Source organism: Streptomyces sp. NBC_00557, assembly GCF_036345995.1.
Classification (GTDB): domain Bacteria; phylum Actinomycetota; class Actinomycetes; order Streptomycetales; family Streptomycetaceae; genus Streptomyces.
This window is the reverse complement of sequence record NZ_CP107796.1, coordinates 5,135,760-5,364,140: the sequence shown is the minus strand read 5'-3', so window position 1 is coordinate 5,364,140 and position 228,381 is coordinate 5,135,760. Positions and strand designations below refer to the sequence as shown.

Sequence of the window (228,381 nt, the reverse complement as noted above, 5' to 3'; positions counted from 1 at the left end):
TCGGCGGCCTGGACGCGTACTGGCCGGACCAGGCGGTGGCGGTGGAGCTGGACACGCGGGCGCCCCGGCAGGACGACGACGAGCTGTGGTCGGAGTACGCGCGCAAGCGCGAGTACCTGGAACGGCTCGGGATCACGGTCGTCCACATCACCCCCAAGAAGCTCAGGGAGGGGATGGAGCAGCAGGCGGCGGTGGTGCGCACGGCCCTGATGGCCGCCGCCGACCGGGATCCGGCGGCCTATGTCGTGGTGCTGCCCCGGTAGGGACCGCGTCACCCGAACGGAGGAGCTTCGCGGGCGGTGCCGTGCGGGCCACGAAAGATGAGAGGTATGCGACACAACCGGACAGCCGCGGGTACGTCCGCCCTGGTGCTCGCCGCGGCCTGCCTCGCCGCCGCCCCCGTGACGGCGCAGGCGGCGCCCAGGCCAGCGGCCGTGAGCTATGCGGCCCTCGGCGACTCCTACTCCTCCGGTGTCGGCGCGGGCGACTACCTCCCCGGCCGGCCGGAGTGCAAGCGCAGCAGCCACGCGTATCCCGTGCTGTGGGCCGAGGCCCACAGGATGACGTCCTTCGCGTTCGCCGCCTGCGACCACGCCCGGGCCGGCGACGTCCTGGCCCAGCAGCTCGGCTCGCTCGGCCCGCACACGCGCTTGGTCACCCTCACCGTCGGCGGCGGCGACGTGGGCTTCGCCTCCGTCATGACGACGTGCGCGGTGGGCGGCGCCGGGCTGTGCCGGTCCGCCGTCGCCGGCGCCCGCTCCGCCCTGGACGGACCCCTCCCGGCCGCCCTGGACCGGCTCTACTCGGCCATCAGGAACCGGGCTCCCGCCGCCCGGGTCGTGGTGCTCGGCTATCCGCATCTGTACCGGATCAACGGCACCTGCCGGTCCGGCCTCCAGGACAGCGAGCGGGCCGACCTGAACCGCGCGGTGGACCAGCTCGACGCGGTGATCGCCCGGCGTGCCGCGGCCCACGGCTTCGCCTTCGCCGACGTCCGCGCCGCCTTCGCCGGCCACGAGATCTGCTCCGGCACCCCCTGGCTGCACAGCGTCGACCTGCTGTCCCTGACCTCGTCGTACCACCCCACGGCCCGCGGCCAGGCCCGCGGCTATCTCGCGGCGCTCGACCGGGTCTCCTGACCGCGCCCCGCTACCGCTCGTCCGTCCCCTCCTCGCCCACCAGGCCGGGACGCCCCTCGAGGCCGGGCGTGTCGAGGGGCGAGGGGCCCTGGAGGAGCCCGGCCTCGCCGGCGAAGGCGTACTGGGCGGCCTCGCCCTCCGGGAGGGCCGGCGATACGGCGGCCGGGGCGTGCGGCGCGACGACCTCGCGCCCGGCGACGTGCGCGGCATACACCTCGTCCAGCAGCCCGGCGTACGCGGCGATCATGCGGGTGCGGCTGAACCGCTCGCGGGCGGCCAGAAGCGCCGGGGCCAGTCGTGTGCGGCCGGCGGCCGCCGCGGTCCAGGCCAGGGCGATGGCGCCCGGGTCCGGCGGGGTGACGAAGCCGTGGCCGGTGACGATGTCCGCGCTGTCGCCGACGTCCGTGGTGACCGGGACCGCGCCGCACATCATGCCCTCGATCAGGCACAGCGGCGCCGCCTCCCCGAACACGGAGGTCAGGGCGACGACGTCGGCGGCGGCGTACACGGCCGGCATGTCGTGCCGTACGCCGAGCAGGTGCACCCGCCCGGTGAGGGACGGCGCGTCGGCGAAGGCCTCGGCGAGGTCGGCACGCAGCCCCGGGTTGCCGGGGGTCATCCCGGCGCCGCACATCAGCAGGTGCCCGCCGCCCTCGCGGGCCAGCCAGGCGCGGGCCGCCCTCAGCAGCAGCGGGACGTTCTTCATCGCGGCGTACCGGGCCGCGAAGACGATCACCGGCGCCCGGTCCGCGATGCCGAGGGCGGCGCGCACGGCGAGGCGGGCGGCGGGGTCGGGGCGGAAGCGGAGCAGGTCGACGCCGTTGGGGATGACGTGCAGGAAGCGGCCCGGGACGCCGGCGGCCTCGTAGGCGGCCCGGGTGGACTCGGCGCAGCACACGCACGCGGCCACCGTGCCGTCGGCGAGGGCGGCCTTGAGCTGGTCGAGGGCGGGGCCCTGGTTCTCCGGGTCGGAGCGGTGCAGGCAGACCACGACCGGGCGGCGGGGCAGGCCGGCCTGGTTGAGCAGGGCCAGCGGCTGCTCCTTCAGGGAGAGGATCACATCCGCCCCGGCCATCGACCGAGCGGTTTCGGCCAGCTCGGGCCCGCTGAAAACGTTCGCCGCGAGCGCGCCGTCGGCCAGGCCCGCGCTGCGGCCGAGCGAGGTGACGCCGATGCCGCCGGCGGTCAGCGCCCGGTAGCAGTGGTCGTCCTCCATGCGCTGCCGGGTGGCCTCGCGCCGGACCTCGTCGTGGATGCTGAGTACCTGGTGGGACTGGCCGCCCTCGGCCAGTCCCCGTACGACGTCGCTGTGCACGATCCGGGCTCCTCCGGAGAAGAAGCCCTCGTAGACCGACAGCACCCGCAGTCCGTGCCTCGCGCGCACGCGACCACCCGCCTTGCAAGAATGATCAAAAAGATCGAGCCAACCCCGTCCTCAGCGGGTTAGCCGATATGAGGCGGTACGGACATTGCGTCCGCGTTAACACGGAATGACGCGAATGAAACGGTGGCTAACAGAATTCCGCGTCGATCACCGACTCGGGATCCCCGGCCCAGTCGCCGTTGAAATTGAATGCGATCGCGTGCTCACCGTCCGCCGTCGTGACCGCCGAGGACTGCGAGCCGTGGATTCCGCCGTTGTGGCCCCACACATGAACACCGCAGCTCAGGCGCGTGTCCATGATCCCGAGGCCGTAGCGCGCGCCGGGGATTCCGGTGGCCTCGACGGTGGTCCTCATTTCCGTCAGCTGCCGGGGCGGCAGGAGTTTTCCGCGGAGCAGTGCGCTGTAGAAACGATCGAGGTCGGCGGAGTCCGAGATCATTTCACCGGCGGCGGAGGCGAGCGACGGGTTCAGCTCCGTGACGTCGCGGGCCGGGCCTTTCGGATCGGTGAATTTCGAGTAGGCGCGGCTGCTCGGCCGGGGCACGGTGCTGCGGGTGCCGGGAACGGAGGTGCCCCGCAGCCGCAGCGGCGCGATGATCCGGCGCTCGATCTCGGTGGCGTACGGGTGCCCCGTCACCTTCTCGATCACCATGCCGGCCAGGACGTAGTTGGTGTTGGAGTACTTCCAGGAGGCGCCCGGAGCGAAGTCCGGCCGGTGCCGCATGGCGGTCCGCACCAGCTCGCCGGGGGTGTGGGTGTCGTAGCGGTGCCGCAGGAAGCCGTCCTCGGTGAAGACCGACCGGTAGAAGCCGGGGTCGCTGGTGTAGTCGAAGACGCCGCTGGTGTGGTTGAGCAGCTGCCGGACGGTGATGTGCCGGCCGTCGTGGCCGTGTCCGCGCACGACGCCCGGCAGCCACTCGTCCACCGTGTCGTCCAGCGAGAGCCGGCCCTCCGCCTCCAGCTGGAGCAGCACGGTGGCGACGAAGGTCTTGGTGATGCTGCCGACGCGGTACCGGTCGGCGGCCGAGCGCGGCCGGCCCGTGCCGATGTCGCCCACGCCGGCGGTCGCGGACCAGGTGCCGTGGCCGTCCTCGGCGGTGGCGGTCACCCCGGGCACGCCGGCCGCGACCGCCGCCTGCAGGGCGGTGCCGGTGGCCGCGTGCCCGTGGTCTCCGGCCGTGGCGGCGGCCGGCGCCGCGAGGGCCGCCGTGAGGAGTACGGCCGTGGCGGCCACCAGGGTCGTGCGTACGCGCATGTCTTCCCCCAACCTGTGCTGTCCGGTGCGGTCGGGGGAGGAAACCGGCGCCGCATGCCCGAGGTTGCCCGGCGCTGGGCCGGTCGGGTGACTCTCAGCCCTTCTTGAGCACCAGCTCGGTGTTCCGGTCGGCCGCGCTGCCCGCCAGGGTCTTGTTGGCGCCGGGGGCGTTGAAGGCCAGCTCGCGGTAGAGGGCGGCGAGGCCGGTCTGGGAGAGGTCGGCGAAGTCGGTGCGGTGCGGGGCGGCCGACTCGATCAGGGTGGTGAACACCGAGAGCGTGCCGTCCTTGTTGTCCACCAGCTCGATGATGCGGGCGAGGTGGGGGTAGTCGACGTGCGAGGCGGTGGAGATCTCCCAGAAGGAGCGGCCGCCGGAGGCCTGGTGCGGGGTGACGACGTTCTTGTGGATGTGGCCGTTCACCCAGGCCAGCACGTTGGCGTGGGCGTTCAGCACCGAGACCACCTCGGCGCCGCCGTGCCGCTTCTCGCCCGGACGGGCCGGGTCGGGGCGGGTGTTGTCCATCGTCTTGCTGGTGTGGTGGCTGAAGACGACGGCGTAGGAGTCCTTGTTGTCCTTCAGCGTCTTGTCCAGCCACTTCAGCTGGGCGGTGCCGATGGAGCCCTCGTAGTGGCCGCCGGCGTCGGTGGTGTCGAGGCTGATGCCGATGACGTCGTCGGAGATGCGGAAGGCGTAGTACTGGGTGCCCGCGTCGAGGTTGGCCGAGGAGTACCCGTGCCCGACCGGGCCGAGTCCCTGGTGGGCGGGGTCCAGGTGGGCCTTGAGGTAGTCGGCCTGGGTGTAGGGGGCGCGCTTCTCGTCCGGCGTGACCGAGCGCATGGAACGGGCGTGCGCCTTGAGGAAGTCGCGGTAGCCGGCGCCCCTGGGGTCGGTGGCCTTCTTGATGGCGTCCTGGAGCTTCTTGGCGTCGGCGGCGGAGACGTCGAACAGCTTCTTGCCGCCGATGGCCGCCTCGGCGAGATAGGGGTCGCCGTGAGAGCCGTAGCAGCCGAGCGGCAGGGCGTCGTGGTTGCCGACGGTCGAGTACCAGGGCAGCTTCAGGCCGGGGCTCTGCACCTCCCGGATCGCGGCGGCCAGGTAGCCGTTCAGGTGCGGGAAGCCGAGCGCCTTGTCGTTGTCGCGGGTGGTGGACTCCGGCTGCCAGTACAGCTTCATGCCGCTGTTCTGCACGCCCTCGTAGTGCTTGGGGTCACCGGAGTTGGGGGTGATGCGGCCGCCGCTCATCACCTTCATGAACCACTCCAGCTCGGAGTGGGCGTTGTTGTCGGTGTTGTCGCCGGTCGTCATCACGAAGTGGAGCGGGGCGCCGGTGACGGGGGCGCCGCGCAGCGCGTTGACCCGCTCCACCAGCGAGACGGCGCCCTGCACGGTGAGCGCCTCCTGGGGGCGCCAGGCGTGCACATCGGTGGAGCGCAGGTACTCCAGCCGCAGCGGGTGCTGCACGTCCTGCAGATGCAGGTCGGTGAACTGCACGAACGCCGCGAGCGTCCTGCGGCGGCCCGCCCGCCCGGACTTGGGGGCGGCCAGCTCGCTGCGCACGACCCGGCTCCAGCCCGCACCGTCGCCGAGCCGCCGGTAGCCGGAGCTGTTCCGCGGTGCGGCGACGGAGGCGAGGGTCGTGCCCTTGGTGTACGGGGCGAGGGCGGCCGGGCCGGCCTGCCGGGAGTGGGCGACCGGCGCCGCCGCGGTGGCGGCCTCGCTGTCGGTGGGGCGGAGGGCGTAGCCGACGCCCGCGGAGAGCGAGACCGCTCCGGCGGCGGCGAGGACGGTACGGCGGTTGACCCCCAGGCTGGAAGCAGTGGAGGCGGCGACAGAGCGTATGCGCGACATTGGCGCGATCTCCCCGAGTGCGAACGCGTCGGCAGTGGTCGCGGGCCGTCGCCTGCGCGAACGCCCCGCTCGCCTTGGATCGTTGGCACCGGGGATGACCTGCGCGTGAACGCGGCGGCAACGCGCAGCGCCGATCACCGTACGTGGATCACCGGGTACCGGCCGCGGTCACGGAGTGGATCGCGCGCGGCCGGGAGACGGTCACTCCCCGTTCACCTCCTGGGGTACGGGAGGGGTCCCGGCGGTGAGGTGGCCGTGCGCGGGGCGCTCCCGCCACAGCCGCAGCGCGGTGTCGACCACGGGCACCCGGTTCAGGCCCGGCACGGCCGAGAGATCCTGCCAGGCGGCGAAATCCGTGGACCCGCCCACCTCGTACCGGAGTTCGCCGCCGACGACCTCTCCTTCGTAGACGAGACGCAGGGCGTGGTGGTCGGTGCGGCGGCCGAAGCGGGCGCCCTGGACGAGCCGGAAGGAGTCGACGCCGAGGAGACCGGTCACCTCGATGCGGTAACCGGTCTCCTCCATGACCTCGCGGCGGACGGTGTCGTACGGGTCCTCGCCGTGCTCCATGCCGCCGCCCGGCAGCACCCACTCGGGGGTTCCGTCGGGCGCGGGTGAGCGGGCCAGGAGGATCTGTTCGTCGCGGACGCACACGGCGTAGGCCGCCACCCTCAAGTTCCGTCGCATGGGCGGACGTTAGCGCGGGACGTCGGGGTTCGCCGGTGAGTATCCGGGCGCCGGCCAGCGCAGCGGCAGGGCGGCCGGGGTCCACAGGGCCTCGGTGAGGGTGAAGCGGACGCTGCGGTCGCCCCCGGCGGTGAACTCGGTGTGCGCCTCCCCGGTGAGCTGCAGGGTGGTGCCGGTGGTCCAGTCGAGGAAGAGCAGTCCCGCGCGGGGGTCGCTGCGCAGATTGCCGAGGGACAGGAACATGGCGTTGCCGGGGTAGTCCGGCCAGGTCAGTTCGCGGGGGGAGGTGACCCGGACGAACCCCGGGTTGCCGCCCCGGTGGCTGGCGTCGGCTCCGCCGGGGTGGACCGTGGCCAGGAAGAAGGTGTCGGACGCGCGGATGAACTCCTCCTGCCCGGTGGTGAGTTCGGTGGTCCGCCGGGGTGTGGCGGGCGTGCGGCCGGCGACCGTCTCGTACGACGCCCTGCGCTGGATGTACTTGGGGCAGTTGGAGAAGACCTGGTCCGCCTCCACCGCGAACCCCCTCGGCGTCGGCCGCAGGCGGCCGTTGACGCGCATACGGCGGCGGGTCCGCGGGTCCAGCGCGATGGTGCCCACGGGCGTGCCGGGGGTCTTCAGCGCGGTGGCGAGCCGTCCGGTGTCCGTGAGCACCGACACCTGACGGGGCCCCGTCGCGCGGACGAAGCCCGGCGGCCCCGTGAGCGCCGACGCCCACACCCGCCCCGTCGCCGGCTCCGCCGCGCCCACCACCAGCAGGGGCTGCGTCTCCAGGAAGGCCGCCGCGACGGGCTTGATGTCCTGGCCGAGGGAGCGGCCCACGTGGGCGGCGCGGTCGCGGACGCCCAGGAGGTCCTGCAGGGCGAGCGAGCCCGCGTGATAGGCGCCCATGACTAGAAGAAGCCGCAGGTCGGGGCGTCCGCGTGGGGGGCCGTGGCGCCGTCGGGGCCGAGCGGGGCGGAGATCTCCAGGCGGATGCCGTCCGGGTCGTGGAAGAAGATCCCGCCCGTGGCGCCGCCCTCGCGGTGGGCGACCACGCCGTCGTGGGCGAAGTCCACTCCGGCGGCCCGCAGCGCGGTCTCGTAGGCGCGGACGCGGTCGATCGAGTCGACCGCGAGGGCGAGGTGGTGCAGTCCGGACCGGCCGCTGTCGTACGACCCCTGCGCCTGCTGCCAGAGGGTGACGAGCGGGGCGCCGCCGGGCTCCCCCAGCATCGCCCAGCGCCGGCCGTCCTCCTTGCCCTCGGCGAGCACGGCGAAGCCGAGGAGGTCGCGGTAGAGGGCGAGGGAGCGGTCGAGGTCGGTGACGTTCAGTCCTGCGTGCGCGAGGTGCGGGGCCATGGTTCTTCCCTTCGGGATACCTAACCGTTGTTCTCGAGAATAGGGGGTTAGAGGCGACAGGGTCAACCGGCGACATACACTTGAGTGGTTAGATCAGAAGGAGTGCCCATGCCCACCAGCCGCGATCCCCGTCCGCTCACCGGTGAGCCGCTCGCGCTCGATCTGCTCAACACCCGCTGGAACCGGGACGGCGTCACCCAGGACCTGCTCGCCGGCACGGAGGGCCTCGCGGTGTGGCTCGCGAGCAACGGGCTGGCCGGGGACCACACGGCCGGCCCCGAGGCGCTGGATCATCTGCGCGAGGCGCGCGCGGCGCTCAAGGCGGCGGTGGACGGGTCGCCGGCCGAGGCGGCGCCGCTCGTGGACGCCGTACTGGAACACGGGCGGATCCGGGCCCGGCTGACCGCGGACGGCCCCGCCGAGGAGCCGGAGTTCGCCGACCCGTCCTGGGGGCCGGCCTGGCTCGCCGCCCGGAACTACCTGGAGCTGATCACCCGGGCGCCGGAGCGGATCCGGAGCTGCGCCGGGGGCGGCTGCATCCTGCACTTCTTCGACACGTCCCGCAACGGCACCCGCCGCTGGTGCTCGATGGCGGCGTGCGGCAACCGCGCGAAGGCCTCACGGCACTACGCACGCTCCAAGGAAGGCTGACGGAAACCGCGGGGCCTTCTGCGAGGAGGTCACGGCTTGCCGGTGGGCGCCTCTCCGGTGCCGGGGCAGGTCGTGTGCCGGGAGGCGGGCAGGGCCTGGATGACCCACGCGCGGTTCACGGCCACGCGGGTGTCTCCGACGGCCCACACGCTCGCGTTGCGCCGACCCGCGCCGACCTGGACGAGGACGTGCTGTCCGGCGCGCGGGGCCGGCCGCGCACCGCCGTCGAGCAGGAAGCTCACCCGGGCGGGTCCGTGCGCGGGCTTGTAGGAGCGGATCACCTTCAGCGTGATCCGGCTCCAGGGCGACTGCCTCCGCGGTTCCACCTTCGCCACGGTGCCCTCCACGACCAGCCGGGAGCAGGCCAGGGCGCGTACCGGGTCGGACGGCCGCCCGTCGTCCCCGGAGACATCGGCCCGGGCATCGCCGGCGCTCTTGTCCGCGCTCTTGGCCGCCGCGGCGGTACCGGAGTCCTCCGAGCCGCCGGAGTGCGTCACCATCCAGCCGAACCCGACGACCAGCGCGAAGGCCCCGGCCCCGGCGAGCGCCCCGAACGCGACCCGCAGCGCCCGGCGAGACCCGGAGGGCCGGCCGGGACGCGGGGGGCGCGGGGGCCGGCGCCCGGCACGCACCGGCCGCGCGCCACCGCGGGGCGCGGACGCCGGCCGGGCGTGCGTCACCGGTTCCCCGGGGCGCAGCGCACCTTCCGCCTGCTCCGCCGGCCCCCTTTCCGGCTCCCCCGGCACGTCTTCCACCGGCTCCCCGGTCAGCGCCTGCGCGATCCGGCTCAGCTGATCCCTCAGCACCGCCACGTCCGCCTCGGCCGCGCGGTGCCGGGCGAGGAAGGCGGGGTCCCGCCGGGCCTCCTCCGGCAGCGGCTCCCCCGTGATCGCGGCCATCAGCGCGTCCATACCGCCGTACTCGCCGCCGCTGCGCGCACCGGGGCCGCCCCCGGCGTCCCCCTCACCGCCCGTGCCCCGCGCGTCGCCCGCGCTTCCCTGCCCGGCGGTCATGTCACACCACCTCGTCCTCGTGCAGGCGGGCGCGCAGGGCGCGGACCGCCGTGTGCAGTCTGCTCTTGACCGTGCCCTCCGGGATGTCCAGTTCCTCGGCGATGTCCCGGACGGGCAGGTCGGCGAAGAAGCGGAGGACGATCACCTGCCGCTGGGCGGCGGGCAGTTCGTCCAGGCCCCGGGCGACGGCGAGGGAGAGCAGGCTGGTCTCCTCCCCGGAGGCGTGCGCGGGCTCGCGCAGCGCGGCCAGCCGCTCCCCCAGCCGCTCCTGGCGCCGCTTGGCCCGGTGCCAGTCCATGGCGAGGTTGGAGGCGACCACCGCCGCCCACGCCGACACGTCCCGCGGCGCCTCCCGCCCGCTCGCGGTCCGCTCCAGCAGCCGCAGCCGTACCTGCTGCACCCCGTCCAACAGGTCCGACTGCGGCACCCCGCCGAGCGCGAGCACCGCCCGCACCCGGCGTTCCTGGGCCGCGTCCAGCGGATCGCCGCCGGTACGGTCCCCGCGGTCCGTACCGGCGGCGTACGCCCCCCGGTCGCGGCGCGCCCCTCCGCGCAGCACAAGCCACCCCCTCACGCGTTCGCCCCTACGACGCGGGAGCGGGCGGAAACGTTCGCACGGGTTTCCGGCGGCCCGCGGAGGCGTACGTCACACCGCAGTGTGCCCGGAAGGCCGTACGGGCAGGGGCGGGACAGCACAGCTTGCGGTCCGGGCGTCCGGCGGAGGGAATTTCTGCAGCTCGGCGGGGCTTGTGGGGGACGTCCGGAACCGTCCGGCGGATGATCGTGTCCCACTCCTCGGGCAGGCGTCGCAAAGAATTGGACAGGTGGACCGGGGTCGGCCGCATCATGGAAAAGCCCCGGTCAGGCACGAGACACAAAGAGGGAGTCGCTGTGAGGGTCGGAATCGTCGGAGCCACCGGTCAGGTCGGCACGGTCATGCGCAGGATCCTCACGGAGCGGAACTTCCCGGTGACCGAGCTGCGCCTGTTCGCCTCGGCGCGCTCGGCCGGCACCGTGCTGGACGGGGTGACGGTGGAGGACGCGGCGACCGCGGACTACACCGGCCTGGACATCGTGCTGTTCTCCGCGGGCGGCTCGACCTCCAAGGCGCTGGCCGAGAAGGTCGCCTCCCAGGGCGCCGTCGTGATCGACAACTCCTCGGCCTGGCGCCGGGACCCCGAGGTGCCCCTGGTGGTCTCCGAGGTGAACCCGCACGCGGTCGCCGACCGCCCCAAGGGCATCATCGCGAACCCGAACTGCACCACGATGGCCGCGATGCCGGTGCTGAAGCCGCTGCACGAGGAGGCGGGCCTCGAGGCGCTGGTCGTCGCCACCTACCAGGCCGTGTCCGGCTCGGGTCTGGCGGGCGTGGCCGAGCTGCACGGCCAGGTGCTGAAGGTGGCCGACGAGGCCGACAAGCTGACCCACGACGGCGCGGCGGTCGACTTCCCCGAGCCGAACGTCTACAAGCGCACCATCGCGTTCAACGTGCTGCCCTTCGCCGGCAACCTCGTCGACGACGGTCTCAACGAGACCGACGAGGAGCAGAAGCTGCGCAACGAGTCCCGCAAGATCCTGGAGATCCCCGGGCTGAAGGTCTCCGGCACCTGCGTGCGCGTGCCCGTCTTCTCCGGCCACTCCCTCCAGGTCAACGCCCGTTTCGCCCGCCCCCTGTCCCCCGAGCGCGCCACCGAGCTGCTCGCGGGCGCGCCGGGCGTGGCCCTCTCCGACATCCCGACCCCGCTGCAGGCGGCCGGCCAGGACCCGTCGTACGTCGGCCGCATCCGCCGCGACGAGACGGTGGACAACGGCCTCGCCCTGTTCATCTCCAACGACAACCTCCGCAAGGGCGCCGCGCTGAACGCGGTCCAGATCGCGGAGCTGGTGGCGGCGGAGCTGTCCGAGAAGTAGAGCACCGCGGCGAGGGGCGGCCACGGTCACGTGGCCGCCCCTCGCCGTTTCCCCGGTCGCCCGCCGACTGGTCCCGGTCGCCCGCGGACAGGACCTAGCCCCGCCGCACCTCGTACAGGAAGCACCCGTACTCCACCGCCCGCACGTGCACCAGCGCCACCTCAGGATCGGCGAAGGCCTCGGCGAGGGCGGAGGGGAAGCCGGTGTCCACGAGGCGGCCGCCCAGGATGCGGCCGTCGGCCGAGTAGCGGCGCAGGGTGCGGTGGGCGTTGGTGAAGGGCAGGCCGGCGCCGGACGGGCCGGGGCAGTCGCCGGCGTGGATGAAGACCGGGCCCTGCTCGTCGTAGGCCCCCGGGTCCGCGCCCGTCTCGGCGGCCCAGCGGCGCAGCGGCGCGTAGGAGACCAGGGCGATCTGTTCGCCGGGCTCGCTGTGGCGCAGGCAGCAGCGCAGCGGGGCGCCGCCCTCCTCGTCGGTGAAGGGGGCCGCGGGGCGGCCGGCGTCGTCGGAGGTGCGCAGTTCCTTCAGGGTGCCCGACGGAATCGGGAGTGCCGTGTAGATCGTCATACCGCCAGCGTCCCGCCCGACCGCCGCGCTGACCGGCGGGAACCGGACATCGCGTTTCCCGCGGGTCCCGTGGAAGGATGACGCAACCGACACATATCGAGGAGATGACCGCGTGCCTGGCACAAACCTGACTCGCGAAGAGGCGCGGCAGCGGGCCGAGCTGCTCACCGTTGACTCGTACGAGATCGAACTCGACCTCTCCGGCGCGCAGGAGGGCGCGACCTACCGGTCCGTGACCACGGTGCGCTTCGACGTGGCCCGGGACGGCGCCGAGTCCTTCATCGACCTGGTCGCGCCGACCGTCCACGAGATCACGCTGAACGGGGACGCGCTGGACCCGGCCGAGGTCTTCAAGGACTCGCGGATCGCCCTGCCGGGGCTGCTTCAGGGGCGCAACGTCCTCCGGGTCGTCGCCGACTGCGCCTACACCAACACCGGTGAGGGCCTGCACAAGTTCGTGGACCCGGTCGACGACCAGGCCTACCTGTACACCCAGTTCGAGGTGCCGGACGCCCGCCGGGTGTTCGCCTCCTTCGAGCAGCCGGACCTGAAGGCCACCTTCCAGTTCACCGTGCGGGCGCCCGAGGGCTGGACCGTCGTCTCCAACTCGCCGACGCCCGAGCCCCAGGACAACGTCTGGGTCTTCGAGCCGACCCCGCGCATCTCGACGTACATCACCGCGCTCATCGTCGGCCCGTACCACAGCGTCCACAGCGTGTACGAGAAGGACGGGCAGAGCGTGCCGCTCGGCATCTACTGCCGGCCCTCGCTGGCCGAGTTCCTGGACGCGGACGCGATCTTCGAGGTGACCCGGCAGGGCTTCGAGTGGTTCCAGGAGAAGTTCGACTACGCCTACCCGTTCCAGAAGTACGACCAGCTGTTCGTGCCCGAGTTCAACGCGGGCGCGATGGAGAACGCCGGCGCGGTCACCATCCGCGACCAGTACGTCTTCCGGTCCAAGGTGACCGACGCGGCGTACGAGGTCCGCGCGGAGACGATCCTGCACGAGCTGGCCCACATGTGGTTCGGCGACCTGGTCACCATGGAGTGGTGGAACGACCTGTGGCTGAACGAGTCGTTCGCCACCTACACCTCCATCGCCTGCCAGGCCGCCGCCCCCGGCTCGCGCTGGCCGCACTCGTGGACCACGTTCGCCAACTCGATGAAGACGTGGGCGTACCGGCAGGACCAGCTGCCCTCCACGCACCCGATCATGGCGGACATCCGCGACCTGGACGACGTGCTCGTCAACTTCGACGGCATCACGTACGCCAAGGGCGCCTCGGTGCTGAAGCAGCTGGTCGCCTACGTCGGCGAGGACGAGTTCTTCAAGGGCGTGCAGGCCTACTTCAAGCGGCACGCGTACGGCAACACCCGCCTGTCCGACCTGCTCGGCGCCCTGGAGGAGACCTCCGGCCGCGACCTGAAGACCTGGTCGAAGAAGTGGCTGGAGACCGCGGGCATCAACGTGCTGCGGCCGGAGATCGCCACGGACGCGGAGGGCGTCGTCACCTCCTTCGCCGTCCGCCAGGAGGCCCCGGCGCTGCCCGCCGGCGCCAAGGGCGAGCCGGTCCTGCGCCCGCACCGCATCGCCATCGGCCTGTACGACCTCGACGGCGACTCGGGCAAGCTGGTGCGGACCGAGCGGATCGAGCTGGACGTCGACGGCGAGCTGACGGCCGTACCGCAGCTCACCGGCAAGCGCCGCCCGGCGGTCGTCCTGCTCAACGACGACGACCTGTCGTACGCGAAGGTCCGCCTGGACGAGGAGTCCCTGAGGGTCGTCACCGAGCACCTCGGCGACTTCACGGAGTCCCTGCCGCGCGCCCTGTGCTGGGCCTCGGCCTGGGACATGACGCGGGACGCCGAGCTGGCCACCCGCGACTACCTCTCCCTCGTCCTGTCCGGCATCGGCAAGGAGTCGGACATCGGCGTGGTGCAGTCGCTGCACCGCCAGGTCAAGCTCGCCATCGACCTGTACGCCGACCCGGCCGCCCGCGAGTCCCTGCTGACCCGCTGGACCGACGCCACGCTCGCGCACCTGCGCGCGGCGGAGCCGGGCAGCGACCACCAGCTGGCCTGGGCCCGCGCCTTCGCGGCCACGGCCCGCACCCCGGAGCAGCTGGACCTGCTGGAGGCGCTGCTGGAGGGCACGCAGACGATCGAGGGCCTGGCCGTCGACACGGAGCTGCGCTGGGCGTTCGTGGAGCGGCTCGCGGCGGTCGGCCGCTACGACGAGGCGGAGATCGCGGCGGAGTACGAGCGGGACAAGACGGCTGCCGGTGAGCGCCACGCGGCGACCGCCCGCGCGGCCCGGCCCACGCCGGAGGCGAAGGCGGAGGCGTGGTCCTCGGTCATCGACTCCGACAAGCTGCCGAACGCCGTGCAGGAGGCGGTGATCGGCGGGTTCGTCCAGACCGACCAGCGCGAGCTGCTGGCGCCGTACGCGGACGCCTACTTCGAGGTCCTCAAGGGCGTCTGGGAGTCGCGTTCCCACGAGATGGCCCAGCAGATCGCCGTCGGCCTGTACCCGGCGATCCAGGTCTCCGAGGCCACCCTCGCCAAGACGGACTCCTGGCTGGCCACGGCCGAGCCGAACGCGGCCCTGCGCCGCCTCGTCTCGGAGTCCCGCGCGGGCATCGAGCGCGCGCTGAAGGCCCAGGCGGCGGACGCGGCGGCGGGCAGGTAAGCCGTACGACCGGCGGGGGCGCCCGGCACCGTGTGCCGGGCGCCCCCGCCCGTCTTTTTCGCGGCCTTTTCGCGGCGTTTTCGCGGCTAGCGGTGGCCCCGTACCAGTGCCGCGAAGCGCAGGGCGACCTCCCGCCACACCCGGGAGGCAGCCGCATCGTCCCGCAGCGCGTCGCGGTGCAGCCGCGCCCGGTCCACTCCGTAGCGCTCCAGCCGGCCTGCGGGCCAGCGCGCGATGCGGTCCGGGCCGGTCTCGGGGTGGAACTGCACCCCCCACGCCGCGTCCCCGACCCGGAAGGCCTGGTAGGGACACCGCTCACTGCGGACCAGCCACCGCGCCCCGGCGGGCAGCCGGACGATGGCGTCGACGTGGTTCTCCACCGCCGTCGGCCGCGTGGGCAGCCCCGCGAAGAGCGGGTCCTGCGCCGCGTCCGGGAGCAGGGTCAGCGCGGTGCTGCCGAACTCCGGTTCGCCGTACTCCGCTTCCACCGTGCCGCCCGCCAGCTGCGCGAGCATCTGTCCCCCGAGGCAGATCCCGAACACGGGCGTGTTCCGGTCCAGGGCCCGGCTCATCAGGGCCCGCGTCGCCGGCAGCCACGGCGCCCGCTCGTCGTCGTCCGGCAGGTACGCGCCGCCCAGCACGATCAGCGCGTCATGCTCCAGCCGGGCCGGCAACGCCTGCGCGTCCCCCCGGACCACCTCGAGCCGGACCCCGCCCTCGGCCAGCCAGTCACCCCACCGCCCGGGCCCTCCGTGCGCGGTGTTCTGCACCACCAGCGCCGTGGCCGCACGTCCCATGGCCCGCCACCGCCCTTCGCCCGCAGCCCACGGCCAAGGTAGTGGACGCCAGGGCGCCGTGGGCCGACGCGATGACGCGCTGCTCCCGACGCTGACCGCCGTCGCCGTCACGACTCGCTCGGGGAGTCATGAGCACCGGCACCGTCGCAGCGCCGGACCGGTCAGGTCCATCGAATCTTTTCGACGGGTCTTTTCAGCGTTCCTGAACGATCCGGGCCCTGCCCCGAGCTGTCCCGTCAGCGTCGCCGCGAACGCCAGCGCCATGCCCGCCGTCTGCACCGGTGTGAGCGCCTGTCCGAGTGCGGCCCAGCCGGTGACGGCCGCGGTCAGCGGGGAGAGCGGGCCGAGGAAGGCGACCTGGGTCGCGGTGAGCCGGCCGATGCCGCGGAACCAGAGCCAGTACGCCACCGCCGTGTTGACCAGGGCGAGATAGAGGTAGCCCGCCGTGGCGCGGCCGTCCAGGGCGGGCGGTGCGCCCTCGGCGAGGAAGGCGACCGGCGCGATGAGCAGGCCGCCCGCGGTGAGCTGCCAGCCGGTGAGTGCCAGCGGGCCGACGCCCTCCGGGCGGCCCCACCGCTTGGTCAGCACGGTGCCGGCCGCCATGGAGGCGGTCGCGGCGACGGCCGCGAGCACGCCCACCGCGTCGAGCGTTCCGCTCCCCCGCAGCACGACGAGACTGACGCCGAACGCGGCGACGACACCGGTGACCAGGGTGCGCGGTGCCGGGCGGTGCCTCAGCAGCAGCGCCGAGAGGCCGACGACGAACAGCGGCTGGACCGAGCCGACCACGGCGGCCATCCCGCCCGGCAGCCGGTACGCCGAGACGAACAGCAGCGGGAAGAAGGCCCCGATGTTCAGCGCCCCCAGCACCGCGGACCGCCACCACCAGCCGCCCCTGGGCGGCACCCGGGTCAGCGCCAGCAGGAGCAGCCCGGCGGGCAGGGCGCGCACCAGCGCCGTGAACAGCGGCCGGTCCGGCGGCAGGAACGTGGTGGTGACGGCGTAGGTGGTGCCCCAGGAAGCCGGGGCGAGCGCGGTGAGGAACACGGTGACGGATCGCTTCACGACCAATTAGCTTAGTGCTAAGCAACTTGTTTGCAAGCCACTTTCTTGCCGTCGATATCCGCGGAGGCGATACTCGGCGCATGAGCGCAGGACAGGATCCGGTCGACGCGATCATCGACCAGTGGGCGGCCGTGCGGCCCGACCTCGACACCAGGGCCATGGAGGTCTTCGGGCGGATCTACCGCCTCTCCCGCCTCATGGGCGACCGCATGGAGAAGGCGTACCAGCCCTACGGCATCTCACGCGGCGAGTTCGACGTGCTCGCCACCCTGCGCCGGGCGGGTGAGCCGTACACCCTCTCGCCGCGCCAGTTGTCGGCCACCCTGATGCTGACCACCGGCGGGATGACCGGCCGGCTGGACAAGCTGGAGAAGGCCGGCCTGCTGCGCCGCTCCCCCGACCCGCACGACCGCCGGGGCCTGAAGGTGACGTTGACCGAGAAGGGGCTCGACGTCATCGACCGGGCGGTCGGCGCCGGCCTGGCGGTGCAGCAGGCGGCCCTGTCCCGCCTCGACGGTGAACAGGCCGGCCAACTGGCCGGCCTGCTGCGGGAGTTGCTCGCGGGAACCCAGGACGCGCCGCACTAGACTCCGACGTGCGCGGTGAGCGCCGTCTCGGTGTCCGCCGCGCCGGCCGCGTCGGCGGCCCAGGCCGCGTATCCGTCGGGGCGGACCAGCGCGGTCGTCCGGCGGTCGCTCGCCCAGTGCGCCACGGTCAGCCGGTCCGCGCGCCCGGGGCCCGCCTCGTACGGCTCCGGGGCGATCAGCACGAACCGGCCGCCGGACAAAGCCACGTCCGGGACGCGGGCGCCACCAACCAGGCCGGGGCCGAGCGGATGCAGGGCATCTTCCGGGACCAGCTGCTGCCGGTGGCCCGTCAGGTGTGCCCGGACCCGGAGCAGGTCCCCACTCGTGCCGCGTTGTGCGCCACGCAGCTGCTCGGGCTGGCCCTGACCCGCTGTGTGCTGCGGCTGCCGCCGGCGCGGGAGCTGACCCGTCCGGAGCTGCTGGCGTGGCTCGGGACGGCCGTGCAGCGGTACCTGACCGCGCCGCACCCCTGAGCGGCGCCGCGGCACAGGGCGGACGCGCCCGCCGGCCGACGGGGACCGCGTCTGCCCGCCGGACCGGTCAGACGCCCAGCGGCTCCGCCGGCTCCCGGCGCGCGTCCGCGCTCTCCAGGCGGAGCATGGCCCGCTCGTCGGGGGTGCCGGGTGCCGCCTGGTAGACCACCATCCGCTGGCCGCCGGTACGGGCGAGTCGCATGACCTCGTAGGTCAGGGTCATGGGGCCGGCCGCCGGATGCCGGAAGCACTTCTGTCCGCCGCCGCGCTCGCACACGTCGTACCGTTCCCACAGCCGCGCGAACTCCGGTGACTTCAGGACGAGTTCGCCGACGAGCGCGGTCAGTTCGGGATCGTCCGGGTCGGCCCCGGCGACCGCCCGCAGATGCGCGACCGAGTGGGCGACGGTCTCCTCCCACGGCTCGTAGAGCGTCCGGCCGACCGGGTGGAGGAAGAGGTAGCGGGTCAGGTTGCGCTGCTCCTCGGGCCAGTCCCAGAGGCCGGGCAGCAGCCGCCGGCCGGGCGGGTTCGCGGCCAGGACGCGGTTGTGCCGGCTGACCACATAGGCGGGCAGCGGGCGCACTGACTCCAGCATGCGCAGCACGGAGTCGCGGACGGTGTGGTCGGAGCAGGCGGGCAGCTCCGAGACCCGGCCGGAAGCCAGCTCGGCGAGTTCGTGCAGGCGTTCGTACGCGTCGCCGCGCAGCCGCAGGGCGCGGCCGAGGGCGTCCACGACGGCGGGGGACGGGTTGGTCTCCCGGCCGCGCTCCAGGCGGATGTAGTAGTCGACGCTCACCCCGGCCAGCGCGGCCAGCTCCTCCCGGCGCAGTCCGGGAGTGCGGCGCACGCCCGCACCGGCCGGCAGACCGACGTCCTCCGGGCGGACCTGGGCCCTGCGGGCCTTCAGGTAGCGGCCCAGTTCGGTGCCCCGTGCGTCCCCTGCGGTCCCCATCCCGCCATTGTGACAGGCGGGGCGGGGGCGTGGGGGGCCGCGTCAGGGCCAGGAACGCGGCACCCCCGGCACAGCGCGGTCTGCCGGACGGCCTTACGGCGGCCCAGAGTTGAGAGCGGGCGGCCCGGCCGCCGGGGCCCAGGGGGTGCACGACACCGGACCGCGGCCCCGGCCGGCTGCCGCCGCGACCACCACCGACCGCGCTCGCCGTCACGGCGTCTCTCAAGGGATTCACCATGCCGATCACCCCGCCCCGGTCCACCGCCTCCGCCCACGGACCCGCCCCCGCGCCGACGGAGCACACGGTCCGGCGACGACGGCGGGTCCGGGCCCGGCCGGCCGCGCCACCCGCCGGTGCCGCCGCCCCGCGCGGGAGCGGCGTCTCGCTGGTCGCGTCGCTGCTCGGGTTCACCGTGATCACCGTCGACGTCTCGGCCGTGAACATCGCCCTGCCCGCGATCCGGAACTCCTTCAGCGGCGGGATGGCCGGCTTGCAGTGGGTGGTGGACGCCTACACGCTGATGTTCGCCGCGCTGATGCTCTCCGCCGGCGCCCTCGCCGACCGCGCCGGCGCCCGCCGCGCGTACGCCTGGGGCGTCGCCCTGTTCACCCTGGCCTCCCTCGGCTGCGCGCTCGCGCCCGGCATCGGCGTACTGGTCACCGCGCGGGTGGCGCAGGGCGGCGCGGCCGCGATCGTGATGCCGGCCTCGCTGGCGCTGATCCGGCAGGCGTACGAGGACGCGCGGGCGCGTGCCCGGGCGATCGCGCTGTGGACGGTGGGCGGCTCGGTGGCGATGGCCGCGGGTCCCGTGCTGGGCGGGCTGCTCACGGACTCGGCCGGCTGGCGGGCCGTGTTCCTGCTCAACCTCCCGGTGGGCGCGGTGATCCTCGGCCTGCTGGTCCGCGTGCCGCGCTCCCCGCGGCGGCCCGCCGCGCTGGACGGCGGCGGCCAGATCACCGCCGTACTGGCCCTCGCGGGGCTGGCCTTCGCGGTGATCGAGGGCGGCCACCTGGGCTGGACCAGCCCGCCCGTGCTGGGGTCCGCCGTGCTCGCCGTCGCCTCGGGGTACGCCTTCCGCGCGGTGGAGTCCCGGCACCGCCGGCCCATGGTCCCGCTGGAGATGCTCACCAAGCGCGAGGTGGCCGTCCCGCTCGCTGTCGGGTTCGCCGTCAACGCCGCCTTCTACGGCGGGATCTTCGTCCTCGGGCTGTACTACCAGCAGCTGCGCGGGATGCCCGGGATCGCGGCCGGGCTGATGTTCGTGCCGATGTCGGCGGTGGTGACGGCGACCAACCTGGTCTCGCCGCGGCTGGCGGAGCGGATCGGGCGGCGGCCGGTGATCGTCGCCGGGCAGCTGGTCTTCGTCCTGGCGATGCTGGCCCTGCTGCCGCTGGCCGCGCACACGCCGGTGTGGCTGGTGCTGGTCCTGCTGCTGCCGCTGAGCGTCGGCGGGGCGCTCGCGGTGCCCGCGCTGACCGCGCTGCTGATGGACGCCGTACCGCGGGAGCGCGCGGGGACCGCGTCGGGGCTGCTGAACTCGTTCCGCCAGACGGGCGGCGCGCTCGCCGTCGCTCTCTTCGGCGGTCTGCTCTCCGGCCCCGGCGGCGGTTTCTCCCTGCCGGGCATGCGCGTCGGACTGCTCGCCGTCGCGGCGCTCCTCCTCGCCACCGCGGCCCTGTGCCGCCTCCTGCCGCGAGGCTGACACCCGTGCACCCCGGTTGAGACGGACGGCACGCGAACGCGCCGAGGGCGCCGGCCTGTCCCGGGTACGGCGTCGCGCGCGTACCGCGGGAGGGCGGGCGCCCCCGGCGGAAGAACTAGTGTCCGGTCAGGCCTTGGCGGCGTCGGAGCCGGACTTCACGCTGATGTTGGACGAGGTGACGTCCTTCTTCTTGTGCGACTTGTCCGTCGCCATGACCAGGCCGGCGATGACGGCGAACAGCGCGAGCGGGATCAGCACGTAGAGGCCCAGCGTCTGGATGACGCTCAGGCCGGGGCCGGGGTCGTCGCCGTCGTCGCGGGTCAGCGCGAGCGCGGGGGACGACATGAGCAGCATCATCAGCGTCGTACCGGCGGCCAGGGCGCCGGCGCGCAGGGCGTTCTTCTTGTCCACGGGTCTCAAATTAGCGAACCACCCCGAACGCCGCGCGCCCGGGGTCCCGTACCGGCGCCCGATCCGTCGCCGGCCTGCGTGAACACGGCGAGCAGCGCCCTCAGTCCGGGTGACGCCGTCAGCTCCTCCAGCGGGACGGGCCGGCCCTCGCGGTCGGCGATGGGCAGCCGCCAGTTCGGGTACTGGTCCCAGGTTCCCGGCAGGTTCTGCGGGCGGCGGTCGCCGACGCCGTCCGGGAGCCAGACGCCGATCAGCCGGGCCGGGGTGCGCAGCAGGAAGCGGTGGAGGGCGCGGATCTCCTCCTCCTCGTCGGTGCCGGGCGGTCCGGCCGCGGCCAGGTCCAGCAGGCCCAGGCTGCCGAGCAGGGCGAGCCACTCGGCGGTGTCGGCGTCCGCCTCGGCGCGTGCCTCGGCCGCCGGGCGGGTGAGCAGGCCGAGGCGGTCGCGCAGCTCGACGTGGTCGCCGGTGAGCCGGGCGGCGCTGGGCGGCAGGTCGTGGGTGGTGACGGTGGCCAGGCAGTCGGCGCGCCAGCGGTCGGGCGGCAGCGGGCGGCCGTCGCCGTCCCAGTCGCGTTCGAACCACAGCACCGAGGTGCCGAGCACGCCGCGCCGCTGGAGGGTCTCGCGCACGCCGGGTTCGACGGTGCCGAGGTCCTCACCGATGACGACGGCCCCGGCGCGGGTGGCCTCCAGGGCGAGGACCGCGAGCATGGCGTCGGCGTCGTAGCGGACGTAGGTGCCTTCGGTGGGCGCGCTGCCCCGCGGGACCCACCAGAGCCGGAACAGGCCCATCACGTGGTCGATGCGCAGGGCTCCGGCGTAGCGGAACAGGGCGCGCAGCAGGTCGCGGTAGGGGGCGTACCCGGTGGCGGCGAGGCGGTCGGGGCGCCAGGGCGGCAGGCCCCAGTCCTGGCCGCGGGCGTTGAAGGCGTCGGGCGGGGCGCCGACGGACATGCCGGCGGCGAAGACGTCCGCCTGCGCCCAGGCGTCGGCGCCGTCGGGGTGCACGCCGACGGCGAGGTCGTGCACGATCCCGACCGGCATCCCGGCCTCCAGCGCGACGCGCTGGGCGGCGCGGAGCTGGCCGTCGGTGAGCCAGGCGAGACGGGCGTGGAAGGCGACGCGGTCGGCGAGTTCGGCGCGGGCCCGCGCGGTGGCGTCCGAACGGGGGTCGCGCAGGTCCTCGGGCCAGCGGCGCCAGTCGGAGCCGTGGATCTCGGCGAGGGCGTACCAGGTGGCGTGGTCGTCGAGGGCCTGGCCGTGGGCGGCGCGGAAGTCGTCGTAGGCGGCCTGCCGGCCGGGGCCGAGGGGGACGTCGAGGACCATCTCCAGCGCCTCCCGCTTCAGCTCCCACACCGCGTCGCGGTCGATGAGGGCGCCCTTGTCGAGGACGGCGGCGCGCAGCCGTTCGGCCCGCTCCAGCAGGGGGGCGAGCCGATCGCGGTCGGTGACGTACGCGTACTCGGGGATGTCCTCGATCCGCAGATGGACGGGGTCGGGGAAGCGGCGGGACGACGGCCGGTACGGGGAGGGGTCGGTGGGCTCGCCGGGTACGGCCGCATGCAGCGGGTTGACCTGGACGAATCCGGCGCCGGCGGTACGGCCCGCCCAGCCGGCCAGCTCGGCGAGGTCGCCGAGGTCGCCCATGCCCCAGGAGCGGCGGGAGAGCAGGGAGTACAGCTGGACGAGGAGGCCGTGGGAGCGTCCGGGCGGGGCGGGCAGCCGGTCGGGGGCGACGACGAGGTGGGTGTGGCCGGTGCGCCCGTCGGGTGCGACCGCGGTGACCCGGTGGACGCCGAGCGGCAGATCCGCGGCGGTGTCCCGCTCCTCCCCCTCCTCGGTCTCGACGCTCAGGCGGGTGCCGGGCGGCAGCGCGGCGAGCGCGGCGGGGCCGTGCGGGTCGCCGGCCCAGTGCACGAGCGTCGGCGGCAGCAGGCGCTCGCGCAGTTCGCGTTCCCGTGCGGCGAGGGATGCGCGTACGGCGGCGGGCCCGGCCACGTCGACGCCGAGGGCGGCCAGAGCGGCGGCCACGGCGGAGGCGGGGACGGCGACCGTACGGTCCGGGGCGGGGCTGTAGGAGGTGGCGACGCCGTGCAGCCCGGCGAGCCGGGCGAGGTCCTCGTCCTCGAAGTCCCCCAGGTCCCCGAAGTCCTCCACGTCCTCGGACGCCGCGGTCATCTACGCCCCCGTGCCGTGGACGCCGGGCGCGTACGCCGGCGCGGGGAAGTCGTCGGCCTCGTACGAGGGCGTGGCGTACGCGTCCGACTCGCTGGTCGCCGGGGTGGCGTCGGCGAGCGGCGGCTCACTGGTCAGGGGCTCGGCGTCGGGCAGCGGCGGCTCACTGGTGAGCGGGGCCTGCGCGCAGGCGCTCTCCGCGCTGAATCCGCAGGCGGGAGCGTCGTAGGGGGCGGCGGAGGGCTCCGCCACGGGTTTCGCCTGGGCCGGGAACGAGAGGTGAGCCAGTGCGGCCACGGTGGTCTCCTAGTCGGTGGCAGGTCGGCTGCTGTCGCTTTGAACGGATTACGGCAGGCCTACCCCGAGACGGCGCGACCACTCTCGCCAACCGGTCGAACAGGGGACGGCCGGGGTGTGCGGTCATGGCACTGATCACTATTCACTCAGTACATGTATCCAGTGCATAATGATCGGCATGAGCACCCGCCACATCCTTCTGGGGCTGCTCGCGGCAGGGCCGAGCCACGGCTACGACCTGAAGCGACGCCACGACGAACGCTTCCCGCAGGCTCGTCCGCTGGCCTACGGGCAGGTCTACACGACCCTGCAGCGCCTGGTCCGGGACGGGCTCGCGGAGGTGGAGGGCACCGACGCGGACGGCGGTCCGGAGCGGACGCTCTACCGCTCGACGGACGCCGGGGCGGGTGAACTCGCCCGCTGGGCGGCCGAGATCGCGCCGCCCGCGCCCTTCGTGACGAACGAGATCTTCGCCAAGGTCGTCGTGTCGATCCTGGCGGGCGGTGATCCGGCCGCCTATCTGCGGGCCCAGCGCGCCGCGCACATGGAGCGGATGCGGCAGCTCACGGCCGTCAAGACCGACCGCGACGCCGATCTGGCGACCGTGCTGTCGGCCGACTACGCCATCAACCACCTCGACGCCGACCTCCGCTGGATGAACACCACGGCGGCCCGGCTGACCACTCTGACCGCGGAGGTCGACGGAGCATGACCGACCAGGGGGGCATCGCAGCATGAGCGAACAGGGCATCTCGGCCCCGGTTCTCACGGGCCGGGACCTCGTCAAGACCCACGGCAGGACACAGGCGCTGCGCGGTGCCTGCGTCGACCTGCACGCCGGCGAGATCCTTGCCGTGACGGGGCCCAGCGGCAGCGGCAAGTCCACGCTGCTGCACTGTCTGGCCGGTATCGTCCGGCCGGACGCGGGCACGGTGGACTATGCCGGGCAGCGGCTGGACCGGCTCCCGGAGAAGCGGCTGAGCGAGCTGCGCCGTACCGACTTCGGCGTGGTCTTCCAGTTCGGGCAGCTGATCCCGGAGCTGACGGCCGCGGACAACGTGGCGCTGCCGCTGATGCTGGCGGGAGCCGGCCGCGCCGAGGCCCAGCAGCGGGCCGGTGAGTGGCTGGAGCGGTTCGGGGTGCGCGCACAGCAGGCGCTGCGGCCCGGCGAGATGAGCGGCGGCCAGACGCAGCGGGTCGCCCTGGCCCGCGCGCTGGTGACCGGCCCCAGCGTGGTCTTCGCCGACGAGCCGACGGGCGCGCTGGACTCCCTCGCCACCGAACAGGTGATGACGGCCCTCGTCCACAGCGCCCGCACAGCGGGCACGGCGGTGCTCCTGATCACGCACGACGCCCAGGTAGCGGCCTACGCGGACCGCGAGACCCGGCTGCACGACGGCGCCGTGGCGCCGGCGGGGGTGGCGCTGTGAGAGGAGGCGGTGACGGCATGACGGGGCAGCCACGCGCCGGCGGCGCGCGGGAGGGGGCGCGCGCCGGTGGTCCGGGGCGGGTGCGTGCCGGTCTGGCGGGCGATGCGCGGCTGGCCTGGCGGTTGCTGCGGGGAGCCGGGCGGCCGGAGTGGTGGCGGCTCGGGCTGACCGCGGCCGGGGCGGCGTCGGCCGCCGGGCCGGCGCTCGCCGCCGTCGCCCTGGCCTCGCTGCACGGGCACTACCGGGTGCCCTTCGGCCACGGCCTGCTGGACGACCCCGGCGAGCGCTCCGGAGTGATCGCCGGCCTGCTGCTCCTGCTGCTGCCGGTGCTCGGGTTCCTGGGCCAGTGCGCGCGGATCGGCGCCGTGCACCGTGACCGCAGGCTGGCCGGGCTGCGGCTGGCGGGGGCCACCCCTGCGCAGGTGCGCAGGATCGCCGCGCTGGAGACCGGACCGGCCTGTCTGCTCGGCTCTCTGCTCGCCGGCGCCGTCGCGGTTCCCGTCGTGCTGGGCGTGTGGAGCGCTCCGACCGGATGGACGTGGACCGGCTTCGCACTGGTCTTGCTGGGGGTGCCGCTGCTCGGGGCGACGGCGGGCGCGCTGGCGCTGCGCCGGGTGGTGGCCTCGCCGCTCGGCCGGGTGCGCCGGGTGCGCCCGGCCGGCGGGCGCGGGCCGGGGCTGCTGTTCACGGCCGGGGTGCTGCTGGTGCTGCTGCTCGGGCTGTGGTCCGTGGCGAGCACCTCCGGCACCGACCGCGGGCGGGTGCCGTTGACGGTGTTCGCCCTGGTCCTGGCGGTCGGGGCGGGCACGGTCTGGCTGGCCGGGGGCGCGGCCGGGGCGGTGGGGCGGCTGCTGGCGGGCCGGGCCCGCGGGGCGGCGACGCTGATCGCTGCGGAGCGGCTGCGCGACGACCCCTGGGCGGCGGCCCGCACCCACGCGGCGGTGCTGCTGGTGACACTGGCCGGTACGGCCTTCGTCGGGGTCCGGCAGGCGCTTCTGGCCGAGCTGCGCGAGGCGAGCCGGGACCACTCGCTCGCCACGGACACGGCCTTCTACACGACGGGCATCGGCCTGACGGGCGCCGCGCTCCTCGTCGCCCTCCTGATCACACTGTCCGGACTCGCCGTCGGCACCGCCGAGTCGGTGGCGAACCGCCGCAGCGGCCTGGCCGCACAGGTCGCCGCCGGGGTGCCGCGGGCGGTGCTCGGCCGGGCGCTGCTGCTGGAGACGGCCCTGCCGCTGGCCCCCGCGCTGGTGCCGGCGGGCGCGGCGGGCATGGCGATCGGCGCCGGGTACGGCTCACTGGTCGACGGCGGCCCGCACACCGTGCCGTACGCCGCGCTTCTGGTTCCTCTCGCCGTGTACGGCTGCTGCCTGCTGGCGGCGGCCGGCTCGCTGCCCCTGCTGCGCCGCTCGGCGGACCCGGCCCGGCTGCGGTACGCGTGAGCCGGCCGGCTCCGGGGGCGCGGGGGGCTCCCGGAGCCGATGGGCGGGTGTGGCCGCGCGGCGGCGGCCGGCGGGTGTGCGAAGGCCCGGATCTCGTCAGGCAGATATGCCGTCGATCCGGGCCAGGGCATCGTCCGCGCCGTATGGCTGCAAGTAGGGCAGCCAGCGCGGGTCCCTGTGACCGGTGCCGATGATGCGCCAGGCCAGGCCGGTGGGCGGAGCCGGCTTGTGCCGCAGCCGCCAGCCGAGTTCGACGAGATGGCGGTCGGCCTTCACGTGGTTGCAGCGGCGGCAGGAGGCCACCACGTTGTCCCAGACGTGCTTGCCCCCGCGGCTGCGCGGGATGACGTGGTCGACGCTGGTTGCGACGCCACCGCAGTACATGCACCGGCCTCCGTCGCGCGCGAAGAGCGCTCGGCGGGTGAGCGGAACGGGTCCCCGATAGGGAACCCGGACGAATCGCTTGAGCCGGACCACGCTGGGTGCGGGGACGGTGACGGATGCGCTGTGCATATAGGCGCCGGATTCCTCGAGGGAGACGGCCTTGTTCTCCAGGACGAGGACGAGCGCGCGGCGGAGCGGTACGACGCCGAGCGGCTCGTACGACGCGTTGAGGACCAGGACATGCGGCACGGGTGCCTCCTTGGGCGTCGGCGGCGCGTGGCTCGCGCCGGGACGATCTGCAGTCAGTCTCCCCTCAGGCCTGGTGGAAGCGCCACCATGTCCCGGTAACGGGCTGGGAGTGTTTTCGACCACACCCCATTCATCCCCCGGATCACGCCCGGTTCAAGCCGGCCGGGTCCCCGCCTGTTCACGCCGGGGTGAACCCTGTCTCTCCCGTACGCCTCCTTGGCGGATTCGCACGGGGCACACACAATGCCCCGTTAGTGTGGTGGCCCTGTCCGTCCGGTGACCTTTCCGTGACCTTGAAGACCTTGACCGCCCACCGGCCGGACCGCGCAGCACCTGGAGGTACCTGCCGTGTCGTCCTTGCCCGCCGTCCTGCCGGCCGCCGGAGCGTCGCCGACCCCCTCACCCTCCGGCTCGACGGAACCGGCCGTCCCCTCGCTCCAGGACGCACAGCAGAGCGCGACGAACGCGGCGAGCTGGGTCGAGCAGAACTGGTCGACGTGGCTCGCGATGGGCCTGCAGATCCTGCTGATCGTGGTCGTGGCGGTGGCGCTGCGCGCGGTGGTGCGGCGGGCGATCACCAAGCTGATCGACCGGATGGGCCGCGCGGCGCAGTCCGGCGAGGGCTCGGCGCTCGGCGGTCTGCTGGTCAACGCCGAGCGGCGGCGGCAGCGGGCGGCGGCGATCGGGTCGGTGCTGCGGTCGGTGGCGAGCTTCCTGATCCTCGGCACGGCCGCGCTGATGGTGCTGGGCACCTTCCGGATCAACCTGGCGCCGCTGCTGGCGTCGGCCGGTGTGGCCGGCGTGGCGATCGGTTTCGGCGCGCGGAACCTGGTCACCGACTTCCTCTCCGGCGTGTTCATGATCCTCGAGGACCAGTACGGCGTCGGCGACGTGATCGACGCGGGCGTGGCCACCGGCGAGGTGATCGAGGTCGGGCTGCGCGTGACCAAGCTGCGCGGTGCGGACGGCGAGATCTGGTACGTCCGCAACGGCGAGGTCAAGCGGATCGGCAACCTCTCCCAGGGCTGGGCCACGGCCGGGGTCGACGTGACGGTGCGGGCCAGCGAGGACCTGGACCACGTGAAGGCCACGCTGGACGACGTCGCCGAGCACATGAGCAAGGAAGAGCCCTGGAACGAGCTGCTGTGGGGCCCGGTCGAGGTGCTCGGCCTGGACTCGGTCCTGATCGACTCCATGGTCGTCCGCGTCTCCGCCAGGACCATGCCGGGCAAGTCCCTGACGGTCGAGCGGGAGCTGCGCTGGCGGATCAAGCGGGCGTTCGACCGGGCGAGCATCCGGATCGTGGGCGGTGCGACCGCGGAGGAGGACGCGGCGGACACCCCCGACCCGACGGCGGCGGTGGCGGCCCCCTCGGTGTACGCCGACGCGGACTCCCCCCGCGTGGCGGCGACGGCGCCCATCACACCGGGACGAGCGGCACCGCCGGCCAAGTAACGGAACGGTTCAGCACACTCGTTCGAGTGAACAGGTGGGGCATCCCGGCGCGTGGCGCGCACGGGGTGCCCCATCGTTCTGCCCATGCCCACCGACCGACCTCCCGAGCCGGACCCGATGGACCGCATGGAGCCCGTCCGGCTCCTCGCGGCGTACGAAGCCGTCTCGCCCATGCCCGTACGCCCCGAGTTCATCGAGGGCCGGGCCCTCGTACCGTAGTCCCCGCCTGGCAACGGGCACAACGAAGCCGTCCTGAGCCTGCTCCTCCAGCTGCGATCCCGCCAGACCCCGCACGTCGGCACGGGCAACGGCTACCGATTCACCGACGGCACCGGCGGCACGGCGGCCCTGCTCATCCCGGACCTGTACGCACTGCGCCACAAGCCCGGCCCCACGGACGAGTCCCACAACGCCGCACACCCCGGCTGGTACCCCGCGGACCTGCTCGCCCTGGTCGGCGAAGTCACCTCCACCGACCACGAGACCGACACCGGCCCCAAGTTCCGCACCTACGCCGCCGCCGGCATCCCCGTCCACGTCCTCATCGACCGCCACTCCAAGTCGGCCCACTGCTACACGGACCCGATCCCCCCGGCGACGACCCCACCGAGGCGTACTACGCCACCGACACCAAGGTGAGCCTCGGTGAGCCCCTCCCGCTCCCGGCGCCGTACCCCACGCTCGACACCACCCCCTTCCGCGACGCCTGAGCCCCGGCGCCCCCGAGATAACGACTCCGTCTCCTCGGCGCCGTCGTCTCTTGACGCCCCCTTCGTCCTGGGCTTACGTTCCTCCCACGCCAATAGGAAAGTTTCCTAACAGTGATCTCCGGTCGGCCAGTGATCCAAGACTGGACGTTCCCGCCGGGGCGCTGAGAAGCTGGGCGGCTGGAAGGGCAGGTGTCGACCCATGGCAGGAACCGCCGGTACGCCGGGCACCCCGCGCGTGCTGCGCGCCATGAACGACCGCGCCGCCCTGGACCTGCTGCTGGAGCACGGTCCGCTGTCGCGCACCCGGATCGGGAAGCTCACCGGCCTGTCCAAGCCGACCGCCTCCCAGCTGCTGGCCCGCCTGGAGGCGGCCGGGCTGGTCCGGGTGACCGGCACCAGCGAGGGCCGCCCCGGCCCCAACGCCCAGCTGTACGCGGTCAACCCCGGCGCCGCGTACGCCGCGGGGCTGGACGTCACCCCCACCCGCATCCGCGCCGCGGTCGCCGACATCACCGGCCGCACGGTGGGCGAGTTCGAACTGCCCACGCCGGGACGGCGGCCGGCGCAGCCCGTCGTCCAGCAGGTCACCGACGCCCTCGACGGCGCCGTCAAGGCCGCCGGTCTCGCCCGCTCCGACGTGCACCGGCTGGTCATCGGCACCCCGGGCGCCTTCGACCCGAACACCGGCCGGCTGCGCTACGCCTCCCACCTGCCCGGCTGGCACTCCCCCAGCCTGCTCGACGAGCTCGCCGCCGCCCTGCCGATGCCGGTGGAGTACGAGAACGACGTCAACCTCGTCGCCCTCGCCGAACAGCGGCTCGGGGCGGCCCGGGGCCACGGCGACTTCGTGCTGCTGTGGAACCAGGAGGGGCTCGGAGCCGCCCTGGTCCTCGGCGGCCGGCTGCACCGGGGCTGGACCGGCGGCGCCGGCGAGGTCGGCTTCCTGCCGGTGCCGGGCACGCCCCTGGTGCGGCAGGTGACCAAGGCCAACAGCGGCGGCTACCAGGAGCTGGCCGGCTCCCAGGCCGTACCGAAGCTGGCCCGGGAACTCGGCATCGCGGACGTGCCGTCGGGGCCGTACCCGGACGTGGCCGCCGCCCTCGTCGCCCGCGCCGCCGACCACGCCACCGGCCCCTACCGGGAGCTGCTGCGCACCTACGCGACCCGGCTCGCCACCGGTCTCGCCTCGCTCGTCTCCGTCCTCGACCCCGAACTCGTCGTCCTCAGCGGCACCGCACTGACGGCCGGCGGCGAGGTGCTGCGCGCCCTCGTCCAGGCCGAGCTGGCGGAGCTGGCCGCGGCCCGCCCCCGGCTGGTCGTCGGCGACGTCCACGAACACCCCGTCCTGCGCGGCGCGCTGGAGTCCGCGCTCGGCACCACCCGCGACGAGGTCTTCGACACCTCGCGCTAGGCCCCCCTCTCACCCACCCCGTCCCGCTGGGAGACCGCGCCATGCCCGAAGCCGTACCCTCAGCTGCCCGAAAAGCGGCTTTCGCCCTGACCGCCTGCGCCGTCCTGCTCGCCGCCTCCGCCTGCACGGGGCAGCCCGGCTCCGGTGCCACGGACGACGCCTCGAAGGACACGACGATCAACTTCTGGCACGCCTGGAGCGCGCCGAACGAGGTCAAGGCGGTCAAGTCCCTGGTCGCCGGCTTCGAGAAGGCGCACCCCAACATCCACGTGAACGTCGTCGGCAACATGACCGACGACAAGATCAACCAGGCGCTGCGGTCCGGCGGCGACAAGGCGCCGGATGTGATCTCCTCGTTCACCACCAACAACGTGGGCAAGTTCTGCTCCTCGGGCGCGCTGGTCGACCTCAACCCCTTCTTCAAGAAAGCGGGGATCGACCCGGAGAAGACGTTCCCGAAGCCGATGAACGAGTACACCCAGTTCGACGGCAACCGCTGCACGGTGCCGCTGCTCGGTGACGCCTACGGGCTCTACTACAACAAGACCGCGTTCCGGAAGGCCGGCATCGCGCGTCCGCCGAAGACCTGGTCCGAGTTCGAGGCCGACGCCAAGAAGCTGACGATTCCGCAGGGCGACGGCTACCAGCAGCTGGGATTCATGCCGGACTACCACGGCTGGGAATCCACCACGGAGCACTACTTCGCGCAGTTCTCGCCGACGTACTTCGACAAGGACGGCAAGTCCGACCTCGCCAAGGACCCGGCGTTCCAGCAGGGCTTCGCACTCCAGAAGCGGCTCGTGGACGAACTCGGCGGATTCCAGAAGCTGGAGAGGTTCCGGGCCACCCTCGGCGACGAATGGGGCCCCAAGCACCCCTTCCACACCGGCCAGGTCGCCATGCAGCTCGACGGCGAGTGGCGGCTCGGCATGGCCGAGCAGGCCAAGCCGGCGTTCGGCATCGGGGTCGCCCCGCTGCCCGTGCCCGACGACCAGGTGAACCAGTACGGCAAGGGCTACATCACCGGCACCATCGCGGGCATCGCCGCCACCAGCCACAAGCAGAACGCGGCCTGGGAGTTCGTGAAGTACGTCAGCACGGACACGGACGCGGTGGTCGGATTCGCCAACGACATCCACAACGTCCCCTCCACGCTGGCCGCGCTGAAATCCCCCAAGCTGAAGTACGACCCGCGTTTCAAGACCTTCCTGGACATCGCCGCCAACCCCTACTCCGCCACGACTCCCGCCTCCGTCAACGGCGGCCAGTACCTCGTGACGATCCAGCAGTTCGGCTACGACTACGAAAGCGGCAAGGTCACCGACCTGAAGGCCGGCCTGAGGAAGACGGCGGCACAGATCGACACCGACATCGCGCAGGCGAAGTAGCCGATGAGCACGGTCACTCTGGCGTCCAGGCACCGCCGGTCGGCACTGCGGACTCTCGCCTTCATGTCGCCCTGGCTGATCGGGTTCGCGGTGTTCTTCGCGTACCCGCTGGTCTCGACGGTCTATTTCTCCTTCATGCACTACGACGGCTTCAAGCCGCCGACGTGGAGCGGGGGCAAGAACTGGGCCTATGTCTTCGAGCACTACCCGCTGTTCTGGCCGGCCCTGCGCAACACCCTGTGGCTGGTGCTGGTGATGGTGACCCTCCGGGTCGTCTTCGGGCTCGGTATCGGCCTGCTCATCACGAAGATCAAGACGGGGACGGGCGTCTTCCGCACCCTGTTCTACCTGCCCTACCTCGCCCCGCCGGTGGCGGCCACCATGGCCTTCGCCTTCCTGCTCAACCCCGGCACCGGCCCGGTGAACTCGATCCTGGAGAAGGCGGGCATCCCGGCGCCGGGCTGGTTCAACGACCCCGCCTGGTCCAAGCCGGCCCTCACCCTGCTGGCCCTGTGGGGCATCGGCGACCTCATGGTGATCTTCATGGCCGCGCTGCTGGACGTGCCGGCCGAGCAGTACGAGGCGGCCGAGCTGGACGGCGCCTCGGTCTGGCAGCGGTTCCGGTACGTCACGCTGCCGAACATCTCCCCGATCGTGATGTTCGCGGTCGTCACCGGCGTGATCCAGACCATGCAGTACTACACGCAGCCGCTGATCGCCGGGAAGGTCGCCTCCGGGGTGATCCAGGGCGCGGGCACCCAGTTCGAGCCCGGCTACCCCGACAAGTCCACGCTCACCCTGCCCCAGCTCGTCTACAACCTCGGCTTCCAGCGCTTCGACTACGGCTCGGCCTGTGTGGTGGCGCTGGTGCTGTTCGCCCTGTCGATGGGGTTCACCGGGTTGCTGATGCGACGCCGGGGCGGTCTCGTCCAGGCAGGTGACTGACCATGACCCAGGTACTGGACAAACCGGTGGAACTGCGGGCGCCGGTCTCGCCCGCCGAGCGCACCGCCCGGCGCCGGGCCCTGCTGGAGTGGATCGCCGTCCACTCCCTCGGCGTCGCCGCCGCGCTGTTCTTCACCCTGCCCTTCGTGTTCGTCTTCCTGACCTCGCTGATGAGCGACAGCCAGGCGCTCAGCCGCGATCTGATCCCGCACACCTGGGAGTGGGGCAACTACAAGAGCGTGCTCCGTACTCCGGGCTTCCTGACCTGGTGGAAGAACACGCTGATCTACGCGGGCCTGGGCACCGTGCTCACCGTGGCGTCGTCGATCCCGGTGGCGTACGCGCTCGCCAAGTTCCGCTTCCGGGGCCGCAACCTGTCGCTCATGCTGGTGATCTCGATGATGATGCTGCCCCCGCAGGTGGTCATCATCCCGATGTACCTGTTCTGGGCGAAGCAGCTGGACCTGTCCGGCACGCTGTGGCCGCTGATCATCCCGATGGCGTTCGGGGACGCGTTCTCCATCTTCCTGCTGCGCCAGTTCCTGATGACCATCCCGAACGAGTACCTGGACGCGGCGAAGGTGGACGGCTGCGGGGACCTGAGGACCCTGCTGAAGGTGGTCCTGCCGATGGCCCGGCCGGGCATCGCCGCCGTCGCCCTCTTCCAGTTCTTCTACGCCTGGAACGACTACTTCGGCCCGCAGATCTACGCGTCCGAGAACCCCGGCGCCTGGACCCTGTCCTACGGCCTGGAGTCCTTCAAGGGCGCCCACCACACCGACTGGAACCTGACGATGGCCGCGACCGTGCTGGTCATGGCCCCCGTGATCCTCGTGTTCTTCTTCGCCCAGCGGGCGTTCGTCGAGGGCGTCACCCTCACCGGAGTAAAGGGTTGATCCGACTGTGAAACTCACCGTGGTCGGCGGAGGCTCGACCTACACCCCCGAACTCGTCGACGGCTTCGCGCGCCTGCGGGACACCCTGCCCGTCGAGGAACTCGTCCTCGTGGACCCGGCCGCCGAACGCCTGGAGCTGGTGGGCGGCCTGGCGCGCCGTATCCTCGCCAAGCAGGGCCATCCGGGCCGGATCGTCACCACCGCCGACCTGGACGCGGCCGTGGACGGCGCCGACGCCGTGCTGCTCCAGCTGCGCGTCGGCGGGCAGGCGGCCCGCGAGCAGGACGAGACCTGGCCGCTCACCTGCGGCTGCGTCGGGCAGGAGACCACCGGCGCGGGCGGCCTCGCCAAGGCGCTGCGCACGGTCCCGGTCGTCCTCGGCATCGCCGAACGGGTCCGCCGGGCCAACCCCCGTGCCTGGATCATCGACTTCACCAACCCGGTCGGCATCGTCACCCGCGCCCTGCTCCAGGCCGGGCACCGGGCGGTCGGCCTGTGCAACGTGGCGATCGGCTTCCAGCGGAAGTTCGCCGGCCTGCTCGGTGTCGCCCCGGCGGATGTGCATCTGGACCATGTGGGCCTCAACCACCTGACGTGGGAGACCGGTGTGCGTCTCGGCGGTCCGGAAGGCGAGAACGTCCTGCCGAAACTGCTCGCCGAGCACGGCGACGCGATCGCCGGCGACCTCCACCTGCCGCGCCCGCTGCTGGACCGGCTGGGCGTGGTCCCCTCCTACTACCTGCGCTACTACTACGCCCACGACGAGGTCGTGCGGGAGCTGCGCACCAAGCCGTCCCGGGCCGCCGAAGTGGCGGCGATGGAGCGGGAGCTGCTGACGATGTACGGCGATCCGGCCCTGGACGAGAAGCCGGCGCTGCTCGCCAAGCGGGGCGGGGCCTACTACTCGGAGGCGGCCGTGGACCTGGCGGCGGCGCTGCTGGGCGGGGCGGGCAGCCCGTACCAGGTGGTGAACACCGTCAACAAGGGCACCCTGCCCTTCCTCCCGGACGACGCGGTGATCGAGGTCCAGGCCGCGGTCGGCCCCTGCGGGCCGGTCCCGCTGCCGGTGCCGGACCTGGACCCCCTGTTCGCCGGGCTGGTCGCGAACGTGACGGCGTACGAGGACCTGGCGCTCCAGGCGGCGCTGCACGGCGGCCGCGACCGCGTCTTCCGCGCCCTGCTCGCCCACCCGCTGATCGGCCAGTACGCCTACGCCGAGAACCTCACCGACCAGCTCGTCGCACACAACCGGGAGCACCTCGCGTGGGCCTGACCTCATCCTCTCCCGCGGGGGTACTCGCGATCGACGCGGGCAACAGCAAGACCGACGTGGCCGTGGTCACCGCCGCCGGGGAGGTGCTGGCCACGGCCCGCGGCGGCGGCTTCCGCCCGCCCGCGGTGGGGGTGGCGGCGGCGCTGGACGCGCTGGCGGACCCGGTCGCGCGGGCCTTCGCCGCAGCGGGCGTCGCCTCGGTCAGCCATGTCTCGGCCTGCCTGGCGAACGCCGATCTGCCGGTGGAGGAGGAGCAGTTGGCGGCGGCGCTGCGGGCGCGCGGCTGGGGCGGCTCGGTGACCGTGCGCAACGACACCTTCGCGATCCTGCGGGCGGGCGTCGCCGAGCCGCGCGGTGTGGCCGTGGTGTGCGGGGCGGGCATCAACTGCGTCGGCATGCGCCCCGACGGCCGTACCGCACGCTTCCCGGCGATCGGCCGCATCTCCGGCGACTGGGGCGGGGGCTGGGGGCTGGCGGAGGAGGCGCTGTGGTTCGCGGCGCGCGCGGAGGACGGCCGGGGCGAGCCGACCGCGCTCAGCCGCGACCTGCCCGCGCACTTCGGACTGCCGACCATGTACGCGCTCATCGAGGCGCTGCACCTGGAGCACATCGACCACGACCGCCGGCACGAGCTGACCCCGGTGCTGTTCGCGACGGCCGCCGGGGGCGATGCGGTGGCCCGCTCGATCGTGGCCCGGCTCGCGGAGGAGGTCGCGGTGCTGGCCACGGTGGCGCTGACCCGCCTGGACCTGCTCGACGAGGAGACGCCGGTCCTGCTCGGCGGCAGCGTCCTGACGGCCGGTCACGCCCTGCTGGACGACGCCGTCCGCGACCTGCTGGCGGCCCGCGCCCCCAAGGCCGACGTCCGCGTGGTCACGGCGAGCCCGGTCCTCGGCGCGGCCCTGCTGGGCCTGGACCGGCTGGGCGCGGGAACGCAGGCGCAGGAGCGGGCGCGCGGGTACTGGACGGGATAGCCGCCCCAGCGGAACCGAACAGGTGCACAGGGCGTTTTCAAGGACAGCGCACACTGCGATCCGATCAAGATCCAGTGAAGGCCGGTGCGGAGGCCGGTGCGTGCCGCGATACTGAGCGGCGACGAATGGCCCTGGGGGAGGTCGAGTGACACACGCGCCGCAGAGCAGTACGGCACCACCGGCGGCGGGTCCCGGCCTGCCCGCCGCCCCCGGCATCCCCGCGCAGCCCGGCCGCCCCGTCCCGGCCGGCTCCCCCGCGCCGGCCGCCCGGCGGACCGCGTTCGCCGAGGGCGTCGACCGGCTGCGGTCCGCGGCGACCACCGAGCCGGGCCGGCTGCGGATCATCGGGGCCGTACTGGCGCTGCTGGTCGTGGTGTTCGGCGCGGTCACCGCCTGGCAGGCCAGTGAGCGGGCGGCCGCCGCCGACGACGTGCTGCACCGCAGCCAGCCGCTCAGCTCCGGCGCGGCCGACATCTACCGCTCGCTGGCCGACGCCAACACGGCCGCCTCCAGCGCCTTCCTGGCGGGCGGTCAGGAGACGGCCGCCTCCCGGGACCGGTACGAGAAGGACATCCGGACCGCCGCCGGGGGCCTCGTCACGGCCGCCGCCAACGCCGAGCCGGGATCGGCGTCCGAGGCCACCATCGCGAGGCTGAACCGGCTGCTGCCCGAGTACAAGGGGCTCATCGAGCGGGCGCGGACGTACAACCGGCAGGGGTACCCGGTCGGCGGCGCGTATCTGCGGTACGCCAACGAGAAGATGCAGAAGGAGATGCTCCCGGCCGCGGAGGATCTCTACACCACCGAGAACCAGCGGCTCGACGCCGACTACGGCGACGCCACGCCGTACCCGTGGCTCGCCATCGCGCTCGGCGTGCTCGCGCTCGCCGCGCTCGGCTGGGCCCAGCACCGCATGTACCGGCGCACCAACCGCGTCCTCAACCACGGCCTGGTCGCCGCGTCGGCCGCCACCGCGATCGCCCTGCTGTGGCTGGTCGTCGGGCACATGGTGGCCCGCTCGGACCTGAACGGCTCCTACGACCACGGCATCCGCTCCCTGACCGTGCTGCACGACGCCCGGATCGCCTCCCTGAAGGCGCGCGGCAACGAGAACCTGAGCCTGGTGGCGCGCGGCGCCGAGACCGTCACGGTCGGCGGGCGGACGTACGACGCGTACTACTACGACTTCGACAAGGACATGACCGTGCTCGGCGACGGTCTGACCCGCGCCGAGAAGCTCGCCGACGACCGGGGCGGCACCACGCCGGTGAAGGCCGCAGAGGGCAACATGGCAGTGTGGAAGCAGCGCCACGCCGCCGCCCGCACCGAGGACGAGAACGGCAACTTCCAGCAGGCGCTGGACAAGGTCATCGGCGCCGAGGGCGCCACCGGCGAGTGCTTCGACAGCGTCGACCGCAACCTCGCCCAGGCGATCGGGCACGAGCAGGACGAGTTCGCGCGGGCCGCCGGCGACGGACGGGACGCCATGACCGGGCTGCCGGTCGGCGCGGCCGTGCTCGCGGTGCTCGGCGCGGCCGGCGCGCTGGCCGGGGTCGGCCGCAGACTTTCGGAGTACCGGTGACAGGAGGCCTGACGATGTACGCGACGCGTGTACGAGCCTCCCTGCGGGGCTGGGGCGGCGTCGGCGCGATGGCGGTGCTGTGCGCGCTCGCACTGGGCCTCGTGCTGCTGCTGCCGTGCACCCAGCAGGCCCCGCACCGGCCGCAGCGCTCCGGGCAGGCCGTCGCCGCGGGGGTGCAGGCCCGCGCGAGCGACTGCACGGACTCCGAGGCGCAGAAGCAGACCCTGGCGCCGTCCGGCGCCGACGGGCCGACGATCGACGCGATCAAGTCCCGTACCGGCGCCCGGCGCAAGCTGATCGTCGGCGTCGACCAGAACAGCTACCACTGGGGCTACCGCAACCCCAACACCCCCGGCGCGGAGCTGGAGGGCTTCGACATCGACCTGGTGCACCGGATAGCCCAGGACATCCTCGGCGACCCGGACGCGGTGCAGTTCAAGGCGATCCCGACCAGCCAGCGGATCTCCGCGATCCAGGACGGCCGGGTGGACATGGTGGTGCGGACCATGACGATCACCTGCGACCGGCTGTCCCAGGTGGCGTTCTCCGCGCCCTACTTCAAGACCGGGCAGCAGGTCCTCGCCCCCAAGTCGTCGTCCATCACCGGCTACAACGGCACACTGGCGCACCAGAGGATCTGCACGGCGGCCGGTTCGACGGCGTACGCCAAGCTGGACGCCGACAGGAAGAGCGGCGCCCTGCCCGCCACCGCCGACATCTCCACCACCGTCCCGAACCAGCTGGACTGCCTGGTGAGGCTGCAACTCGGCGAGGTGGACGCGGTGGTGACCGACGGCGCGCTCGCCGCCAGCCAGGCCGCGCAGGACCCGACGGTCGAACTGAAGGGCGGGGCGTTCACCACCGAGTACTACGGCGTGGCGATGAAGAAGGACGCCTCCGATCTGGTACGCCGGGTCAATCGCATTCTGGTGGGCTACCGCGCCGGCGGCTGGCAGGCGTCGTACGACAAGTGGCTGTCGGCGACACTGGGTAAGGACTCCTCGGCGTCCAAGCCGCCCGCGCCGCAGTACCTGCGGACGGGCTGAGCCGCATCCGACCCGGAGGGACGCCGGGAAGACGACCGGAACAGACGAGCAGCGAGAGGTGATCGATGGGCGTCACGGACCCCGCCGGGCCGGTGATGGACCGGGACGAGGTGGACCGTGCGCTGGCGCGGCTCGGCCAGGAGCACGAGGCGATCGAGACCTCGCTGCTGGCGCTGCAGGACCACGCGGGCCGCAGACTTCTCGAGGGCGCCGAACTGACCGGGGTCACCAGGGAACGCTGGCAGGCCACGGAGGCGCGGATCACCCGGCTGTGGGGGTACTTCGACGCCTACGCCGCCGCGCTGCGCACCGCCCGGGAGATCCGCGCCCGGCGCCGCTGGTCCAGCCGCGAGGACCTGGCGGAGCTGACCGAGCTGCTGCGCGGCGAGTCCGTCACCGTGGCCGGGGACGGCACGCTCAGCGAGTCGTTCACGCTGTCCGGCCTGGTCGACCGGATGAACGAGCTGTACGCGACGAGCCTGGACCTGGTCGTCGCCGCCGACGCGGTGTGGTCGGCGCTGCCCGCGCGGATCGATTTACTCGCCGCGGAACTGCAGCGCACCCGCAAGCTCGCGCACTCCGTCGGCGTGCGCCCCGGCGAGCACCCGGCCGGCGACGACCTGGAGCGGATCACCCGCACGCTCACCAGGCTCCGCGCGGAGGTGATCTCCGACCCGCTGGCCTTCTGGGTGCCGGCCGAGGGCAGTTCGGCGCCCGGCGGCGGCCGTCCGGACACCACGGTGTACGACCGTGAGGCGCGCGCCCTGGAGGACGTGCGCCGGGAGATCGACGCCGTGCTGCAGGTCCGGCAGGACGCGGAGGCGCGGCTGATCCGGCTGCGGGACCTGCTCTCGCGCGCCGACCGCACCCTCGCCGAGGCCCGCGCGGCGCGCGGCGAGGTGCTGGCGAAGATCGCGGCGACCGAGGTGCCGGTGGTCAGCGGCCCGCCGACCGTGCTCCAGGAGCAGCTGGCGACGGCGGCCGAGTACCGCAGGCAGGGCCAGTGGCACCGCCTCTCCCCGCTGCTGGAGTCCCTGGAGCAGAAGGCGGAGGACGAACTGCTGCGCGCGCGTGAGCAGTTGACCGCCGTCACCGCCCCGCTCGCGGTCCGCGCCGAGCTGCGCGGCCGGCTCGACGCCTACAAGGCGAAGGTGGCCCGGCACGGCCTGGCGGAGGACCCGATGCTGGTCGAGCGGTACGACGCGGCCCGGCGGATGCTGTGGAGCGCGCCCTGCGACCTGCGGGTGGCCGAACAGGCCGTGCTGCGCTACCAGAAGGCGGCGGCCGAACTGCTCGGCGCGAGCGCGCCCGAGGACCGTAAGGGGGACCAGCCATGAGCCAGCCGGGGCAGAGCTGTCAGCGGCCGGGCTGCGAGGGGTCGTACGAGGACGTCGGCGGCGGCGAGCTGTACTGCGACACCTGCGGCCTCGCGCCCGTGGTCTCGGCGAGGGGCATGGTCGGCTCGGCGCCCACCGGGGTGGCCAAGGGCGCGGTGGACAGCGGCGGTTCGCGTTCGTCGTCCCAGTCGTCGAAGTCGCGCCGCTCGGTGTCCGGACGGCTCTCGCGGTCCCTGTCCGGCCGGTCCAGCGGACGCTCGGTGTCGGTGCGCAGCTCGGGTTCGTCGTCGGGGGCGTCGACGCGCGGACGGCTCGGCGCCGGTCTGGTGCATGTGCCGCAGGTGCCCCGGCCGGACCCGCGCTCGATGGTGCTGGAGAACCCGGAGGTGCCGGAGCGGAAGCGGTTCTGCTCCCGCTCGGACTGCGGGGCGCCGGTGGGGCGGGCCCGCGGCAACCGCCCGGGCCGTACGGAGGGTTTCTGCACCAAGTGCGGGCATCCGTACTCCTTCGTGCCGAAGCTGAAGGCCGGGGACGTGGTGCACGGCCAGTACGAGGTCGCGGGCTGTCTGGCGCACGGCGGTCTCGGCTGGATCTATCTCGCCGTGGACCGGGCCGTCTCCGACCGCTGGGTGGTGCTCAAGGGCCTGCTCGACACCGGCGACCAGGACGCGATGGCCGCCGCGATCTCCGAGCGGCGCTTCCTCGCGGAGATCGAGCACGCCAACATCGTGCGGATCTACAACTTTGTGGAGCACCTGGACCAGCGCACCGGCTCCCTCGACGGCTACATCGTGATGGAGTACGTCGGCGGCAAGTCCCTGAAGGAGATCGCCAACGCCCGCCGGACACCGGACGGCAGGCGCGATCCGCTGCCGGTGGAGCAGGCCTGCGCCTACGGCATCGAGGCCCTGGAGGCCCTCGGCCACCTGCACAGCCGCAACCTGCTGTACTGCGACTTCAAGGTCGACAACGCCATCCAGACCGAGGACCAGCTCAAGCTGATCGACATGGGCGCGGTCCGGAGGATGGACGACGACGAGTCGGCGATCTACGGCACGGTCGGCTACCAGGCGCCGGAGGTCGCCGAGGTCGGCCCCTCGGTGGCGAGCGACCTGTACACGGTGGCCCGCACGCTCGCGGTGCTGACCTTCGACTTCCAGGGCTACACGAACGTGTACGCCGACTCCCTGCCCGACCCGGACACCGTCGGCGTCTTCCGCCGCTACGAGTCCTTCTACCGGCTGCTGGTGCGCGCCACCGACCCCGACCCGGCCCGCCGGTTCGCCTCCGCGCAGGAGATGGCCGAGCAGCTGACGGGCGTGCTCCGCGAGGTGGTCGCGCTGCAGACCGGGCAGCCCCGGCCCGCCCTGTCGACCCTGTTCGGGCCGGAAGTGAGGGTCACGGACCGGGAGCTGTTCCCCCGCCTGGACGGCGACGTGTCCCGGCTCGGGGCACGCCCGGTGCGCAGGTCCGCGCCCGCCGCCCCGGCCCTGCCCCCGCCCGCGCTCGTCAGGCCCGTCGACACCCCCGCCACCGCCCTCGCCCTGCCGTTCCCGCTGGTCGATCCGAACGACCCGAACGCCGGTTTCCTGGCGGGCCTGCTGGCCTCGGCGCCGGGCGAGCTGATCAGCGCGCTGGACGCGGCGCCCACGCGGACCGTGGAGACCCGGCTCAGGCAGGCCCGGGCCCGGCTGGAGAGCGGCGACCACCAGGCCGCGCTGATGAGCCTGGCCCAGCTGGAGGAGGAACGGCCGGACGACTGGCGGGTGGTGTGGTACCGGGGCGTGGCCGCGCTGGTCACCGGCGACTTCGAGGGCGCCGCGCTCGCCTTCGACGCGGTCTACGACGCCTTCCCCGGCGAGGCAGCGCCCAAGCTGGCGCTCGGCCTGTGCGCGGAGGTGCTGGGCCAGCTGGACAACGCCGCCGAGTACTACCACCTGGTGTGGGCGACCGACCCGAGCTATGTGAGCGCCGCGTTCGGGCTCGCCCGGGTGCAGCTGGCGGCCGGCAACCGGCAGGGCGCCGTGCGGACCCTGGAGTCGGTGCCGGAGTCCTCCATCCACTACACGGCCGCCCGGGTCGCCGCCGTCCGGGCCCGGCTCAGACAGCGCATGGCGACCCCCGGTGACGTGGCGTTCCTCGACGACCTGACGGCCGCCGCCCGGCAGGTCGAGGCGCTGGACGCGTACGGTCTGGACCCGGCCCGGCGCGAGCAGTTGTCGGCGGAAGTGCTCGGCTCGGCGCTGGACTGGATACTCTCCGGGGGTCAGGGCGCCTTGCCCGCGACCGGCGGACGGGTGCTGCTGGGCAGCGGCCTGGACGAGCGCGGCCTGCGCTTCGGCCTGGAGCGCGCCTACCGCACGCTGGCCCGGCTGGCGCCCGGCGGCGAGGAGAGGATCGAACTGGTGGAACGGGCCAACCGTTACCGCCCCCGGACGTGGGTGTAGTCGATGTCGCAGATGCCCCAGCAGGCCGCACTGCCGAAGTGCCCGAGCTGCGCGGAGCCCGTGGAGCCGGGCGACCTGTTCTGCGGAGCGTGCGGGCACGACCTCTCCGTCGTGCCCGCCCCGCCGCAGGACCATCCGACGCTCACCATGACCGGCTCCCCCGGCGACGGGGTGGACTGGCCCGCTCCCGAGCCGGGGAGCGCCGCGCCGGCGGTGCATCTCCCGGCCGACCTGCCCGGCACCGACTCCGGCGGCCGGCCGCTGCCCGAGCACGGGCCGGAGGCGGAGCCGGCCGGTTCCGGGGTGCGGTTCGACCGGCCCGCGGAGCCCGACGAGTACCCGTTGCAGGCGCCGGACCCGCGCGTGGCCGAGACCGTGGCCGCGCCCCAGGAGTCCGCGCAGGTGTGCGTGGCCTGCCGCGCGGGCCGGGTGGACAGCGACGGCTACTGCGAGAACTGCGGGCACGCCCAGCCCCGCGAACGCGACCACATGGAGCGGGAGTCGGGGCCGGTGGCCGCCGTCAGCGACCGGGGGCTGCGCCACCACCGCAACGAGGACGCCTTCGCCGTCGGCCACACCGCGCTGCCCGACGGCACCCCGGCCGCCGTCGCCGTCGTCTGCGACGGCGTGTCCTCCGCGACCCGCCCCGACGACGCGTCGACGGCGGCCTCCCAGGCGGCCGGCGACGCGCTGCTGGCCGCGCTGCCGCGCGGCACGCATCCGCAGACCGCCATGCACGAGGCGATCGTCGCCGCCGCGCAGGCCGTCAACGCGCTCGCCGAGGAACCGGCGACGGCCCGCGAGCACGCCCCGCACCAGAACGCGCCGGCCTGCACGATCGTCGGCGCGGTCGTCACCTCGGGGCTGCTGGTCGTCGGCTGGGTCGGCGACAGCCGCGTCTACTGGGTGCCGGACGACCGGAGCGCGCCGCCGGCCCGGCTGACCGAGGACGACTCCTGGGCCGCGCAGATGGTCGCCGCGGGCCTGATGAGCGAGGCCGAGGCGTACGCCGACGAGCGCGCGCACGCGATCACCGGCTGGCTCGGCGCGGACGCCTACGAACTGGAGCCGCACACCGCGTCCTTCAAACCGGACCGGTCCGGTGTGGTGGTGGTGTGCACCGACGGCCTGTGGAACTACGCCGAGACGGCCGAGGAGATGAGCGAGGTCGTCCCGCCGGACGCGGCCGAGCGCCCGCTGCACAGCGCCCGGGTGCTGGTCGGACACGCCCTGGACGGCGGGGGCCACGACAACGTAACAGTGGCGGTCCTGCCGTTCCCGGCGCCGCCGCAGGGGGCAGGATCGGCCTGAGGCGCGGGCCGGAGGGGACCGGCCCGTGCACAGTCGGCGCCCTGCCCTCGGCAGGGTGGTCAAGGGGGATGAGTACGCATGGCCAATTTCTCGAAGCCGCACGTGCCGCAGTTCGCGATGGACGTGTACCAGAACGAGTACCTGCCGGAGGGCGGGCGCGAGGTCAACGCGATCGTCACGGTGACGGCCACCGGCGGGGGCACGATCGGCAGCGCCGCCTCCCACCTGTACCCGAAGGGGCACGGCCCGTCGGCCGCGGTGGCGGTCATGGTGGACTGCTCCGGTTCCATGGACTACCCGCCGACCAAGATGCGGGGCGCCCGGGACGCCACGGCGGCCGCGATCGACGCGCTGCGCGACGGCACGCACTTCGCGGTGATCGGCGGCACACACGTGGCCAAGGAGGTCTACCCGGGCGGCGGACGCCTCGCGGTCGCCGACCCCGCCACCCGCGAGCAGGCCAAGCAGGCGCTGCGGCAGCTCAGCGCGGGCGGCGGCACGGCCATCGGCACCTGGCTGCGGCTCGCCGACCGGCTGCTGAACTCGGCGGACGTCACCATCCGGCACGGCATCCTGCTCACCGACGGCCGCAACGAACACGAGTCGCCCCAGGATCTGAAGGCGGCGCTCGACGCGTGCGCCGGCCGGTTCACCTGTGACGCGCGCGGCGTGGGCACCGACTGGGAAGTGAAAGAAGTCACAGGGATCGCCTCGGCGCTGCTCGGCACCGCGGACATCGTCGCGGATCCGGCCCATCTCGCCGCCGACTTCACGGCGATGATGGAGACGGCGATGGGCAAGGAGGTCGCGGACGTCTCCCTGAGGGTGTGGACACCGGTGGGCACGACGATCCGGTTCGTCAAGCAAGTCGCGCCCACCGTCGAGGACTTGACCGACCGCCGCACCGAGGCCGGGCCGCGCGCCGGGGACTATCCGACCGGGTCCTGGGGCGACGAGTCCCGCGACTACCACGTGTGCGTGCAGGTCCCCGCGGCCGGCCTGGGCCAGGAGATGCTGGCCGCACGGGTCTCCCTGGTCGTGCCGCAGCCGGACGGATCGGTACAGAACCTCGGCGCGCAGGGGCTCGTACGGGCCGTGTGGACCGACGACATGGTGGCCTCCACCTCGATCAACCCCCAAGTCGCCCACTACACCGGGCAGGCCGAACTGGCACAGGTCATCCAGCAAGGGCTCAGTCTGCGCAAAGCGGGCGATTTCGATGGCGCAACGGCCAAACTGGGACGTGCCGTTCAGCTCGCCAACGCCTCCGGGAACGCCGATACTGCGAAACTGCTTGCGAAGGTGGTGGACGTGGTCGACGCCGCGACAGGTACTGTGCGGTTGAAGACGAAGGTCGCGGAGGCGGATGAGATGACTCTCGAGACCCGCTCCACAAAGACTGTTCGTGTAAAGAAGTGACCCTGGAAGCGTAGGAGAAGGGGAAGCACCGACATGCCGACCTGCCCGAACGGACACCAGTCGGGTTCCGACGACTGGTGCGAGGTCTGCGGTCACCGCATGGCCGGTGCCGTACCTCCGCCCCCGCCGCCCCCGCCGCCGGGTGGTTACGGCTTCCCGCCGCCCTCCGGCCCGAGCGGCACCGGCGGTCAGGCCGGAGCACGCCCGCCGGCCTCCTCGGCCCCGGAGCCCGAGCTGTGCCCGCAGTGCCGTACGCCCCGCGAGGGCGGTGCGCCGTTCTGCGAGGAGTGCCGGTGGAACTTCCTGACCAACACGGCCACCTCGTACACGCCGGCCGCGCCGCGCCCGCCGCAGCCGCGGTTCCAGCCGCCGAGCGCGACGTACGGCGGCAACGACGGGTACGAGTACCAGGGCTCGCGGCCCTCGCAGATGAACCGTCCCGCCGAGCCGATCCCGTCCTTCGGCAGCGAGCCCTCGGGCCCGACCCCGTTCGGCGACCCCGACCGCGGCCCCTCCGGCCCTCCGACCTCACCGGGCCCGTCCGGCTTCGGCGGGGCTCCGGGGCAGGGTCCCGGCCAGGGGTCCGGCGGCCCCGGTGGTCCGTCCGGCTTCGGCGGCGGCCCGGGTCAGGGTCCCGGTCAGGGCCCCGGCGGTCCGTCCGGTTTCGGCCAGGGTTCCGGTGGTCCGGGCGGGTCCGGCGACCCGTCCGGCTTCGGCGGACGTCCGGGGCAGGGTCCCGGCCAGGGGTCCGGCGGCCCCGGTGGTCCGTCCGGCTTCGGCGGTGGCCCCGGCCAGGGGCAGGGCCAGGGCCAGGGGCCCGGTGGTCCTTCCGGTCCGCCGCCGTTCGGGCGTGAGCAGGCGGGTCCGGGTGGCTCCTTCGGCCGTGAGGGCTCCGGTCCCTCCGGGTTCGGCGGCGACCCCTCGCGTCCCGTTCCGCCGCCGCCCGGTCCCGGTGCCGGTCCCGGCGGCGCCCCGCAGGCGTTCCAGCAGTCGGGTCCGCCCGCGCCGCCCGCGTTCCCGCGCGAAAGCGGCCGGCCCGCCGGCGGTCCGCCCTCCGGCGGCCCCTCGTTCGGCGGCGGTGACGACGACTGGGTGATCTCCCCGCCGTCCGGCGGCCCCGGCGGCGGGCAGAGCGGCGGCCCCGGCGGCGGGTACGGCTATCCGCAGCCCGGCGCCACGCAGGCCCCGCCCGGACCGGGCGGCTTCCCGCAGCAGCGGGCCACGTGGACGGTGACCATCGGCCCGGACCGCGAGTACTTCATGGCGATGATGCAGCGCTCGGGCCCCGAGGCCGCGGGCCTGAACCTGCCCGCGTACTCGCCCGAGCAGCAGCGCACGCTCAGCGGCAACCAGGTCACCATCGGCCGCCGCCGGCACTCCACCGGCGACACCCCCGACATCGACCTGTCCGTGCCGCCGGAGGACCCGGGCGTCTCGCACCAGCACGCGGTGCTGGTGCAGCAGCCGGACGGCAGCTGGGCGGTCGTCGACCAGAACTCGACCAACGGCACCACCGTCAACATGTCCGACGAGCCGATCCAGCCGTTCGTGCCGGTTCCGCTGCGGGACGGCGACCGGGTGCACGTGGGCGCCTGGACGACGATCACCATCCGGCGCGGCTAGCCGGAGCCGGGGCACCGGCGGGCGTCAGGGCAGGGGCCAGGCGTACGGCCCCTCCGGCTCGTCCAGCCAGGCCCAGACGTGCTCGCCGCCGATCGTGACGCCGTACCGCTCGCGCTCGGGCATGCCCTCGCGCTCCCACAGCGCGCAGGCCTCCTGCGGATCGAGGGCGCCCCGGGTCAGCGCGAGCAGGAAGCGGAACGACTCCTGCTCGCGCACCCCGCCCGGCAGCCCGGCGAGCGAGACTCCGTCCGGCGCCCTGCGGTGTTCGCCGCGCAGCGGCACGAAGTAGGCGGCCGTGGGCAGGAAGCGGCCCTCGCCCCCGGTCGCGTCCCGCACCGTCAGCGCGAGCAGGCCGGTGGCCAGCGGGGCGAGGATCCGGCCGCCGGGGCGGCACTGGGCGAGCCAGGCGCGCGGGACCGTGGACAGCTCGCAGGTGGCGATGATCCGGTCGAAGGGGGCGCGTTCGGGCACCCCGCGCGTGCCGTCGCCGGTGACGACGGCCGGGTGGCGGCCGGCCGCGGCGAGGTGCTGCCGGGCCGACTCGGTGATCTCCGGTTCCAGGTCGACGGTGGTGACGAGGTCGTCGTCGCCGAGCCGGTGGGCGAGCAGGGCCGCGTTGTAGCCGGTGCCCGCGCCCACCTCCAGGACCCGGTCGCCGTCCGCGACCTCCAGGGCGACCAGCATCCGCGCCATCAGCGAGGGCTGGCTGCTGGAGGAGACCAGCTCCCCGTCGCGCAGCCGGGTGACCAGCGGCACGTCCTCGTAGGCGCCGCGCACCCAGCGGGCGCGGGCCTCCGGGTCTGGGCTCTCGCCCCAGCGTCGCTCGTAGCCGTGCGGACCGGCGACGTAGTAGTACGGCACGAACAGGTGCCGGGGCACCGCCGCGAACGCCTCCCGCCACACCGGGTCCCCGGCCCAGGCCTCCTCGGCGTCGATCTCCCGCACCAGTGCGGCCCGCGCGGCGGCGGCCAGACGCTCGGTCTCGGTGTCGTAGCGGCCCATGGCTCCACAGTAGGGGCCGGGCGTTTCCCCGTGCGTCGCCCGGGCCTGCTCACTCAGTAGGCACCGCTCCCGCGCAGCACCGCGGGAAGGGTGCGGAAGAGGATCGCCAGGTCCAGCTTGAGGGACCAGCTGTCGACGTAGTCCAGGTCCAGGCGGACGGCCTCCTCCCACGCCAGGTCGGACCGGCCGCTGATCTGCCACAGTCCGGTGAGTCCCGGCCGCACCCGCAGGCGACGGCGCGCCTCCCCGGTGAACGCCGAGTCCTCGACCGGTAGCGGCCGGGGACCGACCAGGGACATCTGCCCCTTCAGTACGTTGACCAACTGCGGCAGCTCGTCCAGGGAATAGCGTCGCAACCAGCGTCCGGTCGCGGTGACGCGCGGGTCGTCGCGGACCTTGAACAGGTGCCCGTCGGCTTCGTTGCGAGCCGCCAGCGCCTTGCGCATCTTCTCGGCGCCGACGCACATCGTGCGCAGCTTGAGGACCTCGAACTCCTGCCCCCGCAAGCCCGTTCGCCGCTGACGGAAGAGAAGGGGTCCCGGCGTGTCGACCTTCACGGCGACGGCGGCCGCCAGGAGCAGCGGCGCCAGCAGCAGGAGCAGAAGGGCGGCTCCCACCACGTCGATGGTGCGCTTGACCGCTCGTTCCGGCCACGGTGAGTGCCGCCACACTGCCGCCCCATGGTGAGCCGTCTCCACGGCGGATACCACCATTCAGCACCTCCTTTGGGTTGAACAGGTGAAACCCCCTCGCCCAGAGGCATGTCAACAAACGCAATGCCTCAATTGGCGCATGAGTGAGCAATAGATAGATACACGACATATGCCAGAACTTTGGTAATGAACACTGCGACTTGCCCCCGTCCGGCCTTGGGCGGTGCGGCCGAAAGGACCTGCATGCGTGCGGTAGTGACGGGCGGGGCCGGGTTCATCGGTTCCCACTTGTGCGAACGGCTCCTCCGCGAGGGTCACGAGGTGGTCTGCGTGGACAACTTCGCGACGTCCGGCACCGGCAACGTCGAACACCTCGGGGCCGAGCGGAACTTCCAGCTGTACGAGGTGGACGTCACCCAGGGCCTGGACGTGCCCGGCCCCGTGGACGCCGTGTTCCACCTGGCGTCTCCCGCTTCACCCGCGGACTACCTGAGACTGCCCCTGGAGACGCTTCGCACGGGGTCGGCCGGCACGTGGCACGCCCTGGACCTGGCAGCCGCGAAAGGCGCCCGCTTCCTGCTGGCCTCCACCTCCGAGTCGTACGGCGACCCGCTGGTGCACCCCCAGCCGGAGAGCTACTGGGGCCATGTCAACCCTGTCGGCCCCCGCTCGGTGTACGACGAGGCGAAGCGCTTCGGCGAGGCACTGACCACGGCCTACCGCAGACACCGCGGTGTGGACGCCAAGATCGTGCGCATCTTCAACACCTTCGGCCCACGGATGCGCGCGGACGACGGAAGGGCCATCCCCACCTTCGTCGGCCAGGCCCTGCGCGGACAGCCGATCACGGTGTCCGGTGACGGCAGCCAGACCAGGTCGCTGTGTTACGTGGACGACCTGGTCGACGGACTGCTGCGCATGCTGGCCAGCGATCACGGCGGCCCGGTCAATCTGGGCAATCCCCACGAGGTCTCCATGCTCGAGCTGGCCGAGTGGATCAGGAAGCTGACCCGGACCACCTCCGAGATCACGCTGATTCCCCGTCCGGAAGACGACCCGGAACGACGACGCCCGGACATCACCCTGGCCCGTCGGCTGCTGGACTGGGAGCCCACGACTCCCGTGGAACAGGGCCTCCGCAACATCATCACCGACTTCCGGACGCGCCTGGTCTTCGGGGACTTCGACGAACGCAGGAACCGGACCGTTCCCTCACCGCTGACCGCCTCGGCCCGCCCATGACCGCTCCAGCAACCACGGAACGAACGCCGGGCCCGCCCATGGCACCCGTGGTCCCCTGCATGGGGGTGCCCATCACCGCGCACACACGTGAGAGCGCCGCCCGCGACGTCGTGCACCTCGCCCGTCGGATCCGCGCGACCCGCCTCACGAACCAAGGAGTTGCCGTCGACGCACTCCATACCACCAGCCCGGTTCCCCGGGGCGACGTCCACCTGTGCAACGCCTACACGCTGGCACTCGCCGACCGGGACCCGGAGCTGCACGGCGTCCTCGGCGCGGCGCCCCTCAACCTCCCGGACGGTCAGCCCGTCGTCTGGGCCAACCGACTCCTCCACCGGGGCACGCCGCTGCCGGCCACCCGCGTCTACGGTCCGGACCTCCTGCTGGACGTCTTCGACCTCGGCCGGAGCAGCGGGCTGCGCCACTATCTCCTCGGCTCCACGCCGCACGTGCTGGACGCCCTGGAACGGCAACTGCGAAGCCGCTTCCCGGACGCCCTGATCACCGGCAGCTGCTCCCCGCCGTTCCGGCCCCTGACAGCTCAGGAGACGCGGAAACAGCAGGAAGACATCCGGTCGGCCGAGGCGGACGTCGTCTGGGTAGGACTGGGCACTCCGAAGCAGGACCGGTGGGCCGCCGAACTGTGCACCGCACTGCCCGTCGTGGCCGTCGCGGTGGGCGCGGCCTTCGACTTCATCGCCGGCACCAAGCCGCAGGCACCGCACTGGATGCGGCGCAGTGGGCTGGAGTGGGTGTTCCGCCTGGGCTGCGAACCGCGACGTCTCTGGCGGCGCTATCTGTTCGGCAACGCGCGGTTCGTATGGGGAGTGACCAGGCAGTCGGTCAAGGCCGTGGCAGGGCCTGACAAGACGCACACGGCCGCCCCGCTCTCTGCCGGGGAAGAGCGACGACCGTACCAGGCCGCCAGGCCATCAGGAGATCCGGGGAGAGGCAACGCATGTCATTGATCGGCAAGGTGCGGTGGACGTTGCGGCATCCCGCGTTCACGGCACAACCGGTGACCTCGCTGCTGCGGCTGGCCGCCTGGCGGGCACGTACGGCGGCAGGCGTAGGGGCCACCGTCCCACTCGGGAACCGCGCAACCCGGATGTGGTGTCCGCCGGAGTGGCGGGGCAACGCGAAGCTGACGTATCTCTGGCGCAACGCCTACGAGTCCGAACTGGCGCAGCTTCACCACTGGGTCGGCCCTGGCGACCATGTGGTGGACGTCGGTGCCCATTACGGCGCGTACACGCTTCCCATGTCACGTGTCGTCACCGACACCGGACTGGTCATCGCCCTGGAGCCGTCAAGGCACGCGCGCGCGGTGCTGTCCAGGAACATCCGGCTCAACAGCGCGGGCAACATCCGTGTACTGCCGGTCGCCGCGGGAAGGGACACCTCCCGAGGCGTCCTGCACATCCACCCGGACCGATCCCGTTCCTCCCTGGCCCGACTGCCCGGGGCTGCGGCTGCCGAGGAGGCCGTCGAGGTGGCGCGGCTCGACGACGTGGTGCCAAGGGACCGGCGAATCGCGCTGATCAAGATGGACATCGAGGGATACGAGCAGCTGGCGCTGGAGGGGGCTGACTCCATCCTGACCGAGGACAGGCCGGTGGTCATCTTCGAGTACACACCCCCGGCCGCGGCCGGTGCCGGTCTGCCTGCCCGGGGTGCCTGGGACACGCTCGTCGCGCACGGCTATCGGATGCACCGGGTGACGGACGGCGGTGAGGTCCGCCCGGTGTCCGACCCCGAACACCGGTGCGGCAGCACGGACAACGTCGTTGCCATCCACCCGGCTGCTGAGGGGCGGGCCGCATGAGGCACAGAGCACGCAGCCGGGTCGTCGTGGTACAGCCGTACCTGCCGGGTTACCGCACCCGCTTCTTCGAGCGCGCGCACGAACGTCTGGACGCTCGTGGGGTCGCCCTTGAGGTCCTGCACGGTCCGCCGCCGCCGGGCCAGGACGCCCGACGCGATGCGGCCTCCTGCTCCTGCGCGACGGAAGTGCCCACGACACGCCTGCTCACCGTCGGCAGCGTGTCGGTGGACTGGCACCGCGTCGGCCGCCGTGTGGGGTCCGCCGATGCGGTGGTGCTCGAACAGGCGTTGCACAGTTTGGAGGCGTTTCCGCTGGCCCTGCGCCGCCGGAGGGCAACGCGGCGCAGACGCGTTCCGGCGGTGGCCTTCTGGGGTCACGGCCGGACGTACACACGGCCGGTGAACCGTGTGGAGGCCCGCGTCAAGGACGCCTTGACGAGGCAGGGCAACTGGTTCTTCGCCTACACCGAAGGGGGCGCGGATCACCTTGCTCGTCGAGGCTTTCCGCGCGACCGGATCACCGTGGTGCGCAACTCCGTCGACACCGTGGCGCTCGTGCAGGCTCGCGACCGTGCCTGCCGAAGAGACACGGCGGAATACGCACAGGCCGATGCCCTCAGACAGCGTTACGGCCTGACACCAGGCCGTACAGCGCTCTACCTCGGGGGCCTGGACGCGCCCAAACGCATCTCCTTCCTGTTGGACTCTGTCGTGCGCATCGCCGGTGAACTTCCCGGATTCCGGCTGCTGGTCGCCGGAGAGGGCATGCACAGGAACCTGGTGGACGCTGCAGCGGCCCGCCCGGGAAGTCCAGTGATCCCCCTTGGCCGAGTGACGGGAGCGGACACCGCGGTGCTGGGCGCGGTCAGCGACGTCATGCTGATGCCAGGACGGGTCGGCTTGTGCGCTGTGGACTCCTTTGCCCTGCGCACCCCGATCGTGACGACCGACTGGCCATGGCACGCTCCGGAGTTCGAGTACCTGGTGCACGGGCGAAACGCCTTGGTCGTACCCGATGCCCTGGATGCCTACAGTGCCGCTGTCGTCGCCCTCCTTCGCGACGACGACCGACTGGCGTCGCTGCGTGCCGCCTGCACGCGGAACGCGGCCGAATACACGATCGAAGGGATGGCCGAGAGGTTCTGCGACGGCGTCATGGCCATGCTCGCGTCCCGCGACGGAGGTTCCGATCGGTGAAGCGGCGACTTCGAACCGCCTGGGAGCACCTGCACCGGCTCTACGCGGTGCGGCAGAACGTGCATCTCTGCCACGGCGTGCGGATCGGCATGGGGTCGGTGCTGTGGGCACCGAGGAGTCTCTCAGTGGGCCGGGACGTGTACATCGGCAAGGGATGCACCATCGAGGTCGACGGCACGATCGGTGACTGCGTGCTCATCGCCAACCGAGTGGGAATCGTCGGCCGAACCGACCACGCCATGCGGCAGGTCGGGATCGCGGTCCGCCATGCCGACTGGGTCGGTGACCACCCGCACCGGCTGAGCAGGCCCGTGCACATCGGTCCGGACGTGTGGATCGGATACGGAGCCGTGGTGCTCAGCGGCCTCACCATCGGACGCGGCGCGGTGGTGGCGGCCGGGGCCGTCGTCACCGCGGACGTGCTCCCGTACGACATCGTCGCGGGCAATCCCGCGGTGCCTGTCGGCCGGCGCTTCGGCGCCGACGAGATCGCCGAGCACGAGTGGCTTCTCAGTGCGGGCACCACCCGGTCCGACGTGTGACCGGACGCGTCGGCGCGGTCGAAAGGGACAGGATGGAAGACGTCGAGGACCGGCAGGAAGAGCGGGAACAGCACGAGGACGGTGTACGGCCGTTGCGGATCGTCCTCGTCTCCTATCGCTGTGACCCGGACCGGGGAACCGAACCGGGCCTGGGCTGGGCGTGGGCTGAAGCGCTCGCGCGCCGCGGGCACAGTGTGGATGTCCTCACCCGCCGCGACGGGGACAACGTCCGGAGCATCGCCCGTCGCATCGCTGAACTGGGGCCACTGGGAAAGCACGTTCGGCCGCACTTCGTGCCGGTGCGCACGCTCCCCAGGTGGACCGCCGCGGTGCCGGGCCCGCTGCGGGACCAAGCGCAGGAGTTCGCCGACTACAGCGGCTGGCAGAACAACGCGCTGGACTACGCACGTCTGCACGGTCTCTCCGAGGCCGACCTTGTGCATCACGTCTCGTACGGTTCCCTGGTGGGCGGCAGCGCCCTGCGGCAGTTGGGACCGCCTCTGGTGTTCGGCCCTGTGGGGGGCGGTCAGACGGCTCCGTTCCGTCACCGACGGTTCGTGGGGTCCGGGTACGGACGCGAACTGGTGCGGGAACTGCTGTGGGTCCGTGCCCTCAGCCACCGCCGCACGTGCAGGGCGACCGTGCGGGAGGCCGCGGCCGTCCTGACCACGAACACCGACACCGCTTCGCGCGCCCGCCGGCTCGGCTGCCGGAACCCCATCATGCACCTGGCCGACGGAGTACCGGTCGACCTGGTGCGGGCGGCAGCCCCGGTCCCGGCGCGCCAGGCATCCGGTGGCCCCACCGTGCTGTGGGTGGGGCGGCTGGCCGCGTTCAAGGCGCCGCAGTTGGCCCTTCAGGCATTCTCCCGGCTGAGGAAGCGCGTTCCGACAGCACGTCTGGTCTTCCTCGGGGACGGCCCGCTGCGCGTGGCGATGGAGGACCTCGCGTCACGCCTGGGCGTGGCCGAGGCGGTCCGGTTCCGCGGCCGCGTTGCCTGGGAGCAGGCTCTGCAGGCCTACGACGAGGCCGACGTGCTGCTGTTCACCAGCCTCCGCGACTCGTCCGGTGTGCAGACCCTCGAAGCCTGGTCACGGGGACTGCCGGTGGTGCACTTGGATCACCAGGGCATCGGCGACTTCTCCGCTCCCGGGGGAGCCGTCGCCGTGCCGCTCGGCGATCCGGCGGATCTCCCGGATCGCCTGGCGCGGGCCCTCCACGACGTGCTTGCCGACGATGAGGCGCGAGCGCACATGGCGGAAGCGGCGCTGCGCTGGGCGCGCAGACACACCTGGGCAGCCAAGGCGGAGACTGCGGAACGGCTTTACCTCGAGCTGCTCCGGCGCCGGCCCCTGCCGGCGCACTGACGGGAGACCCGGACGAGTCGGCTCCCCGCAGACTTCTGCGACGTGTCGTCCCTGGGCACCTGGGTTCACCACGGCAGTATGTGCATCGAATGTGCACAAATGGAGCAGTGGAGGAAAATTGCCTGAAGCAGACTTTTTCGTACAGCGCCTCGCCACCGGGCCCGTCATGGAGGAACGGGACGCCCTCCTGCTCCGCCTGTGCGCCGGCCGCCGGGTGGTTCACGTCGGCTGTGCTGATCACCCCTTGACAGACGAGCGTCTGCGCGATGGGTCGATTCTCCACGCCCGACTGATGAAGGACGCCGCCGAGGTACTCGGCGTGGACGTCGACCGGGCCGGAATCGAGAAGTTGCGCACCGCGCTCGGAGGCCAGTATCTGCTGCAGGACCTCACCGACGCCCGAGCCGCAGACGCGATCGCGGAGTTCAGGCCCGATGTCATTCTGGCCGGCGACGTCATCGAACACGTGCGGGACGCCGCTTCGTTCCTCCGTGGTATTTCCAGGCTGATGCGCGAGGTGGGGGGCGGCGTGGAGCTGATCCTCTCCACGCCGAACGGCCTGGGCGCCAAGACACTGCTGAACACACTGGCAGGGGTGGAGAAGATCCATCCGGACCACGTGTACGTCTTCACCCCCGCGTCACTGACCCGGCTCGTGCAGGACTGCGGCCTGTCACCCCAGGGCTTCACCTTCTACCACGTCAATTCCGGTGACGGGGTACAAGCCCGCGTGCAAAGGGCGATCTGCCGCGCCGCAGCCCGGCTGCGCCCGGCCTTCGCCGCAGGCCAGGTCCTGGTGTGCAGAGCCGTCGCTTGAAGCGCGGCCACGGGCGGTCTTGTATGCGGGTGACAGGACACCGCCGGGATCCGGGTCACGCGGCCACTCGAGTCCTCGTCAGTCTCGGCTGGAACTACGGGGCGGCCATCGTCACCACGTTCCTTCAGCTCGGCTACGCGGCCTGGACGGGCCGGATCGCCTCGACCGAGGCATTCGGAGCCTACGCGATTGCCCTCACCGTGACCCAGCTCGTCGGCTACCTTTCCAACGGCGGGCTGGCCACCCACGTCCTGCGGGTCGACCAGCTGACCGGCCCCGTGGTACGGGCGGCGATGCGTCTCGGTACCGCTTACGGGGTCGTCGCGTTCACCGTGCTTCAGTCGGTCGCTTCGTGGTGCGGTGCTCTTTGGCAGATGCCCACCCTGCCTCTCATGCTCAGGGTGCTGGGCTGCCAGTTGCTCGTGCAGCCGGGGGCCGCGGTGGCCATCACCGCTCTGCGCCGCATCGGCCTGGTCCGCGCGGCAGTGACCTGCGAACTGACGGCGCAAGCCGGGGGCGTGGCGGTCGGTACCGCACTGCTGGCCTGCGGCTGGAAGTCGTTCGGCCTGGCTGCAGCGCAGCCGGCCACCGCGATGCTCACCGTGGCCCTGGGCCTACTCGTGATCGTCGTCCGATCACCGATTCCCGACGGCTCTCCGGTACGGTCTCGTGATCTGGTGATGCCGTCCGGTCTCCTGGCCGGTTACGGCCTTCTGGAATTCGTGACCAGCAATGCTCCCATGTGGGTGGTGGGCCGTGTGTTCGGCGCGGGCGTCACCGGAGCGTATTCCCGCGCGAACGTTGTCACCGGCCTGACGTCCCAATTCCTCTTCCAGGGACTCAACTCGGCCGCCACTCCGGCTCTCGCCGAACGGCGCAGACAGGGGCTTGAGGGAGCGCCGGCCGTGGCGCACGTCGTCTGCTCGGCTTCCGCCGCGGCGCTCATCGGATTCGGTGCGCTGGCCGGCATCGGGCCGACCGCGCTCCACGTACTGCTCGGCGGCGGTTGGGACATGGCCTCCGAGCTGGTTCCCCTGCTGGCCGCGGGAGCAGCGGCGACTCTCCTGTGCCGATCCGGGATGATCATCGACCAGGTGTGCCACGCCACCAGAGCGCTGCTGCGGACACAGATCGCGGCGGCAGCCGTCACCGCCGCCGCAGTCTGCGCGGCACTCGTGTGGCAGAGCCTGCTTCTGCTCACCGCCGCAGGGGCGATGGGGCAGGTGGCGGGGCACATCGTCCAAGTGGTGGGCTGGCAACGCCAGGGGCTGGTGCACGCTTCCTTCGTCGTGCGTGCGCACGTCGTGCACGGGCTCGTCGGTGCGGCGCTGGGTGCCGCGGCCATGTGCGGAACCTTCGGCCGGCCACCCACGTCAGGCCTGGTCTGCGGCCTGGCGTTCATGGTGCCAGTGGTGCTGGTGTGCACGCTTGTGCGCCGGAGAATCCCGGTGTACGCGGCCGCCGTCGCCATGGGGCTGTGTCCGTCACCGAGGGCCGGACACAGGGCGGGACCTCTGGATTACGTTGCCCTCTCCGAGCATGCGGAAGGACGCTGACCGTGCACATCGGACTGGCAGGCCCGGTGGACCTCGCTCCACTCGCGGCATACGTGCCCGGGCCGCTGCCCGAGGTCTATTCCTTCGGCCTCCTGGGCTGGCTGGCCCGCAGCTGGCTGGAGGCCGGGCACCGGGTGACCGTCTATGCGCTGAGCCCCGCGGTGCGGGTGCGGCACGTCCACGGGGAGGGTGACCCGCTGCGGATCGTCGTGGTGCCTCAGCGGCCACGGGCCCGGCACCGGCTCCGGGACTTCTTTCGGGCCGAACGACTCGGTCTGACAGCGGCCATGCTGGAGAACCCGGCCGACGTCGTCAGTGCGCACTGGACCTACGAGTTCGCTCTGGCAGCCGAGGCCACGGGACTGCCCGCGTTCGTCACGGCACACGACACGCCGCTTCGGTCCGCATGGGAGATGCGCAGCGCCTACCGGTGGCTTCGGCACTCACTCGCCGTGCCCGCCGTACATCGGGCCACGGCCCTGAGCGCGGTGAGTCCGTACGCCGCCCGGCATCTGCAGCGGTGTCTGGGCGTTCGCCGGCATGTCGAAGTGATTCCCAACGGAGTCGAGCTGGACGCCCTCCCCCGCGCCGGCACACCACGCACAGCAGATAGCCCCGTCTTCGCCTCTGCCGTGCACGGTTGGGGCCCCCTCAAGAACGGCAAGGGCTTGCTCCGTGCCTTCCGACTGGCGCGGAAGCAGGTACCAGCGGCCAGACTCCTGATGTTCGGTGACGGTTTCGGCCCGGACGGCCCCGCAGCCCGCTGGGCCGCTCGCGAGCGACTCGGGGCAGGGGTCCACTTCGTGGGGGCGACGGACCGTCACGTGATGCTGCGGCGCTTCTGCGAGGAAGTGGATGTACTGGTTCATCCGTCACGGGTGGAGTGCTTCCCCATGATCCTCGTGGAGTCCATGGCTGTGGGCATTCCGTCAGTGGCCGGCGCGCAGAGCGGCGGCGTCCCGTGGGTGCTGGACGGGGGCCTGGCCGGGGTGCTCACCGACGTCGACAACCCGGTGAAGCTCGCCGAGGCCATGGTGGACCTGGCCCGCGACCGGGCGCGCCGGACGCGTCTTGCCCAGGCGGCACGCAACCGCGTCACAGAACACTTCCAGATCCGCGGCGTGGCCCAGGCCTATGCGGACTGGTTCTCGCGAGGCTGCTGACTCAGGCGTCGTGACCGTCGGCCCTGGTCGGAGGTGAGGTGTCGCGGAGGGGACGCAGGACGCGGCAGGGATTTCCGGCGGCGACCACGTGGTCGGGCAGCGACGAGGTCACGACGCTCCCGGCACCCACCACGGTGCCTTCACCGATGGTGACTCCCTTGAGCACGATCGCCCGCGCACCGAGAAACACGTCGTTGCCGATGCTCACGCGGGCGGAAGCGGCAGCGCTTTCGGGAGCCGACCTGCGCGGACAGGCGTCGACCGGGTGGAAGTCCGTGTCGGAGATGAGGACGTCGGCCCCGACCAGGACACGGGCACCGATGTCGACACTCGTCGCAGCGCACACGGTTGCTCCGCTCAGACCGGTGTCCGGGCCGATACTGATGACCGCACCCGGGCGCAGCGTTCGCAGGATGACCGGTCGGGCAACGCCGAGGGCTGTCCACGGTGTCCGCGAGACAAGTACAACGCGATCGCCCAGAAGGACGTCTGAGCCGGGTGCCAGGCCGATCAAGGGCGCACCCACCGCTCGTACGTGCCTGCCGGTCCGCACCCCTGACCGCCGTAGACGGAGTTCTCCGTTCAGCATGAGTGCCTTCGCCTGTGCGGCCCGTACGGCCCGAGCGATCACCGGGAGGCTCCCCGCACCGTCGGCGCGGCCAGTACGTCATCTGCCGGACGCCCGGCGCTCTTCGGAAGCTGGATGGGTGGCACGCCGTGCGACCCGCTTCCGGATGCAGCGCCGGCGGCGCGTGTACGCAGGTACCACATGCACAGCCCCAGCAGTACGCCCTGTTCCGGACTCGCCGAGTAGGTGACGAAGAAGATCAGCTGCCCCGCCATCAGGACGCGCAGCGTCACGTCCCACGGGCCTTTCGAACTCAACCGCCGCCACGTCAGCACGTACCAGCCGATCAGCAGCACGAGGCTGAGAAGTCCCAGCCGTAGCAGGAGATGTACGTAGTAGTTGTGCGGTCCCACGGTGACCAGACTGCCGCCGACGACGCGGTCGTAGCCGGATCCGAAAGGCACGCCGCTCAGCCATTCGGCCGTTGACCTCGGCAGAAGCTGTTGCCAGCCCGCCAGACGCCATTCGAGCGTACTGTTGCTCCTGCGCACCTCTTCGAACGACGTGGCGATCGCGTTGCCGATCGTGCCGAAGGCGCCCAGTTGGTACATCAGCACCACAAGAGACACGGACAGCACAGCCATGGCCGCCGGCAGCGACCCACGCTTGCGGGTGACGGTGCTCAGCACAAACCCGACCATCACCATGGCCACCGTCACGACCCAGACGGTGCGGTGCTGCAGGAGAACCACGAAGAGCAGAAGCACCAGGGCGGGGGCCGCGCGACGGAGCCGGCCCGGGACGACAACGGCCTCCGTCCTGTCCTTCTGTTCAGCGGGTGCGTACACCCACAGGACCGCGGCCTGCGTCAGAACGAGAGCGGCTGCCGCCGGCACGGGTCGGGGATCGATCACCGCTCCGTCGGCGGTGGCGCGATAGGTGACCGCGTGCAGCCCGTGCCTCGCCCAACCGATCAGGCACAGTCCGGCGTATGCCACTGCCGTCGCACCCCACGCCCGTCCGACGACGCGTTCCAACCGCACCTCGGCGGGCATCGTCGCGGTGTACAGCGCGGCGGCCAGCAAATACCAGGAGGACATGCGGGCGTCGTTGACTGCCGGCTGCAGGCCGAATGTGCCGATGCCGCGCAGCGTCGAGCACAGAGTGAGGGCCCCCAGCCCCAGCAGGGGCCCCAGTCCGGCCCGTCTCGGCACGCCATGAACCAGCAGCCTGCCGAGGCCGACGCCTGCCGCGCACAGGGACAGGGCATCCGCTGGGTAGACATGGATGCCCAGGACCAGGGCAGAGCCCTGGCCGGCCACTGAGCCCCAGGCATGAGCGGCCATGACGAGGAGAACACCGACCGTGTGGTGTCTGATGAGAATCCACAGGAGGCCACTTGTGACAGCAGACACCATGACGAAGGCGGGCAGCAGCTGTTGCACGGTTGATCCGTCCTGCAGGTTGTGGAAAGGCAGCGGTCGGCCACCATGGAGGCTCAGGCACGCCGCGGAGAGCGGATGAGTGAACGCGAAAGGGCCCTGACATACGGGGAGCAAAAAATCAGCGGAGCCCAGATCCCGAGGTGACGGCGGCAGTAGTGCCACCATGGCCCCGGAGGTTGTTCTCGCACCGAGGCCAGCCGACGCAGCGCCAGCCCCGGTCCGATGCCGGGCTCCGCGGAGGTGCCGGGTGCTCGCGCCGGGTTCTGGTCACAAACACCGAGGTACCCTGCGGCCAGCAGCACCGGGATACCTGCTCGGCGGGCCCGCAGCCCGTAGTCGAGGTCGCCCAGGCGATGGGGGAACACCCGGTCGATGTCCCCGAGCACGCGTCGCGCGGCGGCCGTCACCAGGACGATGTTGCCATTGCCCGTGTCGCACGACCGGGGGCCGTCGGCATCCGGTTCGAGGCGTACCGCAGAAGGCGGACGGAGACCGCCTGTCCGAGTCATGCGATAACCGCTGTACGTCGTCCGAGGAGCAACCCTGGACCGAGTGGCTCCCACGACGACGACCGGATGACGCAGCGGGTCGGCTGTGCGGAGGAGCGTCGCGACAGCGTGCGGATGAAGCTCGACGTCGTCGTTGAGCCACAGCACGTGGGAGTCGGCCGGCGCCCGCTGTGCGGCGATCGCCATGCCGGTGCCCCAGTACACATCCGGACCCACCGTCACCACATCGGTACCGGGGAAGGTCGCGCGGACCGCGTCGGCAGTTCCGTCGCTGCTGCCTGCGTCGACCAGGTGCACGCCGATGGACACGCCCCTCGGCAGGCCCTTCTGGGCCTGCAGCGAGTCCAGCGCCCGCAGAGTGCTCTCCCGCCGGTTGTGACAAGCCATCAGTACAGTGAGCGGCCACGTTCCCACGGTGCCGCGCAGAGGCGTCGTCGTCACGTCATGACCGCCGTCAGGAGCGCGGAAGACGCGCCTGACGCGGGCACCGGCTCAGCTCTCGTCCCTCCCAGTGCCGCGAGCTCCGCGTCGACCATCAGCCGGGCCAGTTCCGGAGTGAGTACCCTCGGACGCCATCCCAGAACCCGGTTCGCCTTGGACGCGTCCCCGACCAGGTCGTCGACCTCGGACGGACGCAGGTACCGTTCGTCGAACCGGACGTGGTCGCGCCAGTCGAGCCCGACGTGGGCGAAACAGTGCTCGACGAAGTCGCGGACGCTGTAACTGGTGCCGGTGGCGACGACGTAGTCATCGGGCTGGTCCTGCTGCAGCATCCGCCACATCGCTTCCACGTACTCCGGCGCGTAGCCCCAGTCGCGCCGCGCCTCCAGATTGCCCATGTAGAGCTCGCTCTGGAGGCCCGCCTTGATGCGTGCGGCGGCCATGGCGACCTTCCGCGTGACGAAGGTCGGCCCGCGGCGCGCGGACTCGTGATTGAACAGGATGCCGTTGACCGCGTAGATGCCGTAGGCCTCGCGATAATTACGGGTCACCCAGTAGGCGTAGACCTTGGCGACGCCATAGGGGGAACGGGGGTGAAAGGGCGTGTCCTCGTTCTGGGGCGGAGGTACCGCGCCGAACATCTCGGAACTGGAGGCCTGGTAGAAGCGGCAGGGCAGATTTGTGCTCCGAATGGCTTCGAGTAGCCGGGTGGTACTCAGACCAGTGGTGTTTCCGGTGAACTCGGGCTCGTCGAAAGACACTCGTACGTGTGACTGGGCAGCCAAATGGTAGACCTCGTCGGGCTGCAGCCGCTCGAGCAGACCTGCGATCCGGGTACCGTCGGTCAGATCGCCGTAGTGCAGGAAGAGACGAGCCTCCGGGTCGTGCGGGTCCCGGTAGAGATGCTCGATGCGTTGGGTGTTGAAGGTCGAGGCGCGGCGGACGATTCCGTGGACCACATATCCCTTCTGCAGCAACAACTCTGCCAGGTAGGAGCCGTCCTGACCGGTGATACCGGTGATGAGCGCGGTCTTTACCGTCACGCGCACTCACTCCTTTACTGGGCCGTCTGAACAGGAAAACACACGAGATGGCGCGGCGAGACGACAAGAACATGGAAAACGAGTCATGGAAATCCGAAAAACAGTCTCGGACTGCGTTCAAGATGTTGATTCTTTGCTGGTTACGTACCGCAGGCATGTTTCCGGCGCGTCTCGCCACTCGAAATCGGAAGACCGGCACACGCAGGCCCGACGGGCGCGAGCAGAGTACCGCTCAAACTCAGGCGACTCGAGTGTCAGGCCAGGATAACGAAAAAGCCCCACTCTTCTTTCTGAGCTGTTTCGGTGTGTCGCATTTGGCGCTGGCCGGCAATCGTTCATCGGGTATTGGTCGGCGCCTGGGGCGGCACGCCTGTGCGCGCCTTCCACACTGACCGCGCTCGCCCAGAGATGCTCCTCTCAGCCACCTGAGCACGACCTGACACGACGTCAGTGAAGGGAGACGGCGCGATCCATGGCCATCCGTACGAACACCGGCCCCGATGTCCCACGTCCAGCCGCTGCAGCACTGAGGGTCTCGGCCGCGGCGCCGGCCGGAGGGCTCCGCCGCCCTCTCGACCGCTCGGCGCGCGTGTTCGTTGCCGGGGGGCGGGGGCTGGTCGGTTCGGCGGTGTGCAGGGAACTGGTGCGAGAGGGGTTCACCGATGTGATCCGGCCCGGTTCCGCGGAGTTGGACCTGCGAGAACGTTCGACCGTGCTCGAGTGGTTCGCAGCCGAGCGCCCCGGCGTGGTCGTGCTCGCCGCCGCCCGGGTCGGCGGGATCAGGGCGAACGCCACCCGGCCCGCCGAGTTCCTCTCCGACAATCTGCGCATCCAGGTCAACGTGCTGGACGCCGCCCTCGAACAGCGCGTGGAGCGGCTGCTGTTCCTCGGGTCCAGTTGCATCTACCCCAAGTTCGCCGAGCAGCCCATCCGGGAGGAGGCGCTGCTGACGGGCCCGCTCGAGCCGACCAACGACGCCTACGCCATCGCCAAGATCGCCGGCATTCTGCAGGTGCAGGCGGTGCGGCGGCAGTACGGGCTGCCCTGGATCTCCGCCATGCCGACCAATCTGTACGGTCCCGGCGACAACTTCCACCCCGAGCACTCGCATGTGCTGCCGTCCCTGATCCGGCGCTTCCACGAGGCGAAGGAGTCGGGGGCGCCGCGCGTGGTGAACTGGGGCAGCGGCTCGCCCCGGCGGGAGTTCCTGCACGTGGACGACCTGGCCCGGGCGTGTGTGCACCTGCTGGAGCACTACGACGCGGACGAGCCGGTCAATGTCGGCACCGGCACGGACCTGACCATCCGTGAACTGGCGGACATGGTCGCGGAGGTCGTCGGCTACCACGGGCTTGTCGAGTGGGATCGGAGTCAGCCGGACGGCACTCCGCGCAAGCTCCTCGACGTCTCCCGGCTCACCGCGCTGGGCTGGGCGCCCCGCATCGAACTGCGCGAGGGACTCGGTCAGACGTACGCCTGGTACGTGGAGAACCTGGAATCCGGCGTCCTGCGGCGGTGACCGGCGGCGTCGGTACGCGATGACGGGCGGCCTGCACCACTCGAGTGCTGCAGGCCGCCCGTCCGTCAGGCCGGCACGAACACCACCCGGAACATCTTGGGCCAGAACTTCCCGGTGATCAGGAACTGGTTGGTTCCGGGGACGGCCGCGATGCCGTTCAGCGTGGATCCCGGGACGAGTTCGTCGCCGCGCAGCAGGCCCGACGCCTCGATGGTCGCCGTCACCGCTCCGGTGGCGGGATCGATGCGCATGATCCGGTCGGTGAAGAGCACGTTGGCGTACACGGCGGAGCCGGCGCACTCCAGTTCATTGAGGTCCGTGACCGGGCGGCCTTCGTCGGTCACGGTGACCCCGCCCGTCTTCGCGAGCGTCACCGGGTCACGGAACGCCAGGCGCGCCGAGCCGTCGCTCGTCACCAGCCGGTGCCGTGCCCGCTGGAAGCAGGCGCCCCAGCCCTCGTCGCGGTAGGGCACGCGGCGCAGTTCCGTGAGGGTCCTGGCGTCGCGCTCGATGGCGATGCGGTCCCGATAGGTGAGCTGCCACAGGGTCCGGCCCAGCACGGTGATCCCCTCCCCGAAGAGGGGTGCGGGCAGCGCGGCGCGGACCGTGGGCGGTTTGCCCGGAGGCCCGGACCGTACGGAGGATCCTCCGGACAAGCCGGTGCTCTCGTAGAGCGTGCCGCCGGCCATCTCGAGGCCCTCGGTGAACGCCTTCGGGTCGTGCCGCAGGACCTCGAGGACCTTGACCCGCAGGCGCTCGACCCGGCGTGCGGGGAGCGGCCGCTCGTCGGCGGCCGCTCGTGCGGCCGCACACCATCCGAAGGCGAGCGCACCCGAGAGCACCAGCGACGCCGCCCGCCGCAGACGCTCACGCACCGCACGAGCCCTTCGCCTTCAGGGTGGTGCGCAACGGTGTCAGCAGGGGCTGCCGCAGCAGGGCGGGAGTGCCGTTCGCGTGGGGTTCCAGGAGGTGCAGGACCAGCGTGCGGTGGGAGCGGGCGGGCAGTTCCATGTCCAGGGTGTACACGGAGTGGCCGCGTTCGACGCCGGGTGCGAGCAGAGCGGGCCGGCCGTCCAGGGTGGCGCCGGTGAGCCTGGCGCCGACGCCCGCGTAGTACGACACCAGGAGCCGGTTGTCGCCCGGCCGGGTGCGGTAGGGCGGGCGGTCGTCCCGTTGCGTGACGTAGTCGGGCAGGCCGGAGGTGGGGGCCCGGTTGGTCAGGGTCACCGTCGCCGTGACCTGACGCCCACCGCCGGAACAGCTGCCCGCCTCCCAGAGCAGGCTCCGGTCCAGGTAGTAGTCCAGCTTGGAGCCCGCCGCGTTGTTCACCACGAGCCCGGCGAAGGGGCCGGGGGTGTCCGGGAGCGTGCCCGAGTAGGGGCGTGTTCCGAGGAGGCGCTGCTCCGCCACATGGGCACTCCACACCTTCAGCCGTCCGTCCCGCTGAGCGTCGTGCAGGGCGACGACCAGTGCGGGCAGCAGGCGGGCGTTGTCGGCGGCGGCCATCAGCGGCGCGGCGGCGGCGCGGGCCGCGTCGACGAAGAACGCCTTGCGTCGGGCGACGTCGTGGTACTTCGCATAGCTGGCGCGTTCGGTGAGGTCCACGACGTTGTCGGCGGTGAGTCGGGTGCCGTCGGCCGTGCGGGCCGGGCCGGTGACCCGGAGCAGACGGCTCAGTGTGGCCGGGTCGACGGCGATGGCGCCGTCCACGTGCTCGCCGGTGTGCTTGCGCCACGCGGCGGCCCAGATACGGGCCGCGTAGGGGAAGTGCGGGCTCATGTTGGAGTTCTCCCACACGGTGGTGGGTTCGTCGCTCCGGTAGCGCGCCGCGAAGTCGGCTCCCAGGTCGACGTCCGCCTTCGCCTTGGCCATCTCGGTGTTGTTGCCGAACCTCTCGAAGGACAGATGACCGCGGTCTGCCCGCAGCACGGCGAAGGCGCCCGGCAGACCTCCCGTGCCGCGCGCCTCGGCGAAGTTCTGGAACGCGAGGAAGTAGCGCCGTTCCCCCTGCAGGCCGAGCATGGACGGCAGGACGCGGGCCGCCACGGACGCGTCGGCCGTCACCGGGGCCAGGCGGTCCGTCTGCAGCGCGAGCTGCGCCCGGGCCCGGTCCGCCGCCGGCAGCCATGTGGAGCCGGGCAGCGCGTGCACGTCGGTCTGCACCTGAGAAGCGACCCGCGCGGCCCGGACGATCTCCGGGGCGTGCGTCCGCAGCGACGTCAGGGCCTCCGGCATGCCCGCGCCGTGGCTGTGCGCGGTGGGCTGCGGCAGGGCGTGGGCCAGGGGGGCCAGGACGTCGCCGGCCAGTCGGTCCGCCGCGTACGCGGCGCCGCGCACGGTCCTCAGCGGGCCGCCGAGAAACGGCAGTTGGGCACCGGTGTACCAGGCCGGTCCGGTGGTGAGGTCGTGCGCGCGAGCCGCATGGGCGGCTGCCGAACGTACCGCCCGGTCGCGTTTCTGCGCGGACGAGGGAGCCGCGGCGGAGGCGGAGACCGGCGCGGGCGCGGCCGTCACCGACTGCCGCAGGGTGTCGAGGTCCCGTTGGGCCGCCAGCAGCTCGGAACGGGCGAGCACCCCGGTGACGCCGATCCAGACCGCGCCGGCCAGCAGGATCGCCCCGCCGGCCGACAGGGCGATCCGGAGGATGCGACGGCGGGGCGGTGTCCGGTCGCCGGGGCGGTCGGGCCCGGGCATGGGGACAGCGTCCCGGCCTTGGCCGGGACGCTGTTGCTCCGCCGAGCGGAGTTCCTGCCTCGTCATGAATTGCGGCGGCGGCGCACAGCGAGAACCGCGCCACTGCCCGCCACGAGCAGCGCCGCTGCGGCACCGCCCACGGTCATGGCCTTCTCACTGCCCGTCTCCGCGAGCCTGGCGTGCTGCGGCCGGCTCACCGGGGCGACGGCGTTGGTGCGATCGTCGCGCGTCGAGTGCACGTAGTCGGCGTTGTTGCCGTGGTGTCCACCGTGGTGGCCCTTGTGTCCATCGTGGTGTCCCGGCTTGCCCGGGTGGTGGTGCGGCGGCTTGTGCGGGGGAGGCGAGGTGGGGGGAGGCGAGGTCGGCGGAGGAGAGCCGACCCCGCCCTGCACGTAGATGGTGACGCCGACACTGGGGTCGGGGTCGTCCGAGGTGAGCCGGAAGACGTGGAAGCCGGTGACGGTCGACGTCGGGATGGTCACGGACCCTGACACCAGTCCGTCGTCGTCGGCCTCGAAGTGGCCGAGGACGACCGGCGTTGATTCCAGCACCGCCGTGACGCCCGTCCCCGGGTCGAAGGCCCTCGAGCTGAAGCTCAGCGGCTCTCCGGCCGTCACGGTGGTGGCGCTGACGCTCAGCGTCTCCGACGACCCTGGCGGATACGGCTGTGCGTAAGCGGTCTGAGCTGCCGCCAGCGGCGCGGCGACGAGCAGGGCGGCGGAAGCCGCCGATGCGAGTGCGACGCGCCATCTGGACGGTGTCGTCATTCTCTTCATTCACTCTCCTCGACTTCGGTACGGGCCAGACGGTTGCGCGTCGGCCGTACTCAAGATTCGGATGTTCAAGACCTGCGTACATGGAATGAATGGGACATATCAGGGACCGTTAACGTGGCGCGGCCCAGAAGTCACCGGATGGGGTAGCCCTCGCTTCTCGATGGCCCAAGCGGGCACGCCGGCGAGTGGTCGCGCCCTGTGCATCTCGCGGGTCGTTCGACGGACCGACATGGGGTGGCTTCCCCGCTTCAGGCGTGCGAGTCCCTATGGTCGGCTGTGCGCAACGGGAGCAGAATGCCCTGATTGGGGCGGTTCCCTGGATCTATGAGGGGTGCAGCTTGGATCTCCACCAGTTCCTGAAGGCTCTTGCCAGACGCTGGCCGACCGTCGTGGTCTGTCTGGTGCTCGCGGTCGGGGCGGCGGTCGCCGCGACGGGCCTGAGCACCCCTGTCTACGAGGCCAGGACTCAGCTCTTCGTCGCCACCCGCACTGGCGACGATTCCGCTCAGCTGAACCAGGGGCAGAGTTTCTCGCAGGCGCGTGTGCAGTCGTACGCGGCCATCGTGACCACCCGTCAGGTCACCGAACCCGTGATCAAGGAGCTGGGGCTGCGCACCACGCCGGAGGAACTGGCGGCACGGATCACCGCGACCGCCCCGATCAACACGGTGCTCATCGACATCGCCGTCCGGGACGCCGTGCCCGAACGCGCCGCCCGTATCGCCAACGCCGTGGCGGAGCGGTTCAGCGCGGTCGTCGAGCGGCTGGAGACACCCAAACGCACCCCGGCACGGCACGGGAAGACTCGCGCCGACAGTGACACCGCGACGTCACCCGTCTCCCTGGGGATCACTCAGGAGGCCGTCGCCCCCTCCGGTCCGGTCTCGCCCCGCCCTCTGCTGAACCTGTCAGCAGGGCTGCTCGGCGGACTGCTGCTGGGCGCCGGAGCGGTCGCCCTGCGCGAGACCCTCGACACCACGCTCAAGACCAGCGAATCGCTGAGCGAGTTCACCGCACTGCCCGCACTCGGCACCATCCCCTATGACAGGAACGCCCCGAGGCGGCCGCTCGTCACCACGGACGTGCGCTCGAGACGCGCCGAGGCCTTCCGCAAGCTGCGCACCAATCTGCAGTTCTCACAGGTCGACGACCGGCCCCGGATCATCGTGGTGACGAGTTCGGTGCCGGGTGAGGGCAAGACCAACACCGCGGTGAACCTGGCCCTCTCGCTGGCCGAGGCCGGCATCTCCACGTGCCTGGTGGACGGCGACCTGCGCCGCCCGTGCGTGGCCGCGGCCTTCGGCCTGGTCCAGGACGCCGGTCTGACCACGGTCCTCATCGGGCAGGCACGCATCGAGGACGTCATGCAGCAGGCCGAGGGCCGGCTGTCGGTGCTCACCAGCGGCGCCCTGCCGCCGAACCCGACGGAGCTGCTCGCCTCGGGGCGCATGGAAGAGGTGCTGCGTGAGCTGGCGGACACCTACGAGGTGGTGATCGTCGACACGGCGCCGCTGCTGCCGGTCGCCGACACCGTGGGACTCGCCTCGCTCGCCCAGGGCGCGCTGCTCGTCGTCCGCGCCGGCAGGACCAGCCGGGACCAGGTCCGCGCCGCCGCGGCCTCGCTGGACCGCGTGGGCGTCCGCGTCCTCGGCACCGTCTTCAGCATGGCTCCGGCCCCCAAGGGCGACCGCTACAGCGCCTACGGGCCCTACGGAGAGCTGCCCGCCCCTCGTGTCTCGGCCGCTCAGGAAAAAGCGGGCGCAAGCGGTGCAGACCGGAAATGACCCGGGTCCTGTTCGTCTGCACGGGCAACGTGCACCGTTCGGTGCTCGCCGAGCGGCTGCTGGCTGCCAGGCTTCCGCACGGCTCGGCAGTGCGGCCGGAGAGCGCCGGCACGCATGCGTGGCCCCACTGCGGCATGGACGCCTCCACCAGGGCGGTCCTGGAGGAGCTGGGCGGTGACGGCTCGGCGTTCACGGCCCGCGCGCTCACCGCGCACCTGGTCGCGGAAGCGGCGCTGGTGCTGGGGCTCGCACGTGAACACCGGGAAGCGGCCGTGCGTCTGGTGCCTTCGGCGCTGCGGCGCTGTTTCACCCTGAAGGAGTTCCTCCGTCTCGCCGCCTGGTCCTCCGGCGGAGTGCGCGGCACGGAGGCCCGAGTGGATTCCGGGTGCGGTGATGCCGTGGTGGCGGCCGCGGCGGCCCGCAGAGGTGCCGTACCCCCTGTTCCGCCGGCCGAGGACGACATCGCGGACCCCGCGGGGAGACCCCGGGACGTGCTGTACGGGTGCGCCCACGAGATCGACTGGACGGTGAGCAGGCTCGCCGGGCTGCTGGACGGCGGCGCGGCGAGGGCCTGAACCGGTGTGCCCGCAAGGTGCCCGGTATCCGTACCGACGCGGTGACGGCAGCCCGCCGCTCGCGCAGGGGCCGGCACCGGGAGCTTCGGGCGCCGTTCGCCGGCCGGCGGGACGACGGCGCTCCCACGCCCCGTCGCTCATGCCGCTCCCGGCCGCCGCGTCCACAGGACGCCGGCCGCCGCCTCCCTCCCGGCCGCCGCTTCTTCCTGCCCTTCTTCGCCGCTGCCACGAACGCCTTCCGACCGGCCCTGACGGTGTACGGCCCGGGACCCAGGTCACCCGGTCTGAGACGATGGGAAGCGTGAATGAGATTCGGCGCGGCACGCTTCAGGAGAAGACCTTCTACGAGCAGGTCGGCGGGGAGGAGACCTTCCGCCGGCTCGTCCACCGTTTCTACCAGGGAGTCGCCGAGGACCCGTTCCTGCGGGCGATGTACCCGGAGGAGGACCTGGGCCCGGCCGAGGAGCGGCTGGCGCTGTTCCTGATGCAGTACTGGGGCGGCCCCACCACCTACAGCGAGAACCGCGGCCACCCCCGGCTGCGGATGCGGCACGCCCCGTTCAGGGTGGACCGGGCGGCCCACGACGCGTGGCTGCGGCACATGCGGGTGGCGGTCGAGGAGCTCGGGCTGTCCGAGGAACACGAGACGACGCTGTGGAACTACCTGACGTACGCCGCCGCGTCGATGGTCAACACCCCGGACTGACCGGCCCCGCTGAATTTCGGATTCCGGTCGTACGGAGCCGTATTCCGGTCACGATCTGGTGTAGACCGCTCGACAACCGCTTACCCCGAGCCGGTCCGGTCTGTCAGCATCGCCCGAAGGTCGGGTACCGACGGACACTCACGGGGGCCGGGTGACGGGGCTTGTCTTCGCACGCGCGCGTGCGCACCGGCTGCTGCTCGGTGCCGCGGTGCTCACCGTCGTGCTGACCACGGCCGTGCTGGCGACCCTCACCGCCTACTCGGCGGCGATCGGCGACGCCGCGCTCCGCCATGTGCTGGCCGATCCCCGCAACGCCGCCGACACCGCGCTGATCGTCAAGGCGGACGTGCCGGCGGACCGGCGCGCCGCCGCCGACGCCGCCGTCCGCGGCGCCGCCCGGAAGACGTTCGACGGCCTGCCGGTCACGCTCAGGACCCTGCGCCGCTCCGGCCCCTACGCGCTGCCCCGCTCGCTGCAGCCGCCCGCGGCCCGGTCCGGCGACCCGGACCTGACCTACCTCGCCGCGCTGGACCGCACCCAGCTGCGGCTGACCGAGGGCCGCCTCCCGCGCCGTACCGCGGACGCGGTCGAGGTCGCGCTCCCGCAGTCCGCGGCCCGGTCGCTGCGGCTGCGCCCCGGGGACCGGCTCACCCTGTCCGACCGGCTGGGCGGCCCGGCGGTGCGGGTGCGGATCACCGGGCTGTACCGCCCGGTCTCGGTGACGGCGCCGTACTGGCGGCTGGACGACCTGATGGGCCGCGGCGCCAAGCAGGCCGGCTTCACCACGTACGGCCCGCTGCTCGCCGACCCCTCCGTCCTCACCGGCGGCCGGGTCAGCGCCGGCGCCACCGCGTGGCTCGCGTCGGCGGACTTCTCGGCGATGACGACCGGGCGGGCGGACCGGCTGCGTACGGCGGCCCGTACCGGCAGCGCGAGCCTGCGCGAGCCGGCCACGCTGCCCGGTACGACGATGGCGCAGACCTCGCTGCCGGACGTGCTGGACCGGATCGACCGCTCGCTGCTCGTCGCCCGCTCCACGCTGCTGATCGTCACCCTGCTGCTGGTTCTGCTCGCCGGGTACGCGCTGCTGCTGGTGGCCCGGCTGCTGAGCACCGAACGGGCCGACGAGACCCGGCTGTTGCGGGCGCGCGGCGCCTCCCGCGCCCGGCTCGCCGCCCTCGCCGCCGCCGAGGCCCTGCTGCTGGCGCTGCCCGCCGCCGTGTGCGCGCCGCCGCTGTCCGGCCCGCTCACCGCCCTGCTCGCCGGGCACGGCCCGCTGGCCCGCCTCGGCCTGCGGCTGGACCTGCCCCCGGCCGGCCGCCCGGCCGTCTGGCTGGTCGCGGCCGCCGCGGCGCTGGGCTGCGCGCTGGCGGTGACGGTACCGGCGGTGGGGGGCGCCGGGGAGTGGGACCGAGGGGGCCGGACGCGGTCCTTCCTGACGCGCAGACCCCAGCGGGCGCGCCGCCGCGGCGCCGCCCTCCCCGCTCCCCTGCGGGCCGGCGCCGACCTGGGTCTGCTCGCCGTCGCCGGGGCGGCCTACTGGCAGTTGGGCAGGCAGGGCTCGGGCGGGGTGTCCGCCGACCGGGCCGGGGCGCTCGGGGTCGATCCGCTGCTGGTGGCCGCGCCCGCGCTGGCGCTGCTCGCCGGGACCGTGCTCACGCTGCGGCTGCTGCCGCCGGTGGCGCGGTTCGCCGAGCGGTGGGCGACGGGCGGGCGCGGGCTGTCGGCGGCACTGGCCGGCTGGCAGTTCAGCCGGCGCACCGCGCGGGGCGCGGGCCCGGTGCTGCTGCTGGTCCTCGCCGTCGCGCTCGGCATGCTCGCGATCGGGCAGGCCGCGTCCTGGGGCCGCTCGCAGGACGACCAGGCCGACTTCCGCGCCGGGGTGCCGGTGCGGGTGGTGTCCGCCGGGGAGGGCGGGCCCGGCCGCACCGACCAGTACGCGCGGCTGCCGCACGTGCGCACGGCGGCTCCGGCGTTCCGGTTCTCCCAGCCGCTGTCCGGGGACCGCATGGCGACCGTGCTGGCGCTGGACACCGGGCGCGCGGCGGACGGGCTGCTGATGCGCCCCGACCTGGCCGACGAGCCGGTGCGGCCGCTGCTCGCCCCGCTCGCCCCGCGGGGCTCCCTGGCCGGGACCCGGGTGCCCGCGGGCACCGCCCGGCTCCGGCTGCCGGCGATCCTGCGCAGCTCGGCCGGGCCCGGACTGGTCGCCGACGTGACGGCGACGCTCGCGGACCGGTACGGGGTGCCGTACCGGCTGCCGTTCGGGCTGCTGCCCGCCGACGGCCGTCCGCACACGCTGACCGCCGACCCGAGCGCCGCGCCCGGCCCGCTCACCCTCACGGGGCTCCAGCTGATCCTGCCCCAGCCCTACGAGCAGACCGAACACCGGCTCACCCTGGGCGAGTTGACGGCGGCGGACACCGGCGGAACGACCCGCGCGCTTGCGCTGCCCGGCCGCTGGACGACCGCCGCCGAGGCGGGCGGCGACGACGTCGCGAGCGCGCCCACCAGCCCGACCCGGCCCCGGCTCACCGGCGCCCGCGCCTTCACCTACCGCACCGGCTATATCCCGGGGCACGACGTGTGGCGGACCGCCGTCGTCACGGTCCGGCTCGACGTGCCGCAGCGGGCGCCCGCCGCGGTGCCGGCCGTGGTCACCGACCGCTACCTCGCCTCGGCCGGCGCCCGGCTCGGGCAGCGCGTCGACCTGGCGGTCGGCGACCACACGCTGCCGGTGCGGATCGTCCGCACGGTGCGCGAGCTGCCCGCGAGCTCCGACCCCACGGCCACCGGCGCCCGCGACGGCGGTGCCGTCCTGCTCGACCTGCGCACCGTGAACCAGGTGCTGCAGGCCCGCGACGGCGACAGCGCGGTGCCGAACGAGTGGTGGCTGGGCACCTCGCCGGGCGACGCGGCGGCGGTGGCCGCGGCGGTACGGGCACTGCCGGACGTCGATCCCGGGCAGGTCGTGGTGCGGGACGAGATCGCCGCCGAGCTGCGCGACGACCCCTTCGGCGCGGGGCCCACGGCCGCGTTCACGGCGGCGGCCGTGGTGGCGGCGGCGCTCGCGGCGGTCGGGTTCGCGGTCGGCGCGGCGGCCGCGCAGCGTGCCCGTGGCGCCGAGTTCGCCGTCCTGCGCGCGCTGGGGGCGCCCCGCCGGCAGCTGGCCCGCACGGTCGCCGCCGAACAGGCCGTCCTGGTGGGCCTCGCCCTCGCGGTGGGCCTGGGCCTCGGCACCGTACTCGCCCGCGCGGTGCTGCCGCTGGTCGTCCTCACCGACGAGGCCACCCGCCCGGTACCACCCCTTCTCGTCCGACTCCCGCCCGGTTACGTGGCGTTGCTCCTCGTCGCGGTCGCCGCCATCCCGCTGACGATCGCGGCCCTGCCGACCCTGCGCCGATCCGACCCGGCACGGGCCCTGCGCGAGCAGGGGGGTGCGTGAGGTGGGGCGCACCGGAAGAGGCATGAGCCGGGCCGGCCGCCCGCAGGGGCGCACCCGAAGAGGCATGGACCGGGCCGGCCGCCCGCAGGGCGCCGTCGCGGGGCCTCTGTCCGGCCGACGCGCGTGTCGATGCGAGCGGTGCGGTGTGCGTGTCGGGCGGTGGCGTGCGCCTCGGTCTCCCAGTGGTGAGGCACCGCCTGTGGCGGGGCGGAGCGCGGAAGGAGGCGGGGTGAGGTGAGCCGGCCGGGGTCGCGGGAGGTCGCGCCGTGGGTGCGGACGCGGTTGCGGGCCGCGCCCGGGGCCGCCGGCGCGCTGGCGGTGCTGGTCGCACTGGCCGCGTGTCTGGCAGGCGCCTTCCCGCGTGCGGTGGACCGGTACGAGGACGGCGGGCTGCGGCGCGCGTTCGCACAGGCGCGGCCCGACCACACCACCGTGCAGGTGCTCGCGCCGCAGCCCGACTTCGGCCTGCCCGCCGGGCAGCGGGCCGCGGCGATGCGCCCGCCCGCGCTGGAACGCCAGTACCGCAAGGTCCTCACCGCCGTGGACAGCCCGCTGACCATCGACCGGGCCCAGTCGGCGTACGGCGTCGCCGGCAGTGTGAGCCCGCCGGTGCAGGACCCCTTCCTGCCCCGCCCGAGCGGACTGCCCGGCCGGGTCTCGCTGTTCGCGCCGAGCGGCCTGTCCGCGCACTCCCGGGTCCGCGCCGGGCGGATGCCGCGCACCGGCCGGCCGGTGACCGCGAGCACGCCCGAGGTGGAGGCCGCCGTCACCGCGGCCACCGCCAGGAGCCTGCACATCAAGGTCGGTTCGGTCATTCATGTGCCCGCCGCCGGCCGCCCCCCGCTCGCCGTCCGGGTCACCGGCATCCTGGTGCCGCGCGACCCCGCCGGCGCCTACTGGTCGACCGTGCCACGGCTCGCCACCCCGGCCCTGGTGACGCTGCCCAGCCCCACCGGTGAGCCGCCGAAGTACTGGCTCGGCACCCTGCTGCTCCCGCCGGACGCGGGACCCGCGCTGCTGGGCACGACCGCGAGCCCGTTCCGCTACTGGTACCTCGCCCCCGACCCGGACGTCCTGCGCGCGCACGACCTCGGCCGGCTGAGGTCGGCGGTGGCCGCCCTCGAGGCCGGACCCGGTCTCGAGCGGGCCCGCGCCGTCACCGACAGCCGCACCGGCGTCAGCTCCGACCTCGACGAGGTCCTCGCCTCCTTCGCCGGGCTGCGCTCCGAGATCGCCCCGCTGGTCTCCGTGGCCGCCGCCGGCGCCGGCACGGTCGTCGCCGTCGTCCTGCTGATGACGGGCGGCCTGGCCGCCGACCGGCGCCGCGGCGAACTCGCCCTGCTGCGCGCCCGCGGCGCGTCCCTGCCCGCGCTCGCCGGCCGGCTGCTGGCCGAGACCGCCGTGATCGCCGTACCGGCCGGCGCGCTCGGCCTGACCGCGGCCCTGCTCGCGGTCCCGGCCGGCCGCACCCGGTACGCCGTGGCCGCGGCCGCCGCCGTCACCGTCCTCGCCTGCGCCGCACTGCCGGTGCGCGCCGCCCTGGCGCACCGCGCGGTGCGGGCGGCGGCCGACCGCGCGGACGTCGCGACGGTACGGCCCTCCCGGCGCCGTACCGTCGCCGAGCTGACCCTGCTGGTGCTGGCCGCCGCCGCGGTCACGGCGCTCCGGCGGCGCGGTGCGAGCGCCGATCAGCTGCAGGCGCTGGCCCCGGTCCTGGTCGGCGTCATCGCGGCGCTGCTGCTGCTCCGCCTCTACCCGCTGCTGCTGCGCCGCCTGGCCGGCCCGGCGGCACGGCTGCGCGGGGCCACCGGACACCTCTCCCTCGCCCGCGCGGGCCGCACCCAGGCCTCCGCTGTGCTGCCGCTGCTGGCCCTGCTGACCGCGCTGACCACGGCGGCGTTCGGCGGCTCGGTGCTGGCGGGCGTGGCCGGCGCCCGCGACCGGGCGGCGCTGCTCACCGTCGGCGCCGACGCCCGGCTGGACTCCGACACCGCGCTCCCGGCCGCCGTACCGGCCCGGGTGCGGGCCGTGGCCGGGGTGCGGGAGACGGCGCCGGTGAGCATCGACTACCAGGCCAAACCGATGGACGGCCCGGGCTCGGTGCCGCTGGTGGGCGCCGATCCGGGGTCCTACGCGCCCCTGGCGACCCGGACCGGCCTGGGCGCCTTCCCCGCCTCCGCGCTGCGGGCCCGCACGGGCACGCTGGCGGCCATGGCCTCCCCGTCCGTCGCGTCCCAGTACGGCACCCGGCGCCCCTTCCCGGTGCGGCTGTCGGACGGCGACACGGTGACCGTGCGCATCGCGCTGGTCCGGGACACCACCCCGGCGGTGTCCGGCGGCGACTTCCTCGTGATCGACCGGGCGGGCCTGCCCTCCTCCGCCGCCCGGCCGACGGCCCTGCTGCTGACCGGCCGGCACCTGGACGCCGGTGCGCTGCGGCGGGCCGCTGGCGGCTCGGCCGACGTCCACCTGCTGGCCGCGGAACGCGCCCGGTACGCCGACTCCCCGCTGCAGACCGGCGCCGAGCACGTGTACACGGCGGCCGTGGCCGCGGGCGCGGGCTTCGCCGTCCTGGCCCTGCTCCTGGCGCTGCTGCGCGCGGCCCCGGAACGCGCCGCGCTGCTGGCCCGGCTGCGCACGATGGGCCTGACCCGGGCGGAGGGCCGCCGCCTGCTGATCCTGGAGTCCCTCCCGCAGGCCCTGCTCGCCGCGCTCGGCTCCGCGCTGACCGGCTGGGCCACCGTACGGCTCCTCTCCCCCGGCGTCGACCTGATGGCCATCGCCCTGCCCTCGGGCCAGTCCCCGCTCACCGCGGCCGAGCTGAAGCCGGACGCCTGGTCGCTGACGGTTCCGTCGGTGCTGGTCGTCCTGGTGACGGTGGGGATCGCGGCACTCCAGGCATGGTGGACGGGGCGCAGGGGATCGGTGACGGAACTGAGGGCGGGGGACGGCCGGTGAACGAGCGCACCCGTCCCGCCATCGCACAGGGCACCCACTCAGGAGACCTCATGGCAACGCCCCCGAGCCTGTCCGACCTGGCCGACCGGGTCGAGGAAGCCCGCAACCGGCCCGCCTACGGCCACGACGCGCTGATCACCTGCGACCGCCTGGTCCGTATCTTCTCCACCGACGGCGTGGAGGTGCAGGCGCTGCAGGGCCTGGACCTCCTGGTCCGCGAGGGCGAGCTGATGGCCCTCGTCGGCGCCTCCGGCAGCGGCAAGTCCACGCTGATGAACATCCTCGCCGGCCTGGACACCCCCACCGCCGGCGCCGCCCGCGTCGCCGGACACGACCTGCTCGCCATGACCGCCCGGGACCGCCTGGCCTACCGCCGCACGACCGTCGGCTTCGTCTGGCAGCAGACCTCCCGCAACCTGCTCCCCTATCTCACCGCCGCCCAGAACGTCGCCCTGCCCCTCCAGCTCTCCGGCGTCCGCGCCCGCCGCCGCGCCCGCGCCGAACGTGTCATGGAACTGCTGGAGTTGCTGCAGGTGGCCGACTGCCGCGACCGTCACCCGCGGGAGATGTCCGGCGGCCAGCAGCAGCGCGTCGCGATCGCCGTGGCCCTCGCCAACGCCCCGGCGGTGCTGCTCGCCGACGAACCCACCGGCGAACTCGACTCCGGGACCGCCGCGCAGGTCTTCGACGCGTTCCGCACGGCCAACGAGACCCTCGGCACCACGATCGTGATCGTCACCCACGACCAGGCGGTGGCGGGCGAGGTCCGCCGCACGGTCGCCATCCGCGACGGCCGCACCTCCACCGAGGTGCTGCGGCGCAGCGAGATCGACGCCGCGACCGGCGACGAGAGGGTGGTGGCCCGGGAGTACGCCATGCTGGACCGCGCGGGCCGCCTCCAGCTGCCCGCCGACTACCTGCGCGCCCTGGACATGCGCGACCGTGTGGCCCTGGAACTGGAGCCGGACCACATCGGGGTGTGGCCGGACGACACACGGCCACAGCAGTGAGTGTCAGCGCACGCTGACCCCGAGCGGGCCCAGGCCCGAGCGCCGTACGGCGACCGACCCGTAGGGGGTGCGCAGCCTCAGCCACGCCCCCGAGGAGTACAGCGCGGTACCGGCCGGGTCGGCGCCCGGCCGCAGGAAGCCCAGCGACTGGGCCGCGTGCACGGCCCGGACCGGAAGGCCGGTGCGGCCGATCTCCCGGGACCAGATGTCCCGCCCGATCCGGTCCAGCTCCGCGCGGGTACGGCCGTCGGGCGCGAGCTCCTCCGTACGGGACCGGAACTCGGTGACCGCCGCGGCGACCGTCGCCCGCAGCGCGTCCGGGGCGGGCAGCCCCGGCTCGGCCCGCCAGCCGCCGCGCGGCGGCAGCACTCCGGCCCACGGCGGACCGGTGACCGCGGCCGGCACGGCGGCGGTGGCGCCGCGCTCGTCCAGGGACTCCAGGAACTCGCCGGCCGAGACGGTCACGTCGAGCGTGGCGTCGAGCCCGTCCTCGTACGGCTTCTCCAGCCGTACGGCGCGCACGGCCAGCACCTCGAAGGACGGCGGGCGCCCGAAGACGGCGAGCGCGGTGCCGGCTGCCTGCAGGCGCACCGCGGCTCCACGGTCGTAGTGGAGCAGCCGGGAGAGGAAGGCGGCGAGATCGGCCGCCTCCGTCTCGTCGGCCAGGTGCAGCACCGTCATGCGGCGACGGCCTCCTCGTCGTCGGCCGTGTCCCGGTACTCCTCCAGGAACGCGCGCTCCTCGGCGGTGATCCGCCGCGGCCGCTGCGCCTCGAAGTCGAACGGGACGATCACGGTGGACGCCCGCACGTACACCAGGTCGTCGTCCTTCACCTCGTAGGCGATGGTGAAGGACGCGGCCTTGATCTCGGTGACCCACAGCTCGATGTCCACCGGGTGGTGCCGGTGGACGAGCTGCCGCTTGTAGTCGATCTCATGGCGCGCCACGACCGACCCCTGCTTGAACTCCTTGTCCGGGCGGAACAGGAAGTCGATGCGGGCTTCCTCCAGGTAGCGCAGGAAGACGACGTTGTTCACGTGCCCGTACGCGTCCATGTCCGCCCAGCGCAGCGGGCAGCGGTAGATGTGGCGCAAGACCGATCAGCCCCGGGTCAGCTTCTTGTAGGTGGCGCGGTGCGGACGCGCGGCGTCCGGGCCGAGCCGCTCGATCTTGTTCTTCTCGTACGACTCGAAGTTGCCCTCGAACCAGAACCACTTGGAGTCGCCCTCGTAGGCGAGGATGTGCGTGGCGACGCGGTCGAGGAACCACCGGTCGTGGGAGACGACCACGGCGCAGCCCGGGAACTCGAGCAGGGCGTTCTCGAGGCTGCTGAGGGTCTCGACGTCCAGGTCGTTGGTGGGCTCGTCGAGGAGCAGCAGGTTGCCGCCCTGCTTGAGGGTGAGCGCCAGGTTGAGCCGGTTGCGCTCACCGCCGGAGAGCACGCCGGCCGGCTTCTGCTGGTCCGGCCCCTTGAACCCGAACGCGGACACGTATGCCCGGCTCGGCATCTCGACCTGGCCGACGTTGATGTAGTCGAGCCCGTCGGACACGACCTCCCACAGCGTCTTCTTCGGGTCGATGTTGGCGCGGCCCTGGTCGACGTACGAGATCTTCACCGTCTCGCCGACCTTGATGGTGCCCGAGTCCGGGGTCTCGAGCCCCTGGATCATCTTGAACAGGGTGGTCTTGCCGGCGCCGTTCGGGCCGATGACACCGACGATGCCGTTGCGCGGCAGGGTGAAGCTCAGGTCCTCGACGAGGACCTTCTCGCCGAAGGCCTTGTTGAGCTTCTCGACCTCGACGACGACGTTGCCCAGGCGGGGGCCCGGCGGGATCTGGATCTCCTCGAAGTCCAGCTTCCGCATCTTCTCGGCCTCGGCGGCCATCTCCTCGTACCGCGCGAGACGGGCCTTGGACTTGGCCTGCCGGCCCTTGGCGTTGGAGCGCACCCACTCCAGCTCTTCCTTGAGCCGCTTCTGCCGCTTGGCGTCCTTCTGCCCCTCGACCTTCAGACGGGCGGCCTTGGTCTCCAGGTAGGTGGAGTAGTTGCCCTGGTACGGGTAGGCGCGGCCGCGGTCGAGCTCGAGGATCCACTCGGCGACGTTGTCCAGGAAGTACCGGTCGTGGGTGATCGCCACGACGGTGCCCGGGTACTTGGCGAGGTGCTGCTCCAGCCAGTTCACCGACTCGGCGTCGAGGTGGTTGGTGGGCTCGTCGAGGAGCAGCAGGTCGGGCTGCTCGAGCAGCAGCTTGCACAGCGCGACGCGGCGCTTCTCACCACCGGAGAGGTTGGTGACGGGCCAGTCGCCGGGGGGGCACCCGAGGGCGTCCATGGCCTGCTCCAGCTGGGCGTCCAGGTCCCAGGCCTCGGCGTGGTCGAGCTCCTCCTGGAGCTTGCCCATCTCCTCCAGCAGCGCGTCGGAGTAGTCGGTCGCCATCAGCTCGGCGATCTCGTTGAACCGGTCGAGCTTGCCCTTGATCTCGGCGACACCCTCCTGGACGTTCTCCAGGACGGTCTTCTCCTCGTTCAGCGGGGGCTCCTGGAGCAGGATGCCGACGCTGTAGCCCGGCGACAGGAAGGCATCGCCGTTGGACGGCTGCTCGAGCCCGGCCATGATCTTCAGCACGGTCGACTTACCGGCACCGTTCGGCCCGACGACGCCGATCTTCGCTCCCGGCAGGAAGTTCAGGGTGACATCATCGAGGATCACCTTGTCGCCGTGCGCCTTGCGCGTCTTGCGCATGGTGTAAATGAACTCAGCCAAGAGAAACCGTCCGGCAGCTTGAAATCTGGCAGTGGGCAGATACACCCCATCTTGCCGTACGGCCAGCCGTAGGCGGAAACGCGTTAGGTCGGGGGGCTGTGACCTGGGCTTTTACCGGTCCGCACCGCCGCCCCGGGCTATCGTGGCGCTATGGCCGGCACAGCTGAGCGCCCCCTCCTCTTCCTGGACGTCGATGGTCCGCTCATCCCGTTCGGAGCGTCATACGGCTCCTCGGCGTCGGTCGATCAGGGAAACCCGCTGCTTGATCGGCTGGATCCCGGCATCGGACCCCGCCTCCTCGCCCTGGGCTGTCATCTCGTGTGGGCCACGACGTGGATGGAGGACGCCAACGAGGCCGTCGCTCCGCGCGTGGGACTGCCGATGCTGCCCGTGGTGGAGTGGCCGGCTACCGGCACCCACGACGGACCGCGCGGCCTGCACTGGAAGACTCGCCCCTTGGTCGAGTGGGCCGACGGCCGGCCGTTCATCTGGGTGGACGACGAAATCAGCGCCATGGACCGCTTGTGGGTCGATGCCCAGCATCCCGGGCCGTCGCTGCTTCATCGCGTCGATCCGGTTCGAGGACTCGGAGACGCCGACTTCTCGGCCCTCGGCGACTGGCTCGCCGTGAGGGCGCCGGCTACAGGCTGATCGTGGAGGCCGGGTATCGACGCCTCCTCAACTGTCGCCCGCCTCGGCTCAGGCGGCTCCACGGCGTGGCCGGCGGTGACGTACGCGCTCGTTCTGGGGCTCGGCACGTCGCTGGTCCCGAGGCCTGCTCGACTACCGTGCGCACGTGCGTGCCGAAGAGATCTCCCGCTGGATCGCGGATCACAATGCTTCGATCACCACGGTCGAGCTCGCTTCAGCGTTCGATGCCCACCTCCGCACCCTCCCGTGGGCGGGCCACGGCATCGACTGGCGGGACCTGCCGTGCCGCTCCCTGAAACTTCATGGTGTCTCGGACGACGACGTAGTGGACTGGGCGAGGACGACTCCCCTGGGAGCCCATGATCACGTCCTGTTGATCGACTCCGCGTCCGAGCCGGGCGTCATCTGTTCCTTCGAGGACGCGCTGCGCGACTTCGAGCTGCTGTCCAGTCGGCCGGAGCTCTACATGTGCGGAGTGGACCTCTCCGGCGCGCTGCCCCAACCGTCCTTCCGGCACTTCATCGAGCGCCGCACGTTCATGACCCTCAACGCGCGGCTGTGAATCGCTCCGCGGCGTAGACGGCATGCCCGCTTCAACGGCCCCGGCGTTCCGGGGCCCGCCCATGCCCGTCTGTCACTGCCCATGCCCTGGGTGGCTGGTTCGTCTCTGCGGTAGTTGAGCGCCGAGGGACGCGAGGTGACCATGGGCCCATGAGCCGGGGCTTACATCGCATGTGCGCACTCGTGATCTTCGCAGCGGGCGTCGCCTTGAGCGCCTGGGCGGTCTTCGGGGCTCCGCACGACTGGCACGGCGTCAAGGCGCTCGGGCGGCTGGTGCTCGCAGGCCTGGGGACCGCCGGGGTGATCGGCGGTTCCGGGGGGCTCCTGCCACCTGACACACTCCGGGACGGACCCCGTAGTCCTCAAGATGAGTCCGGCCCCGGTGGTGGCGAGGAGTGACGCCGGGGCGGGTCAGCCGCCGGGCTGTTCACGCTTGCGCAGCAGGACCAGCACCGCCCCGCCGATCACCACGAAGCCGATGGCCACGCCCGCGATCAGCGGGGTGATCGCGGAGCCGCCCGTCGCGGCGAGGTCGGTGCCGGGGGCCATGGTGCCGCCGACCGAGGCGGGGGCGGGTTCGTTGTGGGCCTTGGCCGCCCGGGTGGTGAGGGCGCCTTGCGTCTTGCAGTCGAGGACGCCGGTGAAACGCTGGCTGAAGCCGTGCGGGCCGGTGATCGTGAAGTCGTAGGCCTGGTCCTCCTGGAGCGGCACGGTCACCGTCTGGGAGGCGCGAGCGGGGATCGTGTGCTCGGCGCCCATCAGCTCGAAGGTGAAGGGCCGGTCGCCCCTGTTGGCCACGAAGAGGTCGACGCCGCCCTTGGCGCAGTCCTTCCGGACCGAGACCGCCGGTATCGCACCCTCGGCCGCCCAGGTCGCGGTCGCCGTGGCGGAGACCGTGGACTCGCTGGAGCCGGCCAGGATCTGGGTCTGGCTGCGGCTGTCGGAGGTGAAGGCGCGTCCCACGGGCACCGTCGTCGACGCCTGGACGGTCAGCTGGGCCGTGCCTCCGCCGCTGTCGAGACCCTGGGAGGAGCCCCCCGCGCCGCTCCCGGCGGAGTCCTCCGGAATGTCGAAGTACAGCCGGCTGCCGTCCCGCGCGGAGGTCACCGCCTTTCCGGTGCTGTCGGTGATACGCACCCCGCTGGTGGCCGCGTCCGGCGGCGGACTCACCGTGACGGCGCCCGCGTTGGTGTGCACGGTCACCGGGCCGAGCAGGGCCCCCGGCCGCCCGGAGACCGCCGGCGGGTCCAGCGTCAGCGAGGCGTGCGGTTCACCCAGGTCGCGGGCGCTCTTCTGCAGGTAGTCGGCGAGCTTCTCCGCCTGCGGGTCGACGGCGTCGACCTTCGCGTGGTCGGAGTAGCGCCAGATGGCCACCTGGGTGCCGGCCGCCGCGTCCTGCTCGGTCAGCGGGCCGGTGCCCGCCTGGCGGGCGAGCGCGGCGAGGTCGTTGACCTGCGGGTAGGAGTTCTGCAGAATCCAGCGGATCCTGCCGGCGTCCTTGTTGCCGCCCAGGGAGGTGCCGCTCCACGGCGTCTCCTCGTAGTGGGCGTCGCGCTGGGTGGGGTTGTGGAGGTCGACGCAGTACGTCTGGAGGGTGCCGCCGCCGTCGACGGACATCTCGAACAGGCCCGCCTCCACACGCTGGTCGCCGCCGACCTGGTGGATCACTGCCTCGCCGTAGGTCTTCAGACCGTTGATCGTGGCCGTCGCCCCGCCCCGGGTCTGCGGTGTCCCGTCGGTCCCGTCGGCCGCGGCCGTACCGGCGCCGGAGAGCACACCCGCCGCCATGAGACCGGTCACCGTCGTGACGGCGGCCAGGCGTGCCGCTCCGGTACGGCGGCGGAACCCAGAGAACGCAGCAAGCACAGAATTCCCCTTCGAGCAGGACCCGTTGGACGTGGGGGACGGTCCCACCAGCAGAATCGGCAGCCCCTAGGGGCACGTCCGGCATCCTAGGGATCAGCCGGAGCCTCTCCCGCCGGTCGGATGAACCGATGGGCGATCCGATCCGTAATCGTTATCGCCGGGACCGTCCATGAGCTGGGCATATCGACAAATCCACCGCTTCGTACGGGTGGTTGGCCACGCTGTGCGACACCGGCCCGGTGACTCCGGTGGACGGCACGTCAGCTGATGTCACGTCACCGCTGCTGGTTCCGGGGCCTGTTCACGGGACTCCTCGCTCTCGGCGCCGGCTGGACGCGGTGTCTCCCAGTTCGGCTCCGGCCGGGGCGCCGTCGGCACGGGCTCCGGCCTTGCCTGGCGCTGGAAGGCGGCCGTACCCCGGGTGAGGTCGTGGCCGATCGCCACGGCGTCGATGTCGGCGGAGGTCCACTGCTGCTGCCTGTCGCGCACCTCCGTGCGCACCTTCAGCCGGCCCTGCACCAGCACCGGCTGGCCCAGCTCCACACAGGCGGCCACGTTCACCGCGAGCTGCCGATTGGCCCACACCGTGAAGAAGTTGGTGTGCCCGTCCGTCCAGGCGCTCTTCTCCCGGTCCCAGTAGCGCGACGTCACCGCCAGGCGGAACCGGGCCGACGGTCCCGCCGCCGTCTCCCGGTACAGCGGCTGGGTCGCCACGTTGCCTACCACGCAGACAATGGTCTCGTTCATGTTCTCGCTCCCCTCCCGCGCCCGGTCCCTTCCGGCGGCCGGGCACGACGTCTGAGACGTCCGGATCGTGTGTGTCCGCGTGCGGTCCGTACGACCGGCCGCCGTACCTGTCCGCACCTCCCGCCGATCGCGCGCGTCTCCTCCGCCGTCCCTCCGGACGAGGTCGGACCGAGCCGCCGTGCGATCGCCGCGACGACCTCAGACTGCCCTTGCCGCGCCGGATCCGCTGAGCGCTGTGGACGGGGCCAGGGCCTGTGGAAAACCTCGCCACCCGTGTGGGCGACGCGGGTTCTTCGCCGCCGTTCTCACGCGGGGATGGCCGGCTCCGGGAAGCCCGAGGCGGCTCCCGAAAGTGGTGGCTGCGGAAAGCGGTGGCTCCGGAAAGTGATGGCTCCGGAAGGTGAAGGTGAGGCGACGCGAAACGGGTGAGGGGCCTCGGTCATCCGAGGCCCCTCACTGCACCCCCGCATCCAGGCCCGCCGCACCCGGCCCTCACGCGCAGCCCGGTGAGCCCGCGGCCCGTACGACTCTCAGCCCACCCCCGCGCCGCTCCGTGCCACCCGCCCGTACTGCTCCCGCACCTCCCGGTACCGCAGCAGTTCCGCAGCCACCGGCTCGAGCACCCGGGCCCGGCCGCAGCCGGCGGCCGCCTCCCGGAGTCTGCGTTCGGCCTCCTGGCCGTAGCGCCGGGCGGGGCCTCTCGCCGCCATCCGGCAGCCCCACTCGACCAGCGGCCCGCCGACGATCCCGCAGGCCATCAGCAGCACCGGCAGGCCGAGGTTGGGGGCCATGACGCCGACGATCTGGCCGACCAGCCACAGACCGCCGACGACCTGCAGCAAGGTCATCGCCGCCTGCACCAGCACGGCCGTCGGCCACCAGCCGGGCCGCGGCGGCCGGCCCGGCGGCAGTCCCGCGCGTGCCACCAGCTCGTCCAGCGCCTCCGGCAGCCCCTGCGACCCGCGTACGGCGGCCTCGCGCACCGCCTGCGCCCACGGCGCCGGCAGCCCGGCCGAGGCCTGGTCGGCCATCGTACGGACCGCCTGTTCCACCCGCTGACGCGCCGTGGATTCCTCGTCGGTCGGGGCCTTGCGCACGGGGATGCGGCCGGTGGTGGACTCGCCGCGGAACCGGTACCAGCGCCACAGCCGCAGCCAGGGAGTGCCGCAGGCACGGCCCGCGTTGCGCAGCCAGGCGCGCTCGGCGGCCTCGCCCGCCGCGGTCGCGCCCACGGCGTCCGCGAGCCGCGCGGCGAACTCCTCGCGCGCCTCCTCGCTCAGGCCGACCCGCTGCCCGGTGGCGTACACCGGCCGCAGCCCGGTCGCGGCGGCGTCGACGTCGGCCGAGACGCGGCGGGCCGCGGCGCCGCGTTCCGCCACGAAATCGCCGAGGACCTCGCGCAGTTCGCCGACGCCGTCGCCGGTGAGCGCGGACAGCGCGAGCACCCTGGCGCCCGGCTCGCCGTGCTCGCCGAGCGCGATGCCGTCCTCGTCCAGCAGCCGGCGCAGATCGTCGAGGATTTGGTCGGCGGCGTCTCCGGGCAGCCGGTCGACCTGGTTGAGGACGATGAACATGATCTCCGCGTGGCCGGCCATGGGTCGCAGATAGCGCTCGTGCAGTACCGCGTCGGCGTACTTCTCCGGGTCGACCACCCAGATCACCGCGTCGACCAGCTTCAGGATCCGGTCGACCTGCTTGCGGTGCTCCACGGCGGCGGAGTCGTGGTCGGGCAGGTCGACCAGGACCAGCCCCCGCAACTGCGCCTCGGCCTCCGGGCTCTGCAGCGGACGGCGGCGCAGCCGGCCCGGGATGCCCAGCCGGTCGATGAGGCCGGCCGCGCCGTCGCTCCAGCTGCACGCGATGGGCGCGGCGGTGGTGGGACGTCGTACGCCGGTCTCCGAGATGGGCACGCCGGCCAGGGCGTTGAACAGCTGCGACTTGCCGCTGCCGGTCGCGCCCGCGATGGCCACGACCGTGTGCCGGCCGGAGAGCTTGCGGCGGGCGGCCGCCTCGTCCAGAACCCGGCCCGCCTCGGCGAGGGTACGGCTGTCCAGCCGGGTCCGGGAGACTCCGACCAGCTCGCGCAGGGCGTCCAGCCGGGAGCGCAGCCGGCCGTCGTACGCCAGCGGGGCGGGGGGCTCGCCGGCAGGGCCGCGACTACCGGTCTCCAGCACGGAGGCGCGTTCGGCGGCGAGCGCGGCGGCGGTGGCCTCCGTGACGCGCCGGGCGATCAGACCGTCGTCCCAGGACTCGGGGGAGTCGGAGGAGTTGGAGGAGTTGGAGAGGGCTGGGGGCGCGGAGGGATCAGGGGAGGTGGAGGGGGTCGATGACGGGGAGGCCAGGGACCCGGATGCCGAGGCCCCGGCGGGTTTCGAGGGTCGGGAGGAGCCCGGGGAGGCGGCGGTCGGGTCCGCGGCGGTGCGGGGGGCAGCGCTCGGCATGAACGTGGGCGTGTACGGGAACCGCGGCAGGGGCGGGATGGATGCGGGGGTGGCGATGGCGGCCGGGGCCGGTCCGGCGGTGGGGGCCGGTACGGCTTCGGCGCCGGTGCCGGTGCCGGTGCCGGACGTGGGGTGCGCGAGCGCGTGCGGCAGGTACGGCTGCGTACCACGGCCGGTGTCCCGAGCCGCACCTCCATCGCCGACCCCGCCACCACTATGTCCGCTGTCGCTGTGCCCGTGGTCGCTGTGCCCATGGTCACTGTGCCAGTGGTCACTGTCCCCGCCCGCGCGCCGCTCCCGAGTCACGACCTCACCGTCGCCCTCGCGCGTTCCGTTCCCCATGCCCTCGCCACCCTCGCGGTCGCCCGCACCCTCGCCGGCGTCCCGCACGCGCGTGTGCCGCTCACTCCTGGGGCTCGCGGGGTTCCGGGCGGCGTAACCGCCCTCCGCCCGCCCGGGGCGGACGTCCACGCCGGTGCTGCGGGCGGCGCGACCGGTGGCAAGGGCGCTGTCCGGGGTGGTGCCCGGCGTGTCCGGTGTGTCCGGGCCCTCTCCGGCCCTCATGGGCTCCCCAAGGCTGCCCTCCCCTGCCGTCGAGCCAGCGCCGGAACCAGGCTCACCCACGCTGCTGCGACAGCACCCACAGGCCTCGGCCTCTCCGGCACCCACCGCGGCGGCGGCCATCCGCTCCCCGTACCTTCCGTACTCCCCGTACTCCCGGTACTCCACGAGCCCGGGCTCCGAGCCGCCGCCCTGGTCGACGCGCCCGGCCGCACTGTCGTTGCCGCTGCCGCCGCTGTCCCTCTCCGTGCCGTGGCTGTCCGGCTCCATGTCCCCCATGCGTCCGACGTGCCTCATGTGGTCGGTGTGATCCGTGTGGTCCTGGTCAGTGACGGAGGTCACCGGTCACCTCTCCTTCTGCAGTACGGACAGCGCGGCGATGAGTTCGGCCTGGGGATCGGGCTGGATGTCGAGGGCGTCGAGCGGGGCGAGGCGCCGTTCGCGTTCGTTGTGCATGACGCGGTCCACGTGTTCGTTGAGCAGCCGTCCCGCGCGGTCGCGCAGCCGCACCGCGCCGTGGGCCCCGATCCGCTCGGCGAGCCCCTCGCCCGCGGTGCGGGCGCGCCGCCCGCCGAGCAGCGCCGTGGCCACCAGGGCGGCGACGGCCTCGGCGTCGGGCATCACGGAGCGTTCCAGCACGCGCACCTCGTCCTCGGCGTACTCCTCCAGCTCGCGCCGCCAGCGCCGTACGGCGAGGCCGATGCGGTGTTCGGAGCTCTCCAGGGCGGAGTGGCCCGCGGCGAGGACCGGGTCGGCCCCGGCCGGCTCGCGCCGCCAGGCCTTGTCGACGCGCTCGTCGGCGGCGGTGACGGAGCACAGCAGCAGGGCGACGAGGCTCTCCACGAGGGCGTCGAGGAGTTCGCCGGGGGTGCAGTCCAGCGGGAAGGCCCGCCAGCGCTTGAGGGCGTCCCCGGCGAGCACGGCGCCGGACTGCAGCCGGCCCCGTACGCGCGCGAGCTCGTTGCCGTAGGCGGTCTCCACGGCGGAGGTGAGGCGCAGGGCGGCCGCGTACTGGGCCGCGGCGGCACCGGCCAGCTCGGGCATGCGGACCTTGAGCGAGTCGAGGAGACCATGGACCGTACGGGCCATGACGTGCTCTCTCGCGGCCGGTTCCTGGGCGTGGTGGGTGAGCCACTCCTTCAGCGGGGCCACGGCGGTGGCCGGCAGCAGCCCCGCGCCCCAGGCGGACTCGGGCAGCTCGGGCACGGTGAAGCGGGGTACGTCGCCGAGCCCGGCCTTGGCGAGCAGGGCGCCGTACTGCCGGGAGACCTCGGAGAGGACCTGGTGGGGCACCCGGTCCAGGACGGTGACGAGGGTGGCGTCGTACTCCTTGGCGGTGCGCAGCAGATACCAGGGAACGGCGTCGGCGTAGCGGGCGGCCGTGGTGACCATGATCCAGATGTCGGCGGCGCAGATCAGTTCGGCGGCGAGGACACGGTTGTCGGCGACCAGGGAGTCGATGTCGGGGGCGTCGAGGAGGGCGAGGCCGCGCGGGAGGGTGTCGGCGGTCTCGATGCGCAGCACGCGCGCGGGGGGCGCGCCGGTGGGCATGAGGTCGTCGAGGTCCTCGTCGGGCGCCCGCACGCGCGTGAGGTCGGGCAGCACGCGCATGCCGCTGAACCAGTGCTGATCCTCCGGATGGCAGACGAGGACAGGGGTACGGGTCGTTGGCCGGAGGACGCCCGCTTCGCTCACCCGCCGCCCGACGAGGGAGTTCACGAGCGTCGACTTGCCGGCTCCGGTCGACCCGCCGACGACGGCCAGGAGCGGCGCCTCCGGCTCCCTCAGGCGGGGTACCAGGTAGTCGTCGAGCTGCGCGAGAAGTTCGTCGCGGTTGGCACGCGCGCGTGGCGCCCCGGGCAGGGGCAGCGGAAAGCGTGCGGCGGCGACACGGTCGCGCAGTGCGGAGAGTGTGTCGAGCAGCTGAGGCCGTGCGTCCAAGGTCACCACATGCGAAGAATGCCCAATTTCGGGGGAATTCTGAAGCATATAGACATGTCTGCGCGCCGAGAGGACGGAAAGGGCGCAAGGGACAACTGGGGCACGGGTGCAGCTCAGGCATAACGAGTGCACAACACCCGGTGCGTCGGAGGCCAAAAGCGATGCACGATTCGTACCTGCCTGCGATTATCAGGACCGCTTCACCGAACCTCCACATCGAGCCACGGAGGCGAAGCGACAGGGTCGAGGAACAGGGAGCTTTATCCTTGGTCCGGCCACCAGGCCCCCGTAGCTCAGTGGATAGAGCAGGCGCCTTCTAAGCGCTTGGCCGCAGGTTCGAGTCCTGCCGGGGGCGCAAGTCTCCGCCCTCCCGCTCGGGAGGGCTTTTTGCTGGTCAGGGTGGGTATACGGGCACGCAGAAGAGCGCCGGACCCGCCCCCGGTGATCGCGGAGAGGGCCCGGCGCTGTCCGGCTGTCACCGGGTTCCTGCGGGTGGCTGCGGTGAATACGCGGAGAAGTTCTCCGGCGGCCGTCAGCCGGTCTCGGGCAGGTCGGGGAGATCACCTCGCGCCAGAATCCGCTGTTTGAGGTCCCCTAGCTGCCCGAAGATGCACCGGTGTAGACGGTCAGCAGGAAGCGTTTTGGCCGTTGCGGTCAGCTGGCGGTCGGTACGGCGCCCTCCCCAAGGAGGCAGTCCTGGTTGCCATGCTCTCGCGGTGGCGGATGAACCGCACCGCGTGCCGCCAGGCTCGGGGGGGCAGGTCATGGTAGCCGTCTAACTTGGGCTGGCAGACCAAACCGCCGAGCAGCAGTCCGGTAGGGGCAGTTTGGTCGAGGGCTTGGGCCAGCATCGTCTCCACCGGCGGTCTACGACTGGGACAGCGGCCCCGTATGGCGCGGTGGCGCCAGCCTGCCGCCGCCGCGCCGCGCCTCCTTGCCTCGTCACTGGGGCCGCGCCGTCGCCCGTCCGCGCCCGCAGACCCACCGTCGTTGCTGAGGCCGGTCGGCTCCACGGCTTTAGAGGTTCCGAACCTCATGTGCGGATTGCGCTGGTCAGACATGAGATTGCGGCTGTCACGGACGCCTCGACTCGTTGCTGATCGAGTTGCCGTGGGGGTGTTGGATGCCGTCGATGTCGGCGGTTCTGGAAGCGCGGCGGAAGGCCGCGGTGGTGCGGGTGGAGGAGCTCGAAGCTGAGCTCGAGCGGGTGTGGGCGGACTTGGCAGACGCCGAGGAGGTCCTCAGGCGCCGGGTGATCGGGCTCGAGCAGTATCTGGAAGCATTGGCCAGGAGGAAGCACCGGCCATGGCGGGCGGCGGTCCGTCGCGGCGAAAGCCCGTAGGCCCACGCCGTGCGGTGCCGCATCGGGAGAACGCGCCAGGGGTCGAAGACCTGTCGCTCGACTACCAGGCGGTGATGGCCGCCGCGGCGGAGGCCGGAGACGAGGGGCTGGGCGCCCGGCGGGCGACCGTGGTGCTCGGCTGGGACAGTGCCTCCGCCTCGCGGGTCGAGGGTGCGAGAGCACGTCTGAAGAAGCTGGTGGAACGGGGCTGGCTGGTGGAGACGAAGCCGGGAAGGTTCACCCTGCCGGCAGGGTAGGCCGATGATGTCGTGCGGCCAGGCGGCGGTTCATGAGTGCGATCATCGACCACCGGATGACGACTTCGCTGGTCTCGGTGCAGCGTTCGTAGTCTCGGACCAGGCGCCGACTGCGCAGTAGCCAGGCGAAGGACCGCTGGACGACCCAGCGGCGGGGCAGTGCCTGGAAGCCTCGGACGTCCTCGCTGCGGCGGACGATGTCGAGGACGAGCCCGAGATGCTGGCTCGTCCAGTCGGTGAGGTGACCGGTGTCGCCGCCGTCGGCCCAGACCCGCGTCAGCCTCCGGAAGCGGCCGGTTGCCGGCGGCAGGAGGATCCTGGCGCCGTCCCGGTCGGTCACGGATGCCGGTGTGACGTGCACGGCCAGGAGAAGCCCGAGCGTGTCGGTCAGCAGGTGCCGCTTGCGTCCGTTGATCTTCTTGCCTGCGTCGAACCCTCGTGAGGCGTGGGCGACGGTCGCGTCCGCCTTCACCGACTGCAAGTCCACCACAGCCCCACTTGGCTCCGGGTCACGGCCTTCCGCCTGGCGGACCGCCTTGTGCAGCCGGTCGTGCAATTCGGCCGTCAGCCCGGTGTCCCGCCAGCGGGCGAGGAAGGCGTAGACCCGCGGCCAGGGCGGGAAGTCGGCGGGCATCGCCCGCCACTTGATGCCGTTGTCGACGAGGTAGTGCACCGCGTCGATCATCTGCCGGCGGCAGTAGCCCTCTGGCCGGTCGCAGGCGTTCCCGAACCTGTGGGCGAGGCAGTCACACGCAGGAGTGGACGAACTGGACCGGGCAACCGCGACCACGCGACACTTCGACAACGGGGCCTCTTGATTCTCGCTGGACTCGACAACCGCGAGCTACCAAGAGGCCCCTCTCCCATGCCCCGGCATCGGCCCACTCACCCGATCCAGGACGCTGTTCGAACCCAGAGACCACGCAAGCGGATAGAGAACAGGCAGTTACGGAGCCACTTTGGCGCGAGCCTCGCAGATCATGGCCCCAACGTCGTGCTTTACCCGGCAGGTCCACAGACTGCCCGACGGGCCGGAAGCTTACGGGGCCGTGATCACTCGCGCCAAAGCAGCTCCAGCCTAAAATCGCTCCGCCGACCTTAGGATTACCTCTCGTTATGGGGATTACCCCAATTGCGCCCTAGCGGCTCACGACGCCTACATTGACCGGATGCTGCCGCCCGGAGGATGGAAGGAGAACATTACTACCAGGAATTCCCTCTACCCTCCCCTCCGACAGCAAATATTCAATAATGTCATATACGTACTGTTTTCCACTGTCGTCCCGAGAGGCCAGAAGGCAGCCAGCTAGATTCCCCACGTCCGCCAAGGTGATGTCGGGCAAGCTGGAAATGAGTACGACGATTAGCTCGCCATCCAACACGACGGAGAGATTCTCGGGAAGGCTTGGCGACAACCGCCCACCCAGAGCCGCCCAGATCGACAGATCCGGCGGAAGATCATTCCCCTCTGCATCGACAACAAAGCCAGCACGAAACAACACATTGATCGCGAAGCGCTCAAGACCCTCCCAGTCATACTTAGACTTCGGAAGATCGCCTTTCTTGCTCTTGGGTCGCCGGAATACATCGTCGGCCTGGTCCCGAACCTTGGCAACTGCCGAAACCGCTACATCTCGCAATCTCAAACTTTCCTGCGACTCGCTCCTAATGTTCAGGATGTTCTGGTATAGGGAGAGACGCACCTCGGGATACGGGCCAAAATCATGCGCACGCAAGACTTCTGAGAAAGCCTGAGACCGGCCTTGCCTAGCGGTACTTTGAACAAGCGGTGCAGACCGCTGTGCATGCCGGCGAGCTACGTCACCGGGACTCGCTACATGATTGGCCTGCTGCGGCACAGAATTCGACTTCTGTGAAGCCGGCCCGGCAGAATCAGGGAAGTAGTTTTCTGTGCCCGCAATCTGATTGGCCCCCGGCAGCCTTCCCTGCAGGTAGACTTTCACTTCTGGATCGCGTCCCACCTGGCGAATCATCCCGCGTTCCTCCGCCTGGCCCAAGAGGATTTTCATGAGCTTCGGAGTCTGGGAAGCCGTACTGTAGTTTTTGCCGAAACGTAGATCTCGAATTTCGAGAGCGGGGCGGATTGCCGCTTTATGAATAGGCTTTGCGGGGTTTCCGGAAGTCAGATACTCAAGGGTACCCTGAAGGAAAGAGAGGGCCTCTTCAAGCGGCATAATCTCGTTAGGCCACTCCTCGAATTGAGCACTCGTTACTTTAGGCGGCAAATAGTCACGCAAACCGTGCGTCTCTACGTCTCGGAGGATATCGGTCAACCGACCCTGTTTCCGAAAGACCTCTTGATGAAAAGAGAACACTCTCAGATCAGTGGTCTGCGACCTCTGCACTACAGAGATGAGGGCATCGATCACCTCCTCAACTACATAATTGTTACGTACTGATGTGACGTCAGAGTCGTCAAGCTGCTCTACAAATTCCAGCTGATCTTCCCTTGCGATGAAGTGGCGGAACTGAGGAGTCGGATTACGATTCCACAGCTCTTGAACGATCCCCGACTCGACTTGCTCACGCGCCCGCGTCAAGTCAATAATATGCACGCTCATTAACTCAACCTCCATTGCTTACGAACGGGCCTGGGGCCCTGCACGCAGGGCCCCAGGTGATTATGGCTCGGTCCGATCCTTGGCGTTGATCATGAGACCACACGCAAGAATGGTCAAATCTCCCGTGAACTGCATTCCCGCATCCGGGGAGAAGGAGAATTGAAGTACGAGCATGTAGATCACCAGAATAACGGCGATCGCTTTATTGGAACTGAACATTCCGCATTCCTTAGTTAGAAATTCCTTTACTTCAGGTAGCGGGATGACCAGTTGCTGTTAGCGGGATGCAAGAGCTAAATGGTTGTGGAGCCGGATGAAGGATGGCTGATGCTTGAGCTCGGATGATTGGTCGCAGGTTGCTCCCCTGAAGCCGTAGACCTCCGGGGATCAGACAGTGTAAGGCCTGGTCACGTGCTCAACAACTAGGCTAGTAAGGGTTGGTGACATCACATCACGTAACGGCCAGACGGGCTGACGGATCGTCACTGATTAGGCTTGCAAACAGGACGCTCGCCCCGAAAAACGATCACGATTGATCAAACGTGCCTGCGGCTTGTGGGCGGTCTCAGTTGATCCCGGTAAGTGATGTATGTCCCGGACGCCTAACGATCATGGTGTGCGGCAGCGGTAGTTACGTCGGCTGACGCGCCCGCCCATGGCTGACTGCCGTCAGTTGAGGTTCAGACGCTTGTGCGTTCTCCTACGGCGCCTTCTCGACCAGAGCGAATGCACGGGGTGCTCGGAGCCAGCAAGTGACGCAACAGTGAGAGAAGTCGGGGTGTTGTCCGGCGCTTCTCTCCCTGTGAGCGCTGACGGGCATGCTGCTGCCGGCAGCTGGCGTTGCCGACCGTCCCCCTCAGAAGCGGTGAGGGTCGCTCGCCGCCAGGAGGTGACCGCGGCTCATCGCTACGCGGAGTACGTCTCGCAGGGATCCAGCCAGCGGTCATGTCCCGCGGAGTGGTGTAGTCATGGCAGCTGTTTCGGTTCCGGTTGTGGGGCGATCTGTGGTTTGGGTTCGGTTGGCTTGGTGGTGAAGAGTTCGGCCATGAAGGCTTCGGAGAGGTAGCGGCGGTCGAAGACCGGCCACTCGTCGTGGAGTTCGACCAGGACCGCGGCGGCGAGCCGGTCCAGGGCGACGGGGTTGGAAAGACCTGGACGACGTCGGCCTGCCGTTTGATCTCCCGGTTCAGCCGCTCCAGCCTTGGTCGATCAGATCTTTTTCCAGTGCGCCGACGGGAAGTCCGCGAACGCGGTGATGTCCGTCGCGGCATCCAGCAGCATCGTCTTGACCTGCGGGAACTGCCATCAGAACATGTCGGCAACCACGTTCAGCTGGGTGCGCATCTGCTCGCCGGTGGTCTGCGCGAAGATGGTGCGGATGGTCGCGGCGACCATCTCCCCGGAGCGCCTCTCGATCACCGAGAACACGTCCCGGACGAAGTGAACCCGGAACCTTGCCAGGACGCGCCGAGGAAAACGGTGTGGATCGCGGCCACCAGACCGCTGTGGCTGTCGGAGATGACCAGCTGGACATTCTCCAGACCGCGGGCCCGCAGCGAACGCAGGAACTTCGTCCAGAACGGCTTCGACTCACTGTCGCCGACCATCAGCTGAGGATCTCGCGGTGCCCGGTGGCGCAGATCCCCGTGGCGATGACCACGGCCTGCGACGCGATCCAGTGATTCACCCTGGCCTTGCGGTAGGTGGCGTCCAGGAAGACGTAGGGGAAGACGGTGTGGTCCAGCGGCCGCTCCTTGAACGCGGTCAGTTCCGCACCCAGCTCACCGCAGATGCGGGAGGCCTCGGACTTGGAGATCCCGCTGTCCGCACCGAGTGCTTTGACCAGGTTGTCGACCGAGCGGGTCGAGACACCGTGCACATATGCCTCCATCACCACGGCGAACAACGCCCAGTCGATCCGCCGTCGGCGTTCCAGCAGCGACGGGAAGAACGGCTCGCTGCGCACCTTCAGATCTTCAGGTCCAGGTCACCGGCCTGCGTGGTCAGCAGCCTGTCCCGGTGTCCGTTGCGCCGGGTCGTGCGCGTCTGGGAGTGCTCACGCGGCGCGGCACCGATCATCTCCGTGGCCTCGTCCTCGATCAGCTCCTGCGGAATGCGCTCGCACACCACCCTGATTGCTTCAACTCCATCGGCCCGACGTAGTGGCTCAAGCAGCCGCATCAGCTCAGACTGGGACAAGGCCATCGCGTGCTCCTCTCGTCGAATTGCCCGTTTGCCAGGGAGACTTGGGCGATGGCCTGCCCTTGTTCAGGGAGCACGCAACGCCAGCGGATGCACGCCCCGAGCAGACACCCGCGCGTTCCGGGACCCTGCCCGGCTACACCACTCCATGGGACGCGATCCAGCCAGCTTGTCCGCCAGAAGACGCACGTCCTCGGGAGCCGAGTCTTCGTCGCCGAGGGTTTCCAAGGCCTGTTCCAACAGGTCCGCCGCCACCCCGAGTTGCACCGCCTCGATGTTGTCCGCTAGGCGGGACATTGGCCGTTTCTGTCATCGGTGCTGAGGTAGCAGGGTTTACCCTCCCGACCCGGCCACGGGAGGACCGCAGTTCATTCCGTGCCGTCATCCTTGCGCTCCGGTGTTGGTGGGCGGGCGCACACCGTTTCCCGGACGGTTGCCTGCGGCGGGCCAAGAATGGCGAGTCGTAGGGCGATCCCCTGCCAGGAGGGTTCGTCGTCCAGCACTTCGGCCGCTACCCGGTCGCGCGAGATGTAGATGCGGGCCAGGCCGCGCGGTGACTCTTCTTCGTGGCTGACACAGGAGAACTCAGCGACTGGACTGCCCGTCGGCACCTTGCGCAACGTCGTCAGGTGGCTGTCTGCCGGAACCGTGGTGGTGGGCACGGTGACACACAGAGCCGCTTCAGCAGCGGTCCACGGGTCCAGCGTCCCCCATCCGCCGACGTAGACGATCTTGCGAAGTGGGCGACGGACAATGTTGCCCTTGCCGTGCATCTTCTCGACGAGGTCCTCGCCCTGGAGGACAGCGAGGGCACTCCGCAGTGTCGCGGTGCTGACCTTATAGCGGTCGGCGAGGCTGGCCTCGGACGGTAGGCATTCGCAGGGTTTGATGCGGCCGGTCGTGATCTGGTGCCGGAGATCGTCGGCGATGTCGTGGGGGCGTGATGGCACGGACCGGGTCACCGCCTTCTCAGCACGCGAACGGCGGTGATCCGGGTTCGCGTGTGTATGGTCAGCAGCTCACCCGACTCGAAGAGGAGTTGCTTGGCGCCTTGGGGGAGTTGGAAGAGGTCTGTCACCTGGCAGGCCCGGCCGCCCAATTAGATGACGTTCCCACGCTGCACGGTGGCCGCGGTGACCTCAGTGGTGGATACCAGCGCACCGCCCGGGGCCCGGCCGCTCACCGCTCCACCTCCACGAGCGTGGACCGGTCAGACACCGAGTGGCAGAGGCAGGCGCACGTCTCGTAGACAACGGGTAGGTCAATCGGTGCAGAGACTGCCGAGGACTCCGCACAAGCAAGGTGCGTGCCGATGCGACAGGCAGTCGACCGGTACGGGACGGCCGAGACGTCGGTGACGTGAAGCTGTCGGCGAGGAGGCATCAGCAGACCCCCGCCAGGGCCGCCCAGGGTTCGAGTCCTGCCGGGGGCGCAAGTCTCCGCCCTCCCGCTTGGGAGGGCTTTTTGCTGGTCAGGGCAGTGACGCCGGGTACGGCACAGCCCCGGACGCCTCCTCGTGATCAAGGGCACGACCCGGGCCATCCGGCGGTCACCGGAGTTTCTCCGGACTGCTGCCCTGTCGACCGTGGTCGAGTTGCCGGCGTGCTCGGGTGGAGGAAGATCAGCCAGTGCCGGCGGGGGGCGTGGGCGGGCTCAGACGGTGTGGCGGGTCCGGAAGCGGTCGAGGTCCGCCGGGTCTCGATCGACGACCTGGACCGGCGGCCACGCCCATTGCTGCACGCTGATGCCCGGCAGGCGCGAGAACCGGATCCGGCCGCGGGTGCCCTCGACCTCTGCACGCGGCCAGGATTCGGCGATGCGCGCCCGGTCCGTGCCGTGCGAGCGCAGGACGTCGGCGAGGACGGCGATCGTGTCGTAGCCCTCGAGGGCGACGAAGGAGGGCGCTTCGGCCAGCCGCTCGCGGAGGGCCGTGTTCACGCGTGCGCCGAGTGGGCCGAGGCGCTCGGGCAGGTAGCGCAGGAACGGGATCGCGGCGCCGTCGTCGCCCAGCAGCCGCGCCCATTCGGCGAACTCCGGCTGCCCTGCCGGAGCGCCGATCAGGATCTCGGCGAGGCGCTCGTCGCGGCGGACGGACCTGACGATCGGCACCGCCGGCTCCGGGTGGCCGACCAGGAGGAGGAGTGCCGTCGCGCGATGGGCGACGAGTGCGTCGCACACGGCCGCCGGCGTGAGGGCCCGCGTGTCGAGTTCGACGACCGTGCCGCCGCGTGGAGCCAGGTGGTCACGCAGGATGCGGATCCCGGACGCCCAGTAGACGCTCGGCTGGGTTGCCACGGCGACTCGGGTGTGTCCCGCGCCGAGGAGGAAGTCGGCGTAGATCCGCCAGCCGTGGGACTGCGCCGCGGGCAGCCGCGCGACCCACTGCGTCGGCTCCTCGGTGAGCGTGTCGAGCACCGCCGACGAGCAGAGGAACGGCACTCCGAGGGCGTCGGCCCTGGTGGCGGCGGCGCGGGCGACGACGCTGTGGTACTCCCCCGCCAGGGCGGTCACGCCCAGGTCAGCCAGTTCGTCGACGGCCGCCGCGGCCCGCTGAGGATCGGCCGCGGTGTCCCGGACCATCAGCTCGAGCGGTCTTCCGGCGATGCCGCCCCCGTCGTTGACGTCCCGCACGCCCGGCTCCAGCCCGGCGAGCAGATGCCGGCCCGCCTCCACCCAGCCGGGCCGGGTCAGCGGAACCAGAGCACCGATCCGGACGGCTGATCCCTCGGCCCGTTCCGGCTCACACGGCGATGGCGGCGGCGTGCTCATGCGTTGGCGTCTCCCGGGCGGGATGCGGGGTGCCCCGGTGCAGCGGGTGTGAAGGCCGGTGGCGCCGAGAGTAGCCGAGCCCGGATTCACCCGGGACGCACCTCAGCGGCCGACGGCCGCCGGCGAGGAAGCATCGAGGCAGTCGCCGCTCGTTGCCGAGACCCGGTCACCCACTGACCGCCACCCGCGCCGGGGAGTCCCACGGTTGTGCCTCACATGCCGCTCACGCCGCCACCCCCGCACCCCCCTCCGCCCTTTCCCTCTCCGCCCTGCTCGCCAGGGTGTTGACCGCGGTGTTGAAGCGTTGCAGGGAGGTGGGGTGGTCGGGGCCGAGGACGTAGTGCTTGAGAGTGTGGCGGGCCGGGGTCATCGGGTCGGGGCGGGGGGCGGACGGCGGTGAGGATGGCGGGGAGGCGGGTGCAGGCACGGTCCAGGAGGTAGGCGCCGCCCGCCGTGGTGTACGCGGCGCGGAACTCGGCGTCGGGCAGGTCGTGGGCGTTGGTCAGGACGTACGGCTTGAGGCTCGCCACGAAGTCGGCGACCACCGAGGAGACGTCGCTGATGAGCAGGTCGGCCTGGTTGAAGCAGTCGTACAGGGAGGGTAGTTGGCGGGTGATGACGTTGTGGCGGTACGGGCCGCGGCTCTCCCAGAAGACGCGGTGCCATTCCGCCCGCAGCTCCTGCCACTCGGCCGCCGCCGCCCGGTCGGGGACCCGTGACGTGCGCAGCTGCTCGGCGTCGTCGCCCCGGTGCCGGCCGGCGAGTTCGTCGAGGCGGGCCTGGATCTCCTTCAGCCGGGGACGGACCGCCGCCTCCGCCGCCTCCGCCTCGGCGGCGCCGTGCCGCGCGTTGTCGGCGCGCAGCAGCTCGCGGATCGCCCGGTCGGCCGCCGCGGCCTCGGCCGAGCGCTTGCCGGTGAGGGGGTGGGGCTTGTAGATGACGCGGACGTTCTCCGCGAGCAGCTTCTCGACCAGCGGCACGCCCATCGGGATCAGCGAGGTGTGGCAGTCGTCGTCGCTCCAGCCCTCCCAGGTGGGAGCGTAGAGCACGACCGGGACCGGGCCGGGCGTGTGGTCGGCGTGCAGGCGGATCGGGGACAGCTGCGGGCGCCCTGCCTCCACGATCGCGCTGTCGCTGATGGCGTGCCGCACCCGCTGGTACCGGTCCCGGCCCGCGCGCCCGGCCACCCATATCTCGTCGTACACCTTGCTGACCCGGTTGCTGCTGGCCAGCTTGTCGCTGTCGCCGTGCCCGATGAAGACGTGCTTGGCCTCGGCGAAGCGCAGCATGTGGACGTTCTTGCCCGCGTTGCCGGGGTAGAGCACGACGCGTACGTCGGACAGTTCCAGCTCGGCCAGGTCGTCCGCCCTTGGCACGCACACCACCGGTATCCAGGTGCGGCTCAGACAGCGGAACGACGCCCGCTCGCGCAGGATGATCACCGGCGCAGGTCCAGCTGCTCCAGGGTCTCGGAGTTCAGGTTCCGTTTACCTGGAGGGGGCGGCTCGGGCGGCGGTGGGAGGCGCCGACGGAGGTGCCCGTGCCCGTGGTTGGAGTCGGCGTCGGGAAGGGGAAGGGAGAGACGACGTGCGACTTCGCTGCGCGGTGCTGGACGACTTCCAGGGCGTGGCCACCACGATGGCCGACTGGTCGGTGCTCGAGGACGAGGTCGAGGTGGTCGCGCTGCGCGAGCACCTCGACGGCGAGGACGCCCTCGCGGCGGCCCTCGCCGACTACGACATCGTCGTCACCCTGCGCGAACGCGTCCCGTTCCCCGGCTCGCTGCTCGCCCGGCTGCCCCGGCTGAGGCTGCTCGTCGCGTCCGGGCGGCGCAACACCGTCATCGACTACGCCGCCGCCGAGCGGCACGGCGTCACCGTGTGCGGCACCGACAGCTCCGGCATCCCGCCGGCCGAGCTGACCTGGGCGCTGCTGCTCGGGCTGGCCCGCGGGATCGTCGAGGAGAGCACCGCGCTGCGCACGGGCGGCCCCTGGCAGTCCACCGTCGGCGCCGATCTGCACGGCGCACGGCTCGGTCTGCTCGGGCTCGGCCGGATCGGCGCCCGCGTGGCCCGGGTGGGGCTCGCCTTCGGCATGCGGGTCAGTGCGTGGAGCCCGCGCCTGACCGAGGAACGTGCCGCGGAGCACGGGGTCGAACCCGCCGCCTCCAAGGAGGAGTTGCTCGCCGAGTCCGACTTCGTCTCCGTCCACGTCCCCGGCGGCGCCGGCACCCGCGGCCTGATCGGCGCCGCCGAACTCGCCCTGATGAAACCGACCGCCTACCTGATCAACACCTCGCGCGCGTCGGTCGTCGACCAGGACGCGCTGCTGGCCGCACTGCACGAGGGCCGGATCGCGGGCGCCGGCGTCGACGTCTTCGACATCGAGCCGCTGCCCGCGGGCCACCCGATGCGCACCGCGCCCCGTCTCCTCGCCACGCCCCACCTCGGCTATGTCTCACGGGCCAACTACACGACGTACTACGGCCAGGCGATCGAGAACATCCGTGCCTACCTGGCGGGCTCGCCGGTGCGCCGACTTGCCTGATTCTCCATCGGAACAGCTGGGCCGTCGGCGTACGCCCTCACCCCAGGCGCGGATGGGCCCGGCCCCGAGGTCTGCTCTGCGGTGGCAACCCGTTCTGTCGCACCCTTCGGGATTCCTGTGACCGGGCTTCGCACCGCCGGCGAACCGACAGCCGCCCTTCATCGGTGATCCGCGGGTACTTGTCGGCGGAACGGCAGACCCGTCCACTCGTCCGGCACTCCCTCATCGAGGCGCAAACACCGGCCGCAGCGCGGATTCCCGGCCGCTACGGATGAGTTGCCGAAGGTCAGCGGCGCAGGCTCCGCGCCGGCAGGACCAGGTGTGCCGCCTGCTCCAGGGTCTCCTCAGCACCCGCGAAGGCGGCCAGTGCCGCCGGGTCGACCACCCTGCCCGGCACAGCTTCGGGCCAGGGACGGGTGGTGAAGACGAGATAGGCGAAGCCACGCGCGCCGACCGCCTCCAGCCATTCCCGCGGCACCGGGCACTGGGCCTTGAGCCGCGCCATGTTCACGACGGCCTGGCCGGCCTCGACCAGCAGACTGATCGGCAGCCCGGGCTTCGCGGCACCGTCTACCAGGTCGCCGCCCACGGGCAGGCCATTGCTCTCCAGCAGCCGGCGGACCGCGAGAGAGGAGGCCTCCGGGCCTCCCTCGGCGTCGCCGAGGGAGTAGGCGAGCAGGTAGGGCATGTGCCCGTCGGGAGCTTCTCCGCTCCAGGCCAGCACGACGATCGTGCCCAGGTCGGCGGGGCGGGAGGCAAGCGTTTCGCTTGTGGTTGAGATCACCGCGCGATCGTAGCGACGCCCCCGGGGACAATCCGGCGGCACATCACTCGACCGGACCAGTGGCCGGCACCGTCCATACGAACGAGGGACACCTCTCGGTGTGTCTCGAACAACCCGTGAGTTGGTCAGCTCTGCAACGGCAGACCGCCCAGCAGGGAGCCGCGCTGGTTCAGCGCACCGGCCGCACCCTTGACAGTGTGCAGCACGGAGTGCTGGTTCTCCGTATCCAGCGCGTCCGACTGGTGATGCAGCGGCATCACGTCGACGGGTCCCTGGGTGAGCGTGTTCACGGCACCGTTCAGGCTGGTGGGCGTCACATCGGCGGCACTGTTGGCGAACGCGGGCGCGGCGGCACCGGCGAGGGCCACGGATCCGGCGAGGACGGCGGCGGTTTTCGCGGACTTCATCGATTCCCCTTCATCGGCACGTCACTGCCTCTCGACCGTTTGAGTCGCTGTGTTCAACGGTTTTCCGTCCACTGCGGTAACCCCGGGCGCTGAAGTTCCGCCCGGCCACTGGGTCCTCGTACGAGATCGGCAACGACCTGGTCGGCATTCCCGGAAGTAATAGCCCGCTCAAGGGTGTTCAGCGCCTTCTGCAGGGCGGCAAGGGCCTCACTGACAGCGTCTTTGGCGTGCGTTCCGGCGATGGCCTGCTGGTCGGCGACAGCCTTCCTGGCGGCGTTGAAGAGCGTTGGATCGCCCCGGCGGAACGCCGGCCCATCCATCGGTTCAGGTCGCCACGCGTATGCCGGGAACACGCAAACCGGCCGCCCTCCCGAGGAGAGCGGCCGGTCGACCGACTGCCTGGTGACGTCAGTGGTTGGTGCAGGTGTTGCCGAAGGCCGGGTTCAGCAGACCGATGACGTCGACGCTGTCCCCGCAGACGTTGACCGGTACGTGAACCGGGACCTGAACCACATTGCCCGACAGGACGCCCGGGGAGTTGGAGGCGGCGCCGCTCGCGCCACTGTCGGCGGCGGCGAGACCGGCGGTGCCGGCGACGGCCGCGGCGGCGACGGAGGTAAGGACAAGGCCCTTCGCGATACGCGACATGGAGAGGTACTCCTTGGCTTGGAAACAACATCCGGGCGGACGCCCGACGCTGTGTCAACGCGCGGCACAGCTGAGGGTTGTGCCGCCGAAGGAGTGATATCGGCGAGGGAGGACGGGCCTCACGAACGCCGGCCGGCGGGCACGGCGAAGACCCCTCGGCCGACGTGTCCGCCAAGGGGTCTTCAAACCACCGCCTGCCCACGGGGGGTCCGCGCGCCGGCCGGCCCTGAGCCTGCGGCCAGGGTCGGTCGGTCGAGGGTGCCGGGCGTCCCCGCGCCCGGCACCCGGCAGGTCACCGACGGTGCGCGGCTCGGGCCCGTCGGTACAGCATCATCCCAGCCGCGATCAGCGTGCAACTGGCGCCCGAAGCCGCCAGCGTGCTCCCACTACCGGTGGACGCCAGAGTGGCTCGGGTGGGGCCAACAGCCTTCATGGTGCCCATCTGGCTGTCCGGGGCCTGCTGCCGCACCACACTGGTGGGTGCGTCGGACCTCTGCTGCTCGGCAGGAACGGACGGCTGCTCGGCAGGAACGGACGGCTGCCCGGCGTGGACGGGGGGCTGCTCCGCAGGGACGGACGGCTGCCCGGCAGGAACGGACGGCTGCCCGGCGTGGACGGGCGGCTGCTCGGCAGGAACGGACGGCCGGGGGGCCGGGACGGACGGCCGGGGGGCCGGGAGGTGAGCAGTGGGGGTGGGCCCGCCACGCTCCGGGGATGTCGGCGTCGCCACGGAACTCGTGTCGGAACCGCTCGGGATCCGCTGTACGGAACCGGCCGGACTGTCACACGAGTTACCGAACGCCGGGTTCAGCAGCGCTACGACGTTGACGGTGTTTCCGCAGACGTTGACCGGCACATCCACCGGTGCCTGCACTGTGTTGCCTGACAGGACACCGGGCGAGCCGCTGGAGGTTCCGCCCGCGGTGGAGTCGGCGAAGGCGGGGCTGCCGTACAGGGACAGAACACTCGTCGTGGCGGCGGCCACGACGACCCCTCTGCTCAGGGTCTGACGCACTCTTGTTTGTCTTCCTGCTTGAAGAAATAGGGAAGCGAGAAAGCCGGCCTTGGATCGGCAAGCGGCGGTCCAGGGCCGGCTGTGGCGCAGCCGAGTGGCTGGTGCGCCACCTCGTCAGTGGTTGGTGCACGCGGTGCCGAACGCGGGGTTCAGCAGAGCGAGAACGTCGACGCTGTTCCCGCACGCGTTGACGGGAACGTGCACGGGAACCTGGATCACGTTTCCGGACAGAACGCCCGGGGAGTTGGCGGCGGATCCGTTGGCGCCGGCATCGGCGAAGGCCGGAGCTGCCAATCCCATGGCCATGATCGCGCCGACGACGCCTGCAGCGCTCTTCTTCATGAATTTCCCTTTCTTTCCGGTCACGCCTCTTTGGCGGCTGTCAACCGAGCGAGCGCATCGGGAACGGCTCGCACCATGACCGGCAGTTGTACGACGAGGAATAGACAGCAAAGGAGACCGCGGAACGCGAGCCGCCGGATGATTCACCCGAATGCCCTCGCCGAGTTGCCGCGCGGGCGCCGCAAAGCATAGGAAAACAGGTTCGCCTGGGCGACGCGCACACGGAGGTCGGTTCAGCTGTTGTTGGTGCCGTTGCCGGACAGGGCCGAGATGTCGTCCAGGATGTGCGAGAGCGGCTCGTCGCCCTTGGCCTGGGTGGAGTTCTCGGTGCACTGCTGGGTCTGCGGGGCGGACAGGACCGGGATGTCCTGGACCGTCACCGGGACGACGCCGACGAGCGAGCCCGCGTCGGCCTTGGCCGGCAGCCCCAGACACGGCTTGTTCAGCGAGCCCTGGACCAAGGAGAACTGGGGGCTCATGGTGCCGAATGTCGCCGAGTTGCCGAACTCCTGCGAAGCGCCGGTGCCACTGACGGAGGTCGTCCCGGTGTCGTTGCCGGTGGCCAGCGCCGGGGAAGCGGCTGCGGCCGCACCGATGAAGGCGGCTGCCACCGCCGTCGTGGCCATTGCCTTATTCAGCATGTATTTTCCTTTCCTGTCGAGCCGCACGTTCCTCCACATCAACGGCGGCTTCACAGGACGGTTTCGGAAGTTCACCCGGTCGGACCATTCTTATTCGATACGGCCGGGAGGGCGGCTTGCGGCACGCTCCAGCCGATATTCCGAGGTAGGCCAACGGAGTGAATCCCAGCAACCAAGCGGGTGCCCGGCAGTTGACCAGAGCGCTCCGGTGGACGGGGCTTCTCCAGAAGGGAACAGCACGTGATCAAAAAGGTTCTGGCCACCGCTGCGGTCGCCGCTTCCGTTGTCGGCGCCTCCGCTGCCGTCGCGCCGCAGGCGCTGGCCATCGGCAACGACACCGGCACCACCTCCAACAGCGGCAACAACGCTTCGCAGTCGTTCGGCAACTCCGCCACGTACGGCACCATGAGCCCGCAGATGGCGCTCATCCAGGGCTCCTTCAACAAGCCCTGCATCGGCCTGCCCGCCAAGGCCAACCTGGGCTCGCTCGTCGGCGTCGTCCCGGTTTCGGTCCAGGACATCCCGGTCCTGTCCGCCCCGCAGACCCAGCAGTGCACCGAGAACTCCACCCAGGCCAAGGGCGACGAGCCGCTCTCGCACGTCCTGGACGACATCTCGGCCCTGTCCGGCAACGGCACCGGTAACCGCTGAGCACTGCAACGGGGCTCTCACAGGGCAGTTGGCCGGACCTCGTCGGCGGGCCTCCGTGGGTGCACAGCCCGCGCGCCGGACGTGCGACCGCCCTTACCTCATTCCACGAGGAGGGACGGCCGCGACGCCGGGAGACGTTGAGCCCAATGTGGCACGTCCCGCTACCGAGGACGGGGCCGTCGCATCGGTGATTCCGCAACTCCTCCCTGGATCCGTATCTCGAAAGGCAATGAAGATGAAGAAGCTGTGGGCAACCGCTGCGGTCGCCGCTTCGGTCGCCGGCATCGCGGCTGCGGCCACTCCCCAGGCGCTCGCCACCGGCAACGACACCGGGACGACCTCTGCCAGTGGCACCGGCGCTTCGCAGGCCTTCGGCAACTCGGCGACATTCGGCACCATGAGCCCCCAGTTCTCCTTGGTCCAGGGCTCGCTGAACAAGCCGTGTCTGGGGCTGCCGGCCAAGGCCGACGCGGGCTCGCTCGTCGGCGTCGTCCCGGTGACGGTCCAGGACATCCCGGTCCTGTCCGCCCCGCAGACCCAGCAGTGCACCGAGAACTCCACCCAGGCCAAGGGCGACGAGCCCCTCTCGCACATCCTGGACGACATCTCGGCCCTGTCCGGCAACGGCACCAACAACAGCTGAGCAGTACTGAGCGGCGGTGGGTCACCGGTCCTCCCGGTGACCCACCGTTTCGCTGTCTATGGCCGCCCACGGTAAAGCTCATCGATCTGCTCGTCACAACGGGTCCTGCGAAGGTCCTTGCCGGAGCGGCAACTTACTCGTAAGTAAGGAAAGGTCAACGGGGTGCGCGCGGCCTTGTGGCGGCGGATGGCGGGGCGGTGGAGCAGCGGGAGGCGGGGTCAGTCCTCCGGCTCGGTACGGCTCGCCTGGCGGATGGCGTCGGCGAGGGCCCGTACGTCCTGGTCCTCCGTGCTCGTCGCCAGCGCGGCGGCCCTGGTCGCGAGGCGGGACAGGCCCGGGGCGCCGGGGAGGGCGGGGCCGGCCCGCAGGCCGTCGGCGCGCAGCGCGTCGGCGAAGTAGGCGGCGACCGCGGTGACCTGGAAGCGGGGGCTCGCCTCCCAGACGGAGCCGGCCAGGGCGCCGGTCTCCAGCGCGCCGGAGGCCTCGTGCGGGGCGCGGGTGCGCGGGTCGAGCCAGCGGACGGTGGCGGTGGCGAGCCGGCCGTGGGCGCCGGGCCGGGTGTGCACGGCGTACAGCGCGGTCACGGTGTGGCCGGGGCCCACCTCGCCGCCGTCGACGTGGTCGTTGCGGAAGTCCTTGTCGGCGACCTTGCGGTCGTCGTAGCCGACGAGCCGGAAGGCGGTGACGGTGTGCGGGTCGAAGGCGACCTGGGCCTTGGCGTCGCGCGCGGTCAGCTCTATGTTCTGCGGGAGCTGCTCGCAGAACACCGTGCGGGCCTGCTCGGCGTCGGAGACGTAGGCCGTGTGGCCGTCGCCCTTGTCGGCGAGGCGCTCCATGAGGGCGTCGCCGTAGTCGCTGCCGACGCCCACGCCGAAGAGGGTGATGCCGTGTTCGCGGCGGGCGCCGTCGATGCGGCGCAGGATGGCGTCCGCGCTGGTGTCGCCTTCGTTGGCGAGGGCGTCGGAGACGAGGACGACCCGGTTGACGGCGCCTTTGCGCAGGCCCTTCACGGCGGTGGCGTATCCCCTCTCGACGCCCGCGCCCAGATCGGTGGAGGACTTCGGTTCCAGGCTGTCGACGGCGTCGTGGACCGCGGCGCGGTGGCCGCCGAGCCGGGTCATCGGCAGCACGGTCTCGGCGTGGTCGCTGAAGGTGACGACGGCCACCGAGTCGTCGTCGCGGAGCCGGTCCGTCATGCTGTCCAGGGACCGCTTGGCGAGGTCGAGGCGGCCGGGTTCGCCCATGGAGCCGGAGACGTCGACGACGAAGGTGAGGGCGGCGGGCGGGCGTTTCGCGGCCGGTTCGGCGGAGCGGGTGGCGAGCCCCACCCGGACCAGGGACCAGCCGGGCCGGCCGGTGCGGGCGCCGTCGACGCTCACCGTGAAGCCGTTGCCGTCCGGCCGCCGGTAGTCCTGGCGGAAGCTGTTGACGAACTCCTCGGGCCGGATGGTCGACGGGTCGGGCCTGCGGCCGTCGGCGAGGGTGCGGCGGGCGTAGGTGTAGGAGGCGGTGTCGACGTCGAGCGCGAAGGTGGACAGCTGCCCGGAGGACCGCTCGGGCCCGGCCCCGGTGACGGTCCGGCCCGGCCCGGACGGCGGCTGCCCCGCGCTGTCGGCCCTGTCCACCGCGCCGTGCTGCCCGTCGCCCGCGGAACAGGACGTCAGCAGCAGCCCGGCGGCCAGCGTGAGGGCAAGCACGGACAACGGGCGAGGCCGGCACCGCGAGACCCACAACGAGCCCCGAGCTGCCCGCGCGCCGCGCTCCGGTGCCGGCCCCGTGCCACCGCCCGGCTGCACGCCAGGCTCCCGTGCCAGCCCGGTGCCACCGCCCGGCCCCGCGCCGCGCTCAGATGCCGCCCCCGTGCCACCGCCCGGCTGCACGCCAGGCTCCCGTGCCAGCCCGGTGCCACCGCCCGGCCGCGCGCCGCGCTCCCGTGCCGACCCCACGCCACCGCTTAGCCCCGCACCGCGCTCCCGTGTCGGCCCCATCCCACCACCCGGCCCCGCGCCGCGCTCAGGCGCCGGCCCGGTCCCGGCCCCCGCCTCCGGCACGGGCCCTGAACCCCCGCGTGCGGTCCGCTGTCCCCTGGTGGGCTCCCCGGATCGGTCGGGTGTCCGCCTCGCCGAGCTGTTCCCTGTCATCTCGCCAACCCCCTGAGCAAGTTGAGAACGAACCGCTGTCGCGCGACTCGTCTCGACTGTGACGGCGCAGAGGTGGGGAACGTGCGGGCCGGGGTGTTGCGGATGGGTCTCGAAGCGGGCACGGCGGCGGGCCGCCGAGACCGGCGGGTGACCCTCCGGTGACCTAGGACACGATGTCCTTGCGGGCGAAACCCCGGAAGGCCAGGGCGAACAGCACCAGGGCGTACGTTATGGAGATCGCGGTGCCCTGGATCATGCCGGACCACTCCGGACGGGGCTGGACGGCGTCGGCCCAGGCGAACTGCCAGTGCGCGGGCAGGAAGTCGCGCCAGTGGCCGAGCGCGGTGACCGCGTCCAGGACGTTGCCGACGATGGTCAGGCCGACCGCGCCGCCCACCGCGCCGAGCGGTGCGTCGGTCTTCGTCGACAGCCAGAACGCCAGCCCGGCGGTGACCAGTTGGGACACGAAGATGTACGCCACGGTCACCGCGAGCCGCTGCACCGCGGTCCCGGTGTCCAGCGCGCCGCCCGTCGGTATCTGCAGCGGACCCCAGCCGTAGGCCGCGGTGCCGACCGCGAGGGCGACGACCGGGAGCAGGATCATCGCGGCGAGGCTCAGCCCGAGCGCCACGACCAGCTTGGACCACAGCAGCCGGACGCGGGGCACGGGCGCGGCGAGCAGATAGCGCAGGGAGGACCAGCCGGCCTCGGAGGCGACGGTGTCCCCGCAGAACAGGGCGACCGGGATCACCAGCAGGAAGCCGGCCGAGACGAACAGGTTCACCGCGGCGAAGTTGGCGCCGGACGCGGTGGCCGTGTCCATCAGGGTGATCTCGCCGTTGCGGCCGGACGGGTCGCCGCCGATCGCGAAGGCGATCACCAGCACGAACGGCAGCAGGGCGAGGACGGCTCCCATGACCAGGGTGCGGCGCCGCTTGAGCTGCCGGACCAGCTCGACCCGCACGGGGAGCGTACGGCCCGCCCGGTAACCGGAGGCGGTCTCGGTGAGCGTGCTCATGCTGAACCTCCGATCAGGGTGAGGAAGGCGTCTTCCAGTCGGCGGTGCGGGCCGACCGAGGCGACCGGCACCTCGAGCCGCACCAGCTCCGCGACCAGCCGCTCGGCCGTGCCGCCGGTCTCCAGCCGGATCAGCAGCCCGTCGTCGGTGCGGACGGCGGAGGCGACGCCGGGCAGCGCGGCCACCTTCTCCACGACCGGCTCCTCCACGGGCGTGGCGGTGCCGACGAGCAGCGTGTCGCCGGAGCCGACGATCTCCCCGACCGGGCCGGCCTGGACGAGCCGGCCGCGGTCCATCACGACCAGGTGGGTGCAGGTCTGCTCGACCTCGGCGAGGAGATGACTGGAGACGATCACCGTGCGTCCGGCGGCGGCGTAGCGGATCATCACCTCGCGCATCTCGCGGATCTGGGGCGGGTCGAGGCCGTTGGTGGGCTCGTCGAGGATGAGCAGGTCGGGCAGGCCGAGCATGGCCTGGGCGATGGCGAGGCGCTGGCGCATGCCCTGCGAGTAGGTGCGCACCGCGCGGGCGAGCGCGTCGCCGAGCCCGGCGATCTGCAGCGCCTCGTCCAGGTGGGCGTCCTCGGGCGGGCGGCCGGTGGACCGCCAGTACAGCTGGAGGTTCTCCCGGCCGGACAGGTGCGGCAGGAAGCCCGCGCCCTCCACGAAGGCGCCGACCCGGGAGAGCACGGGCGCGCCGGGGCGGATCGCGTGGCCGAAGACGCGGATCTCGCCGTCGTCCGGGGTGATCAGGCCCATCAGCATGCGCAGGGTGGTGGTCTTGCCCGCGCCGTTGGGGCCGAGCAGGCCGAGGACCTGGCCCTGCTCGACGCGGAAGGACAGCTCGCGCACCGCGTACCGGTCGGCGGACTTCGCGTACCGCTTGCTCAGGCCGCTGATCACCAGCGGGACGTCGGCCAGCCGGGGGTCGGGCGCGGGGCCGGCCGTGCGGCGGCGGGCGGTGAGCAGCAGGGCGAGGGCGAGGGCCGCGCCGACCGCGGGGAGCCACCAGACCCAGGCGGGCAGGGGGGCCGCGGCCGTGGAGACGGCAGGGGCCGTCGGCACGCTCAGGGCGCCCTTGAGGGAGACGGTGTAGGTGGCCGGAGCGGCCGGTGAGGCGTAGCCGAGGTCGGTGGAGGCGAGGACCAGGCGGAGCCGGTGGCCCTTCTGCACCTGGTGGTCGATCGCTGGGAGGGTGACCGTGACGTCCTTGCCGGCCCGGGCGCCGGTCACCCGGAAGGGGGCGACGAGCTGGGCGGGCAGCACCTGACGGGCGCCGCCGGGGCCGACGTCGTAGACCTTGCCGAACAGGACGGCGTCGTCGCTGGTGGAGGTGATGTGGACGGTGGCGGTCGGGGTGCCGGTGATCTGCAGGTCGCGGGTGAGCGGCGCCGAGTCGAACTTCGCGTACTGCCCGGGGAAGTCGAGGGAGACGCCGAGGCCGAGCGCGGACAGCTGGGTGAGGCCGCCGGAGCCGCCGAGGCCGGGCAGCGCGGAGACGCCGGGCGGGCTGGCGCCGGCCGGGTTGGTGACGTGCTGGGCGCCGCCGGTGAGCGGGATGCCGCGCGGGTGGCTGCGCAGGCCGGGGTAGGCGCCGGCGCTCGCGCCGCGCAGCTGGGCGGTGCCGTCGGTGGAGTTCACCCCGCCGGTGCGGGTGATCCGGAAGGCCGGGCCGGTGGCGGCGCTCCGGTCGCCCTTCAGATACCGGTCGAACCACGCACGCACGCGTGCCTGCACCCGGCCGGTCTCCATGTCGCCGCCGTCATGGCCGCCCGCGATCCAGTCGACGTCCACGGGCGCGCCGTTCGCCCGGATCGCCTTCTCGGCGGCATCGGACTGGGCGAGGGTGAACAGGGAGTCCGTCTGGCCCTGGAGCAGCAGGGTGGGCACCTTGATGCGGGAGCCGACGGCGGACGGCGAGCGTTCCGTGAGGAGCTTGCGGGCGGCCGCGTCCGGGGTGCCGGACTCGGCGACCCTGTCGTACATCCGGCACAGGTCGGGCTGGAAGCGGGCGCAGCCGCCGCCGGTGTTGAAGAAGACGCCGGCCCACAGCTTCTTGAACACGCCGTGGGGGAACAGGGCGTCCGCGAGGTTCCAGTAGGTGATGGCCGGGGCGATGGCGTCGACCCGGTGGTCGTATCCGGCGGTGAGCAGGGAGACCGCGCCGCCGTAGGAGCCGCCGGCCATGCCCACGCGCGGGTCGCCCGGCTTGTCGAGCTGGACCTCGGGGCGCCCGGCCAGCCAGTCGAGGAGCCGGGAGACGTCGGCGACCTCGGCCTTCGGGTCGTTGAGCCCGATCTTTCCGGTCGACCTGCCGAAGCCGCGCGCGGACCAGGTCAGGACCGCGTACCCGTCGCGGGCGAGGTCCTCGGCCTGTGCGCGCATGTCGTCCTTGCTGCCGCCGAAGCCGTGCGCCAGCAGGACGGCGGGGTGCCGGCCGGGGCCGGCGGGGGTGAAGAACGAGGTGTCCAGGCGCACGCCGTCGACCGCCATGACCTGGTCGGTGCGGTGCACCGGCGGCGTGTCGCCGGACGCGGCGGCCGTCCAGGTGCCGGCCCCGGCGAGCACCACGACGGCGGCCGCGGCGGCGAGCAGCCGGCGCGGCCCCTTCAGCAGCCCCCGCCCCGAGCGCAGGCGCTGCCTCATGCGCCCTCCGAGGGGCGTCCCGGCCGGTGCCGGGGGTGCGGCCCTGCGTGCTCCCCCGTCATCGGCGTCCCCCTCCGGGGGCCGGCGAAGATCCATGCCTCAACGGTACGGGCCGCCACCGACAACGGGGGGAGCCGGTGGGCTGAACCCCCGCCCCTTCCCCAGGAGTACGGGGCCTGTCCGGCGTACACCAGCCGTGGTACGAAGAGCCATGGAGATCCGGAAGGCCGGCACGGTCGCCGACGTCGCCGCCGCCGAGCATCTGTTCGATCATCCGGTGCGCCCGGAGTGGGCGGAGCGTTTCCTCACCACCGCCGGGCACCATCTGCTGCTGGCGTATGAGGAGGGCGCCGTGGCCGGCTTCGTCAGCGGCGTGGAGACCTGGCACCCCGACAAGGGCGCCGAGATGTTCCTCTACGAGCTGGCCGTCGGCGAGCCGTACCGGCGCCGGGGCATCGGGCGGGCGCTCGTGCTGCGCCTGGCCGCGCTGGCCCGGGAGCGGGGCTGCTACGGCATGTGGGCCGGCGTCGACGCCGGGAACGACGTCGCCCTCGCCGCGTATCGCAGTGCGGGCGGCAAGGGCGACGGGACGTGCACCGTGGTGACGTGGGACTTCTGAGGCGCTACGCCTGGACCTGCTCGGTCTGGACGTCCTCCGGCAGGGAGACCAGCCAGCGAGTGTCGCGGCGCGGGCGGAGGTAGAAGGCCCAGTAGAGGGTGGCGGCGGCGGTGATGCCGCCGGTCCAGATCAGGTACGAGACGTCCTGCTCGACCAGGACGTAGACCAGTACGGCGATCAGCAGGACCGGCACCGCGGGCCACAGGGGCATGCGCCAGGCCGTGCGGCCGCGGTGTGCGCCGCGCCGGGAGAGCAGCGAGGCGATGGCGACGAGCAGGTACAGGCCGGTGACCGCGACGCCGGTGACGCCGTAGAGGGTGTCGAGGTTGACGAAGCAGAGGAAGGCGCCGGGGACGCCGACGACGAGGGTGGCGACCCAGGGGGAGCCGAACCGGCCGAGCTTGGCGAGGGCGTCGTTGACCGGCTGCGGCCACGCCTTGTCGCGGGCGGAGGCGAACAGGACGCGGGAGTTCTGGATGACCATGACGATGCCCGCGTTGATGATCGCCAGCGCGACGCACAGGCTGACGAAGGTGCCGACGGCCGAGTTGCTCCAGGCGATGACCATGCTGGAGATGTCGCCGCTGGTCAGGGTCTTCAGGTCGCCGGCGCCCAGGGTGATCGCCACGACCGGGACCAGGATGACGATGCTGGAGATGGCGAGGGCGGCGAGGACGGTGCGGGCGACGCTGCGGCGCGGGTTCTCCAGCTCCTCGGAGAGGTAGATGGCGGTGGAGAAGCCCTGGGTGGCGAACAGGGCGATGGCGAGCCCGGACAGAACCATCATCGCCGTCACCGGGTTGACGTGCGCGTGCTCGCCGGCCACCTGCAGCGAGCCGACGAGGCTGCCCGCGCCGCGGTGGGTGTGGGTGAAGCCGAGCAGGGCGACCACGCCGGCGGCGAGGACCTCCAGGACCAGGAAGATGCCGGTGATCCAGGCGTTGGCGCGCAGGTCGAGCAGGCCGGCGAGGGTGGCCGCGATCATCACGCCGGCGCCCGTCATGGACGGGTCGAGGTGGACGATCGGGGCGAGGTAGTCGGCGGTGCCCATCGCGATGACCGGAGGGACGATCATCACCACGAGCAGCGACATCACGAAGGCGAGCCAGCCGGCGAGCCGTCCGGCGAGGGTGGAGACGATGGCGTACTCGCCGCCCGCGCTGGGGATGAGGGTGCCCAGCTCGGAGTAGCAGAAGGCCACGGGGATGCACAGGAGTGCGCCGATGGCGATGCAGAGCGCCGTCGCCGTGCCCAGGCTGGAGAACAGGTCGGGCACGATCACGAAGAGCGTGGAGGCGGGCGTGACGCACGAGAGGGTGAGCAGGGTGCCGCCGACGACGCCGATGGACCGCTTGAGTTTCTGAGGGCTGTCAGAAGCGGCTGTCACGGCTGTGTCGACAGAGCGGAGCGTGTCGGTCATGCGGCGGTTCCGATCGACTCGTGCGAGTGAGGGTGGGGTCGGGAGCGCTATCGCCTCCGGCGGCTGGTCGTACATGCTCTGGTCCGCTCCCGGCGGCTGAATGGAACCCCGACGAAAACCGCCGCGTCAATGGGTGTTCACCTACGGAATCCGCAGCAAAGAATGGGACGATCACCGATTCTCGTATCAACGGTCCCTATGGGCGGGCTCTTGCGGCCGTACGAGAATCGCAGCGCCCCGGCACAAAAAAACAGGGCCGTCCGCATAGCGGACGGCCCTGTCGGGCCCTGTCGGTCGCTCAGTGGTTGCGCGGGAAGCCCAGGTCCACGCCCACCGGGGCGTCGGCCGGGTCGGGCCAGCGGGTGGTGACGACCTTGCCGCGGGTGTAGAAGTGCGTGCCGTCGTTGCCGTAGATGTGGTGGTCGCCGAAGAGCGAGTCCTTCCAGCCGCCGAAGGAGTGGTAGCCCACCGGCACCGGGATCGGGACGTTCACGCCGACCATGCCGGCCTCGATCTCCAGCTGGAAGCGGCGGGCCGCGCCGCCGTCCCGGGTGAAGATCGCGGTGCCGTTGCCGAACGGCGAGGCGTTGATGAGGGCGACACCCTCCTCGTACGTCTCCGCGCGCAGTACGCACAGCACCGGGCCGAAGATCTCGTCCTGGTAGGCCTTCGCGGTCGTGGGCACCTTGTCCAGCAGCGAGATGCCGATCCAGTGGCCGTCCTCGTAGCCCTCGACGGTGTAGCCGGTGCCGTCGAGCACCACCTCGCAGCCCTCGGCGGCGGCGCCCGCCACATAGGAGGCGACCTTGTCGCGGTGCGCCTTGGTGATCAGCGGGCCCATCTCGGACGCCGGGTCGTCGCCCGGACCGATCTTGATCTTCTCCGCGCGCTCGCGGATCTTCTCCACCAGCGCGTCGCCGATCGAGCCGACCGCGACCACGGCGGAGATGGCCATGCAGCGCTCGCCCGCCGAGCCGTAGGCGGCGCTCACGGCCGCGTCGGCCGCCGCGTCCAGGTCGGCGTCCGGCAGGACCAGCATGTGGTTCTTGGCGCCGCCCAGGGCCTGCACCCGCTTGCCGTTCGCTGCCGCGGTGGTGTGGATGTAGCGGGCGATCGGGGTCGAGCCGACGAAGGAGACCGCCTTGACGTCCGGGTGTTCCAGCAGGCGGTCCACGGCCACCTTGTCGCCGTGGACGACGTTGAAGACGCCGTCCGGCAGACCCGCCTCGGCCAGCAGCTCGGCGAGCCGGATGGAGGCCGACGGGTCCTTCTCGCTCGGCTTCAGCACGAACGTGTTGCCGCACGCGATGGCGATCGGGAACATCCACATCGGGACCATCGCCGGGAAGTTGAACGGCGTGATGCCGGCGACGACCCCGAGCGGCTGCCGGATCGCGGCCACGTCGACGCGGCTGGCGACCTGCGTGGACAGCTCGCCCTTCAGCTGGACGGTGATGCCGCAGGCCAGGTCCACGATCTCCAGGCCGCGCGCGACCTCGCCGAGGGCGTCGGAGTGCACCTTGCCGTGCTCGGCGGTGATCAGCGCGGCGATCTCGTCGCGGTGCGCGTCCAGCAGCGCCCGGAACTTGAACAGGATCGAGGTGCGCTGGGCCAGCGAGGACTGGCCCCAGGTCGTGAAGGCGTCCTTGGCGGCGGCGACCGCCGCGTCCACCTCCTCCACCGACGCGAACGCGACCTTCGTGGTGACCGCGCCGGTCGCCGGGTCGGTGACCGGCCCGTACGTGCCCGACGCGCCGTCGACGGACTTCCCGCCGATCCAGTGGTTGACGATCTTCGTCATGCCCAGAGACTCCTTATTACAGATGGCGGCGTCGGGTCGAGACGTGCCGTTCGTACAGCTCTCGTGCCTTGACCGCGGACGGTCGGGTCGCGGTCTCGGCCACAGGAACATCCCACCAGGCCTGCGCCGGAGGCGCGCCCGACACAGTGTCGGACGTTTCGGTCTCCACGTAGACACATGTGGGAGTGTCGGCGGCGCGCGCCTCGGCGAGCGCCTCGCGCAGCTCCCGTACGGTCTTCGCGCGCAGCACCCGCATCCCCAGGCTGGCGGCGTTGGTGGCGAGGTCGACGGGCAGCGGGGCGCCCGTGTACGTCCCCTCGGCGGTCGGGAACCGGTAGGCGGTGCCGAACCGCTCGCCGCCCACCGACTCCGACAGCCCGCCGATGGACGCGTACCCGTGGTTCTGCACCAGCAGCATCTTGATCGCGACGCCCTCCTGCACGGCCGTCACGATCTCCGTCGGCATCATCAGATACGTGCCGTCGCCGACCAGCGCCCACACGTTCCGCTCCGGCGCGGCGAGCTTCACGCCGATGGCGGCCGGGATCTCGTAGCCCATGCAGGAGTAGCCGTACTCCAGGTGGTACTGGTCCACCGCCCGCGCCCGCCACAGCTTGTGCAGGTCGCCGGGGAGCGAGCCGGCCGCGTTGATGACGATGTCGGACTCGTCCACCAGGGCGTCCAGGGCGCCGATGACCTGCGGCTGGGTGGGCCGTACGTCCGGCTCCTCGGCCTCGAAGCAGGCGTCGACGCGCTGCTCCCAGCGCTCCTTGTCCTCGGTGTACTCCGTGACATAGGAGTCGGCGACCCTGTGTCCGTGCATCACCAGCGCCTCGGTCAGCTCGCCCAGGCCGCTGCGGGCGTCGGCGACCAGCGCGAGCCCGGCCAGCTTGTGGCCGTCGAAGGCCGCGATGTTGAGGTTGAGGAAGCGGACGTCCGGGTTCTCGAAGAGGGTGCCGGAGGCGGTGGTGAAGTCCGTGTACCGGGTGCCGACGCCGATCACCAGGTCCGCGGTGCGGGCCAGCTCGTCGGCGGTCGCGGTGCCCGTGTGGCCGATGCCGCCCACGTCCTGCGGATGGTCGTACCGCAGGGCGCCCTTGCCGGCCTGGGTGGAGGCGACCGGGATGCCGGTGGCCTCCGCGAACTCGGCGAGGGCCGTCTCGGCGCGGCTGTGGTGCACGCCGCCGCCCGCGATGACCAGGGGCCTGCGTGCGGCGCGGACCGCCCGGACCGCCTCCGCCAGCTCGGTCGGGTCCGCGCCCGGCCGCCGTACGGTCCACACCCGCTCGGCGAAGAACTCCTCCGGCCAGTCGAACGCCTCCGCCTGCACGTCCTGCGGCAGGGCGAGGGTGACCGCGCCGGTCTCCACGGGGTCGGTGAGGACCCGCATGGCCTGCAGCGCGCTCGGGATCAGGGCCTCCGGGCGGGTGATGCGGTCGAAGTACCTCGACACCGGGCGCAGGGTGTCGTTGACCGACACGTCACCCGCGTACGGCACCTCCAGCTGCTGGAGCACCGGGTCGGCGGGGCGGGCGGCGAAGACGTCGCCGGGCAGCAGCAGCACCGGGAGGTGGTTGATGGTGGCGAGCGCGGCTCCGGTGACCAGGTTGGTGGCGCCGGGGCCGATCGACGTCGTCACCGCGTGCGTGGACAGGCGGTTCGACTGGCGGGCGTAGCCGACGGCCGCGTGCACCATGGACTGCTCGTTGCGGCCCTGGTGGTACGGCATGACGTCCGCGTACTCGACCAGCGCCTGGCCGAGCCCCGCCACATTGCCGTGGCCGAAGATGCCCCAGGTGGCGCCGATCAGCCGGCGCCGCTCTCCGTCGCGTTCGGTGTACTGGGCCGCCAGGAACCGGACCAGCGCCTGGGCGACGGTCAGCCGGGTCGTCGTCATCGGTACCCCTCCGTGTGGTCCGGGTGGAAGCAGATCCGCCACTCGCGGGTCTGCCCCGGGCCCGCCATGACGTTCAGGTAGTACATGTCGTGCCCGGGCTGGGCGATGGACGGGCCGTGCCAGCCGTCGGGGACGAGGACCGCGTCGCCGGAGCGGACCTCGGCGAGGACGTCCGCGCCGCCCGGCCGGGAGGGGAAGACCCGCTGGTAGCCGAGGCCGTTCGGGCCGTCGATCTCGAAGTAGTAGATCTCCTCCAGCTCGGACTCCTCGCCCGGCCGGTGCTCGTCGTGCTTGTGCGGCGGGTACGACGACCAGTTGCCGCCCGGTGTGACCACCTCGACGGCGATCAGCCGGTCGCAGTCGAAGGAGTCCGCGGAGGCGAAGTTGCGCACCGTGCGGGCGCAGGTGCCGCTGCCCCGCTGTTCGACGGGGACCTCCGGCGCGGGGCCGTAGCGGGCGGGGAGTCGTCGCTCGCACTTCGCTCCTGCCAGGGCGAAGCGGCCTCCCGCGCCGGAGGCGATCTGGACCCGGGCGTCCCGGGGAACGTACGCGAAGTCGGAGACGTCCGCGAACACGCTCTCCCGGCCCAGGAGTTGGAACTCGTCCTGCTTCCCTGTCGCGGTCTCGATTTGTACGGTACATCCGCCTTCCAGCGGAAGCACGATCCACTCACTGTCCCCGGTGGTGAACGTATGGCTGCCGCCGGGCGCCGACTCGACCACGCGCAGGCTGCTGTATGTCCAGCCGGCCAACTCGGGGTCGATGTCGACGGCGTACCGGGCGTTCGCGCCGGCGCCCCTGGGCAGATGCAGATCGGTGCTGGTCATGCGGCCCTCACAGCAGTCCTACGGCGGTGTCCACGGCGGCGGCCACATCGCCGTCCGCCGGGTACAGCAGCGAGCGGCCGACCACCAGGCCGCGCACGGTGGGCAGTTGCAGCGCGCCGCGCCATTTCTCGTACGCCGCGACCTGGCTCTCGGGCGAGTCGCCGATGTCCCCGCCGAGCAGCACGGCCGGCAGCGTGGAGGTCTCCATGACCCGGGCCATGTCGTCGGGGTCGTCGGTGACCGGCACCTTCAGCCAGGTGTAGGCGGAGGAGCCGCCGAGGCCGGAGGCGATGGCGATGGAGCGGGTCACCGCCTCGGCGGACAGGTCGTTGCGCACCCTGCCCTCGGGGGTGCGGCGGCTGATGAACGGCTCGACGAACACCGGCAGCCGGCGCGCGGCCATCTCGTCGATGGCGCGGGCGGTGGACTCCAGGGTGGTCAGGGAGCCGGGGTCGTCGTAGTCGATGCGCAGCAGCAGCTTGCCCGCGTCGAAGCCGAGCCGCTGGATGTCCTCGGGGCGGTGGCCGGTGAAACGGTCGTCCAGTTCGAAACTGGCGCCCTGCAGTCCGCCCCGGTTCATGGAGCCCATGACCACCTTGTGGTCGAGGGCGCCGAGCAGGAGCAGGTCGTCCAGGATGTCGGCGGTGGCGAGGACGCCGTCGACGCCGGGCCGGGACAGCGCGAGACACAGGCGCCCGAGCAGGTCGGCACGGTTGGCCATGGCGAGCTTGCGGTCGCCGACACCGAGGGCCCCGCGGGCGGGGTGGTCGGCGGCGACGATCATCAGCCTGCCGTTCTCGCTGAGCAGGGGCCTGCGGGCACGACGGGCGGCGGCCTCGGCGATCGCCTCGGGGTGACGGGTGCGGATACGGACGAGTTCGGTGACGTCGATCCGGGGAGGGGTGGTGCGGGGGGCGCCTGTGGGGGGTGTGGGCACGGCGCCCTCGCGGGGAGCCGACGCGGCGCCTTCGCCGGCCGCGGTGCCCTCGGGGGAAGCCGACGCGGCGCCTTCGCCGGCCGCGGTTGCTTCGCTGGGCGGGGTGCTTTCCGGGCCGGTGCGGGTGCCTGCTCCGTCGCCCGTGTGGGTGCCCGTGACCCGGCCGGCCCTCACTGGACCGCTCCGGCGTCGAGCGCGGCGGCCACCTCGTCCGGGGTGGGCATCGCCGAGGAGCATTCCAGCCGGGAGGCGACGATGGCGCCGGCCGCGTTGGCGTGCCGCATGACCGTCTCCAGGTCCCAGCCTTCGAGGAGGCCGTGGCACAGGGAGCCGCCGAAGGCGTCTCCGGCGCCGAGGCCGTTCAGGACGGTGACGGGCAGGGGCGGGACCTCCGCCGAGTCACCCGAAGCACTGACCGCGAGAACGCCCTTGGGTCCCTGCTTGACCACGGCGATCTCCACCCCGGCGGCGAGCAGCGCGCGGGCGGCGGCATGCGGCTCGCGCACCCCGGTCGCCACCTCGACCTCGTCCAGGTTGCCGACGGCGACCGTGGCGTGCCGCAGCGCCTCGGCGTAGAAGGGGCGCGCCGCGTCGGGGTCCCGCCAGAACATCGGGCGCCAGTCGAGGTCGAAGACCGTGACGCCGGACCTGGCCCGGTGGGCCAGGGCCGCGAGGGTCGCCGTACGGCTGGGCTCCTCGCTCAGGCCGGTGCCGGTCATCCAGAAGATGCGGGCGGCCCGGATCGCGTCCAGATCCAGCTCATGGGCGTCGATCTCCAGGTCGGGCGCCTTGGGCTGCCGGTAGAAGTAGAGGGGGAAGTCGTCCGGCGGGAAGACCTCGCAGAAGGTGACCGGGGTCGGCAGCCCCGGGACGGGGGTGACCCAGCGGTCGTCGACGCCGAAGCCGCGCAGCGCCTCGTGCAGATAGGCGCCGAACGGATCGTCGCCCGTACGGGTGATCACGGCGGTGCGCCGGCCGAGTCGGGCCGCGGCGACCGCGACGTTCGTCGCCGACCCGCCGAGGAACTTGCCGAACGACGACACCTGGGCGAGCGGGACACCGGTCTGCAGCGGGTAGAGGTCCACTCCGATCCGCCCCATGGTGATCAGGTCGTAGGCCATCGGCTTCCCTTCGTCATGGCTCTCCCCGGCTTTCTAGTCCCGCGCGCCGAGCCCTGTCAATGTTTTGTCCGGACATTCGGACCAGCTCTTGTCACCGCTTTCCGGTCACCGCTGCCGAGGCGGCCTCCGGCGGACAGGGCAACCCGCCCCGCCGATGCCCCGGCGCGCGCCTTTGCGGCGGCTGTGTCACAAACACCTCCCTCCTGTCACACATGTCCCGGGTACGCGGGCTCCCCGTCACACCGCGTCGACAGCCCCTGTCCACCGGCGGCCGGCGTCGTTCACCGGTCGCAGACTCGCTGATCGCCAGCGCAGCGCCCGGCTCCCCCGACGGCCGCCCCCGGCCGCCGCCGCGGCGCACGCAGGGAGGTGCACCTCATGACCGACCAAAGGCTCTGGTCCTACAAGGAGATCGCGGCGCACATCAGGGTGCAGCCCGACACCGTACGGTCGTATCGCAAGCACGGGCTGCTGCCCCCGCCCGACCGCGTGGAGGGCGGCAAGCCGTACTGGTTCGCCGAGACCGTCCATGCCTGGGTCGCCTCACGGCCGGGCAACCGGGGCCGGCGCACGGACTGACCCGCCGCCGGGAAATCCGCTGTGCCCCACCGTCCGCGTGGGGCACAGTGCCGACCATGGACTTCTCCGTCAAACCCACGCTCGCCGGCCGGAAGACCGTCCTGCGGCCCTTCACCGAGACCGATGCCGGGGACATGTGGCAGATCATCGCCGACCCCGAGGTCGTCCGCTTCACCTTCGAGCCGTCCACCGACCTCACCCCGGAACGGCTCCGCTCCTGGTACGGCTCCCGGTCCGCCGCGCCCGACCGGCTCGACCTGGCCGTCACGGACCCCGGCACCGGCGAGGTCCTGGGCGAGGTCGTCCTGTACGCGTACGACCCGCACGCCCGCAGCTGCACGTTCCGCACCCTCATCGGCCCCCGGGGCCGCGGCCGGGGCGTCGGCACCGAGGCGACCCGGCTGATCGTCGGTTACGGCTTCGAGCGACTCGGCCTGCACCGCATCCAGTTGGAGGTGTACGCCGACAACCCGCGGGCCCGGCGGGTCTACGAGAGGGTCGGCTTCGTGGTGGAGGGCGTGCGGCGCGAGGTGCAGCGGCGCGACGGCGCCTGGGCCGACGAGGTGATCATGTCGATCCTGGACCGGGAGTGGGCCGCGCTCAACCGCACCGCCCCCGGCCCCAAGGCCCTCGGCTCCACGGCCCCCCGCTCCGGCTGTCTCAGCTCCGGCTCTCCCGGCTCCACGGCTCGATGACCGTGACTCCCGCGCCCGGCGCCGTGCCCATCGCCGCGAGGGCGGCCGGTGCCGCGTCCAGCGGGATGGTGGACGTCACCAGGAGGCCGGGGCGCAGCACGCCGGAGCGGACCAGGCGGAGCATGTCGGGGTAGGCGTGGGCGGCCATGCCGTGGCTGCCGAGCAGTTCCAGTTCCAGGGCGACGGCCCGGGCCAGCGGGACGGGGGTGGTGCCGTCGGCCGAGGGCAGCAGCCCGACCTGGACGTGCCGGCCGCGACGGCGCAGGCCGTTCACGGAGTTCGCACAGGTGGCGGGCGAACCGAGGGCGTCGAGGGAGAGATGGGCGCCGCCGTCGGTCAGCTCGCGGACGGCGGCGGCCGGATCGAGCACCCCGGTCGCGTCCAGGCACTCGGCGGCGCCGAACTTCCGCGCCAGGGAGAGGGCCTCGGCCGACACGTCGACGGCGACCACCCGCGCACCGGCCGCCGCCGCGATCATCACCGCCGACAGCCCGACCCCGCCGCAGCCGTGCACCGCGACCCACTCGCCCGGCGCCACCCGGCCCTGCTGCACCACCGCGCGGAAGGCGGTGGCGAAGCGGCAGCCGAGGGCGGCGGCGGTGGCGTACGCCATGTCGTCCGGGACGGCGACCAGGTTGACGTCGGCGTGGTCGAGCGCGACGTACTCGGCGAAGGAGCCCCAGTGGTGGAAGCCCGGCTGGGTCTGGCGTTCGCACACCTGCTGGTCACCGGCGGCGCAGGCCGGGCAGGTGCCGCAGGCGCAGACGAACGGCACGGTGACCCGGTCGCCGGGCCGCCATCCGGTGACCCGGGGGCCCACCGACTCGACGACACCGGCGAGTTCGTGTCCGGGCACGTGCGGCAGCGTGATGTCGGGGTCGTGGCCCATCCAGCCGTGCCAGTCGCTGCGGCACAGTCCGGTGGCCTCCACGCGGACGACGACGCCGTGTTCCCCGGGCTCCGGGTCGGGTACGTCCCGGACCTCGGCCGGCTCGCCGTACCGCTCGAACACCACCGCGCGCATCCGCACTCCTTTCGGGAACCTCCGCGAAGAGTAGAGGCCCAGGGACCGCGCACGCACCGCGGCCCATACCCCCACCAGGCCACCCGGACTGCGCCCCGCGGCGCGGCTGCCTAGAGTGCGGATGAACCGCTCGACATCGACTCGACTCCGCCCAGCCGTCGCCCGAGGGGACCCCCGTGAGCCACTCCCCGCCTCCCGGCGCGCCCAGGGCCCGTATCCCCGGACCCCAGCAGCCGCCACCGCCGTATCCCCGGATCGCCGCCGGCCTGTGGCGGCGGTGTCTGGGCGCAGGGCTCGCGCTGTGGGTGTCGGCCGCCTGGATCACGTACCAGACACAGAACGGCACCCTGCTGCCGACGCTGATCCTGCTCGGCGGCTTTCTCGTGCCGGTCGCCTTCGTGCTGTGGGCGTACGAGCGGCACGTCCGCGACCTGGGCGTCAGCGCGATCCTCGGCTGTTTCCTGGCCGGCGGCGTCCTCGGCGTGCTCGGCGCCTCGCCGCTGGGGTCGTACCCACTGCACCCCTCCCTCGGCAGGTTTCTCGGCGTCGGTCTGATCGAGGAGGCGGCCAAGCTCGGGGCGCTGGTGTTCGTGCTGCGCCGGCAGCCGGGCATCCGCGGGATGCCCGCCGGACTGGTGCTCGGCGCGGCCGTCGGTTTCGGCTTCGCCGCCCCGGAGAGCGTGGGGCACGCCTTCGGCGCGGCCGCCTCCACCGGTGACGCCGGTCTGCGCGCGCTGCTCCGGACGGAGATCCCGCGCGGACTGCTCGCACCGTTCGGGCACGGGCTGTGGACGGCGATCGCGGGCGGCGCGCTGCTGTCCCGGCGCCGGCTGACCGGGCGCTTCCGCATCACCGCGCCGGTCGTGGGCACCTGTCTCGGCGTCTGCCTGCTGCACGCGCTGGGGGACGCCACGCACGGCCTCGCCCTGTGGGGGGTGGCCCGGCTGACCGGCGGCGGCCCGTTCGCACCGGGGTATCTCGTCCGGCCGGACGGCGTGCGGGAGTGCCTGTTCACGCTGTTCTCGGTCGGCGGACTCGCGCTGGTCGCGCTGGCCGGAGCCGCCTGGGTGCGGTCGCTGGCGCACCGGGACGCCTCTTGGTGAGGTACCCCCTAGGGGTATAGTGTGAGAAGCGTGGGGCTCCCTCCCGGACCCCACCGGCCCCACATGCCTCGACGAGGAGTGACGACATGACCGCCCACACCGACACACCCGGCTCCGTGACCACCGTCTACAAGGTGACCGGCATGAGCTGTGGCCACTGCGAAGGTTCCGTCTCCGGCGAGATCTCCCAGCTCCCCGGCGTCAGCTCGGTGAAGGCCGTCGCGTCCACCGGCGAGGTGACCGTGGTCTCCGAGGCCCCGCTCGACGACGAGGCCGTGCGCGCCGCCGTCGACGAGGCCGGTTTCGAGCTGGCCGGCAGGGCCTGAACCTGGCTTTCACGGGCTGAACGCCCCACACCTCGTTCCCGACCGGGCCGTACCGACCAGCTGATACTGGCTCCGTGCGGCCCGGTCCGATGTCTGGAGTCCGGACATGACCAGCACCACCGCCACACCCCGGCACCACGACGCCGCAACGGCCGGCGCCTCCGAGGTCGAACTGCTCATCGGCGGGATGACCTGCGCCTCCTGCGCCGCCCGGGTGGAGAAGAAGCTCAACCGGATGGACGGCGTCAGCGCCACCGTCAACTTCGCCACGGAGAAGGCGCGGATCACCTTCGGCGAGGGCGTACGGGTAGCCGATCTGATCGCCACCGTGGAGCGGACCGGCTACACCGCCGAGGAACCCGCGCCGCCCGAGCCCGAACCCGTGACGGCGGGCCCGCAGACCCCCGGGCAGGATCCCGGACCGGGCGCCCTGCGCCACCGCCTGCTCGTCTCCGCGCTCCTCGCCGCGCCCGTGGTGCTGCTCGCGATGATCCCGGCGCTGCAGTTCGACAACTGGCAGTGGCTCTCCCTGACCCTCGCCGCGCCGGTCGTCGTCTGGGGCGGCGCGCCCTTCCACCAGGCGGCCTGGACCAACCTCCGGCACGGCGCGGCCACCATGGACACGCTGGTCTCGGTCGGCACGCTGGCCGCGTTCGGCTGGTCGCTGTGGGCGCTGTTCTTCGGCGACGCGGGCAGGCCCGGCCTGCACGACGCGTTCCGGTTCACCGTCTCCCGGATGGACGGGGCCTCCACCATCTATCTGGAGGTCGCCGCCGGAGTCGTCGCGCTGATCCTGCTCGGCCGCTACCTGGAGGCCCGCTCCAAGCGGCGCGCCGGCGCCGCCCTGAAGGCGCTGATGGAGCTGGGCGCCAAGGACGTGGCCGTTCTCCGGGACGGGCGCGAGGTGCGCGTGCCGGTGGCTGAGCTGGCCGTGGGCGACCGGTTCGTCGTACGGCCCGGCGAGAAGATCGCCACCGACGGCACGGTGGTCGAGGGCGTCTCCGCCGTGGACGCGTCCATGCTGACCGGGGAGTCGGTGCCGGTGGACGTGGGACCGGGCGACAAGGTCACCGGCGCCACCGTCAACGCGGGCGGCCGGCTGGTCGTGGAGGCCGGCCGGGTCGGCGCCGACACCCAGCTCGCCCGGATGGCGAAGCTGGTGGAGGACGCGCAGAACGGCAAGGCCGAGGTGCAGCGGCTCGCCGACCGGATCTCCGCGGTGTTCGTCCCGGTGGTCGTCCTGATCGCGCTCGGCACCTTCGGCGTCTGGCTGGGCGTCACCGGGGACACGGTGGCCGCGTTCACCGCCGCCGTCGCCGTCCTGATCATCGCCTGCCCCTGCGCGCTGGGCCTCGCCACGCCGACCGCGCTGATGGTGGGCACCGGGCGCGGCGCCCAGCTCGGCATCCTCATCAAGGGACCCGAGGTGCTGGAGTCCACGCGCCGCGTCGACACCGTCGTCCTCGACAAGACGGGCACCGTCACCACGGGCCGGATGACCCTGCAGGCGGTGTACGCCGCCGAGGGCGAGGACGAGAAGGAGCTGCTGCGGCTCGCCGGCGCCCTGGAGCACGCCTCCGAGCACCCCGTGGCCCGCGCGATCGCGGCCGGCGCCGAGGAACGCGTGGGCGCGCTCCCCGCGGTCGAGCACTTCGAGAACGTGCCCGGGCGGGGCGTGCGCGGGCGCGTGGACGGGCGCGAGGTGGCCGTGGGGCGCCTGTACGACCAGCTGCCGCCGGACGTGGCCCGCGCGGCGCGCGAGGCCGAGCAGGAGGGCCGTACGGCCGTGGTGGCCGGCTGGGGCGGGCGGGCCCGCGGGGTGCTCGCCGTCGCCGACGCGATCAAGGACAGCAGCGCCGAGGCGGTACGCGACCTGCGCGCCCTGGGCCTGAGGCCGGTGCTGCTCACCGGGGACAACCGCACGGTCGCCGAGGCGGTCGCCCAGGCCGTGGGCATCGACTCCGCCGACGTGTTCGCCGAGGTGCTCCCCGAGGACAAGGTGGAGGTCGTACGGCGGCTGCGGCACGAGGGGCGGACCGTGGCGATGGTCGGCGACGGGGTGAACGACGCGGCCGCGCTCGCCACCGCCGACCTGGGGCTGGCGATGGGCACCGGGACGGACGCGGCGATCGAGGCCGGCGATCTGACCCTGGTGCGCGGGGACCTGCGGGTCGCGGCCGACGCGATCCGGCTGTCCCGGCGGACGCTGGCCACCATCAAGGGCAACCTGGTGTGGGCTTTCGGCTACAACGTGGCCGCGCTGCCGCTGGCCGCCGCCGGGCTGCTCAACCCCATGATCGCCGGGGCGGCGATGGCCTTCTCCTCGGTGTTCGTGGTGACGAACAGCCTGCGGCTGCGACGGTTCCGCTGAAGTCGCCCGAAGTTACCGGCGGTTAGGGGTGGCCGAAGTAAGAGACCCTCTAGAGTCCGGAGCGAGCCTCACATAAGCTCTTCACAAGGCTCGCGCATCATCCTTACGCTTGAGCTCCGATCGGCGTATCGGGGCTCTTGCGCACCTAAGGGACATATGCAAGAGACGCAGATCACAGTGATGCGAACGTAACCATCGAAGGGGTTCGAAGGTCTAAGTTGGCGATGTCGGTTCGGCGTCTTGGGGGGCGTCAGCCGGCATCTGGGGATGTCTTGGGGGACTTCCTCAGAGATGCGTTGCCGGGGCACGTGCGCCGGGAAGCTTTGAGCGGCCCTCCCTGCGTGCGCTGTCCCGGCAGATCGCACCGCATCACTGGAGCAGGACGAGTTTTGCTCATTCTGCTCACGACAGCGATTCAGGCGCTGTCCTCCCCGAGCGCCCGGCCGGATCCCGTGGGGGGAATCCGCACCGGGACATGGGAAGGCGCCCTGGTCGTCGGCCCGTGGGGGGACCGGCGTCTCAGGGCGCCTTCCGCTTTTCACGACCGATACAGGGCCCACCGCTCGGGTGGACCCTGTGGCTCGGGTGCCCTCAGCGCTCCTCGACCGGCACGAAGTCGCGCTCGACGACGCCCGTGTAGATCTGGCGGGGGCGGCCGATGCGGGAGCCCGGCTCCTTGATCATCTCGGTCCACTGGGCGATCCAGCCCGGCAGACGGCCCAGGGCGAACAGGACCGTGAACATCTCGGTCGGGAAGCCCATGGCCCGGTAGATCAGACCGGTGTAGAAGTCCACGTTCGGGTACAGCTTGCGCTCGACGAAGTAGTCGTCGGAGAGGGCGTGCTCCTCCAGCTTCAGGGCGATGTCGAGGAGCTCGTCCTCCTTGCCCAGCGCGGAGAGCACGTCGTGCGCCGCCGCCTTGATGATCTTGGCGCGGGGGTCGAAGTTCTTGTAGACCCGGTGGCCGAAGCCCATCAGGCGGACGCCGTCCTCCTTGTTCTTCACCTTGCGGATGAAGGTGTCGACGTCGCCGCCGGAGTCGCGGATGCCCTCGAGCATCTCCAGCACGGACTGGTTGGCGCCGCCGTGCAGCGGGCCCCACAGCGCGCTGATGCCGGCCGAGATCGACGCGAACATGTTGGCCTGCGAGGAGCCGACCAGGCGGACCGTGGAGGTCGAGCAGTTCTGCTCGTGGTCGGCGTGCAGGATCAGCAGCTTGTCCAGCGCGGAGACGACGACCGGGTCCAGCTCGAACTCCTGCGCCGGGACCGAGAAGGTCATGCGCAGGAAGTTCTCGACGTAGCCGAGGTCGTTGCGCGGGTAGACGAACGGGTGGCCGATCGACTTCTTGTACGCGTAGGCCGCGATCGTCGGGAGCTTGGCGAGCAGCCGGATCGTGGAGAGGTTGCGCTGCGTCTCGTCGAACGGGTTGTGGCTGTCCTGGTAGAAGGTGGACAGCGCCGAGACGACCGAGGACAGCATGGCCATCGGGTGGGCGTCGCGCGGGAAGCCCTTGTAGAAGTTCTTGACGTCCTCGTGCAGCAGCGTGTGCCGCGTGATGTCGTTCTTGAACGTCGTCAGCTCGTCGACGGTGGGCAGCTCGCCGTTGATCAGCAGGTACGCCACCTCCAGGAAGGTGGAGCGCTCGGCCAGCTGCTCGATGGGGTAGCCGCGGTAGCGGAGGATGCCCGCCTCACCGTCGAGGTAGGTGATCGCGGATTTATAGGCGGCCGTGTTGCCGTACCCGCTGTCCAGAGTCACCAGACCGGTCTGGGCGCGGAGCTTCCCGATGTCGAAGCCCTTGTCGCCGACGGTGCTGTCGATCACCGGGTAGGTGTACTCGCCGTCGCCGTACCGCAGTACTACAGAGTTGTCGCTCACGTCTTCCCTCACCGACGTAGTGCCTCATCTTCGAGGTGCCCTGACTGTCTCTACCATCCCCCATTTGGCTCAGGAGAGTGCACTCGGGGTCGACCATTGGGCCCATTGGCGGCACTCAGTGCCGCCAACTTGCACATCCTGCCCCCTGGGAAGGGCGACGGGAAGTGCTCTGTGACCTTCACGACTCGTTTGATCGATCATTTTTTGTGATGCGGGCCGACGCCCACTGGTCAGGGGCGGTCAGCCGCCGCGCAGCCGGAAGTCCAGTGCCGTGCAGCGCCGCCCCGCCGACACCGTGCGCACCGCCTGTCCGATCGCCTTGCGTGAACCGACGAGGACGACCAGCCTCTTCGCCCGTGTCACCGCCGTGTACAGCAGGTTCCGCTGCAGCATCATCCATGCCCCGGTGGTGACGGGAATCACCACGGCAGGATATTCACTTCCCTGCGAACGGTGGATGGTCACCGCGTACGCATGGGCCAGCTCGTCCAGTTCGTCGAACTCGTACGGCACCTCCTCGTCCTCGTCCGTCAGCACCGTGAGCCGCTGGTCGACCGGGTCGAGCGAGGTGACGACGCCCACGGTGCCGTTGAAGACACCGTTCTTCCCTTTCTCGTAATTGTTGCGAATCTGGGTGACCTTGTCGCCGACGCGGAAGACCCGGCCGCCGGACCGCTTCTCGGGCTGATCGGGCCGGCCGGGGGTGATGGCCTGCTGGAGCAGCCCGTTGAGCGCCCCGGCGCCGGCCGGTCCCCGGTGCATGGGGGCGAGGACCTGGACGTCCCGCCTCGGGTCGAGCCCGAACTTGGCCGGAATCCGCCGCGCGGCCACGTCCACGGTGAGCCGGCCGGCGGCCTCGGTGTCGTCCTCCACGAAGAGGAAGAAGTCCTTCAGGCCGTCGGTGAGCGGATGCTGCCCGGCGTTGATCCGGTGCGCGTTGGTGACGACGCCGGACTGCTGGGCCTGCCGGAAGACCCGGGTGAGCCGGACGGCGGGCACGGGGCTGCCCTCGGCGAGCAGGTCCCGCAGCACCTCGCCCGCGCCGACGCTGGGCAGCTGGTCGACGTCGCCGACGAAGAGCAGATGGGCGCCGGGCGGCACGGCCTTCACCAGCTTGTTCGCCAGCAGCAGGTCCAGCATGGAGGCCTCGTCGACCACGACCAGGTCGGCGTCGAGCGGGCGGTCCCGATCGTACGCCGCGTCCCCGCCCGGCTTGAGCTCCAGCAGCCGGTGGACGGTGGAGGCCTCGGCGCCGGTCAGCTCGGCCAGCCGTTTCGCGGCCCGGCCGGTGGGGGCGGCGAGCAGCACCTTGGCGCGCTTGGCGCGGGCCAGCTCCACGATCGAGCGCACGGTGAAGGACTTGCCGCAGCCGGGCCCGCCGGTGAGGACGGCGACCTTCTCGGTGAGCGCGAGCCGGACGGCCGCCTCCTGCTCCGGGGCGAGATCGGCGCCGGTACGGCCCTTCAGCCAGCCGAGGGCCTTCGCCCAGTCCACGTCCCGGAAGGCCGGCATCCGGTCCTCGTCCGTCCGCAGCAGACGCAGCAGCTGAGCGGAGAGGGACTGCTCGGCGCGGTGGAACGGGACGAGGTAGACGGCGGTCACCGGTTCGGCGCCGTCGCCGTCCGGTCCGGGCACCTTCTCCCGTACGACACCCGGGTCGCCGCCGTCGTCCGGGACCGCGGCCAGCTCGGCGAGGCACTCGATGACCAGGCCGGTGTCCACGGCGAGCAGCTTCACCGCGTCGGAGATCAGCCGCTCCTCGGGCAGGAAGCAGTGCCCCTGGTCGGCGGACTGGGACAGGGCGTACTGCAGCCCCGCCTTGACCCTTTCGGGGCTGTCGTGCGGGATGCCGACGGACTGGGCGATCTTGTCGGCGGTGAGGAAGCCGATGCCCCAGACGTCGGCGGCGAGGCGGTACGGCTGCTCCTTGACGATCTGGATGGACGCGTCGCCGTACTTCTTGTAGATCCGCACGGCGATGGACGTGGACACCTCGACGGTCTGCAGGAAGAGCATGACCTCCTTGATCGCCTTCTGCTCCTCCCAGGCGTCGGCGATCTTCTTGGTCCGCTTGGGCCCGAGGCCGGGGACCTCGATGAGGCGCTTCGGCTCCTCCTCGATGACGCGGAGGGTGTCGAGCCCGAAGTGCTGGGTGATCCGGTCGGCGAAGACGGGCCCGATCCCCTTCACCAGACCCGAGCCGAGGTAACGCCGGATGCCCTGGACCGTGGCGGGCAGGACCGTCGTGTAGTTCTCGACGTGGAACTGCTTGCCGTACTGCGGGTGGGAGCCCCAGCGCCCCTCCATGCGCAGCGACTCCCCGACCTGGGCGCCGAGCAGCGCGCCGACGACGGTGAGCAGGTCCCCGCCGCCTCGGCCCGTGTCGACCCGGGCGACGGTGTAGCCGTTCTCCTCGTTGGCGTACGTGATCCGTTCCAGCACACCCTCGAGCACGGCGAGCCGCCGCTCACCGCCCTGGGTCCCCGCCTCTCGAGCCATGATCCGACGGTACCGGTGGGGTCTGACACGCGGGGCGGGTGAGTGACGGTGCCGGCCGGGTCAGGTGGCCGGCGGTTCCGTTCCGGGGCCGGGGCGGGTCAACTCCCCTGCGTGCCGTCCGTGAGAAGGGGCGCCGCCGGGGCTGACGGCGGGCCACACGTGGGGGTCGTCCAGCGCGGATCACCCGGCATCGGGCACCATGGGGGGCGGCCGCCCGACCGGGGTCAGCTCTCAGGGGGAGTCAGGAGAGTCAACTGATGTTCGACTACGACCTGTTGGTCGTGGGTTCGGCCAACGCCGACCTGGTGATCGACGTCGAGCGGCGGCCCGCCGCCGGTGAGACGGTGCTCGGCGGCGACCTGGCCGTCCACCCGGGCGGCAAGGGCGCGAACCAGGCGGTGGCCGCGGCCCGGCTCGGCGCGGACACGGCCCTGCTGGCCCGGGTCGGCGACGACGCGCACGGCCGGCTGCTCCTGGACTCGCTGCGCGCGGCCGGCGTCGACACGGTGGGCGTGCTGGTGGGCGAGGCGCCGACGGGCGTCGCGCTGATCACCGTGGACCCCTCCGGGGACAACAGCATCGTGGTGTCGCCCGGCGCCAACGCCAGGCTCGCCCCGGCGGACGTGCGGACGGCGGTGAGCCTGTTCCTCGCCTCCCGTGTGGTCTCGACGCAGCTGGAGATCCCGCTGGAGACGGTCGTGGAGGTCGTGCGGAACCTGGCCCCCGGCAGCCGTCTCGTGCTGAACCCGTCCCCGCCGCGCCCCCTGCCGACCGAGGTGCTCGCGGCCTGCGACCCGCTGATCGTCAACGAGCACGAGGCCCGGGTGATCCTCGGCGGCGCGTGCGTCAGCGAGGACCCCGAGGACTGGGCCCGCCTGCTGCTGGCCAAGGGGCCGCGCTCGGTGGTGGTCACGCTGGGCGCGGAGGGCGCGCTGGTGTGCGACTCCTCAGGAGTGGCGCGGGTGGCGTCGGTGAAGGTGGACGCGGTGGACACCACGGGCGCCGGGGACGCGTTCACAGCCGCGCTCGCCTGGCGGCTGGCGACGGGCGCGGACCTGGCTGACGCGGCGGCGTACGCGGCCCGGGTGGGCGCGGCGGCCGTCACCAGACGGGGCGCGCAGGAGTCGTACCCGACACCGGAGCAAGTCGAGACGCTGTGACGGCACGGGCACGGCGTGCGGCAACGGGTCCCCGCGGGGCCGGCGTTGTCGTCCGGGAAGCCGGACCTTCACGCGCCGCGCGACAGGGCTTCGATCAAGGACCTCCATGACCTGTTCCGCTTGAACGGCATCTCGAAGATCTTGGAAAAGAGCCATGCCCCGAGCACCGAGACTGGGAGGGCCACGCTGAGCGTGAACCAGAAGACGGGCAGGCCTGGCGAGAAAAAGCGGGGTGCCACGCGGCGTACCACTGTCATCACGATGGGCAGATGGATCAGGTAAAGGCTGTATGAGAAGCTGCCGAGACTTCGAATGGGGCGCGCAGTAAGGAGCCGCACAAGGATGGCGGGCCTGCCGGTGGCGACCGCAGCGAGCAGCATCGACATGGCAGGGGCGATGGCGATGTCTATCCAGAAATAATGCTTCACCGTCCAAACAGAACCCTGCGTGACGCCGAGAGCCAGGACTGGCAGCGCCGCCAGGACGGCGAACCATCCCCATGGCAGACGTCGGACCCGGTCCGAAGCGGTGACGACCGCGGCGCCTACCAGGCCTGCGACGAACACGGGAGCGAGGTGCGGAGCGAGCCAGTTGTCGCCTTCCACGGGAGAAGCGTTCGCTGCCGCCAAGCCACGGAGGATCACCGGAACAGTCACGCACGCGACCAGGACCGCCGCCCCCACGCGTCGCCGAACAAAAAGGAGAAGAGGGAAGAGGAGATAGAGTTCGGCCTCCACTCCGATCGACCAGAACGCGCCGTTCGGCGTGGGGGCGGTAACCATGTCCTGAGCGACGAGGCCGTACACCAGAATTGACGTGCCAGTAGGCGGGCCGGAATGCGAAGCCGGCACGATGAACCAGGAAATGATCAGGCTCATGGCCAGCGCCGCCCAATACGGCGGCAAGATGCGCCAGGCACGACGGCGCAGAAACCGACCGACGCCGCCCGAACGCCAGCCGTGACGGGCCGGAGAGACCGCCAGGGAAAAGCCGGAGAGCACCAGGAAGAAGACGACGGCCAGGCGCCCGAACATGAGACCCTCCAGCCAGGGAGGTGCCGAGCTGTCGGGAAATCCCGGGAAGGTGTACAGCCAGCAGTGGAACAGGACCACGTATAAGGCCGCCAGGCCGCGGAGACCATCCAGGCCCACCAGCTGCCGCCGGTCTTGTGTACCGCTCGCCTTCGCCTCCTGTCCCATCGGCGCGGCCAGGTCTAGAGAACTGCTGACCGGATGACTCGAATTCACTGAAATCGTTCGACCCTTTCTCTGAGCACCGCGTTCGCCGCACACCGCCGCCTCGGCAGGCGCTGCACCGTGCGGCCGGCGATATGCGCGTGCCACCCACCCGGTTCCCTAAGGCAGGGCGGGCGGCACGGCGTCACCCGCCGCGACTGGTACGTGACGTCCGGCTCAGGGGTTCAGCAGACGGACAGACATAGTTCTCATCCGGCCAAGGCGGCTGGCCCTGCGCTCATGCCGATCCTCCCGCTCGACGACCCGGCCAGGCGGTAAGAGCCAAAGCCGGGGGTGACGGAGGGCGACCTCAAGATCCAGCCGACAACCCGCGGTTGAAGCGACGCAGCGCGCCACGCGGGTTGATCAGCATCAACGCGTCCGCAGACACAGTTGGCACACCTCGTCCAACAGAACACTTCCAGCCCAACAGCTCGAACGGGCTAGCGAATCTTCGTCGCAAGCTGATTGAGTTTTCCAGGTCACATCAACACGACCTGACAAAAGGAGCATGTCATGAGCACAACACCCATCAGGAGTGCTGTAACAGCGGTCCTCGTCGGCACGCTGATGGCGGTCGCCAGTCCGGCGATCGCACACGCCCAGTCATCGCAGAACACCGACTGGCGTCAGCCCTTACCGTCCTCGCAGGTGCTCAACGGCAACCTCTTCGGCATCAAGGCTTCCGGCATCGGGATTGGGAACCTCAAGTCCAAGAAGTTCCTCCAGGCCAACAGCACCGCCAACGGTGCCAGAGTCGTTCAGCAGCCGGGGAACTCCGCCAACCCGCTCCAGAACTGGGCTGCTGTCAACGACAGCCCGTACACCAGCTTCGAGAACGTTGCCGCCGGCAGAAACCTCGGCATCGACGGTGCCAGCACCGCCTCCGGAGCGGCGGCCATCATCGCGAATGGTGCCGGGGACGCCAACCAGGACTGGAAGCTTGTGCCGGTCGCCGGCTACCCCGACGGTTACTTCGCGATGAAGAACCGCAAGAGCGGTCTGTGTCTCGGCATCTCCGGAGCCAGTACAGCCAACGGCGCACAGGCCGCGCAGTTCCCCTGCGACGGATCGGCCAACCAGGGCTGGGCCCTGTTCAATCCCTGATCGCCCGGCCGACGGGCGTTCCGGTCAACCGCGCACAGGGGCGCCGACTGGAACGCCCGCGCTGCCCAGCCCGTGCACCTGGTGCACGACAACAGTGCCGACACGACACAGGGAGAACGTGCCATGCGCACAACACGTAGCAGAACGGCAGTTGCGGCGACGATCGCGGGAGCGCTGCTGGCGTTAGCCAGTCCTGCGCTCGCTCATGCAGAGGCGCCGCAGACCAACGACCCGAAGCCGACCAGGCTCCCGGCCGTCGAGGCTTCGCGGATCAAAAACCTCAAGTCCGGAAAGTATTTGCAGGCCGCGAGCACCACGAACGGCGCCAAGGTCACCCAGCAGCCCTACAACAGCGACACCACGCTGCAGACGTGGGAGACCTACCTCTTCAGCGATTACTACACATTCGAGAACTTCGGCGCCGGGAAGAACCTCGGCATCGATGGTGCCAGCACCGCCTCCGGCGCCACAGCCATCATCGCGAACGGCTCCAGCGACCTGAACCAGGACTGGATCGTGGACTGGAGCGTCTACGACGGGAACCACTTCGCACTCAAGAACCGCAAGAGTGGCCTGTGCCTGGGCATTTCCGGAGCCAGCACCGCCACCGGGGCTCAGGCCGCTCAATTCCGCTGCGACGGATCGACCAACCAGGGCTGGTCCTGGGCGTGACCGAACCAGTCGGCCAGCCGGGACTCGGGGTTGTGGCCTCGCCGAGGCCATCTATCGATAACGGACCCATCAGTTCACTCGCGCGGCCCCGCTGTACACCCGCTGTCGGCACACACTTCGCCCACGCCCACGTCATCCCCGTCACCTGACCCACGCCGCCTCACCCTTATGGCAGCCCCGGCGACGCCCTTCCTCGTGGGGCGCCGCCGGGGCCGCTGCTGTGCGGACCGCCCCGCAAAGCGCGCGTTCTCATTCCATCGCGACCACTAAGTGACGCCGCGAGCGACTCGGTCACCCCGGCGGCGGTGGTCGCCGCGCGAGCCGTGCGCCCCTGCTCTCGGCGACACGCTTGACGTCCCGCAGGGATTCGCTCAGCCGACGGGCGAGATAGCGCAGTTCTTCGCCGGTCAGTCGCCGCTCGGCGAGGAGTTCGTCCGCGTGATCCAGCAGACCGTCCGCCATGCCGAGTTGCACGCTCTCGATCTGGTCCGCGAGCCGTGAGACGTAGCCCGCGCCATCGCCGAAGAGATAGCAGGGCTTGCCTTCCGGGCCGGTCCAGGGGAGCAGGCGGTCGTTCATGCGCAGGTCTCCACCTGGTCGAGGTAGGGGCGGACGAGCGGGCTGTCCTCGCCGCGCAGAGGGGCCTCGTCCCTGCGGTGGTAGGAGACCGGGCGACCGACGTACGGGCACGAGTACGGGTGCACATACGCGCACGGGAGCGGTACGACCGGCCTACGGCGCCGTCGCCCTCGGGCGGGCAGGAGGAGCCGGAGCAGCGGCTCGGCCAGCCGGGCCAGGAGAGGTGTCATGCCGACCTGCTTTCTCACCAGTGGTGACTGCGTTCTGTGGCGAATCGCTCACAGAGTGAGGTCGCGGGTGGCTACCCTGCCAGGGGCGGGGACTTGACAGCGCCTTTGTCAGGAACGGGAGTTGGCGGGATGAGCGTTGACCGCAGGCCGAGGACGCCGCGCGAGAAGTACGGGGAGGAGCTGAGGCTGCGGCGGATCGCCGGCGGACTCACCCAGGAACAGCTGGGCGAAGTGATCGTGTGCTCACCCACACTGATCAGTCACTACGAGTCGGGCAGGAGGCTGCCCAAGCCCGATGACGCGCGGCGGATCGACCAGGCGCTCAAGACGGACGGGTTCTTCGAGCGGTGGTTGGAGGATCTGGAGTCGAAGTACACCGACCATTTCGCCGCCGTCGCCGAGCTCGAGCAACAGGCCACGTTGATCCAGCAGTTCGCACTGTCACTGGTTCCCGGCATCCTGCAGACCGATGACTACGCGCGGGCCCTCTTCTGCGCCTACCGGCCGAACTACACCGCCGAGGAACTTGACGAGTTCGTCGTCATCCGAACAAAACGCCGTCGCATCCTCGACGGACCCTCGCATCCTGTCGCCTGGACGTTGCTCGACGAGGCTGTTCTCCGCCGACGTGTCGGCGGGCCACAGGCCATGGCGGAACAACTGCGCAGGATCGGGGACATGGCCGAGACAGGGCGACTACGTCTGCACGTCCTGCCGTACGGCGTAGGAGCACACGCGCTCATGCAGAGCCTGCTCACCCTCATGAGCTTCCAGGACTCCGCTCCGGTCGCGTACGTCGAGGGTTTTCTGACCGGCAACCTGATGGATGATCCGGCCCTGGTGAGTACCTGCCAGACCGCTTACGCTCTGGCCCTGAGCGACGCGTTGTCGCACCAGGAGTCACTCGCCCTCGTCAGGGCGGCAGCGGAGGAACACGTACATGTCCAGCAGTGAGCACACCGCCAACGACTCGTCAGCACGCACCGGTTGGTACAAGTCCAGCTACAGCGGTGGCGACCAGGGCGAGTGTCTCGAAGTCGCCTGCGGCCACGCCGTCGTCCCCGTCCGCGACAGCAAGGACACCGCCAAACCCGCCCTGATCTTCTCGGCCGCCGGCTGGACGTCGTTCGTGAGCGCCGTCAAGGACGGGCGGATCGGCGACGCCTGAGAGCAGCACCGCAGGTGCTGTGCTGAGCGGCGGTCAAGAAGACAAGACCCTGTGGAAACGCTCCGCCGTCTCCGCCAGCACCTCCCTGCCGTCCCGGGCCCACAGCGCCTCGTTGAAGAGTTCGACCTCGATCGGGCCCGTGTAGCCGGCCGCGTCCACGAGGTCCCGCCACGCGCGCATGTCGATCGCGCCGTCGCCGAGCTGGCCGCGGCCGTTGAGGACGCCCTCGGGCAGCGGCGTGGTCCAGTCGGCGAGCTGGAAGGCGTGGATGCGGCCGGCCGCGCCCGCGCGGGCGATCTGCGCCGGCGCCTGGTCGTCCCACCAGATGTGGTAGGTGTCCACGGTGACCCCGACCTGGTGCGCGGGGAAGCGCTCGGCCAGGTCCAGGGCCTGGGCCAGCGTGGAGACCACGCAGCGGTCGGCGGCGTACATGGGGTGCAGGGGCTCGATGGCCAGGCGGATCGCATGCTGCTCGGCACAGGGCGCGAGTTCGGCCAGGGCGTCGGCGATGCGTTCCCGGGCCGCCCCGAGGTCCTTGCTGCCGGGCGGGAGGCCGCCGGAGACCAGGACCAGGGTGTCGGTGCCGAGGGTGGCCGCCTCCTCGATGGCGCGGCGGTTGTCGGCCAGGGCGGCCGCCCGCTCCCGCGGGTCGATCGCCGTGAGGAAGCCGCCCCGGCACAGGGTCGTCACCGTCAGGCCCGCCTCGCGGACGAGTCCGGCCGTCGCCTCGACGCCGTACGACTGCACCGGCTCACGCCACAGGCCCACCCGGCCGATGCCCAGTTCCGCGCACGCGTCGGCGAGTTCGGGCAACGACAGCTGTTTCACCGTCATCTGGTTGATCGAGAAGCGTTCGAGACCGGTCACTGGGCGACTCCGTACAGGGCGAGCAGGGTCTTCATCCGTTCCTCCGCCAGCTTCGGGTCCGGGAACAGGCCGAGGGCGTCGGCGAGTTCGTAGGCGCGGGCCAGGTGCGGCAGGGAGCGGGCCGACTGCAGTCCGCCGACCATCGTGAAGTGCGACTGGTGGCCGGCGAGCCAGGCGAGGAGGACCACGCCGGTCTTGTAGAAGCGGGTCGGTGGCTGGAAGAGATGGCGGGACAGCCCGACCGTGGGGTCCAGCAGGCGCCGGAAGCCGGCCGTGTCGCCGGTGTCCAGGACCCGTACGGCCTCGGCGGCCAGCGGGCCCAGCGGGTCGAAGACGCCCAGCAGGGCGTGGCTGAAGCCCTGTTCGTCGCCGGCGATGAGCTCGGGGTAGTGGAAGTCGTCGCCGGTGTAGCAGCGCACGCCCCGGGGCAGCCGGCGGCGCAGGGCGACCTCGCGTCCGGCGTCCAGCAGGGACACCTTGATGCCGTCGACCTTGTCCGGGTGCGCGGCGACGACCTCGAGGAACGTCTCCGTGGCCGCGTCCAGGCCGGACGAGCCCCAGTAGCCCTCCAGCGCCGGGTCGAACATGGGGCCCAGCCAGTGCAGGATCACCGGTTCGGCGGACTGGCGCAGCAGATGGCCGTAGACGTCCAGGTAGTCCTCGGGGCCCCGGGCGGCGGCGGCCAGGGCGCGCGACGCCATCAGGATCGGCTGGGCGCCCGCCTCCTCCACGATCGCGAGCTGTTCCTCGTAGGCGGCGCGGATCTCCGCCAGGCTGCCGCTGGTGATCTGGTCGGTGCCGACCCCGCAGGCGATCCTGCCGCCCACCGCCTTCGCCTCCGCCGCGCTGCGGCGGATCAGCTCGGCGGCGCCCGCCCAGTCCAGGCCCATGCCGCGCTGGGCGGTGTCCATCGCCTCGGCGACACCGAGCCCGTGGGACCACAGGTGGCGGCGGAAGGCGAGGGTGGCGTCCCAGTCGACGGCGGCGGGCGAGTCCGGGGTCGTGTCGGCGTACGGGTCGGCGACGACGTGGGCCGCGGAGAAGACCGTGCGGGAGGTGAAGGGGGCGCCGGGGGACACGGCCAGGGGGTCGGTGCGGGGCTCGTAGGCGCGCAACGAGCCGTCGGCCGCGGGGAGTCGGACGGTCACAGCGCGATCTCCGGCACGTCGATGCGGCGGCCCTCGGCGGAGGACTTCAGGCCCAGCTCGGCGAGCTGGACGCCACGGGCGCCGGCCAGCAGGTCCCAGTGGTACGGGGCGTCCGTGTGGACGTGCTTGAGGAACAGCTCCCACTGGGCCTTGAAGCCGTTGCCGAACTCCCCGTTGTCCGGGACCTCCTGCCACTGGTCGCGGAAGGCCTCGGTGGCGGGGACGTCCGGGTTCCAGACCGGTCTGGGGGTCGCCGAGCGGTGCTGGACGCGGCAGTTGCGCAGGCCGGCCACCGCCGAGCCCTCGGTGCCGTCGACCTGGAACTCGACCAGTTCGTCGCGGTGCACGCGCACCGCCCAGGAGGAGTTGATCTGGGCGATGGCGCCGCCCTCCAGTTCGAAGATGCCGTACGCGGCGTCGTCGGCGGTGGCGTCGTAGGGCTTGCCCTGTTCGTCCCAGCGCTGCGGGATGTGGGTGGTGGCGAGGGCCTGGACGGACGTGACGCGGCCGAACAGCTCGTGCAGGACGTATTCCCAGTGCGGGAACATGTCGACGACGATGCCGCCGCCGTCCTCGGCGCGGTAGTTCCAGGAGGGGCGCTGGGCCTCCTGCCAGTCCCCCTCGAACACCCAGTAGCCGAACTCGCCCCGCACGGACAGGATCCGGCCGAAGAAGCCGCCGTCGACGAGCCGCTTCAGCTTCAGCAGGCCCGGCAGGAAGATCTTGTCCTGGACCACGCCGTGCCTGACGCCCCTGGCGTGGGCGAGGCGGGCGAGTTCAAGGGCGCCGGCCAGGCCGGTCGCGGTCGGCTTCTCGGTGTAGACGTGCTTTCCGGCGGCGATCGCCTTCCTGATCGACTCCTCGCGGGCGGAGGTGACCTGGGAGTCGAAGTAGATGCCGACACTGTCGTCCGCGAGGACCGCGTCGAGGTCGGTCGAGACGTGTTCCAGGCCGTGCCGTTCGGCGATCTGCCTGAGCGCGTGCTCGCGGCGGCCGACCAGGACCGGTTCCGGCCACAGCACGGTGCCGTCGCCGAGGTCGAGGCCTCCCTGCTCGCGCAGGGCGAGGATCGACCGGACGAGGTGCTGGCGGTAGCCCATGCGCCCGGTGACGCCGTTCATGGCGATACGCACCGTCTTGCGTGTCACGTGAGTCCCCTCTGTGCAGCTGCCGTGCCACTGCGCGCCCCGATGCAGCAAGCGCTTTCTATCGAGGAGAAGCTAGCCCCTGCGCGGTGGTCCGTACAAGACCGTGTCCGCTTCGAGTTGTTCGAGGGGGCGAACAACCGGGGGCCTTGGCCTTAAGGTCTGCTCGACGGATTCTCGGAACCAGCAGCAGGACCCGGCTGTCTACGAGGGCGTACGACACGATGCGCGACCGGAGGACGACGAGATGACGGTGACCCTGGCGGATGTGGCGGCCCGCGCCCAGGTCTCACCCGCGACGGTGTCGCGCGTGCTGAACGGCAACTACCCGGTGGCCGCCTCCACGCGCGAGCGGGTGCTGCGGGCGGTGGACGAGCTGGACTACGTCCTCAACGGCCCGGCGAGCGCGCTCGCGGCGGCCACCTCCGACCTGGTCGGCATTCTCGTCAACGACATCGCCGACCCGTTCTTCGGGATCATGGCGAGCGCGATCCAGGCCGAGATCGGCGGCGTCGGCGGCGGCCGGGCGGGCGGCGAGCGGCTGGCGGTGGTCTGCAACACCGGCGGGTCCCCCGAGCGGGAACTGACGTACCTGACCCTGCTGCAGCGGCAGCGGGCGGCGGCCGTGGTGCTGACCGGCGGGGCCGTGGAGGACGCGCCGCACGCGGCGGCGGTCGCGGCGAAGCTGCGCAAGCTGACGGACGCCGGGACGCGGGTGGTGCTGTGCGGGCGGCCGCCGGCGGCCGACACCGGGGCGGTCACGCTGACCTTCGACAACCGGGGCGGGGCGCGCCTGCTCACCGAGCATCTGCTCGGCCTCGGCCACCGCCGGCTCGGCTACATCGCGGGCCCGGAGGAGCGCACGACCACCCGGCACCGGCTGGAGGGGCACCGGGAGGCGCTGGCGGCGGCGGGGGTCGAGGAGGATCCGCGCTGGACGGTGCACGGGCGGTACGACCGCCAGTCCGGGCACGAGGCGACGCTGGAGCTTCTGCGCCGGGACCCCTCCCTGACGGCCGTCGTCGCCGCGAACGACTCCGTCGCGCTCGGGGCGTGTGCGGCGCTGCGGGAGTCGGGGCGGCGGATTCCCGAGGACGTGTCGGTCGCCGGGTTCGACGATCTGCCGTTCAGCGTGGACGCGGTGCCGTCGCTGACGACCGTGCGGCTGCCGCTGGCGGAGGCGGGAGCGCGGGCGGGGCGGATCGCGATGGGGCGGGAGGAGCCGCCGGGCGCTGTCGCCGTGATCCGGGGGGAGCTGATGGTCCGGGGGTCTTCGGGGGTGCCGCGGGACTGAGGCGCCGTGGCGGGCCACCCGCCCACCCGTTCACCGTCGGCCGAGAGGCTGCCCTCGATCGTTCGGTTCACGTCGGCCGAGAGGCTGCCCTCGGTCGCGAGACCCGCCACGCCCGTCGTTCATTTCCGGCCCGGCAGTGACCGTCCCAGCAGGGGCAGCGGTGCCTCGCCTCTCCTGCGGTCGCGGTACCAGCGTTTGCCGGTGTCGTAGGCGCGGCGGGCCCGGCGTACGGCGGGGATCTGGGTGGCGAGGTGGACCTGGTAGCGCCAGGGGCTCTGATGGCCCTGGCGTACCGACATGGCGTAGGCGAAGGACACCGGGTCGCGGTCCAGGTAGTCGTCCAGCCGCTCGAACCAGGCCATGCTGGAGCGCGCTCCGGCCTGGGTGCCGTGGAGTTCGGCGCGCCGGTGCTGGTCGTACTCCCGCAGGGCCACCTGAGGGTCGGGGAACTCCGCGAGGGCGTGGGCCAGCACCATCGCGTCGATCATCGCGAGCCGGGTGCCGGAGCCGAGCGTGAAGTGCGTGGTGTGCGCGGCGTCCCCGGCCAGGACGACGTTGCCGTCGACCCAGGTGCGGTTGCTGATGTGCTGGAACCGCTGCCACTTCGCCGGCTCGCCGCGTGACCGGCTGATCAGGGAGTGGCCGTCGAGCGCCCGGTGGAAGATCTTCTCCAGCAGCGGGACGGCGTCCTCGGAGTCGAGCGTGTCGAGGCCGAGGCCGTGCCAGGTCTGGGGCGAGCACTCCACGATGCAGGTGCTGATCCCTTGGAACGACGGATAGGCGTGGAACCAGATCCAGCCGGCCGGGGTCTCCTCGAAGTCGAACACGAAGCTGTCGAACTGCCGGTCCGTGCCGAGCCAGATGTAGGGGTTGCGGCCGGTCTCGATCCTGGTGCCGAAGTGCTCGGCGCGGCTCTGCCGGATCCGGCTGCCCGCGCCGTCGCAGGCCACGATCAGGTCGGCGTCCGGCAGGTCGGCGGGGTCGGCGAGCGTCTCGTGCCGGACGTCGACGCCGAGGGACCGGGCGCGGCGGGTCAGGATGTCCAGCAGGGCGGCGCGGCCCAGGCTGTAGCCGTAGCCGCCGAAGTACGCGGTGCCGTCGTGCCGGCTGCCGTGCACGCGGATCTCCTGGTCCTGCCAGAGCACGGAATGGGCGCTCACCGCCCGCGCGCTCTCGGGGTCGTTGCGGTGCAGGATGTCGAGCAGGTCGTTCCAGTACACGACGCCCCAGCCGTACGTCGCCTCGGGCGGGTCGCGTTCGATCACGACGATCTCGTGGCCCGCGTCCCGCAGCTTCGCGGAAATCGAGAAGTACAGCCCGGCCGGGCCTCCGCCCACACACACGATCCTCATCCGGTCACCGCCTCAGGGTGCAGTCGCAGGGATCCGGGTGCCCGTGGGGCCGGGCACCCGGATCCGCCTTTCGTTTGTCAGGTGGGGTCGATCACTGCAGGGCTGTCAGTCCCAGCCCCAGCCGCCGCCCCAGCCCCAGCCGCCGTCGCCCCAGCCCCAGCCCCAGCCCCAGCCGCCGCCGTGGCCCCAGCCCCAGCCGCCGCCGTGACCCCAGCCCCAGCCCCAGCCGCCGTCGCCCCAGCCCCAGCCCCAGCCGCCGCCGTGGTTGGGGGACGACGTGACGACGTGGTCGGGGGCTGCGGTGGTCGTGGCGGCCTGGGCTGCTCCGGCTCCTGCGGCGATGGCGAGGATCGGCGCCGAGCAGACGGCGATGGCGGCCTTCTTGATACGAGACGTGTGAGCGCGCATGACGATCCCCTCTCCGAGGGTGTGTTGGATGGTCCGGGGGCCTCGACGGGGCCTCCGCGGTTGCGCGGCAGAGCCTGCGCGTCGCTCCGCGCGCCTCCGCCGCCCGCAGTGCGCGTTCCGGCGGCGGTCTGTCACGTCCATCCAAATCGGACATACGTGACTTTTCACTCTCAACTTACGTGCGGATCGCGGCGGAGTCAAAAGGAGGGCCCGGCCCGCAGATAAAGAACAGGTAAAAACGGGACCCCGGTCCGGCCCCAATCCCCTTGCCGGGCAGGCGGATTCGCCGCGGCGTGCGCTCGGCATGGACGCGGGCGCGCGACGGACCTACTCTCCGAGGGTCGGTATCTCTGACTCAGTCAAGCATCCGGGGGCGATCATGACCGTCCAGGACGTCCGCGCCTTCAACCGCTTCTACACGGGCGTCATCGGCGCCCTCGACTACGGCCGCCACCTGTACGCGCCGTACACCCTCACCGAAACCCGTGTCCTGTACGAACTCGCCCAGGCGCCGCACCTGGACGCGGCCGAGCTGCGCACCGGGCTCGACCTGGACGCCGGGTATCTCAGCCGGATCCTGAACAGGTTCGAGGACGCCGGGCTGATCGAGCGCGGGCCCTCGCAGAGCGATCCGCGCCGGCGGCGGGTACGGCTCACCGCGCGCGGGCGGGAGACCGCCGCACTGCTCGACGAGCGGGCCCGGGAGACCGTCGGGGCCCTGCTCGACACGGTGGCCCCCGCCGACCGGCCGCGGCTGGCGGAGGCCATGCGGACCATCCAGGACGTCCTCGGCGCGGCGCGCACCGCCGGGCGGACCCGGTCCGGCGAGGTCGTGCTGCGCGGTCCGGGCCCCGGCGACCTCGGCTGGATCGTGCAGCGCAACGCCGCGCTGTACGCGGCCGAGTACGGCTGGAACGCCGATTACGAGGCGCTGGTGGCCCGGATCGTCGCCGGCTTCGCGGAGGACCACGACCCGCGTCTGGAGCGGGTGTGGATCGCCGAGCAGGACCGGCGGCCGGTGGGCTGTGTGATGTGCGTACGGGACGGCGCGCCCGGCACCGCGCGGCTGCGGCTGCTGCTCGTCGAACCGGAGGCACGCGGGCACGGCGTCGGCGACCGCCTGGTGCGGGCCGTGATCGACTTCGCGCGCGGGGCCGGATACCGGGACCTGGTGCTGTGGACCAACGACGTGCTCGCCGGCGCCCGCCGCATCTACCAGCGGCACGGCTTCACCCTCGTGTCCGAGAAACCCCACCACTCCTTCGGCAAGGACCTGGTGGGGCAGGACTGGCGGCTGCCACTGCAGGGGGCGGATGAGTGAGGGCCGGGCCCAGCGGATCGCGGGACGGCGGACCCGGGACGGGTCCGTGCCCGGTGGGTGAGGGACGGGTGAGCACTTGGGTCGGACCGTGACCCGATCTGCGCGGATCTGCCCGGATCGGGCCGGTGACGAGTAGGGTCCGGAACATGAAGCTGGCGTTCTCCACTCTCGGTGTCCCCGGCCTGCCCGTCCCTGAGGTCCTGGCGCTCGCGACCGCGCACGGCTACCACGGCGTCGAACTGCGCGCCCACCCGGAGGAGCCGGTCCACCCCGGCCTCTCCCCCGCCGAACGCGCCGAGACCGCGGCCCTGTTCAAGGAGACCGGCGTCGAGGTGCTGGGGCTGGCCGGGTACGCACGCGTCGCCGCGCCGGGCGACGACGCCCCCGTACTGGCGGAGGTCCGGGACCTTCTGCAGCTCGCCCACGACCTGGGCGCGCCGTACGTCAGGGTCTTCCCCGGCGCCGACCCCGGCCTGCCCCGTGAGGAGTCCGACGCCGTCGCCGCCCGGCGGCTCGGCACCGCCGCGGAGGACGCCGCCGCGCTGGGCGTGCGGATCCTGCTGGAGACGCACGACTCGCATCGCACGGGAGCGGACCTGATCCGGGTGCTGGGCCCGGTCGGGCACCGGCAGGTGGGCGCGCTGTGGGACGTCATGCACACCTGGCTGGGCGGTGAACAGCCGGCCGACACCTACGCCGCACTCGCCCCGCACCTGGGGTACGTGCAGGTCAAGGACATCGCGTCAGCGCAGGACACGACCCCGCTGCCGCTGGGCTCCGGGGTGCTTCCGCTCACCGAGTGCGTGGACGTGCTGTGCCGGCGCGGCTGGGACGGGTGGCTGTGCTGGGAGTACGAGAAGCGGTGGTACGAGTCGGCGGCGCCGCTGGAGGGTCTGCTCGGGGCGGGACGGGAGCATGTGCTGCGCCTGCTGGGCGAGGCAGCGTAGGGGTGGTCGACGTGCGGCTGAGGGCTCGGGGCCGCCGGGCCGTCGCCGGGTGCGGGTGCGCCGTGGTTTCTCGAGCCCGCGCGGCGGAGCCGCATGTCGAACACAGCCCCGCGCCCCTTACGGGGCGCTAATTCGGTGGCCGGGGTGCGGGGGGCCGGTTAGCCTCCCCCGGTGATCCAGCCCTTCATCGACGTACGCCCCCTGCGCGCCTCACCCGTCTTCCGGCGGCTGCTGATCGGGCGGACCGTGTCCGTGCTGGGCGGGTTCATGACGATAGTGACGGTCATGTACCAGGTGTGGGACATGACCCGCAGCACGGCGTGGACCGGTGCGGTGGGGCTCGCGCAGGCGTTGCCGCTGGTGGGGTTCGGGCTGTTCGCGGGGGCCTGGGTGGACCGCGCGGACCGGCGGCGGATCTTCCTGACGGCCACCGTGGGCCAGGCGGCCTGTTCCGCGCTGCTGGCCGTGCAGGGGTTCACCGGCCACGTCCCGGTGGTGGCCGTGCTCGCGCTGGTCGCCGCGCAGTCGGCGTTCGGTGCGCTCGGCGCCCCGGCGGCCGGGGTCTTCGTGCCGCGTCTGCTGCCGAAGGAGCAGGTGGCCGCCGGGCTGGCGCTGAACCAGATCACCGGTCAGGCGATGATGCTGCTCGGCCCCGCGCTGGCCGGCGTGCTGCTGGGCCGGCTGGGCATCGGCGCCTGCTATCTGCTGGACGCCCTCAGCTTCGGCGTCGCCTTCTACGGCGCCTTCGGGCTGCCCGCGCTGCCCCCGCGGGGCGAGCCGTCGCGTGCGGGGGTGCACGGGGTGCTGGACGGGCTGCGGTTCCTGGCCGGGCACCGGGTGGTGCGGGGCGCGCTGATCACCGACCTGGCGGCGACCGTGCTGTCCTTCCCGGTCAGCCTGTTCCCGCTGGTCAACGCCGAGCGGTTCGGCGACGACCCGGACACGCTCGGGCTGTTCCTGTCGGCGCTGGCCGTGGGCGGCGTCACGGCCACCGCGCTGTCGGGCGCCGTGACACGGCTCGGCCGGCCGGGTCCGGTCATGCTGGGCGCGGCGGCCGTCTGGGGCGCCGCGCTGGTCCTGTTCGGGCTGACCACCGACCCCTGGGCGGGTCTCGCCCTGCTCGCCGTCGCGGGCGCCGGGGACGCCATCTCGGTGGTCTGCCGGTCCACGATCGTGCAGACCCGCACCCCGGACGCGCTGCTCGGCCGGGTCACCGCGGCCGAGCAGATCGTCGGCCAGGCGGGCCCCAGCCTCGGCAACGTGCGCGGCGGCCTGGTCGCCGGCTGGTCCTCCGGCGCGGTCGCGCTGATCAGCGGAGGGCTGATGTGCCTGCTGGCCGTGGGGGCGGTGACCGCGACGACACCCGAACTGCGGGGGCGGGCGCCGGGGGCGGCCGAAGGGGCCGCCCCCGGAGCGCCGGACGGGGTCATGGGGTGAGCCCGGGACCGGCACGCCGTCCCGGCCGCCGGCTCCCCTCCGCCTGACGCGTCATGAGCGGCGTGCCGCCGTCCCGGCACCCCTCCGGTACGAGCGCGTCGTCATGCCGTCGACGGTCTCCTCCGGCCCCGTCGCCCCGACGCGCCTGCGCCGCGGCCCACTCGACGGCGAGCGGCCGATCCGCGCCCTGGCGGCGGCCGGGCCTACAGCCGGCGGGCGCACCCCACCGGCCTGTTCCCGCCGAGCTGGACGTACAGGGCCGTCGACGCCGGGCAGTCCTCCCGTGCCGCCGTCGCCCTGGTGATCCGGTACTGCGGGCGGTGCCGGCCGGAGCCGTCGCAGGGGGTCTCGCGGACCTGGCCCTTGCCGGATGAGTACACGCAGTCGCCGGGGATGGTGCGGGGGCCGCCTCCGCCGCCGGGGTCGCCGGGGTGCGGGGGCTCGAGGTCGCGCATGCAGGCGTACCCCTGCGGGATCGCCCCGTCGCCGTCCTCGTCGCCCGCCGCGGCCTGGGCGCTGATGTGCAGCACGAAGTCGGTGGTGGCCGGGCACAGCGGTCCGTCGGTGACCGCGCCGTCGTACCGGGCGACGACCCTGGCCGCCGCCCGCTCGCTCGCGCAGGGCACCTCGGTGAAGCTGGTCGTGCCGAAGGAGCTGCACTCGCCGACCGCGAGGAACTCGGCGCCGTAGCCGCCGGCCGTGGCCTGGGTGGGGCGGGCGTCGCCGACGGGGGCGCCCGCCGGGCCGCGGCAGCCGGTCAGCAGCGCGGCCGGCAGCAGGAAGGCCAGGCATGCCAGGCACGCGGCTTTCGCGGCGCCTTTCCCACGCATGGCCATCCCCCCTGACACCCCCGGTCCAGCGTGGCCCCCGGTGGTGCGGCCACGCCAGACATGAGGGAGGGTTTCCGCCCGTTGGGGGGATTGCGCCCGGTGTGTGGCGTACGGCTAGTACGTCAGCCCGTACCCGATCGGGTACAGCACCTGCGTGGGGTCGTCGGCCCGCTGCACCGGCACAGGCAGTGTGCCGCGCGGGGGCACGTCTCCGGCGATCACCCGGGCGGCGGCGCGCACCTCGACGTCGGTCCAGCCGTAGGAGGCCAGGCAGGCCTTGACGGCGGGGTACTGGGCCACGTCGTAGGGGTTGCGCACGGCGAGGGCCGCGACGGGCCTGCCGGTGGCCAGCAGGCGCCGCACCAGCGCGGTCTGCGCGCTGCCCGCCGTCACGTTGTAGGTGGCCACCACCACCGCGTCCGCGTTCTGCGCTGCGGCGACCGCCTTGGCGATGGCCGCGGCGGAGGGCGCGGTCCCGGTGGACAGGGCGGTGGCGGTGAAGCCCAGCTCGGTGAGGGCGGCGGCCAGGACGGCGGTGGGCGGGCCGTCGGTGGCGGAGGGGGAGGCCGGGTCGGCGCCGACGACCAGGACGCGGGGCTGGGCGCTCGGGGAGAAGGGGAGGGTGTGGTCCTCGTTGACCAGCAGGGTCGTGGTGCGCGCGGCGATCCGGTCGGCGGTCGCCAGGTGGGCCGGGGTGCCGACCCGGCCGAGGTCGGTCCGGCCGGCCCGCGGGTCGTCGAAGAGGCCGAGCCGGGCCTTCAGGCGCAGGATGCGCAGGATCGATTCGTCGAGGCGGGACTCGGTCAGCTCGCCGTTCTGGACGGCCTTCAGCACGGCGTTGTAGGCCACGTCGAGGGAGGGCGGGTTGAGGAGCTGGTCGACGCCGGCCTTCAGGGCGAGCACCGGCACCCGGTCGTCGCCGTACTTGACGCGGACGCCCTCCATGCCGAGGGAGTCGGTGATGACCACTCCGTCGTAGCCGAGTTCGCCGCGCAGGATGCCGGTGAGGATCGGGTGGGAGAGGGTGGCCGGGTCGCCGGAGTCGTCCAGGGCCGGGAACTGGATGTGCGCGGTCATGACGGAGTCGATGCCGGCGGCGATCGCGGCCCGGAAGGGCACGGCGTCCAGCTTCTCCCACAGCTCGCGGCTGTGGGTGATGACCGGCAGGCCGGTGTGGCTGTCGGTGGCGGTGTCGCCGTGGCCGGGGAAGTGCTTGGCGGTGGCCGCGACCCGGGCGGCCTGATAGCCCTTCACCTCGGCGGCGACCAGCGCGGCGACCGCGTCGGGGTCGGCGCCGAACGACCGTACGCCGATGACCGGGTTGGCCGGGTTGACGTTGACGTCGGAGTCCGGGGAGTAGTCCTGGTTGATGCCCATCGCGCGCAGCTCGGTGCCGGAGACGCGGCCGAGGGTGTGCGCGTCGGCGCGGGAGCCTCCGGCGCCGATCGCCATGGCGCCGGGGAAGAGGGTGGCGGGCTTGCCGACCCGGCAGACCGCGCCGTGCTCCTGGTCGGTGGCGATGAGCACCGGCAGGCCGCGCGGCTGGGCGAGGGAGGCCCGCTGGATGCCGTCGGAGAGGCCGGCGATCTGGCGCGGGTCATGGGTGTTGTGGGCCCAGGCGAAGTAGATGATGCCGCCGACGCGGTACTTGGCGATCAGCTCGGCGGCCGTGCGGACGCCGATCTCCTTGAGGTTGGCGTCGATGTCGGCCTGGTCGGGGTCGGTGGCGGAGGCGCCGTAGACCCGCATCACGAAGAGCTGGCCGACCTTCTCCTCGAGCGTCATCCGGGAGATCAGGGCGCGCAGCCGGTGGTCCTCGCCGGGCGTGGCGGCGTGGGCGGCCGTCGGTACGGCCAGTGCCGCGGTGAGGCCCGCGGTCGCGGCGAGGACGGCGCGTCTGGAGGGTCGTGCGGTGTTTCCCGTGCTGCTGTCGCTTCCCGTGCTGGCGTCGTGCACGTGCGCTCCTTCCGGAGGGGAACCGCTGAAGGAAACTTCCGAGGAGTCACCAATATCCGGGAAGTTTCTTTCCGTCAAGGGAGCGCACGGTAACCGGGAAAGGGGCCGTCACCGGCGCATGGGAGGGGGGCGCGCCGGTGACGGCGGGTGGCCGGCCGTGCCGCGGCGAAGAGGGTGGGTCGGCATTCGCGGCCAGTCGCGAGCGGCCGACACCACGGCACGGAAGACTCGTCCGGCAACCTGCCCCTTGGACGAACGGGCCGCCCGCCCGGTTCCCGGGGCATGGGCGTGGCCGTGCGTCCGTGCGGGCGCCGGAAGCGAATTGACGTTTCCTCAGCTCTGCCGGGGCGTCAGCACAGGATCCATCCCGTGCTGATGCCCGGCCGGCCCACCGAGCCCTTGATCCAGACGCAGCGGTGGCCGGCGTGGACGGTGACCGGACCCGCGTGGTGGCGGTACCAGCCCGTGTCGACGACCGGGCGGCTGCCGCGGGCCTGGACGCTGACCGACATCGGCCGGGCGGAGCCCGGGTTCCGGGCGACGGTGACGGCGCACACGTAGCCGTCGCGCTTGTAGACGTGGGTGACCCCGGTACTGAACGGCAGGGCCCGCACCTCGTGTCCGGAGCAGCCGGCCGCCGGGGCCGCCTGTGCGGCACCGGCCGTCACGAGGCCGAGCGTCCCGGTCACGGCCAGCACGGCCGCGCCGAGTGCCAGCCGCCGTCGTATCCCTCCACTGCTGTCCACTGCGGTTCTCCCCCTCACCGTGGCCCTGCACCTCCGATATCCGTACTGCTGTACGGACGCACGACGTATGTCGGATGGTTGCGCGGCCGTCAGAGACAGGGGTCAGCGGGAGGCGGTGACCGGCTCCTCCGGCTCGGGGCGGCCGACGAAGGTGCGCCACAGCTCGGCGTACCGGCCGTCGCGGGCGAGGAGTTCGGCGTGGGTGCCGTCCTCCGCGACCCGCCCGTGGTCCATCACCACCACCCGGTCCGCGCGGGCCGCCGTGGTCAGCCGGTGCGCCACGACCAGGGTCGTACGGCGGCCCGCCAGGCGGTCCGTGGCCTGGTTGACCTGGGCCTCCGTGGCCAGGTCGAGGGCGGCCGTGGCCTCGTCGAGGAGCAGGATGTCGGGGTCGACCAGCTCGGCGCGGGCGAGCGCGATCAGCTGGCGCTGGCCCGCCGAGAGGTTGCGGCCGCGCTCGGCGACCTCGTGCAGATAGCCGCCCTCCAGCGTGGCGATCATCTCGTGCGCGCCGACCGCCCGTGCCGCCGCCTCCACCTCGGCGTCGGTGGCGTCGGGACGGCCGTAGGCGATGGCGTCGCGGACCGTGCCGGGGAACAGGTACGCCTCCTGCGGGACCACGCCGAGGCGGTGCCGGTACGAGGTCAGGTCCAGGGCGCGCAGGTCGGCGCCGTCGACCGTGACCCGCCCGGCGGTCGGGTCGTAGAACCGCGCCACCAGCTTGACCAGGGTCGACTTGCCGGCGCCCGTCTCGCCGACGAAGGCCACCGTCTGCCCGGCCGGGATCGTCAGGTCGATGCCGGTCAGCGCCTCCTCGTCGGCGCCATAGGCGAAGTGCACGCCCTCGAAGGCGATCTCGCCGCGCAGGGAGAGGACTTCGCGGGGCTCGTCCGCCGACTTCGTGGACGTCGGCTCGCGCAGCAGCTCCTGGATGCGGCCCAGGGAGACCGTGGCCTGCTGGTAGCCGTCGAAGACCTGGGACAGCTGCTGGACCGGCGCGAAGAACAGGTCGATGTAGAGCAGGTAGGCGACCAGGGCGCCGGTCGTCAGGGTCGCCGCCTCCACCCGGCCCGCGCCTGCGATCAGCACGCACGCCGAGGCGACGGACGACAGCAGCTGCACGAACGGGAAGTAGACGGAGATCAGCCACTGGCCCCGGATGCGGGCGCGCCGGTAGCTGTCGCTGCGCTCGGCGAACCGCCGCCCGCCGTCCCGCTCGCGCCGGAAGGCCTGCACGATCCGCAGCCCGGCCACCGACTCCTGCAGATCGGCGTTGACCACCGACACCCGCTCGCGGGCGAGTTCGTACGCCTTCACGCTCGCCCGGCGGAAGAAGAAGGTCGCGACGATCAGCGGCGGCAGCGTGGCGAAGACCACGAGCGCGAGCTGGAGGTCGATCACCAGCAGGACGCCCATGATGCCGAAGAAGGTGACGACCGAGACGAACGCCGTGACCAGGCCCGTCTGCAGGAAGGTGGACAGGGCGTCGACGTCCGTCGTCATCCGCGTCATGATCCGGCCGGTCAGCTCGCGCTCGTAGTAGTCGAGCCCGAGCCGCTGCAGCTGGGCGAAGATCTTCAGCCGCAGCGCGTACAGCACCCGCTCGCCGGTGCGGCCGGTCATCCGGGTCTCGCCGATCTGCGCGGCCCACTGCACGAGCACGGTCAGCAGGCCGAGCAGGGAGGCCGCCCACACCGCGCCGAGCGCCGTCTTCGTCACGCCGGCGTCGATGCCGTGCCGGATCAGCACCGGCAGCAGCAGCCCGGCGCCGGCGTCCACGGCGACCAGCAGCAGGCTGACCAGCAGGGGCAGGCCGAAGCCGCGCAGCAGGCGGCGCAGACCGTAGGAGTCCTCCGGCAGCACCGCGCGGGCCTCGTCGATGCCGGGGGTGTCGGTGGCCGGCGGCAGCGCCTCCACCTGGGCGAGGAGTTCCGGGGTGGCGGGAGTGCCGCCGAGCGCGTGGTCCCTGGGGGTGCGGTCGCCGGTCCACAGGCTGGGGGTGACCCCCCGCTCGGCGTCGAACTCGGCGTCCAGCTCCTCGCGGACCGACGTGTCCTCGCTCGGTACGGCGGGCTCGGCGTGGCCCGGGGAGACCCCGCCCAGCTCGTCCGGGTCGGTCAGCAGCCGGCGGTAGAGCGCGCACCGCTCCTGGAGTTCCTCGTGGGTGCCGAGGTCGGCGAGCCGGCCGCCGTCGAGGACGGCGATGCGGTCGGCGAGGTTGAGGGTGGAGCGGCGGTGTGCGATGAGCAGGGTCGTACGGCCCTGCATGACGTGCCTGAGCGCCTCGTGGATCTCGTGCTCCACGCGGGCGTCGACGGCGGAGGTGGCGTCGTCCAGGACGAGGAGCCGCGGGTCGGTCAGCAGGGCGCGGGCGAGCGCGATGCGCTGGCGCTGGCCGCCGGACAGGGTCAGGCCGTGCTCGCCGACCTTGGTGTCGTAGCCCTCGGGCAGCTCGGCGATGAACCGGTCCGCCTGGGCGGCGCGGGCGGCCCGCTCCACCTCCTCCCGGGTCGCGCCGGGACGGCCGTAGGCGATGTTGTTGCGCACGGTGTCGGAGAAGAGGAAGGAGTCCTCGGGCACGAGCCCGATCGCGGCCCGCAGGCTGTCCAGGGTCAGCTCGCGCACGTCGTGCCCGCCGACCAGGACCGCGCCGTGGGTGACGTCGTAGAAGCGCGGCAGCAGCAGGGAGAGGGTGGACTTTCCTGAGCCGGAGGATCCGACGACGGCGAGGGTCTCCCCCGGGCGGATCTCGAAGCTCAGCCCGTCCAGCACGGGACGCTCGTGGTCGTACCCGAAGGACACGTCGTCGAACTCGACGCTGGCCGGCGCGTCGGCGGGCAGCTCCTTGGCGCCGTCCTTCATCGTCGGCTCGGTGTCGATCAGCTCCAGGACCCGCTCGGTGCCGGCCCGGGCCTGCTGGCCGACCGTGAGGACCACCGCGAGCATGCGGACCGGGCCGACCAGCTGGGCGAGGTAGCTGGAGAAGGCGACGAAGGTGCCGAGCGTGATGTGCCCGCGCACGGCCAGCCAGCCGCCGAGGGCCAGCATGGCGACCTGGCCGAGGGCGGGGACGGCCTGCAGGGCGGGGGTGTACGTGCTGTTCAGGCGGATCGTGCGCAGCCGCGCGGCGAACAGCCTGCGGCCGGCCTCCCTGAGCTTGCCGGTCTCCTGCTCCTCCTGCCCGAAGCCCTTGACCACGCGTACGCCGCTCACCGCGCCGTCGACCACGCCGGCGACGGCGGCGGCCTGGGCCTGGGCGTACCAGGTGGCGGGGTGCAGCTTCCTGCGGCTGCGCTTGGCGATGGCGTACAGGGCCGGGGCGACGGCGAGCGCGATCAGGGTCAGCGGCAGCGACAGCCAGGCCATGATCCCCAGGGAGATCAGGAAGAGCAGGACGTTCCCGATGGTCATCGGGAGCATGAAGAGCAGGCCCTGGATCAGCTGCAGGTCGCTGGTGGCCCGGCCGACGACCTGACCCGTGGACAGCTCGTCCTGGCGGCGGCCGTCCAGGCGGGTGATCGTGCCGTACATCTCGGTCCGCAGGTCGTGCTGGACGTCGAGGGCGAGCCGCCCGCCGTAGTAGCGGCGGACGTAGGCGGACGCGTACACGAGGAGGGCCGCGCCGATCAGGGCGCCGGCCCAGGGGGCCATGGCGCGGGTGTGGTTCCCGATCACGTCGTCGATGATCACCTTGGTGATCAGCGGGACGAGGGCCATGACGGCCATACCCGCGAGGGAGGAGCCGAGCGCCAGGATCACATCCCTGGGGTATCGCCAGGCGTAGCCTGCGAGCCGTCCTGCCCATCCCCGTTGCGGTGACACGCGGGTGCCTTCCTGTCGACCTGCTCTACCGAAAGGCACCAACGTCACGCGATGCGGATTTCATCCCTCCGCAACAAACCGGGGAGCCGGAAGGGGGAGGTCAGACCCGTACCCGCAGGTAGTAGAACCTCGTCGTCTGCACCGGGTTCTGGTTGTCGTCGCTCACCAGGAGGACCTTCAGGCGGCCGGTGTGGTCACGCCCCGTGATCGTCATACCCTCGATGTTGTCGAGCAGGGGGTTGGGCTGGGGCTGCTTCGCCGTGGCGCCGAGGCTCGGGCAGCCGGCGATGTCGGCCAGCAGCGTCTTCCTGATCAGCCGGACGGACGACTGGCCGGTGAGGTTCTCGATGCCGCCGGTGTCGGTCGCGTGGCGGGGGTCCGCCAGGTAGAGGCGGACGGTGTTGCCGACGCCGGAGGTGAAGCCGCGTTCCAGGACGAGGAGGCGGCCGTCGGGCGTGGCCTGGACCTCGGGGACGCCGAGCCCGGCGTCGGTGCGGTAGGCGTACTGGGCGGCGAGCCGGAAGTGGCCGCCCGTGGTGCGCCGCCAGGTCTGGAAGCGGACGATCCCCGTCGAGTCGCCCGCGATCGCGTCCTCCATGGAGGCCAGCAGGGTGCGGCCGCCGGGCAGCAGGGTCAGGCCCTCGAAGGTCTGGTTGGCGGTGGCGCGGCCGGCCGGGGCGACGAGGAGCGAGGAGGGGACGGGGAGCCGGTCCAGGATCCTGCCGTCGGCGGAGTAGCGGCGGACCGACGGCTCGGTCTCGGAGGTGACGAGCCGGGTGCCGTCCCGGTCCACGACCAGGCCCTCGGAGTCGAGGTCGGCGCCGTTCTCGTCGGCGAGGCGGACGGCGGACCTCGGCTGAAGGGTCGCCGGATCCAGGCCGAAGAGGGAGGAGCGGTCCTCCAGGGCCGCGATCGACCCGTCCCGGTCGACGGCGAGCGCGGAGAAGTTGCCGACGAACGTGCCGTCGTACGCCGTCTTGTCCAGCGCGTCGGAGAAGCGGTCGATGGAGACGGAGGGCGAACAGGCCTGGCCCGCCGGGGAGTCGGCGGCTCCGGCGGGCCCGGCGGCGGTCAGCGTGGCGGCCGCCGCCAGGCCGGCGGTCAGGGTGGCGAGTACGGTTCTCAGGCGCATGCCGGTCACCGTAGGGCGGGCGGGTGTCCGGCGGGAGACCGCGTCGTGAACCCGCTCTTCGTCAGCCCTGCGGCGGCACCGCGACGAAGGCCTCGCTGGGCTTGCTGGTCGGGGTGTAGACCGCGGTCGCGGAGGTGGTCGGCACCAGGTCCTTGTGGATGGCCCTGGCGACGTTCTGGATGGTGGTGACGCCGTAGTCCATGGTGCTGTTGTCCTGCGTGAGCACCGAGATCATGTAGTCGTGGCCGGCGCCGTCGAAGGTGCCGAGGCTGTGCACCCGCCAGCCGTGCGTCGAGCGCTGCAGCCAGCCGTTCTTGACGTGCACGGACACCGTGGACGGCGCGCCGGCCGGGGTGCCCCAGCGCTGCGAGGAGATGACCTGGCCCATCAGCTTCAGGATGTAGGCGCGGGAGTTGTCGCTCAGCACGCTGTTCCTGGCGGTGACCAGCTTCAGCAGCTTCTGCTCGTCGGTGACGTTCTCCTGGGTCAGACCCCAGTAGCCGTTCGCGCCCGGCACGGTCTTCGTCATCCCGGCGGCGGCGAGGAAGCCCTTGATCTTCGTCATGCCGAGCTGCTTCCACAGCGCGGTCGTGGCGTTGTTGTCGGACTTCGTGATCATGGCCTTGGTGAGGGATACCTCACGGTCGGTCAGATAGCGGTTGTGCTTCTTGGCGTCCCACAGCAGGGTCGCGAGCACCGTGACCTTGACGGTGCTGGCCGAGTCGTAGGAGCTGGTGGCGCGCAGGGTGCAGGTGGTCGCGGTGCTGCGGTCGTACAGGCCGAGGGCCACGGTGCTCTTGCGGTTCGCCAGGGCGGCCGTGATGTCCTTCTGCAGCTTGGCGGCGAGGCCCGCCTTGGCGGACGTACAGCTGACGGCGGGCGTGGCCGCGGCGGCCGGGGCGGCCGCGGCCACGGTGGGTATGAGCAGCGCGGCGCCGAGGGCGGCGGCGAGCGCGCCGCCACGTCGTGAGGTCCGGGGATTCATACCCCGTTGACGCACGGAACCGGCCGAATGGTTGTACTGCCGGTCCGGCGCCGGATGTTCGGCGGGGCCGGTGGACGGCAATGCTTCGTTCATGCCGGAGGACAACGAGAGCGCGCACAGCCGTGCCGGACGGCTGTTCGCCGCACTGGCCGCCCTGCACTTCCTCGCCGCACGGGGCCGCACGCTGCCCGGCCCCGACGCGTTCAGGCCGAAGGACGAACTGCCGAGACGCCTGCAGGGCCTCAAAGAGGGCCTGTACGACGACCTCGCCCTGGCACGCGCCCGAGGAGGCGCCCACTGGAAGGCGGCAGCGGAGGTGTTCCGGTCCGTACCGTCCTTCCTGGAGCAGGGACCGCTGTCACCCCACACCATCAGCCTCAAGGAGTCGGCGGACCACCAGGCCGGGTACGACGCCCAACTGGCCGCGCTGCGAAAGGACTTCCCCGGCCTGCTGCCCTGACCCCTCCTGCCCGCTGTCACCACCTCACAGCTTCCTCCCAGGCGCACCACAGCCCGCACACATCCAGGTGGGCGGCGGCATGATGGGCGGCGGCCCCGGTGGCGGCGGCAACACCGTCAGCTCGGCGGTCACGTCCTGGGTGCGGAAGCACGGGACGAAGGTGAAGGAGAGCGCGTACGGCAAGGGTTCGGCGTCCTCGGCGTCCTCGGCGCAGACAAACCAGTCGGTGCATAGGATCACCGGCATGCCACTGCGACCTGTGATGGTGAACATCAAGGCCCTCGACGCCGCGGCGGTCGGCCGGTTCTGGGCGGAGGCACTCGGCTGGAGCGCCTACCACCCCGGCGTGACCACCTACGTCGGGCCCGGCGGCGGCATCGTCTGGCCGGACCCGGTGTTCGTCTGCGTCGACGTCGTCCCCGTCCCGGAGCCCAAGACGACGGCCAAGAACCGCGTGCACCTCGACCTCGCCACCACTTCGGCCGCCCACCAGGCGGAGCTGGTCGCACGCCTCCAGTACCTCGGCGCGACGCCCGCCGACGTCGGTCAGGGCACGGTGCCGTGGACGGTCCTCGCCGACCCGGAGGGCAACGAGTTCTGCGTGCTGGAGCCCCGGGAGGTCTACCGGGACACCGGGCCGATCGCCGCGGTGGTGGTCGACTGCGCGGATCCACAGGCCATGGCCCGGTTCTGGGGCGACGCGATCGACTGGACGCTGCACGAGGCGACCGACGACCGTGCCGTACTGCGCAACGCCAAGGGCGTCGGCCCGTACCTGGAGTTCCTCCGCACGCCCGGCACGAAGACCGCACCGGACCGCGTCCACCTCGACCTGCTCCCGTACCCCGGTGACGACCAGGAGGCAGAGGTGACCCGGCTACGCACCCTCGGCGCCGCCGACCTCGACCTCGGCCAGGGCGACGTCCCCTGGACCTGCCTGACCGACCCGGAGGGCCACGAGTTCTGCGTCCTGGCCCCGTCCTGACGCAGACCGCCCGCTCATTCCGTGCGGCACAACTCCGCGGCGTCGACGGCATGCACGGCCCGCTGTGCCCACGCCTCCAACTGGTCGAGGTCGCTGCATGCCGTCACGCGCTCACGGACGGAGTCGGGCAGTCGGAGACGCTGAAGCGGCACGGCGGTGCGCGACCATCGCTTTCGCTCGCGAAGAACTGCACAATGAGTCCTTGTGCTGGACAGTGACGAGCGTCCGCGACGCGCCCCGATCCTGCTGGCCGCCATTGCGGTCCCGGTCGTCGGAGCGGCGGGGGCGCACCCGAGTTCGCTGCTTCGGGCGGCGGAGCGGGCCCAGGGTGCTGTCCTCATCGCCCTGATGGTCACAGTGGTGATCATGTTCCTCATCGCTCTGTCGCTGGGGAGCATCTGGGCCGTCAACACGGTCGCCTCCCTGATCCACAACATCCACAGCGGGCGCAGGATGCGCCACGGCGGTCATCCGTAACCTTCCGGAGGCGCCGCGCCGAAGCAGTGCCGTTCGCCGTCGCGGACCAGGCAGGCGCGTACGCCGTCCAGGTCGGACCGGGACACGGCGACCATCGGCGTCGACAGGGAGTCCTTCGCGTCGTACCGGTCCTTTACCTCGATCCGCCACGGGGCGTGACGCGGTACGAGGATCTCCGCCCGGTCCCCCACCCGGCCGAGGTCGATCCGCGCCCACACCGCACCGCAGGCCGGGCTGTGCCGGATCTTGACCACCGTCGGCCCGGGGAAGCTCCGTCGGCCCAGGGTCACCGGCACGGGATCCGCTCCGCAGCCGTACGACTCGGGGTCCTTGCCCGTGCAGCCGGCGCCGTGGCATCCCTTCGCCAAGGCGGTGGGGGACGGGGACGGTGCCGTACGCGGATCCGGGGCGGACCCGGTGAACGCTCCGGTGGCCGCCAGCGTGGCCACCGTCGCGACGGCCGCGGCCGCGATCCCGCCGGCGATTCCGGCGAGCAGGCGACGGGGCGGGCGGTGGCCTGCCTCGCCGGGCGGCGGGGGTGACCCGGCCGGGGCAGCCTCCGCACGGGCGTGCTCCCCGCCGGTGCGTCCGACGCCCGTGCGTCCACCACCCGTGCGTCCAACGCCCGCGCGCCCGGCCGCCGTACGCCCGCTCGCCGCACGCCCGCTGGCCACCGCGTCCGCCAGCTCCCACAGTGCGAGCGCACGGCCGGGATGTTCGCCCGCCAGCTCGCACAGTGCGGCGACGGCCTGCCGGGGCGGGACGGTCGTACCGCGCAGATAGCGGTCCCACGACGACTTGCTGTACGGCGTCTTCGCGGCCAGCGCCGCCAGGCTCAGGCCGGTCCGGGTCCGCAGCGCCCGCAGGGTCTCCGCCAGGCGCTCGCACTCCACCGGACGGTCGCCGGACGGGCGGCCGGACGTCATTTCCGCAGCACTCCCCACGTGTCCTCGCCGACCACCCCGTCCACGCGGATGCGGGCCCCGGCCTGCAGCCGCTCCACCGCGCGCTCGGTGTGCGCGCCGAACACCCCGTCGACGGCACCGGGCGAGAAGCCGCGGTGGCGCAGCAGGCACTGGACCTCGACCACGGCCCACTGTGCGGAACCCGGGCCGACCAGCCCGACCCGGGTGGTGCTGTACCCGGCGTACAGCAGCCCGTCCCGGGCGCGGTGCACAGGGCACGGGTACTCCTTGCCTGGCCGGAACACGAACGTTCCCTTCGGCCCGGAGGCTCCCGGCGCCGGCGCGGTGGCGTCCGCGGGGGCCGTCCGGTCGTCGGTCCGTCGCCGGCCGCCGTCCCACGGCGCGGCCACGACAAGGGCGATCACCGCCGCGAGGAGGACCACCGACGTCGCCACGGCGGTGAGCATCCGCCGCCGTCCCCGGCCCCCGCCCCTCGGCTCCTCCGCGGCCGGACCGGGTTCCGGCTCCGTGTCCTCCTCAGCGGCCCCCGCCGCGAGCTCCCCCGTCGCCCCGGCCTCGGCGTCCCCGGTCTCCCCCGCTTCCCCGGCGTCCACGCGCCCCGCCGCCACCGCCACCTCGTGGAGGGCCAGCAGGCGGGCCGGGTCGGCGTCGCAGGCGCGGGCCAGGGCGGCGACCGCCTCCTGCGGCGGCAGCGAACGGCCGTTGAGGTAGCGGTCCCAGGAGGCGCGGCTGTAGCCGGTCCGGGCGGCCAGCGCCTGCAGGCCGAGTCCGCTGTGGTCCTTGATACGGCGCATCTGGACGGCGAGTTGCCGCACTCGCGGGTCGAGCGAGTCCGGCAACTGCTTCCAACGAGACATGTCCCACCCCATGTCTGTGGCAGTTTCCGACATGAGGATGCCTCAGCGCAGACGCCCGGTTCCCGTGGACTTCCGTACGAGCGCATGGAATCGGCCGAATTCCCCCGCTCTCGCGCGTCCCGCCGGCGCCTCATGCCGCAGGGCGTTTCCGCAGGCCACGGGGTGGGACGTCCCGGGCCGGCGGCACCTGGGCGGCGGGCCTGGCGCCGCCTCGGGGCCTGCCTGCACCGTCGGTGGTGCACGACGGGCGGTGCGGCCCGCTCCGCACCGCCCCAGGCAGTCGGCGGCCCGCGGGCACGGGGGTGCCGCGGGCCGTCTCAGGCGACTGCCGTCGACAGGCAACCGACATCGAGGAGCATCCATGCGATTCCGCATCGCGACCGCGTCCGTCCTGACCGCGTGCGCCCTGGCCGGAAGCGGTCTGGCCGTCTCCGCGCAGGCCGCCCCGGCCGGCCCGCACACCCCGTCGGCCGCGGCCGTCGCGTCCACCGCCGCCCGCCCGAAGTGTCCGTATCCGTACGTCTGCTTCTACAACGGCAACACGATGACCGGGAAGTTCAAGGACACCGGCTACTGGCAGAAGCTCGGCGCCAGCCGCAAGGCGAAGGGCGCGGTCAACACCCGGCACGACGACGTGGCCTACGTGCGGTTCTCCAACCACCCCACGATCTGCATGAAGCCCGGCGAGGGATGGGCCTTCAACGGCGCGCACCCGACGCAGGTGTACATCAGCACGTCGAGCAAGTGCCGCTGAGCCGGGCGGCCTGGCCCCGCGGCGCCAGGTGCGTCGGCGCGAACATCCGCAGGACCGCCGGGAGCACGACCACCGACGGGCCCGGCGTCGCCAGCGCCTTCGCCAGGTCGGCCTCCAGCGTCTCAGGGGTCGTACGGACCCCGGGGACGCCGAACGACTCGGCGAGGGCCACGTAGTCCGGGCGGGTGAGCTCGGTCGCCGTGGCCTGGCCGAAGGCGTCCGTCATGTACTCGCGGAGGATGCCGTAGCCGCCGTCGTCGACGATCAGCCAGGTGACCGGCAGGTCGTACTGGCGGGCGGTGGCCAGTTCCGCGATGGAGTACAGCGCGCCGCCGTCGCCCGACACCGCCAGCACCGGGCGGGTCGGGTCGGCGGCCGCCGCGCCCAGCGCCGCGGGGAAGCCGTAGCCGAGGCCGCCGGCCCCCTGCGCCGAGTGCATGGTGTTCGCGCCCCGGGGGTCGAAGGCCGACCACGCCCAGTACGCCAGGATCGTCATGTCCCAGAAGGAGGGGGCGCCGCTGGGCAGCGCCCGGCGCACGGAGGCCAGCACCTGCTGTTCCAGGGCGAGTTCCTGGGCGGCGATGCGGGCGGCCACCTTGTCCAGCAGTTCCCGCACGCGCTGCGGCGCCGAGGCGTCCGTCCGCTCCCGGACCGTCTCCAGCAGGGCCTGGAGCGCCAGGCGGGCGTCCGCGTGGATGCCCAGCGCCGGGTGGTTGGACTCCAGCTTGCCGAGGTCCGCCTCGATCTGGATCACCCGGCCGCGCGGCCTGAACGTGTGGTAGTTCGAGGAGAGTTCGCCCAGTCCCGAGCCCACGACCAGCAGGACGTCCGCGTCCTCCAGGAAGTCCGTGGTGTGCCGGTCCTCCAGCCAGGACTGCAGCGACAGGGGGTGCTCCCAGGGGAACGCGCCCTTGCCGCCGAAGGTGGTCACGACCGGCGCCTGAAGCTTCTCCGCCAGCGCCCTCAGCTTCCCCGACGCGTCGGACCGTACGACCCCGCCGCCCGCGATGATCGCCGGGCGGGCGGCGTGCGACAGCAGGTGCGCGGCCAGCGCCGTCAGTTCGGGGCGCGGCACCAGGTCGTCAGGGGTGGCGTCCGGCGCCGTCACCACCGGCAGGGCGGTCGGGGCCAGCAGCACGTCCTGCGGGATCTCCACCCACACCGGGCCGTGCGGAGCCGTCAGCGCCGACTTCCAGGCCGCCGCGATCGCGGACGGGATCTGGGACTGGGTGCGGACGGTGTGCACCGACTTCACCACGCCCCGGAACGAGGCCGCCTGGTCGGGGAGTTCGTGGAGGTAGCCGTGGCGGCCGCCGCCCAGGCCGGCCGTCGGGATCTGGCTGCTGATCGCCAGCACGGGGGCCGACGCGGCCGCCGCCTCCTGCAACGCCGCGAGCGACGTCAGCGCGCCGGGGCCCGTGGAGAGCAGCAGCGGGGCGGCCTCGCCGGTGATCCGGCCGTACGCGTCCGCCGCGAAACCCGCGTTGTTCTCCACCCGCAGGCCCACGTACCGCAGGGAGGACCTGCGCAGGGCGTCGAACATGCCCAGCGCGTGCTGGCCGGGGAGGCCGAAGACGGTCGTCGCGCCCAGCCCGGCCAGCGTCTCCACGACCAGGTCTCCGCCGTTGCGCCCGGCGGGAGGATTCAGCGCGGCCTCCGTCTGGGCGGCGGTCGGACGGAGCTCCAGGTCGTGGTCGTGGGTCACTTGCCCTCGTTCTCCTCGCGGGCCGCGGCGATCTGGCGGCTCATGATGGTGGTCAGTTCGTACGCCGTGTGGGAGGCGGCCACAGACGTGATCTCGGCGTGGTCGTAGGCCGGCGCGACCTCGACGACGTCCGCCGAGACCAGGTGGCAGGAGGCCAGGCCGCGCAGGATCTCCAGCAGCTCGCGGGAGGTCATGCCGCCCGCCTCCGGCGTGCCCGTGCCGGGCGCGTGGGCCGGGTCGAGGCAGTCGATGTCGATGGAGATGTACAGCGGGCGGTCGCCGATGCGCTGGCGCAGCTGGTCGGCGATCTCGTCGGCGCCCCGGCGGTAGACGTCGGCGGAGGTGACGATGCCGAAGCCCATCTTCTCGTCGTCGGTGAGGTCCTGCTTGCCGTACAGCGGGCCGCGGGTGCCGACGTGGGAGAGGGCCGAGGTGTCGAGGATGCCCTCCTCCACCGCGCGGCGGAACGGGGTGCCGTGGGTGTACTCGGCGCCGAAGTAGGTGTCCCAGGTGTCGAGGTGGGCGTCGAAGTGGAGCAGGGCGACCGGGCCGTGCTTCTTCGCGACGCTCCTGAGCAGCGGCAGCGCGATGGTGTGGTCGCCGCCCAGCGTCATCAGACGGGCGCCGGTGCCGAGCAGCTCGTCCGCCGCGGCCTCGATGGTCTCGACGGCCTCGTTGATGTTGAACGGGTTCACCGCGATGTCGCCGCCGTCCGCGACCTGCGCCAGGGCGAACGGGGAGGCGTCCTGCGCCGGGTTGTAGGGGCGCAGCAGCCGGGACGCCTCGCGGATGGCGTTGCCGCCGAAGCGGGCGCCCGGCCGGTACGAGACGCCGGAGTCGAACGGCACGCCCACGACGGCGACGTCGGCGGTGCCGACCTCGTCCAGGCGGGGCAGCCGGGCGAAGGTCGCGGGGCCGGCGTACCGCGGGATGCGGGAGGAGTCGACGGGGCCGCGGGGCGTCTCGTTGCTGCTCATGTCAATTGCCTTCTTTCTTGCGCTTCGTCGCGCATGTACTGCTTGTACTGCTTGTCATACGACTCTACTGGTGAGCCGGGACCGGTTCGGACCCGAGTTCGGGGTTCCGGCCGGCGAGCCGTTCGCGCCAGGCGGCGAGGACCGTCTCGTCGGTGGGCCTGGTCGCCAGGGAGACGGCGACGTAGGCGGCGAGGGAGGCGAGCAGGCCGTAGTAGACGGGCTCGTTGGCGAGGATGCCGTACCCCGCCATCAGGCCGATCACGGCGAGGCCGCCGACGATCACGGCGGCCAGTGCGCCCTGGACGGTGCCGCGCTTCCACAGCAGGCCGCCGAGGATGGGCACGAGCAGGCCGCCGACGAGGAGGTTGTACGCCACGGTCAGCGCCTCGACCACGTTGTTCAGGGCGATCGCCGTGCCGATCACCGCCACGCCCATGATCAGGATGAAGGCGCGGTTGCCGCCGACCTCGTCGTGGCCCTCGCCGGACCGCCTGGTGAGGCCCCGCAGCCGCGACCAGATGTCGTTGTTGGCGACGGTGGCGCAGGCGATCAGCGCGCCGGAGGAGGTCGACATCACCGCGGCGAGGGCGGCGGCCAGCACCAGGCCCCGCACACCGATGGGGAGTTCGTTCTTGACGATGGTGGCGAAGGCGTCGTCGGGGCTGCCGAGCCCCGGGTACATGACCTTGGCGGCGGTGCCGATGACGGCGCCGGCGAGGGCGTAGGCCAGGCAGTAGGTGCCGGCGACGGTGCCCCCGTACCGGGCGGTCCTGTCGCTGCGGGCGGTGAACACGCGCTGCCAGATGTCCTGGCCGATCAGCATGCCGAAGGTGTAGATCAGGACGTAGGTGAAGATGGTCTCGCCGCCGATGCCCAGCGGGTCGAAGTACGAGGTCGGCAGCTTGGCCCGCATCCCGGAGAAGCCGCCCGCCTTGACGACCGCGATCGGCAGGAGCAGCAGCAGGACGCCGATGGTCTTCACCACGAACTGGACCATGTCGGTCAGGGTGACGGACCACATGCCGCCGAGGGTGGAGTAGGCGACGACGATCGAGCCGCCGAGGACGATCGCGAGGGTCCGGTTCATGTCGAACAGGACGTCGAAGATCGTGGCGTAGGCGATGGTCGAGGTGACGGCCAGCATGAGGGTGTACGCCCACATGACCACGCCGGAGATGACGCCGGCCCGGCCGCCGTAGCGCAGGTCGAGCATCTCGGAGACGGTGTAGACCTTCAGGCGGGCGATGCGGGCCGAGAAGAACACCGACAGGGCCAGCAGGCCGAGGCCGATGGTGACGACCATCCAGGCGCCGGACAGGCCGTACTGGTAGCCGAGGCCCACGCCGCCGATGGTGGACGCGCCGCCGAGGACGATCGCCGCCATGGTGCCGGAGTACATGGCCGGGCCCAGGCGGCGGCCCGCCACCAGGAAGTCGCTCTTGGACCGGGCGCGGCGCATGCCCCACCAGCCCATGGCCAGCATGCCGGCGAGATAGACGACGATCACTGTGTAGTCGACGGCCATGGCGGCCCTCCTTCGCGCACATTCCGGTGGCGTGTCGTGCAGGTGCAATGGGGACGGGCCGGCAGCAGATCGCGGGGACATCCGCCCGTACCCGCGGCTGCCGGTCTGACTTGACACTAGGTGGCCGGAAAGCGACTGCGAAGTGTACGTTTCATCCATACGAACGGGGCTGGATGGAGGGTCCGCACACCATGCCGGAAACAACCGCCCCCACCGCCCCGGCGGTTCCGCCGACCCCGCCGGTCCCGCTGTCGGCGCTGCTGGCCCGGGAGGACCTGGCCCTGCGCCAGATCGCGGGTCCGGAGGACCAGGGGACCGTGATCCACTGGGCGCACACCTCGGAGATGGCCGACCCGTACCCGTATCTGCTGGGCGGCGAGCTGCTGCTCACGGCCGGGGTGCACATCCCTCAGGCGGCGGGTTCCGATGGGGACTACTTCGACGGCTACGTCTCCCGGATCGTCGAGGCGGGCGGCGCGGCCCTCGGCTTCGGCCTGGCGCCGGTCCACGACACGGTCCCGCCGGGGCTGGTGGCCGCGTGCGAGCGCCACGGGCTGCCCCTGCTGGAGGTCCCGCCCCGGACCACCTTCTCCGGCGTGGCCCGCGCGGTGTGGCAGCTGATGGCCCAGGCCCGCCTGGCCGAACTCCGCCGGGTCACCCAGGCCCAGCAGAGCCTCGCCGCGGCCGCCGCCCGCCCCGATCCGGTGCCGTCGGTGCTGCGCCGGCTGGCCCGGCACCTGTCCGGGCACGCGGTGCTCTACGGCCCGGACGGCACGCCCCTCGCCACGGCCGGCCGGACCCCGGCCGAGGAGACCGCCACGGCCCTGGCCGCCCTGGCGGCGGTGGTACGGCCGGCGGACGCCCCTGCGGCACCGGCGGGTCCGGGAAACGGCCCAGCCGCCCCGGCACGCCCCACCGGCGACACCGCGGCACCGGCACGCCCCACCAGCGGCCAGGCAGCACAGACCCGTCCCACCGGCGGCGGCCCGGCGTCCGCGGCGGACCGGGCGTCGTCGGGCGGCGCGGCGACCGGTGCGGGCGGGGGCGCCCGTCCCGCCGCCGCCCATCCCGCCGCCGCGCGTCCCGCCCCCACCTCCGCCACCGACACGCTCGGCGACACCCATCTCTCCGTGTACGCGCTCGGCTCCGGTGAGGGATTCGTCCTCGGGGTGGCCACCGCGCACCGTGAGCCCGGCGACCACACCATCGCCTCGGTCGCCTCCGTCCTGCTGTCGCTGCTGACCGGCGAGCACCACAGCGGCGCGGGCGCCGTCCGCTCCTCCGCCCTGGTACGGCTGCTGCTGGGGTCCCCGCCCGAGGAGGTCGCCCCGCTGCTCGGCGCCGGGCAGTGGTTCGTCGTGCACGCCCGGCCGGAGGCCCAGCGGCCCGACGCGGTCGCCGCCTCCGCGCTCGGGGCCGCGCTGGGGTCGCCGCTGGTCGACCTCGGCCGGGACGTCGTACGGGTGCTGGTGCCCGGCGGGCGGCCGCCGCAGCCGCAGGCCGGGTGGACGCTCGGGGTCAGCGCGGCCGTGGAGCCGCGGGAGTGGCCGGCCGCCGACGCGCAGGCGGCTCGCGCCCTGGCCCGGGCCCGCGCCACCCGCGCCCCGCTGGTCCGGCACGGGACCCGGCCGGGCCTGGCGGACCTGGTGCCGCCGGCGGACGCCGAGGCGCACGCCCGCGCGCTGCTCGCCCCGCTCGCCGGCCGCCCCGAACTGACCGAGACCCTGCGCAACTGGCTGGCTCTGCACGGCAGCTGGGACCGTACGGCGGTGGCGCTGGAGGTGCACCGCAACACCGTGCGGCAGCGCATCGCCCGTTGCGCCGCCCTGTTGGACGCCGACCTGGACGACCCGGACGTGCGCATGGAGCTGTGGTTCGCGCTGCGGCAGGGCTGACCAGGGACGTGAGTCACGTCCCAGCGGGCGGTATGCCGAGGACGGCCGTGCCGCGCTGCCCCACAATGGAGGCATGCCGATACCCGGGACACCCAGCCGCGCCCAGCTCGTCGACCACCTGGTGAGGACCCGTATCGCGGGGGACGTCGCCACGCCCCGCGAGAACAACCTCTCCCACTACCGTCAGCTCGCCAACGGCGTCCGGGGCTTCTGGCTCGGCCTGGAGCTGGGCGACCGCTGGACGGACGAGCAGGACGTGCTCGCGGTGATGGCCGAGCGGGTCGGCGTCAACGACGACCCCGAGTACCGGTACGGGCAGGACACCATCGACCCGGAACTGACCGTGGACGCGCTGGAGCGGATGGCGGCGCGGCTGCGCAAGGCGGCCGAGGACCGGCAGCGGGTGCTGTTCGCGACCGGTCACCCGGGCGGGCTGCTGGACGTGCACCGGGCCACGGCCGCCGCGCTCCGCGCCGCCGGCTGCGAGATCGTGGTCATCCCGGACGGGCTGCAGACGGACGAGGGGTATGTCATGCAGTTCGCGGACGTGGCGGTGCTGGAGCACGGGGCGACGCTGTGGCACACCCACTCCGGGGAGCCGATGCGGGCCGTGCTGGAGGGACTTGGGCGCGAGGGGCGCCCGCTGCCGGACCTGGTCGTCGCGGACCACGGCTGGGCCGGGTATGCCGGACAGCACGGCCTGGACGCGGTCGGCTACGCCGACTGCAACGACCCGGCGCTGTTCCTCGCCGAGTCCGAGGGCACCGTCCAGGTCGTGGTCCCGCTCGACGACCATGTGGTCAGCCCCCGGCACTACGACCCGATGACGGCGTATCTGCTGGCGGAGGCGGGCCTTTCCTGACCCTCCGCCCCGCGACTGGGGCACGGCACTGTGCGGCCCCGCGTACAGGGCCGCACAGTGTGGCGCGATCGGCACCGGTTCAGCTGCTGCTACCGCTTCTGCTGGAGTTGCTCGAGCTGCTGCTCTGGTTGTTCCCGGAGCTGCTGCTCTGGTTGTTGCCGGAGCTGCTGCTCCTGTTGCTGCTGCTGGAGTTGTTGTTGTTGTTCGAAGTGCCGTTGTTCCAGCGGCCGTTGTTCCAGTTGCCGTTGTTCCAGCCGTTGTTCCAGCCGTTGTTCCAGTAGCCGCTGCGGCCGTGATGGCGCCCGTGGTGGTGGCGGTGGTGGTGGCCACCCCAGCCCCAGCCGCAGCCGCAGCCCCAACCCCAGCCGCCGCCCCAGCCACCCCAGCTGCCACCGTGCCGGCCGTGGTAGCTGACGTTGTGCGCGGGGGCCGCCGAGGCGGTGCCCGCCGTACCGATCGCGGCTCCGCCGGCCAGCAGGAGGCCCGCGGTGGACATCACGACATAACGCTTCACGCGCTGTGCTCGCATGGGAAAGTACCCTTCTGTCTCCATCATCTGCCGCTACTCCACGAGGAGTTCGCGGGCGGATGGCCGGCGCCGTGCGTACTTGAAGGGACAGGCACGGCGCGCTCTTGAGGTGTGACCGCAGAGGATTCACTGGACGGATGTCGCCGCCGACGTCTGCCGTCCCCGGAAATCCGGGAACCGTCGGACGGTCACACCGTGTACTGCGGCCGTCACTCATAGAGATTAGTTCGGTACTCCGCACTCGGCATCTCGACAGCGGCTCAGCCCCGTGGCACCCGGACGACGCCCTCCTGGATGACGGTGATGGCGAGCCGCCCGTCCTGCGTGTAGATGCGGGCCTGCCCCAGACCGCGGCCACCGTGCGCGGACGGCGACTCCTGGTCGTACAGCAGCCATTCGTCGGCGCGGAAGGGCCGGTGGAACCACATCGCGTGGTCCAGCGAGGCGCCCACGACGTCGCCGACCGCCCAGCCACCGCGCCCGTGCGCGAGCAGCACGGAGTCGAGCAGGGTCATGTCGGAGACGTAGGTGGCGAGGACGACGTGCAGCAAGGGGTCGTCGTCCAGCTTGCCGGCGGTGCGGAACCACACCTGTGAGTGCGGCTCGCGCGGCTCGCCGAACCGCCCGTACGGCGGCTCGTCCACGTATCTGAGGTCGATCGCCTCGCGCGCCTCCAGGAACCGCTCGACGACCTCGGGGGCGAGGTGGTCGTACCCGCGCAGCCGCTCCTGCGAGGTGGGCAGGGTCGCCGGGTCGGGGGACGGCGGCATGGGCGCCTGGTGGTCGAGGCCTTCCTCGTACCGCTGGAAGGACGCCGAGAGATGGAAGATCGGCTTTCCGTGCTGGACGGCGACCACGCGGCGGGTGGTGAAGGACCGGCCGTCGCGGATGCGGTCGACGGAGTAGACGATCGGCGCGCCGGGGTCGCCGGGGCGCAGGAAGTAGGCGTGCAGCGAGTGCGCGGGCCGGTCGGCGGGGACCGTGCGCCCGGCCGCGACCAGCGCCTGCGCCGCGACCTGTCCGCCGAAGACGCGGGGTACGACGGCGGAGCGGGACCGGCCGCGGAAGATGTTCTCCTCGATCTGCTCGAGGTCGAGCAGATCGAGGAGATCCTGGAGTGCCTGGCTCATGGCATCTAGTTGTACAGGCCAGTGATGACGGCGATGACAGGGCTGTCTTACAGGCCCATGTCCTTGGCGATGATCGTCTTCATGATCTCGCTGGTGCCGCCGTAGATGCGGTTGACGCGGTTGTCCGCGTACAGGCGGGCGATCGGGTACTCGTTCATGTAGCCGTAGCCGCCGTGGAGCTGGAGGCAGCGGTCGATCACGCGGTGGGCGACCTCGGTGCAGAACAGCTTGGCGGAGGCGGCCTCGGCGGGGGTCAGCTCGCCGGCGTCCAGGGCCTCGGTCGCGCGGTCGGCGACGGCCTCGGCGGCGTCCACCTCGGCCTGGCAGGCGGCCAGCTCGAACTTGGTGTTCTGGAAGTGCGCGACCGGCTTGCCGAAGACGGTGCGCTCCTGGACGTACTGCTTGGCGAACCGGACGGCGGCCTTGGCCTGCGCGTAGGCGCCGAAGGCGATGCCCCAGCGCTCGGAGGCCAGGTTGTGGCCGAGGTAGTAGAAGCCCTTGTTCTCCTCGCCGAGCAGGTCCTCGACCGGGACCTTGACGTCGACGAACGCCAGCTCGGCGGTGTCGGAGGTGCGCAGGCCCAGCTTGTCCAGCTTGCGGCCGACGGAGTAGCCCTCGGACTTGGTGTCCACGGCGAACAGGGAGATGCCGTGGCGGCGGTCCTCGGCGGTCGGCGCGGAGGTGCGCGCGCACACGATCACGCGGTCGGCGTGGACGCCGCCGGTGATGAAGGTCTTGGCGCCGTTGAGGACGTAGTGCGTGCCGTCCTCGCTGAGCTTGGCGGTGGTCTTCATGCCCGCGAGGTCGGAACCGGTGCCCGGCTCCGTCATCGCGATGGCCCACATCTCCTCGCCGGTGACGAACTTCGGCAGGTAGCGCTTCTTCTGCTCGTCGGTGGCGAGCATCTTGATGTACGGCAGGGCGAGCAGGACGTGCACGCCGGAGCCGCCGAAGCTGACGCCCGCGCGGGCGGTCTCCTCGTAGATGACGGCCTCGAACTTGTGGGTCTCCAGGCCCGCGCCGCCGAACTCCTCCGGCACGCTGATGCCGAAGATGCCCAGCTCACCGAGCTTGTAGTAGAAGTCGCGCGGCGCCTGGCCGGCGGCGAACCACTCGTCGTACACGGGTACGACCTCGGCCTCGATGAAGGCGCGAAGGGTCTCCCGGAACGCCTCGTGATCCTCGTTGAACACCGTACGGCGCACGCCGCCCACCTCCAGCTACCTGTCTAAGCGCTTGCTCAGACCTGAAGATACCGGCGAGTACGCAGCCGCGTCCAGAGACGAAGGTCACTCCGACGGAGGGGCGACGCGTGTCACAGCGAAGGGGCCGCGGTCACCGCTCCCCCGCCGCCGTGAAAGCCCCCCGCGCCATCCGGTGCAGCAGCGCCGCCGTGGCCCCGCGGCCCGGGAGGGTGCCCGCGCGGCCCAGGTGGGGGGTGGAGTTCAGCAGGCCGAAGACCGAGTGGACGGCCGAGCGGGCCGACTGCTCGGTGAGCGCCGGGTAGACCTCGCGGACCACCTCCACCCACAGCTCGACGTACTGCCGCTGGAGCTGGCGGACCAGCTTGCGGTCGCTGTCGCGCAGGCGGTCCAGCTCGCGGTCGTGCAGGGTGATGAGGGGACGGTCGTCCAGGGCGAAGTCGATGTGGCCCTCGATCAGGGAGTCCAGGACCGCGGAGGCGCCGGCCTGGCCGTCCGCCTCCGCCAGACGGCGCTTGGCGCCCGTCAGCAGCTGACCGCTGATGCCCACCAGCAGCTCGGCGAGCATCGCGTCCTTGCCCGGGAAGTGCCGGTACAGACCGGGGCCGCTGATGCCCACCGCCGCGCCTATCTCGTCCACGCCGACGCCGTGGAAGCCGCGCTCGGCGAAGAGCCGGGCGGCCTCCTTGAGGATCTGCTGGCGACGGGTGGGGGCGTCGGTTCTGGTGACCATGCGGCCAATTCTAGACAGCGAGGTTAGCGGTCGTTAACCTGAAGGAGGTGGTTAACGCTCATTAACAGCGGATCACGGGTTCGATCACCAGGTGAGGGGACCGCAGGATGCACGAGGCACCGGAGCTTCACAGCGCGGCAGATCCCGCGTCGGAGGCCTGGCGGGCCAATGAACAGGCGCATCTCGCGCTCGTGGAGGAGCTGCGCGGCAAACTGGCCGCGGCGGCCCTCGGCGGCGGCGAGAAGGCGCGCGCCCGGCACACCGCGCGCGGCAAGCTGCTGCCGCGGGACAGGGTGGACACACTGCTCGACCCGGGCTCGCCGTTCCTGGAGCTGGCCCCGCTGGCGGCCGACGGGATGTACGACGGGCAGGCCCCGGCCGCCGGCGTGATCGCCGGGATCGGCCGGGTCAGCGGACGCGAGTGCGTGATCGTGGCGAACGACGCGACCGTCAAGGGCGGCACGTACTACCCGATGACGGTGAAGAAGCACCTGCGCGCGCAGGAGGTCGCCCTCGACAACCGCCTGCCCTGCGTCTATCTCGTGGACTCCGGCGGCGCCTTCCTGCCGATGCAGGACGAGGTCTTCCCGGACCGGGACCACTTCGGGCGGATCTTCTACAACCAGGCCCGGATGTCCGGCGCCGGCATCCCCCAGATCGCCGCCGTCCTCGGGTCGTGCACGGCGGGCGGCGCGTATGTGCCCGCGATGAGCGACGAGGCCGTGATCGTGCGCAACCAGGGCACGATCTTCCTCGGCGGCCCGCCGCTGGTGAAGGCCGCCACCGGCGAGGTCGTCACGGCGGAGGAGCTGGGCGGCGGCGAGGTCCACTCGCGCGTGTCCGGCGTCACCGACCACCTCGCCGAGGACGACGCGCACGCCCTCAGGATCGTCCGGAACATCGTCGCCACCCTCCCGGCCCGGCAGTCCCCGCCCTGGGAGGTCCAGCCGTCGGTCGAACCCAAGGTCGACCCCTACGGGCTGTACGGCGCGGTCCCGGTGGACTCCCGCACCCCCTACGACGTCCGCGAGATCATCGCCCGCATCACCGACGGCTCCCGCTTCGCCGAGTTCAAGAGCGAGTTCGGGCAGACCCTGGTCACCGGCTTCGCGCGCGTCCACGGCCACCCGGTGGGGATCGTCGCCAACAACGGCATCCTCTTCTCCGAGTCCGCCCAGAAGGGCGCCCACTTCATCGAGCTGTGCGACCAGCGCGGCATCCCGCTGGTGTTCCTGCAGAACATCTCCGGGTTCATGGTCGGCAGGGACTACGAGGCGGGCGGCATCGCCAAGCACGGCGCCAAGATGGTGACGGCCGTGGCGTGCACGCGCGTGCCGAAGCTGACGGTGGTGGTCGGCGGGTCGTACGGCGCGGGCAACTACTCGATGTGCGGCCGGGCCTACTCCCCCCGCTTCCTGTGGATGTGGCCCAACGCCAAGATCTCGGTCATGGGCGGCGAGCAGGCCGCGTCCGTGCTGGCGACCGTCAAGCGCGACCAGATGGAGGCGCGCGGCGAGCAGTGGCCCGCCGAGGACGAGGAGGCCTTCAAGGCGCCCATCCGCGCGCAGTACGAGCGCCAGGGCAACGCCTACTACGCCACCGCCCGGCTCTGGGACGACGGCGTGATCGACCCGCTGGAGACCCGTCAGGTGCTGGGCCTCGCCCTGACGGCCTGCGCCAACGCGCCTCTGGGAGACCCCCAGTTCGGCGTCTTCCGGATGTGAGGAGGGGAACCGTGTTCGACACAGTGCTGGTCGCCAACCGGGGCGAGATCGCCGTACGCGTCATCCGTACGCTCCGCTCGCTGGGCGTGCGCTCGGTGGCGGTCTTCTCCGACGCCGACGCCGACGCGCGGCACGTCCGGGAGGCCGACACGGCGGTGCGGATCGGCCCGGCGCCGGCCGCCGAGAGCTATCTGTCGGTGGAGCGGCTGCTTCAGGCCGCCGCCCGCACCGGCGCGCAGGCCGTCCACCCCGGCTACGGCTTCCTCGCCGAGAACGCCGCCTTCGCGCGGGCCTGCGAGGAGGCGGGGCTGGTGTTCATCGGCCCGCCGGCGGACGCGATCGCGCTCATGGGCGACAAGATCCGCGCCAAGGAGACCGTGAAGGCGGCCGGGGTGCCGGTCGTGCCCGGCGGACGGGATCCCGAACTGGTCGAGGCCGCCCGCGAGCTGGGCGCGCCCGTGCTGCTGAAGCCGTCCGCCGGCGGTGGCGGCAAGGGCATGCGGCTGGTGCGGGACATGAGCCTGCTGGAGGAGGAGATCGCCGCAGCCCGCCGCGAGGCCCGCGCCTCCTTCGGCGACGACACGCTGCTGGTGGAGCGGTGGGTCGACCGCCCCCGGCACATCGAGATCCAGGTGCTGGCCGACGGCCACGGCAACGTGGTCCACCTCGGCGAGCGCGAGTGCTCCCTCCAGCGGCGGCACCAGAAGATCATCGAGGAGGCGCCCAGCGTCCTGCTGGACGAGGCCACGCGCGCGTCGATGGGCGAGGCGGCGGTGCAGGCGGCCCGCAGCTGCGGGTACCGGGGCGCGGGCACGGTGGAGTTCATCGTGCCGGGCGGCGACCCGTCCTCGTACTACTTCATGGAGATGAACACCCGCCTCCAGGTGGAGCACCCGGTCACCGAACTCGTCACGGGGCTGGACCTGGTGGAGTGGCAGCTCAGGGTGGCGGCCGGGGAGAAGCTGGCCTTCACGCAGGACGACGTGACGCTGACCGGGCACGCGGTCGAGGCCCGGATCTGCGCCGAGGACCCCACGCGCGGCTTCCTCCCCACGGGCGGCACGGTCCTGCTGCTGCGCGAGCCGCAGGGCGACGGCGTGCGCACCGACTCCGGGCTCAGCGAGGGCACCGAGGTGGGCAGCCTGTACGACCCGATGCTGTCCAAGGTGATCGCCTACGGCCCCGACCGCGCGACGGCGCTCAGAAAGCTCCGGGCGGCGCTGGCGGAGACGGTCACACTCGGCGTGCAGACCAACGCGGGCTTCCTGCGCCGGCTGCTGGCGCACCCGGCGGTCGTCGAGGGCGACTTGGACACCGGGCTGGTGGAGCGGGTGGTGGACGAGCTGGTCACCACGGACGTGCCGGAGGAGGTGTACGAGGCGGCGGCGGCCCTGCGGCTGGAGCAGCTCAGGCCGCGCACGGACGGCTGGGTCGACCCCTTCTCGGTGCCGAGCGGCTGGCGGCTCGGCGGCACCCCGAAGCCGCCCGCCTTCCACCTGCGGGTGCAGGACCCGGTGACGTACACCCCGCGCGGCGCGCACACCGTCACCGGCGACCGGGTGACGGTCACCCTCGACGGCGTCCGGCACACCTTCCACCGGGCCGGTGACTGGCTCGGCCGCGACGGTGACGCCTGGCAGGTGCGGGACCACGACCCGGTGGCCGCGTCCCTGAGCCGGTCCGCGCACGCGGGCGCCGACTCCCTCACCGCGCCCATGCCCGGCACGGTGACCGTGGTGAAGGTGGCCGTCGGCGACGAGGTGACGGCCGGCCAGAGCCTGCTGGTGGTGGAGGCGATGAAGATGGAGCACGTCATCTCCGCCCCGCACGCCGGCACGGTCGCCGAGCTGGACGTCGCCCCGGGCACGACGGTCGCCATGGACCAGGTGCTGGCCGTGATCACACCGCACGAGGAGGTGGCTCGGTGAGCGCCGAGGCACTGCCCATGGTCGTACCGGCCTCCGGCCTGCCCGCGCGGGTGCGGATCCACGAGGTCGGCGCGCGCGACGGGCTGCAGAACGAGCAGCGGACCGTGCCGACCGAGATCAAGGCGGAGTTCATCCGCCGGCTCGCGGACGCGGGCCTGACGACCATCGAGGCGACGAGCTTCGTGCACCCCAGGTGGGTGCCCCAACTGGCCGACGCGGAGCAGCTGCTGCCCCAGGTCCGCGACCTCGAAGGGGTGGCGCTCCCGGTGCTGGTGCCCAACCTGCGCGGCCTGGAGCGGGCCCTGGCGCTCGGCGCCGACCGGATCGCCGTGTTCGCCAGCGCCACCGAGTCCTTCGCCAAGGCCAACCTCAACCGCACGCTGGACGAGTCGCTGGCCGTGTTCGAGCCGGTGGTGCGGCAGGCGAAGGACCAGGGCGTGCATGTGCGCGGCTATGTGTCGATGTGCTTCGGCGACCCCTGGGAGGGCCCGGTCCCGCTGCACCAGGTGGCCCGTGTCTGCACGGCGCTGCGCGACATGGGCTGCGACGAGCTGAGCCTCGGCGACACCATCGGCGTGGCCACCCCCGGCCATGTGCTCGAACTGCTGAACCTCCTGAACGAGAAGGGCGTGCCGACCAACGTGATCGGCGTGCACTTCCACGACACCTACGGCCAGGCGCTCGCCAACACCCTGGCCGCCCTCCAGCACGGCGTCACCACCGTGGACGCCTCCGCCGGAGGCCTCGGCGGCTGCCCGTACGCGAAGTCCGCCACCGGCAACCTCGCCACCGAGGACCTCGTCTGGATGCTGCACGGCCTGGGCATCGAGACCGGGGTCGACCTCGGCCGTCTCACCGCCACCAGCGTGTGGATGGCCGCCCATCTGGACCGGCCCAGCCCGTCCCGAACCGTCCGCGCACTCGGTAGAACGACACAGCCCCACAAGGACCAGTGATCAGCATGGACCACCGTCTCAGCCCCGAGCTGGAGGAACTCCGCCGTACGGTCGCGGAGTTCGCGCACGATGTCGTGGCGCCGAAGATCGGCGACTTCTACGAGCGGCACGAGTTCCCGTACGAGATCGTCCGCGAGATGGGCCGCATGGGCCTGTTCGGGCTGCCGTTCCCCGAGGAGTACGGCGGCATGGGCGGCGACTATCTGGCGCTCGGCATCGCCCTGGAGGAACTGGCGCGGGTCGACTCGTCGGTGGCGATCACCCTGGAGGCGGGCGTCTCGCTCGGCGCCATGCCGATCCACCTCTTCGGCACCGAGGAGCAGAAGCGCCGGTGGCTGCCCAGGCTGTGCGCGGGCGAGATCCTCGGCGCGTTCGGCCTGACGGAGCCGGACGGCGGCAGCGACGCGGGCGCCACGCGTACGACGGCCCGGCTGGACCCGGACACGAACGAGTGGGTGATCAACGGCACCAAGTGCTTCATCACCAACTCCGGCACGGACATCACCGGCCTGGTGACGGTCACGGCGGTCACCGGCCGCAAGCCGGACGGCAAGCCGCTGATCTCGGCGATCATCGTCCCGTCCGGCACCCCGGGCTTCACGGTCGCCGCGCCGTACTCGAAGGTCGGCTGGAACGCCTCCGACACCCGCGAGCTGTCCTTCCAGGACGTCCGGGTCCCGGCGGCCAACCTGCTCGGCGAGGAGGGCCGCGGCTACGCCCAGTTCCTGCGCATCCTCGACGAGGGCCGGATCGCCATCGCGGCCCTCGCCACCGGCCTCGCGCAGGGCTGTGTGGACGAGTCGGTGAAGTACGCCAAGGAGCGGCACGCCTTCGGCCGCCCCATCGGCGCCAACCAGGCCATCCAGTTCAAGATCGCCGACATGGAGATGAAGGCCCACACCGCCCGCCTGGCCTGGCGGGACGCGGCCAGCCGGCTGGTCGCGGGCGAGCCGTTCAAGAAGGAGGCGGCGCTGGCCAAGCTGTACTCCTCCACGGTCGCCGTGGACAACGCCCGCGACGCCACGCAGATCCACGGCGGCTACGGCTTCATGAACGAGTACCCGGTGGCCCGCATGTGGCGCGACTCCAAGATCCTCGAGATCGGCGAGGGCACCAGCGAGGTCCAGCGGATGCTCATCGCACGCGAACTGGGCCTGGTGAGCTAGGGGGTTTCGTTTGGATCAGCCCGGGTCCGCGACGCCCGGCACGGCACCTCGCCGCGTTGTCGGACCACCCGAGTACGCCCAGTACGCGGGTGATCCTCCGCCGCCCTGTGGGCGGCGGAGGCCGGGGCGTCGGCACGTGCGAGTTCCGTCTCCGGGGCGCTCAACACCATGTGCAGGGCGGAGAGTTGAGCCATGTAGCGGGCCATCGGCAGGGTGCCGGCGCGCAGCCGGGCCGAGGCGGTGACCGGCGCCGTCATGCCCCGCTCCGCCCCCGCAGGGTGTCGTGGAGGCGGTCGATGAGGTGGCCCTTGCGGTCGATGGTGAGATCGAAGTAGGCGGCGCTGTCCGCCGAGCGGCACACGCGGCGCACGGCCTCCTTCGCGGCCCGTTTGCGTTCGGCCGCCTCGGCGGACAGGGCGAGCAGCCTCCGGTCGAGGCCCGGATGGCCGAGAACGTACGACCGCAGCCGCTCGCCGGTCAGCTCCTCGGGGTCCGGCGGGGGCGCGCCGTCAGGGGAGTCGAGGAGTTCCAGGACGACGCGGTTGCCCAGCCCGTCGCAGTCCTCGTGGGTGCGCGCGCCGGCGAACTCCGGCACGAAGTCGGTCACGTCGTTGAACAGCTGGCTGGCGAGGCCGAGTTGCCGCATGGCCTCGTTCAGCGTGCCGCGCTCGTCCGCGACCACCCGCAGGGCCGCGAGGGCCGCGTCGAGCGGCATCCGGAAGAGGGTGCCGGTCTTCAGCGCGGCCATCGCCTCCCAGAAGGAGACCCGCTCCGGGTGCGGCGCCCGGGCCAGTTCGGCGCGGGTGCCGGGCGCACGGGTGGCGATGTCGACGGCCTGCCCCTGGAAGCCGTCGGCCACCGAGGCGAGCAGGCTGTCGACGACGGCGGGGTCGGCCGCGTGCGCCAGAGCGGCCGCGACCAGCCAGGATCCGGTGTTGACGGCGAGCGGCACGCCGTGGGTGATGTGCAGCGCGGGTTCGCCGTAGCGGACGGTGCTGCCGTCCTGCACGTCGTCGAGCGCGACCGCGGCCTTCAGCAGGACGCGGACGGCGACGGCGGCCCTGCGCACGGCGGCGAACGCGTCGTCCTGGGCGTCCCCGGGGGCCGGCCCGTCGAAGCCGCGGTAGTTGCGGTAGGCCCAGTAGACCATCGAGGGCCGCAGCGCGCGGCCGCCCCCGGGGGCTCCGGGAGCGGGGCGCAGCGCCTCCTGCCCCGCCTTGGAGCCGACGGCGTCGGCGACCGGTGCGTGCAGGGCCCGCCGGAGCGCGGCGCCGTACACGGAACCCGGCGCGCCCGACGGCTCCTTCGCCGGCGTCGCGAGGAACCGGTCGAGGTCCGCCTCCAGGAGTGCGGCGTCCGCGCGGACCACCGCCTCCACGTCCCGACCGACCGTCGTGGTCGTCATGCCCGTCCCGTCCCTCTCCGTCCGCAGCCCACAGCAGCCAGGTAGCGACACAAAGTAGCGGCAGGTGATCGGAACGGCCATGCGGGTGAAGGAGGTTGAGGGCCGGACGACAGAAGACGACCGGAATCGGCCGCCTGGACCAAACGGACGAACCGTGCGGCTCGCGCCCACCCCCCTGGACGACAACTGAGGTTAGGCTAACCTACCTTCGAATCCGTCCGGCGGGCGCTCCGCCCCGTTCGAAAGCAGTCGCACCCATGCCCCACGCCCGTGCCACCCACCTGAATCGCCGCGGCCTCCTCGCCGCCGGCGGCGCCCTCGGACTCGGCGCCGCGCTCGCCGCCTGCGGAGACGACAAGGGCAAGGGCGGTGGCTCCGGAAACGGGACGAAGGGCTCCGCGTCCGGCCCCTGGTCCTTCAAGGACGACCGCGGTACGACGGTGAAGCTCGACAAGGTCCCGGCGGACATCGTCGCCTTCACCGGCGTCGGCGCCGCCCTCTACGACTACGGCATCCAGGTCAAGGGCGTCTTCGGGCCGACGCGGACGAAGGACGGCGAGCCCGACGTCCAGGCCGGCGACATGGACATCAGCAAGGTGACGGTCCTCGGCAACGCCTGGGGCCAGTTCAACATCGAGAAGTACGCCTCGCTCGCGCCCGACGTGCTCATCACGACGATGTTCGACGACGCCGGCACCCTGTGGTACGTCCCCGAGGAGTCCGGGAAGAAGATCGCCCAACTGGCCCCCAGCGTCGGCATCTCCGTCTACGACCGGCAGCTCACCCAGCCGCTGCAGCGCATGTGGGACCTCGCCGCGTCGCTCGGCGCGGACATGAAGGCCGCGAAGGTCACCGACGCGAAGAAGCGGTTCGAGGCCGCCGCCGCCCGGCTGCGGGCCGCCGCCAAGGCCAGGCCCGGCATCAAGGTGTTGGCCGGATCCGCCAGCGACCAGCTCTTCTACGTCTCCGGCACGAACCTCTCCGTCGACCTGGAGTACTTCAAGGCCCTCGGCGTGGACTTCGTCGAGCCGCCGGAGAGCGCCAAGAAGCAGGGCGGCGGCTGGTACGAGCCACTGAGCTGGGAGAACGTCGACAAGTACCGCGCCGACATCATCATGATGGACGACCGGTCGTCGGCCATCCAGCCGGCCGACATCACCAAGCCCACGTGGAAGAAGCTGCCTGCCGTGAAGGCGGGGCAGGTCATCGCCCGGTCTCCGGAGCCGATCCTGTCGTACGACAAGTGCGTGCCGCTGCTGACGAGTCTGGCCGAGGCCCTGGAGAAGGCGAAGAAGGTCAGCTAGGCGCCCCCAAGCCCCCCATCGCATCAGGAGCTCCCATGACGACGGCCGTAGCCGCTCCGTTCCGTTTCTTCTCTCTGCGCGTCGCGCGGACCCGGCGGCTGGGGCCGTCGCTCGTCCGGGTCACCTTCGGCGGGGACGATCTGCACGCCTTCGACTCGCTCGGGCGCGACCAGTCCCTCTCCCTGTTCCTGCCGCATCCGGGCCAGCCGGAGCCTGTCGTGCCCCTTGACCTGGGATGGGGGTCCCCCCGTTCGAGCGAAGCCGAGAATGGGGGAGGCTGGTGGCAGGCGTGGCGTGAACTGCCCGACGGCGTACGGGCGGTGATGCGTTCGTACACGCTCCGGTCCTTCCGGCGCGACCCCGGCGAGCTCGACATCGACTTCGTCCTGCACACCCCCGCGGGCCCCGCCTCCCGCTGGGCCTCCCGCGCCACCCCCGGCGACCGGGTGCTGCTGCTCGGGCCGGTGATCGCCGACAACCGCGCCGTCCGGTTCCGTCCGCCCGAGGACGCCGACCTCGTCGTGCTGTGGGGCGACGAGAGCGCCGTACCGGCCGCGACCGCGAGCCTGGAGTCCCTTCCGGCCGGTGTCCGGGTCCGGGCCTTTCTGGAGGTGCCGCACGCCGGTGACATCCAGGACGTGCGCACGGAGGCGGACGCGGAGATCACATGGCTCGTACGGCACGACGGCGCCCCCACGGCCGTCGACGCCGTGCGGGCCGCACGGCTCCCCGCCGCCGAGCGGCCGTACGTGTGGATCGCCGGGGAGTCGGGGCGGGTGAAGGCGCTGCGGCGGCACTTCGTCCAGGAGCGCGGGGTGGACCGGCGGCGCGTCACCTTCGTCGGGTACTGGCGCCGGGGAATGACCGAGGAGCAGGTGCGCGCGGCGGAGTGACCCCGCCCGCCGGGCAACTCCCCTGTGCGTGACCCCGGGCACGGCAGAAGCATGTCTTGATCCAAGAAAGTTAGGTTAGGCTAACCTAAATTGAAGCGGCTCCCATTCCCCGCACGGACCGTCCCCTCGGAGGACCCCCACATGCGCTCGCACCTGCTCAATGGACTCACCACGGAGCACTACCGCAGCTCCGTGACCGAAGGAGTCGAGCGGGTGGCGGCCCAACTCGCCGCCGCCGACCGTCCGTTCACCGGCGTCACCGTCGAGGCCCTCGCCCCCCGGCTCGACGCCGTCGACCTCGACCGCCCGCTCGGCGACACCACCGCCGCCCTGGACGAACTGCAGGACGTCTACCTCCGCGACGCCGTCTACTTCCACCACCCCCGCTACCTCGCCCACCTCAACTGCCCCGTCGTCATCCCGGCGGTGCTCGGCGAGGCCGTGCTCTCCGCCGTCAACTCCTCCCTCGACACCTGGGACCAGTCGGCCGGCGGCACCCTCATCGAGCGCAAGCTCATCGACTGGACGGCCGCCCGGATCGGCCTCGGGCCCGCCGCCGACGGCGTGTTCACCTCCGGCGGCAGCCAGTCCAACCTCCAGGCACTCCTGCTGGCGCGCGAGGAGTCCAAGACCGACTCCCTGGCGAAACTGCGCGTCTTCGCCTCCGAAGCCGCCCACTTCAGCGTCAGGAAGTCCGCGAAACTGCTCGGCCTGAGCGCCGAGTCCGTGGTGTCCATCCCCGTCGACCACGACAAGCGCATGCACACCGTCGCCCTCGCCCGCGAGCTGGAACGCTGCCGGCGCGACGGGCTGATCCCCATGGCGGTCGTCGCCACCGCCGGCACCACCGACTTCGGCTCCATCGACCCGCTCCCGGAGATCGCCGGGCTGTGCGCCCAGTACGGCGTGTGGCTGCACGTCGACGCCGCCTACGGCTGCGGGCTGCTCGCCTCCCCCACCCGGCGCCACCTCCTGGCCGGCATCGAACGCGCCGACTCGGTCACCGTCGACTACCACAAGTCCTTCTTCCAGCCGGTGAGTTCCTCGGCCGTGCTGGTGCGCGACGCGGCCACCCTGCGGCACGCCACCTACCACGCGGAGTACCTCAACCCGCGCCGCACGGTGCGCGAACGCATCCCCAACCAGGTCGACAAGTCCCTGCAGACCACCCGCCGCTTCGACGCCCTCAAACTGTGGCTCACCCTGCGGGTCATGGGCGCCGACGGCGTCGGGCGGCTCTTCGACGAGGTCTGCGACCTTGCGCAGCAGGGCTGGCGGATGCTCGCCGCCGACCCCCGGTACGACGTCGTCGTGGCGCCCGCCCTGTCCACCCTGGTCTTCCGCTGCATCCCGGCGGCCGTCACCGATCCGGCCGAGATCGACCGCGCCAACCTCCACGCCCGCAAGGCCCTGTTCGCCTCCGGCGCCGCCGTGGTCGCGGGCACCGAGGTCGGCGGCCGCCAGTACCTGAAGTTCACCCTGCTCAACCCCGAGACGACACCGGCCGACATCGCCGCCGTCCTCGATCTGATCGCCGGCCACGCCGAGCAGTACCTGGGAGACTCCCTTGACCGCGCGTCCTGAAGCCCCCTACCCCGCCTACGACTTCGTGGGGATCGGGCTCGGCCCCTTCAACCTCGGCCTCGCCTGCCTCACCGAACCGATCGCCGCACTGAACGGCGTCTTCCTGGAGTCCAAGCCGGACTTCGAGTGGCACGCCGGAATGTTCCTCGACGGCGCCCACCTGCAGACGCCGTTCATGTCGGACCTGGTCACCCTGGCCGACCCGACCTCGCCGTACTCCTTCCTCAACTACCTGAAGGAGAAGGGGCGGCTGTACTCGTTCTACATCCGCGAGAACTTCTACCCGCTGCGGGTCGAGTACGACGACTACTGCCGCTGGGCCGCGGGCAAGCTCGGCAGCGTCCGCTTCGGCACGACGGTCACCGAGGTGACGTACGAGGCCGGGCTGTACGCGGTGCGCACCCAGGACGGTGAGACGTTCCGCGCCCGCCACCTGGTGCTGGGCACGGGCACGACCCCGCACCTCCCCGAGGCCTGCCAGGGCCTGGCCGGCGACTTCCTCCACACCTCGCAGTACATGCACCGCAAGGCCGAGCTGCAGGCGAAGAAGTCCATCACGATCGTCGGCAGCGGGCAGAGCGCGGCCGAGATCTACCACGAGCTGCTGTCCGGGATCGACGTCCACGGCTACCGGCTCGACTGGGTCACCCGCTCCCCGCGATTCTTCCCCCTCGAGTACACCAAGCTCACCCTGGAGATGACCTCCCCGGACTACATCGACTACTTCCACGCCCTGCCCGAGGAGACCCGCTACCGGCTGGAGAGGGAACAGAAGGGCCTGTTCAAGGGCATCAACTCGGAGCTGATCGACGCGATCTTCGACCTGCTCTACCAGAAGAACCTCACCGGTCCCCTGCGTACCCGGCTGCTCACCAACTCCACGCTGCACACCGCCACTTACGCGGACGGCGGCTACACCCTGGGCTTCCACCAGGACGAGCAGGGCAAGGACTTCGAGATCCGGACCGAGGGCCTGCTGCTGGCCACCGGCTACCGCTACGAGCCCCCGGCCTTCCTCGCCCCGATCCGCGACCGCCTGCGCTTCGACGGCCACGGCCGCTTCGACGTCGCCCGCAACTACGCCATCGACGTCACCGGCCGCGGCGTCTTCCTCCAGAACGCCGGCGTGCACACCCACAGCATCACCAGCCCCGACCTGGGCATGGGCGCCTACCGCAACGCGTACATCATCCGCGAGCTGCTCGGCACCGAGTACTACCCGGTCGAGAAGACGATCGCCTTCCAGGACTTCGCCGTATGACCAGCACACACCTGCCCTTCACCTTCCGCCCCGTCGACCCGTCCGAGGACGCCGGGCTCCTGCACTCCTGGGTCACCCACCCCAAGGCCGTCTTCTGGATGATGCAGGGCGCCACGCCGGAGGACGTCGAGCGGGCCTACCGGGAGATCGCGGCGGACGAGCACCATCACGCGCTGCTGGGGCTGCGCGACGGGGAGCCGGCGTTCCTGATGGAGAGGTACGACCCGGCGCACCGCGAGCTGGCCGGACTGTACGAGCCGCGGCCGGGCGATGTCGGGATGCACTTCCTCACCCCGGCGACGGACACCCCCGTCCACGGCTTCACCAGGTCCGTGATCACCGCGGTGCTGGCCCACCTCTTCGAGGATCCGGCGACCCGGCGGGTCGTGGTGGAGCCGGATGTGCGCAACACGGCCGTGCACGCGCTGAACGAGGCCGTCGGGTTCGTGCCGGAGCGGGAGATCGTGACGCCGGAGAAGCGGGCCCTGCTGAGCTTCTGCACGCGGGAGCGGTTCCTCGCCACGACGGGGGTGGCGGTATGAGCCTCGCCGACGCCGTGGCCCATCTGTCCCCCGAGCGCTGGGCGACCGCCAACCGGCTGCTGATACGCAAGGCGCTCGCGGAGTTCGCGCACGAGCGCCTGATCACACCCGAGAAGACCGGCGAGGGGTACGTCGTGCGCAGCGACGACGGGCTCACGTCCTACCGCTTCTCCGCCGTACGCCGCGCCCTCGACCACTGGCAGGTCGACGCCGGCTCGATCACCCGGCACCGCGACGGCGCCGGCCTCCCCCTGTCCGCCCTGGACTTCTTCATCGAGCTGAAGGAGTCGCTGGGCCTGGGCGACGAGATCCTGCCGGTCTACCTGGAGGAGATCTCCTCCACCCTCTCCGGCACCTGCTACAAGCTCACCAAGCCCCGCGTCACCTCCGCGGAGCTGGCGGGCAGCGGCTTCCAGGCCGTCGAGGCGGCGATGACCGAGGGCCACCCCTGCTTCGTGGCGAACAACGGGCGGCTCGGGTTCGGCGTCCACGAGTACCTGTCGTACGCCCCGGAGACCGCGAGCCCCGTCCGGCTGGTGTGGCTGGCCGCACACCGTTCGCGAGCCGTGTTCACGGCGGGGGAAGGGATCGAGTACGCGTCCTTCCTGCGGGCGGAGCTGGGCGAGGAGACCCTGGCCCGCTTCCGGGCCGCCCTCACCGGCCAGGGCCTGGACCCCGCCGACTACCTCCTCGTCCCGGTCCACCCCTGGCAGTGGTGGAACAAGCTCTCCGTCACCTTCGCCGCCGAGGTGGCCCGGCGGAACCTGGTCTGCCTCGGCGAGGGCGAGGACGCGTATCTGGCCCAGCAGTCCATCCGGACCTTCTTCAACGCCTCCCACCCCGGGAAGCACTATGTGAAGACGGCCCTGTCCGTGCTCAACATGGGGTTCATGCGGGGCCTGTCCGCCGCGTACATGGAGGCCACCCCGGCCATCAACGACTGGCTGGCCCGGCTGATCGAGAACGACCCGGTGCTGAAGGCCACGGGCCTGACGGTCCTCCGGGAACGGGCGGCCGTCGGCTACCGGCATCCGGAGTACGAGCGGGCCACCGACCGGTACTCGCCGTACCGCAAGATGCTGGCCGCGCTGTGGCGGGAGAGCCCGGTGCCGGGCCTTCAGGACGGCGAGTCCCTCGCCACCATGGCCTCGCTGCTGCACGTGGACCACACCGGCGCCTCCTTCACGGGCGCCCTGATCGAGCGGTCCGGGCTCACCCCGGCCGCCTGGCTGCGGCGGTACCTGCGGGCGTACTACACGCCCCTGCTGCACAGCTTCTACGCCTACGACCTGGTGTTCATGCCGCACGGCGAGAACGTGATCCTGGTGCTGAAGGACGGCGCCGTGCAGCGCGCGATCTACAAGGACATCGCCGAGGAGATCGCGGTGATGGACCCGGACGCGGCGCTGCCGCCCGAGGTGCGGCGGATCCGGGTGGACGTCCCGGAGGACAAGAAGCTCCTGTCGGTCTTCACCGACGTCTTCGACTGCTTCTTCCGCTTCCTGTCCGCGCAGCTCGCCGCCGAGGGGATCATGGAGGAGGAGGCCTTCTGGCGCACGGTCGCGCAGGTCACCCGCGAGTACCAGGACGCGAACCCCGCACTGGCCGACCGGTTCCGCCAGTACGACATCTTCGCCCCGGAGTTCGCCCTGTCCTGCCTGAACCGCCTCCAGCTGCGCGACAACCGGCAGATGGTGGACCTCGCCGACCCCTCGGGCGCGCTCCAGCTCGTCGGCACCCTGAAGAACCCGATCGCCGGTCTCTGACGGCTCACGAACGGCCGGGCACCCCGGGAAACGACCCGGGATGCCCGGCCCATAAATCCTCAATGCCCGATTTGACCCGCTCTGCCGTAAAGTCGCGCTATATCCTCATTAAAGGCATTGAGCGGTTTAACCTGCGACACGTGACTCAATTCACTTACGAGGCTTCCTAGGATCGCGGGCGTCCCCCGAATTTCCAGCTCTCCGGCGAAACCTGGCGCCGCCGCGCCGGACGGCAACTAGCCCGCTTAGTAAAAGAGGCAATTGCCGAAACTTATTCCCGCCGGTTAAGAATGTCCCCGCCGCAGCGCACCGCTAAACCAAATGCAGTGTGGTTTGCCGAAGGGAACCGGCAACTGCGGGTGATCCAATTCTCCGAAAAGGACCGCTCCATGCCTCGTCACGCCCGCAAGCGCTCATTCCGGACGCGCCGGCTCCTCGCCGGCGGCGCCGCCACCGTCGGCACGTTCGTCCTGGGCTTCACGGCGACCGTGGGCACCGCCCACGCCGCCACCGCTCCCGCCTCCGCGACCAGCTACACCGTCCGGGCCGGCGACCACCTCGCGTCCATCGCCCGCACCCTGCACGTGCCGGGCGGCTGGCCGGCCATCGCGTCGGCCAACCACCTCGCCAGCCCCTACACCCTGCACCCGGGCCAGGTCCTCACCCTGCCCGCCGGGTCGGCCGCCCCGGCCAAGCCCGCGCCCGCCGCCAAGAAGTCCACCACCGGCAAGACCTCCGCCACGAAGTCCACCACCGGCAAGACCTACGCCAACAACCTGGACGGCTGGATCAAGCAGTCCCTGGCGATCATGGCGCAGCACAAGATCCCGGGCACCTACAACGGCATCTACCGCAACATCATGCGCGAGTCCTCCGGCAACCCGAAGGCCATCAACCTCTGGGACTCCAACGCCGCGAAGGGCACCCCGTCCAAGGGCCTGCTCCAGGTGATCCAGCCGACGTTCGACGCGTACCACGTGCCGGGCACGTCGACGGACATCTACGACCCGGTCGCCAACATCACGGCCGCGTGCAACTACGCGTACCACCGCTACGGTTCGATCGACAACGTCTACAGCGCCTACTGATCGACAAATGTCCACGGCGCCTTCTGACAGCGCCTTTCCGGACGGCCCGACAGGTAATTCGATCGGCAGCGCATCTGTCTCCGAATTGCATGGGCAAAAATGATCTGGGTTCATAACCCGGCTGTTCACGCACCGGCGCCCGGGCCGCTCCACTCAGCGGTCCGGGCGCCGGTGCTCTGTCGCTCAGCTCTTCGGCCAGGGGACCTGGGGCGAGCGGTAGTAGCCGATGCCGAGGGCGTCCCAGCGCGGGGCCTGGGCGGCCAGACGGGCCTTGTAGGCGTTCCAGTCGTGGGTGGACGCCGGGGACCAGGCCAGTTCGGCCGCGCCCGGGAGCCGGGGGAACGCCATGTACTCGATGTCCGCCGAGGTCTTCAGGGTCTCCGACCACAGGGGGGCCTCCACGCCCCGGACGGACGACGCCGGGGCACCCGGCAGATAGGCGCCGGGATTCCAGTCGTAGGAGCGCTGGACCTCGACGTAACCGGCCCAATCGGTGCCGAGTTTGGTACCGCTGGTGTACTTCATGTCGAGGTAGAGGCGGTCGGCCGGGGACAGGATCAGCCCGGTGCCGTTCTGGGCCGCCTGGGCGACCTGGGCCTTCTCGGCGGCGCTGGTGCCGTCCACGCCCCAGTACTGGGCGAGGGCCCCCTTGGCCGGGTGGGCGCCGGTGATCTGGTGCCAGCCGATGACCGTCTTGCCGTACTCGGCGACGATCGGCTGCACCCGGTCCATGAACTTCACGTAGTCGGTGTGGCTGGTGGAGTGCGCCTCGTCGCCCCCGATGTGCAGATAGCGGCCGGGGGTGATCGCGGCCAGCTCCCGGATCACGTCGTCCGCGAAGTCGTAGGTGACCTGCTTCGGCACGCACAGCGAACTGAAGCCGACCTGGGTCCCGGTGTACAGCGGGGGCGCCACGCCGTCGCAGTTGAGTTCGGCGTAGGAGGCGAGGGCCGCGTTGGTGTGGCCGGGCATGTCGATCTCGGGGACGACCTCCAGGTAGCGGGAGGCCGCGTAGTCGACGATCTCCCGGTACTGGGCCTTGGTGTAGTAGCCGCCCTTGCCGCCGCCGACCTCGGTGGAGCCGCCGTGGGTGGCCAGGCGGGGCCAGGAGTCGATGGCGATGCGCCAGCCCTGGTCGTCGCTGAGGTGCAGGTGCAGCTCGTTGATCTTGTACAGGGCCAGCTGGTCGATGTAGCGCTTGACCTGGGCGACGGTGAAGAAGTGCCGGGAGACGTCGAGCATGGCGCCCCGGTAGGAGTAGCGGGGGCGGTCCTCGATGGTGCCGCCGGCGACCAGCCAGGGTCCGGGCTGCACGGTCTTCTTCTCGACGGCGGCCGGGAGCAGCTGACGGAGGGTCTGCACTCCGTGGAAGAGGCCGGCCGGGGCGGACGCGGTGATGGTGACGCCGGCCGGGCCGCTGTGCAGCCGGTAGCCCTCGGCGCCGAAGTCGCCCTGCGCGAGGTGGAGCTGGATGCCCCGGGCACCGCCGCCGGTGGCGACCGGCAGCCGGTAGCCGGTGGAGGGCCGCAGGATGCCGGCGAGATAGGCGCCGATCCGGCGGACCTCGGCGGAGTCGTCGACGCGGACGCCGGTCGCCCAGGTGACGCGGTACGGCGCACCGCCGGACTGGACCGAGGCGGGCGCCGGGATCACCCGGCCCAGCGGGGTGGGGGCGGCGGCCTCGGCGGCGGGCGCGGAGCCGAGGGTGAAGACCCCGGCCGCCGCCATGAGCAGCAGTGCACCGAGGATGCGGGGGGTTCGGGGAGTCGTGCTGTGGTCGCGTCTCACATGCGCTCCCTTCGGGATGTGGTCGAGACCACTCTCCCGCAGTTCCGGTGAAACAATGACCCCATGGCGGAAATCATCCAGAAGGACGGCACGTGGGCCTTCGACGGCGACGCCCTGCGGATCACCCCCGGCCGGGACAAGAGCGTGAGCCTGTTCCGCCGGGAGCTGGGTGAACTCGTCGTCCCGCTGGGCGCGTTGGCCGGTGTCTCCTTCGAGCAGGGGCGCAGGTCCGGGCGGCTGAGGCTGCGGCTGCGCGACGGCGCCGATCCCCTGACGCAGGCGACCGGCGGCCGGCTCGCCGAGCCGAACGATCCGTACCGGCTGACGGTGGAGTCCGACCGGTACGGCGTGGCCGAGTACTTCGCGGAGGAGGTGCGCAACGCGCTGCTGCTGGACGGGGTTTGCCCGGACCCGGTCGCGGAGTACCTGCTGCCCTCCCCGCCGCTGCCGGTGTCCGCCTCCGCCGGGGACGGCACGGCGAGCTTCGACGGGGAGCGGGTGCGGCTGGAGTGGAACTGGAAGACGGAGGACGCGAAGGCCGCCACCGGTCCGCGGACCATCCCGCTCGCGGACGTCACCGGCGTGGAGTGGCAGCCGGCCTCCGGGCTGGAGAACGGTCATCTGCGCTTCCTGGTGCGCGGCGCGCCGGCGTCGGCGCCGGCCAAGTACGACCCGAACGCGGTCGAGCTGTGGGGGTTCAAGAAGGATCCGCTGATGGCGCTGGTGGCCGCCGCCGTGCAGGCGCGGCTGCCGCATCCGGCGGCGGAGGCGGCCGTACGGGAGGAGCCGCCGAGGCTCGCCACGGTGCCGGAGCCCGCCGGGGACGACCACGACGTCCTGCTGCGCCGCCTGCGCGAGCTGGGCGGGCTGCACCGCGACGGTGTGCTGACCGACGAGGAGTTCGCGCTGGCCAAGCAGGCGGTCCTCAAACGCCTGTGACAGCGCGGGTGAGGACCGCCCGGGACCGGCTCGGGGTCACTTGGCCGTGCGGGACACCGTGAAGTGGTCGATGCGGTCGCCGGTCTCGGCGATGCCCGACACCGTCAGCGTGGTCTGACGGCCCTTCGGCGCGGGAGTGACGTCCACGCGCAGGAAGGAGTAGTTGAGGTAGCGGACCCGGGACCAGGTGACCGTCTCGTTCACCTTGCCGTCCTTGGTGTTGACGAAGGACGCGACCGAGTCGACCTCGTGCTCGTGACCCTCGTAGGAGTCCGGGGCGCTGAACGCGTACAGGCTCCGGCCGGCCGCGCCCGCGGTGACGTACACCACGCCCTCGGTCTCGGGGTACGCCGTGCCGCCGATCGGGAGCTTCTTGGTGACCTGGCCGCCCTTGATGACGTCGGTGCGCTCGTACTGGTGGTTGTGGCCGTTGATGACCAGGTCCACCTGGTACTTCTCGAACAGCGGCACCCACTCCTGGCGCACGCCCCCCTCCGAGGCGTGCGCCGTGGAGGTGCAGTACGCGCAGTGGTGGAAGAAGACGACGACGAAGTCGATGTCGTCGCGGGCCCGGAACCGCTTCAGCTGGCTCTCGAACCACTTGGTCTGGGTTCCGCCGGAGATGCCCAGGTTCGCCGGAATCTCGAAGGAGACGTCGTTCGGGTCCAGCGAGATGATCGCCGTGTTGCCGTGGACGAAGGAGTAGACGCCGGGCAGGTTCTTCGCGTCCGGGCCGTTGCCGGGGAGGGTCCAGCGGGCCTCCTCGCCGCCGTAGCCGTTGGGCGAGTACCAGGCCTCCATGTCGTGGTTGCCGTAACTGACCATCCACGGGATCTGCTTGGCGACCGACTCGGTCTGGGCGAGGAACTGGTCCCAGGTGCGCGAGTCGAAACCGGTGTCGGTGGCCTTGCCCTGGCCGGCCGAGTCGCCGTAGGCGATGTCGCCGGCGTGCAGGTGGAAGGCCGGGTTCTGGCCGAGGATCAGGGAGTCGTTGGCCAGCGCGTGGTAGCTGACGCCCTGGTCGCCGAAGGCGGTGAAGGTGAAGGGCGCCTTGTGGGCGGGGGCGGTGGTGAAGGTGCCCAGGGTGCCGGCGAGGTGCGGCTGGGCCGGGTCGAAGCCGTCGTGGCCGACGCCGTAGTAGTAGGTGCGGCCGGGGCGCAGGTGGGTGAGCCTGGCGTGCAGGTAGTACTGCGTGTGGTCGCCGCTCGCGCCCACGCCGGCCGGGGTGTACAGGCTGCGGACCTCGGCCTCGATCTTGCGGGAGAGGTCCCAGGGGTGGGCGCCGATGCGGATGAACGGCTTCTTCACGGCGACCGGGACCTGCCAGGAGACGGTCATCTCCGTGCGCGGGTCGTTGCCGTAGGCGAGGTGGCGGCCGAAGGGGGCGACGAAGGCGCCGTCCACGGCCTCGGCGGCGGGCGCGGCGGCCTGCCTGGGCACGGCCGCCTGTGCGGTGGCGCCCGGCACGAACGCGCCACCCGCTACCGCGCCCAGCGTGACGGCGCCGCCTCTGATCAGGCTGCGCCGTGAGAACCTGGCGCGCAGATACTCGTGCTGCTCGGCCATGCTCATGCGCGCGGCCAGTTTCTCGGGTACTCCCATTCGAGGAATGTCCATGGCGTCTGAAAATGGTCCATGTCTTCAACGAGACGCAGGCCACAAGATGGACGCCCGGCGAACAAATGATCCCCACAGCCGCTCCGCAGACCTGCCCGAAATCGGGCAGGATTCTTGCGAAACCGCCGCTCGTACCTCAGGATCTACCGGGTGCACGACGAACTTGTTGATCATCTGACGCGGTCCACGCCCCTCGGCCGGGGCGAGGCGCTGCGGGTGATCCAGGACGTGCTCGCCTACTTCGACGAGTCGACGGAGGACTACGTCCGTCGCCGCCACCGCGAACTCCAGGCCCAGGGCCTGGTCAACGCGGAGATCTTCGAACGGATCGCGGCGGACCTCAAGTACCGAGCGGTGGCACCGCCCGAGCTGACCCTCAGGCAGCTGCGCCGCATCGTCTACGGCTGAGACGCCAGGCTGAGAGATACCTATACATGTGCGGAATTGTCGGATACATCGGGAAGCGTGACGTGGCCCCTCTCCTGCTGGAGGGCCTGCAGCGGCTGGAGTACCGCGGCTACGACTCCGCGGGGCTGGTCGTCACCTCCCCGAAGGCGCCCGGCCTGACGATGGTCAAGGCCAAGGGGCGGGTGCGCGACCTGGAGGCCAAGGTCCCGGCGCGCTTCAAGGGCACCACCGGCATCGCCCACACCCGCTGGGCCACCCACGGCGCCCCCTCCGACGTCAACGCCCACCCGCACATGTCGGCCGACAACAAGGTCGCCGTCGTCCACAACGGCATCATCGACAACGCCGCCGACCTGCGCCGCAAGCTGGAGGCGGACGGCGTCGAGTTCCTCTCCGAGACCGACACCGAGGTCCTCACCCACCTCATCGCCCGCTCGCAGGCCGACCGCCTGGAGGACAAGGTGCGCCAGGCGGTCCGGCTGATCGAGGGCACCTACGGCATCGCCGTGCTGCACGCCGACTTCCCGGACCGGATCGTCGTGGCCCGCAACGGCTCCCCGGTCGTCCTCGGCATCGGCGAGAAGGAGATGTTCGTCGCCTCCGACATCGCCGCCCTGGTCACCCACACCCGCCAGATAGTCACCCTCGACGACGGTGAGATGGCCACCCTCAAGGCCGACGACTTCCGCACCTACACCACCGAGGGCACGCGCACCACCGCCGAGCCCACCACGGTGGAGTGGGAGGCCGAGTCGTACGACATGGGCGGCCACGACACCTACATGCACAAGGAGATCTTCGAGCAGGCCGAGGCCGTGGACCGCGTGCTGCGCGGCCGCATCGACGACCGCTTCTCCACCGTGCACCTCGGCGGCCTCAACCTGGACGCCCGCGAGGCCCGGCAGATCCGCCGCGTGAAGATCCTCGGCTGCGGCACCTCGTACCACGCGGGCCTGATCGGCGCCCAGATGATCGAGGAGCTGGCCCGCATCCCGGCGGACGCCGAGCCGGCCTCCGAGTTCCGCTACCGCAACGCCGTGGTGGACCCCGAGACCCTGTACGTGGCCGTCTCCCAGTCCGGTGAGACGTACGACGTCCTCGCCGCCGTCCAGGAGCTCAAGCGCAAGGGCGCGCGGGTCTTCGGCGTCGTCAACGTGGTCGGCTCGGCGATCGCCCGCGAGGCGGACGCCGGGATCTACGTCCACGCGGGCCCGGAGGTCTGCGTGGTGTCCACCAAGTGCTTCACGAACACCACGGTCGCCTTCGCGCTGCTCGCCCTGCACCTCGGCCGCACCCGTGACCTCTCGGTCCGCGACGGCAAGCGGATCATCGACGGCCTGCGCAGGCTGCCCGAGCAGATCACCGAGATCCTCAAGCAGGAGGAGCAGATCAAGGAGCTGGCCGAGCTGTACGCCGAGGCCCGCTCGATGCTCTTCATCGGCCGCGTCCGGGGCTACCCGGTGGCCCGCGAGGCCTCCCTGAAGCTCAAGGAGGTCTCCTACATCCACGCCGAGGCCTACCCCGCCTCCGAGCTGAAGCACGGCCCGCTGGCCCTGATCGAGCCGGCCCTGCCGACGGTCGCGATCGTCCCCGACGACGACCTGCTGGAGAAGAACCGCGCGGCCCTGGAGGAGATCAAGGCCCGCAGCGGCAAGATCCTCGCCGTGGCCCACCAGCCGCAGGAGAAGGCCGACCAGACGATCGTCGTCCCCAAGAACGAGGACGAGCTCGACCCCATCCTCATGGGCATCCCGCTCCAGCTCCTCGCGTACCACACGGCGAAGGCCCTGGGCAGGGACATCGACAAGCCGAGGAACCTGGCGAAGTCGGTGACGGTGGAGTAGGAAATTCCCTCGACCACCGAAGCGACAATTGAGCAACCCCCGCGGCGAGCAACCACGTCCGCGAGAGCGGCGCCGGTTTAGGCGCAAAAAAGGGACCCCCACGTGGCCACCTTCACGTGGGGGTCCCTTTCAGCGCCGCCAGATTCAGCCGGTGGCCGTCACCCCCCGGCCGGCGGCACGCCGAGGAAGCACCGTCGGCCAGTGCGCGAGCGCCGCGGTGGCCGCGTACCAGGCGACCGCCCCCGACACCGCGGCGACCCAGCCGCCCACCTTGGTCAGCGAGGAGCTGTCGGCGAACGCCGCGACGCCCAGCACCAGCATCGCCAGGAACAGCAGCCCGTACATGAGCTGTCCGAGGCTGTCGCCGCCCGCGAGGGTCAGGGTGAGCGCCACGAGGGCGAACAGCAGCAGGAAGAGCCCGGCCGCGTTGGCGGAGGAGTGGCCCGCGACGGCCCAGGTGAACCACAGTGCGCCGAGGGCCGCGAAGCCCGTGCCGGAGGCGCTGTCGCCGCCCCGGAAGGCGAGCAGACCGAGGAGGAACAGGGCAACTCCGCCCACGTAGTGGGCCAGTGACACGGCGTCGGACGCCGCCACCGAATGGATCACTCCGGTCGTGCCGAGTCCGAACGCCAACAGGGTGACTCCCAGGGCGAGTCGGCCGGCCACGACGGTGCTTCCGATTCCCGCAGAGACTCCGTTGTCCACGGCGGGCTCCCTTCATGCTGTGCAGTTGTGCGGTGACCGGTATATGCCCTTCACAAGGGCACAAACCACCTCTACGCGCGAGTAGTTTCGCGTTGCACAAAGGGAACCGGGGATCGGGGAGCGACCGTCAGGGAATGACGATCACGGGCCGCTGCGCCCGCTTGGCGAGCCGTCCCGCGACGGAGCCGAAGATCCGGCCGACGATGCCGTGCGTGGAGCCGACGACGATCGCGTCCGCCTCGTACTCCCGCCCGACCTCTTCCAGTTCGTGGCAGATGTCCCCGCCCCGCTCGACCAGGATCCACGGCACCTCGGCCAGATGGTCGGCGCACGCCAGCTCCAGACCGAGCACCTCGGTGCGATGGTCCGGCACGTCGACGAAGACCGGCGGCTCGCAGCCGGCCCACACGGTGGTGGGCAGCCGGTTGGCGACATGGACGATGATCAGGCCCGAGTGCGAGCGGTGGGCCATGCCGACGGCGTAGGCGAGGGCACGCTCACTGGAGGTGGAGCCGTCGAAGCCGACGACGACTCCGTGCCGGAAGGCAGGGTCGCAGGAGGGGCGTGACTCTTCCGCCGCCAGGGGATCGGCCGCCGTGGGGTCGGCGACCGGCCGCTTGCGGTCCGCGGGTTCGAAGAATTCGTGACCGGCCATGGCTGTCTCGGCGTTGTGATCCTTTATGGATGGGGGACGAAGCGTGCGGCGGAATCCGTACCCGGGAAGTCCGGGAAAGGTCTTCCCAACCCCATACCCCCAAGGGTACGGCGGCACGCCTCCCGAGCCCAGATGCCGCGCACGCTCCGTAAGCGGTCCCCCGGTGTCCGCAGGGGTTCACCGGAGCATGCACGAGCGACGCCCGTAACGCAATGGTTGCTGCCCCGTACAGGCGGTTTGCACAGGGTCACCGGATGTACGGCCGGTGACCGACCGGCCGGACACGCGTTGAGTATCGGTGAGCCACCGCCACAGGGAGTTCGAGTGATGTCCGGTCCCCGCCCCGACCCCGAGCCGCGCCCCGCGCCGGACACCGTGAGCGACGTGATCCGCTGGGCCGCCTTCAGCTGCGCGCTCGTCCCCGTGGTCCTGCTCTGGTACGGCACCTCGCCGGCCGGCGCGGCGGGGGCCGCGCTGGGCCTGGCCGCCGTCACCACCGCCTGCCGGCTCCTGCTGCGCCGGTCGGAGCGGTGCGCCCGGCGGCACGGAGGTGACGGCGAGGTTTCCGCAGAGGATTCCGGTGCGCAAAGAGGCGGACGTCACACCCGTCGGCCGACACCGGTCGATTGACCTGTTTCCGCACCCCGGAACGCTTCTTTTCAGCCAACTTCCGAATGTCGCCCCATGGGGCTCCCGACCACCCTCCAACCCCCGTTCGACCTGCACGGAAAGGGTCTGCGGGCGCCGGCGCACCCTACGCGGTTTAGCCACCGCCACAAGGCGCACTTCCCTGCGCGCTCCACGAGTGCAACGCTTCGTGATCGAATGCTTCACGCCAAGTTGTCATGTCGACAATCCGAGGCGTGTGGAACTGGTCACCGCCCGACCGCGGGAACCAGTAGATTCGATCTTGACTGTCTTACGGCGGGGGACTCGTGCAGGACCGAGGGGAAACGTGCAGGAGCGACACAACCGAGGAGCCGCGACCACCGAGGGGGGCTTAGCAGTATGAGCCACGACTCCACTGCCGCGCCGGAAGCCGCGGCCCGGAAACTCTCCGGGCGACGCCGCAAGGAGATCGTCGCGGTGCTGCTGTTCAGCGGCGGCCCCATCTTCGAGAGTTCCATTCCGTTGTCGGTGTTCGGGATCGACCGCCAGGACGCCGGCGTGCCGCGCTACCGCCTGTTGGTGTGCGCCGGCGAGGAGGGCCCGCTGCGGACCACAGGGGGCCTGGAACTCACCGCACCACATGGACTGGAGGCGATCTCCCGCGCCGGGACGGTCGTCGTGCCGGCCTGGCGGTCGATCACCGCGCCACCGCCGGAGGAGGCGCTCGACGCGCTGCGCCGGGCGCACGAGGAGGGCGCCCGCATAGTCGGCCTGTGCACCGGCGCCTTCGTGCTGGCCGCGGCGGGCCTGCTGGACGGCCGTCCGGCGACCACCCACTGGATGTACGCGCCGACGCTGGCCAAGCGCTATCCGTCGGTGCACGTCGATCCGCGCGAGCTGTTCGTGGACGACGGCGACGTCCTGACCAGCGCGGGTACGGCGGCCGGCATCGATCTCTGCCTCCACATCGTGCGCACGGACCACGGCAACGAGGCGGCCGGCGCGCTCGCCCGGCGCCTGGTGGTCCCGCCGCGCCGGTCGGGCGGGCAGGAACGCTACCTCGACAGGTCTTTACCCGAGGAGATCGGCGCCGACCCGCTCGCCGAGGTCGTCGCCTGGGCGCTGGAACACCTCCACGAGCAGTTCGACGTGGAGACGCTGGCGGCACGCGCCTATATGAGCCGCCGTACGTTCGACCGCCGGTTCCGCTCGCTGACCGGCAGCGCTCCGCTGCAGTGGCTGATCACCCAGCGGGTGCTGCAGGCCCAGCGGGTGCTGCAGGCCCAGCGGCTGCTGGAGACCTCGGACTACTCCGTGGACGAGGTGGCGGGCCGGTGCGGCTTCCGCTCCCCCGTCGCGCTGCGCGGCCACTTCCGCCGCCAGCTCGGCTCGTCCCCGGCCGCCTACCGGGCCGCCTACCGCGCCCGCAGGCCGCAGGGCGAGAAACCGGCGGACGCGGAGCCGCAGGCGCAGGCCTCCGGCCAGCCGGGCCCGGCCGCGGGCCTGTCCGGCCACGGGCCGATGGGCCACGCGCCCTCCGTGCTGCACTCGGAGCGCGACAACGGCGTCCCGATGCAGAGCCGCCGCCAGGCGGCCGGCGCGGTGGGGCTGCTGCCGGGGCCGCGCAGCGGCAACTGAGCGTGGGGGCGGGATCGTCCCGCCCCCACCCGCTCACCGGCTCCCGCCGAGCGCGGGGCGAGCGCAGGGGGGCACCCAAAAGCTCAGGTCCGCTTTAGGGTGGACGCATGAACGATCGCATGGTGTGGATCGACTGCGAGATGACCGGCCTCTCGCTGTCCGACGACGCGCTCATCGAGGTGGCCGCCCTCGTCACCGACTCCGAGCTGAACGTACTCGGCGAGGGGGTGGACATCGTCATCCGCCCGCCGGAGCAGGCGCTGGAGACGATGCCGGAGGTCGTGCGTCAGATGCACACCACGTCCGGCCTGCTCGCGGAGCTGCCGAACGGCACGACGCTGAAGGACGCCGAGGAACAGGTCCTCGCGTATGTGAAGGAGTACGTGAAGGAACCCGGCAAGGCCCCGCTGTGCGGCAACTCCGTCGGCACCGACCGCGGCTTCCTGCTGCGGGACATGCCGACCCTGGAGGACTACCTGCACTACCGGATCGTCGACGTGTCCTCCATCAAGGAGCTGGCCCGCCGCTGGTATCCGCGGGCGTACTTCAACAGCCCGGAGAAGAACGGCAACCACCGGGCCCTCGCCGACATCCGCGAGTCGATCGCCGAGCTGCGCTACTACCGCGAGGCCATCTTCGTCCCGCAGCCCGGCCCGGACTCCGACACCGCGAAGTCGATCGCGGCCAAGCACGTCCTGCCCGCGCGCTAGCCGCCCGCGAACGGCCCGGTCCTCCCGGCGGACGGCGCGCGGAGCGTCGCGCGAAAACGTGTGCGCGAGCACCCCTTCCGACCCTGTAGACTTCTTCTCGGCCGGTCGGGGAAACGACACGTTCCACCGCCGGTCGTGGTGGGTGTAGCTCAGCTGGTAGAGCACCTGGTTGTGGTCCAGGATGTCGCGGGTTCGAGTCCCGTCACTCACCCTCACCGATCAGCCGGTGACGTCGTCGCAGGACGCGTCACCGGCTGAGTCGTTTGTACGGCGGCGATGCCGGCGGCCCCGGGACCTCACCGCCGCGGCAGGCGGCCGGCGACGGACACCGGGCCGCGCCCCGCCACCTGCCCGTCGCCCCACCCTCGACGACACAGCCGGCGGCACCGCTACGACGACGCGCGCGGCACCAGTTCCGTGGGGAGCACCGCGTGCCGTCGCTCCAGGCCCCGGGACGCGGCCGGGCGGCGGTCGGCGATCTCCGTGAGCAGCAGGTCGATCATGGCGCGGCCCATCTCCTGGATGGGCTGGCGGACGCTGGTCAGCGGCGGGTCCATGTGGCGGGCTATGGCCGAGTCGTCGTAGCCCACGAGGGCCACGTCGTCGGGGATGCGGCGGCCCGCCTCGCGCAGCACCTGCCGGGCGCCGGCCGCCATCACGTCCGAGCCGGCGAAGACCGCGTCCAGGTCGGGGCGGCGCTCCAGCAGCACGGACATGGCGCGGCGGCCGCCCTCCTCGGTGAAGTCGCCCGGCTCGACGAGGAGTTCGTCCGCATCCCGGCCCGCGTCGCGCAGGGCGTCGCGGTAGCCGTCGACGCGGCGCTGGGCGCCGTAGACGTCGAGGCGGCCGGTGATGTGGGCGATGCGGGTGCGGCCCCGGGACAGCAGGTGCTCCACGGCCGAGCGGGCGCCGCCGTAGTTGTCGGAGTCCACGGAGGTGAGCGTCTCGCCGGCCGAGCGGGGGCCGCTGATCACGGCCGGGATCTCCAGCTGGGACAGCATGTCGGGCAGCGGGTCGTCGGCGTGGACGGAGACCAGCAGGACGCCGTCCACCCGGTGGGCCGCCAGGTACTGGGCGAGGCGCCGGCGCTCGCGGTCGCTGCCCGCGAAGATCAGCAGCAACTGCATCTCGGTGTCGGAGAGTTCCGAGCCCACACCGCGCAGCATGTCCGAGAAGTACGGTTCTGCGAAGAATCGGGTCTCGGGTTCGGGGACCACGAGGGCGATGGAGTCGGTGCGGTTGGCGGCCAGGGCACGGGCGGCCGTGTTGGGGACGTAGCCCAGCTCGGCGACCGCGGCCTCGACCGCGGCGCGGGTGGCGTCGCTCACCCGGGGCGAGCCGTTGATCACCCGCGAGACGGTGCCCCGGCCGACTCCGGCCCGGGCGGCGACCTCCTCGAGCGTGGGCCGGCCACCGCTCCGGCCCCGCGCTCCGTGGCTTACCATGGGCTCCGCCCCTCTCGACCGACTCGTGGTGCTGGCCTGGAATGTAACAGGACCGTCCGCCGCAGTGACCGTCCCGGGGGTGCCGCCCCCACCCCCCGCGCGACCGGCCTCCGGTTCCTCCTCGCCCCCCACCTTTTCCTTCCCCGCCGGTCGGCCGGATATCGACGGTCGCCGCCGCCGCGCGTCCTCAGTTAACGCTCAGATAACTGAACAGAGTTGTCCGCGTCCGCTCCCTTGACACCCCGGCGCCGACCCGCGACTCTTCAACACATCACTGGTGGGAGCGCTCCCACAGTACCTGACACCTACACAACCCGCACGTTCCCCGCCCGAGCCGCAGCGCGCAAGAACGGGCCCAAATCATGCAGTTGGCCGGGGGGTCGGCACGTCAGGCAACAGGAGGACGCAATGCGCACGAGCATCCGCCGGTCACGGCGGCTGATGGCCCTCGCGGCCGTGGCCGCACTGACCACCGGGCTGCTGGCCGGCTGCGCCAAGGACTCGGACGACGGCTCGTCGAACGACTCCGGCGGAAACGGCAGTGGCAAGGGCAAGATCACGCTGACCGTCGGCACCTTCGGCGTCTTCGGCTACAAGCAGGCCGGCCTCTACGACGAGTACATGAAGCTCCACCCCGACATCAACATCAAGGAGAACGTCACCACCCGTACCGACGTGTACTGGCCGAAGGTGCTCACCCGCCTCCAGGCCGGCTCCGGCACCGACGACATCCAGGCCATCGAGGTCGGCAACATCACCGAGGCCGTGCAGACCCAGGCGAACAAGTTCGTCGACCTCGGCAAGCAGGTCGACAAGTCGCAGTGGCTGGACTGGAAGAACGCCCAGGCCACCACCAAGGACGGCAAGCTCATAGGCCTCGGCACGGACATCGGCCCGATGGCCATCTGCTACCGCAAGGACCTGCTCCAGAAGGCCGGGCTGCCGACCGACCGGACCAAGCTCGCCGAGATGTGGAAGGGCGACTGGGCCAAGTACGTCGACGTCGGCAAGCAGTACATGAAGAAGGCGCCCAAGGGCACCAAGTTCGTGGACTCCGCGGCCTCCGTCTACAACGCGGCCCTCGGCGGCGGTGACGAGCGTTACTACGACAAGGACGGGAACGTCGTCTGGGACAAGTCCGACGGCGTGAAGAAGGCCTGGAACGCCGCCATGGACGTCGCCACCAGCGACATGTCGGCGAAGCTGAAGCAGTTCGACCCCACCTGGGACCAGGGCTACGCCAACGGCACCTTCGCCACCGTCGCCTGCCCGGCCTGGATGCTCGGCTACATCGAGCAGAAGTCCGGTGACTCCGGCAAGGGCAAGTGGGACGTGGCGGCGGCGCCCACCGCGGCCAACTGGGGCGGCTCCTTCCTCGGCGTGCCGCTCGCGAGCAAGCACCAGAAGGAGGCCATCGCGCTGGCCAAGTGGCTGACCGCGCCCGAGCAGCAGGCCAAGGTCTTCGCCAAGCAGGCCAGCTTCCCGTCGACCCCGTCGGCGTACGCGAGCCTGAAGCCGGCCGCGGACACCACGGCGTACTTCTCGAACGCGCCGATCACCCAGATCTTCGCCGACTCGGCCAAGACCATCCCGGTCCAGTACTTCGGCATCAAGGACCAGCCGATCAACTCCGCGATCACCGACGTCGGCATCCTCCAGGTCGAGCAGAAGGGCAAGTCGCCGTCCCAGGGCTGGGACGCGGCGTCCAAGGAGATCAAGGACGTGCTCGGCCAGTGACCAGCTCCAAGCAGGCTCTCGCGCACCCCGCGGCGAGCGCCGACGCCGCGCCCGGCACTCCGCCGGGCGCGGCCCGGGGCGCTCACGGTCGCGGTACCCCGGCGGGCCCCGACTCCTGGCGCAGCCGGCTGTACCGCTGGGACATGAAGGCGTCGCCGTACGCGTTCGTGTCCCCCTTCTTCATCCTGTTCGGCGCCTTCACCCTGGTCCCGCTGCTGTACACGGCCTGGTACTCGCTGCACAACGTGCAGCTGTCGGCCCTGGACCACCAGACCTGGGCGGGCCTGGACAACTACAAGAACCTGTGGTCCTCGGACTTCTTCTGGAACGCGCTGAAGAACACCCTGACCATCGGTGTCATCTCGACCGTGCCGCAGCTGCTGGCCGCGATCGGGCTGGCGCACCTGCTGAACTACAAGCTGCGCGGTTCCACCGTCTGGCGTGTGGTGATGCTCACCCCGTACGCCACCTCGGTGGCCGCGGCGACCCTGGTGTTCACGCTGCTGTACTCGTGGGACGGCGGCATGGTCAACTGGATCCTGCACTTCTTCGGGGTGAACCCGATCAACTGGCGTGAGTCCGACTGGGGTTCGCAGTTCGCGGTGTCCTCGATCGTGATCTGGCGGTGGACGGGGTACAACGCGCTGATCTACCTGGCCGCCATGCAGGCGATCCCGACCGATCTGTACGAGTCGGCGGCGATCGACGGCGCCAACCGCTGGCAGCAGTTCCGGCACGTGACCATCCCGCAGCTGCGCCCGACGATCCTGTTCACGGTCGTGGTCTCCACGATCGGCGCGACCCAGCTCTTCGGCGAGCCGCTGCTGTTCGGCGGGGTGAGCGGGTCCAAGGGCGGCTCCGAGCACCAGTACCAGACGCTCGGCCTGTACATGTACGACCAGGGCTGGATCATCGGCAATCTCGGCAAGGCGTCCGCGATCGCCTGGTCGATGTTCCTGGTCCTGCTGATCATCGCCGCGGTCAATCTGCTGCTCACCCGACGGCTGAGGAAGTCCCAATGACGACCACTGAACTCACCCTGCCCCGGAAGGCCGGCCGTCGCCGGGTGATGGGCGCCGGCAAGCAGCTGCACGCGGGCCCGGTGGCCTACGTCGTGCTCACCGTCTTCGCGCTGGTCTCGCTCGCCCCGCTGGTGTGGACGGCGGTCGCCGCGTCCCGCACCGACCGGCGGTTGGCCGAGACCCCGCCGCCGCTGTGGTTCGGCGGCAATCTGTTCACGAACCTGCAGACGGCCTGGGACCAGGCGGGTCTCGGGACCGCGATGTTCAACTCGGTGATCGTGGCGGGCACGATCACGGTGAGCACGGTGCTGTTCTCCACGCTGGCCGGGTTCGCCTTCGCCAAGCTGCGGTTCCGCTTCTCCAGCCTGCTGTTGCTGCTGACCATCGGCACGATGATGATCCCGCCGCAGCTGGCCGTCGTACCGCTGTACCTGTGGATGTCCGACCTCGGCTGGTCCAACCAGCTGCAGACGGTGATCCTGCCGAGTCTCGTCACCGCCTTCGGCACCTTCTTCATGCGCCAGTACCTGGTGCAGGCGCTGCCGACGGAGCTGATCGAGGCGGCCCGGGTGGACGGGGCGAGCAGCATCCGGATCGTCTGGCACGTGGTCTTCCCCGCGGCGCGCCCGGCCATGGCCGTCCTCGGCCTGCTGACGTTCGTGTTCGCCTGGAACGACTTCCTCTGGCCGATCATCGCCCTGAACCAGCAGAACCCGACGGTGCAGGTGGCCCTGAACTCGCTCGGCACCGGGTACGTCCCGGACCAGGCGGTGATCATGGCCGGCGCCCTGCTGGGCACCCTGCCGCTGCTGATCGCCTTCGTCCTGTTCGGCAAGCAGATCGTGGGCGGGATCATGCAGGGCGCGATCAAGGGCTGACGGCGCCCCCGACGGCTTCGCCGGCGGTCCTTCCGCCCGGGGGCCGGGCCACCGCCGCCCCGGCCCCTTCCCCCTCTTCTGTTCCGCACCTGCCGCACCAGGTCTCCTACGACCCCAATGGGAGCGCTTCCATGCCTGAACCCGCCACCTCCGTGACCTTTCCTCCCGCCTTCCTCTGGGGCGCCGCGACCTCGGCCTACCAGATCGAGGGGGCGGTGCGGGAGGACGGCCGCACCCCCTCGATCTGGGACACCTTCAGCCACACCCCGGGCAAGACGGCCGGCGGCGACACCGGTGACATCGCTGTCGACCACTACCACCGCTACCGCGACGACGTGGCGCTGATGGCGGAGCTGGGCCTGACCGCGTACCGCTTCTCGGTCTCCTGGTCCCGGGTGCAGCCCACCGGCCGGGGACCCGCGGTCCAGCGCGGCCTGGACTTCTACCGCCGGCTGGTGGACGAGCTCCTCGCCCACGGCATCAAGCCCGCGCTCACCCTCTACCACTGGGACCTGCCCCAGGAACTGGAGGACGCGGGCGGCTGGCCGCAGCGGGACACCGCCCACCGGTTCGCCGAGTACGCCGAGCTGGTCGGTGCGGCGCTCGGCGACCGGGTGGAGCAGTGGATCACCCTCAACGAGCCCTGGTGCAGCGCCTTCCTGGGCTACGGCTCCGGTGTGCACGCCCCCGGCCGCACCGACCCGGCGGCCTCCCTGCGCGCAGCCCACCACCTCAACCTGGCGCACGGCCTCGCGGCGTCCGCCCTGCGCTCGGTGATGCCGGCCCGCAACGAGGTCGCGATCAGCCTCAACTCCTCGGTGGTACGGCCGCTTTCGCAGGACCCGGCCGACCTGGCCGCGGCCCGCCGGATCGACGACCTGGCCAACGGCGTCTTCCACGGCCCGATGCTGCGCGGCGCCTACCCCGCGTCGCTGCTCGAGGCCACGTCCTCGATCACCGACTGGTCGTACGTCCTCGACGGCGACCTGCGCACGATCAACGTCCCGCTGGACGCCCTCGGCCTGAACTACTACACCCCGGCGCTGGTGTCGGCCGCCTCCGGAGAGGTCAGGGGCCCGCGGGCGGACGGCCACGGCGCCAGCGAACACTCCCCCTGGCCGGGCGCCGACGACGTGGTCTTCCACCAGACGCCCGGCGAGCGCACGGAGATGGGCTGGACGATCGATCCGACGGGCCTGTACGACCTGATCCAGCGCTACACCCGCGAGGCCCCCGGCCTGCCCCTCTACATCACCGAGAACGGCGCGGCCTACGACGACAAGCCCGACCCCGACGGCCGCGTCCACGACCCGGAGCGCATCGCCTATCTGCACGGCCATCTCGCGGAGGTCCGGCGCGCCATCGCCGACGGCGCCGACGTCCGCGGCTACTACCTGTGGTCCCTGATGGACAACTTCGAGTGGGCGTACGGCTACGGCAAGCGGTTCGGCGCGGTGTACGTGGACTACGCGACGCTGGAACGGACGCCGAAGTCGAGCGCGCGCTGGTACGCCGAGGTGGCGCGGACGGGGACGCTGCCTCCGGTGGAGACCGCGGCCTGAGACGCCGGGAAGGGGCGCGGCAATCCCCCCGGAATGCCGCGCCCCTCCGTCGTGGGTGCGTCAGTTGAACGCGCCGAACGCCTTCGAGAAGGCGAACTTGTCCTGGAGGATCGAGCTGCAGGTGGGGTCGGCGGAGTTCTTCGCACCGCCGTCGCACTGCCTGTCGCGGGCGGCGGACCACATCGACAGCCCGCCGAGGCCCTTGGACTTGGCGAAGTTCACCAGCTGGGTGGCGTCGTCCACCTTGAACACCTCGGAGGAGACGTCGTTGACGCCGATCATCGGGGTGACGGCGACGGTCTTCCAGGCGGCGGAGTCGGACAGTCCGAGCACGCTCTTGACCTGGGCCTGGGTCGCGGTCGCGGCCTGCTCGGCCAGGTCGCCCATGTCGCCGTTGAACGAGGGGCCGTAATCCATCGCCATGATGTTGACGGCGCCGATCTTCACGCCGTTGGACTTGGCGTCGGACAGCAGGTTCACCCCGTCCTGGGTGAGGCCCTGCGGCAGCACCGGGAGGGTGAAGGAGACGTCCAGGCCGGGGTGCTGCTGCTGGAGCTTGGCTATGGCCTGGGCGCGGCGGGTGTTGGCGGCGGTGTTGGGCAGCGCGCCGCCCTCGACGTCGAAGTCGACCTTGGTCAGCTTGAACGCGTCGATCGCCTTGCCGTAGGCCGCCGCCAGGGCGTCCGCCGAGGAGCAGGTGGTGGCCAGTTCGGAGCCGGAGGCGCCGCCGAAGGAGACCCTCACGTCACCGCCCTTGGCGCGCAGCGAGCCGATCTGCGCGGCCACCGCGTCGCTGGTCAGGTCGGTCACGCCGCCCCACTTGGGGGTGCAGCCGCCGCCGTCGGTGACGAAGGCGAGGTTGTAGTTCTTCACGCCGGTCGCGTCGGCTGCGCCGACCAGGTCGAAGGCCGGGTAGAGCGAGGTGTCGACGTACGGGGCGAAGCCGGCGGAGGCGGTGGTGCCGCTGCCGGTGGTCTGGGAGGCGGTCGGCGTCGGAGTGCTGCTCTTGGTCGGGGTGGGCGTGGCGGTGGGAGTGGCGGTGGGCGACGGGGACTGCGTGGGGCGGCCGCTGGGCTCCGGGGTGGCGCCGCCGTCCGCGGAGCACTGGGCGTCGTCGATACGACAGCCGGTCGGGTCGCCCTTGCCGTCGACCACGAAGCCGACGGTCACCGACTTGCCGGGAGCGAGGCCGTCGGTGTCCCACTTCGCGGGCTTCACCGTGACGTGCGAGCCGCTGACGCTCGACTCGCCGTTCCACAGGGAGCTGAGCCTGGCGCCCGCCGGGAGGTCGAACTCCAGGGTCCAGGTCTTCTCGGCCTGGCCGCTGTTGTTGGTGACGACGTACTGCGCGGTGTAGCCGGTCGACCAGTCGCTGGTCTTGGTGTACGCGGCGTTCACGCCGGCCGCGTTGGCGGTGCCGGTGAGCACGAGAGCGCCGCCGCCGACCACGGCCGCGGCCACGAGAGAGCCGATCGCCTTGTTCCTGCCGCTGATCCTGCGCCGGTGCGTGGTCATGCGCGTGCCTGCCTTCGCTGTTCAGGGGGGTGGGGTGCGGCAGCACGCTAGCGATGTGGAATCGGGCAAATGGCCTGATCGGGACGGTGATTGCAGACCTTAGGGTTCGCTTAAGGAAGGGATCGGGGACGATTAATGGTCGAGACCAGTCGCGACCGGTTTGCGCGGCCGGCGACGGCGCGTCCGGTGTCCCCGCCCGGCCGGTTTGCGGCCGTCGAGCTGGAACCAGATCCGCACCTCGGTGCCGCCCAGCACCGAGGAGCCGATGCGGACGTCGCCGCCGGTGGACTCGGCGAGCCGGCGCACGATGTCGAGGCCGAGGCCGGTGGAGCCGGCGGCGCCGGAGCCGCGGCCACGGGCCATCGCCGCCTCCGGGTCCGGTATGCCGGGGCCCGCGTCGGAGACCAGCACGATCACCGCGTCCTCGGCGTTGTGCACGTCCACCGCGAAGGCGGTGCCCTCGGCGGTGTGCCGGAACACGTTGCCGAGCAGGGCGTCGAGCGCGGCGGCCAGGTCGGCGCGGGCCACGGGTATCCGCACCGGCCGCTCCACTCCGGCCACCCGCCACTTGCGGCCCTCGTCCTCGGCGAGCGCGGACCAGAACTCCATGCGCTCACGCACCACTTCGGCCGCGTCGCAGCCGGCGCCGGGCCCGGGAGCGGCCGTCTGCGGTTTGGCCTCGCGGGCCGTGCGGATGATGGTGTCGACCTCGCGCTCCAGCTGGGCGACGGCGGCCCGGGTCTGCTCGGCGGCCGGTCCGCCGCCCAGCGAGGCCGCGTTGAGCCGCAGCACGGTGAGCGGGGTGCGCAGCCGGTGCGAGAGGTCGGCCGCCAGTTCCCTCTCGTTGGCGAGGAGCTGGACGACCTGGTCGGCCATGGAGTTGAACGCTACTGCGGCGAGGCGGAGTTCGGTGGGCCCGTCCTCCGGCACCCGGGCGCCCAGCTTGCCCTCGCCCAGTTCGTGCGCGCCTTCGACCAGCCGCTGGGCGGGCCGCACCATGCGCACCCCGAGCCGGTCGGCGACGGCGACCGAGCCGACGATCAGGGCGAGGCCGACGGCCGCGAGGACCGCCCAGGCCGTGCCGACGCCGTTGGTCACCTCGGACTCGGGGACGTAGACCTCCACGACGGCGATGTCGCCGGAGCCGAGCGCGACCGGCTGGAGCAGGGTGGAGCCGCCGGCCACCGTGGTCGTGGAGGCCCGGCCCATTCTCCGTACGGCCTGGATGTCGCGGTCGGCGGCGCGCTGCCGGCCGATGTCGAGCGCGGACCGGCCGCCGTCGGCGGGCAGGTGGACGGCCATCCCGGAGTCGGCGCCGGCCGAGGCCACGACCCGCTCCAGTTCGTCCCGGTCGGTGGTGATGGACAGCGCGGGCGCGACCGCGGCGGCCTCCCGCTCGGCGTTCGAGAACGCCCGGTCGCGGGCCATCTCCTTGACGACCAGGCCGAGCGGGACGGCGAAGGCGACCACGACCATCGTGGTGACCGCCAGGCAGACCTTGACCAGGGCCCATCTCATCGCGCCGGCTCCCCGTCCGCCGAGGGTTCCGCGGGCGGTTCGAGCTTCACGCCGACGCCCCGGAGCGTGTGCAGATAACGGGGCCGGGCGGCCGTCTCCCCCAACTTGCGGCGCAGCCAGGACAGATGGACGTCGATGGTCTGGTCGTCGCCGTAGGACTGCTGCCAGACCTCGGCGAGGAGCTCCCGGCGCGGGACGACGACCCCGGGCCGGCCGGCGAGGAAGGCGAGCAGGTCGAACTCGCGGCGGGTGAGGTCGAGGCGGGCCCCGTCCAGCTCGGCCTGGCGGCGCAGCGGATCGACGGTCAGGCCGCCGACCCGGAGCACGGAGGAGGGCGGGGCCTCCGCGCCGGCCGAGCGGGCCCGGCGCAGCACGGCCGCGATCCGCGCCGAGAGGTGCTCCACGGAGAACGGCTTGGTCAGGTAGTCGTCCGCACCGGCGTTCAGCAGCCGGACGATCTCCGACTCGTCGTCCCGGGCGGTGGCGATGATGACGGGGACGTCGGTGATGCCGCGGAGCATCTTCAGCGCCTCGGAGCCGTCCAGGTCCGGCAGTCCGAGGTCCAGGATGACCACGTCGAACCGGAAATGGGCGACCTCGCGCAGCGCCTCCAGTGCCGTACCGACGCTGCGCACGGTGTGCGCGGCCTCGGTCAGGTGCCGGATGAGCGCCGAGCGTACGAACTGGTCGTCCTCGACCACGAGCACACTTGCCATGCGCCGCACCGTACGCCATACGGCCCACACCCGGCTGGCGCCTGTGGACAACTCCGGGCATGTGCGCACGGCGGTCCCCTGAGGCAGTATGGCCCGGATGCGCAGAGGACTCGTACACGTACTGGCGTGGCTGCTCGCGACGGGAGCGGCGGTCACGCTGTCGTGGTGGGGCGTGCACACGGTGATGGCCGGGACGGCGTACGACCCGCCGCGCGCCCTGCCGGTCACGGCCGCAGGCGCCACGGCCCAGGGCTCGAAACCGCTGCCCTCGCCGACGACGCCTCACCCGTCCCCGTCGCGGCGGCCGTCGAGCACCCCGACGGCACCGGCCGCCACCCCCACGCGGTCTCCGAGTCCCCCGCCCACCCCCGCGTCCTCTCCTTCCGCGTCCGCGTCCGGCCAGGTCAAGTCGTACGACACGGCCGGCGGCCGGGCCGTGTTCGATCTGGGCACGGCCGACGCCACGCTCGTCTCGGCGACTCCGGGGACCGGCTGGTCGATGCAGGTGTGGAAGACCGAGACCTGGATCCGGGTGGAGTTCACCCGGGGCACGGACCGGGTGTCGGTGTTCTGCACCTGGCACGACGGGCCGCCGCACGTGGAGATCGGGAACTACTGAGCCCCGTAGGCGACGGCAGCCGGATCAGCGGAACACCGACGGCGGCGGGGCCGGGGAGGCCACCGCCGCCTCGTCCGTCACGGGGGCCGCGCCGCCCGTGAAGTCCCTGAGCTGCCTGCCGTGTTCGACCCGCGCCGGGTGCGGGTCGGAGGCGGCGCGGCGGGTCAGTTCGGGAAGGGGGAGCGGGGCGTCGGAGGCGACCAGGACGGCGTTGCCGAAGCGCTTGCCGCGCAGCACGGCGGAGTCGGCGATCAGGGCGAGTTCGGCGAACCGGGCGGCGGCGGTGGCGATCTGGCCGCGCAGATGGGCCAGCGGCGGGCCGTCGGCGAGGTTGGCGGCGTAGACCCCGGACGGCTTCAGGGCGCGGCGGACCTCGTCCAGGAACTCGGTGGAGGTCAGGTGGGCCGGGGTGCGGGCGCCGCTGAACACGTCGGCTATGACCAGGTCCGCCCAGCCGTCCGGCACCTTGGCCAGGCCCGTGCGGGCGTCCGCCGAGCGCACCCGGATCCGGGCGCCGGGGTCCAACGGCAGCTCCCGGCGCACGAGTTGGACCAGGCGCGCGTCCCGCTCGACGACCTGCTGGGTGGACCGGGGCCGGGTGGCGGCGGTGTACCGGGCGAGGGTGAGGGCGCCGCCGCCGAGGTGCACGGCGTGCACGGGCCGGCCGGGCGGGGCGGCGAGGTCGATGACATGGCCGAGGCGGCGCTGGTACTCGAAGGACAGATACCCGGGGTCGTCCAGGTCGACGTGCGACTGGGGGGCACCGTCGATCAGCAGGGTCCAGGCCCGGCTGCGGTCGGGGTCGGGGACGAGTTGCGCGAGCCCGCCGTCGACCGCCTCCACGACGGCTTCGGCGGCGGACGGCCCGCGGCGCGTGCGCCGCGCGTCCCGTGTGTTCCTGGACCTGCCCATCGGACCATTTTCGCAGGCCGGCCACTCCGCCGCCCGGCCGGGCGGACGGCAGGCCCGCCACGGCCTTTGCGGGCCGGCCGCTCCGCCGCCCGGCCGGCCGGTCCGCAGGCTCGCTGCGGCGGCCCCGGGCGGCGGCGCTACCTGCAGCTGTCGGCCGCCTCGATCAACCGGGCCGCCTCCCCGAGGGCCCGGCGCAGCACGGTCGGGTCGGTGGCGAGATCCGCCTCGCCGGGCGGCAGCAGCCAGTCGGAGCCCTCCACCGGCGGCTCGGGGTTCAGCCTGAGCCCGCGTCCGTCGGTCCGCGTGCAGGTGCTGCCGGGCACGTCCCAGCCGGCCGCGGTGCCCGCCGGGACGAGGAAGCCGAGGGTGGCGCCGCCGTCGTGCAGCACGGGGCCCACCGCGTCACCGGCGCCGCGCCGCAGGATGTCGACCGCCTCCAGGCCCTGCCGGGCCGGCACCGTCACGAGATCGCAGGCCGACGCGTCCCCCACGGCTCTGGACGGCGGCGTACACACCTCGTTGCTCTGGCGGGACTCCCCGGTCTCCATGACGTCCTCCACCACACAGCCCTGTTGCGGTCCACCGGGTCCAACGCGCGAGCACGTCAACGGCTACGGCCGAAGTGCGCCGCAAAGGATGGCACTTCATGGCAGATCGTGGATGAGATATCCGGTTTGTAGCTAAACACTGCGTGGCGAGCCCCTCACAGCAGGTACGTTCATGCCCGCCGGAACCAGGGCGTCACTCGGACAACTCGTCACGAACCCGTCCCGGATCCGGCATGGTTCGACGGTTCGCACGAGAGGACCCGGCCATGGCGTCGTCAACCGTGACCTCGTCACAGCCCGATCGGCCACCCCGGCCGAACCTCGCCTTCCGGCAACTGCGCGGCAGGCGCTCACCGGCCGAGTTCGCGGCGCTCGTACGGCGCGCCGCGCGCGAGATCGGTGAGCGGGTGAGCTGTGACGCGCGTTACGTCGGCAGGGTGGAGGCGGGTGAGATCCGCTGCCCCAACTACGCCTACGAACGGGTGTTCCTGCACATGTTCCCCGGACGCACGCTCACCGACCTGGGCTTCGCGCCCCGCTCGTCCGTCCGCGGCCGCGCCGCGCGTACGACGGCGGACGCGGCCGGGGAACCGGCCGCCGAGGCGCCCGCTGAGTCGGCCGGTGCCGTCGATCCGTATGACATGCAGGACCCGTGCGGCGCGCCAGGACCGTACGCGAAAGACCACCTGAACCACGAGGAGAGCGACGTGCTGCGTCGCGCATTCATGACCGGCGGAGGCGCCACGGTGGCCGCCGCCACGCTGGGCCCGCTGGGGCTCGCCGCGGACGCCGCGCCGCCGGCCCGTACTCCGCGCCGGGCCGGCGGCCCCGAGGCGGCCGCCCTGGAGGAGGCCGTCCGCCGGATCCGGCTGCTCGACGACCGGCACGGCGCGGACGGCCTCTACCGGCGTGCGGCGGCTCCGCTGCGCGCGGCCTACGCCCTGCTGGACGCCGGCGCGACCCGGCAGACCACCGCGGACCGGCTGCACGCGGGCGCCGGTGAACTCGCCATCTCCGTGGGCTGGCTGGCACACGACTCGGGCCGTTTCGACGAGGCCCGCTCGCACTACGCGGAGGCGCTGGCCACGGCCCGGATGACCGGTGACCAGGCGCTGGAGGCGCACGCCTTCTGCAACACCGCGTTCCTGGCGCGGGACGCCGGCCGGCCCCGGGAGGCGGTGCGCGCCGCGCAGGCCGCCCAGCGCGCGGCGGCCCCGCTGGGCTCCGCCCGCCTGATGTCCCTGCTCGCGCTGCGCGAGGCGGGCGGCTGGGCGGGGCTCGCCGACCGGACCGGCTGCGAACGGGCGCTGGCCCGCGCGCAGGCCCTCTTCGCCCGGGGCCGCTCGGACGCCGACCCGGAGTGGATGAGCTTCTACGGCGAGGCCGAGCTGGAGGGGCTGGAGGCGCAGTGCTGGTCCACGCTGGGCGACTGGCGGCGGGCGTCGCGGCACGCCTACCGCGCGGCCGAGCTGCAGGATCCGCACTTCACCCGCAACATCGCGCTCTACACGGCGGAGCTGGCCGACGACCTCGCCCGCGAGGGGCGGCCGGACGAGGCGGCCGCCGCGGGGCTGCGCGTGCTGTCCCTGCTGGACCAGGTCCAGTCGTCCCGTATCCAGGGCATGCTGGCCGGCACCGCGCGCGTGCTCCTGCCGCACCGGCGGGCGTCCGGGGTGTCGGAGTTCCTGGAGCGGCACGCCTCGATGCCGCGGACGGCACGGATCTGACGGCCGCCGGCGCGAGCCTGACGGCCGTCGGCCCGAGCGGCACACGTCCGTGCCGTGGACGGCGCGGGCCTGGGGACCGTCAGTGCACCAGGTGCCCGAGGTCGTTCCAGCTCTCGATCGCCGGCTCGCCGTAGGCCCAGCCGAGGACCGACAGCGAGGTCGGGTTGAGGCGGATCCGCGCGGCGAAGTCCAGCGGGAGACCCAGCCAGCGCGCGCCTATGGAGCGCAGGATGTGGCCGTGGGCGAAGACCAGGACGTCGCGGTCGGCCGCGCGGGCCCACGCCACCACCTCGTCCGCGCGCGCGGTGACCTCGGCGATGCTCTCGCCCCGAGGCACCCCGTCCCGCCAGATCAGCCATCCCGGGCGCACGGCCTGGATCTCGGCCGGGGTCAGGCCCTCGTAGGCGCCGTAGTCCCACTCCAGGAGCGTGTCCCAGGTGCTGGCGCGGTCGCCGAAGCCGGCCAGTTCGCAGGTCTCACGCGCGCGTGCCAGCGGGCTGGTGCGCACCTCGGCCTCCGGCAGCCCGTCCAGCGGCGCCCGGTGCAGGCGCTCGCCGAGCAGCTTGGCGCCCCGCCGCCCCTCCTCCAGCAGCGGCACGTCGGTCCTGCCGGTGTGCTTGCCGGACAGCGACCAGTCCGTCTGTCCGTGCCGGGCCAGCAGGATGCGCGGTGCCATGGGGGACCTTTCCGGAAGCGGGACGCCACACAGACGTCGTGAAAACAAGAAAAGACGACTTCTCCATCATCGCGTACCCCCGGCCGGGGCAACCCGGGGGGCGATCTCGGCGTCTTTGTGGGCCGGAGCGCCCTCATGGGCGGGATGCGCACACCGTAAAGTGGCACGGTCGCCCGCCGGGGCGCGCCGCACAGCAGAAGGGGGAGGGCGATCGGATGCCGCAGACCGAGACACCGGCCACCGAGGAGGCCCGTACCCGGCTGCGCTGGTGGACCGAACTGCCGCTGATCGTCCTGGTCTACGGCTGCTACTCGGCCGGCCGGCTCCTGGCCCGCGGTGACGTCTCCTCCGCCGTCGACCACGGCCTGGCGATCCTCCGCTTCGAGCAGGACCTGCACCTGAACGCCGAGCATCCGCTCAACCGGCTGTTCACCCGCGAGCCGTGGCTCGGCGTGCCGGCCGACTTCTGGTACGCCTCGCTGCACTACGTGGTCACGCCCGCCCTGCTGGTCTGGCTGTTCCGGGCCCGCGCCGGGCACTACCGGCGGGCCCGCACCTGGCTGATGACGTCCACGTTCATCGGCCTGATCGGCTTCACCCTGCTGCCGACCTGCCCGCCCCGGCTGCTCTCCGCCGGCCACGGCTTCACGGACACCATGGCGCACTACAGCTCGTACGGCTGGTGGGGCGGCGACGCGAGCGCGCCGCGCGGCCTGGGCGGCATGACCAACCAGTACGCGGCCATGCCGAGCCTGCACGTCGGCTGGGCGCTGTGGTGCGGGGTGATGCTGTGGCGGCACGGCGGCACGCGCGCGGCGAGGATCCTCGGTGTGCTCTATCCGCTGGGCACCGCGCTCGTGGTCATGGGCACCGCCAACCACTATCTCCTCGACGCGGTCGCGGGCGTCGCGGTGATGGGCGTCGGCGCCCTGCTCGCGCCGTGGGTGATGCGGGCCGTGGACCTGGTCCGGGCACGTCTGCTGCCGCGTACCGCACCGGTCGCGCAGGGTGCCGGTTCCCCGATTGTCAGTGCCGGATGCCAGACTTCCGCGGGTGAGCGATTTCCACGGCAGCGCGAGTCGCAGCTCGACGCCGGGACCGAACCGGACACCTCGCCCAGCGACGCGGGAGAAGGGGCTCCGGCACCGGCTCGCTGAGCTGCGCGGTCCCGACGTACCGGCCAAGGCCCTGGACGCGCGCGCCCTCGCGGCCCTCGCCGCGAACCCCGGGTGCGCGCGGCGGGCGATCCTGGACGGCGCCGGGGTGGACAAGGCGCGGCTGGCGAGCGCGCTGGGCGCGCCGTCCGCCTTCGGGCAGTCGCAGTTCGCGCTGACGCGCGGCAACGCGTTCGAGGCGAAAGTGAAGGCGGACGGCGGCGCGGAGCTGCTCCGGCTGGCGCACGCCCGCCTCGACCCCGGCGCGGCGCCGCCCGAGGGGGCGGCCGTGCCGGACCTGACCGCGCATGGCCCCGAGGGCCGCACGGCCCGTACGGCGCTGGCGCTGCGGGAGGCCACGCAGGCGGGCGGCTGGACCCTGCTGGACCACCCGATGCTCGCCCTGGACGTGGCCGGCTCGCTCGCCTTCCTGGAGCCGGACGCGGTGGTGGTGCACCCGGACGGCAGCTGGTCGGTGGTGGAGATCAAGTCCTTCCCGATGCTGGACGGTTCGGCGGACCCGGCGAAGGTCGGCGCGGCGGCCCGGCAGGCGGCGGTGTACGTGCTGGCCCTGGAGGAGGTCGCCGCCCGCCTCGACCCGGTTCCGGCCGTACGGCACCGGATCCTGCTGGTGTGCCCGAAGGACTTCTCCAACCTGCCCGCGGGATCGGCCGTCGACATCCGCAAGCAGCGCGCGGTCACCGCACGCCAGCTGGCGCGGCTCACCCGCATCGAGGAGATCGCCGGGTCCCTGCCCGAGGGCACGTGCTTCGCGCCCGGCCGCAGCGCCGAGGAGCTGACGGCGTCGGTCGAGGCGGTCCCGGCGACGTACGCACCGGAGTGCCTGTCCACCTGCGAGCTGGCCTTCCACTGCCGGGAACGCGCCCGCGAGGAGGGCGCCGTCACCCGCCTGGGCCGACCGCTGCGCGCGGAACTGGGCGGGCTGACCACGGTGGGGGACGTCCTGGCCGCGGCCCACGGCAGGACCGGCGACCCGACCGACCCGACGGTCGCGGCCCTGCGCCGGGCGGCGGCCCTGCGCACCGAGGCCCTGCGGGCTGCGGACGCGGCGGCGGCTGTGCACACCGACACCCTGCCGAGCGCGGCCCGGGCGGCGGCCGTGAGCGACCACGCTCCCGAATCCACGGACCAGGCGGAAGCCTCCCCCGCCGAAACCCCCGAGCCCGCGGACCGGGCGACAGCCGTCCCCGCCGAAGCCCCGGAGGACGCGGCGGAGGTGGGCGCGTGTCGCTGATCGCCGCCCTTGCCCGGCTCGAGGCCGTCGAGACCGGCCGGGCGCAGCCCGCCGCGACCGTCCGGCACCGGCATCTGTCGGCGCGCCCGCTGGTGTTCGTGCCGCTCACCACCGCCGGTGAGGCCGGCGCCCCGCTCGGCGCGCTGGTCGGCACCGACCGGGACGCGCCGCGTCTGCTGGTCGTGCCGCAGCCGCGCGACCGTGATCTGCGCTTCGCCTTCCTCGCCGACCTGGCCGACGTCGTCCTGCCGTACATCGACTCCTACGCCGAGTCCGTGGAGGCGGCCGAGCGCACCGAGACCGACCCTGAGACCGGCAAGCGGGTGAAGGTCGAGGTCGAGCTGTGCTCGGACGCCCCGCAGCTGATCGTGCCGAGCCGCGCGGGCCTGGACTTCGTACGGCTGCTGGGCCGCTCGATGCGGTTCCGCCGGACCGCCGAGCAGGATCCGGAGGCCCCCTATCCGGCGCCGCCCCGGGTGCCGCTGCTCGGCCGCTGGCTGACCCACTACGGCGAGCGGTCCCGGGTCCCCGGCTCCTCGCTGCTGCTGGCGCTCACCGATGTCCTCTCCCGGCACTGGGCGACCGGCCAGTCCAGCCTGGAGGACCAGCACCTGGGCGCACTCCTCGCCTGGATCGACCCCCCGGAGGGGACCGACGGCGCCGCGGCGGCGCGCCGCGCCGAGCTGGCCCGGGACGCGGCCGGCCAACTGCTGTGCCCGCCGGCCGGTCCCGCCACCGACCCGGCGTTCGACAACAAGCTGCTGGCCCCGGCCATCGAGCGCTACGACCGCGCGCGCACCGCGCTGGCCGCCGCCGAGGACGCCCCGGCCGCCGACGACCGGCTGGCCGCGCTGACGGCGGCCGAGCGGGAGATCCGCGACCTGGTGGCAGGCGTCACCCGGCCCACGTGGGACGCGGTGTGGCGGGGCCTGGACCTGCTGCGGGCGCTGCCGGAGGGCGCGCACGTCGAGGAGCGCTGGACCCGCGACCGCTGGTCCTTCACCGGCCACCGCGACCGGGTGCTGGCGGGCGAGCCCCCGCAGCCGCGCCGGGACGACGCGGTGACGGCGGCGAACAAGCTGGCCGCGCGCGAGCGCGAGCAGGCCCGGCTGGAGGCGCAGGAGGCGCTGGACGACCCGCTGGTGATGGCGGGCCGGCGGCTGGCCGGGGAGGCGTTCGCGGGCGAGGTGACCGATGTCGTCATGGCCTACAGCGAGGGCAAGCGGCCGAGCCCCCGCCCGCTGGTGACGGTCCGCACGGACGACCGGCCGCATCTCGCCGAGCGCGCGAAGGTGTACCGCTCGCTGAACGGCAAGCCGCAGTCGGCGGAGTTCGCCGGGTACGAGGACTCCCCGGACGGGCGTGTGCTCGTCCTGCGCGTCCTGGACAAGATGGGCCGCGGCAGGGAGCCGGAGCCCGGTTCGGTGCCGGAGAAGGGCGACCGGGTCTGCTTCACGCTCTTCGAGCACGAGCAGCGCGGCGGCGCGAAGCTGCCCGACCCGGAGGAGACGCCGTGGACGCACGGAGGACCGCCGGGTGAGCCCGCGCCGGAGGCCCCCGACACCGTGACCGAGGAGGATCTGCTGTGACGACGGTCGACTTCGACCCCTCGGCCGCCGCCGCCCGCGCCACCGACGCGATCCTGTACGACACCCTGCACGGCACCGAGCGCGGTGTGGTCGTGGACTCCCCGCCGGGCGCGGGCAAGTCGACGCTCGTGGTGCGCGCGGCCCTCGAACTGGCCGACGCCGGGCGCCCGCTGATGGTCGTGGCCCAGACGAACGCCCAGGTGGACGACCTGGTGCTGCGGCTCGCCGAGAAGAACCCGCAGCTGCCGGTCGGCCGCCTGCACAGCAGCGACACCGACCCCTACGACAAGGCGCTGGACGAGCTGCCGCAGGTCCGCACCTCCGCGAAGGCGGCGGATCTGAACGGCCTGCCGGTGGTCCTGTCCACGGCGGCGAAGTGGGCGCACGTGAAGGCCGACGAGCCGTGGCGGCACGCGATCGTGGACGAGGCGTACCAGATGCGCTCCGACGCCCTGCTCGCCGTGGCCGGCCTGTTCGAGCGGGCGCTGTTCGTGGGCGACCCCGGGCAGCTGGACCCGTTCGCGATCGTCGGCAGCGAACAGTGGGCGGGCCTGTCGTACGACCCCTCGGCCTCCGCCGTGACGACCCTGCTGGCCCACAACCCGACGCTCCCGCAACACCGGCTCCCGGTGTCCTGGCGCCTGCCGGCCTCCGCGGCGCCCCTGGTCTCGGACGCCTTCTACCCCTACACGCCCTTCCGCAGCGGTACCGGCCACGGCGACCGCCGCCTCGCCTTCGCCGTCCCCTCCGACGGCTCCGGCCCGGACCGGGTGATCGACGAGGCCGCGGAGTCCGGCTGGGGCCTGCTGGAGCTGCCGGCCCGGCACACGCCGCGCACGGATCCGGAGGCGGTGCGGGCGGTGGCCACGGTCGTGCGCCGGCTGCTGGACCGGGGCGGCGCGGCGGTCTCCGAGCGCTCGGACGATCCCACGCCCCTCACCGCCGACCGCGTCGCCGTGGGTACGGCGCACCGCGACCAGGCGGCGGCCGTCCGCGCGGCGCTGGCCGAGCTGGGCGTGCCGGACGTCACCGTCGACACCGCGAACCGTCTGCAGGGCCGGGAGTACGACGTCACGGTCGTCCTGCACCCGCTCTCCGGCCGCCCCGACGCCACCGCGTTCCACCTGGAGACCGGCCGGCTGTGCGTGCTGGCCTCCCGCCACCGCCACGCCTGCATCGTGGTCTGCCGCGCCGGCGTCGGCGACCTCCTGGACGCCTACCCGTCCACGGAACCGGTCCAGCTGGGCACCCTGGTGAAGTTCCCGGACGGCTGGGAGGCGAACCACGCCGTACTGGCGCACCTGGCAGAACACCGGGTGACCTGGCGGCCGTGACGATCCCTTCACCCCCACAGCCGGTCAGCATGACACCGCCCGACCCGCCGGACGGAGTCCGGCACGCCGCCGGAGGCGGCCCATGGGCACAGCCCGGACGGCTGGGAGGCGAACCACGCCGTACTGGCGCACCTGGCAGAACACCGGGTGACCTGGCGGCCGTGACGTGATCGGCCGCAGCGGTGGAGCTTCGGCCAGGGCGGCCTCTTGCGGGGGCGCGGGACAATGGACGGTGGCCCACCTGAAGGCGGTGCCCAGCGAACCGTACGAGGAGGAGACAAGACATGGCGGAGCCCACGCCGCGTCGCAACGAGCCGCGGCTACGCCCCGCGCCTCTGATCTTCGAGCCCGCGGAGGCGGCCGCCGATCCCGAGCACTTCTTCGACCTGGAGTCGATCGAGGATCCGCGGGCGCTGCTGGCCCGGGCCACGGAGCTGACCCAGGCGTTCCGCGCGGCCGCCGACCGGGCCGTGGAGTTCCAGGCCATCGCCGCGGCCCAGCTCGCCGACCCGCGCCGGTTCGACCGGCTGACCCCGGCGGACATCGCCGAGCGGGCGGAGTGGACCGAGGACTACGCGAAGAAGATGGTCGAGTTCGGGCGGGACCTGATGCGGGGCAACGCCGAGGGGCGGACGTCCCCCGATCCGGTGTGAGTCCACGCCCGGTGTGCGCGACCCGCCTGGCATATGCCAGGCGGGCAAGATACTCCTCCCCTGCCTCCTCTGTCCCGGATTTCGGCAACTCAGAAGGATCGTTCGCTCACGGCGGGTATACCTGGGTGTCATGAGCAGCGCACCGAACGTGACCCGAGTCACCTCCGACGGCGTCGACTGGCTCGCCTCGGCGGCGACGTACCCGCGCAGCACGGTCGCCCTCTGGGAGGAGCGCCCCGACGCCCCGGTGGTCCTGCCCTGCGGCACCGCCTTCGACGTGGTGAGCGCCCCGGCGGTCTTCGGCCGCCGCATGCTGGACCGGCTGTGGGACGACGGCCCCGGCTCGGGGCCGGTCGCGGTGTTCCGGGGCCGCGTGCTGCTGTTCGCCGCACCGGGCACGGCACAGCGGCTGCCCTCGCTGCTGGCGTGGGAGGAGTGGGGCTCGAACCGTACGGAGGCGATGCCGCCGCTGCTGTGCCACGGCACGGGCGACGCGGTGACCGTCCCGGCGCCGGCCGGCTGCGACACCGGCGGCGACTCGCGCTGGCTGGTCGCCCCGGACACGCGTCACCCCTGGCTGCCGGGGCCCGAGGTGGTCCTCTGGGCGGCCGTCCGAGCGGCCCGGGAGGCGGTGCGCATATCGATTTTTCCTCCCGCCGACCAGGATGCTAATGTCTACGACGTCAGCAGGCGCCGCTAGCTCAGTTGGTTAGAGCAGCTGACTCTTAATCAGCGGGTCCGGGGTTCGAGTCCCTGGCGGCGCACGATGACGATGGCGAGGCATGTCCGTGGAAAGCGCGGACCTGGCTCGCCATCTCTGTTGTTGCGCGGCTTCGCCGCGCGTTGCGGGGGCTTCGCCACCCACACCCCCATGGCTCCGGTGAACCCTGTCGAGAAGGCACCAGTGCGGTGAGGTCGGTCGGGAAACGCCGGCGCGATGATCATCCGCCGGAGGTCAGCCGGAAACGGCCTGGGTGATGCGTACCGTCCAGGCTCCCGACGGGGTCCTGTCCTCCACGCTCACCCTGACCCCCGTCCCGGGGACGGTGAAGGTCTCCCCCAGGGCCACCGGGGCGTCGGCGAGGGGCGGGTAGACGGAGGTCTCCCAGCAGGCCTCGGTGTGCGGGTGGGCGTCGACGACCTCGATGGGGCCGCCGCCGGACTCCGCCCCGCTTCTGATCCGGTACACCAGCACCCCCTCCCGGCAGGACGTCCGGTCGTTGCCGGCCGTGCCGCGCGCCTCGAAGCCGAGGACGCTGTCGGGGCCGGTGCGCACCAGCGCCAGCTTCACCCCGTGGCCGAGGCCGAAGGCCGGCGCCCCCGCCGCGCCCTGCACCGGGACGCCGGGCCCCGCCTCCAGCGGCTCCAGGGTCAGCCGGGTCGGGCCGGCGCCGCGCACGCACACCACCTGGCGCGGATCCAGCCAGCCCAGTTTCCACCTGTGCCAGGCGAAGAGATCCGGGGCGAGCCCGAACTGGCTGCCCATCAGGTCCCAGTCGCCGACGTAGGTGTCCCAGTCGCCCTTGCCGTCGACCGGGCGGTGGTAGAGGTCGGGCAGGTCGAAGACATGGCCGGTCTCATGGGCGAGGACGAGCCGGTCCGGCGGATGCTTCTCGAACACGGTGACGACCCGGCGCACGTCGGCGCCGTCGACGTGCACGGGCGTGTCCAGGTTGATGACCTTCGTGGCGTCCGAGTCGACGCCGGGCGCGTCCGGGTCGGCGACGAAGTACACGACCCGGTAGCGGGAGAAGTCGACCTCCTTGTCGGCCGCCTTGAACGCGTCGCGCAGATAGGCGGCCCGGTCGTCCGCGTCCCAGTCCCGCTTCATGGCGTACGCCGTGGACGGCCTGGGCATGCGCAGCCAGTGCGTCAGCGGGTGCGGGCGCAGGGTGAAGCGGCCGTAGGAGGCCTGTGCGTAGTAGCGGCTGGTGGCCGGGAAGTGGTCGGCCGTCAGCTCGGCGGGGGTGGTGCGCGGGGTGGCGTCCGGGAAGGACAGGAACACCAGCACGGCGTCGATGGCGCCGACCGGGTGGCTGTAGTCCGGGTTCCAGCTGTCCACGCCCTCGGAGTGGTGGGCGGCGGTCCGGTGCAGGGCGCACGGGGTCGTGGAGTACGGCTCGGCGGCGGCCGGGCCGGAGAGGATCGACGTCGCGGCGAGCGCCGACAGCGTGGTGCACACGGCGGCGGTGCTGCGCAGCATGGGCACGGCGTGACCTCCGGATGCGGTTCTCGGGACCCGCATCCAGATTGAGAGTTTTCGTCGCGGTATGCCCTGTTTGCCTGCACCACAAGGGTGAGCGCGCCACGCGCACGCACCGGCGCGCTCCGGCGCTCGACACCCCGAAACACTCACGGAACGTCACAACAGGTCGGAGGCCTGAAGAACCCGTCCAGGTGCGGGCAGAAACGATCTGTCAGAAACTGTGCTCCGTCCGGGACACTGGTGAGTGGCTGGAAGGGCCCGGGGCCAGCCTCTATGATCGGCACACTTTCCGGCACGGACTTCAGATCGAGTGCACTGCGGGAGCGAGCGGTGAGCGGAACGTCCGAAGGGCCGACGCCCGCGGCAGACCTCGACCGGTCAGCCGTCACAGACAGTGACCACACCACCTACCACCGTGTCTTCGCGGCCGCCCCGCTCGCCATGGCCGTCGTGGACGGCGCCGGGCTCGTCGCCGGTGCCAACGCGGCCTTCGGCGAGCTGCTCGGCGCCGATCCGGACACCCTCACCGGCCGGGTCGCCGCCGACCTGGTCGACCTCGCCTCGGACGCGCGCAGCTGGCACGCCTACCGCGAGGTGCTGTGCGGCCGGCAGGCGAAGCTGCGCTGCACCCGCCGGCTGAAGCACCCGGAGGGCCACTCGGTGTGGGTGCAGGTGACCGTGACCCCGCTGAGCGGCGGGTCCGGGGTGCTGCTCTCGGCCGCGGACATCAGCGCCCGCCGTGAACTCCAGGCGCGCCTGCGGCACTTGCAGATGCACGACCCGGTGACCCGGCTGCCCAACCGCACGCTGTTCTTCGAGCGGCTCACCGGCGCGCTGGAGGCCGAGTCGTACGAGCGCAGCGGCACCGGCCGGATCGGGCTGTGCTATCTCGATCTCGACGGCTTCAAGGCGGTCAACGACACCCTCGGCCACCGGGTCGGGGACCGGCTGCTCGCGGCGGTCGCCGAGCGCCTGACCCGGGTGGCCGACGAGGCGGGGTACGCCCGCGCGGTGACACCGCTGGTGGCCCGGCTGGGCGGCGACGAGTTCGCGCTGCTCGTGGAGGACTCCACCGGCACCGAACAGCTCGCCGATCTCGCCGAGTCGGCGCTCAAGGCGCTCGAGGAACCCTTCGATCTGGCCGGCCAGCGGCTGTCGTTGACCGCGTCCATCGGGGTCGTCGAACGCCATGCCGCCGGCACGACCGCCACCGGCCTGATGCAGGCGGCCGACACGACCCTGTACTGGGCGAAGGCCGACGGCAAGGCCCGCTGGACCCTGTTCGACCCCGAGCGCAACGCGCACCGGATGACCCGCCAGGCCCTCGCCTCCACCCTGCGCCCCGCCATCGAGCGCGGTGAATTCACCCTCGAATACCAGCCGTTGGTCGGCATGGAGGACGGACGCCTGGCCGGGGTCGAGGCGTTGGTCCGCTGGAATCATCCTCAGTTCGGCACACTGACGCCGAATCGGTTCATCGGACTGGCCGAGGAGGACGGCTCGATCGTGCAGCTGGGCCGCTGGGCGCTCGCCACCGCCTGCCGCCAGGCCCGCCGCTGGCAGCTGGACCACCCCGAGGAGCCGCCCCTCTTCGTCAGCGTCAACGTGGCCGTACGGCAGGTGTGGGACTCGGACCTGGTGGCCGATGTGGCGCAGACCCTCGCCGAGACCGGACTCGCCCCGCATCTGCTGCAGCTGGAGCTGACCGAGTCGGCGGTGATGGGCTCGGCCGGGCGTCCGCTGCAGGCCCTGCAGGCCCTCAGCGACATGGGGGTGCGCATCGCCATCGACGACTTCGGCACCGGCTACTCCAACCTCGCCTATCTCAGCCGCCTGCCGGTCTCCACGCTGAAACTGGACGGTTCCTTCGTCAGGGGGTTCCAGTACGAGGAGGCGGCCAAGGGAGTCGTGCCGAACCCCGCCGACGAGGTCATCGTCGAGGCGATGATCCAGCTCGCCCACCGGCTCGGCATCACCGTCACCGCCGAGTGCGTGGAGACCTCCGCGCAGGCCGACCGGCTGCGCCGCATCGGCTGCGACACCGGCCAGGGCTGGCTGTACTCCCGCCCGGTGCCGCCGGACCGTATCTCCGAACTCCTCGCCGCGAAGGCCTGCCCCCGGCTCTGAGCGCCCCGGAGACGGCGACGCGGCCCGGCGCCCGGCGAGTGGTGCGCGGCGCGGCTCAGGCGCCCGGCATGCCGTAGGCGTCCGCGATCAACTCGTAGGAGCGCAGCCGCAGTTCACCGCGGTGGGCGTGGGAGACGATCATCAGCTCGTCGGCGCCCGTGCGCTTGTGCAGGTCGTCCAGGCCGGAGCGGACCTCGTCGGCGGTGCCGTGCACGATGTTGGCCGTCCAGGAGGTGATGAACTCCTCCTCCATCGGGCTGAACTCGTGCTTCTCGGCCTCGTCCGGGTCGGGGAACAGGCCGGGCCGGCCGGTGCGCAGCCGGAGCATGTTCAGAGCCATCGCCCGGGTCTGACGGCGGGCCTCACGCGCGTCGTCGGTGGCCAGGGCGGAGACGCCGATCAGGGCGTACGGCTCGTCGAGGACGTCCGAGGGGCGGAAGGTCTGCCGGTACAGGTCCAGGGCCGGGATGGTGTTCTGCGCGGAGAAGTGGTGCGCGAAGGCGAACGGCAGGCCCAGCATTCCGGCGAGGCGCGCGCTGAAGCCGGAGGAGCCGAGCAGCCAGATCGGCGGGCGGTGCGGGGACTGGACGCCGCCCGGGGTGCTGCCCTGCACGGGGCCGGGGATCGCGTGGATGCGGCGGTAGGGGTGGCCGTCGGGGAAGTCGTCGTCCAGGAAGCGGGTGAGCTCGGCGAGCTGCTGCGGGAAGTCGTCGGCGCCCTCGTTCAGGGTGTCGGTGCGGCGCAGGGCGGCGGCGGTGGCGCCGTCCGTCCCGGGCGCCCGGCCGAGGCCGAGGTCGATCCGGCCCGGCGCCAGGGCCTCCAGCGTGCCGAACTGCTCGGCGATCACCAGGGGCGCGTGGTTGGGCAGCATGACGCCGCCCGAACCGAGCCGGATGCGCTCGGTGCGGGCGGCGAGGTGGGCGAGGATCACGGCGGGCGAGGAGGAGGCGACGCCGGGCATCGAGTGGTGCTCGGCGACCCAGTAGCGGTGGAAGCCGCGCGCCTCGGCGAACCGGGACAGCTCCACACTGGTGCGCAGCGCGTCGCTCGCGGTGCTGCCCGCGCCGACGGTCACCAGGTCCAGTACGGAGAGGGGGACGGGGGCGGTTCCGTGCGTCGTGCCCCGGATCTCGTCTGCCTCGGCTGCGGACACGGTGCGGTCCTCCTGTGTGTGGCGTGGGCTGTCCTGCGGTCGCCCAACAGGAGGCAGTCTCCGGTTATTCCCCGGCGCGGCTCACACCTGCACGATCGGCTCGCGCGTGAACAGCTTCCCCAGCGTCGGCGCGTTCACCCGGCGGTCGGCGAGCCTGAGCCCCTCCCACACCGAGACCTGGTTGGCGGTGAGCACCGGCTTGGACAGCGCCTTCTCCAGCAGCTGCAGGTGCGCGGCCGTGTGCAGGGCGGTGTCCGGGAGCAGGACCGCCTCCGCGTCCGGCGCGTCGGCCGCCCGCGCCAGCGTCAGCACGTCCTCCTCGCCCCAGGTGCCGACCTCCGCGGCGGTGATGATCCCCGAGGAGCGCGTCCCGGTGACCTCGAGCCCGCCGGCCCGCAGGAAGTCCGCGAACAGCGCGGCGATGTCCTCGGGGTAGGTCGCCCCGACCGCGACCCGCCGCAGGCCCAGCTCCCGGGCCGCGTGCACGAAGCCGAACGACGTCGAGGAGGCCGGCATCCCGGCCAGCCGGGCGAGCGTGCGCACCTGTGCCTGGGCGCCCTCCCAGCCGTGCACGAAGCCGCCGCTGGTGCACGCCCACACCACCGTCTCGGCGCCGGACAGCCGCAGGCTCTCCATGCCCGCCGCGAGCCGCTCGGCGGAGCCCATCTCGCGCAGCGCCGCCACCCGGTGCGCGTCCTCGCCGATGTCGGTGTGGACCAGGTCCACCCGGATGTCGCTGCCCAGGAGCTGCTCGATGCGCGGATAGTCGTCCTCGGCGGAGTGGCCCGGGTAGAGGAATCCGAGTGCGGTCATGTCCAGCCTTCCTGCGTCTCTTCGGGCAGTACGGGCGGCCAGGCGCGCGCCGACGGGTCCAGCAGCGCCTGGTAGGGGCCCACGGCCCGGGTACCCATCCCGCGCAGCGCAGCCCACATCGTGACCTGGTTCGCGGAGAGCACCGGGATGCGCAGCTCGGCCTCCAGCTGGGGGATCACGTCGTACGTCGGCAGGTTGGTGCAGGAGATGAACAGCGCGTCGGCGGCGCCGGGGCGGACCGCCTGCCGGGCCATGGCGACCACGTCCCGGTACGGCACCTTCCAGATGTGCCGGGTCAGCCCCATGAAGGCGCACCCGGTGACCTGGACGCCGGCCTCGGCGACGAAGTCCTCCAGCGCCCGGGTCACCGACACCGTGTACGGCGTGACCAGCGCGACCCGCCGTACCCGCAGCTCCTCCAGCGCCTGAAGCAGCGCGCCGGAGGTGGTCACCGACGGCGGCGCGCCCGCGAGGCTCATCGCCGCGCGCATCGCCCGCTCCCCGGCGATGCCGCCGACGAAGCTGCCGGAGGCGCAGGCGTAGGCGACGGACTCGGGCGCGACGGCGGTCAGGGCGCGCACGGCGTCGCCGAGGGTCTCGTGCTCGCTGACCAGCCGGGCCAGGTCCAGGCTCACCTCGACCGGCACGAACGGGGTCCGGGTCAGATGCAGCGACACCTCGTCGGGCGCCCAGCGCCACAGCTCGCGGTCGAGCGCGAAGTCGAAGGGTGCCACCACACCGACCCCGCGCTGGGGGCGGGGGCCGCCGAGAAAGGAGACGTCCATGGCTGCCACCCTCACGCTGGGAGACGAGCTGGCAACGGTTCGCGAATGCGCCCGTGTTGACGAAGGTAGGTTCGGGTGCGAGCGTGGTCAATCCGCGCATATGTGCGCGCTGCATCCCCGCCTGTCAGACGGTCGGAGCCGCCCCGTATGACGACCCTGCCCACCCTTCTGGTGCTGGACGCCGACCCGCCGCCCCGGCTCGGCCGGCTCACCGGGCGCGCCCGGATCGTGCACACGGACGCGGCGCGGCTGGCGGAGCGGCTGCCGCAGGCGGACGTGCTGCTGGTGTGGGACTTCACCTCGCACGCGGTGCGCGAGGCCTGGCCGGGGGACGGCCCCCGGCCGGTGTGGGTGCACACGGCGAGCGCGGGCGTGGACCATCTGATGAGCCCGGAGCTGGCCGCGTCGGACACGGTGGTGACGAACGCGCGCGGCATCTTCGACCAGCCGATCGCCGAGTACGTCGCGGCGCTGGTGCTGGCGGTCGCCAAGGACCTGCCGCGCACGCTGGACCTCCAGCGGGAGCGGACCTGGCGGCACCGGGAGGGCCGGCGGGTGGCGGGCACGCGCGCGTGCGTGGTCGGCTCGGGTCCGATCGGCCGGGCGATCGCGCGCACCCTGAAGGCGCTGGGCGTCACGACGGCGCTGGTGGGGAGGGTGCCGCGGACCGGCGTCCACGGCCCGGCCGACCTGGACCGGCTGATCTCCCGCGCGGACTGGGTGATCGCGGCGGCGCCGCTCACCGAGGAGACGTACGGCATGTTCGACGCCCGCCGCTTCGGCGTGATGCAGCCCTCGGCGTTCTTCGTCAACGTGGGCCGCGGCCCGCTCGTCGACGAGGAGGCCCTCGTCCGCGCCCTGACCCGGCGCTGGATCGCGGGCGCGGCGCTGGACGTCTTCACCGCCGAACCCCTGCCGGCCGACAGCCCGTTGTGGGGGCTGCCGGGGCTGATCGTCTCCCCGCACATGAGCGGGGACACCGTCGGCTGGCGGGACGAACTGGGCGAGCAGTTCATCGAGTTGTACGAGCGGTGGGCGGCGGGAAGATCCCTGGTGAACGTGGTCGACAAGGCGCGGGGGTACGTCCCCGGGCACTGATCCCTCGACCGCACGGCCTCTTGGAGGGTGCATGCAGCTCACCGACCTGACCGCCGTACAGCTCCTCGACGGTTACCGCAAGGGCGAGTTCGGTCCCGTGGAGGCCACCGAGCAGGCCCTTCAGCGGGCCCGGCGGATCCAGCCGGAGGTGAACGCGTTCGTGCGCCTCACCGAGGAGGACGCCCTCGTGCGGGCGCGGGAGTCCGAGGAGCGCTGGCGGCGCGGTGAGCCGGCCGGACTGCTCGACGGCGTCCCGGTCACGGTGAAGGACATCCTCCTGCTGCGCGGTCACCCGACCCTGCGCGGCTCCCGGACGATCTCCGAGGAGGGGAACTGGACGGAGGACGCCCCGTCGGTGGCCCGGCTGCGCGAGCACGGCGCGGTGTTCCTGGGCAAGACGACGACGCCCGAGTTCGGCTGGAAGGGCGTGACGGACTCCCCGCTGTCGGGGATCACCCGCAATCCGCACGACCCGGCGCGGACCGCCGGCGGCTCCAGCGGGGGCAGCGCGGCGGCCGTGGCGCTCGGCGCGGGCCCGCTGTCGCTGGGCACGGACGGCGGCGGCAGCATCCGCATCCCGGCCGCGTTCTGCGGGATCTTCGGCCTGAAGCCGACGTACGGGCGCGTGCCTCTCTATCCGGCCAGCGCCTTCGGCACCCTCTCCCACGCGGGCCCGATGACCCGGGACGCGGCGGACGCGGCCCTGCTCCTGGACGTCATCGGCGCACCCGACCCGCGCGACTGGTCGGCCCTGCCGCCCGCGCCGGGCTCCTTCACCGAGGCGCTGCGGGGCGGCGTGCACGGCCTGCGGGTCGCCTACTCCCCGACCCTCGGCGGCCAGGTCGCGGTCCGGCCGGCGGTCGCGGCGGCGGTACGGCGCACGGTGGCGCGGCTCGCCGACCTCGGCGCGTACGTCGAGGAGAGCGACCCCGACTTCAGCGACCCGGTGGAGGCCTTCCACACCCTGTGGTTCAGCGGCGCGGCCCGGCTCACCGAGCGCTTCTCCCCCCGCAAGCGGCAGCTGCTGGACCCGGGCCTGAGGGAGATCTGCGCCCAGGGCGCCCGCTACAGCGCGCTGGACTACCTCGCCGCCGTCGACGTCCGTATGGATCTCGGCCGCCGCATGGGCCGCTTCCATGAACGCTACGACCTGCTGGTCACCCCGACCCTGCCGCTGACGGCGTTCGAGGCGGGCGCGGAGACCCCGAGCGGTTCGCCGCACCGCCGCTGGACGGGGTGGACCCCGTTCACCTACCCGTTCAACCTGACCCAGCAGCCCGCCGCCACGGTCCCGGTCGGCAAGGACGACCAGGGCCTGCCGGTCGGCATGCAGCTGATCGCCGCCCGCCACCGCGACGACCTGGTCCTGCGCGCGGCGCACGCGCTGTACGAGGCGGGTCTCACGCTCTCCTGAAACCGAGCGTCTCCCCCGCCGCCCCCGTTCGCCACAGGTCGTTGCAGGCCTCGGCCATCTCTTCCAGGCCCTCGACCACCTGGCCCCAGACGATTCCCGGGACCCAGCCGACGTCGCCGTTGAGGAGCAGGTTGTTGCGTTCGTAGAACAGGGCGAGGTCGACGACCGTGGCGCCGGGGCGGACCTCGCGGTCGTAGCCGTAGGCCTTCGTGCCGAGTTCGGCGCCGGCGAAGGAGAAGTAACAGAGGTCGCCGGGAATCGGGGTGACCGTCGGGTTCTCCAGTGGGGGTTCCGTGGAGGCGAACGGCGGGAAGAGGGCGTAGATCTCGTTGCGGGCGTACTTGGCGTGGTAGACGTCGCCCGCGAGCGGCAGCGCCTCCCACACCGCCGCGCAGGTCAGGGGCGCGCGGTCGGTCAGGAGGCGGGCCGTGCAGTGCACGTCGCGCTTGGTGAGGGACACGGTGACGAAG

196 protein-coding genes, 3 tRNA genes and 5 pseudogenes (2 of these 204 running past the window's edge) are annotated in these 228,381 nt (G+C 72.2%); 105 read left to right on the top strand and 99 right to left on the bottom strand.

Annotation, left to right across the window (positions count from 1 at the left end; genetic code table 11):
• Together OG956_RS23435 and OG956_RS23430 are read left to right on the top strand one after the other, a co-directional pair.
• On the top strand, positions 1-263 hold the 3' end of the coding sequence (locus tag OG956_RS23435) for a hypothetical protein (protein ID WP_330339953.1). Its footprint begins 775 nt before the window's first position; 263 of the gene's 1,038 nt are visible here — the last part of the coding sequence; its start codon lies beyond the left edge, outside the window; the stop codon is at positions 261-263.
• 66 nt (positions 264-329) lie between these two features.
• Positions 330-1,139, top strand: coding sequence for an SGNH/GDSL hydrolase family protein (locus OG956_RS23430; RefSeq protein ID WP_330339952.1), 810 nt, complete (start codon positions 330-332; stop codon positions 1,137-1,139).
• Between the two features lie 10 nt (positions 1,140-1,149).
• On the opposite strand, the gene OG956_RS23425 is transcribed toward OG956_RS23430, so the two are convergent.
• The 6 genes from OG956_RS23425 to OG956_RS23400 all read right to left on the bottom strand — a co-directional run bounded on the left by OG956_RS23425 (position 1,150) and on the right by OG956_RS23400 (position 7,651).
• Entirely contained in the window at positions 1,150-2,523 is a 1,374-nt protein-coding gene (locus OG956_RS23425) for a glycosyltransferase (RefSeq protein WP_443065595.1), read from the bottom strand.
• Between the two features lie 127 nt (positions 2,524-2,650).
• On the bottom strand, positions 2,651-3,778 hold the full coding sequence (locus tag OG956_RS23420; protein ID WP_330339951.1) for a serine hydrolase domain-containing protein: 1,128 nt from the start codon (positions 3,776-3,778) through the stop codon (positions 2,651-2,653).
• 94 nt (positions 3,779-3,872) lie between these two features.
• On the bottom strand, positions 3,873-5,627 hold the full coding sequence (locus tag OG956_RS23415) for a TIGR03767 family metallophosphoesterase (RefSeq protein ID WP_330339950.1): 1,755 nt from the start codon (positions 5,625-5,627) through the stop codon (positions 3,873-3,875).
• A gap of 201 nt (positions 5,628-5,828) precedes the next feature.
• Entirely contained in the window at positions 5,829-6,314 is a 486-nt protein-coding gene (locus tag OG956_RS23410) for an NUDIX hydrolase (RefSeq protein ID WP_330339949.1), read from the bottom strand.
• Positions 6,315-6,323: 9 nt separating this feature from the next.
• Complete coding sequence (locus OG956_RS23405) at positions 6,324-7,202, bottom strand: pyridoxamine 5'-phosphate oxidase family protein (RefSeq protein WP_330339948.1); 879 nt, start codon at positions 7,200-7,202, stop codon at positions 6,324-6,326.
• Positions 7,203-7,204: 2 nt separating this feature from the next.
• Positions 7,205-7,651, bottom strand: coding sequence for a VOC family protein (locus OG956_RS23400; protein ID WP_330339947.1), 447 nt, complete (start codon positions 7,649-7,651; stop codon positions 7,205-7,207).
• A gap of 108 nt (positions 7,652-7,759) precedes the next feature.
• Here OG956_RS23400 and OG956_RS23395 point away from each other — a divergent pair, with 108 nt between their 5' ends.
• Positions 7,760-8,302, top strand: coding sequence for a CGNR zinc finger domain-containing protein (locus OG956_RS23395; RefSeq protein WP_330339946.1), 543 nt, complete (start codon positions 7,760-7,762; stop codon positions 8,300-8,302).
• Positions 8,303-8,331: 29 nt separating this feature from the next.
• Here OG956_RS23395 and OG956_RS23390 read toward each other — a convergent pair whose 3' ends face one another.
• Together OG956_RS23390 and OG956_RS23385 are read right to left on the bottom strand one after the other, a co-directional pair.
• Positions 8,332-9,315, bottom strand: a complete 984-nt coding sequence (locus OG956_RS23390) for a hypothetical protein (protein WP_330339945.1) — start codon at positions 9,313-9,315, stop codon at positions 8,332-8,334.
• 1 nt (position 9,316) lies between these two features.
• The gene (locus OG956_RS23385) at positions 9,317-9,874 is read right to left on the bottom strand and encodes an RNA polymerase sigma factor (protein WP_330342927.1); all 558 of its coding nucleotides are present in this window, start codon (positions 9,872-9,874) and stop codon (positions 9,317-9,319) included.
• A 332-nt stretch (positions 9,875-10,206) separates the two neighbouring features.
• Between OG956_RS23385 and OG956_RS23380 the strand changes: the two genes are divergently transcribed.
• Positions 10,207-11,226: an aspartate-semialdehyde dehydrogenase gene (locus tag OG956_RS23380; RefSeq protein ID WP_330339944.1), complete on the top strand. Its 1,020-nt coding sequence runs from the start codon at positions 10,207-10,209 to the stop codon at positions 11,224-11,226.
• 94 nt (positions 11,227-11,320) lie between these two features.
• On the opposite strand, the gene OG956_RS23375 is transcribed toward OG956_RS23380, so the two are convergent.
• Complete coding sequence (locus OG956_RS23375; protein ID WP_330339943.1) at positions 11,321-11,791, bottom strand: DUF1203 domain-containing protein; 471 nt, start codon at positions 11,789-11,791, stop codon at positions 11,321-11,323.
• A gap of 112 nt (positions 11,792-11,903) precedes the next feature.
• Here OG956_RS23375 and pepN point away from each other — a divergent pair, with 112 nt between their 5' ends.
• Entirely contained in the window at positions 11,904-14,480 is a 2,577-nt protein-coding gene (gene pepN, locus OG956_RS23370; protein WP_330339942.1) for an aminopeptidase N, read from the top strand.
• Positions 14,481-14,566: 86 nt separating this feature from the next.
• Here pepN and OG956_RS23365 read toward each other — a convergent pair whose 3' ends face one another.
• Positions 14,567-15,277 (bottom strand): type 1 glutamine amidotransferase, encoded by a 711-nt coding sequence (locus OG956_RS23365; protein ID WP_330339941.1) that lies wholly within the window; start codon positions 15,275-15,277, stop codon positions 14,567-14,569.
• Between the two features lie 126 nt (positions 15,278-15,403).
• Positions 15,404-16,342 carry an EamA family transporter gene (locus OG956_RS23360; protein ID WP_330339940.1) on the bottom strand — a complete coding sequence of 313 codons (939 nt, stop codon included), beginning with the start codon at positions 16,340-16,342 and terminating at the stop codon, positions 15,404-15,406.
• Positions 16,343-16,422: 80 nt separating this feature from the next.
• Between OG956_RS23360 and OG956_RS23355 the strand changes: the two genes are divergently transcribed.
• The gene (locus tag OG956_RS23355) at positions 16,423-16,929 is read left to right on the top strand and encodes a MarR family winged helix-turn-helix transcriptional regulator (protein WP_330339939.1); all 507 of its coding nucleotides are present in this window, start codon (positions 16,423-16,425) and stop codon (positions 16,927-16,929) included.
• Here OG956_RS23355 and OG956_RS23350 read toward each other — a convergent pair.
• The gene (locus OG956_RS23350; RefSeq protein WP_443065713.1) at positions 16,926-17,135 is read right to left on the bottom strand and encodes an aromatic-ring hydroxylase C-terminal domain-containing protein; all 210 of its coding nucleotides are present in this window, start codon (positions 17,133-17,135) and stop codon (positions 16,926-16,928) included. The two genes, OG956_RS23355 and OG956_RS23350, sit on opposite strands and share 4 nt — an antisense overlap.
• Between OG956_RS23350 and OG956_RS23345 the strand changes: the two genes are divergently transcribed.
• Positions 17,046-17,402 carry a TetR/AcrR family transcriptional regulator gene (locus OG956_RS23345; protein ID WP_330339938.1) on the top strand — a complete coding sequence of 119 codons (357 nt, stop codon included), beginning with the start codon at positions 17,046-17,048 and terminating at the stop codon, positions 17,400-17,402. The genes OG956_RS23350 and OG956_RS23345 overlap by 90 nt on opposite strands.
• 67 nt (positions 17,403-17,469) lie before the next feature.
• On the opposite strand, the gene OG956_RS23340 is transcribed toward OG956_RS23345, so the two are convergent.
• Positions 17,470-18,354, bottom strand: coding sequence for a helix-turn-helix domain-containing protein (locus tag OG956_RS23340; protein ID WP_330339937.1), 885 nt, complete (start codon positions 18,352-18,354; stop codon positions 17,470-17,472).
• A gap of 236 nt (positions 18,355-18,590) precedes the next feature.
• Here OG956_RS23340 and OG956_RS23335 point away from each other — a divergent pair, with 236 nt between their 5' ends.
• Positions 18,591-20,057 (top strand): MFS transporter, encoded by a 1,467-nt coding sequence (locus tag OG956_RS23335; protein WP_330339936.1) that lies wholly within the window; start codon positions 18,591-18,593, stop codon positions 20,055-20,057.
• A 126-nt stretch (positions 20,058-20,183) separates the two neighbouring features.
• Here OG956_RS23335 and OG956_RS23330 read toward each other — a convergent pair whose 3' ends face one another.
• Genes OG956_RS23330 through OG956_RS23320 form a run of 3 tightly spaced genes read right to left on the bottom strand, consistent with a single transcriptional unit; the run spans position 20,184 to position 22,939 of the window.
• Positions 20,184-20,468 (bottom strand): hypothetical protein, encoded by a 285-nt coding sequence (locus OG956_RS23330; protein WP_330339935.1) that lies wholly within the window; start codon positions 20,466-20,468, stop codon positions 20,184-20,186.
• Positions 20,469-20,473: 5 nt separating this feature from the next.
• Positions 20,474-22,645 (bottom strand): 4-alpha-glucanotransferase, encoded by a 2,172-nt coding sequence (malQ, locus tag OG956_RS23325; RefSeq protein WP_330339934.1) that lies wholly within the window; start codon positions 22,643-22,645, stop codon positions 20,474-20,476.
• The gene (locus tag OG956_RS23320; protein ID WP_330339933.1) at positions 22,646-22,939 is read right to left on the bottom strand and encodes a hypothetical protein; all 294 of its coding nucleotides are present in this window, start codon (positions 22,937-22,939) and stop codon (positions 22,646-22,648) included.
• A 178-nt stretch (positions 22,940-23,117) separates the two neighbouring features.
• On the opposite strand from OG956_RS23320, the gene OG956_RS23315 reads away from it, so the two are divergent.
• From OG956_RS23315 to OG956_RS23305, 3 genes are all read left to right on the top strand, one after another.
• Complete coding sequence (locus OG956_RS23315) at positions 23,118-23,651, top strand: PadR family transcriptional regulator (protein ID WP_330339932.1); 534 nt, start codon at positions 23,118-23,120, stop codon at positions 23,649-23,651.
• Positions 23,652-23,673: 22 nt separating this feature from the next.
• Positions 23,674-24,369, top strand: a complete 696-nt coding sequence (locus tag OG956_RS23310; RefSeq protein ID WP_330339931.1) for an ABC transporter ATP-binding protein — start codon at positions 23,674-23,676, stop codon at positions 24,367-24,369.
• A 92-nt stretch (positions 24,370-24,461) separates the two neighbouring features.
• Entirely contained in the window at positions 24,462-25,814 is a 1,353-nt protein-coding gene (locus OG956_RS23305) for an ABC transporter permease (RefSeq protein ID WP_330342926.1), read from the top strand.
• Positions 25,815-25,910: 96 nt separating this feature from the next.
• Here the strand turns inward: OG956_RS23305 and OG956_RS23300 are convergent, their stop codons facing one another.
• The gene (locus tag OG956_RS23300) at positions 25,911-26,447 is read right to left on the bottom strand and encodes an HNH endonuclease (RefSeq protein WP_330339930.1); all 537 of its coding nucleotides are present in this window, start codon (positions 26,445-26,447) and stop codon (positions 25,911-25,913) included.
• A gap of 348 nt (positions 26,448-26,795) precedes the next feature.
• Between OG956_RS23300 and OG956_RS23295 the strand changes: the two genes are divergently transcribed.
• The 16 genes from OG956_RS23295 (at position 26,796) to OG956_RS23225 (ending at position 46,264) form a co-directional block, all read left to right on the top strand.
• A complete protein-coding gene (locus OG956_RS23295; RefSeq protein WP_330339929.1) occupies positions 26,796-27,902 on the top strand; it encodes a mechanosensitive ion channel family protein in 1,107 nt (368 codons plus the stop codon).
• Positions 27,903-27,986: 84 nt separating this feature from the next.
• Positions 27,987-28,121, top strand: coding sequence for a hypothetical protein (locus OG956_RS23290; protein WP_330339928.1), 135 nt, complete (start codon positions 27,987-27,989; stop codon positions 28,119-28,121).
• Between the two features lie 33 nt (positions 28,122-28,154).
• Entirely contained in the window at positions 28,155-28,541 is a 387-nt protein-coding gene (locus OG956_RS40250; RefSeq protein ID WP_443065691.1) for a Uma2 family endonuclease, read from the top strand.
• Positions 28,542-28,811: 270 nt separating this feature from the next.
• Complete coding sequence (locus tag OG956_RS23285; RefSeq protein ID WP_330339927.1) at positions 28,812-30,023, top strand: ROK family transcriptional regulator; 1,212 nt, start codon at positions 28,812-28,814, stop codon at positions 30,021-30,023.
• A 41-nt stretch (positions 30,024-30,064) separates the two neighbouring features.
• Positions 30,065-31,411: an ABC transporter substrate-binding protein gene (locus OG956_RS23280; RefSeq protein WP_330339926.1), complete on the top strand. Its 1,347-nt coding sequence runs from the start codon at positions 30,065-30,067 to the stop codon at positions 31,409-31,411.
• 3 nt (positions 31,412-31,414) lie between these two features.
• On the top strand, positions 31,415-32,356 hold the full coding sequence (locus OG956_RS23275) for a carbohydrate ABC transporter permease (protein ID WP_330339925.1): 942 nt from the start codon (positions 31,415-31,417) through the stop codon (positions 32,354-32,356).
• Positions 32,357-32,358: 2 nt separating this feature from the next.
• A complete protein-coding gene (locus OG956_RS23270; RefSeq protein WP_330339924.1) occupies positions 32,359-33,252 on the top strand; it encodes a carbohydrate ABC transporter permease in 894 nt (297 codons plus the stop codon).
• A 7-nt stretch (positions 33,253-33,259) separates the two neighbouring features.
• A complete protein-coding gene (locus OG956_RS23265; RefSeq protein WP_330339923.1) occupies positions 33,260-34,525 on the top strand; it encodes a 6-phospho-beta-glucosidase in 1,266 nt (421 codons plus the stop codon).
• A complete protein-coding gene (locus OG956_RS23260; RefSeq protein ID WP_330339922.1) occupies positions 34,516-35,499 on the top strand; it encodes an N-acetylglucosamine kinase in 984 nt (327 codons plus the stop codon). The genes OG956_RS23265 and OG956_RS23260 overlap by 10 nt, the downstream gene beginning before the upstream one ends.
• Positions 35,500-35,644: 145 nt before the next feature.
• Positions 35,645-37,081, top strand: coding sequence for a hypothetical protein (locus OG956_RS23255; protein WP_443065594.1), 1,437 nt, complete (start codon positions 35,645-35,647; stop codon positions 37,079-37,081).
• A gap of 14 nt (positions 37,082-37,095) precedes the next feature.
• Positions 37,096-38,127: a glutamate ABC transporter substrate-binding protein gene (locus OG956_RS23250; RefSeq protein WP_330339921.1), complete on the top strand. Its 1,032-nt coding sequence runs from the start codon at positions 37,096-37,098 to the stop codon at positions 38,125-38,127.
• A 65-nt stretch (positions 38,128-38,192) separates the two neighbouring features.
• Positions 38,193-39,464: a hypothetical protein gene (locus OG956_RS23245; RefSeq protein ID WP_330339920.1), complete on the top strand. Its 1,272-nt coding sequence runs from the start codon at positions 38,193-38,195 to the stop codon at positions 39,462-39,464.
• The gene (locus OG956_RS23240) at positions 39,461-41,911 is read left to right on the top strand and encodes a serine/threonine-protein kinase (protein ID WP_330339919.1); all 2,451 of its coding nucleotides are present in this window, start codon (positions 39,461-39,463) and stop codon (positions 41,909-41,911) included. The genes OG956_RS23245 and OG956_RS23240 overlap by 4 nt, the downstream gene beginning before the upstream one ends.
• Before the next feature lie 3 nt (positions 41,912-41,914).
• Positions 41,915-43,222 (top strand): PP2C family serine/threonine-protein phosphatase, encoded by a 1,308-nt coding sequence (locus OG956_RS23235; RefSeq protein WP_330339918.1) that lies wholly within the window; start codon positions 41,915-41,917, stop codon positions 43,220-43,222.
• Between the two features lie 78 nt (positions 43,223-43,300).
• Complete coding sequence (locus OG956_RS23230; RefSeq protein ID WP_330339917.1) at positions 43,301-44,641, top strand: vWA domain-containing protein; 1,341 nt, start codon at positions 43,301-43,303, stop codon at positions 44,639-44,641.
• A 33-nt stretch (positions 44,642-44,674) separates the two neighbouring features.
• Positions 44,675-46,264 (top strand): FHA domain-containing protein, encoded by a 1,590-nt coding sequence (locus OG956_RS23225; protein WP_330339916.1) that lies wholly within the window; start codon positions 44,675-44,677, stop codon positions 46,262-46,264.
• A gap of 24 nt (positions 46,265-46,288) precedes the next feature.
• On the opposite strand, the gene OG956_RS23220 is transcribed toward OG956_RS23225, so the two are convergent.
• Positions 46,289-47,266 (bottom strand): methyltransferase domain-containing protein, encoded by a 978-nt coding sequence (locus OG956_RS23220; RefSeq protein ID WP_330339915.1) that lies wholly within the window; start codon positions 47,264-47,266, stop codon positions 46,289-46,291.
• 53 nt (positions 47,267-47,319) lie between these two features.
• A pseudogene (locus OG956_RS23215) lies at positions 47,320-47,910 on the bottom strand (sugar transferase); the annotation flags it as partial.
• Between the two features lie 252 nt (positions 47,911-48,162).
• Here OG956_RS23215 and OG956_RS23210 point away from each other — a divergent pair.
• From OG956_RS23210 to OG956_RS23170, 9 genes are all read left to right on the top strand, one after another.
• Entirely contained in the window at positions 48,163-49,161 is a 999-nt protein-coding gene (locus OG956_RS23210; protein WP_330339914.1) for a UDP-glucuronic acid decarboxylase family protein, read from the top strand.
• Between the two features lie 59 nt (positions 49,162-49,220).
• Positions 49,221-50,129: a WecB/TagA/CpsF family glycosyltransferase gene (locus OG956_RS23205; protein ID WP_330339913.1), complete on the top strand. Its 909-nt coding sequence runs from the start codon at positions 49,221-49,223 to the stop codon at positions 50,127-50,129.
• Complete coding sequence (locus tag OG956_RS23200; RefSeq protein WP_330339912.1) at positions 50,120-50,986, top strand: FkbM family methyltransferase; 867 nt, start codon at positions 50,120-50,122, stop codon at positions 50,984-50,986. The genes OG956_RS23205 and OG956_RS23200 overlap by 10 nt, the downstream gene beginning before the upstream one ends.
• On the top strand, positions 50,983-52,182 hold the full coding sequence (locus tag OG956_RS23195; RefSeq protein WP_330339911.1) for a glycosyltransferase family 4 protein: 1,200 nt from the start codon (positions 50,983-50,985) through the stop codon (positions 52,180-52,182). The genes OG956_RS23200 and OG956_RS23195 overlap by 4 nt, the downstream gene beginning before the upstream one ends.
• Positions 52,179-52,724: an acyltransferase gene (locus OG956_RS23190; RefSeq protein WP_330339910.1), complete on the top strand. Its 546-nt coding sequence runs from the start codon at positions 52,179-52,181 to the stop codon at positions 52,722-52,724. The genes OG956_RS23195 and OG956_RS23190 overlap by 4 nt, the downstream gene beginning before the upstream one ends.
• A 32-nt stretch (positions 52,725-52,756) precedes the next feature.
• A complete protein-coding gene (locus tag OG956_RS23185; protein WP_330339909.1) occupies positions 52,757-54,091 on the top strand; it encodes a glycosyltransferase family 4 protein in 1,335 nt (444 codons plus the stop codon).
• Between the two features lie 166 nt (positions 54,092-54,257).
• Positions 54,258-54,908: a class I SAM-dependent methyltransferase gene (locus OG956_RS23180; protein ID WP_330339908.1), complete on the top strand. Its 651-nt coding sequence runs from the start codon at positions 54,258-54,260 to the stop codon at positions 54,906-54,908.
• Positions 54,909-54,937: 29 nt separating this feature from the next.
• Positions 54,938-56,464 (top strand): oligosaccharide flippase family protein, encoded by a 1,527-nt coding sequence (locus tag OG956_RS23175; RefSeq protein ID WP_330339907.1) that lies wholly within the window; start codon positions 54,938-54,940, stop codon positions 56,462-56,464.
• A 2-nt stretch (positions 56,465-56,466) separates the two neighbouring features.
• Complete coding sequence (locus OG956_RS23170) at positions 56,467-57,627, top strand: glycosyltransferase family 4 protein (protein WP_330339906.1); 1,161 nt, start codon at positions 56,467-56,469, stop codon at positions 57,625-57,627.
• A gap of 1 nt (position 57,628) precedes the next feature.
• On the opposite strand, the gene OG956_RS23165 is transcribed toward OG956_RS23170, so the two are convergent.
• From OG956_RS23165 to gmd, 4 genes are all read right to left on the bottom strand, one after another.
• Positions 57,629-58,141 carry an acyltransferase gene (locus OG956_RS23165; RefSeq protein ID WP_330339905.1) on the bottom strand — a complete coding sequence of 171 codons (513 nt, stop codon included), beginning with the start codon at positions 58,139-58,141 and terminating at the stop codon, positions 57,629-57,631.
• A 113-nt stretch (positions 58,142-58,254) separates the two neighbouring features.
• Positions 58,255-59,640: an O-antigen ligase family protein gene (locus OG956_RS23160; RefSeq protein WP_330339904.1), complete on the bottom strand. Its 1,386-nt coding sequence runs from the start codon at positions 59,638-59,640 to the stop codon at positions 58,255-58,257.
• 53 nt (positions 59,641-59,693) lie between these two features.
• A complete protein-coding gene (locus OG956_RS23155) occupies positions 59,694-60,590 on the bottom strand; it encodes a glycosyltransferase family 2 protein (RefSeq protein WP_330339903.1) in 897 nt (298 codons plus the stop codon).
• The gene (gene gmd, locus OG956_RS23150; RefSeq protein WP_330339902.1) at positions 60,587-61,633 is read right to left on the bottom strand and encodes a GDP-mannose 4,6-dehydratase; all 1,047 of its coding nucleotides are present in this window, start codon (positions 61,631-61,633) and stop codon (positions 60,587-60,589) included. The genes OG956_RS23155 and gmd overlap by 4 nt, the downstream gene beginning before the upstream one ends.
• A 472-nt stretch (positions 61,634-62,105) precedes the next feature.
• Between gmd and OG956_RS23145 the strand changes: the two genes are divergently transcribed.
• Positions 62,106-63,152 carry a GDP-L-fucose synthase family protein gene (locus OG956_RS23145; RefSeq protein WP_443065593.1) on the top strand — a complete coding sequence of 349 codons (1,047 nt, stop codon included), beginning with the start codon at positions 62,106-62,108 and terminating at the stop codon, positions 63,150-63,152.
• A gap of 65 nt (positions 63,153-63,217) precedes the next feature.
• Here OG956_RS23145 and OG956_RS23140 read toward each other — a convergent pair whose 3' ends face one another.
• The 3 genes from OG956_RS23140 to OG956_RS23130 form a co-directional block, all read right to left on the bottom strand.
• Positions 63,218-64,027, bottom strand: coding sequence for a glutaminyl-peptide cyclotransferase (locus tag OG956_RS23140; protein WP_330339901.1), 810 nt, complete (start codon positions 64,025-64,027; stop codon positions 63,218-63,220).
• A complete protein-coding gene (locus tag OG956_RS23135; protein ID WP_330339900.1) occupies positions 64,020-65,846 on the bottom strand; it encodes a DUF4012 domain-containing protein in 1,827 nt (608 codons plus the stop codon). Before OG956_RS23135 ends, OG956_RS23140 begins: the two co-directional genes overlap by 8 nt.
• Before the next feature lie 62 nt (positions 65,847-65,908).
• A complete protein-coding gene (locus OG956_RS23130) occupies positions 65,909-66,622 on the bottom strand; it encodes an LPXTG cell wall anchor domain-containing protein (protein ID WP_330339899.1) in 714 nt (237 codons plus the stop codon).
• A gap of 338 nt (positions 66,623-66,960) precedes the next feature.
• Here OG956_RS23130 and OG956_RS23125 point away from each other — a divergent pair, with 338 nt between their 5' ends.
• From OG956_RS23125 to OG956_RS23100, 6 genes are all read left to right on the top strand, one after another.
• Entirely contained in the window at positions 66,961-68,406 is a 1,446-nt protein-coding gene (locus tag OG956_RS23125) for a polysaccharide biosynthesis tyrosine autokinase (RefSeq protein WP_330339898.1), read from the top strand.
• Positions 68,403-68,981: an arsenate reductase/protein-tyrosine-phosphatase family protein gene (locus OG956_RS23120; protein WP_330339897.1), complete on the top strand. Its 579-nt coding sequence runs from the start codon at positions 68,403-68,405 to the stop codon at positions 68,979-68,981. The genes OG956_RS23125 and OG956_RS23120 overlap by 4 nt, the downstream gene beginning before the upstream one ends.
• A gap of 292 nt (positions 68,982-69,273) precedes the next feature.
• Positions 69,274-69,687 carry a globin gene (locus OG956_RS23115; RefSeq protein ID WP_330339896.1) on the top strand — a complete coding sequence of 138 codons (414 nt, stop codon included), beginning with the start codon at positions 69,274-69,276 and terminating at the stop codon, positions 69,685-69,687.
• 151 nt (positions 69,688-69,838) lie between these two features.
• Positions 69,839-73,132 carry an ABC transporter permease gene (locus tag OG956_RS23110; RefSeq protein ID WP_330339895.1) on the top strand — a complete coding sequence of 1,098 codons (3,294 nt, stop codon included), beginning with the start codon at positions 69,839-69,841 and terminating at the stop codon, positions 73,130-73,132.
• A gap of 234 nt (positions 73,133-73,366) precedes the next feature.
• On the top strand, positions 73,367-76,090 hold the full coding sequence (locus tag OG956_RS23105; protein WP_330339894.1) for an FtsX-like permease family protein: 2,724 nt from the start codon (positions 73,367-73,369) through the stop codon (positions 76,088-76,090).
• 50 nt (positions 76,091-76,140) lie between these two features.
• The gene (locus OG956_RS23100; RefSeq protein WP_330339893.1) at positions 76,141-77,100 is read left to right on the top strand and encodes an ABC transporter ATP-binding protein; all 960 of its coding nucleotides are present in this window, start codon (positions 76,141-76,143) and stop codon (positions 77,098-77,100) included.
• A 3-nt stretch (positions 77,101-77,103) separates the two neighbouring features.
• Here OG956_RS23100 and OG956_RS23095 read toward each other — a convergent pair whose 3' ends face one another.
• Genes OG956_RS23095 through ettA form a run of 3 tightly spaced genes read right to left on the bottom strand, consistent with a single transcriptional unit; the run spans position 77,104 to position 79,865 of the window.
• The gene (locus tag OG956_RS23095; protein WP_330339892.1) at positions 77,104-77,781 is read right to left on the bottom strand and encodes a hypothetical protein; all 678 of its coding nucleotides are present in this window, start codon (positions 77,779-77,781) and stop codon (positions 77,104-77,106) included.
• Positions 77,778-78,194, bottom strand: coding sequence for an acyl-CoA thioesterase (locus OG956_RS23090; protein ID WP_330339891.1), 417 nt, complete (start codon positions 78,192-78,194; stop codon positions 77,778-77,780). The genes OG956_RS23095 and OG956_RS23090 overlap by 4 nt, the downstream gene beginning before the upstream one ends.
• Positions 78,195-78,200: 6 nt before the next feature.
• Complete coding sequence (gene ettA, locus OG956_RS23085; RefSeq protein ID WP_330339890.1) at positions 78,201-79,865, bottom strand: energy-dependent translational throttle protein EttA; 1,665 nt, start codon at positions 79,863-79,865, stop codon at positions 78,201-78,203.
• A 150-nt stretch (positions 79,866-80,015) separates the two neighbouring features.
• Here ettA and OG956_RS23080 point away from each other — a divergent pair, with 150 nt between their 5' ends.
• Together OG956_RS23080 and OG956_RS23075 are read left to right on the top strand one after the other, a co-directional pair.
• Positions 80,016-80,516 (top strand): HAD domain-containing protein, encoded by a 501-nt coding sequence (locus OG956_RS23080; protein ID WP_330339889.1) that lies wholly within the window; start codon positions 80,016-80,018, stop codon positions 80,514-80,516.
• Positions 80,517-80,661: 145 nt separating this feature from the next.
• Positions 80,662-81,078, top strand: a complete 417-nt coding sequence (locus OG956_RS23075) for a hypothetical protein (RefSeq protein ID WP_330339888.1) — start codon at positions 80,662-80,664, stop codon at positions 81,076-81,078.
• A 410-nt stretch (positions 81,079-81,488) separates the two neighbouring features.
• On the opposite strand, the gene OG956_RS23070 is transcribed toward OG956_RS23075, so the two are convergent.
• From OG956_RS23070 to OG956_RS23055, 4 genes are all read right to left on the bottom strand, one after another.
• The gene (locus tag OG956_RS23070) at positions 81,489-82,865 is read right to left on the bottom strand and encodes a Cys-Gln thioester bond-forming surface protein (RefSeq protein ID WP_330342923.1); all 1,377 of its coding nucleotides are present in this window, start codon (positions 82,863-82,865) and stop codon (positions 81,489-81,491) included.
• 348 nt (positions 82,866-83,213) lie between these two features.
• Complete coding sequence (locus OG956_RS23065; RefSeq protein ID WP_330339887.1) at positions 83,214-83,690, bottom strand: single-stranded DNA-binding protein; 477 nt, start codon at positions 83,688-83,690, stop codon at positions 83,214-83,216.
• Positions 83,691-84,220: 530 nt separating this feature from the next.
• The gene (locus tag OG956_RS23060) at positions 84,221-86,032 is read right to left on the bottom strand and encodes a GTPase (protein ID WP_330342922.1); all 1,812 of its coding nucleotides are present in this window, start codon (positions 86,030-86,032) and stop codon (positions 84,221-84,223) included.
• Between the two features lie 1,005 nt (positions 86,033-87,037).
• Entirely contained in the window at positions 87,038-88,642 is a 1,605-nt protein-coding gene (locus OG956_RS23055) for a dynamin family protein (RefSeq protein ID WP_330339886.1), read from the bottom strand.
• Between the two features lie 273 nt (positions 88,643-88,915).
• Here OG956_RS23055 and OG956_RS23050 point away from each other — a divergent pair.
• Together OG956_RS23050 and OG956_RS23045 are read left to right on the top strand one after the other, a co-directional pair.
• Positions 88,916-88,988 (top strand) — tRNA-Arg (locus OG956_RS23050).
• Between the two features lie 777 nt (positions 88,989-89,765).
• Positions 89,766-90,232: pseudogene (locus OG956_RS23045) on the top strand (hypothetical protein).
• Here OG956_RS23045 and OG956_RS23040 read toward each other — a convergent pair.
• The 7 genes and pseudogenes from OG956_RS23040 to OG956_RS23005 form a co-directional block, all read right to left on the bottom strand.
• Positions 90,213-91,022, bottom strand: a complete 810-nt coding sequence (locus OG956_RS23040) for an IS5 family transposase (RefSeq protein WP_330339885.1) — start codon at positions 91,020-91,022, stop codon at positions 90,213-90,215. The pseudogene OG956_RS23045 and the gene OG956_RS23040 overlap by 20 nt on opposite strands.
• A 349-nt stretch (positions 91,023-91,371) precedes the next feature.
• Positions 91,372-92,814, bottom strand: a complete 1,443-nt coding sequence (locus OG956_RS23035) for a hypothetical protein (RefSeq protein WP_330339884.1) — start codon at positions 92,812-92,814, stop codon at positions 91,372-91,374.
• A gap of 966 nt (positions 92,815-93,780) precedes the next feature.
• Positions 93,781-95,019: pseudogene (locus OG956_RS23030) on the bottom strand (IS256 family transposase).
• 389 nt (positions 95,020-95,408) lie between these two features.
• A pseudogene (locus tag OG956_RS23020) lies at positions 95,409-95,978 on the bottom strand (GntR family transcriptional regulator); the annotation flags it as partial.
• Positions 95,975-96,199 (bottom strand): annotated as a pseudogene (locus OG956_RS23015) (hypothetical protein). The pseudogenes OG956_RS23020 and OG956_RS23015, both read right to left, overlap by 4 nt.
• A 470-nt stretch (positions 96,200-96,669) precedes the next feature.
• Positions 96,670-97,785 carry an ABC transporter substrate-binding protein gene (locus tag OG956_RS23010; protein WP_330339883.1) on the bottom strand — a complete coding sequence of 372 codons (1,116 nt, stop codon included), beginning with the start codon at positions 97,783-97,785 and terminating at the stop codon, positions 96,670-96,672.
• A 212-nt stretch (positions 97,786-97,997) separates the two neighbouring features.
• Positions 97,998-99,227, bottom strand: a complete 1,230-nt coding sequence (locus OG956_RS23005) for a hypothetical protein (protein ID WP_330339882.1) — start codon at positions 99,225-99,227, stop codon at positions 97,998-98,000.
• A 145-nt stretch (positions 99,228-99,372) separates the two neighbouring features.
• Between OG956_RS23005 and OG956_RS23000 the strand changes: the two genes are divergently transcribed.
• Complete coding sequence (locus tag OG956_RS23000; protein ID WP_330339881.1) at positions 99,373-100,332, top strand: D-2-hydroxyacid dehydrogenase family protein; 960 nt, start codon at positions 99,373-99,375, stop codon at positions 100,330-100,332.
• 286 nt (positions 100,333-100,618) lie between these two features.
• Here the strand turns inward: OG956_RS23000 and OG956_RS22995 are convergent, their stop codons facing one another.
• The 6 genes from OG956_RS22995 to OG956_RS22970 all read right to left on the bottom strand — a co-directional run bounded on the left by OG956_RS22995 (position 100,619) and on the right by OG956_RS22970 (position 104,169).
• Positions 100,619-101,116, bottom strand: coding sequence for a DUF5949 family protein (locus tag OG956_RS22995; protein WP_330339880.1), 498 nt, complete (start codon positions 101,114-101,116; stop codon positions 100,619-100,621).
• A 125-nt stretch (positions 101,117-101,241) separates the two neighbouring features.
• On the bottom strand, positions 101,242-101,523 hold the full coding sequence (locus OG956_RS22990) for a hypothetical protein (protein ID WP_330339879.1): 282 nt from the start codon (positions 101,521-101,523) through the stop codon (positions 101,242-101,244).
• A gap of 408 nt (positions 101,524-101,931) precedes the next feature.
• A complete protein-coding gene (locus OG956_RS22985) occupies positions 101,932-102,171 on the bottom strand; it encodes a chaplin (protein WP_330339878.1) in 240 nt (79 codons plus the stop codon).
• Between the two features lie 292 nt (positions 102,172-102,463).
• Positions 102,464-103,156 carry a chaplin gene (locus tag OG956_RS22980; protein ID WP_330342921.1) on the bottom strand — a complete coding sequence of 231 codons (693 nt, stop codon included), beginning with the start codon at positions 103,154-103,156 and terminating at the stop codon, positions 102,464-102,466.
• A 144-nt stretch (positions 103,157-103,300) separates the two neighbouring features.
• Entirely contained in the window at positions 103,301-103,528 is a 228-nt protein-coding gene (locus OG956_RS22975; protein WP_330339877.1) for a chaplin, read from the bottom strand.
• Between the two features lie 233 nt (positions 103,529-103,761).
• Positions 103,762-104,169: a rodlin gene (locus OG956_RS22970; RefSeq protein WP_330339876.1), complete on the bottom strand. Its 408-nt coding sequence runs from the start codon at positions 104,167-104,169 to the stop codon at positions 103,762-103,764.
• A 240-nt stretch (positions 104,170-104,409) separates the two neighbouring features.
• Here OG956_RS22970 and OG956_RS22965 point away from each other — a divergent pair, with 240 nt between their 5' ends.
• Complete coding sequence (locus tag OG956_RS22965) at positions 104,410-104,820, top strand: rodlin (protein ID WP_330339875.1); 411 nt, start codon at positions 104,410-104,412, stop codon at positions 104,818-104,820.
• 235 nt (positions 104,821-105,055) lie between these two features.
• Entirely contained in the window at positions 105,056-105,463 is a 408-nt protein-coding gene (locus OG956_RS22960) for a rodlin (RefSeq protein WP_330339874.1), read from the top strand.
• 218 nt (positions 105,464-105,681) lie between these two features.
• Here OG956_RS22960 and OG956_RS22955 read toward each other — a convergent pair whose 3' ends face one another.
• From OG956_RS22955 to OG956_RS22945, 3 genes are all read right to left on the bottom strand, one after another.
• A complete protein-coding gene (locus OG956_RS22955; RefSeq protein WP_443065690.1) occupies positions 105,682-107,160 on the bottom strand; it encodes a YfbK domain-containing protein in 1,479 nt (492 codons plus the stop codon).
• A gap of 607 nt (positions 107,161-107,767) precedes the next feature.
• Positions 107,768-108,622 (bottom strand): ABC transporter permease, encoded by an 855-nt coding sequence (locus OG956_RS22950; RefSeq protein ID WP_330339872.1) that lies wholly within the window; start codon positions 108,620-108,622, stop codon positions 107,768-107,770.
• On the bottom strand, positions 108,619-111,267 hold the full coding sequence (locus tag OG956_RS22945; RefSeq protein WP_330339871.1) for an alpha/beta fold hydrolase: 2,649 nt from the start codon (positions 111,265-111,267) through the stop codon (positions 108,619-108,621). Before OG956_RS22945 ends, OG956_RS22950 begins: the two co-directional genes overlap by 4 nt.
• A 211-nt stretch (positions 111,268-111,478) precedes the next feature.
• Between OG956_RS22945 and OG956_RS22940 the strand changes: the two genes are divergently transcribed.
• A complete protein-coding gene (locus OG956_RS22940) occupies positions 111,479-111,886 on the top strand; it encodes a GNAT family N-acetyltransferase (RefSeq protein WP_330339870.1) in 408 nt (135 codons plus the stop codon).
• A gap of 4 nt (positions 111,887-111,890) precedes the next feature.
• On the opposite strand, the gene OG956_RS22935 is transcribed toward OG956_RS22940, so the two are convergent.
• From OG956_RS22935 to iolC, 6 genes are all read right to left on the bottom strand, one after another.
• Entirely contained in the window at positions 111,891-113,306 is a 1,416-nt protein-coding gene (locus OG956_RS22935) for an APC family permease (protein WP_330339869.1), read from the bottom strand.
• Between the two features lie 298 nt (positions 113,307-113,604).
• A complete protein-coding gene (mmsA, locus tag OG956_RS22930) occupies positions 113,605-115,107 on the bottom strand; it encodes a CoA-acylating methylmalonate-semialdehyde dehydrogenase (protein ID WP_330339868.1) in 1,503 nt (500 codons plus the stop codon).
• 16 nt (positions 115,108-115,123) lie between these two features.
• Complete coding sequence (gene iolD / locus OG956_RS22925; RefSeq protein WP_330339867.1) at positions 115,124-117,004, bottom strand: 3D-(3,5/4)-trihydroxycyclohexane-1,2-dione acylhydrolase (decyclizing); 1,881 nt, start codon at positions 117,002-117,004, stop codon at positions 115,124-115,126.
• Positions 117,001-117,831: a 5-deoxy-glucuronate isomerase gene (gene iolB, locus OG956_RS22920; RefSeq protein WP_330339866.1), complete on the bottom strand. Its 831-nt coding sequence runs from the start codon at positions 117,829-117,831 to the stop codon at positions 117,001-117,003. Before iolB ends, iolD begins: the two co-directional genes overlap by 4 nt.
• 7 nt (positions 117,832-117,838) lie before the next feature.
• A complete protein-coding gene (locus tag OG956_RS22915) occupies positions 117,839-118,723 on the bottom strand; it encodes a Cgl0159 family (beta/alpha)8-fold protein (protein WP_393861025.1) in 885 nt (294 codons plus the stop codon).
• A gap of 215 nt (positions 118,724-118,938) precedes the next feature.
• Positions 118,939-119,889: a 5-dehydro-2-deoxygluconokinase gene (gene iolC, locus OG956_RS22910; protein ID WP_330339864.1), complete on the bottom strand. Its 951-nt coding sequence runs from the start codon at positions 119,887-119,889 to the stop codon at positions 118,939-118,941.
• 378 nt (positions 119,890-120,267) lie between these two features.
• Here iolC and OG956_RS22905 point away from each other — a divergent pair, with 378 nt between their 5' ends.
• Positions 120,268-120,468 carry a helix-turn-helix transcriptional regulator gene (locus OG956_RS22905; RefSeq protein ID WP_330339863.1) on the top strand — a complete coding sequence of 67 codons (201 nt, stop codon included), beginning with the start codon at positions 120,268-120,270 and terminating at the stop codon, positions 120,466-120,468.
• A gap of 56 nt (positions 120,469-120,524) precedes the next feature.
• Positions 120,525-121,163, top strand: a complete 639-nt coding sequence (locus tag OG956_RS22900) for a GNAT family N-acetyltransferase (RefSeq protein WP_330339862.1) — start codon at positions 120,525-120,527, stop codon at positions 121,161-121,163.
• Here the strand turns inward: OG956_RS22900 and OG956_RS22895 are convergent.
• Positions 121,129-122,187, bottom strand: a complete 1,059-nt coding sequence (locus OG956_RS22895; protein WP_330339861.1) for a zinc-dependent alcohol dehydrogenase family protein — start codon at positions 122,185-122,187, stop codon at positions 121,129-121,131. The two genes, OG956_RS22900 and OG956_RS22895, sit on opposite strands and share 35 nt — an antisense overlap.
• A 176-nt stretch (positions 122,188-122,363) precedes the next feature.
• Here OG956_RS22895 and OG956_RS22890 point away from each other — a divergent pair, with 176 nt between their 5' ends.
• The 3 genes from OG956_RS22890 (at position 122,364) to OG956_RS22880 (ending at position 125,987) form a co-directional block, all read left to right on the top strand.
• Complete coding sequence (locus tag OG956_RS22890) at positions 122,364-123,290, top strand: PrsW family intramembrane metalloprotease (protein WP_330339860.1); 927 nt, start codon at positions 122,364-122,366, stop codon at positions 123,288-123,290.
• A gap of 86 nt (positions 123,291-123,376) precedes the next feature.
• Positions 123,377-123,616, top strand: a complete 240-nt coding sequence (locus OG956_RS22885) for a heavy-metal-associated domain-containing protein (protein ID WP_330339859.1) — start codon at positions 123,377-123,379, stop codon at positions 123,614-123,616.
• 106 nt (positions 123,617-123,722) lie between these two features.
• Positions 123,723-125,987 (top strand): heavy metal translocating P-type ATPase, encoded by a 2,265-nt coding sequence (locus OG956_RS22880; protein ID WP_330339858.1) that lies wholly within the window; start codon positions 123,723-123,725, stop codon positions 125,985-125,987.
• Positions 125,988-126,578: 591 nt separating this feature from the next.
• Here OG956_RS22880 and OG956_RS22875 read toward each other — a convergent pair.
• Positions 126,579-127,868, bottom strand: a complete 1,290-nt coding sequence (locus OG956_RS22875; protein ID WP_330339857.1) for a citrate synthase — start codon at positions 127,866-127,868, stop codon at positions 126,579-126,581.
• Positions 127,869-128,108: 240 nt separating this feature from the next.
• Positions 128,109-130,367 (bottom strand): SF1B family DNA helicase RecD2, encoded by a 2,259-nt coding sequence (gene recD2 / locus OG956_RS22870; RefSeq protein ID WP_330339856.1) that lies wholly within the window; start codon positions 130,365-130,367, stop codon positions 128,109-128,111.
• Positions 130,368-130,624: 257 nt separating this feature from the next.
• Between recD2 and OG956_RS22865 the strand changes: the two genes are divergently transcribed.
• A complete protein-coding gene (locus tag OG956_RS22865; RefSeq protein WP_330339855.1) occupies positions 130,625-131,527 on the top strand; it encodes a ribokinase in 903 nt (300 codons plus the stop codon).
• Positions 131,528-131,595: 68 nt separating this feature from the next.
• On the opposite strand, the gene OG956_RS22860 is transcribed toward OG956_RS22865, so the two are convergent.
• A complete protein-coding gene (locus OG956_RS22860; RefSeq protein ID WP_330339854.1) occupies positions 131,596-132,870 on the bottom strand; it encodes an acyltransferase family protein in 1,275 nt (424 codons plus the stop codon).
• Positions 132,871-133,278: 408 nt separating this feature from the next.
• Here OG956_RS22860 and OG956_RS22855 point away from each other — a divergent pair, with 408 nt between their 5' ends.
• Together OG956_RS22855 and OG956_RS22850 are read left to right on the top strand one after the other, a co-directional pair.
• Entirely contained in the window at positions 133,279-133,869 is a 591-nt protein-coding gene (locus OG956_RS22855; protein WP_330339853.1) for an RICIN domain-containing protein, read from the top strand.
• A 123-nt stretch (positions 133,870-133,992) separates the two neighbouring features.
• Complete coding sequence (locus tag OG956_RS22850) at positions 133,993-134,541, top strand: RICIN domain-containing protein (protein WP_330339852.1); 549 nt, start codon at positions 133,993-133,995, stop codon at positions 134,539-134,541.
• Between the two features lie 291 nt (positions 134,542-134,832).
• Here OG956_RS22850 and OG956_RS22845 read toward each other — a convergent pair whose 3' ends face one another.
• Entirely contained in the window at positions 134,833-135,120 is a 288-nt protein-coding gene (locus tag OG956_RS22845) for a hypothetical protein (protein ID WP_330339851.1), read from the bottom strand.
• Complete coding sequence (locus tag OG956_RS22840; protein WP_330339850.1) at positions 135,117-135,350, bottom strand: hypothetical protein; 234 nt, start codon at positions 135,348-135,350, stop codon at positions 135,117-135,119. The genes OG956_RS22845 and OG956_RS22840 overlap by 4 nt, the downstream gene beginning before the upstream one ends.
• Positions 135,351-135,479: 129 nt before the next feature.
• Between OG956_RS22840 and OG956_RS22835 the strand changes: the two genes are divergently transcribed.
• Both OG956_RS22835 and OG956_RS22830 read left to right on the top strand, forming a co-directional pair.
• Positions 135,480-136,304: a helix-turn-helix domain-containing protein gene (locus OG956_RS22835; RefSeq protein WP_330339849.1), complete on the top strand. Its 825-nt coding sequence runs from the start codon at positions 135,480-135,482 to the stop codon at positions 136,302-136,304.
• Complete coding sequence (locus OG956_RS22830; RefSeq protein WP_330339848.1) at positions 136,291-136,518, top strand: DUF397 domain-containing protein; 228 nt, start codon at positions 136,291-136,293, stop codon at positions 136,516-136,518. Before OG956_RS22835 ends, OG956_RS22830 begins: the two co-directional genes overlap by 14 nt.
• 33 nt (positions 136,519-136,551) lie before the next feature.
• Here the strand turns inward: OG956_RS22830 and OG956_RS22825 are convergent, their stop codons facing one another.
• Genes OG956_RS22825 through OG956_RS22815 form a run of 3 tightly spaced genes read right to left on the bottom strand, consistent with a single transcriptional unit; the run spans position 136,552 to position 139,681 of the window.
• Positions 136,552-137,385, bottom strand: coding sequence for a sugar phosphate isomerase/epimerase family protein (locus OG956_RS22825; protein WP_330339847.1), 834 nt, complete (start codon positions 137,383-137,385; stop codon positions 136,552-136,554).
• Complete coding sequence (locus tag OG956_RS22820; protein ID WP_330339846.1) at positions 137,382-138,533, bottom strand: dihydrodipicolinate synthase family protein; 1,152 nt, start codon at positions 138,531-138,533, stop codon at positions 137,382-137,384. The genes OG956_RS22825 and OG956_RS22820 overlap by 4 nt, the downstream gene beginning before the upstream one ends.
• A complete protein-coding gene (locus tag OG956_RS22815) occupies positions 138,530-139,681 on the bottom strand; it encodes a Gfo/Idh/MocA family protein (RefSeq protein WP_330339845.1) in 1,152 nt (383 codons plus the stop codon). Before OG956_RS22815 ends, OG956_RS22820 begins: the two co-directional genes overlap by 4 nt.
• Before the next feature lie 244 nt (positions 139,682-139,925).
• On the opposite strand from OG956_RS22815, the gene OG956_RS22810 reads away from it, so the two are divergent.
• Entirely contained in the window at positions 139,926-140,972 is a 1,047-nt protein-coding gene (locus OG956_RS22810) for a LacI family DNA-binding transcriptional regulator (RefSeq protein WP_330339844.1), read from the top strand.
• Between the two features lie 119 nt (positions 140,973-141,091).
• Here the strand turns inward: OG956_RS22810 and OG956_RS22805 are convergent, their stop codons facing one another.
• Together OG956_RS22805 and OG956_RS22800 are read right to left on the bottom strand one after the other, a co-directional pair.
• The gene (locus OG956_RS22805; RefSeq protein ID WP_330339843.1) at positions 141,092-142,309 is read right to left on the bottom strand and encodes an FAD-dependent monooxygenase; all 1,218 of its coding nucleotides are present in this window, start codon (positions 142,307-142,309) and stop codon (positions 141,092-141,094) included.
• Positions 142,310-142,429: 120 nt separating this feature from the next.
• Complete coding sequence (locus OG956_RS22800; protein ID WP_330339842.1) at positions 142,430-142,732, bottom strand: hypothetical protein; 303 nt, start codon at positions 142,730-142,732, stop codon at positions 142,430-142,432.
• Positions 142,733-143,111: 379 nt separating this feature from the next.
• On the opposite strand from OG956_RS22800, the gene OG956_RS22795 reads away from it, so the two are divergent.
• The 3 genes from OG956_RS22795 (at position 143,112) to OG956_RS22785 (ending at position 146,437) form a co-directional block, all read left to right on the top strand.
• Positions 143,112-144,053, top strand: a complete 942-nt coding sequence (locus tag OG956_RS22795; RefSeq protein ID WP_330339841.1) for a bifunctional helix-turn-helix transcriptional regulator/GNAT family N-acetyltransferase — start codon at positions 143,112-143,114, stop codon at positions 144,051-144,053.
• A gap of 146 nt (positions 144,054-144,199) precedes the next feature.
• Positions 144,200-145,000 (top strand): sugar phosphate isomerase/epimerase family protein, encoded by an 801-nt coding sequence (locus OG956_RS22790; protein WP_330339840.1) that lies wholly within the window; start codon positions 144,200-144,202, stop codon positions 144,998-145,000.
• Positions 145,001-145,171: 171 nt separating this feature from the next.
• The gene (locus tag OG956_RS22785) at positions 145,172-146,437 is read left to right on the top strand and encodes an MFS transporter (protein WP_330339839.1); all 1,266 of its coding nucleotides are present in this window, start codon (positions 145,172-145,174) and stop codon (positions 146,435-146,437) included.
• Between the two features lie 203 nt (positions 146,438-146,640).
• On the opposite strand, the gene OG956_RS22780 is transcribed toward OG956_RS22785, so the two are convergent.
• From OG956_RS22780 to OG956_RS22755, 6 genes are all read right to left on the bottom strand, one after another.
• Complete coding sequence (locus OG956_RS22780) at positions 146,641-147,267, bottom strand: hypothetical protein (RefSeq protein WP_330339838.1); 627 nt, start codon at positions 147,265-147,267, stop codon at positions 146,641-146,643.
• 114 nt (positions 147,268-147,381) lie between these two features.
• Positions 147,382-149,223 (bottom strand): glycoside hydrolase family 3 protein, encoded by a 1,842-nt coding sequence (locus OG956_RS22775; protein ID WP_330339837.1) that lies wholly within the window; start codon positions 149,221-149,223, stop codon positions 147,382-147,384.
• Between the two features lie 350 nt (positions 149,224-149,573).
• Entirely contained in the window at positions 149,574-149,969 is a 396-nt protein-coding gene (locus OG956_RS22770; protein WP_330339836.1) for a hypothetical protein, read from the bottom strand.
• Between the two features lie 102 nt (positions 149,970-150,071).
• Positions 150,072-153,791: an ABC transporter ATP-binding protein gene (locus OG956_RS22765; protein WP_330339835.1), complete on the bottom strand. Its 3,720-nt coding sequence runs from the start codon at positions 153,789-153,791 to the stop codon at positions 150,072-150,074.
• Positions 153,792-153,891: 100 nt separating this feature from the next.
• Positions 153,892-154,923 (bottom strand): esterase-like activity of phytase family protein, encoded by a 1,032-nt coding sequence (locus OG956_RS22760; protein WP_330339834.1) that lies wholly within the window; start codon positions 154,921-154,923, stop codon positions 153,892-153,894.
• Positions 154,924-154,984: 61 nt separating this feature from the next.
• Positions 154,985-155,908 (bottom strand): serine hydrolase, encoded by a 924-nt coding sequence (locus OG956_RS22755; RefSeq protein WP_330339833.1) that lies wholly within the window; start codon positions 155,906-155,908, stop codon positions 154,985-154,987.
• Positions 155,909-155,999: 91 nt separating this feature from the next.
• Here OG956_RS22755 and OG956_RS22750 point away from each other — a divergent pair, with 91 nt between their 5' ends.
• Positions 156,000-156,368: a hypothetical protein gene (locus tag OG956_RS22750; RefSeq protein WP_330339832.1), complete on the top strand. Its 369-nt coding sequence runs from the start codon at positions 156,000-156,002 to the stop codon at positions 156,366-156,368.
• Positions 156,369-156,392: 24 nt separating this feature from the next.
• On the opposite strand, the gene OG956_RS22745 is transcribed toward OG956_RS22750, so the two are convergent.
• Positions 156,393-156,614 carry a hypothetical protein gene (locus OG956_RS22745; RefSeq protein ID WP_330339831.1) on the bottom strand — a complete coding sequence of 74 codons (222 nt, stop codon included), beginning with the start codon at positions 156,612-156,614 and terminating at the stop codon, positions 156,393-156,395.
• Here OG956_RS22745 and OG956_RS22740 point away from each other — a divergent pair.
• Together OG956_RS22740 and OG956_RS22735 are read left to right on the top strand one after the other, a co-directional pair.
• Positions 156,613-157,353 carry a VOC family protein gene (locus OG956_RS22740; RefSeq protein WP_330339830.1) on the top strand — a complete coding sequence of 247 codons (741 nt, stop codon included), beginning with the start codon at positions 156,613-156,615 and terminating at the stop codon, positions 157,351-157,353. The two genes, OG956_RS22745 and OG956_RS22740, sit on opposite strands and share 2 nt — an antisense overlap.
• A 204-nt stretch (positions 157,354-157,557) precedes the next feature.
• Positions 157,558-157,830: a hypothetical protein gene (locus tag OG956_RS22735; protein ID WP_330339829.1), complete on the top strand. Its 273-nt coding sequence runs from the start codon at positions 157,558-157,560 to the stop codon at positions 157,828-157,830.
• On the opposite strand, the gene OG956_RS22730 is transcribed toward OG956_RS22735, so the two are convergent.
• Both OG956_RS22730 and OG956_RS22725 read right to left on the bottom strand, forming a co-directional pair.
• On the bottom strand, positions 157,821-158,756 hold the full coding sequence (locus OG956_RS22730; RefSeq protein ID WP_330339828.1) for a helix-turn-helix domain-containing protein: 936 nt from the start codon (positions 158,754-158,756) through the stop codon (positions 157,821-157,823). The two genes, OG956_RS22735 and OG956_RS22730, sit on opposite strands and share 10 nt — an antisense overlap.
• Positions 158,753-159,613, bottom strand: a complete 861-nt coding sequence (locus OG956_RS22725; RefSeq protein WP_330339827.1) for a helix-turn-helix domain-containing protein — start codon at positions 159,611-159,613, stop codon at positions 158,753-158,755. The genes OG956_RS22730 and OG956_RS22725 overlap by 4 nt, the downstream gene beginning before the upstream one ends.
• Positions 159,614-159,974: 361 nt before the next feature.
• On the opposite strand from OG956_RS22725, the gene OG956_RS22720 reads away from it, so the two are divergent.
• Positions 159,975-160,367: a hypothetical protein gene (locus tag OG956_RS22720; protein ID WP_330339826.1), complete on the top strand. Its 393-nt coding sequence runs from the start codon at positions 159,975-159,977 to the stop codon at positions 160,365-160,367.
• On the opposite strand, the gene OG956_RS22715 is transcribed toward OG956_RS22720, so the two are convergent.
• The 3 genes from OG956_RS22715 to OG956_RS22705 all read right to left on the bottom strand — a co-directional run bounded on the left by OG956_RS22715 (position 160,342) and on the right by OG956_RS22705 (position 164,574).
• The gene (locus OG956_RS22715; RefSeq protein ID WP_330339825.1) at positions 160,342-162,072 is read right to left on the bottom strand and encodes a thiamine pyrophosphate-binding protein; all 1,731 of its coding nucleotides are present in this window, start codon (positions 162,070-162,072) and stop codon (positions 160,342-160,344) included. The genes OG956_RS22720 and OG956_RS22715 overlap by 26 nt on opposite strands.
• On the bottom strand, positions 162,069-163,049 hold the full coding sequence (gene speB, locus OG956_RS22710) for an agmatinase (protein WP_330339824.1): 981 nt from the start codon (positions 163,047-163,049) through the stop codon (positions 162,069-162,071). Before speB ends, OG956_RS22715 begins: the two co-directional genes overlap by 4 nt.
• A 64-nt stretch (positions 163,050-163,113) precedes the next feature.
• The gene (locus OG956_RS22705; RefSeq protein WP_330339823.1) at positions 163,114-164,574 is read right to left on the bottom strand and encodes a sodium:solute symporter; all 1,461 of its coding nucleotides are present in this window, start codon (positions 164,572-164,574) and stop codon (positions 163,114-163,116) included.
• Positions 164,575-164,765: 191 nt separating this feature from the next.
• Between OG956_RS22705 and OG956_RS22700 the strand changes: the two genes are divergently transcribed.
• Both OG956_RS22700 and OG956_RS22695 read left to right on the top strand, forming a co-directional pair.
• On the top strand, positions 164,766-166,469 hold the full coding sequence (locus tag OG956_RS22700; protein WP_330339822.1) for a PucR family transcriptional regulator: 1,704 nt from the start codon (positions 164,766-164,768) through the stop codon (positions 166,467-166,469).
• Between the two features lie 73 nt (positions 166,470-166,542).
• A complete protein-coding gene (locus OG956_RS22695) occupies positions 166,543-167,331 on the top strand; it encodes a phosphatase (protein WP_330339821.1) in 789 nt (262 codons plus the stop codon).
• Positions 167,332-167,410: 79 nt separating this feature from the next.
• Here OG956_RS22695 and OG956_RS22690 read toward each other — a convergent pair whose 3' ends face one another.
• From OG956_RS22690 to OG956_RS22675, 4 genes are all read right to left on the bottom strand, one after another.
• Positions 167,411-167,860 (bottom strand): hypothetical protein, encoded by a 450-nt coding sequence (locus OG956_RS22690; RefSeq protein ID WP_330339820.1) that lies wholly within the window; start codon positions 167,858-167,860, stop codon positions 167,411-167,413.
• Positions 167,861-168,120: 260 nt separating this feature from the next.
• Complete coding sequence (locus tag OG956_RS22685) at positions 168,121-168,990, bottom strand: acyl-CoA thioesterase (RefSeq protein ID WP_330339819.1); 870 nt, start codon at positions 168,988-168,990, stop codon at positions 168,121-168,123.
• Between the two features lie 47 nt (positions 168,991-169,037).
• On the bottom strand, positions 169,038-170,195 hold the full coding sequence (locus tag OG956_RS22680) for an acyl-CoA dehydrogenase family protein (protein WP_330339818.1): 1,158 nt from the start codon (positions 170,193-170,195) through the stop codon (positions 169,038-169,040).
• Positions 170,196-170,325: 130 nt separating this feature from the next.
• Entirely contained in the window at positions 170,326-170,925 is a 600-nt protein-coding gene (locus OG956_RS22675) for an SACE_7040 family transcriptional regulator (protein WP_330339817.1), read from the bottom strand.
• 107 nt (positions 170,926-171,032) lie between these two features.
• Between OG956_RS22675 and OG956_RS22670 the strand changes: the two genes are divergently transcribed.
• From OG956_RS22670 to OG956_RS22655, 4 genes are read left to right on the top strand one after another with little or no spacing between them, the layout of a single operon-like run.
• The gene (locus tag OG956_RS22670; protein WP_330339816.1) at positions 171,033-172,649 is read left to right on the top strand and encodes a carboxyl transferase domain-containing protein; all 1,617 of its coding nucleotides are present in this window, start codon (positions 171,033-171,035) and stop codon (positions 172,647-172,649) included.
• Positions 172,650-172,660: 11 nt separating this feature from the next.
• Positions 172,661-174,577 carry an acetyl/propionyl/methylcrotonyl-CoA carboxylase subunit alpha gene (locus OG956_RS22665; RefSeq protein WP_330339815.1) on the top strand — a complete coding sequence of 639 codons (1,917 nt, stop codon included), beginning with the start codon at positions 172,661-172,663 and terminating at the stop codon, positions 174,575-174,577.
• A gap of 17 nt (positions 174,578-174,594) precedes the next feature.
• Complete coding sequence (locus OG956_RS22660) at positions 174,595-175,533, top strand: hydroxymethylglutaryl-CoA lyase (RefSeq protein ID WP_330342920.1); 939 nt, start codon at positions 174,595-174,597, stop codon at positions 175,531-175,533.
• A gap of 5 nt (positions 175,534-175,538) precedes the next feature.
• The gene (locus OG956_RS22655) at positions 175,539-176,699 is read left to right on the top strand and encodes an acyl-CoA dehydrogenase family protein (RefSeq protein WP_330339814.1); all 1,161 of its coding nucleotides are present in this window, start codon (positions 175,539-175,541) and stop codon (positions 176,697-176,699) included.
• 253 nt (positions 176,700-176,952) lie between these two features.
• On the opposite strand, the gene OG956_RS22650 is transcribed toward OG956_RS22655, so the two are convergent.
• Entirely contained in the window at positions 176,953-178,104 is a 1,152-nt protein-coding gene (locus OG956_RS22650; protein WP_330339813.1) for a class 1 isoprenoid biosynthesis enzyme, read from the bottom strand.
• A gap of 257 nt (positions 178,105-178,361) precedes the next feature.
• Between OG956_RS22650 and OG956_RS22645 the strand changes: the two genes are divergently transcribed.
• The 7 genes from OG956_RS22645 (at position 178,362) to OG956_RS22615 (ending at position 186,542) form a co-directional block, all read left to right on the top strand.
• On the top strand, positions 178,362-179,408 hold the full coding sequence (locus OG956_RS22645) for an ABC transporter substrate-binding protein (RefSeq protein WP_330339812.1): 1,047 nt from the start codon (positions 178,362-178,364) through the stop codon (positions 179,406-179,408).
• A gap of 35 nt (positions 179,409-179,443) precedes the next feature.
• The gene (locus OG956_RS22640) at positions 179,444-180,301 is read left to right on the top strand and encodes a siderophore-interacting protein (protein ID WP_330339811.1); all 858 of its coding nucleotides are present in this window, start codon (positions 179,444-179,446) and stop codon (positions 180,299-180,301) included.
• A 141-nt stretch (positions 180,302-180,442) separates the two neighbouring features.
• A complete protein-coding gene (locus OG956_RS22635) occupies positions 180,443-181,885 on the top strand; it encodes a pyridoxal phosphate-dependent decarboxylase family protein (RefSeq protein ID WP_330339810.1) in 1,443 nt (480 codons plus the stop codon).
• Positions 181,869-183,146 (top strand): lysine N(6)-hydroxylase/L-ornithine N(5)-oxygenase family protein, encoded by a 1,278-nt coding sequence (locus tag OG956_RS22630; RefSeq protein ID WP_330339809.1) that lies wholly within the window; start codon positions 181,869-181,871, stop codon positions 183,144-183,146. The genes OG956_RS22635 and OG956_RS22630 overlap by 17 nt, the downstream gene beginning before the upstream one ends.
• Positions 183,143-183,688 carry a GNAT family N-acetyltransferase gene (locus OG956_RS22625; protein ID WP_330339808.1) on the top strand — a complete coding sequence of 182 codons (546 nt, stop codon included), beginning with the start codon at positions 183,143-183,145 and terminating at the stop codon, positions 183,686-183,688. The genes OG956_RS22630 and OG956_RS22625 overlap by 4 nt, the downstream gene beginning before the upstream one ends.
• Positions 183,685-185,454: an IucA/IucC family protein gene (locus OG956_RS22620; RefSeq protein ID WP_330339807.1), complete on the top strand. Its 1,770-nt coding sequence runs from the start codon at positions 183,685-183,687 to the stop codon at positions 185,452-185,454. The genes OG956_RS22625 and OG956_RS22620 overlap by 4 nt, the downstream gene beginning before the upstream one ends.
• A 389-nt stretch (positions 185,455-185,843) precedes the next feature.
• Positions 185,844-186,542 carry a transglycosylase SLT domain-containing protein gene (locus tag OG956_RS22615; protein ID WP_330339806.1) on the top strand — a complete coding sequence of 233 codons (699 nt, stop codon included), beginning with the start codon at positions 185,844-185,846 and terminating at the stop codon, positions 186,540-186,542.
• 183 nt (positions 186,543-186,725) lie between these two features.
• Here the strand turns inward: OG956_RS22615 and OG956_RS22610 are convergent, their stop codons facing one another.
• The gene (locus OG956_RS22610; protein ID WP_330342919.1) at positions 186,726-188,270 is read right to left on the bottom strand and encodes a beta-N-acetylhexosaminidase; all 1,545 of its coding nucleotides are present in this window, start codon (positions 188,268-188,270) and stop codon (positions 186,726-186,728) included.
• A gap of 123 nt (positions 188,271-188,393) precedes the next feature.
• Between OG956_RS22610 and OG956_RS22605 the strand changes: the two genes are divergently transcribed.
• Complete coding sequence (locus OG956_RS22605) at positions 188,394-189,269, top strand: DUF4429 domain-containing protein (protein ID WP_330339805.1); 876 nt, start codon at positions 188,394-188,396, stop codon at positions 189,267-189,269.
• 36 nt (positions 189,270-189,305) lie between these two features.
• On the opposite strand, the gene OG956_RS22600 is transcribed toward OG956_RS22605, so the two are convergent.
• Positions 189,306-190,871 (bottom strand): purple acid phosphatase family protein, encoded by a 1,566-nt coding sequence (locus OG956_RS22600; protein ID WP_330339804.1) that lies wholly within the window; start codon positions 190,869-190,871, stop codon positions 189,306-189,308.
• Between the two features lie 165 nt (positions 190,872-191,036).
• Here OG956_RS22600 and OG956_RS22595 point away from each other — a divergent pair, with 165 nt between their 5' ends.
• Positions 191,037-191,294: a hypothetical protein gene (locus OG956_RS22595; protein WP_330342918.1), complete on the top strand. Its 258-nt coding sequence runs from the start codon at positions 191,037-191,039 to the stop codon at positions 191,292-191,294.
• A 26-nt stretch (positions 191,295-191,320) separates the two neighbouring features.
• Positions 191,321-193,138 carry a glutamine--fructose-6-phosphate transaminase (isomerizing) gene (gene glmS / locus OG956_RS22590; RefSeq protein WP_330339803.1) on the top strand — a complete coding sequence of 606 codons (1,818 nt, stop codon included), beginning with the start codon at positions 191,321-191,323 and terminating at the stop codon, positions 193,136-193,138.
• Positions 193,139-193,282: 144 nt separating this feature from the next.
• Here glmS and OG956_RS22585 read toward each other — a convergent pair whose 3' ends face one another.
• Positions 193,283-193,843: a GPR1/FUN34/YaaH family transporter gene (locus tag OG956_RS22585; protein ID WP_330339802.1), complete on the bottom strand. Its 561-nt coding sequence runs from the start codon at positions 193,841-193,843 to the stop codon at positions 193,283-193,285.
• A gap of 127 nt (positions 193,844-193,970) precedes the next feature.
• Positions 193,971-194,498 (bottom strand): universal stress protein, encoded by a 528-nt coding sequence (locus OG956_RS22580; RefSeq protein WP_330339801.1) that lies wholly within the window; start codon positions 194,496-194,498, stop codon positions 193,971-193,973.
• A 327-nt stretch (positions 194,499-194,825) separates the two neighbouring features.
• On the opposite strand from OG956_RS22580, the gene OG956_RS22575 reads away from it, so the two are divergent.
• The 4 genes from OG956_RS22575 to OG956_RS22560 all read left to right on the top strand — a co-directional run bounded on the left by OG956_RS22575 (position 194,826) and on the right by OG956_RS22560 (position 197,666).
• On the top strand, positions 194,826-195,128 hold the full coding sequence (locus OG956_RS22575; RefSeq protein WP_330339800.1) for a hypothetical protein: 303 nt from the start codon (positions 194,826-194,828) through the stop codon (positions 195,126-195,128).
• 378 nt (positions 195,129-195,506) lie between these two features.
• Entirely contained in the window at positions 195,507-196,745 is a 1,239-nt protein-coding gene (locus OG956_RS22570; RefSeq protein WP_330339799.1) for a helix-turn-helix domain-containing protein, read from the top strand.
• 107 nt (positions 196,746-196,852) lie between these two features.
• Positions 196,853-197,455 carry an oligoribonuclease gene (gene orn, locus OG956_RS22565; RefSeq protein WP_330339798.1) on the top strand — a complete coding sequence of 201 codons (603 nt, stop codon included), beginning with the start codon at positions 196,853-196,855 and terminating at the stop codon, positions 197,453-197,455.
• Between the two features lie 138 nt (positions 197,456-197,593).
• Positions 197,594-197,666: transfer RNA gene (locus tag OG956_RS22560), tRNA-His, on the top strand.
• A gap of 178 nt (positions 197,667-197,844) precedes the next feature.
• On the opposite strand, the gene OG956_RS22555 is transcribed toward OG956_RS22560, so the two are convergent.
• Entirely contained in the window at positions 197,845-198,900 is a 1,056-nt protein-coding gene (locus OG956_RS22555; RefSeq protein ID WP_330339797.1) for a LacI family DNA-binding transcriptional regulator, read from the bottom strand.
• A 408-nt stretch (positions 198,901-199,308) separates the two neighbouring features.
• Between OG956_RS22555 and OG956_RS22550 the strand changes: the two genes are divergently transcribed.
• The 4 genes from OG956_RS22550 to OG956_RS22535 all read left to right on the top strand — a co-directional run bounded on the left by OG956_RS22550 (position 199,309) and on the right by OG956_RS22535 (position 204,099).
• On the top strand, positions 199,309-200,637 hold the full coding sequence (locus tag OG956_RS22550) for an ABC transporter substrate-binding protein (protein WP_330339796.1): 1,329 nt from the start codon (positions 199,309-199,311) through the stop codon (positions 200,635-200,637).
• A complete protein-coding gene (locus tag OG956_RS22545) occupies positions 200,634-201,659 on the top strand; it encodes a carbohydrate ABC transporter permease (RefSeq protein WP_330339795.1) in 1,026 nt (341 codons plus the stop codon). The genes OG956_RS22550 and OG956_RS22545 overlap by 4 nt, the downstream gene beginning before the upstream one ends.
• Complete coding sequence (locus tag OG956_RS22540; RefSeq protein WP_330339794.1) at positions 201,656-202,537, top strand: carbohydrate ABC transporter permease; 882 nt, start codon at positions 201,656-201,658, stop codon at positions 202,535-202,537. Before OG956_RS22545 ends, OG956_RS22540 begins: the two co-directional genes overlap by 4 nt.
• Before the next feature lie 131 nt (positions 202,538-202,668).
• Positions 202,669-204,099, top strand: coding sequence for a GH1 family beta-glucosidase (locus OG956_RS22535; RefSeq protein WP_330339793.1), 1,431 nt, complete (start codon positions 202,669-202,671; stop codon positions 204,097-204,099).
• A gap of 60 nt (positions 204,100-204,159) precedes the next feature.
• On the opposite strand, the gene OG956_RS22530 is transcribed toward OG956_RS22535, so the two are convergent.
• From OG956_RS22530 to OG956_RS22520, 3 genes are all read right to left on the bottom strand, one after another.
• Positions 204,160-205,614 carry a glycoside hydrolase family 18 protein gene (locus tag OG956_RS22530; protein ID WP_330339792.1) on the bottom strand — a complete coding sequence of 485 codons (1,455 nt, stop codon included), beginning with the start codon at positions 205,612-205,614 and terminating at the stop codon, positions 204,160-204,162.
• A gap of 132 nt (positions 205,615-205,746) precedes the next feature.
• Complete coding sequence (locus OG956_RS22525) at positions 205,747-207,132, bottom strand: sensor histidine kinase (RefSeq protein ID WP_330339791.1); 1,386 nt, start codon at positions 207,130-207,132, stop codon at positions 205,747-205,749.
• Positions 207,129-207,848, bottom strand: a complete 720-nt coding sequence (locus OG956_RS22520) for a response regulator transcription factor (RefSeq protein WP_330339790.1) — start codon at positions 207,846-207,848, stop codon at positions 207,129-207,131. The genes OG956_RS22525 and OG956_RS22520 overlap by 4 nt, the downstream gene beginning before the upstream one ends.
• A 97-nt stretch (positions 207,849-207,945) precedes the next feature.
• Between OG956_RS22520 and OG956_RS22515 the strand changes: the two genes are divergently transcribed.
• On the top strand, positions 207,946-208,467 hold the full coding sequence (locus OG956_RS22515) for a hypothetical protein (protein ID WP_330339789.1): 522 nt from the start codon (positions 207,946-207,948) through the stop codon (positions 208,465-208,467).
• Between the two features lie 24 nt (positions 208,468-208,491).
• Here OG956_RS22515 and OG956_RS22510 read toward each other — a convergent pair whose 3' ends face one another.
• Positions 208,492-209,379, bottom strand: coding sequence for a spermidine synthase (locus OG956_RS22510; RefSeq protein WP_330339788.1), 888 nt, complete (start codon positions 209,377-209,379; stop codon positions 208,492-208,494).
• 137 nt (positions 209,380-209,516) lie between these two features.
• Positions 209,517-209,927 carry a hypothetical protein gene (locus OG956_RS22505; protein WP_330339787.1) on the bottom strand — a complete coding sequence of 137 codons (411 nt, stop codon included), beginning with the start codon at positions 209,925-209,927 and terminating at the stop codon, positions 209,517-209,519.
• Between the two features lie 266 nt (positions 209,928-210,193).
• Between OG956_RS22505 and OG956_RS22500 the strand changes: the two genes are divergently transcribed.
• Complete coding sequence (locus tag OG956_RS22500) at positions 210,194-211,654, top strand: hypothetical protein (RefSeq protein ID WP_330339786.1); 1,461 nt, start codon at positions 210,194-210,196, stop codon at positions 211,652-211,654.
• A gap of 79 nt (positions 211,655-211,733) precedes the next feature.
• On the opposite strand, the gene OG956_RS22495 is transcribed toward OG956_RS22500, so the two are convergent.
• Positions 211,734-212,330: a histidine phosphatase family protein gene (locus OG956_RS22495; RefSeq protein WP_330339785.1), complete on the bottom strand. Its 597-nt coding sequence runs from the start codon at positions 212,328-212,330 to the stop codon at positions 211,734-211,736.
• Between the two features lie 215 nt (positions 212,331-212,545).
• Here OG956_RS22495 and OG956_RS22490 point away from each other — a divergent pair, with 215 nt between their 5' ends.
• From OG956_RS22490 to OG956_RS22460, 7 genes are all read left to right on the top strand, one after another.
• A complete protein-coding gene (locus tag OG956_RS22490) occupies positions 212,546-213,487 on the top strand; it encodes a phosphatase PAP2 family protein (RefSeq protein WP_330339784.1) in 942 nt (313 codons plus the stop codon).
• Positions 213,384-214,739, top strand: coding sequence for a hypothetical protein (locus tag OG956_RS22485; protein ID WP_443065592.1), 1,356 nt, complete (start codon positions 213,384-213,386; stop codon positions 214,737-214,739). Before OG956_RS22490 ends, OG956_RS22485 begins: the two co-directional genes overlap by 104 nt.
• The gene (locus tag OG956_RS22480; protein ID WP_330339783.1) at positions 214,730-216,328 is read left to right on the top strand and encodes a hypothetical protein; all 1,599 of its coding nucleotides are present in this window, start codon (positions 214,730-214,732) and stop codon (positions 216,326-216,328) included. Before OG956_RS22485 ends, OG956_RS22480 begins: the two co-directional genes overlap by 10 nt.
• Positions 216,325-217,662, top strand: coding sequence for an AAA domain-containing protein (locus tag OG956_RS22475; protein ID WP_330339782.1), 1,338 nt, complete (start codon positions 216,325-216,327; stop codon positions 217,660-217,662). The genes OG956_RS22480 and OG956_RS22475 overlap by 4 nt, the downstream gene beginning before the upstream one ends.
• 284 nt (positions 217,663-217,946) lie before the next feature.
• Positions 217,947-218,315: a hypothetical protein gene (locus tag OG956_RS22470; RefSeq protein ID WP_330339781.1), complete on the top strand. Its 369-nt coding sequence runs from the start codon at positions 217,947-217,949 to the stop codon at positions 218,313-218,315.
• A 130-nt stretch (positions 218,316-218,445) separates the two neighbouring features.
• Positions 218,446-219,015, top strand: a complete 570-nt coding sequence (locus OG956_RS22465; RefSeq protein ID WP_330339780.1) for a bifunctional DNA primase/polymerase — start codon at positions 218,446-218,448, stop codon at positions 219,013-219,015.
• A tRNA-Lys gene (locus tag OG956_RS22460) sits at positions 219,006-219,079 on the top strand. Before OG956_RS22465 ends, OG956_RS22460 begins: the two co-directional genes overlap by 10 nt.
• A gap of 191 nt (positions 219,080-219,270) precedes the next feature.
• Here the strand turns inward: OG956_RS22460 and OG956_RS22455 are convergent.
• Positions 219,271-220,560 (bottom strand): M6 family metalloprotease domain-containing protein, encoded by a 1,290-nt coding sequence (locus tag OG956_RS22455; RefSeq protein ID WP_443065591.1) that lies wholly within the window; start codon positions 220,558-220,560, stop codon positions 219,271-219,273.
• Positions 220,561-220,851: 291 nt separating this feature from the next.
• Here OG956_RS22455 and OG956_RS22450 point away from each other — a divergent pair, with 291 nt between their 5' ends.
• A complete protein-coding gene (locus tag OG956_RS22450) occupies positions 220,852-222,648 on the top strand; it encodes a putative bifunctional diguanylate cyclase/phosphodiesterase (protein WP_330339778.1) in 1,797 nt (598 codons plus the stop codon).
• 55 nt (positions 222,649-222,703) lie between these two features.
• On the opposite strand, the gene OG956_RS22445 is transcribed toward OG956_RS22450, so the two are convergent.
• From OG956_RS22445 to OG956_RS22435, 3 genes are all read right to left on the bottom strand, one after another.
• Entirely contained in the window at positions 222,704-223,801 is a 1,098-nt protein-coding gene (locus tag OG956_RS22445) for an LLM class flavin-dependent oxidoreductase (protein ID WP_330339777.1), read from the bottom strand.
• An 81-nt stretch (positions 223,802-223,882) separates the two neighbouring features.
• Positions 223,883-224,614: a maleate cis-trans isomerase family protein gene (locus tag OG956_RS22440; RefSeq protein WP_330339776.1), complete on the bottom strand. Its 732-nt coding sequence runs from the start codon at positions 224,612-224,614 to the stop codon at positions 223,883-223,885.
• Complete coding sequence (locus OG956_RS22435; protein ID WP_330339775.1) at positions 224,611-225,399, bottom strand: maleate cis-trans isomerase family protein; 789 nt, start codon at positions 225,397-225,399, stop codon at positions 224,611-224,613. Before OG956_RS22435 ends, OG956_RS22440 begins: the two co-directional genes overlap by 4 nt.
• 147 nt (positions 225,400-225,546) lie before the next feature.
• Between OG956_RS22435 and OG956_RS22430 the strand changes: the two genes are divergently transcribed.
• Together OG956_RS22430 and OG956_RS22425 are read left to right on the top strand one after the other, a co-directional pair.
• Positions 225,547-226,497: a D-2-hydroxyacid dehydrogenase gene (locus tag OG956_RS22430; RefSeq protein WP_330339774.1), complete on the top strand. Its 951-nt coding sequence runs from the start codon at positions 225,547-225,549 to the stop codon at positions 226,495-226,497.
• A gap of 31 nt (positions 226,498-226,528) precedes the next feature.
• A complete protein-coding gene (locus tag OG956_RS22425; protein ID WP_330339773.1) occupies positions 226,529-227,911 on the top strand; it encodes an amidase in 1,383 nt (460 codons plus the stop codon).
• Here OG956_RS22425 and OG956_RS22420 read toward each other — a convergent pair.
• A protein-coding gene (locus OG956_RS22420) for a DUF3830 family protein (RefSeq protein WP_330339772.1) crosses the window boundary here: on the bottom strand, positions 227,898-228,381 show its 3' portion. 11 nt of this gene lie beyond the right edge of the window; 484 of the gene's 495 nt are visible here — the last part of the coding sequence; its start codon lies off the right edge, out of view — the gene reads right to left on this strand; it ends in the stop codon at positions 227,898-227,900. The genes OG956_RS22425 and OG956_RS22420 overlap by 14 nt on opposite strands.

Excerpts from the sequence above, each read along its gene's own strand:
- OG956_RS23430 (WP_330339952.1), top strand. The coding sequence starts at position 330 with ATGCGACACAACCGGACAGCCGCGGGTACGTCCGCCCTGGTGCTCGCC.
- OG956_RS23420 (WP_330339951.1), bottom strand. The coding sequence starts at position 3,778 with ATGCGCGTACGCACGACCCTGGTGGCCGCCACGGCCGTACTCCTCACG.
- OG956_RS23415 (WP_330339950.1), bottom strand. The coding sequence starts at position 5,627 with ATGTCGCGCATACGCTCTGTCGCCGCCTCCACTGCTTCCAGCCTGGGG.
- OG956_RS23410 (WP_330339949.1), bottom strand. The coding sequence starts at position 6,314 with ATGCGACGGAACTTGAGGGTGGCGGCCTACGCCGTGTGCGTCCGCGAC.
- OG956_RS23405 (WP_330339948.1), bottom strand. The coding sequence starts at position 7,202 with ATGGGCGCCTATCACGCGGGCTCGCTCGCCCTGCAGGACCTCCTGGGC.
- OG956_RS23400 (WP_330339947.1), bottom strand. The coding sequence starts at position 7,651 with ATGGCCCCGCACCTCGCGCACGCAGGACTGAACGTCACCGACCTCGAC.
- OG956_RS23395 (WP_330339946.1), top strand. The coding sequence starts at position 7,760 with ATGCCCACCAGCCGCGATCCCCGTCCGCTCACCGGTGAGCCGCTCGCG.
- OG956_RS23390 (WP_330339945.1), bottom strand. The coding sequence starts at position 9,315 with ATGACCGCCGGGCAGGGAAGCGCGGGCGACGCGCGGGGCACGGGCGGT.
- OG956_RS23375 (WP_330339943.1), bottom strand. The coding sequence starts at position 11,791 with ATGACGATCTACACGGCACTCCCGATTCCGTCGGGCACCCTGAAGGAA.
- OG956_RS23365 (WP_330339941.1), bottom strand. The coding sequence starts at position 15,277 with ATGGGACGTGCGGCCACGGCGCTGGTGGTGCAGAACACCGCGCACGGA.
- OG956_RS23355 (WP_330339939.1), top strand. The coding sequence starts at position 16,423 with ATGAGCGCAGGACAGGATCCGGTCGACGCGATCATCGACCAGTGGGCG.
- OG956_RS23340 (WP_330339937.1), bottom strand. The coding sequence starts at position 18,354 with ATGGGGACCGCAGGGGACGCACGGGGCACCGAACTGGGCCGCTACCTG.
- OG956_RS23335 (WP_330339936.1), top strand. The coding sequence starts at position 18,591 with ATGCCGATCACCCCGCCCCGGTCCACCGCCTCCGCCCACGGACCCGCC.
- malQ (WP_330339934.1), bottom strand. The coding sequence starts at position 22,645 with ATGACCGCGGCGTCCGAGGACGTGGAGGACTTCGGGGACCTGGGGGAC.
- OG956_RS23315 (WP_330339932.1), top strand. The coding sequence starts at position 23,118 with ATGAGCACCCGCCACATCCTTCTGGGGCTGCTCGCGGCAGGGCCGAGC.
- OG956_RS23310 (WP_330339931.1), top strand. The coding sequence starts at position 23,674 with ATGAGCGAACAGGGCATCTCGGCCCCGGTTCTCACGGGCCGGGACCTC.
- OG956_RS23290 (WP_330339928.1), top strand. The coding sequence starts at position 27,987 with ATGCCCACCGACCGACCTCCCGAGCCGGACCCGATGGACCGCATGGAG.
- OG956_RS23285 (WP_330339927.1), top strand. The coding sequence starts at position 28,812 with ATGGCAGGAACCGCCGGTACGCCGGGCACCCCGCGCGTGCTGCGCGCC.
- OG956_RS23280 (WP_330339926.1), top strand. The coding sequence starts at position 30,065 with ATGCCCGAAGCCGTACCCTCAGCTGCCCGAAAAGCGGCTTTCGCCCTG.
- OG956_RS23275 (WP_330339925.1), top strand. The coding sequence starts at position 31,415 with ATGAGCACGGTCACTCTGGCGTCCAGGCACCGCCGGTCGGCACTGCGG.
- OG956_RS23270 (WP_330339924.1), top strand. The coding sequence starts at position 32,359 with ATGACCCAGGTACTGGACAAACCGGTGGAACTGCGGGCGCCGGTCTCG.
- OG956_RS23250 (WP_330339921.1), top strand. The coding sequence starts at position 37,096 with ATGTACGCGACGCGTGTACGAGCCTCCCTGCGGGGCTGGGGCGGCGTC.
- OG956_RS23245 (WP_330339920.1), top strand. The coding sequence starts at position 38,193 with ATGGGCGTCACGGACCCCGCCGGGCCGGTGATGGACCGGGACGAGGTG.
- OG956_RS23240 (WP_330339919.1), top strand. The coding sequence starts at position 39,461 with ATGAGCCAGCCGGGGCAGAGCTGTCAGCGGCCGGGCTGCGAGGGGTCG.
- OG956_RS23235 (WP_330339918.1), top strand. The coding sequence starts at position 41,915 with ATGTCGCAGATGCCCCAGCAGGCCGCACTGCCGAAGTGCCCGAGCTGC.
- OG956_RS23230 (WP_330339917.1), top strand. The coding sequence starts at position 43,301 with ATGGCCAATTTCTCGAAGCCGCACGTGCCGCAGTTCGCGATGGACGTG.
- OG956_RS23225 (WP_330339916.1), top strand. The coding sequence starts at position 44,675 with ATGCCGACCTGCCCGAACGGACACCAGTCGGGTTCCGACGACTGGTGC.
- OG956_RS23220 (WP_330339915.1), bottom strand. The coding sequence starts at position 47,266 with ATGGGCCGCTACGACACCGAGACCGAGCGTCTGGCCGCCGCCGCGCGG.
- OG956_RS23210 (WP_330339914.1), top strand. The coding sequence starts at position 48,163 with ATGCGTGCGGTAGTGACGGGCGGGGCCGGGTTCATCGGTTCCCACTTG.
- OG956_RS23205 (WP_330339913.1), top strand. The coding sequence starts at position 49,221 with ATGGGGGTGCCCATCACCGCGCACACACGTGAGAGCGCCGCCCGCGAC.
- OG956_RS23200 (WP_330339912.1), top strand. The coding sequence starts at position 50,120 with ATGTCATTGATCGGCAAGGTGCGGTGGACGTTGCGGCATCCCGCGTTC.
- OG956_RS23195 (WP_330339911.1), top strand. The coding sequence starts at position 50,983 with ATGAGGCACAGAGCACGCAGCCGGGTCGTCGTGGTACAGCCGTACCTG.
- OG956_RS23185 (WP_330339909.1), top strand. The coding sequence starts at position 52,757 with ATGGAAGACGTCGAGGACCGGCAGGAAGAGCGGGAACAGCACGAGGAC.
- OG956_RS23180 (WP_330339908.1), top strand. The coding sequence starts at position 54,258 with ATGGAGGAACGGGACGCCCTCCTGCTCCGCCTGTGCGCCGGCCGCCGG.
- OG956_RS23145 (WP_443065593.1), top strand. The coding sequence starts at position 62,106 with ATGGCCATCCGTACGAACACCGGCCCCGATGTCCCACGTCCAGCCGCT.
- OG956_RS23135 (WP_330339900.1), bottom strand. The coding sequence starts at position 65,846 with ATGCCCGGGCCCGACCGCCCCGGCGACCGGACACCGCCCCGCCGTCGC.
- OG956_RS23130 (WP_330339899.1), bottom strand. The coding sequence starts at position 66,622 with ATGAAGAGAATGACGACACCGTCCAGATGGCGCGTCGCACTCGCATCG.
- OG956_RS23120 (WP_330339897.1), top strand. The coding sequence starts at position 68,403 with ATGACCCGGGTCCTGTTCGTCTGCACGGGCAACGTGCACCGTTCGGTG.
- OG956_RS23115 (WP_330339896.1), top strand. The coding sequence starts at position 69,274 with ATGGGAAGCGTGAATGAGATTCGGCGCGGCACGCTTCAGGAGAAGACC.
- OG956_RS23100 (WP_330339893.1), top strand. The coding sequence starts at position 76,141 with ATGGCAACGCCCCCGAGCCTGTCCGACCTGGCCGACCGGGTCGAGGAA.
- OG956_RS23095 (WP_330339892.1), bottom strand. The coding sequence starts at position 77,781 with ATGACGGTGCTGCACCTGGCCGACGAGACGGAGGCGGCCGATCTCGCC.
- OG956_RS23080 (WP_330339889.1), top strand. The coding sequence starts at position 80,016 with ATGGCCGGCACAGCTGAGCGCCCCCTCCTCTTCCTGGACGTCGATGGT.
- OG956_RS23070 (WP_330342923.1), bottom strand. The coding sequence starts at position 82,865 with ATGGCGGCGGGTGTGCTCTCCGGCGCCGGTACGGCCGCGGCCGACGGG.
- OG956_RS23065 (WP_330339887.1), bottom strand. The coding sequence starts at position 83,690 with ATGAACGAGACCATTGTCTGCGTGGTAGGCAACGTGGCGACCCAGCCG.
- OG956_RS23035 (WP_330339884.1), bottom strand. The coding sequence starts at position 92,814 with ATGAGCGTGCATATTATTGACTTGACGCGGGCGCGTGAGCAAGTCGAG.
- OG956_RS23010 (WP_330339883.1), bottom strand. The coding sequence starts at position 97,785 with ATGAGCACGCCGCCGCCATCGCCGTGTGAGCCGGAACGGGCCGAGGGA.
- OG956_RS22990 (WP_330339879.1), bottom strand. The coding sequence starts at position 101,523 with ATGAAGTCCGCGAAAACCGCCGCCGTCCTCGCCGGATCCGTGGCCCTC.
- OG956_RS22985 (WP_330339878.1), bottom strand. The coding sequence starts at position 102,171 with ATGTCGCGTATCGCGAAGGGCCTTGTCCTTACCTCCGTCGCCGCCGCG.
- OG956_RS22975 (WP_330339877.1), bottom strand. The coding sequence starts at position 103,528 with ATGAAGAAGAGCGCTGCAGGCGTCGTCGGCGCGATCATGGCCATGGGA.
- OG956_RS22970 (WP_330339876.1), bottom strand. The coding sequence starts at position 104,169 with ATGCTGAATAAGGCAATGGCCACGACGGCGGTGGCAGCCGCCTTCATC.
- OG956_RS22960 (WP_330339874.1), top strand. The coding sequence starts at position 105,056 with ATGAAGAAGCTGTGGGCAACCGCTGCGGTCGCCGCTTCGGTCGCCGGC.
- OG956_RS22950 (WP_330339872.1), bottom strand. The coding sequence starts at position 108,622 with ATGAGCACGCTCACCGAGACCGCCTCCGGTTACCGGGCGGGCCGTACG.
- OG956_RS22945 (WP_330339871.1), bottom strand. The coding sequence starts at position 111,267 with ATGAGGCAGCGCCTGCGCTCGGGGCGGGGGCTGCTGAAGGGGCCGCGC.
- OG956_RS22940 (WP_330339870.1), top strand. The coding sequence starts at position 111,479 with ATGGAGATCCGGAAGGCCGGCACGGTCGCCGACGTCGCCGCCGCCGAG.
- OG956_RS22935 (WP_330339869.1), bottom strand. The coding sequence starts at position 113,306 with ATGACCGACACGCTCCGCTCTGTCGACACAGCCGTGACAGCCGCTTCT.
- mmsA (WP_330339868.1), bottom strand. The coding sequence starts at position 115,107 with ATGACGAAGATCGTCAACCACTGGATCGGCGGGAAGTCCGTCGACGGC.
- iolD (WP_330339867.1), bottom strand. The coding sequence starts at position 117,004 with ATGACGACGACCCGGCTGACCGTCGCCCAGGCGCTGGTCCGGTTCCTG.
- iolB (WP_330339866.1), bottom strand. The coding sequence starts at position 117,831 with ATGACCAGCACCGATCTGCATCTGCCCAGGGGCGCCGGCGCGAACGCC.
- iolC (WP_330339864.1), bottom strand. The coding sequence starts at position 119,889 with ATGGCCTACGACCTGATCACCATGGGGCGGATCGGAGTGGACCTCTAC.
- OG956_RS22905 (WP_330339863.1), top strand. The coding sequence starts at position 120,268 with ATGACCGACCAAAGGCTCTGGTCCTACAAGGAGATCGCGGCGCACATC.
- OG956_RS22900 (WP_330339862.1), top strand. The coding sequence starts at position 120,525 with ATGGACTTCTCCGTCAAACCCACGCTCGCCGGCCGGAAGACCGTCCTG.
- OG956_RS22895 (WP_330339861.1), bottom strand. The coding sequence starts at position 122,187 with ATGCGCGCGGTGGTGTTCGAGCGGTACGGCGAGCCGGCCGAGGTCCGG.
- OG956_RS22885 (WP_330339859.1), top strand. The coding sequence starts at position 123,377 with ATGACCGCCCACACCGACACACCCGGCTCCGTGACCACCGTCTACAAG.
- OG956_RS22880 (WP_330339858.1), top strand. The coding sequence starts at position 123,723 with ATGACCAGCACCACCGCCACACCCCGGCACCACGACGCCGCAACGGCC.
- recD2 (WP_330339856.1), bottom strand. The coding sequence starts at position 130,367 with ATGGCTCGAGAGGCGGGGACCCAGGGCGGTGAGCGGCGGCTCGCCGTG.
- OG956_RS22865 (WP_330339855.1), top strand. The coding sequence starts at position 130,625 with ATGTTCGACTACGACCTGTTGGTCGTGGGTTCGGCCAACGCCGACCTG.
- OG956_RS22855 (WP_330339853.1), top strand. The coding sequence starts at position 133,279 with ATGAGCACAACACCCATCAGGAGTGCTGTAACAGCGGTCCTCGTCGGC.
- OG956_RS22850 (WP_330339852.1), top strand. The coding sequence starts at position 133,993 with ATGCGCACAACACGTAGCAGAACGGCAGTTGCGGCGACGATCGCGGGA.
- OG956_RS22845 (WP_330339851.1), bottom strand. The coding sequence starts at position 135,120 with ATGAACGACCGCCTGCTCCCCTGGACCGGCCCGGAAGGCAAGCCCTGC.
- OG956_RS22840 (WP_330339850.1), bottom strand. The coding sequence starts at position 135,350 with ATGACACCTCTCCTGGCCCGGCTGGCCGAGCCGCTGCTCCGGCTCCTC.
- OG956_RS22835 (WP_330339849.1), top strand. The coding sequence starts at position 135,480 with ATGAGCGTTGACCGCAGGCCGAGGACGCCGCGCGAGAAGTACGGGGAG.
- OG956_RS22830 (WP_330339848.1), top strand. The coding sequence starts at position 136,291 with ATGTCCAGCAGTGAGCACACCGCCAACGACTCGTCAGCACGCACCGGT.
- OG956_RS22810 (WP_330339844.1), top strand. The coding sequence starts at position 139,926 with ATGACGGTGACCCTGGCGGATGTGGCGGCCCGCGCCCAGGTCTCACCC.
- OG956_RS22800 (WP_330339842.1), bottom strand. The coding sequence starts at position 142,732 with ATGCGCGCTCACACGTCTCGTATCAAGAAGGCCGCCATCGCCGTCTGC.
- OG956_RS22795 (WP_330339841.1), top strand. The coding sequence starts at position 143,112 with ATGACCGTCCAGGACGTCCGCGCCTTCAACCGCTTCTACACGGGCGTC.
- OG956_RS22790 (WP_330339840.1), top strand. The coding sequence starts at position 144,200 with ATGAAGCTGGCGTTCTCCACTCTCGGTGTCCCCGGCCTGCCCGTCCCT.
- OG956_RS22780 (WP_330339838.1), bottom strand. The coding sequence starts at position 147,267 with ATGCGTGGGAAAGGCGCCGCGAAAGCCGCGTGCCTGGCATGCCTGGCC.
- OG956_RS22760 (WP_330339834.1), bottom strand. The coding sequence starts at position 154,923 with ATGCGCCTGAGAACCGTACTCGCCACCCTGACCGCCGGCCTGGCGGCG.
- OG956_RS22755 (WP_330339833.1), bottom strand. The coding sequence starts at position 155,908 with ATGAATCCCCGGACCTCACGACGTGGCGGCGCGCTCGCCGCCGCCCTC.
- OG956_RS22750 (WP_330339832.1), top strand. The coding sequence starts at position 156,000 with ATGCCGGAGGACAACGAGAGCGCGCACAGCCGTGCCGGACGGCTGTTC.
- OG956_RS22740 (WP_330339830.1), top strand. The coding sequence starts at position 156,613 with ATGCCACTGCGACCTGTGATGGTGAACATCAAGGCCCTCGACGCCGCG.
- OG956_RS22745 (WP_330339831.1), bottom strand. The coding sequence starts at position 156,614 with ATGCCGGTGATCCTATGCACCGACTGGTTTGTCTGCGCCGAGGACGCC.
- OG956_RS22730 (WP_330339828.1), bottom strand. The coding sequence starts at position 158,756 with ATGACGTCCGGCCGCCCGTCCGGCGACCGTCCGGTGGAGTGCGAGCGC.
- OG956_RS22725 (WP_330339827.1), bottom strand. The coding sequence starts at position 159,613 with ATGTCTCGTTGGAAGCAGTTGCCGGACTCGCTCGACCCGCGAGTGCGG.
- OG956_RS22720 (WP_330339826.1), top strand. The coding sequence starts at position 159,975 with ATGCGATTCCGCATCGCGACCGCGTCCGTCCTGACCGCGTGCGCCCTG.
- speB (WP_330339824.1), bottom strand. The coding sequence starts at position 163,049 with ATGAGCAGCAACGAGACGCCCCGCGGCCCCGTCGACTCCTCCCGCATC.
- OG956_RS22705 (WP_330339823.1), bottom strand. The coding sequence starts at position 164,574 with ATGGCCGTCGACTACACAGTGATCGTCGTCTATCTCGCCGGCATGCTG.
- OG956_RS22700 (WP_330339822.1), top strand. The coding sequence starts at position 164,766 with ATGCCGGAAACAACCGCCCCCACCGCCCCGGCGGTTCCGCCGACCCCG.
- OG956_RS22695 (WP_330339821.1), top strand. The coding sequence starts at position 166,543 with ATGCCGATACCCGGGACACCCAGCCGCGCCCAGCTCGTCGACCACCTG.
- OG956_RS22690 (WP_330339820.1), bottom strand. The coding sequence starts at position 167,860 with ATGCGAGCACAGCGCGTGAAGCGTTATGTCGTGATGTCCACCGCGGGC.
- OG956_RS22685 (WP_330339819.1), bottom strand. The coding sequence starts at position 168,990 with ATGAGCCAGGCACTCCAGGATCTCCTCGATCTGCTCGACCTCGAGCAG.
- OG956_RS22675 (WP_330339817.1), bottom strand. The coding sequence starts at position 170,925 with ATGGTCACCAGAACCGACGCCCCCACCCGTCGCCAGCAGATCCTCAAG.
- OG956_RS22670 (WP_330339816.1), top strand. The coding sequence starts at position 171,033 with ATGCACGAGGCACCGGAGCTTCACAGCGCGGCAGATCCCGCGTCGGAG.
- OG956_RS22660 (WP_330342920.1), top strand. The coding sequence starts at position 174,595 with ATGGTCGTACCGGCCTCCGGCCTGCCCGCGCGGGTGCGGATCCACGAG.
- OG956_RS22655 (WP_330339814.1), top strand. The coding sequence starts at position 175,539 with ATGGACCACCGTCTCAGCCCCGAGCTGGAGGAACTCCGCCGTACGGTC.
- OG956_RS22650 (WP_330339813.1), bottom strand. The coding sequence starts at position 178,104 with ATGACGACCACGACGGTCGGTCGGGACGTGGAGGCGGTGGTCCGCGCG.
- OG956_RS22645 (WP_330339812.1), top strand. The coding sequence starts at position 178,362 with ATGCCCCACGCCCGTGCCACCCACCTGAATCGCCGCGGCCTCCTCGCC.
- OG956_RS22640 (WP_330339811.1), top strand. The coding sequence starts at position 179,444 with ATGACGACGGCCGTAGCCGCTCCGTTCCGTTTCTTCTCTCTGCGCGTC.
- OG956_RS22635 (WP_330339810.1), top strand. The coding sequence starts at position 180,443 with ATGCGCTCGCACCTGCTCAATGGACTCACCACGGAGCACTACCGCAGC.
- OG956_RS22625 (WP_330339808.1), top strand. The coding sequence starts at position 183,143 with ATGACCAGCACACACCTGCCCTTCACCTTCCGCCCCGTCGACCCGTCC.
- OG956_RS22620 (WP_330339807.1), top strand. The coding sequence starts at position 183,685 with ATGAGCCTCGCCGACGCCGTGGCCCATCTGTCCCCCGAGCGCTGGGCG.
- OG956_RS22615 (WP_330339806.1), top strand. The coding sequence starts at position 185,844 with ATGCCTCGTCACGCCCGCAAGCGCTCATTCCGGACGCGCCGGCTCCTC.
- OG956_RS22610 (WP_330342919.1), bottom strand. The coding sequence starts at position 188,270 with ATGGCGGCGGCCGGGGTCTTCACCCTCGGCTCCGCGCCCGCCGCCGAG.
- OG956_RS22605 (WP_330339805.1), top strand. The coding sequence starts at position 188,394 with ATGGCGGAAATCATCCAGAAGGACGGCACGTGGGCCTTCGACGGCGAC.
- OG956_RS22600 (WP_330339804.1), bottom strand. The coding sequence starts at position 190,871 with ATGGGAGTACCCGAGAAACTGGCCGCGCGCATGAGCATGGCCGAGCAG.
- glmS (WP_330339803.1), top strand. The coding sequence starts at position 191,321 with ATGTGCGGAATTGTCGGATACATCGGGAAGCGTGACGTGGCCCCTCTC.
- OG956_RS22580 (WP_330339801.1), bottom strand. The coding sequence starts at position 194,498 with ATGGCCGGTCACGAATTCTTCGAACCCGCGGACCGCAAGCGGCCGGTC.
- OG956_RS22575 (WP_330339800.1), top strand. The coding sequence starts at position 194,826 with ATGTCCGGTCCCCGCCCCGACCCCGAGCCGCGCCCCGCGCCGGACACC.
- OG956_RS22570 (WP_330339799.1), top strand. The coding sequence starts at position 195,507 with ATGAGCCACGACTCCACTGCCGCGCCGGAAGCCGCGGCCCGGAAACTC.
- orn (WP_330339798.1), top strand. The coding sequence starts at position 196,853 with ATGAACGATCGCATGGTGTGGATCGACTGCGAGATGACCGGCCTCTCG.
- OG956_RS22555 (WP_330339797.1), bottom strand. The coding sequence starts at position 198,900 with ATGGTAAGCCACGGAGCGCGGGGCCGGAGCGGTGGCCGGCCCACGCTC.
- OG956_RS22550 (WP_330339796.1), top strand. The coding sequence starts at position 199,309 with ATGCGCACGAGCATCCGCCGGTCACGGCGGCTGATGGCCCTCGCGGCC.
- OG956_RS22540 (WP_330339794.1), top strand. The coding sequence starts at position 201,656 with ATGACGACCACTGAACTCACCCTGCCCCGGAAGGCCGGCCGTCGCCGG.
- OG956_RS22535 (WP_330339793.1), top strand. The coding sequence starts at position 202,669 with ATGCCTGAACCCGCCACCTCCGTGACCTTTCCTCCCGCCTTCCTCTGG.
- OG956_RS22530 (WP_330339792.1), bottom strand. The coding sequence starts at position 205,614 with ATGACCACGCACCGGCGCAGGATCAGCGGCAGGAACAAGGCGATCGGC.
- OG956_RS22525 (WP_330339791.1), bottom strand. The coding sequence starts at position 207,132 with ATGAGATGGGCCCTGGTCAAGGTCTGCCTGGCGGTCACCACGATGGTC.
- OG956_RS22520 (WP_330339790.1), bottom strand. The coding sequence starts at position 207,848 with ATGGCAAGTGTGCTCGTGGTCGAGGACGACCAGTTCGTACGCTCGGCG.
- OG956_RS22515 (WP_330339789.1), top strand. The coding sequence starts at position 207,946 with ATGCGCAGAGGACTCGTACACGTACTGGCGTGGCTGCTCGCGACGGGA.
- OG956_RS22510 (WP_330339788.1), bottom strand. The coding sequence starts at position 209,379 with ATGGGCAGGTCCAGGAACACACGGGACGCGCGGCGCACGCGCCGCGGG.
- OG956_RS22505 (WP_330339787.1), bottom strand. The coding sequence starts at position 209,927 with ATGGAGACCGGGGAGTCCCGCCAGAGCAACGAGGTGTGTACGCCGCCG.
- OG956_RS22500 (WP_330339786.1), top strand. The coding sequence starts at position 210,194 with ATGGCGTCGTCAACCGTGACCTCGTCACAGCCCGATCGGCCACCCCGG.
- OG956_RS22495 (WP_330339785.1), bottom strand. The coding sequence starts at position 212,330 with ATGGCACCGCGCATCCTGCTGGCCCGGCACGGACAGACGGACTGGTCG.
- OG956_RS22490 (WP_330339784.1), top strand. The coding sequence starts at position 212,546 with ATGCCGCAGACCGAGACACCGGCCACCGAGGAGGCCCGTACCCGGCTG.
- OG956_RS22470 (WP_330339781.1), top strand. The coding sequence starts at position 217,947 with ATGGCGGAGCCCACGCCGCGTCGCAACGAGCCGCGGCTACGCCCCGCG.
- OG956_RS22465 (WP_330339780.1), top strand. The coding sequence starts at position 218,446 with ATGAGCAGCGCACCGAACGTGACCCGAGTCACCTCCGACGGCGTCGAC.
- OG956_RS22455 (WP_443065591.1), bottom strand. The coding sequence starts at position 220,560 with ATGCGGGTCCCGAGAACCGCATCCGGAGGTCACGCCGTGCCCATGCTG.
- OG956_RS22440 (WP_330339776.1), bottom strand. The coding sequence starts at position 224,614 with ATGACCGCACTCGGATTCCTCTACCCGGGCCACTCCGCCGAGGACGAC.
- OG956_RS22435 (WP_330339775.1), bottom strand. The coding sequence starts at position 225,399 with ATGGACGTCTCCTTTCTCGGCGGCCCCCGCCCCCAGCGCGGGGTCGGT.
- OG956_RS22430 (WP_330339774.1), top strand. The coding sequence starts at position 225,547 with ATGACGACCCTGCCCACCCTTCTGGTGCTGGACGCCGACCCGCCGCCC.
- OG956_RS22425 (WP_330339773.1), top strand. The coding sequence starts at position 226,529 with ATGCAGCTCACCGACCTGACCGCCGTACAGCTCCTCGACGGTTACCGC.